191 protein-coding genes and 8 pseudogenes (1 of these 199 running past the window's edge) are annotated in these 230,686 nt (G+C 69.6%); 110 read left to right on the plus strand and 89 right to left on the minus strand.

Annotation, left to right across the window (positions count from 1 at the left end):
* Positions 1 to 336: 336 nt before the first annotated feature.
* Positions 337 to 1,494, minus strand: a complete 1,158-nt coding sequence (locus tag ACFYRY_RS22930; RefSeq protein ID WP_389148572.1) for a hypothetical protein — start codon at positions 1,492 to 1,494, stop codon at positions 337 to 339.
* A 585-nt stretch (positions 1,495 to 2,079) separates the two neighbouring features.
* On the opposite strand from ACFYRY_RS22930, the pseudogene ACFYRY_RS22935 reads away from it, so the two are divergent.
* Positions 2,080 to 2,772: pseudogene (locus ACFYRY_RS22935) on the plus strand (transposase).
* On the plus strand, positions 2,769 to 3,452 hold the full coding sequence (locus tag ACFYRY_RS22940; RefSeq protein ID WP_389148575.1) for a dihydrofolate reductase family protein: 684 nt from the start codon (positions 2,769 to 2,771) through the stop codon (positions 3,450 to 3,452). The pseudogene ACFYRY_RS22935 and the gene ACFYRY_RS22940 overlap by 4 nt, the downstream one beginning before the upstream one ends.
* 266 nt (positions 3,453 to 3,718) lie before the next feature.
* On the opposite strand, the gene ACFYRY_RS22945 is transcribed toward ACFYRY_RS22940, so the two are convergent.
* Positions 3,719 to 4,639: a LysR family transcriptional regulator gene (locus ACFYRY_RS22945; protein ID WP_389148578.1), complete on the minus strand. Its 921-nt coding sequence runs from the start codon at positions 4,637 to 4,639 to the stop codon at positions 3,719 to 3,721.
* A 125-nt stretch (positions 4,640 to 4,764) separates the two neighbouring features.
* On the opposite strand from ACFYRY_RS22945, the gene ACFYRY_RS22950 reads away from it, so the two are divergent.
* Positions 4,765 to 5,568: an SDR family NAD(P)-dependent oxidoreductase gene (locus ACFYRY_RS22950; RefSeq protein WP_389148580.1), complete on the plus strand. Its 804-nt coding sequence runs from the start codon at positions 4,765 to 4,767 to the stop codon at positions 5,566 to 5,568.
* 771 nt (positions 5,569 to 6,339) lie between these two features.
* On the opposite strand, the gene ACFYRY_RS22955 is transcribed toward ACFYRY_RS22950, so the two are convergent.
* The 6 genes from ACFYRY_RS22955 to ACFYRY_RS22980 form a co-directional block, all read right to left on the minus strand.
* Entirely contained in the window at positions 6,340 to 6,996 is a 657-nt protein-coding gene (locus ACFYRY_RS22955) for a CAP family protein (RefSeq protein WP_389148583.1), read from the minus strand.
* A gap of 262 nt (positions 6,997 to 7,258) precedes the next feature.
* Positions 7,259 to 7,558, minus strand: coding sequence for a hypothetical protein (locus ACFYRY_RS22960; RefSeq protein WP_389148586.1), 300 nt, complete (start codon positions 7,556 to 7,558; stop codon positions 7,259 to 7,261).
* Positions 7,559 to 8,135: 577 nt separating this feature from the next.
* Entirely contained in the window at positions 8,136 to 8,558 is a 423-nt protein-coding gene (locus tag ACFYRY_RS22965) for a DDE-type integrase/transposase/recombinase (RefSeq protein WP_389148588.1), read from the minus strand.
* Between the two features lie 17 nt (positions 8,559 to 8,575).
* On the minus strand, positions 8,576 to 8,914 hold the full coding sequence (locus ACFYRY_RS22970; RefSeq protein ID WP_389148591.1) for a thioredoxin family protein: 339 nt from the start codon (positions 8,912 to 8,914) through the stop codon (positions 8,576 to 8,578).
* A 244-nt stretch (positions 8,915 to 9,158) separates the two neighbouring features.
* A complete protein-coding gene (locus tag ACFYRY_RS22975) occupies positions 9,159 to 9,599 on the minus strand; it encodes a VOC family protein (protein WP_389148594.1) in 441 nt (146 codons plus the stop codon).
* A gap of 605 nt (positions 9,600 to 10,204) precedes the next feature.
* Complete coding sequence (locus tag ACFYRY_RS22980; protein WP_389148596.1) at positions 10,205 to 11,551, minus strand: aldehyde dehydrogenase family protein; 1,347 nt, start codon at positions 11,549 to 11,551, stop codon at positions 10,205 to 10,207.
* Between the two features lie 169 nt (positions 11,552 to 11,720).
* Between ACFYRY_RS22980 and ACFYRY_RS22985 the strand changes: the two genes are divergently transcribed.
* A complete protein-coding gene (locus ACFYRY_RS22985; RefSeq protein WP_389148599.1) occupies positions 11,721 to 12,074 on the plus strand; it encodes an ArsR/SmtB family transcription factor in 354 nt (117 codons plus the stop codon).
* Positions 12,075 to 12,345: 271 nt separating this feature from the next.
* Here ACFYRY_RS22985 and ACFYRY_RS22990 read toward each other — a convergent pair.
* Positions 12,346 to 13,269, minus strand: a pseudogene (locus ACFYRY_RS22990) (NAD(P)-dependent alcohol dehydrogenase); the annotation flags it as partial.
* 312 nt (positions 13,270 to 13,581) lie between these two features.
* Here ACFYRY_RS22990 and ACFYRY_RS22995 point away from each other — a divergent pair.
* The 9 genes from ACFYRY_RS22995 to ACFYRY_RS23035 all read left to right on the plus strand — a co-directional run bounded on the left by ACFYRY_RS22995 (position 13,582) and on the right by ACFYRY_RS23035 (position 23,430).
* On the plus strand, positions 13,582 to 15,294 hold the full coding sequence (locus tag ACFYRY_RS22995; RefSeq protein WP_389148602.1) for a CocE/NonD family hydrolase: 1,713 nt from the start codon (positions 13,582 to 13,584) through the stop codon (positions 15,292 to 15,294).
* Positions 15,291 to 16,934: an AMP-binding protein gene (locus ACFYRY_RS23000; RefSeq protein WP_389148605.1), complete on the plus strand. Its 1,644-nt coding sequence runs from the start codon at positions 15,291 to 15,293 to the stop codon at positions 16,932 to 16,934. The genes ACFYRY_RS22995 and ACFYRY_RS23000 overlap by 4 nt, the downstream gene beginning before the upstream one ends.
* A 5-nt stretch (positions 16,935 to 16,939) precedes the next feature.
* On the plus strand, positions 16,940 to 17,719 hold the full coding sequence (locus ACFYRY_RS23005; RefSeq protein ID WP_389148608.1) for an enoyl-CoA hydratase/isomerase family protein: 780 nt from the start codon (positions 16,940 to 16,942) through the stop codon (positions 17,717 to 17,719).
* Complete coding sequence (locus ACFYRY_RS23010) at positions 17,716 to 18,474, plus strand: SDR family oxidoreductase (RefSeq protein ID WP_389148611.1); 759 nt, start codon at positions 17,716 to 17,718, stop codon at positions 18,472 to 18,474. Before ACFYRY_RS23005 ends, ACFYRY_RS23010 begins: the two co-directional genes overlap by 4 nt.
* Positions 18,475 to 18,877: 403 nt before the next feature.
* Complete coding sequence (locus ACFYRY_RS23015; RefSeq protein ID WP_389148614.1) at positions 18,878 to 20,077, plus strand: serine hydrolase domain-containing protein; 1,200 nt, start codon at positions 18,878 to 18,880, stop codon at positions 20,075 to 20,077.
* A 522-nt stretch (positions 20,078 to 20,599) separates the two neighbouring features.
* Positions 20,600 to 21,031 carry a DUF3592 domain-containing protein gene (locus tag ACFYRY_RS23020; RefSeq protein ID WP_389148618.1) on the plus strand — a complete coding sequence of 144 codons (432 nt, stop codon included), beginning with the start codon at positions 20,600 to 20,602 and terminating at the stop codon, positions 21,029 to 21,031.
* Positions 21,032 to 21,811: 780 nt separating this feature from the next.
* The gene (locus ACFYRY_RS23025; RefSeq protein WP_389148620.1) at positions 21,812 to 22,069 is read left to right on the plus strand and encodes a DUF6221 family protein; all 258 of its coding nucleotides are present in this window, start codon (positions 21,812 to 21,814) and stop codon (positions 22,067 to 22,069) included.
* 87 nt (positions 22,070 to 22,156) lie between these two features.
* Positions 22,157 to 22,459 (plus strand): hypothetical protein, encoded by a 303-nt coding sequence (locus tag ACFYRY_RS23030; RefSeq protein WP_389150230.1) that lies wholly within the window; start codon positions 22,157 to 22,159, stop codon positions 22,457 to 22,459.
* A 338-nt stretch (positions 22,460 to 22,797) separates the two neighbouring features.
* Complete coding sequence (locus ACFYRY_RS23035) at positions 22,798 to 23,430, plus strand: DUF2461 family protein (RefSeq protein WP_389148623.1); 633 nt, start codon at positions 22,798 to 22,800, stop codon at positions 23,428 to 23,430.
* A gap of 59 nt (positions 23,431 to 23,489) precedes the next feature.
* On the opposite strand, the gene ACFYRY_RS23040 is transcribed toward ACFYRY_RS23035, so the two are convergent.
* Positions 23,490 to 23,615 (minus strand): hypothetical protein, encoded by a 126-nt coding sequence (locus ACFYRY_RS23040; protein ID WP_389150310.1) that lies wholly within the window; start codon positions 23,613 to 23,615, stop codon positions 23,490 to 23,492.
* Here ACFYRY_RS23040 and ACFYRY_RS23045 point away from each other — a divergent pair.
* The 3 genes from ACFYRY_RS23045 (at position 23,600) to ACFYRY_RS23055 (ending at position 26,181) form a co-directional block, all read left to right on the plus strand.
* Entirely contained in the window at positions 23,600 to 23,863 is a 264-nt protein-coding gene (locus ACFYRY_RS23045) for a DUF6193 family natural product biosynthesis protein (RefSeq protein WP_389148626.1), read from the plus strand. The two genes, ACFYRY_RS23040 and ACFYRY_RS23045, sit on opposite strands and share 16 nt — an antisense overlap.
* A gap of 318 nt (positions 23,864 to 24,181) precedes the next feature.
* Positions 24,182 to 24,994, plus strand: a complete 813-nt coding sequence (locus ACFYRY_RS23050) for a hypothetical protein (RefSeq protein ID WP_389148629.1) — start codon at positions 24,182 to 24,184, stop codon at positions 24,992 to 24,994.
* A 671-nt stretch (positions 24,995 to 25,665) separates the two neighbouring features.
* Positions 25,666 to 26,181 (plus strand): hypothetical protein, encoded by a 516-nt coding sequence (locus ACFYRY_RS23055; protein WP_389148632.1) that lies wholly within the window; start codon positions 25,666 to 25,668, stop codon positions 26,179 to 26,181.
* A 98-nt stretch (positions 26,182 to 26,279) separates the two neighbouring features.
* Here ACFYRY_RS23055 and ACFYRY_RS23060 read toward each other — a convergent pair.
* The 3 genes and pseudogenes from ACFYRY_RS23060 to ACFYRY_RS23070 all read right to left on the minus strand — a co-directional run.
* Positions 26,280 to 26,483, minus strand: a pseudogene (locus ACFYRY_RS23060) (hypothetical protein); the annotation flags it as partial.
* A gap of 41 nt (positions 26,484 to 26,524) precedes the next feature.
* Positions 26,525 to 26,671 (minus strand): annotated as a pseudogene (locus tag ACFYRY_RS23065) (universal stress protein); the annotation flags it as partial.
* 26 nt (positions 26,672 to 26,697) lie between these two features.
* Positions 26,698 to 27,117: a hypothetical protein gene (locus ACFYRY_RS23070; RefSeq protein WP_389148634.1), complete on the minus strand. Its 420-nt coding sequence runs from the start codon at positions 27,115 to 27,117 to the stop codon at positions 26,698 to 26,700.
* Between the two features lie 294 nt (positions 27,118 to 27,411).
* On the opposite strand from ACFYRY_RS23070, the pseudogene ACFYRY_RS23075 reads away from it, so the two are divergent.
* The 9 genes and pseudogenes from ACFYRY_RS23075 to ACFYRY_RS23115 form a co-directional block, all read left to right on the plus strand.
* A pseudogene (locus ACFYRY_RS23075) lies at positions 27,412 to 28,479 on the plus strand (AAA family ATPase); the annotation flags it as partial.
* 513 nt (positions 28,480 to 28,992) lie between these two features.
* Positions 28,993 to 29,307, plus strand: a complete 315-nt coding sequence (locus ACFYRY_RS23080; RefSeq protein ID WP_389148636.1) for a 2-oxo acid dehydrogenase subunit E2 — start codon at positions 28,993 to 28,995, stop codon at positions 29,305 to 29,307.
* A complete protein-coding gene (locus tag ACFYRY_RS23085) occupies positions 29,297 to 30,001 on the plus strand; it encodes a response regulator transcription factor (protein WP_389148639.1) in 705 nt (234 codons plus the stop codon). The genes ACFYRY_RS23080 and ACFYRY_RS23085 overlap by 11 nt, the downstream gene beginning before the upstream one ends.
* Positions 29,998 to 31,398 (plus strand): sensor histidine kinase, encoded by a 1,401-nt coding sequence (locus ACFYRY_RS23090; RefSeq protein ID WP_389148642.1) that lies wholly within the window; start codon positions 29,998 to 30,000, stop codon positions 31,396 to 31,398. The genes ACFYRY_RS23085 and ACFYRY_RS23090 overlap by 4 nt, the downstream gene beginning before the upstream one ends.
* A 78-nt stretch (positions 31,399 to 31,476) precedes the next feature.
* A complete protein-coding gene (locus tag ACFYRY_RS23095) occupies positions 31,477 to 31,857 on the plus strand; it encodes a hypothetical protein (protein ID WP_389148645.1) in 381 nt (126 codons plus the stop codon).
* Complete coding sequence (locus tag ACFYRY_RS23100; protein WP_389148648.1) at positions 31,854 to 32,819, plus strand: FAD:protein FMN transferase; 966 nt, start codon at positions 31,854 to 31,856, stop codon at positions 32,817 to 32,819. The genes ACFYRY_RS23095 and ACFYRY_RS23100 overlap by 4 nt, the downstream gene beginning before the upstream one ends.
* Entirely contained in the window at positions 32,816 to 33,502 is a 687-nt protein-coding gene (locus tag ACFYRY_RS23105) for a ferric reductase-like transmembrane domain-containing protein (RefSeq protein ID WP_389148651.1), read from the plus strand. The genes ACFYRY_RS23100 and ACFYRY_RS23105 overlap by 4 nt, the downstream gene beginning before the upstream one ends.
* The gene (locus tag ACFYRY_RS23110; RefSeq protein ID WP_389148654.1) at positions 33,499 to 34,815 is read left to right on the plus strand and encodes an NADH-ubiquinone oxidoreductase-F iron-sulfur binding region domain-containing protein; all 1,317 of its coding nucleotides are present in this window, start codon (positions 33,499 to 33,501) and stop codon (positions 34,813 to 34,815) included. Before ACFYRY_RS23105 ends, ACFYRY_RS23110 begins: the two co-directional genes overlap by 4 nt.
* A complete protein-coding gene (locus ACFYRY_RS23115; protein ID WP_389148657.1) occupies positions 34,806 to 35,018 on the plus strand; it encodes a ferredoxin in 213 nt (70 codons plus the stop codon). The genes ACFYRY_RS23110 and ACFYRY_RS23115 overlap by 10 nt, the downstream gene beginning before the upstream one ends.
* A 65-nt stretch (positions 35,019 to 35,083) precedes the next feature.
* Here ACFYRY_RS23115 and ACFYRY_RS23120 read toward each other — a convergent pair whose 3' ends face one another.
* Positions 35,084 to 35,596 (minus strand): DUF2231 domain-containing protein, encoded by a 513-nt coding sequence (locus ACFYRY_RS23120; protein ID WP_389148660.1) that lies wholly within the window; start codon positions 35,594 to 35,596, stop codon positions 35,084 to 35,086.
* Positions 35,597 to 35,846: 250 nt separating this feature from the next.
* Between ACFYRY_RS23120 and ACFYRY_RS23125 the strand changes: the two genes are divergently transcribed.
* Entirely contained in the window at positions 35,847 to 36,212 is a 366-nt protein-coding gene (locus tag ACFYRY_RS23125; protein ID WP_389148662.1) for an LLM class flavin-dependent oxidoreductase, read from the plus strand.
* A 189-nt stretch (positions 36,213 to 36,401) separates the two neighbouring features.
* Positions 36,402 to 37,022, plus strand: a complete 621-nt coding sequence (locus tag ACFYRY_RS23130; protein ID WP_389148664.1) for an HAD family hydrolase — start codon at positions 36,402 to 36,404, stop codon at positions 37,020 to 37,022.
* A 48-nt stretch (positions 37,023 to 37,070) separates the two neighbouring features.
* Here ACFYRY_RS23130 and ACFYRY_RS23135 read toward each other — a convergent pair whose 3' ends face one another.
* Genes ACFYRY_RS23135 through ACFYRY_RS23150 form a run of 4 tightly spaced genes read right to left on the minus strand, consistent with a single transcriptional unit; the run spans position 37,071 to position 43,020 of the window.
* Positions 37,071 to 38,606, minus strand: coding sequence for a sensor histidine kinase (locus tag ACFYRY_RS23135; protein ID WP_389148666.1), 1,536 nt, complete (start codon positions 38,604 to 38,606; stop codon positions 37,071 to 37,073).
* A complete protein-coding gene (locus tag ACFYRY_RS23140; RefSeq protein WP_389148669.1) occupies positions 38,603 to 39,346 on the minus strand; it encodes a response regulator transcription factor in 744 nt (247 codons plus the stop codon). The genes ACFYRY_RS23135 and ACFYRY_RS23140 overlap by 4 nt, the downstream gene beginning before the upstream one ends.
* A gap of 28 nt (positions 39,347 to 39,374) precedes the next feature.
* Positions 39,375 to 41,693, minus strand: a complete 2,319-nt coding sequence (locus tag ACFYRY_RS23145; protein ID WP_389148671.1) for an ArnT family glycosyltransferase — start codon at positions 41,691 to 41,693, stop codon at positions 39,375 to 39,377.
* A 10-nt stretch (positions 41,694 to 41,703) separates the two neighbouring features.
* Positions 41,704 to 43,020, minus strand: coding sequence for a glycosyltransferase (locus ACFYRY_RS23150; protein ID WP_389148674.1), 1,317 nt, complete (start codon positions 43,018 to 43,020; stop codon positions 41,704 to 41,706).
* Positions 43,021 to 43,429: 409 nt separating this feature from the next.
* On the opposite strand from ACFYRY_RS23150, the gene ACFYRY_RS23155 reads away from it, so the two are divergent.
* Genes ACFYRY_RS23155 through ACFYRY_RS23175 form a run of 5 tightly spaced genes read left to right on the plus strand, consistent with a single transcriptional unit; the run spans position 43,430 to position 48,033 of the window.
* Positions 43,430 to 44,359 carry an ABC transporter ATP-binding protein gene (locus tag ACFYRY_RS23155; protein ID WP_389148676.1) on the plus strand — a complete coding sequence of 310 codons (930 nt, stop codon included), beginning with the start codon at positions 43,430 to 43,432 and terminating at the stop codon, positions 44,357 to 44,359.
* Positions 44,359 to 45,237 carry an ABC transporter permease gene (locus tag ACFYRY_RS23160; protein WP_389148679.1) on the plus strand — a complete coding sequence of 293 codons (879 nt, stop codon included), beginning with the start codon at positions 44,359 to 44,361 and terminating at the stop codon, positions 45,235 to 45,237. Before ACFYRY_RS23155 ends, ACFYRY_RS23160 begins: the two co-directional genes overlap by 1 nt.
* Before the next feature lie 25 nt (positions 45,238 to 45,262).
* Complete coding sequence (locus ACFYRY_RS23165; RefSeq protein ID WP_389148682.1) at positions 45,263 to 46,624, plus strand: sensor histidine kinase; 1,362 nt, start codon at positions 45,263 to 45,265, stop codon at positions 46,622 to 46,624.
* Complete coding sequence (locus ACFYRY_RS23170) at positions 46,621 to 47,289, plus strand: response regulator (protein WP_389148684.1); 669 nt, start codon at positions 46,621 to 46,623, stop codon at positions 47,287 to 47,289. The genes ACFYRY_RS23165 and ACFYRY_RS23170 overlap by 4 nt, the downstream gene beginning before the upstream one ends.
* A gap of 36 nt (positions 47,290 to 47,325) precedes the next feature.
* Positions 47,326 to 48,033, plus strand: a complete 708-nt coding sequence (locus ACFYRY_RS23175; protein ID WP_389148687.1) for a hypothetical protein — start codon at positions 47,326 to 47,328, stop codon at positions 48,031 to 48,033.
* A gap of 271 nt (positions 48,034 to 48,304) precedes the next feature.
* Here the strand turns inward: ACFYRY_RS23175 and ACFYRY_RS23180 are convergent, their stop codons facing one another.
* Together ACFYRY_RS23180 and ACFYRY_RS23185 are read right to left on the minus strand one after the other, a co-directional pair.
* On the minus strand, positions 48,305 to 49,342 hold the full coding sequence (locus ACFYRY_RS23180; protein WP_389148690.1) for a MerR family transcriptional regulator: 1,038 nt from the start codon (positions 49,340 to 49,342) through the stop codon (positions 48,305 to 48,307).
* Entirely contained in the window at positions 49,336 to 50,169 is an 834-nt protein-coding gene (locus ACFYRY_RS23185; RefSeq protein ID WP_389148693.1) for a HEAT repeat domain-containing protein, read from the minus strand. Before ACFYRY_RS23185 ends, ACFYRY_RS23180 begins: the two co-directional genes overlap by 7 nt.
* A 260-nt stretch (positions 50,170 to 50,429) precedes the next feature.
* On the opposite strand from ACFYRY_RS23185, the gene ACFYRY_RS23190 reads away from it, so the two are divergent.
* Positions 50,430 to 51,242 (plus strand): hypothetical protein, encoded by an 813-nt coding sequence (locus ACFYRY_RS23190; RefSeq protein WP_389148696.1) that lies wholly within the window; start codon positions 50,430 to 50,432, stop codon positions 51,240 to 51,242.
* 45 nt (positions 51,243 to 51,287) lie between these two features.
* Here the strand turns inward: ACFYRY_RS23190 and ACFYRY_RS23195 are convergent, their stop codons facing one another.
* Positions 51,288 to 52,028 carry a class I SAM-dependent methyltransferase gene (locus ACFYRY_RS23195; RefSeq protein WP_389148698.1) on the minus strand — a complete coding sequence of 247 codons (741 nt, stop codon included), beginning with the start codon at positions 52,026 to 52,028 and terminating at the stop codon, positions 51,288 to 51,290.
* Positions 52,029 to 52,410: 382 nt separating this feature from the next.
* Between ACFYRY_RS23195 and ACFYRY_RS23200 the strand changes: the two genes are divergently transcribed.
* The 6 genes from ACFYRY_RS23200 to ACFYRY_RS23225 all read left to right on the plus strand — a co-directional run bounded on the left by ACFYRY_RS23200 (position 52,411) and on the right by ACFYRY_RS23225 (position 57,946).
* Entirely contained in the window at positions 52,411 to 52,614 is a 204-nt protein-coding gene (locus ACFYRY_RS23200; RefSeq protein ID WP_389148701.1) for a hypothetical protein, read from the plus strand.
* 62 nt (positions 52,615 to 52,676) lie between these two features.
* Positions 52,677 to 53,108 (plus strand): hypothetical protein, encoded by a 432-nt coding sequence (locus tag ACFYRY_RS23205; RefSeq protein WP_389148703.1) that lies wholly within the window; start codon positions 52,677 to 52,679, stop codon positions 53,106 to 53,108.
* 111 nt (positions 53,109 to 53,219) lie between these two features.
* Positions 53,220 to 53,900 carry an HAD family hydrolase gene (locus ACFYRY_RS23210; RefSeq protein WP_389148706.1) on the plus strand — a complete coding sequence of 227 codons (681 nt, stop codon included), beginning with the start codon at positions 53,220 to 53,222 and terminating at the stop codon, positions 53,898 to 53,900.
* A 313-nt stretch (positions 53,901 to 54,213) separates the two neighbouring features.
* The gene (locus tag ACFYRY_RS23215) at positions 54,214 to 54,975 is read left to right on the plus strand and encodes a hypothetical protein (protein ID WP_389148709.1); all 762 of its coding nucleotides are present in this window, start codon (positions 54,214 to 54,216) and stop codon (positions 54,973 to 54,975) included.
* Positions 54,976 to 55,043: 68 nt separating this feature from the next.
* On the plus strand, positions 55,044 to 56,018 hold the full coding sequence (locus ACFYRY_RS23220; RefSeq protein ID WP_389148712.1) for a hypothetical protein: 975 nt from the start codon (positions 55,044 to 55,046) through the stop codon (positions 56,016 to 56,018).
* 197 nt (positions 56,019 to 56,215) lie between these two features.
* Positions 56,216 to 57,946 (plus strand): hypothetical protein, encoded by a 1,731-nt coding sequence (locus ACFYRY_RS23225; RefSeq protein ID WP_389148715.1) that lies wholly within the window; start codon positions 56,216 to 56,218, stop codon positions 57,944 to 57,946.
* Between the two features lie 86 nt (positions 57,947 to 58,032).
* On the opposite strand, the gene ACFYRY_RS23230 is transcribed toward ACFYRY_RS23225, so the two are convergent.
* Positions 58,033 to 58,155, minus strand: a complete 123-nt coding sequence (locus ACFYRY_RS23230; RefSeq protein ID WP_389148718.1) for a hypothetical protein — start codon at positions 58,153 to 58,155, stop codon at positions 58,033 to 58,035.
* Positions 58,156 to 58,313: 158 nt separating this feature from the next.
* Here ACFYRY_RS23230 and ACFYRY_RS23235 point away from each other — a divergent pair, with 158 nt between their 5' ends.
* The 4 genes from ACFYRY_RS23235 to ACFYRY_RS23250 all read left to right on the plus strand — a co-directional run bounded on the left by ACFYRY_RS23235 (position 58,314) and on the right by ACFYRY_RS23250 (position 64,638).
* Complete coding sequence (locus tag ACFYRY_RS23235; protein WP_389150233.1) at positions 58,314 to 59,192, plus strand: oxidoreductase; 879 nt, start codon at positions 58,314 to 58,316, stop codon at positions 59,190 to 59,192.
* A 271-nt stretch (positions 59,193 to 59,463) separates the two neighbouring features.
* Positions 59,464 to 60,531: an alpha/beta fold hydrolase gene (locus ACFYRY_RS23240; protein WP_389148721.1), complete on the plus strand. Its 1,068-nt coding sequence runs from the start codon at positions 59,464 to 59,466 to the stop codon at positions 60,529 to 60,531.
* Positions 60,532 to 60,718: 187 nt separating this feature from the next.
* A complete protein-coding gene (locus ACFYRY_RS23245) occupies positions 60,719 to 61,591 on the plus strand; it encodes an alpha/beta fold hydrolase (RefSeq protein ID WP_389148723.1) in 873 nt (290 codons plus the stop codon).
* Between the two features lie 302 nt (positions 61,592 to 61,893).
* On the plus strand, positions 61,894 to 64,638 hold the full coding sequence (locus ACFYRY_RS23250; protein WP_389148726.1) for an AAA family ATPase: 2,745 nt from the start codon (positions 61,894 to 61,896) through the stop codon (positions 64,636 to 64,638).
* Positions 64,639 to 64,648: 10 nt separating this feature from the next.
* On the opposite strand, the gene ACFYRY_RS23255 is transcribed toward ACFYRY_RS23250, so the two are convergent.
* The 5 genes from ACFYRY_RS23255 to ACFYRY_RS23275 all read right to left on the minus strand — a co-directional run bounded on the left by ACFYRY_RS23255 (position 64,649) and on the right by ACFYRY_RS23275 (position 69,814).
* Positions 64,649 to 65,461 (minus strand): alpha/beta hydrolase, encoded by an 813-nt coding sequence (locus ACFYRY_RS23255; protein WP_389148728.1) that lies wholly within the window; start codon positions 65,459 to 65,461, stop codon positions 64,649 to 64,651.
* 207 nt (positions 65,462 to 65,668) lie between these two features.
* Entirely contained in the window at positions 65,669 to 65,863 is a 195-nt protein-coding gene (locus tag ACFYRY_RS23260; protein WP_389148731.1) for a hypothetical protein, read from the minus strand.
* A 179-nt stretch (positions 65,864 to 66,042) separates the two neighbouring features.
* A complete protein-coding gene (locus ACFYRY_RS23265; RefSeq protein WP_389148734.1) occupies positions 66,043 to 67,041 on the minus strand; it encodes a hypothetical protein in 999 nt (332 codons plus the stop codon).
* Positions 67,042 to 67,204: 163 nt separating this feature from the next.
* On the minus strand, positions 67,205 to 68,125 hold the full coding sequence (locus ACFYRY_RS23270; protein WP_389148737.1) for an alpha/beta hydrolase: 921 nt from the start codon (positions 68,123 to 68,125) through the stop codon (positions 67,205 to 67,207).
* Positions 68,126 to 68,197: 72 nt separating this feature from the next.
* Positions 68,198 to 69,814 (minus strand): tannase/feruloyl esterase family alpha/beta hydrolase, encoded by a 1,617-nt coding sequence (locus tag ACFYRY_RS23275; protein WP_389148739.1) that lies wholly within the window; start codon positions 69,812 to 69,814, stop codon positions 68,198 to 68,200.
* 538 nt (positions 69,815 to 70,352) lie between these two features.
* On the opposite strand from ACFYRY_RS23275, the gene ACFYRY_RS23280 reads away from it, so the two are divergent.
* The 9 genes from ACFYRY_RS23280 (at position 70,353) to ACFYRY_RS23320 (ending at position 79,385) form a co-directional block, all read left to right on the plus strand.
* The gene (locus ACFYRY_RS23280) at positions 70,353 to 70,916 is read left to right on the plus strand and encodes a CGNR zinc finger domain-containing protein (protein ID WP_389148742.1); all 564 of its coding nucleotides are present in this window, start codon (positions 70,353 to 70,355) and stop codon (positions 70,914 to 70,916) included.
* Between the two features lie 318 nt (positions 70,917 to 71,234).
* On the plus strand, positions 71,235 to 72,515 hold the full coding sequence (locus ACFYRY_RS23285; RefSeq protein WP_389148745.1) for a protein-L-isoaspartate O-methyltransferase: 1,281 nt from the start codon (positions 71,235 to 71,237) through the stop codon (positions 72,513 to 72,515).
* A 77-nt stretch (positions 72,516 to 72,592) separates the two neighbouring features.
* The gene (locus ACFYRY_RS23290) at positions 72,593 to 74,161 is read left to right on the plus strand and encodes a GNAT family N-acetyltransferase (protein WP_389148748.1); all 1,569 of its coding nucleotides are present in this window, start codon (positions 72,593 to 72,595) and stop codon (positions 74,159 to 74,161) included.
* A 65-nt stretch (positions 74,162 to 74,226) separates the two neighbouring features.
* Entirely contained in the window at positions 74,227 to 74,835 is a 609-nt protein-coding gene (locus tag ACFYRY_RS23295; protein WP_389148751.1) for a class I SAM-dependent methyltransferase, read from the plus strand.
* A gap of 173 nt (positions 74,836 to 75,008) precedes the next feature.
* Positions 75,009 to 75,377 (plus strand): MazG-like family protein, encoded by a 369-nt coding sequence (locus ACFYRY_RS23300; RefSeq protein WP_389148754.1) that lies wholly within the window; start codon positions 75,009 to 75,011, stop codon positions 75,375 to 75,377.
* A 128-nt stretch (positions 75,378 to 75,505) separates the two neighbouring features.
* Positions 75,506 to 75,997 carry an NUDIX hydrolase gene (locus ACFYRY_RS23305; protein WP_389148756.1) on the plus strand — a complete coding sequence of 164 codons (492 nt, stop codon included), beginning with the start codon at positions 75,506 to 75,508 and terminating at the stop codon, positions 75,995 to 75,997.
* A gap of 211 nt (positions 75,998 to 76,208) precedes the next feature.
* The gene (locus ACFYRY_RS23310; protein WP_389148759.1) at positions 76,209 to 77,246 is read left to right on the plus strand and encodes an ABC transporter substrate-binding protein; all 1,038 of its coding nucleotides are present in this window, start codon (positions 76,209 to 76,211) and stop codon (positions 77,244 to 77,246) included.
* 64 nt (positions 77,247 to 77,310) lie between these two features.
* The gene (locus ACFYRY_RS23315; protein ID WP_389148761.1) at positions 77,311 to 78,312 is read left to right on the plus strand and encodes a FecCD family ABC transporter permease; all 1,002 of its coding nucleotides are present in this window, start codon (positions 77,311 to 77,313) and stop codon (positions 78,310 to 78,312) included.
* Entirely contained in the window at positions 78,309 to 79,385 is a 1,077-nt protein-coding gene (locus tag ACFYRY_RS23320) for a FecCD family ABC transporter permease (protein ID WP_389148764.1), read from the plus strand. Before ACFYRY_RS23315 ends, ACFYRY_RS23320 begins: the two co-directional genes overlap by 4 nt.
* Before the next feature lie 1,197 nt (positions 79,386 to 80,582).
* Here ACFYRY_RS23320 and ACFYRY_RS23325 read toward each other — a convergent pair.
* Together ACFYRY_RS23325 and ACFYRY_RS23330 are read right to left on the minus strand one after the other, a co-directional pair.
* Positions 80,583 to 80,771: pseudogene (locus ACFYRY_RS23325) on the minus strand (transposase); the annotation flags it as partial.
* A gap of 45 nt (positions 80,772 to 80,816) precedes the next feature.
* Positions 80,817 to 81,482: a TetR/AcrR family transcriptional regulator gene (locus ACFYRY_RS23330; RefSeq protein ID WP_389148767.1), complete on the minus strand. Its 666-nt coding sequence runs from the start codon at positions 81,480 to 81,482 to the stop codon at positions 80,817 to 80,819.
* Positions 81,483 to 81,565: 83 nt separating this feature from the next.
* On the opposite strand from ACFYRY_RS23330, the gene ACFYRY_RS23335 reads away from it, so the two are divergent.
* Together ACFYRY_RS23335 and ACFYRY_RS23340 are read left to right on the plus strand one after the other, a co-directional pair.
* On the plus strand, positions 81,566 to 81,934 hold the full coding sequence (locus tag ACFYRY_RS23335) for a DUF1330 domain-containing protein (protein ID WP_389148770.1): 369 nt from the start codon (positions 81,566 to 81,568) through the stop codon (positions 81,932 to 81,934).
* On the plus strand, positions 81,931 to 82,698 hold the full coding sequence (locus tag ACFYRY_RS23340; RefSeq protein ID WP_389148773.1) for an alpha/beta fold hydrolase: 768 nt from the start codon (positions 81,931 to 81,933) through the stop codon (positions 82,696 to 82,698). The genes ACFYRY_RS23335 and ACFYRY_RS23340 overlap by 4 nt, the downstream gene beginning before the upstream one ends.
* An 82-nt stretch (positions 82,699 to 82,780) precedes the next feature.
* Here ACFYRY_RS23340 and ACFYRY_RS23345 read toward each other — a convergent pair.
* From ACFYRY_RS23345 to ACFYRY_RS23355, 3 genes and pseudogenes are all read right to left on the minus strand, one after another.
* Positions 82,781 to 82,930, minus strand: a pseudogene (locus ACFYRY_RS23345) (IS1380 family transposase); the annotation flags it as partial.
* 209 nt (positions 82,931 to 83,139) lie between these two features.
* Positions 83,140 to 84,039, minus strand: coding sequence for a hypothetical protein (locus ACFYRY_RS23350; protein WP_389148776.1), 900 nt, complete (start codon positions 84,037 to 84,039; stop codon positions 83,140 to 83,142).
* A gap of 497 nt (positions 84,040 to 84,536) precedes the next feature.
* Positions 84,537 to 85,679, minus strand: a complete 1,143-nt coding sequence (locus ACFYRY_RS23355; RefSeq protein ID WP_389148779.1) for an aromatic ring-hydroxylating dioxygenase subunit alpha — start codon at positions 85,677 to 85,679, stop codon at positions 84,537 to 84,539.
* 187 nt (positions 85,680 to 85,866) lie between these two features.
* Between ACFYRY_RS23355 and purU the strand changes: the two genes are divergently transcribed.
* Complete coding sequence (gene purU / locus ACFYRY_RS23360; RefSeq protein ID WP_389148782.1) at positions 85,867 to 86,739, plus strand: formyltetrahydrofolate deformylase; 873 nt, start codon at positions 85,867 to 85,869, stop codon at positions 86,737 to 86,739.
* Positions 86,740 to 86,771: 32 nt separating this feature from the next.
* Complete coding sequence (locus ACFYRY_RS23365; protein ID WP_389148784.1) at positions 86,772 to 87,563, plus strand: IclR family transcriptional regulator; 792 nt, start codon at positions 86,772 to 86,774, stop codon at positions 87,561 to 87,563.
* A 116-nt stretch (positions 87,564 to 87,679) separates the two neighbouring features.
* On the opposite strand, the gene ACFYRY_RS23370 is transcribed toward ACFYRY_RS23365, so the two are convergent.
* From ACFYRY_RS23370 to betA, 12 genes are all read right to left on the minus strand, one after another.
* A complete protein-coding gene (locus ACFYRY_RS23370; protein ID WP_389148787.1) occupies positions 87,680 to 88,285 on the minus strand; it encodes a sarcosine oxidase subunit gamma in 606 nt (201 codons plus the stop codon).
* Positions 88,278 to 91,517, minus strand: a complete 3,240-nt coding sequence (locus ACFYRY_RS23375; RefSeq protein ID WP_389148790.1) for a sarcosine oxidase subunit alpha family protein — start codon at positions 91,515 to 91,517, stop codon at positions 88,278 to 88,280. The genes ACFYRY_RS23370 and ACFYRY_RS23375 overlap by 8 nt, the downstream gene beginning before the upstream one ends.
* 12 nt (positions 91,518 to 91,529) lie before the next feature.
* Positions 91,530 to 92,762, minus strand: coding sequence for a sarcosine oxidase subunit beta family protein (locus ACFYRY_RS23380; RefSeq protein WP_389148793.1), 1,233 nt, complete (start codon positions 92,760 to 92,762; stop codon positions 91,530 to 91,532).
* The gene (glyA, locus tag ACFYRY_RS23385; RefSeq protein WP_389148795.1) at positions 92,759 to 94,042 is read right to left on the minus strand and encodes a serine hydroxymethyltransferase; all 1,284 of its coding nucleotides are present in this window, start codon (positions 94,040 to 94,042) and stop codon (positions 92,759 to 92,761) included. Before glyA ends, ACFYRY_RS23380 begins: the two co-directional genes overlap by 4 nt.
* Complete coding sequence (locus tag ACFYRY_RS23390) at positions 94,039 to 94,899, minus strand: bifunctional methylenetetrahydrofolate dehydrogenase/methenyltetrahydrofolate cyclohydrolase (protein ID WP_389148797.1); 861 nt, start codon at positions 94,897 to 94,899, stop codon at positions 94,039 to 94,041. The genes glyA and ACFYRY_RS23390 overlap by 4 nt, the downstream gene beginning before the upstream one ends.
* A gap of 22 nt (positions 94,900 to 94,921) precedes the next feature.
* Positions 94,922 to 97,360 (minus strand): FAD-dependent oxidoreductase, encoded by a 2,439-nt coding sequence (locus ACFYRY_RS23395; RefSeq protein ID WP_389148799.1) that lies wholly within the window; start codon positions 97,358 to 97,360, stop codon positions 94,922 to 94,924.
* Positions 97,361 to 97,586: 226 nt separating this feature from the next.
* Positions 97,587 to 98,546 carry an ABC transporter substrate-binding protein gene (locus ACFYRY_RS23400; protein ID WP_389148802.1) on the minus strand — a complete coding sequence of 320 codons (960 nt, stop codon included), beginning with the start codon at positions 98,544 to 98,546 and terminating at the stop codon, positions 97,587 to 97,589.
* Positions 98,547 to 98,562: 16 nt separating this feature from the next.
* Positions 98,563 to 100,563, minus strand: a complete 2,001-nt coding sequence (locus ACFYRY_RS23405; RefSeq protein WP_389148805.1) for an ABC transporter permease — start codon at positions 100,561 to 100,563, stop codon at positions 98,563 to 98,565.
* Positions 100,563 to 101,651, minus strand: coding sequence for a glycine betaine/L-proline ABC transporter ATP-binding protein (locus ACFYRY_RS23410; RefSeq protein WP_389148808.1), 1,089 nt, complete (start codon positions 101,649 to 101,651; stop codon positions 100,563 to 100,565). The genes ACFYRY_RS23405 and ACFYRY_RS23410 overlap by 1 nt, the downstream gene beginning before the upstream one ends.
* Before the next feature lie 19 nt (positions 101,652 to 101,670).
* Positions 101,671 to 103,140, minus strand: coding sequence for an aldehyde dehydrogenase family protein (locus tag ACFYRY_RS23415; protein ID WP_389148811.1), 1,470 nt, complete (start codon positions 103,138 to 103,140; stop codon positions 101,671 to 101,673).
* A 194-nt stretch (positions 103,141 to 103,334) separates the two neighbouring features.
* The gene (locus ACFYRY_RS23420; protein ID WP_389148814.1) at positions 103,335 to 104,168 is read right to left on the minus strand and encodes a 5,10-methylenetetrahydrofolate reductase; all 834 of its coding nucleotides are present in this window, start codon (positions 104,166 to 104,168) and stop codon (positions 103,335 to 103,337) included.
* Positions 104,169 to 104,171: 3 nt separating this feature from the next.
* Positions 104,172 to 105,842, minus strand: a complete 1,671-nt coding sequence (gene betA, locus ACFYRY_RS23425) for a choline dehydrogenase (RefSeq protein ID WP_389148817.1) — start codon at positions 105,840 to 105,842, stop codon at positions 104,172 to 104,174.
* Between the two features lie 157 nt (positions 105,843 to 105,999).
* Between betA and ACFYRY_RS23430 the strand changes: the two genes are divergently transcribed.
* Complete coding sequence (locus tag ACFYRY_RS23430; protein WP_389148820.1) at positions 106,000 to 106,797, plus strand: IclR family transcriptional regulator; 798 nt, start codon at positions 106,000 to 106,002, stop codon at positions 106,795 to 106,797.
* 53 nt (positions 106,798 to 106,850) lie between these two features.
* On the opposite strand, the gene ACFYRY_RS23435 is transcribed toward ACFYRY_RS23430, so the two are convergent.
* The 7 genes from ACFYRY_RS23435 to ACFYRY_RS23465 all read right to left on the minus strand — a co-directional run bounded on the left by ACFYRY_RS23435 (position 106,851) and on the right by ACFYRY_RS23465 (position 112,956).
* Complete coding sequence (locus tag ACFYRY_RS23435; protein ID WP_389148823.1) at positions 106,851 to 107,981, minus strand: aromatic ring-hydroxylating dioxygenase subunit alpha; 1,131 nt, start codon at positions 107,979 to 107,981, stop codon at positions 106,851 to 106,853.
* A gap of 127 nt (positions 107,982 to 108,108) precedes the next feature.
* Positions 108,109 to 109,311: an NAD(P)/FAD-dependent oxidoreductase gene (locus tag ACFYRY_RS23440; RefSeq protein WP_389148825.1), complete on the minus strand. Its 1,203-nt coding sequence runs from the start codon at positions 109,309 to 109,311 to the stop codon at positions 108,109 to 108,111.
* Positions 109,308 to 109,670: a bifunctional 3-phenylpropionate/cinnamic acid dioxygenase ferredoxin subunit gene (locus ACFYRY_RS23445; protein ID WP_389148828.1), complete on the minus strand. Its 363-nt coding sequence runs from the start codon at positions 109,668 to 109,670 to the stop codon at positions 109,308 to 109,310. The genes ACFYRY_RS23440 and ACFYRY_RS23445 overlap by 4 nt, the downstream gene beginning before the upstream one ends.
* Positions 109,671 to 109,917: 247 nt before the next feature.
* Entirely contained in the window at positions 109,918 to 110,550 is a 633-nt protein-coding gene (locus tag ACFYRY_RS23450) for an MBL fold metallo-hydrolase (protein WP_389148831.1), read from the minus strand.
* Positions 110,550 to 111,635: an S-(hydroxymethyl)mycothiol dehydrogenase gene (locus ACFYRY_RS23455; protein ID WP_389148833.1), complete on the minus strand. Its 1,086-nt coding sequence runs from the start codon at positions 111,633 to 111,635 to the stop codon at positions 110,550 to 110,552. The genes ACFYRY_RS23450 and ACFYRY_RS23455 overlap by 1 nt, the downstream gene beginning before the upstream one ends.
* Before the next feature lie 132 nt (positions 111,636 to 111,767).
* A complete protein-coding gene (gene folP, locus ACFYRY_RS23460) occupies positions 111,768 to 112,442 on the minus strand; it encodes a dihydropteroate synthase (RefSeq protein ID WP_389148836.1) in 675 nt (224 codons plus the stop codon).
* 151 nt (positions 112,443 to 112,593) lie between these two features.
* The gene (locus tag ACFYRY_RS23465; RefSeq protein WP_389148839.1) at positions 112,594 to 112,956 is read right to left on the minus strand and encodes a bifunctional 3-phenylpropionate/cinnamic acid dioxygenase ferredoxin subunit; all 363 of its coding nucleotides are present in this window, start codon (positions 112,954 to 112,956) and stop codon (positions 112,594 to 112,596) included.
* A 361-nt stretch (positions 112,957 to 113,317) separates the two neighbouring features.
* Between ACFYRY_RS23465 and ACFYRY_RS23470 the strand changes: the two genes are divergently transcribed.
* The 3 genes from ACFYRY_RS23470 (at position 113,318) to ACFYRY_RS23480 (ending at position 115,682) form a co-directional block, all read left to right on the plus strand.
* Positions 113,318 to 114,103, plus strand: coding sequence for a DUF5995 family protein (locus tag ACFYRY_RS23470; protein WP_389148842.1), 786 nt, complete (start codon positions 113,318 to 113,320; stop codon positions 114,101 to 114,103).
* A gap of 54 nt (positions 114,104 to 114,157) precedes the next feature.
* Complete coding sequence (locus ACFYRY_RS23475) at positions 114,158 to 115,204, plus strand: NADP-dependent oxidoreductase (RefSeq protein ID WP_389148844.1); 1,047 nt, start codon at positions 114,158 to 114,160, stop codon at positions 115,202 to 115,204.
* A gap of 85 nt (positions 115,205 to 115,289) precedes the next feature.
* Complete coding sequence (locus tag ACFYRY_RS23480; protein ID WP_389148847.1) at positions 115,290 to 115,682, plus strand: MerR family transcriptional regulator; 393 nt, start codon at positions 115,290 to 115,292, stop codon at positions 115,680 to 115,682.
* A 21-nt stretch (positions 115,683 to 115,703) separates the two neighbouring features.
* Here ACFYRY_RS23480 and ACFYRY_RS23485 read toward each other — a convergent pair whose 3' ends face one another.
* Positions 115,704 to 116,570, minus strand: coding sequence for a GNAT family N-acetyltransferase (locus tag ACFYRY_RS23485; protein WP_389148849.1), 867 nt, complete (start codon positions 116,568 to 116,570; stop codon positions 115,704 to 115,706).
* A 268-nt stretch (positions 116,571 to 116,838) separates the two neighbouring features.
* Entirely contained in the window at positions 116,839 to 117,996 is a 1,158-nt protein-coding gene (locus ACFYRY_RS23490) for a Cmx/CmrA family chloramphenicol efflux MFS transporter (protein ID WP_389148851.1), read from the minus strand.
* A gap of 345 nt (positions 117,997 to 118,341) precedes the next feature.
* Here ACFYRY_RS23490 and ACFYRY_RS23495 point away from each other — a divergent pair, with 345 nt between their 5' ends.
* Positions 118,342 to 119,400 (plus strand): DUF6215 domain-containing protein, encoded by a 1,059-nt coding sequence (locus ACFYRY_RS23495; RefSeq protein WP_389148854.1) that lies wholly within the window; start codon positions 118,342 to 118,344, stop codon positions 119,398 to 119,400.
* Positions 119,401 to 119,451: 51 nt separating this feature from the next.
* Here the strand turns inward: ACFYRY_RS23495 and ACFYRY_RS23500 are convergent, their stop codons facing one another.
* Entirely contained in the window at positions 119,452 to 120,300 is an 849-nt protein-coding gene (locus ACFYRY_RS23500) for an NAD(P)H-binding protein (RefSeq protein ID WP_389148857.1), read from the minus strand.
* A complete protein-coding gene (locus tag ACFYRY_RS23505; RefSeq protein ID WP_389148860.1) occupies positions 120,297 to 120,722 on the minus strand; it encodes a nuclear transport factor 2 family protein in 426 nt (141 codons plus the stop codon). Before ACFYRY_RS23505 ends, ACFYRY_RS23500 begins: the two co-directional genes overlap by 4 nt.
* A gap of 89 nt (positions 120,723 to 120,811) precedes the next feature.
* Between ACFYRY_RS23505 and ACFYRY_RS23510 the strand changes: the two genes are divergently transcribed.
* Positions 120,812 to 121,420: a TetR/AcrR family transcriptional regulator gene (locus tag ACFYRY_RS23510; RefSeq protein ID WP_389148862.1), complete on the plus strand. Its 609-nt coding sequence runs from the start codon at positions 120,812 to 120,814 to the stop codon at positions 121,418 to 121,420.
* Positions 121,421 to 121,688: 268 nt separating this feature from the next.
* A complete protein-coding gene (gene rox, locus ACFYRY_RS23515; RefSeq protein ID WP_389148865.1) occupies positions 121,689 to 123,164 on the plus strand; it encodes a rifampin monooxygenase in 1,476 nt (491 codons plus the stop codon).
* A gap of 68 nt (positions 123,165 to 123,232) precedes the next feature.
* Here the strand turns inward: rox and ACFYRY_RS23520 are convergent, their stop codons facing one another.
* Positions 123,233 to 124,732, minus strand: coding sequence for an arabinofuranosidase catalytic domain-containing protein (locus ACFYRY_RS23520; RefSeq protein ID WP_389148868.1), 1,500 nt, complete (start codon positions 124,730 to 124,732; stop codon positions 123,233 to 123,235).
* Positions 124,733 to 125,287: 555 nt separating this feature from the next.
* On the opposite strand from ACFYRY_RS23520, the gene ACFYRY_RS23525 reads away from it, so the two are divergent.
* The 9 genes and pseudogenes from ACFYRY_RS23525 to ACFYRY_RS23565 all read left to right on the plus strand — a co-directional run.
* A complete protein-coding gene (locus tag ACFYRY_RS23525) occupies positions 125,288 to 126,319 on the plus strand; it encodes a substrate-binding domain-containing protein (protein ID WP_389148871.1) in 1,032 nt (343 codons plus the stop codon).
* Between the two features lie 548 nt (positions 126,320 to 126,867).
* Positions 126,868 to 128,013: a substrate-binding domain-containing protein gene (locus ACFYRY_RS23530; RefSeq protein ID WP_389148874.1), complete on the plus strand. Its 1,146-nt coding sequence runs from the start codon at positions 126,868 to 126,870 to the stop codon at positions 128,011 to 128,013.
* A 2-nt stretch (positions 128,014 to 128,015) separates the two neighbouring features.
* Positions 128,016 to 129,641: a sugar ABC transporter ATP-binding protein gene (locus ACFYRY_RS23535; RefSeq protein WP_389148877.1), complete on the plus strand. Its 1,626-nt coding sequence runs from the start codon at positions 128,016 to 128,018 to the stop codon at positions 129,639 to 129,641.
* Positions 129,638 to 130,657 carry an ABC transporter permease gene (locus ACFYRY_RS23540; protein WP_389148880.1) on the plus strand — a complete coding sequence of 340 codons (1,020 nt, stop codon included), beginning with the start codon at positions 129,638 to 129,640 and terminating at the stop codon, positions 130,655 to 130,657. Before ACFYRY_RS23535 ends, ACFYRY_RS23540 begins: the two co-directional genes overlap by 4 nt.
* Positions 130,658 to 130,755: 98 nt before the next feature.
* The gene (gene araB / locus ACFYRY_RS23545; RefSeq protein ID WP_389148883.1) at positions 130,756 to 132,438 is read left to right on the plus strand and encodes a ribulokinase; all 1,683 of its coding nucleotides are present in this window, start codon (positions 130,756 to 130,758) and stop codon (positions 132,436 to 132,438) included.
* Positions 132,439 to 132,510: 72 nt separating this feature from the next.
* The gene (araA, locus tag ACFYRY_RS23550; protein ID WP_389148886.1) at positions 132,511 to 134,028 is read left to right on the plus strand and encodes an L-arabinose isomerase; all 1,518 of its coding nucleotides are present in this window, start codon (positions 132,511 to 132,513) and stop codon (positions 134,026 to 134,028) included.
* A gap of 29 nt (positions 134,029 to 134,057) precedes the next feature.
* Positions 134,058 to 134,816 carry an L-ribulose-5-phosphate 4-epimerase AraD gene (araD, locus tag ACFYRY_RS23555; RefSeq protein WP_389148889.1) on the plus strand — a complete coding sequence of 253 codons (759 nt, stop codon included), beginning with the start codon at positions 134,058 to 134,060 and terminating at the stop codon, positions 134,814 to 134,816.
* Positions 134,817 to 135,124: 308 nt separating this feature from the next.
* Positions 135,125 to 136,561, plus strand: coding sequence for a hypothetical protein (locus tag ACFYRY_RS23560; RefSeq protein WP_389148892.1), 1,437 nt, complete (start codon positions 135,125 to 135,127; stop codon positions 136,559 to 136,561).
* Positions 136,562 to 136,744: 183 nt separating this feature from the next.
* A pseudogene (locus ACFYRY_RS23565) lies at positions 136,745 to 137,661 on the plus strand (MFS transporter); the annotation flags it as partial.
* A gap of 10 nt (positions 137,662 to 137,671) precedes the next feature.
* On the opposite strand, the gene ACFYRY_RS23570 reads toward ACFYRY_RS23565, so the two are convergent.
* Together ACFYRY_RS23570 and ACFYRY_RS23575 are read right to left on the minus strand one after the other, a co-directional pair.
* The gene (locus ACFYRY_RS23570; protein WP_389150236.1) at positions 137,672 to 138,535 is read right to left on the minus strand and encodes an endonuclease/exonuclease/phosphatase family protein; all 864 of its coding nucleotides are present in this window, start codon (positions 138,533 to 138,535) and stop codon (positions 137,672 to 137,674) included.
* A gap of 164 nt (positions 138,536 to 138,699) precedes the next feature.
* Entirely contained in the window at positions 138,700 to 139,515 is an 816-nt protein-coding gene (locus ACFYRY_RS23575; protein ID WP_389148895.1) for a DUF899 domain-containing protein, read from the minus strand.
* 208 nt (positions 139,516 to 139,723) lie between these two features.
* On the opposite strand from ACFYRY_RS23575, the gene ACFYRY_RS23580 reads away from it, so the two are divergent.
* From ACFYRY_RS23580 to ACFYRY_RS23600, 5 genes are all read left to right on the plus strand, one after another.
* Positions 139,724 to 140,332, plus strand: a complete 609-nt coding sequence (locus ACFYRY_RS23580) for a TetR/AcrR family transcriptional regulator (protein WP_389148898.1) — start codon at positions 139,724 to 139,726, stop codon at positions 140,330 to 140,332.
* Between the two features lie 289 nt (positions 140,333 to 140,621).
* Positions 140,622 to 141,683 carry an alkene reductase gene (locus tag ACFYRY_RS23585; protein ID WP_389148901.1) on the plus strand — a complete coding sequence of 354 codons (1,062 nt, stop codon included), beginning with the start codon at positions 140,622 to 140,624 and terminating at the stop codon, positions 141,681 to 141,683.
* Between the two features lie 11 nt (positions 141,684 to 141,694).
* Positions 141,695 to 142,174: a MarR family winged helix-turn-helix transcriptional regulator gene (locus tag ACFYRY_RS23590; RefSeq protein ID WP_389148904.1), complete on the plus strand. Its 480-nt coding sequence runs from the start codon at positions 141,695 to 141,697 to the stop codon at positions 142,172 to 142,174.
* Positions 142,175 to 142,504: 330 nt separating this feature from the next.
* The gene (locus ACFYRY_RS23595; RefSeq protein WP_389148907.1) at positions 142,505 to 143,413 is read left to right on the plus strand and encodes an SDR family oxidoreductase; all 909 of its coding nucleotides are present in this window, start codon (positions 142,505 to 142,507) and stop codon (positions 143,411 to 143,413) included.
* Between the two features lie 165 nt (positions 143,414 to 143,578).
* On the plus strand, positions 143,579 to 144,166 hold the full coding sequence (locus tag ACFYRY_RS23600) for a GNAT family N-acetyltransferase (RefSeq protein ID WP_389148910.1): 588 nt from the start codon (positions 143,579 to 143,581) through the stop codon (positions 144,164 to 144,166).
* 204 nt (positions 144,167 to 144,370) lie between these two features.
* Here the strand turns inward: ACFYRY_RS23600 and infA are convergent, their stop codons facing one another.
* Complete coding sequence (infA, locus tag ACFYRY_RS23605) at positions 144,371 to 144,595, minus strand: translation initiation factor IF-1 (RefSeq protein ID WP_389148913.1); 225 nt, start codon at positions 144,593 to 144,595, stop codon at positions 144,371 to 144,373.
* Positions 144,592 to 145,383 carry a GNAT family N-acetyltransferase gene (locus ACFYRY_RS23610; protein ID WP_389148916.1) on the minus strand — a complete coding sequence of 264 codons (792 nt, stop codon included), beginning with the start codon at positions 145,381 to 145,383 and terminating at the stop codon, positions 144,592 to 144,594. Before ACFYRY_RS23610 ends, infA begins: the two co-directional genes overlap by 4 nt.
* Before the next feature lie 559 nt (positions 145,384 to 145,942).
* On the opposite strand from ACFYRY_RS23610, the gene ACFYRY_RS23615 reads away from it, so the two are divergent.
* A complete protein-coding gene (locus ACFYRY_RS23615; protein ID WP_389148919.1) occupies positions 145,943 to 147,526 on the plus strand; it encodes an IPT/TIG domain-containing protein in 1,584 nt (527 codons plus the stop codon).
* A gap of 67 nt (positions 147,527 to 147,593) precedes the next feature.
* Here the strand turns inward: ACFYRY_RS23615 and ACFYRY_RS23620 are convergent, their stop codons facing one another.
* Both ACFYRY_RS23620 and ACFYRY_RS23625 read right to left on the minus strand, forming a co-directional pair.
* Positions 147,594 to 148,100, minus strand: a complete 507-nt coding sequence (locus ACFYRY_RS23620; protein ID WP_389148922.1) for a hypothetical protein — start codon at positions 148,098 to 148,100, stop codon at positions 147,594 to 147,596.
* Complete coding sequence (locus tag ACFYRY_RS23625; RefSeq protein ID WP_389148925.1) at positions 148,097 to 148,723, minus strand: TetR/AcrR family transcriptional regulator; 627 nt, start codon at positions 148,721 to 148,723, stop codon at positions 148,097 to 148,099. The genes ACFYRY_RS23620 and ACFYRY_RS23625 overlap by 4 nt, the downstream gene beginning before the upstream one ends.
* A 448-nt stretch (positions 148,724 to 149,171) precedes the next feature.
* Here ACFYRY_RS23625 and ACFYRY_RS23630 point away from each other — a divergent pair, with 448 nt between their 5' ends.
* On the plus strand, positions 149,172 to 150,401 hold the full coding sequence (locus ACFYRY_RS23630; RefSeq protein WP_389148928.1) for an acyl-CoA dehydrogenase family protein: 1,230 nt from the start codon (positions 149,172 to 149,174) through the stop codon (positions 150,399 to 150,401).
* Positions 150,402 to 150,552: 151 nt separating this feature from the next.
* Here the strand turns inward: ACFYRY_RS23630 and ACFYRY_RS23635 are convergent, their stop codons facing one another.
* Both ACFYRY_RS23635 and ACFYRY_RS23640 read right to left on the minus strand, forming a co-directional pair.
* Complete coding sequence (locus tag ACFYRY_RS23635) at positions 150,553 to 151,089, minus strand: hypothetical protein (RefSeq protein ID WP_389148931.1); 537 nt, start codon at positions 151,087 to 151,089, stop codon at positions 150,553 to 150,555.
* A 36-nt stretch (positions 151,090 to 151,125) separates the two neighbouring features.
* A complete protein-coding gene (locus ACFYRY_RS23640) occupies positions 151,126 to 152,133 on the minus strand; it encodes a right-handed parallel beta-helix repeat-containing protein (RefSeq protein ID WP_389148934.1) in 1,008 nt (335 codons plus the stop codon).
* A 905-nt stretch (positions 152,134 to 153,038) separates the two neighbouring features.
* Here ACFYRY_RS23640 and ACFYRY_RS23645 point away from each other — a divergent pair.
* The 4 genes from ACFYRY_RS23645 to ACFYRY_RS23660 all read left to right on the plus strand — a co-directional run bounded on the left by ACFYRY_RS23645 (position 153,039) and on the right by ACFYRY_RS23660 (position 158,248).
* A complete protein-coding gene (locus tag ACFYRY_RS23645) occupies positions 153,039 to 153,785 on the plus strand; it encodes an IPT/TIG domain-containing protein (RefSeq protein ID WP_389148937.1) in 747 nt (248 codons plus the stop codon).
* 143 nt (positions 153,786 to 153,928) lie between these two features.
* On the plus strand, positions 153,929 to 155,203 hold the full coding sequence (locus ACFYRY_RS23650; protein WP_389148940.1) for an IPT/TIG domain-containing protein: 1,275 nt from the start codon (positions 153,929 to 153,931) through the stop codon (positions 155,201 to 155,203).
* A 173-nt stretch (positions 155,204 to 155,376) separates the two neighbouring features.
* Entirely contained in the window at positions 155,377 to 157,299 is a 1,923-nt protein-coding gene (locus ACFYRY_RS23655) for a glycoside hydrolase family 5 protein (RefSeq protein ID WP_389148942.1), read from the plus strand.
* Between the two features lie 166 nt (positions 157,300 to 157,465).
* Positions 157,466 to 158,248 carry a polysaccharide deacetylase family protein gene (locus ACFYRY_RS23660; protein ID WP_389148945.1) on the plus strand — a complete coding sequence of 261 codons (783 nt, stop codon included), beginning with the start codon at positions 157,466 to 157,468 and terminating at the stop codon, positions 158,246 to 158,248.
* A 121-nt stretch (positions 158,249 to 158,369) separates the two neighbouring features.
* Here the strand turns inward: ACFYRY_RS23660 and ACFYRY_RS23665 are convergent, their stop codons facing one another.
* The 3 genes from ACFYRY_RS23665 to ACFYRY_RS23675 all read right to left on the minus strand — a co-directional run bounded on the left by ACFYRY_RS23665 (position 158,370) and on the right by ACFYRY_RS23675 (position 159,841).
* A complete protein-coding gene (locus ACFYRY_RS23665) occupies positions 158,370 to 158,765 on the minus strand; it encodes a DUF2267 domain-containing protein (RefSeq protein WP_389148947.1) in 396 nt (131 codons plus the stop codon).
* A gap of 153 nt (positions 158,766 to 158,918) precedes the next feature.
* Positions 158,919 to 159,314 (minus strand): DUF2267 domain-containing protein, encoded by a 396-nt coding sequence (locus tag ACFYRY_RS23670; RefSeq protein ID WP_389148950.1) that lies wholly within the window; start codon positions 159,312 to 159,314, stop codon positions 158,919 to 158,921.
* A gap of 92 nt (positions 159,315 to 159,406) precedes the next feature.
* Positions 159,407 to 159,841 (minus strand): Hsp20/alpha crystallin family protein, encoded by a 435-nt coding sequence (locus ACFYRY_RS23675; protein WP_356769490.1) that lies wholly within the window; start codon positions 159,839 to 159,841, stop codon positions 159,407 to 159,409.
* Between the two features lie 132 nt (positions 159,842 to 159,973).
* On the opposite strand from ACFYRY_RS23675, the gene ACFYRY_RS23680 reads away from it, so the two are divergent.
* Positions 159,974 to 160,654, plus strand: coding sequence for a type III effector protein (locus ACFYRY_RS23680; protein ID WP_389148952.1), 681 nt, complete (start codon positions 159,974 to 159,976; stop codon positions 160,652 to 160,654).
* A gap of 42 nt (positions 160,655 to 160,696) precedes the next feature.
* Here the strand turns inward: ACFYRY_RS23680 and ACFYRY_RS23685 are convergent, their stop codons facing one another.
* On the minus strand, positions 160,697 to 161,596 hold the full coding sequence (locus ACFYRY_RS23685; protein WP_389148955.1) for an aminoglycoside phosphotransferase family protein: 900 nt from the start codon (positions 161,594 to 161,596) through the stop codon (positions 160,697 to 160,699).
* Between the two features lie 356 nt (positions 161,597 to 161,952).
* Positions 161,953 to 162,807: a ketose-bisphosphate aldolase gene (locus ACFYRY_RS23690; RefSeq protein ID WP_389148958.1), complete on the minus strand. Its 855-nt coding sequence runs from the start codon at positions 162,805 to 162,807 to the stop codon at positions 161,953 to 161,955.
* A 176-nt stretch (positions 162,808 to 162,983) separates the two neighbouring features.
* Here ACFYRY_RS23690 and ACFYRY_RS23695 point away from each other — a divergent pair, with 176 nt between their 5' ends.
* Positions 162,984 to 163,772: a DeoR/GlpR family DNA-binding transcription regulator gene (locus tag ACFYRY_RS23695; protein ID WP_389148960.1), complete on the plus strand. Its 789-nt coding sequence runs from the start codon at positions 162,984 to 162,986 to the stop codon at positions 163,770 to 163,772.
* A 62-nt stretch (positions 163,773 to 163,834) separates the two neighbouring features.
* Here ACFYRY_RS23695 and ACFYRY_RS23700 read toward each other — a convergent pair whose 3' ends face one another.
* From ACFYRY_RS23700 to ACFYRY_RS23710, 3 genes are read right to left on the minus strand one after another with little or no spacing between them, the layout of a single operon-like run.
* Positions 163,835 to 164,722 (minus strand): carbohydrate ABC transporter permease, encoded by an 888-nt coding sequence (locus ACFYRY_RS23700; RefSeq protein ID WP_389148963.1) that lies wholly within the window; start codon positions 164,720 to 164,722, stop codon positions 163,835 to 163,837.
* Entirely contained in the window at positions 164,719 to 165,684 is a 966-nt protein-coding gene (locus ACFYRY_RS23705) for a carbohydrate ABC transporter permease (protein WP_389148966.1), read from the minus strand. The genes ACFYRY_RS23700 and ACFYRY_RS23705 overlap by 4 nt, the downstream gene beginning before the upstream one ends.
* Positions 165,685 to 165,689: 5 nt before the next feature.
* Complete coding sequence (locus ACFYRY_RS23710; RefSeq protein WP_389148968.1) at positions 165,690 to 166,970, minus strand: extracellular solute-binding protein; 1,281 nt, start codon at positions 166,968 to 166,970, stop codon at positions 165,690 to 165,692.
* A 175-nt stretch (positions 166,971 to 167,145) separates the two neighbouring features.
* Here ACFYRY_RS23710 and ACFYRY_RS23715 point away from each other — a divergent pair, with 175 nt between their 5' ends.
* The 12 genes from ACFYRY_RS23715 (at position 167,146) to ACFYRY_RS23770 (ending at position 192,665) form a co-directional block, all read left to right on the plus strand.
* Positions 167,146 to 168,045: an SIS domain-containing protein gene (locus ACFYRY_RS23715; RefSeq protein WP_389148970.1), complete on the plus strand. Its 900-nt coding sequence runs from the start codon at positions 167,146 to 167,148 to the stop codon at positions 168,043 to 168,045.
* Between the two features lie 415 nt (positions 168,046 to 168,460).
* On the plus strand, positions 168,461 to 171,433 hold the full coding sequence (locus ACFYRY_RS23720; protein WP_389150239.1) for a TIM-barrel domain-containing protein: 2,973 nt from the start codon (positions 168,461 to 168,463) through the stop codon (positions 171,431 to 171,433).
* A gap of 158 nt (positions 171,434 to 171,591) precedes the next feature.
* Positions 171,592 to 173,460: a glycoside hydrolase domain-containing protein gene (locus tag ACFYRY_RS23725; RefSeq protein ID WP_389148972.1), complete on the plus strand. Its 1,869-nt coding sequence runs from the start codon at positions 171,592 to 171,594 to the stop codon at positions 173,458 to 173,460.
* Positions 173,457 to 177,110, plus strand: a complete 3,654-nt coding sequence (locus ACFYRY_RS23730; RefSeq protein ID WP_389148974.1) for a beta-galactosidase — start codon at positions 173,457 to 173,459, stop codon at positions 177,108 to 177,110. The genes ACFYRY_RS23725 and ACFYRY_RS23730 overlap by 4 nt, the downstream gene beginning before the upstream one ends.
* A complete protein-coding gene (locus ACFYRY_RS23735) occupies positions 177,107 to 180,832 on the plus strand; it encodes a beta-galactosidase (RefSeq protein ID WP_389148977.1) in 3,726 nt (1,241 codons plus the stop codon). The genes ACFYRY_RS23730 and ACFYRY_RS23735 overlap by 4 nt, the downstream gene beginning before the upstream one ends.
* Positions 180,832 to 182,850, plus strand: a complete 2,019-nt coding sequence (locus ACFYRY_RS23740) for a TIM-barrel domain-containing protein (protein WP_389148980.1) — start codon at positions 180,832 to 180,834, stop codon at positions 182,848 to 182,850. The genes ACFYRY_RS23735 and ACFYRY_RS23740 overlap by 1 nt, the downstream gene beginning before the upstream one ends.
* A gap of 10 nt (positions 182,851 to 182,860) precedes the next feature.
* On the plus strand, positions 182,861 to 184,081 hold the full coding sequence (locus tag ACFYRY_RS23745) for an SGNH/GDSL hydrolase family protein (protein WP_389148984.1): 1,221 nt from the start codon (positions 182,861 to 182,863) through the stop codon (positions 184,079 to 184,081).
* A gap of 9 nt (positions 184,082 to 184,090) precedes the next feature.
* The gene (locus tag ACFYRY_RS23750; RefSeq protein ID WP_389148987.1) at positions 184,091 to 186,235 is read left to right on the plus strand and encodes a GDSL-type esterase/lipase family protein; all 2,145 of its coding nucleotides are present in this window, start codon (positions 184,091 to 184,093) and stop codon (positions 186,233 to 186,235) included.
* Between the two features lie 35 nt (positions 186,236 to 186,270).
* A complete protein-coding gene (locus ACFYRY_RS23755; RefSeq protein ID WP_389148990.1) occupies positions 186,271 to 187,695 on the plus strand; it encodes an alpha-L-fucosidase in 1,425 nt (474 codons plus the stop codon).
* Positions 187,696 to 187,700: 5 nt separating this feature from the next.
* A complete protein-coding gene (locus ACFYRY_RS23760) occupies positions 187,701 to 188,645 on the plus strand; it encodes a hypothetical protein (protein ID WP_389148992.1) in 945 nt (314 codons plus the stop codon).
* Positions 188,642 to 189,547, plus strand: a complete 906-nt coding sequence (locus ACFYRY_RS23765; RefSeq protein ID WP_389148995.1) for a beta-glucosidase — start codon at positions 188,642 to 188,644, stop codon at positions 189,545 to 189,547. Before ACFYRY_RS23760 ends, ACFYRY_RS23765 begins: the two co-directional genes overlap by 4 nt.
* A gap of 19 nt (positions 189,548 to 189,566) precedes the next feature.
* Complete coding sequence (locus tag ACFYRY_RS23770) at positions 189,567 to 192,665, plus strand: alpha-N-acetylglucosaminidase TIM-barrel domain-containing protein (RefSeq protein WP_389148998.1); 3,099 nt, start codon at positions 189,567 to 189,569, stop codon at positions 192,663 to 192,665.
* A 25-nt stretch (positions 192,666 to 192,690) separates the two neighbouring features.
* Here ACFYRY_RS23770 and add read toward each other — a convergent pair whose 3' ends face one another.
* Positions 192,691 to 193,710, minus strand: a complete 1,020-nt coding sequence (gene add, locus ACFYRY_RS23775; protein ID WP_389149001.1) for an adenosine deaminase — start codon at positions 193,708 to 193,710, stop codon at positions 192,691 to 192,693.
* 37 nt (positions 193,711 to 193,747) lie between these two features.
* Entirely contained in the window at positions 193,748 to 194,575 is an 828-nt protein-coding gene (locus ACFYRY_RS23780; RefSeq protein ID WP_389149004.1) for an IclR family transcriptional regulator, read from the minus strand.
* A 326-nt stretch (positions 194,576 to 194,901) separates the two neighbouring features.
* Here ACFYRY_RS23780 and ACFYRY_RS23785 point away from each other — a divergent pair, with 326 nt between their 5' ends.
* The 5 genes from ACFYRY_RS23785 (at position 194,902) to ACFYRY_RS23805 (ending at position 198,971) form a co-directional block, all read left to right on the plus strand.
* Complete coding sequence (locus tag ACFYRY_RS23785; RefSeq protein ID WP_389149007.1) at positions 194,902 to 195,690, plus strand: transporter substrate-binding domain-containing protein; 789 nt, start codon at positions 194,902 to 194,904, stop codon at positions 195,688 to 195,690.
* 51 nt (positions 195,691 to 195,741) lie between these two features.
* A complete protein-coding gene (locus tag ACFYRY_RS23790; RefSeq protein WP_389149011.1) occupies positions 195,742 to 196,485 on the plus strand; it encodes an amino acid ABC transporter permease in 744 nt (247 codons plus the stop codon).
* Positions 196,485 to 197,135 carry an amino acid ABC transporter permease gene (locus tag ACFYRY_RS23795; protein WP_389149014.1) on the plus strand — a complete coding sequence of 217 codons (651 nt, stop codon included), beginning with the start codon at positions 196,485 to 196,487 and terminating at the stop codon, positions 197,133 to 197,135. Before ACFYRY_RS23790 ends, ACFYRY_RS23795 begins: the two co-directional genes overlap by 1 nt.
* Complete coding sequence (locus ACFYRY_RS23800) at positions 197,135 to 197,905, plus strand: amino acid ABC transporter ATP-binding protein (RefSeq protein WP_389150242.1); 771 nt, start codon at positions 197,135 to 197,137, stop codon at positions 197,903 to 197,905. Before ACFYRY_RS23795 ends, ACFYRY_RS23800 begins: the two co-directional genes overlap by 1 nt.
* Before the next feature lie 115 nt (positions 197,906 to 198,020).
* Positions 198,021 to 198,971: a sugar kinase gene (locus ACFYRY_RS23805; RefSeq protein WP_389150245.1), complete on the plus strand. Its 951-nt coding sequence runs from the start codon at positions 198,021 to 198,023 to the stop codon at positions 198,969 to 198,971.
* 361 nt (positions 198,972 to 199,332) lie between these two features.
* On the opposite strand, the gene ACFYRY_RS23810 is transcribed toward ACFYRY_RS23805, so the two are convergent.
* Positions 199,333 to 199,824, minus strand: coding sequence for a hemerythrin domain-containing protein (locus ACFYRY_RS23810; protein WP_389149017.1), 492 nt, complete (start codon positions 199,822 to 199,824; stop codon positions 199,333 to 199,335).
* A gap of 209 nt (positions 199,825 to 200,033) precedes the next feature.
* Here ACFYRY_RS23810 and ACFYRY_RS23815 point away from each other — a divergent pair, with 209 nt between their 5' ends.
* Positions 200,034 to 201,443, plus strand: a complete 1,410-nt coding sequence (locus ACFYRY_RS23815) for a DEAD/DEAH box helicase (RefSeq protein ID WP_389149020.1) — start codon at positions 200,034 to 200,036, stop codon at positions 201,441 to 201,443.
* Positions 201,444 to 201,513: 70 nt separating this feature from the next.
* Here ACFYRY_RS23815 and ACFYRY_RS23820 read toward each other — a convergent pair whose 3' ends face one another.
* On the minus strand, positions 201,514 to 202,443 hold the full coding sequence (locus tag ACFYRY_RS23820) for a DMT family transporter (RefSeq protein ID WP_389149023.1): 930 nt from the start codon (positions 202,441 to 202,443) through the stop codon (positions 201,514 to 201,516).
* A gap of 165 nt (positions 202,444 to 202,608) precedes the next feature.
* On the opposite strand from ACFYRY_RS23820, the gene ACFYRY_RS23825 reads away from it, so the two are divergent.
* Both ACFYRY_RS23825 and ACFYRY_RS23830 read left to right on the plus strand, forming a co-directional pair.
* Positions 202,609 to 203,061: an Lrp/AsnC family transcriptional regulator gene (locus ACFYRY_RS23825; protein WP_389149026.1), complete on the plus strand. Its 453-nt coding sequence runs from the start codon at positions 202,609 to 202,611 to the stop codon at positions 203,059 to 203,061.
* A gap of 100 nt (positions 203,062 to 203,161) precedes the next feature.
* Entirely contained in the window at positions 203,162 to 205,486 is a 2,325-nt protein-coding gene (locus ACFYRY_RS23830; protein ID WP_389149029.1) for a glycoside hydrolase family 95-like protein, read from the plus strand.
* Between the two features lie 56 nt (positions 205,487 to 205,542).
* On the opposite strand, the gene ACFYRY_RS23835 is transcribed toward ACFYRY_RS23830, so the two are convergent.
* Both ACFYRY_RS23835 and ACFYRY_RS23840 read right to left on the minus strand, forming a co-directional pair.
* Positions 205,543 to 206,295 carry a polysaccharide lyase gene (locus ACFYRY_RS23835; protein WP_389149031.1) on the minus strand — a complete coding sequence of 251 codons (753 nt, stop codon included), beginning with the start codon at positions 206,293 to 206,295 and terminating at the stop codon, positions 205,543 to 205,545.
* Between the two features lie 6 nt (positions 206,296 to 206,301).
* Positions 206,302 to 206,982, minus strand: coding sequence for a polysaccharide lyase family 7 protein (locus ACFYRY_RS23840; protein WP_389149034.1), 681 nt, complete (start codon positions 206,980 to 206,982; stop codon positions 206,302 to 206,304).
* 376 nt (positions 206,983 to 207,358) lie between these two features.
* On the opposite strand from ACFYRY_RS23840, the gene ACFYRY_RS23845 reads away from it, so the two are divergent.
* Entirely contained in the window at positions 207,359 to 209,053 is a 1,695-nt protein-coding gene (locus ACFYRY_RS23845; RefSeq protein WP_389149037.1) for a glycosyl hydrolase family 28-related protein, read from the plus strand.
* Positions 209,054 to 209,102: 49 nt separating this feature from the next.
* Complete coding sequence (locus ACFYRY_RS23850; RefSeq protein ID WP_389149040.1) at positions 209,103 to 210,377, plus strand: alginate lyase family protein; 1,275 nt, start codon at positions 209,103 to 209,105, stop codon at positions 210,375 to 210,377.
* Positions 210,378 to 210,447: 70 nt separating this feature from the next.
* On the opposite strand, the gene ACFYRY_RS23855 is transcribed toward ACFYRY_RS23850, so the two are convergent.
* From ACFYRY_RS23855 to ACFYRY_RS23875, 5 genes are read right to left on the minus strand one after another with little or no spacing between them, the layout of a single operon-like run.
* The gene (locus ACFYRY_RS23855) at positions 210,448 to 213,141 is read right to left on the minus strand and encodes a discoidin domain-containing protein (RefSeq protein WP_389149044.1); all 2,694 of its coding nucleotides are present in this window, start codon (positions 213,139 to 213,141) and stop codon (positions 210,448 to 210,450) included.
* A gap of 26 nt (positions 213,142 to 213,167) precedes the next feature.
* A complete protein-coding gene (locus tag ACFYRY_RS23860; protein ID WP_389149047.1) occupies positions 213,168 to 214,985 on the minus strand; it encodes a DUF2264 domain-containing protein in 1,818 nt (605 codons plus the stop codon).
* Entirely contained in the window at positions 214,985 to 215,851 is an 867-nt protein-coding gene (locus tag ACFYRY_RS23865; protein WP_389149050.1) for a carbohydrate ABC transporter permease, read from the minus strand. The genes ACFYRY_RS23860 and ACFYRY_RS23865 overlap by 1 nt, the downstream gene beginning before the upstream one ends.
* A gap of 8 nt (positions 215,852 to 215,859) precedes the next feature.
* Positions 215,860 to 216,804 carry a carbohydrate ABC transporter permease gene (locus tag ACFYRY_RS23870; protein ID WP_389149052.1) on the minus strand — a complete coding sequence of 315 codons (945 nt, stop codon included), beginning with the start codon at positions 216,802 to 216,804 and terminating at the stop codon, positions 215,860 to 215,862.
* On the minus strand, positions 216,801 to 218,096 hold the full coding sequence (locus ACFYRY_RS23875; protein WP_389149055.1) for an ABC transporter substrate-binding protein: 1,296 nt from the start codon (positions 218,094 to 218,096) through the stop codon (positions 216,801 to 216,803). Before ACFYRY_RS23875 ends, ACFYRY_RS23870 begins: the two co-directional genes overlap by 4 nt.
* Before the next feature lie 96 nt (positions 218,097 to 218,192).
* Here ACFYRY_RS23875 and ACFYRY_RS23880 point away from each other — a divergent pair, with 96 nt between their 5' ends.
* A complete protein-coding gene (locus ACFYRY_RS23880; protein ID WP_389149058.1) occupies positions 218,193 to 219,257 on the plus strand; it encodes a LacI family DNA-binding transcriptional regulator in 1,065 nt (354 codons plus the stop codon).
* A 178-nt stretch (positions 219,258 to 219,435) separates the two neighbouring features.
* Here the strand turns inward: ACFYRY_RS23880 and ACFYRY_RS23885 are convergent, their stop codons facing one another.
* From ACFYRY_RS23885 to ACFYRY_RS23910, 6 genes are read right to left on the minus strand one after another with little or no spacing between them, the layout of a single operon-like run.
* Positions 219,436 to 220,959, minus strand: coding sequence for a fibronectin type III domain-containing protein (locus tag ACFYRY_RS23885; protein ID WP_389149061.1), 1,524 nt, complete (start codon positions 220,957 to 220,959; stop codon positions 219,436 to 219,438).
* Positions 220,956 to 222,113 carry an endo-1,3-alpha-glucanase family glycosylhydrolase gene (locus tag ACFYRY_RS23890; RefSeq protein WP_389149064.1) on the minus strand — a complete coding sequence of 386 codons (1,158 nt, stop codon included), beginning with the start codon at positions 222,111 to 222,113 and terminating at the stop codon, positions 220,956 to 220,958. The genes ACFYRY_RS23885 and ACFYRY_RS23890 overlap by 4 nt, the downstream gene beginning before the upstream one ends.
* Positions 222,110 to 223,345 (minus strand): hypothetical protein, encoded by a 1,236-nt coding sequence (locus tag ACFYRY_RS23895; protein ID WP_389149067.1) that lies wholly within the window; start codon positions 223,343 to 223,345, stop codon positions 222,110 to 222,112. The genes ACFYRY_RS23890 and ACFYRY_RS23895 overlap by 4 nt, the downstream gene beginning before the upstream one ends.
* Positions 223,333 to 224,646 carry an alkaline phosphatase family protein gene (locus ACFYRY_RS23900; protein ID WP_389149070.1) on the minus strand — a complete coding sequence of 438 codons (1,314 nt, stop codon included), beginning with the start codon at positions 224,644 to 224,646 and terminating at the stop codon, positions 223,333 to 223,335. The genes ACFYRY_RS23895 and ACFYRY_RS23900 overlap by 13 nt, the downstream gene beginning before the upstream one ends.
* The gene (locus ACFYRY_RS23905; protein ID WP_389149073.1) at positions 224,643 to 226,343 is read right to left on the minus strand and encodes an ArnT family glycosyltransferase; all 1,701 of its coding nucleotides are present in this window, start codon (positions 226,341 to 226,343) and stop codon (positions 224,643 to 224,645) included. The genes ACFYRY_RS23900 and ACFYRY_RS23905 overlap by 4 nt, the downstream gene beginning before the upstream one ends.
* Positions 226,340 to 228,769: a glycosyltransferase gene (locus tag ACFYRY_RS23910; protein ID WP_389149076.1), complete on the minus strand. Its 2,430-nt coding sequence runs from the start codon at positions 228,767 to 228,769 to the stop codon at positions 226,340 to 226,342. The genes ACFYRY_RS23905 and ACFYRY_RS23910 overlap by 4 nt, the downstream gene beginning before the upstream one ends.
* A 654-nt stretch (positions 228,770 to 229,423) precedes the next feature.
* Here ACFYRY_RS23910 and ACFYRY_RS23915 point away from each other — a divergent pair.
* Positions 229,424 to 229,807 (plus strand): ANTAR domain-containing protein, encoded by a 384-nt coding sequence (locus tag ACFYRY_RS23915; RefSeq protein ID WP_389149078.1) that lies wholly within the window; start codon positions 229,424 to 229,426, stop codon positions 229,805 to 229,807.
* A 75-nt stretch (positions 229,808 to 229,882) separates the two neighbouring features.
* Positions 229,883 to 230,686, plus strand: partial view of a helix-turn-helix transcriptional regulator gene (locus ACFYRY_RS23920; RefSeq protein ID WP_389149081.1) — the 5' portion only. It continues 141 nt past the right edge of the window; 804 of the gene's 945 nt are visible here — the first part of the coding sequence; its start codon is at positions 229,883 to 229,885; its stop codon lies beyond the right edge, outside the window.

A 230,686-nucleotide genomic window follows, 5' to 3' on the forward strand; every position in this document is an offset into this window, starting at 1 on the left:
GGCCACAGAAGCGAACGCTGCGCTGCCAGCCGCTCAGCGGCGGTACCCGACGTTGCCGTAACCGCGGTCTCATGGCTGCCTCCTGAAACCAGCTGGGCGACCTCGAGTGACCCAGCTTGGCGAAGGAGCCGGGAGCGGCATCGGGATGGTGGGGGCGGGGAAGCCGGTCCAACCTGGCGGGCCGGGTCGGTGAACACCAGGCACCGAGCTTTGAGGAGGCGGAAGATCGAGCGCTGTCCCTGGCCCGGGAACGCGACCGGCCCCAGCGACCGGCCACGGGGTCCGCGTCGGACTCCGTGGCCGGGTGCTCTGGACGGTCGCCTTTCGGTCAGCGGGTTACAACTGCGGCTGCGGCATCCGCTGCCAGCGGAACGGGCCGTAGGTTGTGTCGGTGGCGGCGTAGTTGGCGTTCGGGTCGGCGGTCAGTTTCAGCCATTCCAGCGGGGTTGTGCTGCCGTGCACGACGATCCGGTGGAAGTTCGAGACGTTGTAGTACGGGTGTTCGTTCCATGCGTTGTCACCCGGGTCATGGGCGCACACACCGGCGCCGGTGGCGGGGTCTGTTTCGCCGGCGCACGTCGCCGTCGGCGAGAGAGGGTTGTCCGAGCGGTACAGGTGCGAGTCACCGTTGAGCATCAAGACCGGGCGGCCGAACTCGGTCGTCTTCGCAGCGAGCTCGCTGATGATCGGTTCGTAGTTCGTCAGGTGGTCCTTGGTCTTGCCGTCGAGGTCCCACATGTCGGCCTGCGCCGTGATCACCACAGCCTTGGCATGGTTGGCCCGCGCGTCGGCGAAGGCGGCATCGAGCCAGCGGACGTCGGCCGCGGTCCGGTTGGTCCGCTCGTCGATCTGCGTCTGCGTCGCGGTCGGCACCTTGTACCAGGGGTCGGCGTCGTTGTTCGAGCCGCCCGGCGCGTTGATGGTCACGAAAACGATGTCGTGCTGAGCCCACCTCACGTTTTCGATGTACTGCGCGTCGGCCGGGTGGCTCGGGTCGTAGGCGGTCGCCTGGGATACCACGTTCAGTGTCCCGCTGCCGAGAGTGCGGCCGGGCTGCGCGAAGAAGTCCCGCCGGACTTCGGCGAGGTTGTCGAGCGGGTTGCCACAGTGGTAGCTGACGCAGTCCGCCGGGTTGGTCGACAGGCCGCTTGTGCCGATGTAGTTGATCGCACCGGAGGCGGAGTCGTAGAAGCCGCCCCCCTGACCGGGCGAGGTGAGGCTGGACGCCTTATGGCAGTCGGCCCACTCGTTGTCGCCCGGGGTGTAGACGAGCGGCTTCGTGAAGGTCTGCCACACGGATGCGATCGAGGCGTCGTAGTCCTTGTTGCAGAACTCTTTGCCCGAGTGGATGTCTCCCACGTGGATGACGTCGCTGATCGTCGGGTCACTGTTGATGGTGCTGATGAACGCCGGGGTCTTCTGGAACTGCGAGGTGTCGGCGCTCTGGCCCGCGGGTGCGTACGCCGACTTGCCGTACGGCGAGTCTCCGAACACGGCGAGTGTCAGTGGGCCGCGGGCCGCCGATGCCGTGGCGACCGGCACTACGGAAGAGGCAAGGCCGACGGCGACGAGTGTGATAAGGCCGCGTCTCAGGGTGCGTCCCACAATGTGTCCCTCTTTCAGGTGCAGTTGTGGGGGGCGCTCCAGTGAACTGGCCCAGAGCGGGCGCGACAGCGCATCAATGGCGTCCTGGAGATGACAAGCAAGTGAATTTCCAGCCGCTGCTGCCGCGGGGCTCGCTCCTGCTCGCTCCCTGCATGGCCCAGTCGTGGGACTTGCGCCAGGAACACCTGATGCTTCCGTGGCAAGCGCCCCAGTGACTTCAGAATTCTCCAGAGGGGCGTCCGCCGGAGCGGACGCCCTTTGTACGGCGGCGTCCAGGCTGACTCAGGATGAGCTGACCGGCACCTCTGGCGAGCGTCGGCGGTTCTCCTCGGCAATCCTGCCGCCATGGTGCCGCAAGTCCCCGAAGGGCAGCGAGGTGCTGCCACTGCTTTACCTGCATGGCCTGTCCTGTGGTGACTTCGTGCCCGCGCTCGAGCAGTTCCTGGCTCCTCGGCCGATCCGTCCCCGGCGACAGTGACGTGGCTGACCGCGCAGTGGCAGGCCGATCACACCGCCTTCCAGGATCGCGACCTGTCGGCCACCGACTACGTCCATGTCTGGGCCGACGGGGTCCCCCTGCGCATCCGCCTGGAGGAGGCGAAGGCCGCCGTGCTGGTGCTGATGGGCGTGCGCGCCGATGGCACCAAGGAGCTGATCGCGATGAGCGACGGCTACCGCGAGTCGTCAGAGGCATGGGCTGGTCTGCTCCGCGACTGCGCCCGCTGCGGCATGCGCGCCCCGATGCTGGCCGTCGGCGACGGTGCACTCGGCTTCTGGAACGCTTTGAGCAGGTCTTCCCCATGACCCGCCACCAGCGGTGCCGCCTTCGCCAGGCAGTACGGCGCGAAGTACCCCAAGGCCGTCAGGCGGATCACCGACGGCGAGGACGAGCTGCTGGCGTTCTTCGACTACCCGGCCGAGCATTGGATCCACCTGCGTACGACGAATCCTCTCGAATCGACCTTCGCCACCGTGCGACGTCGAACGAGGGTCACCAGGGGTGCCGGAAGCCGGGCCGCCGCCCTGGCCATGGTCTTCAAGCTCATCGAGTCCGCCCAGGCCCGCTGGCGAGCCGTGAACGCACCCCACCTCGTCGCCCTCGTCCGTGCCGGCGCCCGCTTCGAACGCCGCGGGCTGGTCGAACGGCCCGAAAGAAGGGCCGCATGACCGACCCGCAGCACGACCGTGAAACCCCCGAGCACCAGCGTTACGCGCACTACCCTCGTCTGAGTACGGTCCGGTCAACGCGGGGCGCGCATCGAGGGAGAGCAACGAAGATGAGACCACTTCGATACTCGATCAACGTCACGCTCGACGGCTGCTGCCATCACGAGGCAGGGCTCCCCCCGGACGAGGAGTCGATGCGCTATTGGACCGCTGAGTTGGAGCGAGCCGATGCCCTGCTATTCGGCCGGGTGACCTACGAGATGATGGAGTCGGCGTGGCGGAAGCCGGCCACGGGCACGTGGCCTGACTGGATGAATGAGTGGCAGATCCCGTTCGCCGAGACCATCGACCGGGCGAAGAAGTACGTCGTGTCGAGCACGCTGAGCGGGGTCGATTGGAATGCCGACCTGGTGCAAGGGGACTTGGGGCAAGCGGTTCAGCGGCTCAAGCAGGAGTCAGGCGAGGGCCTGTGGGTGGGTGGCGTGACGCTCCCCCTGGCGTTGGCAGAACTGGGACTGATCGACGAATACGAGTTCCTTGTTCAGCCGGTCCTTGCCGGACACGGGCCGACGTTGCTCTCCGGTCTGCGCGAGCGCATCCAGCTCGAGCTCGTGGACCGCCATGAGTTCCGGTCGGGGGCGGTAGCCCTGCGATACCGGCCCACGCGAGTTACGGCTTGACATGATCTGTCCGGGCGCGTTGGCCGCTCCCTCGCGAAGGAACGACAGCTCGGGGTCGCGCTGCCCCGCGCTGGCCGTGCCCCCGAACGGCGGACATATCGACGGGGGGCAGCAGGGACCGGCCGTAGTTGAACACCATCCGGCGCATGTTCTCGGTGACCTTCGACTTTCTGCTGTCCAGGCGGGCCTGGCCGGGGAAGGGCAGGCCGACGCCCTGCTGCCCGACACCGTTCACTGCGATCAGGAGTGACTCGGACGGTGCTGCGTCATCGCGCCGCAGTCGCCCGTCGCCGAAGCTGTGCGGCCTCGCGGCGCAGTGCTTCCACGGTGGCCGTCACCTCGGAAGAGCGGTCGCTGACCGTGACGGCGACGATGGCTCGGCCGAGCCAGGCGGGGTCCTCGACCTGGACGGTGCGCACTCCGGCGGGGACCGCGGCCGCGGCCACTTCGGGGAGTACGGCGATGCCGAGACCGGCGGCGACGAGGCCGAGGCGAGTGGGCCATTCGCGGGCGGCGTAGGCGATCCGCGGATGGTCGAGGGTCGGCCAGGCGCCGAACTGGGGGTCGTCACGCAGGCCCTTGCCGACGATCCAGGGTTCGTCCCTCAGCTTGGTCACCGGGATGGTTCCGCGGCCGGCGAACCGGTGGTCGACAGGGACGGCAAGCAGCAGGCCGCCCTCGAGGAGCAGGTCGCGGCGGAGTCCCTCGAAGTCGTAGGCGGGCAGGTCCGGTCCCACGCCGATCACCGCGACGTCGATGCGGTGAGCGCGGAGTTGGCGAAGCTGCGTGGGTGAGGACGCCTCGCCGAACTCGGCGATCAGACCCGGGTGGTCGTTTCCCAGCCGTGCCAGTGTTCTGGGGATGAGCACGGCGGCGGCCGAGGGGAACGCCGCGATGGCGACTCGTCCGGTGACGTGGTCCTGCAGTCCGGCGAGGTCCGTGCTGACGGCGTCGATCTCGTTGAGGGCCGTCGCGGCTCGGCGGGCGAGCATCATGCCCGCGGGAGAGGGGGCCACCCCGCGCGCGCCCCGGACGAACAGCGGCGCGCCCGCGGCAGCCTCCATCGCCGCCACCTGACGGGACACCGCTGACTGCGTGTATCCGAGTGCGTCGGCTGCGGCGGTGAACGATCCGGAGTCGACCACTGCCTGGACGACGCGGAGACCTGTGAGGGTGAAGTCGGCCATGCCGGCATCCTGACACATTCTGAAATCGCATGTCTCCTATGTAAGACCTTCGCTGGTGGAATGCCTGGATCAGCAGCACGCTGGAGGAGCAACGGCACGCAATTCACGCACAGGGAGCACCAGCGATGACGAAGACCTGGTTCATCACGGGCAGTTCGAGGGGTTTCGGCCGCGAGTGGGCTGAAGCGGCACTCGAACGCGGCGATCACGTCGCGGCAACGGCTCGGGACGTCAGCCTGCCGACCTCTCTGATCGAGCGGTACGGGGACGCGGTACTGCCGGTCCAGCTCGACGTCACCGACCGCGCCGCGGTGCATGAGGCGGCGCAGCTCGCCCATTCGCATTTCGGTTCGCTGGATATCGCGGTCAACAACGCCGGCTACGGGCATTTCGGCATGGTCGAGGAGTTGAACGAGGACGACCTCCGGGCTCAGATGGAGACCAATTTCTTCGGCGCGATGTGGGTCACGCAGGCCGTGTTGCCCCTCATGCGGTCGCAACGCTCGGGAAGGATCCTGCAAGTGACCAGTGAGGGAGGCGTACGTGCATTCCCCGGCATCGGCGCGTACCACGCCTCCAAATGGGCTCTTGAGGGGCTGTCGGAGGCCCTGGCGCAAGAAGTGGCAGCGTTCGGCATCCACATCACCAACGTCGAGCCCGGCCCCTATGCCACCGACTGGCTGGCTCGCGGGGCACGGCACAGTGAGCGGCACCCGGACTACACCGAAGTCCACGCCGCCACCGCGCAGGAATTCGAGGTGGGCGACCCGCGCGCGACCCGCGACGCGATCCTCCGGATCGTCGACGCGGAGCGCCCCCCGCTCAGGATCTTCCTCGGCAAGTCCTTTACCGACGTCGCCGCTCTCTACGAGGAGCGCCTGAACACCTGGCGCCAGTGGCAGCCGCTCTCCCTGGCCGCGTTCGGTTGAGCGGCAACTGCGGGTGTCGGTGGTGGCCAGTCATGCGGGCGAAGGCCTGCTCTGCGCCGCCGGGGCGTGACTACTGGGCCCACTTGCTGCACGGCGTGCGGGAACACGCAGGTGGCGCAGTCTGCTCCCCGCATGTGCGGGAATGGTCCCGCGTCGCCCAGGTCCATCCGGCTCGCGGCCATCGTGCCGAACCAGCAGCTCGTGGCCGAGGGCTTCGCAGACGTGCTTGGCCCGTAGCGGCCCGGTCGTGTGGTTGAAGGCGGCGAGGATGCGGGGGTAGTGCGGGTGCTCGGGCAGCTCCGGCGGGGAGAGGTGCCGACCGCGACGGCATGGGCGGCCAGGGCCGCGAAGACCTCGATCAGGCGCCAGCCTCCGCGATGTTGACACCCCAGGCCTCCAGGTGCTCGTGACGTCGGGCCTGACGCCAGGCCTCCTCGTCCGCCGCAGGCAGCAGAACACGACCCAGCCCAACTCCCCACTACGCGCAATGCACGTACAGAGCGGAAGCCAAGATCAGCGACAGCGTCAGGCACTCATGCTGTGCCCAACGAGCGGCCACACGCCGGGCCGTGGCCGTCACGCGTGGCTCTGGGCGGCAGGGTGCTGCATCGTCGGCGTCGCCTGGATGTCAGCGGGCCGACCACGGCAAAGTGGCGGTGCATGGACGCCGCGCACGGCGGGGCCACGGTGCCGTTCGTACGCACGCGCCCGCACGGCTGGGGGCCCGCGCGGTGCGACCCGGGGCGGGCCCCCAGAACGGGTCAACAGGGCTCAGCCTCCGACAGGCTCCCCCACGTTCGCCCGGAACCGGCCGATGATGTTGCCCGCCGGGCCGTAGCTGCACACGATGAACGTATGGTGCGCTTCCTTGCCTTCTCGGTGTCCCGAGGCGCGGCCGCAGCCGAGCACGTCGGTGTCCTTCCACACGACCTGAGTGAAGGATGCGGTGTCGGGTGAGTAGCCGGGCCGGTCCCAGTCGTAGCCGCCCGTCCAGCGCGCCTCGTACCAGAGCTTCACCGCCTCCGCGCATGAGGCCGGCTCCTGCTCGTCGGTGGCGAACCAGTAGCGGTTCTCTCCGTAGCCCCTCGACCCCGGTCCCGGAGGTGTGGACAGCCCGTCCAGCGTCGAGGCGGCCTCGGCACGCTGCATGGCGTGAGCGATGGCCGCGTCGTCCAGGGCCAGGGGCGGGGCGCCGTGCCGGGCGCGATAGGTGTTGTGCGCGGCCAGGCACTCCTCGTTGAACTCCTCGGTTGTGGTGTTGGGCAGCGGGGGAAGTGCGTCCGCCGCCTGCACGGGCTGCACCGCGGTCAGCGCGGTCAGCGCGGCCAGCGCGGCCAGCGCGGCCAGCGCGGCCAGCGCGGCCAGCGCGGTCAGCGCGGTCAGCGCTGCCGCCGCCACCGCCACAACACCCGCCGTAAAACGTCCCATTGGTCTACCTCTTCGGCTGTGCTTGATTGTCGCGGTGGCCAGGTGGCCCCGGGTGGTCCTCATCCGCGACCGGCCCCTACAGGGGACGGTCGGCGTACCGCCGGCAGAGCGCCCCGCCCTCCAGGTGCATCAGCCGCTCAGCGGCTGTCACCCGAACCGGTTAGATCGGGCAGTCGGTGAGCACCCGGCAGAGCAGGGCGCCATGGTGTGGCCCGGCCCGAGGACCGAAGTCCCGGTGCCTGGGCCGGGCCGCACAGGGCCGTCAGACGGTCGCGGCCAGCCAACCGATGGTCTCGGTGGTGTGCTTGCCGTCGCTCTTCGTGGCGCCGGCGTAGACCTCGTTCAAGCGGATCAGGAAACCCGTGTTGGTGACGTCGTGGACGCGGATGCCCGGCGTCTCCGGACCGTTGAAGGTCTGGGTCAGCGGCAGGACCACGACGTCGGACCCAGGCGGAAACGGGGTGGGGAACGTGACCCGCGTGAAGGTCGAGGTGTTCCCGCCGCTCGTCTCGATCGCGTTGTCGGACTTCAGGTCGATTTTCCCGGTCTGGATGAAACTCATCGTCGACTGCCTTTCGGTGTGGGGGCAGCTCAGCTGCCCTTGACGGACAACCGGTACTGAGGACTCGCTCCGGAGTCCTCCGCGCTCAGCGGACGCCGAAGGAACCCGCGCGGCGTATGCACGACCAAAGCGGTCATCACTCACTGAATGCAATCAGCAACAGAGAGCTACCGAAAGGGGTCGCGGCTCCAGCCACGCGAAAGGGTCAACACGCCTGCTTAAACGTCGACTTGATGCACCCTCTCCACCTCACCGCACGACAAGCACCCTTGCACTGCGCCGACTTCGTGCTCCCTGCCTATGTCGGGTGGGCAGCCAGATGGAGGGTGGCGTTACTCGTGCCGACCGGCCAGGCCATCTCCCTGTGGACAGATCCCGTCGCGGGCGCGGTGCCATCACCAAGCTGTTGAGGCCGGTTGGCGGGCCGTCGTGGACTGGAGTCCTCAGCCGCACTCACCCTTGCGGGGGGCAGCGTTCTTTGGGCCGGAGGCGGCAAGCTCAACGGGATCGGGCAAGCGGGAGCAACTCCGTTTTGTAAAGGCCGATCTGGGACTCCATGAGGGCGTTGTCCAGAGCGTCATTGACGGTGCCGATCGAGGCATCGATGCCGGCCTCGAGCAGGTGGGCGGTGAACGCGAAAGGGGGTGTACTGGCTGCCCGCATCCGAATGATGAACCAGCCCTGGACCAGCAGGAGTTCCGGAACGGTTCCGACGCCATAACGCCATGTCCAGGGCGTCGAGGACGAGCTTGGCCCGTTTGCTGGTGGCCGCGGACCAGCCGACGATCGCCCGGGAGAACACGTCGACGACGAACGCGACGTAGACGATCCCGGACCAGGTGGCGACGTAGGTGAAGTCGGCCACCCACGGCTGGTTCGGACGGGTCGCGGTGAAGTCGCGCCTGAGCAGGTCAGCGGCCCGCTCGTGGCCGTCGTCCCGGATGGTGGTACGGATCTTCTTCCCTCGCCGGGCTCCCTCGAGGCCCAGTGTCGCCGCCACAGCGCCACGGCGGCCGCTCAGAGATGGCCGTCCAGAAGCTCCCGTACCTCGGCGATGGTCATAGGTCCCGTGCCGTGCGCCACCGCCTCTCCCTCCTTCAGAAGGACATAGGACGGGGCTCCGGTGATCCCGTACCGCTCGGTTGCGGCAGGACAACGCGTGATGTCGGTGCGGACGGCCGTCACGCGGCCCGTGTAGTCGTCGGCGATGCCACCCACGACGAGGTCCATCACCCGGCAGGCCTCGATTGCCTTGGGCCATGCCCCGGTGAAGTATGCGAGGACCGGAACTTTGCTCATCCTGAGGATGAAATCGAACTCCGCGTCCTCACGGGGTTGGTGAACCCGCTTCGCCATGGAAGCTCCTGACCTCGCGTTCCGTCATTCCATCCCCATCATCCCCCGCGCGATGCGGCAGGCCGACCCGGCCGGTTGCCCGGCTGACCTGTCAGAACGGAGGGGCGGGGGCCGCCACCACCACGGTGGTCCCGCGAGCGCGCCGGCCCCCGCCCCTGGTGACCCGGCCCGACCGCCCCGCCGTCACCCAGCTGCACCCCGCCATTCGGCGCCCGTGGCAGGCGCCGGCGCCGGTTCCTCCCTCTCACCGCAGTTGCTCGGCCAGTCCGACGATGATGCCCTCCGGGCCGCGGACGTAACAGAGCAGATAGCTGTCCTCGAACCGGGCGATCTCGCCGACGAGTTCGGCGCCGTGAGGGCGCAGGCGGGCAACGGTGTCCTCGATGTCGTCGACGGCGAACATGACGCGGTGCGTGCCCACAATGTTGTGCGGCCGGTTGCCCGGCCCGGCGCTGATCACCGCGGGGCTGCGGTACTTCGCCAGCTCGAGCCTGCTGTGACCGTCCGGGGTCTTGACCATCGCGATGTCACAGCGGACGCCGTCGAGTCCGGTGCACTGGTCGGCGAAGAGACCCTCGACCTCCCCCCTGCCCTCCAGTTCCATACCGAGTTCCACGAAGAACGCGATGGCGGCATCCATGTCCTCGACGACGATACCGACGTTGTCCATCCGCTGAACCGCCACGTTGGTTTCTCCTTCTTCCTCGCGGCCGGTGGTGGCCGCTGATGTCCCTGGGACGGAGCCGGTGGCACGTTCTCGACATCCTTAGACCGACGAACTCCGAAAAATCTGCATCACGTCCCAGCACCGCTACCGCAGACGCCTACATCGTGCCCGCCCCGGTCTCTCCCCGCCGATGTCCCCGCTGGCCGACGCCGTGGCGCTGACCGGCGGCACAGGCGCCAAGGCCCCGGCCGGCAGGCCGCGGCCCGCCCTCGAATTCCACGGCCGGTGAGCAGCGGAGGCACTTCCGGCAGCCCTGTCGACTGTCCCACGGCAGCTTCCAGGATTGGCACACGATGCCATCCCTGCCACAGCGCGCCAGTCAGCGTCGGGCGCGACGCAATCCCCCGTGGCGCTCCCCACGCTCGGCCGGGCGTATGCCCGATAGGCGGTCAGAACCCTCCAGCCTGGTTGGCATTGCTGTTCCGCGCCGCCGTGAGATTCGACTGAAAGAAGTACGAGCTGAGCGCGACGTCGTACTCGAACCGCGCCGGAAGCGCCCGCAACCAAACCCGGCATGCGTTGCCGATCATCAGTCGGGCAGCCTGCTGCGCAAGAGCACGGCCCTAGTTGAGCGGCACGTCCGCGACGGCCTTGAGGTGGCTGAACGTCTCGAGGGAGTACCGGCCGTGGTACCGGCCCATGCCGCTTTCGCCGACGCCTCCGAAAGGCAGGCCGGGCATGACCAGTTGCGTCAGCGGCTGGCCCCAGGCGACGCCGCCGGAGGACGTCTCGTTCACCAGGCGCGACTTGGTGGCCTCGGACTCGGTGAAGGCGTAGAGCGCGAGGGGCTTGTCGCGTTCGTTGATGAAGGCGATGGCGGCATCGAGGTCTTCGACTTCCACGACGGCGATGATCGGACCGAAGATCTCCTCCTGCATGACCGGCGATGCGGGATCGACATCGGCGAGTACCGTCGGTGCGATGAACAGGTCGTCACGGTCGTGCTGGCCTCCCACCACCGCCCGGCCGGAATCCAGCAGTCGGGTCAGCCGGTCGAAGTGCCGCTCGTTGATGATCCGGCCGAAATCGGCCGCGGTCTGCGGGCTGGTGCCGAACTGGGCTTCGATAGCCGCACTCAGGGCGGGAACCAGTGCGGCCGCGGTGGCAGGATCGGCCAGGACATAGTCGGGGGCTATGCACTGCTGCCCCGCGTTGCCGAACTTGGCGCCGACCAGCCTCTTCGCGGTCTCGTCCACGTCGGCGTCGGGCGCCACGAAGACCGGTGACTTGCCTCCGAGTTCGAGCGTGACCGGGGTGAGGTTCTTGGCGGCTGCGGCCATGACGATCCGGCCGACCGCGCCATTGCCCGTGTAGAAGATCTGGTCGAAACGCTGTGCCAGGAGGGCCGTGGTCTCCTCGGCGCCCCCTTCGACCACGGTGAGCACGTCGGCATCGAAGTACTCACGCAGGAGGCGTGAAGCGACCGCTGATGTGTGCACCGAGATCTCGCTCGGCTTGGCCACCACGGTGTTTCCGGCGGCCAGGGCGCCGATGATGGGGTCGATGAGAAGGTGCAGCGGGTAATTCCACGGGGCGATCACCAGGACGACCCCGAGCGGGTCGTACGTGGTGTAGGCCGTGGTCGTGGGACCGAAGTGGGCGGGAACCTCCACCGGACGAGGCTGAAGCCAGCTCTCGAGATGCGCCAGCGTCTCGTCGATGTCGGCGACGGTGAAGTCGATCTCCTGCGTCTTCGCCTCGGCGGGGTTCTTCCTCAGGTCCGCCCAGAGGGCTTCGATCAGTTCCTGCTCATTTTCGACCAGAAGGGCCCTCAGCCGCTCCAGCTGGTTGACGCGCCAGTCCAGTCCGCGGGTGACGCCGGTGTTGAACGTCGTACGAAGGCGGCCGACCACCTCCGCGGCCGTTTCCGTCTGGTGGGTTCTCGACTCGGTCGCCTGTGTCGTGGTCATGGGGTGTGCTCCGTTCTTGATGCAGGCCGCGCCGTCAAAGGCGTTGGTGGCATGCCGTGGTACCGGTGATGGGCAACCCGGTGGATGACGGATGAAGGGTCAATCCGTGCCTTCACCGTAGCCTATGTACGCGCCAACGCGAACATGGGGCGGGGGTTATTCTTTCCTCATGGCCAGTCGCACCTCGTCACCCCTCGTCCACCCCGACACGGACGACCTCGACCTCTTCAAGATCATGAGCGCGCTGACCGACGAGACCCGACTCACCATCGTCGTCACACTCTCCGTCTCCCCTGGCCTGGCCTGCAGCGGCTTCACGCAGGACGTCACCGCGTCCGTACTCACCCGCCACTTCCGCGTCCTGCGCGAGGCCGGTCTCATCCGGCAGCACGACGTCGGCACCCGCCGCATCAACACTCTGCGCAAGGAAGATCTGGACCAGCGGTTCCCCGGACTGCTCGACCTCGTCCTCAAGGAGAGCGTCGGCCGCGTGGAGCCCTACGTGAACGCCGAGTGCGCCTGACGCTCCGGGGCACCCCTCCGCGGCCGCGACGAACCGGACCCACCGCAGCCAGGCATCCAGCTTGCGGCCGGCTTCGATCACGTCGAACGACACCCCGGACACCACGTCGACCGGGCCACGGCCCAGTTGAGCGAGGGGGACCTCCCGCCCGCCGAGTGACCGTAATCCGTGCACCAGCAAGGCGATAGGCCACCCACCCCGCCGTACCACGTGCCCACAGTCGAGGGCCCCGGCCGATGATCCGCCGGGGCCTTTGTGCGTGCGACGGATCTCAGATGGTCGCGTTGTCGATCACGAATCGGTACCGCACGTCGCTCGCCAGCACCCGCTCGTACGCCTCGTTGATCTCGGACGCGGCGATCAGCTCGATCTCCGCGCCGATGCCGTGCTCGGCGCAGAAGTCGAGCATCTCCTGGGTCTCAGGGATGCCGCCGATCATCGATCCGGCGAGGGTCTTGTTGCCGCCGATGAGGGAGAACGGGTGGAAGGTGATGGGCTCTTCCGGGACGCCCACGTTCACCAGGGCGCCGCCCGTCTTCAGCAGGCTGAGGTAGGCACTCAAGTCCAGCGGCGCCGACACCGTGGAGACGATGAGGCCGAAGGAGCCGGCGAGTTCCTCGAAGGTCTTCGGGTCGCTGGTCGCGTAGTAGTGATCGGCGCCCAGCTTCAGGCCGTCGTCCTTCTTGCGCAGCGACTGGGACAGGACAGTGACCTCCGCGCCCAGCGCGTGCGCGATCTTGACGCGTACGTGGCCGAGACCGCCCAGCCCGACCACGGCGACCTTCTTGCCGGGGCCCGCACCCCACTGCTTGAGCGGCGCGTACGTGGTGATGCCCGCGCACAGCAGCGGCGCGGCGGCGTCCAGGGACAGTCCGTCGGGGATACGGACGGCGAAGTCCTCGTGGACGACGACGTGCGTGACATAGCCGCCGTAGGTGGGCTCGCCGTCACGGCCGAGGGCGTTGTACGTCTGAACGGCCCCTCGTACACAGTGGTGTTCCTGGCCGGCCTTGCAGTTGCCGCACTCGCCGCAGGAGTCGACCATGCAGCCGACGCCCACGCGGTCGCCGACCTTGTACTTGGTGACGCCGGGGCCGACCTCGGAGACGACGCCCGCGATCTCGTGGCCCGGGACCATCGGGAAGATCGCCTGGGCCCAGCCCTCCCTGGCCTGGTGGATGTCGGAGTGACATATGCGGGGGTTGCGCGCCCGACTGCCTTCTTCCGGCCGGGCGCGTTTTCACCGTAGCTCATGTTCGCGTCAGTGCGAACATGAGCTCATCACCCCTCCCCTCGCAGGCGGGGGACGACGTCGGCAGCGACCAGCCCCGTCGCCGTCACCGTCACCGTCACCGTCACCTACTGCAAATCGCCAGAGGTCGGCCTTCTCCATGGTAATTGACAGGGTACGAACGTACCTCATAACGTACCCACATCCGGGGCAACCCAGCCGGCTCAACGAGGAGCACCGATGCAGCACCTGTACGAGATAGATGTCCGAGTTCCGATGCGTGACGGTGTAGCCCTCGCCGCCAACGTGTGGCATCCAGTCGAGGGGAAGGCTCCGACGCTGCTCGTGCGCATGCCCTACGGCAAAGACGTCTTCGGCATCACCCTGGGCGGTGTCATGCCCGACCTCATGCCTTTGCTGGAGGCGGGCTACGCGGTGGTGGTGCAGGACTGCCGAGGCACCCACCGCTCGGAGGGCGAGTTCGTTCCGCACATGGCCGACCGCAACGACGGCGAGGACACCGTCGCCTGGATCACCGAGCAGCCCTGGTCCGACGGCACGGTGGGCATGTACGGCGGGTCCTATCTCGGGATGGTCCAGTGGGAGACCGCCGTGACCGGCGCCCCCGGCCTCAAGGCGATCGCACCGTCCGTCACCTCGATCGACAACTACGAGGCGCCCTGGTACGGCCCGGGCGGTGCGCTCTCACTGAGCCTGGTCACGCTATGGAACGCCATGATGTACACGGCCGACGCCCAGCGGTCCCTGGCGGCCGGCGAGGGCTCCGTGTCTCAGCTACAGCAGCTCGGTCAGGCGGCGCTGTTCCCGGAGCCGCTGAACGACGTGCTGCCGACGGCCGAAGTCCCGGTACTGGCGGAGTACGGGAAGTGGTGGGACGACTGGATGGCCCACCCCTCCCACGACGAGTACTGGGATGCCATGGAGCTCACGCCTGAGCTCAAGAACGTCACCGTTCCGGCGCTCAACATCGGTGGCTGGTACGACCTGTACATCGGGCAGACGGTGCGCACCTACACCACCGCCCGTCAGAAGGCGGGCAGTGCGCAGGCTCGTGAGGGGCAGCGGTTGATCATCGGTCCGTGGGATCACATCTCCTCGACCGGCGTCTATCCCGACCGCTCCTTCGGCCCGCTGGCCAGTGCCCAGATGCTGGGTCTGACCGGCCTGCACGTGAAGTTCTTCGACCGCTGGCTCCGTGGCGACACCACCGCTCTGGACGACGTGGCACCGGTGAAGATCTTCGTCATGGGCATCGACCAGTGGCGCGACGAGCAGGAGTGGCCGCTGCCCGACACGAGGTGGACCGACTTCCACCTCACGAGTGCCGGCCATGCCAACACAGCGGGCGGCGACGGTGTGTTGACGACCGAAGCGCCAACCAGCGCCGGGCACGACACCTACCTCTACGACCCGCGCCGCCCGGTTCCCACGGCCGGCGGGGCATCCATGCCGGTGACACTGGAACTCTGCGGCCCGGTCGACCAGCGGTCCGTCGCCGCCCGCGAGGACGTCCTGTGCTTCGCCGGGCCGGTGCTCGAGGAGCCCGTGGAGGTCACCGGCCCGGTCAGCCTGACCCTGTTCGTCTCCTCGTCGGCGGTGGACACCGACTTCACCGCCAAGCTCGTCGACGTCTTCCCCGACGGCAAGGCGATCAACCTGTGCGACGGCATCCTGCGCGCCCGCTACCGGGGCGGCCTGGCCACGGAGGAACTGATGGAGCCCGGCACGGTCTACGAGATCACCATCGACATGACCGCCACGTCCAATGTGTTCCTTCCGGGCCACCGCATCCGCGTGGACGTCTCCAGCAGCAACTTCCCCCGCTACGACCGCAACACCAACACCGGAGGCGTCATCGCCCGCGAGAGCGAGGAGCAGATGATTCCGGCGGTCAACCACATCCATCACGGGCCCAACCACCCGAGCCGTCTGGTCCTGCCGGTCATCGACCGGAAGGACCAGCGATGAGCGCCGCCGACCGGGTCGCCGAACTGACCGCGACCTTCGCGGCTCCTTCCCTCGACGTGGCCGGGCTGCTGTGCGACCGGCACCCCGCAGACCGCGTCGCGTTCACCGTCGTCGACGGCAACGGCAAGGCTTCCAGGCTGACCTTCGGCGAGCTCGCCGCGGACTCGCACCGCTGTGCGCGGGCGCTTCAAGGACTCGGGGTCGGTCCCGGTGACAGGGTGGCGACCCTGATGGGCAAGAGCACCGACCTGGTCACCGTCATCCTCGCGATCTGGCGGCTCGGCGCGGTCTACGTCCCGCTGTTCACCGCGTTCGCACCCCAGGCCATCGCCCTGCGCCTGGAAGGCTCGGGGGCGCGCGTCGTGGTCGTCGACCCGGACCAGCGTCACAAGCTCGACCCCGGCCCCGACATGACGGACGACCCCGAGCGAAGGGTCGTCGTCACCGGAACGAGCACGGCGCGCGGTGACGCGTCGCTGGCCGATCTCGTCGCCGCCGCGTCACCGGAGCCGGTGCCCGCGGTCATCACGAGCGGGGACGGACCGCTGGTGCACATGTTCACCTCCGGGACCACCGGCAAGCCCAAGGGCGTCATCCACCCCGTCTCCTACATCGCCGGATGGCAGATCTACCTGGAGTACGCCCTGGGCGTCACCGGGGACAGCAGCTATTGGTGCGCCGCCGACCCGGGCTGGGCCTACGGGCTGTACTCCGCGATCGTCGCTCCGCTGGCCGCCGGCATCCCCAGCCTGCTGCTGTCGGGCGGATTCTCCGCCGAGACGACCTGGCGCACCCTTGTCGAGCACCAGGTCACCGACTTCACCGCCGCCCCGACCGTGTACCGAGGGCTGCGCTCCTCGTCGGTACCGGTGCCCAAGGGGCTGCGTCTGGAGCGGGCGTCCAGCGCGGGCGAGCCCCTGACCCCCGAGGTCAACGAGTGGGCCGCCACCGCGCTCGGCCTGGCCGTGCACGACCACTTCGGCCAGACCGAGGTCGGCATGCCCCTGGCCAATCACCACCATCCCGAACTCGCCCGCCCCCTCAAGGCCGGATCGATGGGCCGGCCGGTGCCCGGCTGGAGCCTCACCGTCCTGGCCGACGACAAGGACGAGCCGGCCGGACCGGGCGTGCTCGGCCGGGTCGCGATCGATGTCGCGGCGAGTCCGCTGATGACGTTCCGCGATTACCAGATCGCCGGGCAGAGCGGCTCCAAGTTCACCCCCGATGGCCACTGGTACCTCACCGGCGACGCCGGGCGGGTCGACGCCGACGGGGACTTCTTCTTCTCCTCCCGCGACGACGACGTCATCATCATGGCCGGCTACCGGATCGGGCCGTTCGAGATCGAGAGCGTCCTCGCCCAGCATCCCGCGGTCGCCGAGTGCAGTGTCATCGGCGCCCCTGACGACGTCCGCGGCGAGGTCATCGAGGCGTACGTCGTCCTCCGCGACGGCGGCGACGGATCACCGGAACTGGCCACCGAGCTGCAGCAGTTGGTCAAGACCCGCTACGCCGCCCACGCCTACCCGCGCACGATCCACTTCATCGACAGCCTGCCCAAGACACCCAGCGGCAAGACGCAGCGCTACCTGCTGCGCAAACGCCGACGCACCGAACTCACCACCCCGGAGTCACGTTGACCGGCATGGAACCTCTGCTCGTCGAGCAACGCGGCCCCGTCCGATGGCTGCTGCTCAACCGACCCGAGCGGCGCAACGCCCTCGACGTCACCCTCATAGAAGCCCTGGACAAGCAGATCACCAGCGCCGAGGCCGACCCCGACACCGCGGTCATCGCGGTGGCAGGCAACGGACCGAGCTTCTGCGCCGGAGGAGACTTCCACCAGTTCCTCGAACTGCACGACCGCGGCGACAATCCAGTCAACTTCCTGACCGACGTGTCGGCCTGCTTCAGCCGTATCGCGGCCAGCCCGAAACCCTGGGTCGCCGTGCTGCACGGCCACGCTGTCGCCGGGGGCCTCGAACTCGCGCTGGCCTGTGATGTCGTCGTCGCCGCCGACACCACGCTCATCGGCGACGGCCACCTCAACCGGCGCCTGGTCCCGGCCGGCGGGTCGAGCGTCCGGCTGCCCGACGCGGTCGGACGGGGCCTGTCACGCTGGCTCCTGCTGACCGGCGAACTGCTGCCCGCGACCGCCTTCGAGCACACCGGCTGGATCCGCGCGATCGTGCCCGAGGCCGACCTCGACGCCACCGCCACCCGCATCTGCCATCAGCTGGCCGACCGCCACAGTCCCGCTCAGCAACGGCTCAAGACTCTGCTGCACAGGATCGACGGCATGGCCCCCGAGCAGGCCCTTCGCGAGGAACTGGCCACCTTCGCCGACAACTGGTCGGCGAGCTCGGTGCCCGACGCCCTGCGGGCCTTCCTCGCTCCCCACACCACGAAAGCGGACATCAAGTGAATCGCTACCAGGGACGCGTCGTCGCCATCACCGGGGCCGCACAGGGTCTCGGCCTCGCCATGGCGACCCGGTTCGCCGCGGAGGGCGCCGCGGTCGCGCTGGCCGACGTCAACGAACAGGCCCTCACCGAAGCCGCCGGGACCATCACCGACGCCCACGAGGCGAAACTCCGCACCGACAGGGTGGACGTGACCGACTCGGCCCAGGTCAACGCCTGGATCGACGGCGTCGTCGCCGACCTCGGCCGCCTCGACGTGCTGGTCAACAACGCCGGCATCATCCGCGACAACCGCGTCGAGGACATCACCGACGACGACTGGCACGCGGTCATCGACGTCAGCCTCACCGGCGGCTTCCACTGCGCCCGCGCCGCGTTCGCCCCCATGAAACGCCAGGGCTACGGCCGTATCGTCAGCTTCTCCTCCATGTCCTGGCGTGGGAACTTCGGCCAGACCAACTACGTGGCCGCCAAAGCGGGCATCGTCGGCATGACCCGCACCCTCGCCCTCGAAGGCGCACGCCACGGCATCACCGCCAACGCCATCGCACCCGGCCTCATCGAAACACCCATGCTCGCCTCCATGAACGGCCCCGCACGCGACAAACTCACCCACAAGGTCCCCATGCGCCACACCGGCAGGCCCGAGGACATCGCCGAAGCCGCTGCCTTCCTCGCCAGCGAGGCCGCCGGCTATATCACCGGCATCGTCCTGGACGTGGACGGCGGCATCTCCATCGGATCCTCCATCCGGTAACCGCGAGCCTGCGGCTAGCAGGTGTTCATCCACGGCACTCGACCGTCGTCCGGCCCAGCCACACTGACCGGGCCGCAGTGACAACGCCCTGATCGCCGATATCGACCCATTCGCCGGGCCGTCGTCACCGCGACGGCGGCAACGAGGGAGATGAAACCCTGTCGGGACGGTCAATGACCGTCGCGGTCTCTCCTTTTCCGACGGGCAGATGGCTGCCTTCGAAGCTGTAATTGGCCTCACTCAGGGGGTCAGCACCACTACCAAGCGGGGGTTACCCCCATTACCTGCCGTGCCTCCACTGCGTAGCGTGATCGTCGTTCCCAGTTCTGTTCGATTCGATGGAGGAATAGCGACAGTGAAGTACAGGCTTCGTCGGCGGGGTGGTCGGCAAGGGAAGCGCCTCGTGGCCCTGGCGACGGTCACCGCGGCGATTGTTTCGGGGATGATGGTGCTGGGAAGTGGGCCGGCCGTCGCGCACGCAGGGGTGGAGCCATCCGTTCGCAGTGCCACCGCGTCACTGCGAAGTGACCTCGAGAAATATCTGGACGCTCAGGGCACTAAGGATCATTTCTCAGCGGTCTCCCTTCGGGTGACCTATGCCGATCAGCGACCTGATATCTCGGTCGATGCGGGGACGTCCCGCTACGGCGGTGGTCGACCGGTGAACAGCAAGGCGCTGTGGCAGATAGGCAGCAACACCAAGGCGTTCACGTCCGTGCTGCTGCTTCAACTGGAGGCCGAAGGAAAGCTGTCCATACGGGACAAGCTGGGAAAGTGGCTTCCCCAGTATCCGGCGTGGCGCGATGTCACCATCAAGCAACTGCTGTCGATGACCAGCGGCATCCCCAGCTACACCGAGCAGAATGCGTTCCTGAAGGATTTCGACGCCAATCCCTCCACGCGCTTCACGCTGGAGCGCCTGATGTCCTATGTGGAGGGCCTGCCACTGGGTCCCGCGAAGTACGAGTACTCGAATACGAACTACCTCCTCGCGCAGATGATTGTCGAACGAGCGTCGCACGATACTTACCATGAGCGGCTCGCCGAGCGCATCATCGAACCTCTCGGAATGAACGACACCTGCCTCCCCCCGGACTGCCCTCCGGACACGGCCTCGCGCATGCCGACGCCGTACTCCACTCATTCCGTCCTGCCGAAGCATCTCAACAAGTCACTTCCTCGGCTCCGCCTGTCCTGGGCGCAGGGGGCGGGTGGCCTGGTGAGTTCACTGAGAGACATGACGGCTTGGGACAGGGCGCTGTACAGCGGTCGACTGCTGCCCTCAGCGCAGCAGCGCGAGCTGGAGTCCCTGGTCTCGGCGAAGACGAGTAAGCCCATCAAGAGCGTCACGGCCGACGATCCCATCGGTTTCGGGCTCGGTGTCGTGAAGTTCGTCCATCCTGTGGCCGGGACGGTCTGGGCCTATGAGGGGGCCACTTTTGGAAACCGGGTGCTGCACATGTACTTCCCGAAGACTGGCATGATCATCGCAATTGCTGTCAACAGCGCCGTTGGCGAAGGGGACACGCTGCCCGACCTCGCCGGTACCGTCTACAAGACTCTTTCGGCGCAGAAGGCACAGGCTCTCCCACGGCACCAGTAGCCCCGGAGCCAGCTGCGTGACTTCCAGGTAGCTGCACTGCGAGGTCTGAGCTCCCTTCTTCCCGAGCTTGGCCTTTAACGTCGCAGGTCACTCGGCCTGCTGAGGCCCCGGGAATCGGCAGGCCGTGATGCGGCCATTCTTCGCGGTGGCGACGAGGTACGACAACCCCGCCGTCCGCTATGAGGCGACCGTGCTGGTCGCGGCCATCAACGAATGGCTGTGACCAGCACTTCGAAACACGCCCTAGCAGCTGGCACTGCGCGGCGAAGGGGGTCTCTACCCAGGGCGACGTCGTTCCGGTGATGTGTTCGGGTTGATCACGCGATGCCGAGGGTGATCACCGGGCGGTTTGTGTCACGCGCGTGGTGGCGGAGCCCAGCGGCGATGTTCACGTGGTCGGTGAGCCGGAGAGCACCGATGGCCACGTTGTGCAGGGATACCATGGTGCGCGGTGCGGTGCTGGTGCACACGCCAACGCCCTGAGAACATCGCGCAGTTCGCGTTGGTTCCTACACTTGCCCCATGGTGGCTGCATGGGTGTGGGTACCCGTCTCATTGATCCTCTTCGGAGTCTGCATCATTTGCTGGCTATCAGCCTGGGACATCTACCGGCTGCGGCGTCACGGGATGCGCACGAGCGCTCAGGTGTCGGGTTTCCGCCACACGAAAGGCGCCGACTCCGACCCACGTCACCACGTCCTAGTGATCTTCTGCCTGCTCGATGGCACGGAAGTCGAAGCTGAGTCCATGTCGTCCAATCCGGACGGATCGAACACCTTGGTCCGGGGAGACGCGATGGACATCGTCTACGACCCCGCGAAGCCGACCCGCATCTGCGTCACCCACTTCGAGGAGCACCGCTTGCGGGTCTCAGATGGTCTGGCCTATGCCATCAGCGCCGTGGCGGCAGCCCTCTTCGCCGCTCTGGCGCTGGCCCAGGTCTTCATCAACTGACCGCAGTCGCCTACCCCGGACCGTAGTCGTGGTTGCCGCCTTCATTACCCAGGGCGATGTCGTTCAGAGGTGTTCGGGCTGATCACGCGATGCCGAGGGTGATCAGCGGGCGGTTTGCGTCACGAGCGTGGTGGCGGAGCCCAGCGGCGATGTTCGCGTGGTCGGTGAGCCGGAGAGCGTCGATGGCCAAATTGCGCAGGGATGCCATGGCGCGAGGTGCTGTGCCGGTACGCAGGCGGGATGCGTCCTCGGCGTACGTGGTGTCCCTGACGTGGTGGATCTTGTTCTCGATACCCCAGTCGTCGCGGACACGGCGGGCGATCTCGGCTGCGTCGGCCTGCTCCGGCGTCAGGTCGGTGACGCCGTAGATGCGTTCCAGGCTGAACCTTGCGGGTGGTGACGATTCGTCGGCGGCGCACGATCTGGACGGCTTGCACCGCGGACGGGAAGGCGATGTTGGTGGCAGCTCTATGCCGAGGCAACCTCAGGGCGGCAGATGCCGGAGTAGGCGAGGCGAACCAGGACACCAAGAGAACCTCCTCTGCGTCCTGGCCGCGGTCGATCGGGAGTTCCCGGTTGTCGAGGTCCAGGCGCCGCACGGTCTCGGTCAGGCGTATCGCGAGCTCGTTGCCGACCGGGCGCATCCGCAGACCCGCCCCGCCGGCCGCCGATCCGGCCCGTCAGGTTGATGTCGATCAGGGAGGCCGCACTCCACCTCGCTGCCATCCTCATTTGGACAGCCGCCTGACCCCCGAAGCGGCTTGCCGCAAAGATGACCACATGGACGATCTTCTGAAGTTCCTCGTCGCACGCATCATGGACGACAACCACGCCTATGCCTACGTGGCCGACACCCTGGGCGGCGAGGCTCTTCTCGACAGCCATCTCCCCATGCTCGATCTGGCCGAGCAACTGGCACACGAGTACACGGCCATGGATCCCTCGGACTCCCGCTCGGCCGGCCTGGCATACGCGCTTCGGGTCCTTGCCCAGTCATACGCAGAGCACCCCGCCTACCGACAGCAATGGCGCCCATAGCCCTTCAAGGAGACACGCCCGAGCCGTACGACGGCGCGGCCGACGAGGGCATGGAGCCCTTGGAATCATTGGTCGGTGACCACATGGATGCGCTGTTACTGGGACGAGGAAGACGTCTGGTTCTACTTCGAGGTCGACGCCGAAGGCTGGGTGACCAGGCAGATCGAACTCCAGGGTCCTGCATCGACCCCGATCGCGGCAGCTTCCCTCGAAGAATGGCAGCGGGCCCAGGACGCAGGCCGCCTCGATGAGTACGACAGCAGGTTCGGGATCACAGCCGAGCTGCCCGTCTCGGAATGGGAAGGCCACGACCCCGAGCAACTCACCTCCGAGGAATTCGAGGAAGTCTGGGGTCCTGCCCGTCAGCAGATCGCATCCCGGCCCCGCTGACCCCCCGGCCTGCCGAGGCTCCTTGGCATCATCTCGACATGACCCCGCCCCTTCCCCGCACCGTCCGAGCCGTCGACACCGCTCAACTTCTGAACTGGCCCAGGAGGCCGCCGTGCACGGCTTCAGTCAGCGGCTCCCACTGGCACGAGCCGCGATGTCCTCCATTCGCTGTGGGATCTCACGTTCGGCTGCACGTCGCACCGCCCGCTTCATATCGACTGCACTCTCCGTGTCCTCGACGAACTCGCCCACCGCGCAGGGCACATCGACCTGGCCGGCGAGCCCCGCCGCGACACCTCCCACCATGTCCGGGGCTACGCCTGAGCTATCCTGCGCGCATGTGCGGACAGTTCACCGGCTGGCCGGAGCAGGCCCTGGACGTGTTGTGGCAGCTCCAGGGCGAACCGACCCACGCGACCCGCGAGCGTTACCGCGCGGACCGCGAACGCCTGGTCAGGCAGCCGATGATCGCTCTGCTCAACGACGTCGCGGACACCGACCCCCGGTACGAGGACTTCTCTGTCTGGCACTACCGCACCGACTCCTGGTGGTGGCAGCACCAGGGTGCGGTGATCCGGCTCGGCCGCAAGATCGAGATCGGTCTCCGGTTCGCCCTGGACGGCCTGCGGATCCAGGGCGCCTGGTGGTACCCCGATCCCGGCCAGGTGGACATGTTCCGCAAAGCCGTGGCCTCCGAGGGGAGCGGCCGCGAACTGTCGGCCATCGTCGAGGACGTGCGGAAGAAGGGCTACGACATCTCCGGGGACGTGATGAAACGCCCCCCGCGCGGCTTTCCGACGGACCACTCCCGTACGAACCTGCTGCGCCACCGTTCGCTGATCGCCGCCCGTCCCCTCGGCTGTGAGGAGTGGCTGCACACCCCCGAGGCGGTCGACCGGGTCCTCTCGGCCGCAGCCGACCTGGACGCCCTGCTGATGTGGCTGGTTCGCCACGTCAAACGCGCCGCCTGACATCACGAGGGCGCCGCACGGCCCGGGAGAAACCACACCCGAGCCGCCGGCCCCAGCGCTCAGACGATGGTGCGCACCTTCAGCGCCGACCGCTCGTCCATCGCCCGATACGGCCAGGGGGAGGGTCGAGGACGGGCCCCGAAGAGCACATCCGGCAGGAGTTGGGGGAATGCTGGCGGATCCATTCCACGAGGAGGTCCCGCGGGTGAGACCAGCGGGAAACAGTTTGTGGGACGTGGTCACGCCGTGGTCGCGGCAGGCGCAGTCATGTGTGCTCGGAACCCGGCTCAGTGCTCGCGAGGCCGCGGCATTGGTGGCCGCGAACGTCCCCGCAGGCAACGGTCCGGCCATCGAGGGAGGGTGGCCGACCCGAACCCCAGCACCGCCTGACTCGGGCATCGAGCACTCCTGGGCGGGCCAATCCGGCGCCTGAGCACGCTACTTGGCCAACCTGGCCAACTGTGACGCGCAGTTCACAGCTCATGATCGTGTTGCGAGCTCTACGGCAAGTCACTTCTTTGGACAGTGGTCAAGTTCGGAAATCCTTCGAGGGTTGACTGCGGAGTCGGTGTCGTGAGTGTCGCCTGGTCAGATGCCGTAAGCAGGCGAGGAGTTGGCAGGCGCAGTCAAGGGCGCGCGCCCTCGGGCCGCTGGCCAGGACGGCGTCCGGTCACACCACCCGAAGACCCCAGTCTGCCATTTTCTGTTATGCCAATTGACACGCCATTAAATCGGGCCTACGGTCCTGCCCATGGAGGAACGCAGGGGGCGCGGTCGGCCCCGCAAGAATCCGGAGCAGCTCGCGCGATGGACACCGCCCGAAGGCTGGTCCCGACTGGTCGCCTGGATCTCGCCCGAGGAGAAGAAGGCGCTGAAGCGGGTTGCCGTCGAGGCTGAGGTCTCGGTAGCGGACCTGGTCCGCGCGCTGGCGGGCGGCCTGGCGTCCGGGACCATCACTCACGAGGAACTGGTCGGCCACGTCAGGAAGGGCATGCAGGTCATGGAGAAGATCCCCACGCTGTTCGAGCGGGACGGCGCCTTCCGGGTCGTCGACCGGCCGCGGGTGGAGTGTGCATGGGTGTTCGACGGCGAGGGGGCCCCGACGGAGAAGCTCGACGGAACCAACGTCCGTCTCACCGTCCGGGCGGGCCAGCTGGTACGGGTGGAGAAGCGGCGCAACCCGAGCAAGCTGCAGAAAGCACAGGGGATCAAGGATGGCTGGTACGTCGACACCGTCGAGGGGGCCGCGGAGGACAAGTGGGTTCTCGCCGCCGCCCGCAACACTGACGTCACGTCGTGGCCGGACGGCGAGCACTCCTGTGAAGCGCTAGGACCTCGCGTCCAGGGCAACCCACTGGGGCTGGACGACCACCGGTGCGTGCCGTTCAACCTGGAGGTGCCGGTCTACCAGAGCGTGCCGCGCGACTACGCCGGCCTTCGTGACTTCCTCGCCGAACTGGAGAGCCGCTTCGCCCCCGGCGCTCTGGCCGAGGGCATTGTCTTCCACCACCCGGACGGTCGCCGCGCCAAGATCAAACGCAAGGACTTCCCTGTCTCCGGCTAGGAGACAGGGGAAGATCCCGCCCTGAAGGCCGAATCACCCCGGTTTACCAGTGCATGTCAATTTGTGGTAACCGGTGCTACCAGAGCCGGTGTTCAACATGGGCGCCCCCGAATTCGAGGAAAGCATCGCTGAACTGTGCCGCCATGACGGCTGCACCGACGTGCGGCGGGTCAGGGGGCGACCACCTGGGCGGCCAGATGACCGGCTATCTGCCGGACGGCCGGAAGGCTGCCGTTGAAGTGGCAACGAGAGTGCGAAGACAGCTCTGTAGGCGCCGACCGCCTCCGAAGGTTCGACGATGCCGCTCGCGCAGGGCTCGGCGCTGAGGTGACCATCTTTGTCGTCCTCGGGCCGCTCGCCAAGCGCGAACACAGGACCGCCGCTCGCCGTCACTTGACGCTGACTGCGGTCTGAATCCGACCCGCAGAGAGGTCAGTTGTGCTCTACCAGGGCACCGGGATCCGGTGAACAGCGTAAAAGGGAACGGAACAGCAAAGGAGTTGGGGGGCGGATGATGTCTGTGACGGCCTTCCTTTTGTCGCCGTGTGTGGAGAGACCGGAGGGCAGCCGTGAATGACCGCCGTACAGAGCTTTCCGTATCCCCGGACAAGAGCCGGTTCGGGCGCATTGCACTAGCCGTCGTACCGGCGGTCATCGTGCCGGGTATAAGCATGACGCGCATGCTCGCCGGCGGGCGCGGCACCAGTGAGGGGATCGGGTCGATGGCGGTTCCCGCTGCCATCGCCCTCGTCGCGCTCCCCTTCCTTTGGTATGTGGCCTATGCGGTCCTGCACACCGTGAACACGTATGTGGCACTCGTGGACGGCGCCGTCTTGGTGCGCAACTGGGCGCGCCGACTGACCGTCATCGAGGGGCCCGGCTTCGTGGCCCGTACCCATATCAACTCCAGCGGCATCGCCGGCGCGGTGCTCGTCGTCGGTGACGACCGCGCCGCCGTCATGCTCAATCCCCGCCAGTGGCGTGAGGCCGAACTCGAGAAGGTGTGGCGTAGGGCGGCTCTTCCTCAGCAGTTCGGGGGTACTCCGACCCCACGTGAACTTCGCAAGCGTTATCCAACCATCCGGATACCTCTCTACATCCGGTATCCCGGCGTCGTCTACACCTTCTGGACCATCCTGGTCATTCTCTACATCGGAGTGGTCATCAACGTCTTCGCCCGCATCTGAGGGTGCGGCGAACCGGACGCCGACGAGGTGTGTGAAGGCCACGGATTCCCTCGCCGCGTAACGGAACCGTGTCCGAGATCACGGGGAATCTTCAGTTTCACCACCTGGCGCCCCGCCACGGTGGACTCCAGGCGGTTGTACACCCCGGCCGCGTAGGTGGCCGGACAGTGCACCAGGCTCGCTCTGCACTCCGGCACCGCGCCGCGGGTGGCGAAGTAACCGTTGCCGAGTGTGCACAACGACTCGCGCAACCGCTCCGCATCGGGGTCGTACCCCTCGTACTCCCAGATCCACTCCGACATCCGTCGGCCTCACCCTCTGCCCTCACCACGCGTGTGGGAGTTCAGGCCCACTGCGGGACAACGGCCACCGGGCACTCGGCGTGATGTAGCAGAGCATGGGCGACCCTGCCGAGTCGCACACCGAAGCGGCCGTGTCGCCGCAGCGCGCCCACAACGATCAGGGCGGCGTCGGCCGATGCGTCCAGCCCTCGGTGGAATCGCCGACGACGGACTGTCAGCGGTGGTACCGGGCGGACCACAGGGGCTCCACCCGGTCCCATTCGGCGTCCCACTGCGCGTACCTTCTGCGGTTCAGCACCAGACGCATCCCTTTGCGCCCAGTGACGAAGCCGGCGTACACGGCGACCGCCGTCAGGCCTCCTGTCAGCCAGCCGGTGGAGTTCGCGTTGCCGGCGGACATCGGCGGTCCCTGAACGGTTTCTTCCCTGTCCACCCAGATCCGCACGGTCGAGCCCGGGGTCTTGTCCAGCGGTACGTGGGCGGTTCCGGTCTGCTGCCGGCCGTCCTTCCCGGTCCAGCTGACCCGTACCGTCTGCTTATCGTCCACGGCACTGCCCGGTGCTGCCTCGGGGGCCGAGGTCACTCGTGCGGTGATCTGGTGCCGCTGCGCGGACTGGGCTTCGACGGTGCGCATCGTGGACGCGTAGGCAGCCAGCCCCGCGCTCACCGAAGCCAGTGGCAGTCCGATGGCGAGCACCAGAAGCAGCAGTCGGGAGCACCAGGCTTCGACACGGTCGGACGTACGCCTCAGTGGGTTCGCGCCTTTGGGCGGGTGCTGCTCCTGGTGCGGTCGGTGAGGACCGGATGCGTGTGGCGGATCCTGTCTGCCCATGGTCTGGCCTCCAGCTGTCGCTGGTGCGTCCCCCACCACCTTCTCCTCCTCACCACCTTCCAAGTGCGCCCGGCTCCGTTCATGGGGCCGAAGGTCCCTGCTGACCAGCACTCGGCCCCTCCCGCCCGGATGCGCCGCATGCCGGCGGACCACCGCCTGTCCCGGCTGGTACGGGACGGGGCCGCCGTCGACAACGTGCTACGGGCCGTCACCCGGCACCTCGCCACGTGGCACGCCAAGGCGCCGCGCAGCCGGGACGTGGACGAGCAGGGCACGAGGGACGCGCTGTCGTCGCGGTGGGAGGCAGGATTCGCGCAGGTCCGCGCATTGGCCGATGACGGCTTCGTGCCCGACGGGGTGGCGGAGGTCGAGCGGCTCGTACGCCGCTATCTCGTCGGCCGCGAGCGGTTGTTCGAATCCCGTATCGAGCAGGGGCGCGTGATCGACGGACACGGCGACCTGCTCGCCGAGGACGTCTTCTGCCTCGACGACGGCCCCCGTGTCCTGGACTGCCTGGAGTCGGGCGCGGAGGCCGCGTCGCGACGGCTGGTCTCGACAACGTTGCGCCACCTGCGCACTTCCGCCGTCTGCCTGACGCTCGTCGGCGGACTGCCGGGCAGCGGGAAGTCCACCCTGGCCGGGGCGCTGGCCGACCGCCTGGGGGTGACGCTGCTCAGCAGCGACCGCCTCCGCAAGGAGCTGTCGGGCATCCCCCCGGAGCAGTCCGCGGCAGCCGGCTACGGCGAGGGCCTGTACACGCCCGAGTGGACGGCCAGGACCTACGCCACCCTGCTCGACCGCGCTGCCGCCCTGCTGTCCTCCGGAGAGTCCGTCGTACTGGACGCCACCTGGTCCGATGCGGCGCGGCGTGAAGCGGCCCTGCGCCTGGCCGAACACACCAGCGCCGATCTGGTGGCCCTGCACTGCCACGTCCCGGACGACGTGGCGGCGGCCCACCTGAGCAGGCGCGCCCCCGGACCGTCCGACGCCGGCCTCGACGTCGCCACCGGAATGACGGCGAAGGAACCGCCATGGCCCGAGGCCGTCGCCGTCGACACCGGTGGACCGCTGGAGTCCGCCGTCTCTCAGGCACTGGCTTCCGTACGCCCGTGGGGCATCCGCCAGGCCCCGGTCCACCGCCGCCCCTCCATGGAGGCGGACTAGAGGAGCGGTCATGCCCGCGCTTTCGCCTCTTCGGGAGGAGGCCACCATCGGTGAACAGAGACCGCTCGCCTCTGGCGAGGGATGGCGGGCCGTGGCCGCATGTTCCCTCATGACGAAAGGACCCGTGCACACTGCTGGTCACATTCCGGCTGCGCCCGGTACGCGGGCGCGCGCACGCGCTGTTCCGCAACGAGGGCCCGCTGAACACGCCGCTCTTCGTCGGCTTCCCGGGGTTCACCCGGGACGCCCTCAAAGTCGTGCTGCACCGCGAGTGAACCATCGGGGCGGCAGGAGTTCGAAAGGACCGTCCGGTCCCCCGACCGGGACCGTCCGGCCCTACAACCGGTCAGCGAGCAGCGATGTCATGGACGTAGAGCCGAGGGCCACAAGGAGACACGGAGAAGCGGAACAGGGGCCGTGCACCGTGTGATTCGGGCCCGCGAGAAGCGGGCGGCCCTCGGCTCCATGGACATCGGCAGTGTGCCGTGACCCGGGCCGTGTCCTTCGGCCGAAGTGCGACCGGATCCCACGGTCACCGCCCTCGGCGCCCAGGGGGTCGAAGCCGTCATCGGCGTGATCTACCCGCCGCAAGTGGCCCTGGTCGGCTTCGGCCGGGTCGTCGAACGGCCGTGGGCCGTCGACGGCCTGCTCGGCGTACGTCCCGTGGTCACGGCGCCCCTCTCCGCGGACCGCTGTGCGACGGACGGCGCCGTCGGCGCCCGCTGTCCCACGGCCGTCACCCGACTCCTGCTCGCCGACTTCCTTCTCGCCCACTCGGTGCCTTTGCACTGGTCCCTCCCGAAGGCGGGTGACCCGGATGAACGCTGAGGCCACCGGCGCGGGCGAGGTGACGCGGGTGCTGGTCGTGGAGGACGACCGGGGCATCGCCGAGTCGTTGGTGCGCGGGCTGCGGCAGGCGGGGTACGCCGTCGAGGATGTCCGCACCGGGGGTGCCGCCCTGGCGGCCGCCTCCTTCGATGTCGTCCTGCTGGATCTGGGGCTTCCGGACATCGACGGTATCGAGGTGTGCCGGAGGCTGCGTGCCCGGTCGGACGCGGCGATCATCGCTGTGACAGCGCGGGGTGAGGAGGCCGACCGGGTGGTGGCCCTCGACGAGGGTGCCGACGACTACCTGGTCAAGCCGTTCGGGCTGGCCGAGCTGCTGGCGAGGATCCGGGCGGTGCTGCGCCGACGGCGTCCGGCCGGGCCGGAGATCGTCCGGCACGGCCCGCTGGCACTCGACCTGCGCACCATGCAGGTGTCGGTGGACGGCCGTGCGGTGGCGCTGACGCGGAAGGAGTTCGGCATCCTGGAGTGCCTGGCCGCGGATCCGGGGCGCGTGGTGAGTCGGCAGCAGATCCTCGAGCAGGCGTGGGACGCCCACTGGTACGGACCGACGAAGGTGCTGGACGTGCACATCGCGGCGCTGCGCCGCAAGCTCGGTGTGTCCGGCCTGATCGAGACGGTCTACGGGCACGGCTTCAGGCTCGGGCCGGTCCAGGCACCTCCGGAGCAGTCGTGACCCGCCGGATCGCCTGGACGCTCGTGGTCCTGACCTCTGTGCTGCTGGTGCTGGCGCTGGTGCCGCTTGCGGTGTCGCTGACGGCACGCGAGCGCGTCGCCTACCGCGACAGCCAGCGCGCGGCCACGAGGGTGATCGCCGCGGCGGCCGAGGAACACCTCTCCGACGGCAAACCGGTCACCCTCATGCGCAAGGAGCTGGATGCCGCTGCCCGAGCGGGGGACTGCGCCGCCGTGTACGACGCCTCCGCGCACCTGGTGGCCAGTACGCCGTGCACGGCGGCGCAGGGTGAGGAGGCGGAGGAGTTGGTGGCGGACGTGCTGCGCGGGCGTGAGCCGGAGCCTCCGGAGAGCGAGGGGCGCCTGCTGGCCGCGGAACCGGCCGGTGACGTGCGCGAGCCCGTCGGCGCGGTGGTCCTGGCCCGGTCCTCCGCTCCGCTCGATGCCCGGATCGCGGCGATCTGGGGCTGGTCCGCGGCGATCGGTGTCGCGGGGCTCGCCGCCTCCGTACTGCTGTCCGTCCGCCTCGCCCGCTGGGTGAGCCGGCCCCTGTCGACGCTGGGCGCATCGGCCCGGCGGCTGGGCGAGGGCGCTCTCGACGAGCGGGCCGACGTGCGAGCCGGTCCGCCGGAGGTACGCCGACTCGCGGCCACCTTCAACACCATGGCGGCGCGCACGGAAGCCCTGGTGCACGGGCATCGAGCCGTGATCGCGGACGTGTCCCATCAGCTGCGCACCCCGCTGGCCGCGCTGCGGCTGCGCCTCGATGTCCTGGCCGCCGGCTCGGACGACGCCACCGCTGCCGATCTTGCCGCCGCCCAGGAGGAGATCTCCCGGCTGTCCCGGCTGGTCGACGGGCTGTTGGCGGTCGCGAGCGCCGAGCAGGCCACACCCCGCCCGACCGCCGTGCGGATCGACGAAGTGGTGGCCGAACGCGTTGCCGCCTGGGCGCCCGTCGCCGAGGAGCGCGGCGTCCGGCTGGCCGCGGACTTCGACGGTGCGGCACCGCTCGTCGCGCTGGGGGCGGGGCACCTGGAGCAGATCCTCGACAACCTGATCGCCAACGCCGTGGACGCCGTGCCGTCCGGCGGGAGCATCGCCGTCGACCACCGTGCGTCCGGAGGCGCCGCCCGGGTACGGGTCCGGGACGACGGTCCCGGCATGACGGCCCATGCGAAGGCGGTCGCCTTCCGCCGGTTCGGCAACCCCGAGGCCGGCGGGACCGGGCTCGGGCTCGCCATCGTCCACCGGCTGGTCACCGTCAACGGCGGCACGGTGGGGCTGGAGGACACCCCCGGTGGCGGGCTGACCGTCGTACTGGAGCTGCCGCTGTGGCCGGAGCGCGGACGGGAAAGGGCCGGCGGACCGAGATCTTTACCGGATCCGAAGAAGAGGTGAGCCAGTTCCCAAGAACCGTGAGCACAGCCTGGAGGTGTACGCGACCGATCCGGCCGCTGGCCCTTCAGGAGCCCCGCCATGGCATCCTCGCCCGACGACCCCCCGCCGACGCCCCCGCCGACCGGTTCCCCGCTCGCGCGCGATCGCGGCCTGCGCCGCAGCCGCCGTGTGACCCGGTGGATCGCGGTCACCGCCGTGGCCGGCGCGGCGGGGCTGGGCAGCCTCTACACGCACCTGCTGCCGGGAAGCTCGGCGTCTCCCGCACCGATCGTCACCCCGTCGGCACACAACCAGGCGCCGTCCCCCTCCGCCCCCGCAACGGGAGGGAACGCGGGGAGTGACCATCACGAGGACGACGACGAGGGCGCGGCCCCGGCCGCTCGACCCGCGCCGCAGCCTCCTGCCCAACCACCGGCTCCCACCCGGCAACAGCCGCACACGACGACGGGGGCGTCATGACCACACATGCGCCGGCCCCCTCCCCCGCCCAGGCCGTCTTCCCCGCCCTGGGCACCACCGCCACCCTGCTCGTCACCGACCCGGGTGCGCTGCCCGTCGCGGAAGAGGTCCTGCGCACCGAACTCCGCGCCGTCGACCTGACCTGCAGCCGCTTCCGGCCGGACTCCGAACTCACCCGCGTCAACCTGGCCGCGGGTGCCCCGACGACCGTGAGCGAACACTTCGCCGACGCGCTCCAGGCCGCCCTGCGGGCCGCCCGGATCACCGACGGTGCCGTGGACCCGACCGTGGGCAGCGCGGTGATCGCGCTCGGCTACGACCGTACCTTCGTCTCCGTGCGCCCCGACGACGTCCGCCCGGTGCCCGTCGGCCGCCCCGCGCCCGGCTGGCAGCGGGTCAGCTGGAACCCGCGCACCCGGCGACTCCGTCTGCCCCCACACACCCTCCTCGACCTGGGCGCCACCGCCAAGGCCCGCACCGCCGACCGTGCCGTCCAACAGGCCGCCGCGACGACCGGGTGCGGGGCCCTGGTCAGTCTCGGCGGCGACCTGGCCGTGGCCGGGCCGACACCGGAGGGCGGCTGGCGGATCGCGCTCGCCGACGACCACGCGCAGTCCGTGACGGAGCCGGGCCCGGCCGTGGCCGTGACCGGCGGGGCCCTGGCGACCTCCGGCATACGGGTGCGCGCCTGGCGGCGCGGCGGACGCACCCTGCACCACATCGTCGACCCCGGCACCGGGGAACCGGCCCCGCCCGTGTGGCGCACGGTCACCGTCTCAGCCGCCACCTGCGTGGACGCCAACACCGCGAGTACGGCGGCGGTCGTGCTCGGCGAACGGGCCGTGCACTGGCTGCGCTCCACCGGCCTGCCGGCCCGCCTGGTCGGCCTCGACGGCACCGTCGTACGCCTCGGCGGCTGGCCACCCGACTCCCCGTCGCCCGGCCCCGGAGGTCCGCGATGACGCCTCTCGCTCTGACCGGCAGCCCCCTGTGGTACGCCAGCCGCGCCGGCGGCACCCTCGCTCTGATCCTGCTCACCGCCACCGTGGTGCTCGGGATCGCCTCCGGCGGGCGGTCCACACCGCGCCGGATCGGCAAGTTCGAGATCGGACTGCTGCACCGCAACCTGTCCCTGCTCACCCTGGTGTTCCTCGCCGTGCACGTCGTGACGGCAGTGCTCGATCCGTTCGTGCACCTGGGGTGGGCGGTCACCGTGGTCCCGTTCGGAGCGTCGTACCGGCCGCTCTGGCTCGGGCTGGGCACGGCCGCGGTCAATCTGCTGCTCGCGGTGCTGATCACCAGCGCAATGCGGCTACGGCTGGGGGTGCGCCGCTGGAAGGCGGTGCACTGGCTCGCCTACGCCGCCTGGCCACTCGCCCTCTTCCACGGTGCCGGAACCGGCACCGACGCCCGCCTCCCACTCCAGCTGTGGCTCTACGCCGCATGCCTGGCCTCGGTGGTCGGCGCCGTGTGGTGGCGTCTGGCGAAGGCCGGTCCCGGACGGGTGGCCGGGCGGTTCGTGGCCGCCGCGACCGCGATCGCCGTACCGGTGGCGTTGACCGCCTTCCTGACCAGCGGGCCGCTCCAGCCCGGCTGGGCCCAGCGTGCCGCCACGTCCGCGCTGCTGATCGGAGGCGGACGGTGAACTCCTCGACCGCGGCACCCTTCACGCCCGGGCCGGTCAGCACATCCAGCGCGCGGCTGCTGGCGGGATGGCATGCCACCGGGCGACCGGCCACCTTGACCGATCACCTGCGACGCTACGGGCCGCCTCCCCTCACCGGGGACGTGCCGGGGCCGCTGGTGGACTCCGTCGAGGCGGCCGGGCTCACCGGGCGCGGCGGCGCCGGGTTTGCGACGGCCCGGAAACTGCGGGGCGTGCTGGGCGGCCGAGGTCCGGCCGTGGTCGTCGTCAACGCCATGGAGAGCGAACCCGCCAGCCGCAAGGACCAGTTCCTGCTCGCCCACGCACCCCACCTGATCCTCGACGGCGCCGTCCTCGCGGCGGCCGAGGTCGGAGCCGAGACCGTCCACGTGTGCCTGCCCCGCACCCGCACCGCCCAGCACCGGCAGCTCGGCACCGCCGTGGAGGAGCGGCGACGCGCCCGCCTCGACCCTGTACGGATATGCCTGCACGCCCTGCCGCACGGCTACGTCTCCAGCGAGTCGACGGCACTGGTGCGCTGGCTCGACGGGGGTCCGGCCCGTCCGCAGGGCAGCCCTCCGCGCAGCCACGAACGCGGGGTCGCCCGGCGCCCCACCCTCGTCCACAACGCCGAGACCCTCGCCCACCTCGCCCTCATCGCCCGCCACGGACCGGACTGGTTCCGGCAGGCCGGCACCCTGCACGAGCCCGGCACCACGCTCGTCACCGTCTCCGGGGCCGTCGCCGCTCCCGGTGTCCTGGAAGCACCGCTCGGCACACCTCTCGCCACACTGCTCGACCGTGCCGGAGGCCCCACGGGGCCCGTCCGGGCCGTCCTGCTCGGCGGCTTCGGCGGCACCTGGCTCCCGGCAGAGAAGGTGCACACGCCCCTCGCCCGCCGCGACCTGGCTCCGCTGGGCGCCGCACCCGGCGCGGGCGTACTCGTCGCGCTTCCTCACCCGGCCTGCGGGCTGACGGAAACGGCCCGGATGCTCGCCTTCCTGGCGGCCCACGGCGCCCGACAGTGCGGGCCCTGCCGCTACGGGCTGCCCGCCGTGGCCGAGGACTTCGCCACACTGGCCGCCGGACGGGCCCATCCGGAGCTGCTGTCCCGCCTGCACCGCCGAGCCGGTCTGCTACCCGACCGGGGCGCCTGCCGTCACCCCGACGGTGCCGCCCGCCTGGCCGCTTCCGCCCTGCGTACCTTCGCCGACGACGTCGACCGCCACCTCACCCACGGCTCCTGCCCCGCGGCCCACCGGCCGCCGAGGATCCCCGTACCGCCCGCCACACCACCGGAGACATGGCGATGACCCCGAACCGGACCCTGCGCGTCGACCGCATCGCCTGCACCGGTCAGGGCCTGTGCGGCGAACTGCTCCCCGAGCTGATCGACCTCGACGAGTGGGGCTACCCCATTCTCAAGGACCGGATCGTCCCCGACCGGCTGCGCGCCCACACCCGACGGGCCGTCGCCGCCTGCCCCCGCCTGGCCCTGCACACCGACGACAGATGAGGATGGCGCACAGGCCGACCGCTCCCCTCACTCTTCCCCGGCCGCCGAAGCGAGCCGATGCCGGGTCAGTCGTCCCCGTCGCCCGACGCCGTCTTGGAGAAGCCGTCCTGCCACGCCGCCTTCGCCCCCGAGTCACCGATGCGGTAGACGTCCACGACGGCTCCCGCGGCCACCACGAGCGACAGCACCGCCGCCGCGACGCGCACCGGCGTCGCGGACCACCGTGCGCTGCCGGACGCGCCGGATCCGGACGCGGCGGCCCGGCCGGTCGCCCACCAGACGGCGACCGCCAGGAGGAACAGGCCCCCGGCCCAGGGAAGCAGGCCGTCGCCGAGCTCGGCGTGCCGGCGCACCAGCGCGTTGCCGTCGACGTGTGCCTCCAGCCATTCGCCGGCCTGCGTGGTGAGCGGAACGCTCACGAGCGTGACCAGGGCGAGCAGCGGCAGGACGACGCCCATGCGCTGTGCCGCCTTGGGCCGGATCGCACAGACCACGAGTGCCAGAGCGGTCAGGGGGACGAGGACCACAACGAAATGCACGAGCAGTATGTGTGCGGGCAGGCCGTTGACCAGGCTCATCTGCGTATTCCTCCAGCGAGTTGGGGTTCCCGTGTCGATCAGGCGCGCCAGCCTGGCACAGGAACTTCTCAGCTTCTTCTGAGGAGTTCCGGTGCCCTCCGTCCGGCCCGGAAGCAGGGCCGGACGTCCCCTTCCGGGAACCCCTTGACCGCTTGTGCGGCACGGTCCCTGACAACCGTGCCGCACAAGCTCCTCTCCTCCCCGGTCACCAGGCCGGGAGAAACGCCCTCCGCCGACCGAAGGAGCCCAGATGTCCGAGTCCCCCGCACACCCCGCCCGCGGCCGTGTCGGTGTCATGCTGCCGCTCGACCTCCCCGTCGGCGAGGTGCTGCCCTATGTCCGGCGCGCCGAGGAGCTGGGGTTCGACCAGGTCTGGGTGGTGGAGGACCTCGGCTGGCGCGGCGGTGTCGCCCAGGCCGCCACCGTCCTGGCCGCCACCACGAACCTCACCGTCGGGATCGGGATCATGCCCGCAGGCGCCCGCAACGTGTGCTTCGCCGCAGTGGGCAGCGCACATCGACCCCCTGCCCTTCGCCGAGGAACTGCGCGCGCACCGCGCCGCCAGCTCCGACGCCCGGCACTTCGCCCGGACGATGCCCGCGGACTGGGTCCGTGAGTTGAGCATCGCCGGCACCCCCGCCCAGGCTCGCGCCGCGATCGACGCCCGCCACGCCGCCGGCGCGACCGGCGTCGTTCTCGCCCCCGGCAGGCCCCGACCGCCTGGCCGCACTGGACGCGCTCGCCCGCGCCCTGCCCCACCGGCTCTGACCCGAACGCCCCCGAAACCACGAGGGAACGGACCTCTATGTCCACCGACCGCCGCCGCATCGTGCTCTTCGACCTCTTCGGCGTCATAGCCCGCCACCAACGCCCGGGTGCCCTGGAGAAGATGGCCGCCCGCTGCCACACCTCCGCCGAGGACTTCAACACTGCCTACTGGGCCCACCGCCCGCCCTACGACGCCGGCTGGCAGACCGCGTCCGCGTACTGGACCCACGTCCTGCACGCGCTGTCCCGCTCCGCCGACGCCGACACGATCGAGGAGCTACGGCTCACCGACATCGACAGCTGGTCCCGCGTCGACGACCGCATGGTCACCTACGTACGGGACCTGCGGGACCGGGCCCGGGTCGCCCTGCTGTCCAACATCCCCGCGGACCACGCGGACGCCTTTCTCGCCGCCCAGCCCTGGCTGCACGACCTCGACCACCTCGCCCTCTCCGGAAGGATCGGTGCCGCAAAGCCCGACCCGGCCGCCTTCCAGTACTGCGTCGTCGCTCTGCAGGCCGCACCCGCCGACTTCCTCTTCGTCGACGACCGTGAGGAGGACGTCCGCGCGGCGCAGGAGGTCGGCATGGACGGGCACGTCTTCCGGAGCCAGGACGACCTCGCAGCCGTCATCGACGCGTGGCTGCCGACCCGTTGAGCGAGCCGCGGGCCGGGCATTTTGATGCGAGACACCTCGACCCGGTGATCAGCGGAAGGCGCCGCTGGATCGCCCATCCGGAGGCCGGGCGGGGAGAACGAGGCGGAAGGTACATCCCTTGCCCGGCGCGGTGTCGAGTTCGAGGCGACCGCCATGGCCTTCGGCGATCGCGGCGGCAATGGACAGGCCCAGGCCGCTGCCACCGTGGGCGCGGGAGCGGGAAGGGTCAGCGCGGTAGAAGCGCTCGAAGGCGTGCAGGGCGTCTTTGGCCGTGAGTCCGGGCCCTTCGTCCGCCACTTCCACCACGCTGGCGGGCATACCGTCCGGCAAGGGCGGTGACGCACTCATGACTCCCGGGCGGTCGGTTCCGCAGGTGTCCGCACCCACCCGGGTCTCGCCCACTCTGACGTGGACCGCGGTGCCGGCCGGGGTATGGACGCGGGTGTTGGACAGCAGGTTGTCGACGATCTGTCTCAGTCGGTGGGGGTCGCCGACGGCCTCGACCACGTCCAGTTCGCCGTTGCCCTCCGGGTCCGACAGGGGGCCCAGATCAACCGGATGGCTCGTCCCGTGCAGGGCGGCTGTCCGCACGGCGTCCGCCGCCAGGGAGAGCAGGTCCACCGGGTCCCTCTCGTACGACGGTTCCCTGTCCAGCTGGGCGAGAAGTTGGAGGTCGTCGACGAGGAGGCCCATGCGCTCCGCGTTCTGGGCGATCAACTGGTGGGCCTCGCTCTGCTCGTAGACCGGCAGACGCTCCCGGCGCAGTGCGAGCTGTGCGTAGCCCTGGATGGCGGTGAGCGGGGTGCGCAGTTCGTGGCCGGCGTCGGCGACGAAACGCCGCATGCGCGCCTCTGATGCCTCCCGTTCACGAAGCGCCTGCTGCAGCCTCTCCAGCATGGAGTTCAGCACCCGGCCGAGCCGACCGATCTCGGTGCGCGCGTCGGTGTCGGGGAGTCGCAGATCCAGTTGCCCCGCGCCGATGCGCTCGGCCGTGTGCTCCATACGAGTCAGCGGGAGCAGGCCCAGTCGTACCACCCAGCGGACCAGCGCGAGCAGCGCGGCTACGGTGACAACCAGCAACCCCACGTTCAGCCAGAGAATCTTGGACATGGTGGCATCGACCGTGTCGAGCGGCAGAGCCACGACGGCGTGCATGCCGCCCGGACCGGAACTCAGCAGAACTCTCCACCGGCCGTCGCCACTGATGGATCCCACCGTCCCTGGACGGCCGTCGTGCAGACCGAGCCGCGCCACCGAATCCCCGATCCGAGGACCGGGCTTGTCGTCGGCACCGAGCGACATGTCCGTCCGCCGGCCGGAGACATCGTAGAAGTAGACACGGAAGTCCGAGGGCAGGACGCCGGGCCGTTCGCCGGGAATGCTCTTTTTCAGAGCGTCGAAGTAGGCCGGGCCGGGTGGGTGGAAGTCGGCCAGTTGCTGGTCGACCCGGTCCAACAGCCACGAGCGCAGCACCACGAACCCGATGAGCTGGGAGACGGCGACGGCGACCGTCGCCAGCAGCGCCGCACCCAGGATCAGGCGCCGTCGCAGGGACCTGGGGATACGGGGCAGCAGCCGGCTCACTGCTCCGCCGTCCCGCCCGGCTCGCGGGGCAGCCGCAGACAGTAACCGACGCCGCGCACCGTGTGAATGAGTGGCGGTCCGGAGCAGTCGACCTTCTTGCGCAGGTACCTGACGTACGTCTCGACGATCCGGGCATCTCCGGCGAAGTCGTAGCTCCACACGTGATCGAGGATCTGGGTCCTGGTCAGGACCAGGCCCGGGTTGGCCAGCAGATAGGCGAGCAGCTTGAACTCGGTCGGTGACAACGGAACATAGCGCCCGGCGCGGTGCACCTCGTGCGCGCCCTCGTCGAGCTCGAGGTCGGCGTAACGCAGCACAGTCTCCGGAATGAACGGTTCCGAACCCTGGACGACCGTGCGGCGCAGGATGGCTTCGATGCGCAGCAGTACTTCGTCGATGTGGAACGGCTTCGTCACATAGTCGTCGCCGCCGGAACTCAAGCCCCTGATGCGGTCGTCGACGTCGATGCGCGCGGTGAGGAACAGTACCGGGACGTCGTTCCCGGCCGCCCGCAGCCGTTGCGTGACCTCGAAGCCGTCCAGGTCCGGGAGCATCACGTCGAGCAGCACCAGGTGCGGTTCCCGCCGCTCGATCTCGACCAGGGCGGACTGGCCGTCCTCCGCTCCGCTCACCTCGTATCCGGTGAGACGGAGGGTGGACTCCAACAGGGTGCGGATGCTGGGTTCGTCCTCGACCACGAGGAGCCTGTGCCGCGGCCTGCCCGAGTGCTGCTCGTTCATCGTGCTGTGCGGTCCGTTCTGTCGCGGTTCACCGGGCGGCGCAGTCGTAGAGCACTGTGGCGCCGAAGAGAGCCGCACTGCCGGTGCTCTGCTGAGACGTCCTGCTGCCTCCGTACGCCGACGCGGAGACTTTGGTGCAGTTCTTGGAGATCCATTCCGAGCGGTCACTGGCCGACCCCTGCGACATGCCCGGCACCATCATCGCTCCAGCGCCGGAGTTGTCCGACCCGAGGACGTACCGCAGCTCACCGTCCCCGGTCCACTTCTTCAGTTGGGCGACCGAGGGCGCGTCGTCGGAGCCCATGAAGCCGCCCATGCCGATCACCGTCTCGTCACTGTTCAGGATGAACGCGTTGGTGGCGTTGGCGCCGCCCGACACAGCGAGCTTGATCCGCGCCTTCGGTGAGTGCTGCACAGCGTAGTCGAGCATCTTGCGCTGGTCGGAGGTGAGTGCCGTGCCGCTGGAACCGCCGAATCCGCCGGGCATCCCGCCTGATCCACCAGGGAAGGAGGGCATCTCCTGGCCGCCGGAGGCCGAGCCGGAGCCACCGGACGCGCCGGGCATGCCGCTGGGGACACCACTCGGCATACCGCCCTGACCACCGCTCGGCAGACCGCCCTGGTCACCACCCGGCATCCCCGACGGCATCCCCGACGGCATCCCGGAGGGCATCCCGCCCGTCGGCTGCCCGCCCTGCTGCCCCGAGCCGGAGCCCCCGCCGGGGAAACCCTCCATGCCCGACGGCATCCCGGAAGGCATTCCCGACGATCCCTGCTCCCCACCGGAGCCCTGGCCGGGCATGCCGGACATTCCGAAGGCCGACTGAGAGCCCTTGGGGCCCGCCGTCGGGTTGCCGCCCGCCATGAAGCCCGACGGGGCCGAGGCCGGCGTGCTGGCCGCCCACGCCCCAGGCGCCACCAGCATCGACACCACCGCGGCAGCCACCCCGGCCAGGAGCAGCTTTCCACCGCGCCGGGCCAGCAGCAGCGCGATCGCCGCGCAGCCGATCAGCAGCACGGGCGAGATCAGCCATCCGTGCCAGTCCGGCGTACGGCGGATGAGAACCATCGCCCAGCCGACCGTCACCGCCACGGCCGCCGCGCCGACCCAGGGAGCCCACGCCACGCCGGCTCGGTGGAGACGGATCAGGGCGGCCAGCGTCCCACCGCACAGGGCGGCGATCGCCGGGGCCAACTGAGTGGTGTAGTACGGGTGGAAGATGCCCTTCTGCGTGGAGAACACGGCCACGCACACGATCAGCCAGCTCCCCCACAGCAGCCACCCCGAGGCGGGCAGCACGCCGGACGGCTCCAGTCGCCCACGGCGATGCAGGACCGTGCACGCCACCGCGAGTGCCATGGCCACGGCACAGGCGGGCAGCAGCCAGCTGATCTGCCCGCCGACCTGGGTGTTGAACATGCGGCCGAGACCCGCTGCGCCACCGAACTGCCCCAGCCCGCCGCTGCCGGATTGCGACGAGCCGTCACTGGAGCCGAAGACCCGGCCGAGCCCGTTGTAACCGACCACCAGATCCCAGGCCGACCCGTCCTCGCTGCCGCCGATGTAGGGCCGGTCCCCCGGCCACAGCGCCACCATCGCGACCCACCACAGAGAGGACGCCACCAGGACGGCTCCCGCACCCAGCAACCGCCCCACCCGTGCGGCCCAGGCACCGCTTCCCGCCACGAGCCAGGCGAGAGCGAATGAGGGGACCACCATCCAGGCGGCGAGCATCTTGGTGAGGAACCCACACCCGATCAAGTAGCCGCTCGCGCACAGCCACCAGGTCGCCGCCCGGCCCTCGGTCTGCAGGGCACGGGTGAGCGCGTACGCAGCCGACACCAGCAGCAGGACGAGCAACGTGTCGGGGTTGTTGTCCCGGTTGATGGCCACGGTGATGGGGGTGAGGGTGAGCACCAGGGCCGCGAGCAGTGCGGCCCGTTCCCCCGCCCAGCGGCGCACGGTGCGGTGCAGCACGAACACCGCGGCCACGCCCTCGATCACCTGGGGGAGAATCAGTGCCCAGCCGTGCAGGCCGAATATCTTGCTGCTGATGACCTGGGGCCACAGTGCGGCGGGCGGCTTGTCGACGGTGACGACTCCGGCCGGGTCGTAGGAACCGAAGAGGAAGTTGGTCCAGCTCTTCCCCATCGACTTCACGGCCGCGGAGTAGTAGCCGTTGCCCCAGCCCAGCGAACCGAGCGCCCAGCCGTACAGCGCGGTCGCCACGAGCAGGATCGCGCCGAGAGTGGCCGGTGCCGCCCAGGCGGGCAGGGCGCGGGCGGAGGTGTGCGAGCGGCCGCTGGACGTCGGCGCGACGGACAGGGTCCGGTAGGACTCGTTCATGGAAGGCGAATCAGCTCTCGTCAGGAGTGTCGGTGGCGGGCTTGGATTCGGCGGCCGAACCGCGGAAGACGGCCAGCCGCAACACCACGAAGCGAACGGCGGTGACCGCGACGGACGCGGCGGCCAGGACTGCGGTCTCGGCGGCCGCCGAGGCGCCGGGATCGGCGTGCTTGAACCACAGCACGGCCCCGGAGGTGACCAGGTAGCCGAGTACGAACAGGCCGCCTGCGCCCAGGTGGGCCCGTGCGGGACGGGTAGCGGCGTACCGGAAGGTGAGGCGGCGGTTCGCCTCGGTGTTCAGCACCGTCAGTACCAACAGCGACACCAGGTTGGCGACCGCAGGCTGCCACCAGCCGCGCAGCAGCCAGTACAGCAGAGCCTGCCCGATGGTGGAGACGATGCCGATCGCGACGAAACAGCCGACCTCCCACGACAGCGCGCCGCGCTTCCCGGCAGGAGCCAGGACGGCGTCCGGGTGCTCGGCGGCCGGCGGGGGACGGCGGGGCAGTTCGACGCGAGCGGCGCCGGATGCCTTCAGCCGCGCCATCCGCCACAGCCCCTTGAGGTCGTCGGTGGCCGTGCTCACCACGTCGACCCTGGTGTCGACGTCCTCCACCCAGTCGACCGGCACCTCGTGGACACGCAGCCCGTTGTGCTCGGCGAGAAGCAGCAGTTCGGTGTCGAAGAACCAGGCGTCGTCCCGGGTCACCTTCAGCAGAGGCCGGAGCACCTCCGTACGGGCAGCCTTGAATCCGCACTGGGCGTCGGTGAAGCGCACGCCGTGGGTGAGCCGGATGATTCCGTTGTAGCAGCGGGAGACGAACTCACGGCGTGGCCCGCGCACGGTGCGTGCCCCCTGTGCCAGCCGACTGCCGATCGCGATGTCGGAGTGCCCGGTGGCGAGCGGGGCAATGAGCGGCAGCAGTCCGTCGAGGCCGGTGGACAGGTCCACGTCCATGTAGGCCACTACGTCCGCGTCGCTGCAACCCCACACTCTGCGCAGGGCGAGGCCCCGGCCTTTGCGGTCCAGGTGCACGACATCGACGCCGGGCAGTTCCTCCGCGAGGCGGCGGGCGACGGCGAGCGTGGCATCCGTGCTGGCGTTGTCGGCGACGGTGATTCGCCAGGGGAACGGAAAGTCCTCCGTCAGCCGCGCGTGCAGGGTACGCAGGCAGCCGGGCAGGGCGCGTTCCTCGTTGTAGACGGGCACGACGATCTCCACGCTCGCCGTGCCGGAGCCGGCGCGGGCGGGCCCGCCAGGGGGTTGGAAGGCGACGGTCCGGCCGCGGCTGAGCGTGAGAGCCGTGCTGTGGGGGGTGGGTGACATGGCTTCCTCAGGCGAGAAGGGACACGGGGTGCGGCTCCATAGGGCTGATCGCGAACAGAGCACGACTCTCACCCACGCGACTGGGAGACCCGGGAGAGGAAAGCGAGAACTGACAGAGAGTCAGGTGGCGGTGGCCTGATCAAGGCGCTACGGCCGACCGTCGCAGCCCCGGCCGTACCCTCGCGCCCCGAGCGGGAACTCCTCGACGGCAGGCTGGGAATGCGGGTGGAGTCCGCGGAGCCCTCGCTGACAGCTCTCGGCGCGAGCTGTCCCGGTGGTACCGGGGTACCACCGGGACACCGAAGATTCCCCCGTGGTCCCAGGGTTGGCTCCTGCCGCACTCGTAGCTTCGAGTGCAGACGCCGCGGCGCATGCGCGGCCGATTTCGCGGCAGGAAAGGCCCACCCCCATGATCGAAGTACGCGAGCTGACGAAGCGCTACGGCGACAAGACGGTCGTCGACAACCTGAGCTTCACCGTCAGGCCTGGCGAGGTGACCGGCTTCCTCGGCCCCAACGGCGCGGGCAAGTCCACGACCATGCGCATGATCGTCGGCCTGGACTCCCCCACCGCGGGCTCGGTCACCGTGAGCGGCCGCTCCTACGCCGAGCAGCCCGCACCGCTGCACGAGATCGGCGCCCTGCTGGAAGCCAAGTCCGTCCACCCTGGGCGCAGCGCCTTCAACCACCTGATGGGACTCGCCTACACCCACGGCATTCCGCGCCGCCGGGTGGACGAGGTCATCGAACTGGCCGGACTGACCAGCGTGGCCGGCAAGCGGGTGGGCGCCTTCTCGCTCGGCATGGGCCAGCGGCTCGGCATCGCCTCGGCCCTCCTGGGCGACCCGGCGATCGTCATGCTCGACGAACCGGTCAACGGCCTCGACCCGGAAGGCGTGTTGTGGGTGCGCAACCTCCTGCGCTCGCTGGCCGACGAGGGCCGGGCCGTCATGCTCTCCTCACACCTGATGAGCGAGACCGCGCTGATCGCCGACCACCTGGTGATCATCGGGCGGGGTCGGCTGCTCGCCGACACCACGGTCGACGACTTCACCCAGGAGGCCAGTGGCGGCGGCGTCAAGGTCGTCACCGCCGAATCGGCGCGACTGCGCTCGCTGCTGTCCGGCCCCGCCGTCGCGATCAGCTCCTCCAGCGACGAGGAGCTGCTGGTCTCCGGACGCGACGCGCGCGAGATCGGGTCGATCGCCTCCCAGCATGGAATCACGCTGTACGAACTCACCCCGCAGGCCGTCTCCCTGGAGGCGGCGTTCATGGACCTCACCCGCGACGCCGTCGAGTACCAGAGCGCTCCGGCCGACGCCGAACGAAAGGCCGCCTGATGCCCACCACCGCACTCCGCCCCAGCCGGCGCCCCCGCAAGCACGCCAATCTCTCCGCGGCGCCCGATGCCCACCCGTCCGCCACGGCATACAAGGTGACCGGCCTGCGAGTACTGCGCTCGGAGTGGGCCAAGTTCTGGTCGCTGCGCTCCAGTTGGATCACACTGGGCGTGGCCGTGGTCCTGCTGGTTCTCTTCGGGGCGATCGCTTCCTACACCTACAGTCCCGGCGCCACCGCGACCGGCGGGCCGCCGGGCGCGGGCAGCGGCGACAGCGACGCGGTGAGCCTGGCCCTGACCGGTGTGTCCTTCGCGTCGCTGGCCGTGGGCGTGCTCGGGGTGCTGCTGTCCGCGGGCGAGTACAGCACCGGCATGATCCGCTCCACGCTCACGGCGGTACCGCGCCGACTGCCTGTGCTGTGGTCGAAGGCCGCCGTGATCGGCCCGATCGCCCTGGTCCTCACCAGCATCGGCGCGCTGGCCGCGTTCCAGTTGGGCACCCCGGGCCTGGACGGCGAGAAGATCGCCCTGTCCCTGGGCGACGACGGCGTCCTGCGCGGCCTGGCCGGCGCGGGCGTCTATCTAGGCCTGGTCGCCGTGTTCGGCGTGGCCCTGGGCGTGCTGATCCGTTCCTCCGCCGGAGCCATCGCGGCCCTGGTCGGCATCCTCCTCATCCTGCCCGGCCTCGCCTCCCTGCTGCCCGACTCGCTGTACGACAGCATCAACCCCTACTTCCCCAGCAACGCGGGCCAGGCCGTCTACGCCCTGCACCAGTCCTCGGGCTCCCTCTCACCGGGGGCGGGCCTCGCGGTTTTCGCCGGTTGGGTGGCCCTCACACTCGCGGGGGCGGCCTACCGCCTCGTCAAGACCGACGCCTGATGCGGCCACGGGGACAATGGTGTCCATGAGTGCGCACCGTACGGCAGCCGCCGCGGACAGCGTTTGGGGGACGGCAGCAGACCCGCCGTCCCTCGGGTTCGACGCCGCCTGGGCGCACCCGCTGCTGGGCCGGCTGCTGCGCGACCAGAGCCGTCGGCAGAGGCTGGACCGCCGACGTCCGTGGCTGCTCGACACCGCGGTGGTGCTGGTCGTCGCCCTGATCAGCCTGCCGGTCCTGCTCCGGGGCAACGGCAACCCCCCTTTCGCGGAGACCACCGCCCCTGACCACCTGACCTTCGGCGCCCTGTCCGCCTGCCTCGCCGCCCTCGTCGTTCCGCTGTGGTGGCGCCGCAAGGCCCCGACCGTCACGTACTTCGTGATCGCGGCGGTGTCCCTCACCCAGTGGTCGATGGATATCTGGCTGCCGGCGAACGCCGGCGCGCTCGTCGCCCTGTACTCCCTGGCCCGGAACGGTTCGCTGCGGGCACTGGGCTGGGCTGCCGCTCTGACCGTCGTCGAGTCGGTCCTGGTCGTCTTCGTCCTGGTGCCGACCGAACAGCCATGGATCGGCAGCTTCTTCCTGCTGGGCACGGTCACGGCTGCCATCGCCGTCGGCCTGACACTCCGCCTCCGGAAGATGTATCTGGCGGCGCTCGAGGACCGTGCCAGGCGGCTGGAGATCGAGCAGGACCAACGTATGCAACTCACCGCGGCCGCCGAGCGCTCCCGGGTCGCCCGCGAGATGCACGACATCGTCGGCCACAATCTCTCGGTCATGGTCAGCGTCGCCGACGGCGCCGCGACCCTGGCCGCCAACAGGAACGAACATTCCACCGACGCCCTGCGTATCCTCGGCGACACCGGCCGACAGGCGATGAGCGAACTGCGCCGGGTGCTGGGCGTCCTGCGCGAGGAGCAGGACGACGTAAGGACACTCAGCCCGCAGCCCGGCATCCGGGATCTGGACGCCCTCCTGGCGCGGGTACGTGCAGCAGGCCTAGGCGTGGCCTACCGGACGGCGGGCGATCTCGACTCGCTGGGCAGCGGCGTACAGCTCACCGTGTACCGCATCGTGCAGGAGTCGCTCACCAACACGCTCAAGCACGCGGGGACCGGCACGTCCGCCGAGGTCGACATCGCCGCAGAGTCAGGAGAGGTACGGATCCGGATCGCCGACACCGGCATACCCCCCGGGGCGCCCCCGCCACCAAAGCCGGCGGCACCGGACGACGCACCCGGCCACGGCCTGGTCGGCATCCGCCAGCGCGCCGCCATGTACGGCGGCACCGTCATCATCGGACCACGCGAGACCGGCCACGGCTGGATCGTGGACGTCGTACTCGAGGCAGCGCCCGCACCGGAAGCATCGGGAGAACACCTGCCATGACCACCGTGCTGATCGCCGACGACCAGCCCCTGCAGCGCATGGGCGTCCGTATGCTCCTTGAGGGCACCCCGGGCCTGCACGCGGTCGGCGAGGCCGAACACGGTGCCGAGGCCGTCCGCCTGGTCGCGGAACTGCGCCCCGACGTCGTTCTCATGGACATCCGCATGCCCGGCATGGACGGCCTCGAGGCCACCCGCCGCATCATCGCCACCGGCGGCCGCACCCGCGTCCTCATCGTCACCACCTTCGACCTCGACGAGTACGCCTACGAGGGCCTGCGGGCCGGTGCCAGCGGCTTCCTGCTCAAGGACGCCCGCCCCGAGGAACTCGTCGCGGGCATCCACGCGGTCGCGACGGGCGACGCCGTCGTGGCCCCCCGCCTGACCCGCCGCCTCCTGGACGCCTACGCCCACCAGGTCCTCGCACCGGCCGGCGCCCCCGCCCCTGAGGATCCCCGATTGCAGACCCTCAGCGACCGCGAACGCGAGGTCCTGGTCGCCATCGGCCAGGGCTGGACGAACACGGAGATCGCCGAACGACTCGTCCTCACCGAGTCCACGGTCAAGAAGCACGTGGGCCGTGTCCTCGCCAAGATCGGGGCCCGCGACCGCATCCAGGCCGTGATCACGGCGTACGACACCGGGCTGGTCAGCGCCAAGCCGTAAGCCTGGAAGGGCGCCACCCCGGGCCGTCGTCCGCACGTGCTGACCACCCTGCCCGCCCCGGCCAAGGCGAACACGCCCAACCTGGGCAGGGCGTTCGTCGGCGGCATCGCCCGCGCCGACGACGGCACCCTGTACGTCACCTACGCCACCGGTACCGCCGGCCTCACCGGCGTCTGGGCCGTCCGCCCCGGTGGCCGCCCGCACCGCATCGCGGCCCTGCCCGCCGACGGACTGCCCAACGGCCTGGCTCTCGACCCGCGCGCCAAGCAGCTGTACGTCACGGACTCCGTCCAGGGCGTCGTCTACCGCCTGCCCGCACGCGGCGGAAAGGCCACGGTCTGGGCCAAGGGCAAACAACTGGAGCCCACCACCTTCGCGGGCGCCAACGGCCTCAAGCTGCACAACGGTTTCATCTGGGCCACCAACCTCGACCGGGGCACCGTCCTGCGCATCCCCGTCACCGCCTCGGGCACCGCGGGAAAGATCCAGGTTCGGGCCACCGGCATGCCGTCCATCGACGACTTCGCCTTCACCGGTCACGGCGACACCCTCCTCGCCGCCCGTGACGACAACCAGGTCGACCTCGTCCGCCCGAACGGCACCCACTCCGCCGTCCTCACCCCGGCCGACGGTCTCCAGACCCCCACGTCCGTCGCGGTGCACGAAGGCAAGGTGTATGTCCCCAGCGCCGCCTACCTGACCGGCAAGGACCCCAACCTCCTCATCGCCCGCGTCGACCGCTGACGCCACCAGGAGGGACACACTCCACCGGCCCGGTGCCTCTCCGATCGCACGGCACCGGCCCGGTCACGAATGGCAGCAGCGGTCTGTACCCAACGGCCTGGAATCGACATGTCCATCCCCTTTTTGAATAGATCCGCCGCATCGGCAACCACGATTCGCCCATCGTCTGCGGACCGCCGCCCACTGCCCGTGGCACCATCTGCCTCCCAGGCGAGCCTCTCGTGAAGCGGGCTTGAGAGGCCACGGCTGATGCCTCGTTCAGATCGCGCTTTCAGGAATGCTCGTCAGCTTGGTCTTCGCAGGACCGCTCTTTGAGGACCCCGGCAAGGGCCGAGGCGACGAGGGCGACGGCGCCATCGTCGTCGTGGGCCAGTTGACGCAGGACCTCCTGTGCGGTGGTTCCCGCGAGCTCGACCAGCGCCTGGGTGAGGCGGATCCGCGTCGCGGAGTCCGCGGTGGGCGCGGCCAGTTCGTCGACCAGGGCGGTCGTGATCCGATCCGTGCACCCGGGGTCCCGGGACAGCATCCCCAGAACCTCCGCCGCGTCCACGTCGTTGGAGCCCTCCACCACCATGCTGACGAGTGTGGGCACGGCCGCGGCCACGCCCTGCCTGCCCAGAGCCAGAGCAGCGTGCCTGCGCACCGTCGTGTCCGGGTCTCCGAGGGCGTCCGCGAGCACCGCGGTAGCACCCGCGGCCTCGGGCATCTCGGCGATCGCCAGCACCGCGCGCCGCCGGATGTCGGAGTCCTCCGAGCGCATGCCGGCATGCAGCGTCGCCACGCCGTCGCCGCCCGACCGGGCGAGCGCCCAGCGCAGGGCACCTGCGACGTGCGGGTCGGATTCGGTCAGGACCGCCCCGGCCAGTAGTTCGGCGGGAACCGGCGCGTCCTCCGGCCGGGCCAGGACAGCCTGCTGTCTGTGCGCGGCGCTGGTCGAGTTGAGTTCCCGCATGAGTTCGACGATGCGCAGCACTCCCTGCCAGTCGGTGGGCGCCGACGCGTCGATCGCACGGAGCCGCTCAAGCAGCTCCTCTTCTCGCGCCAGGCGGTCCTCCGTCTGCCGGATGAGGTCGCTGACCAGGGCGTACGGCGTGAAGGCCGGGTCCTCCAGCGCGCGCCCGATCTGCTTGAGCGAGAGCCCGAGGGACCGCAGGCTCTCCACGTGAAAGATCCTGCGGACATCCTCGGCGGAGTACTCGCGGTAACCACCGAGAGTGCGGCCCGTGGGCCTCACCAACCCCAGGGCGTCGTAGTGCCGGAGCATCCGGGTACTCACCCCGGAGCGGCGGGCCACATCGCCGATCAACAATCCGCGCCCTCCGAAGCCCCCGCAGCCCCCGCAGCCCCCGCAGCCCCCGCAGCCTCCATCGACTCGGTCGTCTCCGCAGGCTCGGTCGTCTCCGCAGGCTCGGTCGTCTCCGCAGGCTCGGTCGTCTCCGCAGGCTCGTTCGTCTCCGCAACCTTGGCGGTCTCCGAGGTCTCGGTGCCCGCCGACGCAGCCGCGGCGGCAGCAGCTCGTTTCGGGCCGAGTGCGACCACACGCTTCGCCTCGTCGAGGGCCGCGTCGAAACCGGTCTCCGGGTTCTGCCGCAGCAGCTCGGTGGCACGGGCGTGCGCGGCCACCGCCGGGTCGGAACTCTCCGCGGCCCTCCCCAGGGCGGGCTTGATCACGTCACCGAGGTCGACCAGGGCCCGGCTCAGACTCAGCTGCACATTTCGGTCGCCACGGCCGAGCTGCAGAACCAGTTCGTCGGCCAGGTCGTTCTCCTCGTCCTTGGGCACGAGGACGACCGCGACGCGCCACGCAGTCCGCGCGACCTCGTCGTCGGCGTCCCGCAGCATGTCGCGGGTGATCCAGACCCACGTACTCTTGTCGCCGATCTTGGACAGTGTGTGCAGCGCCTGGCTGCGGGCCTGGGGACGCCCGGAGGCGAGCTCCCGGCGGATCCGGGGCAGAGTGATCTCCGGCGGGAGACGGGTCAGCGCCCAGGACAGCATGTCTCGTACGAAGAAGTCCGGCTCGACCGCGCACCGCTCGACGAGCCTCTCCAGGAACACAGGGTCGGGGTTCGAGCCGACTGCCAGGGCCGCCTGAAGCCGGACCGACGAGTCCTCGGCGTCCAGAGCGTTGATCACACGGGTGTTCCGCGGGGTTACGTCGGTCGTGTTGATCGGGACCACCTCCTGTGCCCAAGTGAAAACCTTGTCACCGTGTCAAGGTCAAGTTCGTGACCGGCGATCAGCCAATCCGCCAACTCTCGCTCTCAGCTCGGGAGTTACGCCCCTCACCGTACAGACCCCCGCGACGGAGACCGCGATGCCCCACGACGACCCGGGGGCGGGCCGCTGCACGCTGTTCGCTAGCATCCCTGCCCATGACGGGGCGGGGATGGCGAGTGAGTGTCGTGGCGGTGCTGGCGGCGATCTGTGTCTCCGGTCCAGGACGTCCGGAGGTCATCAGTACCGGGGCGGACCTCGGTCCCCTGCCTGCCGACCGCTACGACTACACGCCGCAGGACTACCAGCGATCGAAGCGGGCAACGGCGTTGCTGGTCCGGCAATGCATGGCGGAGCACGGCCACCCGGACTTCCCGCTCGACCCCCGCTACCCCAGCGATCCCTTCGTCCTCGCCGCTGTCAGCACCGACTACGGCGCACTGGATCTCGCCGCCGCCCGCCACTGGGGCTACGGCTGGGACCCGGCGAAGTCCCTGACTTCGCAACCGAAGGGCCGCCGGATGACCGATGCCGAGTATGCGGACTTCCCGGCCTGCGACGCGGAGGCGAACCGGCGGCTGATGCGCGGCATCGATCTCAAGCGGGACTGGCTCTACGCAAGTACCCGGGCGATCGAGGTCGACAAGGCGGTCAAGCACGACCCGCGCCTTCGTGCGGCGTGGGATGTGTGGTCCCGCTGCGTGGCAGAACAAGGATTCACCCGCTATCCCGACCCCGTGGCGGCGTACACGGACACCGCCTGGCAGCGGGGCAGTGATGGCAACACCCGGCATTCGCCCCGGGAGCGGGCCACCGCCGCCGCGGACGTCACCTGCAAGCGCCGCCACCATACGGCCGAGCTCTGGCACGCTGCACGGGCGCGGCAGCAGGCCGTGGACATCTCCAAGCACCGCGACCGCTACGCCGCCGGACTGCAGGCGCTGCGGACGTACCGATCCACCATCGCCGAGGTGCTGCGAAAGCTCGGCTAGGGCCTGTCCAGCGAGGGGATGCCGCACGGCTCGGCGCGGCGGAACTTACGGCTTGTGGGTCACCCAGAGCAGTTCCGCCGGCCAGCGGTGTGCCCAGTCGGGTGGGTCGGTTTCGTTGTAACCGTTGGGTGTTCCGAGTTCGGGCCGCGGCTCGATGAGGTCGTCGATGATGAGACCCGCGCCGCGCAGGACCTTGACCCAGTCGCCGTACGTGAGCTGGTAGCTGGTCGCGCCGTCGCCTTCGGCGATGGTGTTCAGCCCGAAGTAGTCCTGCTGCAGGGTCGTGGTCACGCGGCTGGCGGCTTCGTCGTAGCAAGCTTCGAACCATGGGCTGGCGACGTTGAACACCAGGCGCCCGCCTGGGCCCAAGACGCGTGCGGCCTGCGGGACGGCCAGGTGTGGGGGCGCCCAGCTGAGCCCACCGAAGTCGCAGAACACCAGGTCGAAGCTGTCGGCGGCGAAAGGGAGTTGTTCGGCGGCGCCTTGCACGAGCGGGTAGCGGGCCGGTCCCATCGCGCGGGACGCTGCGGCGAGTTGGGCTTCGGACAGGTCGAGCCCGACCACGGTGGCGCCCTCGGCGGCGAGCGCCCTGGACCACTGGCCGGCGCCGCAGCCGAGTTCGAGGACGCGCTTGCCGGTGACGTCGCCCAGGGCGTGCAGGTGCGCGTCGGGGATGGAGTACATGCCCCACAGCCGGGGTGTGGCGCCGATTTGCGGGTCGTGCTTGTGCTGGTAGGCGCTGCTGATCTGGTTCCAGAGCCGCCGGTTGGCGGGGATGCTGTCCACGTGCCGACTCCAGCACTGCCTGCCCGGGGCGGTCAATACGTTTAGGGCGCTGGCCCGCCCTCGCCTCGGTCCGGCCCTGGCTGGGCCCATGATCCGCCGGACGAGCCCGAGCGGGGCGCCGACGCCTCACTGCGAGTCCCGCGAGAGCCGAAGCCGCCCAGCCGACCGACCTTGCACCCGTACGTATTCCGTCACCCCGGGCACGGCAATTCGTCGTTCCCCCTGTGAGCAATGTGGCGCAGCCGCTGTCAGGGTACGGCCTCGAAGTGTTTCCGAGATGCCTGGTTTGATCCGGTGATCGCTGGCGGGTCCCGGACAGAGGGCGAGTACGGCGCTCGTGGATCATGGAGTTCTCCACACCGCCACGATCTGTAAGGGAGCCGTGCTCGTCGCCGACGGCACATGCCTCCACGGCGCCAAGCGCCCCGACGGCTCTCAGCTCTACATCTTCTCCGCGGTTCGCCACCAGGACGCGCTGACCTGGCCGCCCCGCGAGATCCGGTCGAAGACCAACGAAATCACAGATCCCGGCGCGCTGCGGGGTTGGCAGGTGCCGCTTCGGCATGGGGGGTCGGCCGGCAGCTGAGGCACCAGAGCGTCCTGGCCCGTGAGGAACGGGCCGAACGGCGAGCAATCGACCATCGGGAGATGCGCCGTGACGCGTATGAGAAGTTCTTGTCCCAGGCTGACGCGGCCTACCGTGTCCTGGACGAAGGATGGTTCGCACTGCCGTTCACGGAACTGCACCGATGGGAAGCGGGGTTCGCTGCGCGCAGGGCGCTGGATGAGGCGTACATCCGGGTTCGGCTGGTTGGGCCGGACGACGTCGCGGAGCGGGGAGCCGGGGTTCTCCGCAGCATAGGTGACGAGTTTCGGCTGCACGCGCGGATCGTGAACGACAGCCCGGACACGGCTGGTAGCGCCGCCGAACTCGAACCTCCAGCTCACTCAGCAGCGCTCCGTGCTCGGCTCACCAGCACCACGGAGTTCGTTACCGTGGCCCGACGAGCGCTGGGAAGCCAGTTGTCGGCCCTAACGCAGACGGGCCCCGACTCAGCGGAGCAGGACGAACAGGTTTGACTCCCTGCCGACCGTCTCGGACCACGGCATCACGTGATCAAACCAGATATTCCGGGAACACCGCGGAGGCCCTGGGTCGACCAGTGGGCGCCCGTTCACCAGACTGGGTGGGTGACGACACCACCAGCCTCTCCCGACAATCTCCGTGCTGTTCTCTTCGACTCAGGCGGCGTGTTGATGCAGCCGATCGGTGGCCGTTGGAACCCGCGAGCAGACTTCGAGCCGACCGTCCTCGCCCACGCCCCGTCGATCACATGGGAACAGTTCGCCGCGGCCATCAGCGCGGGCGACCACTTCTTCGCCACCTCGTCATCGACGCCCGACTACGACGATTACCACCGGGTGTTGCTCCGTCACCTCGGCGTGAAGCCGACCTCGCAACTCCTCGCCAACTTGCGCCGCGAAGTGCCCGCGACCGAGTTCCTGGAGACGTACCCGGACGTCGAGCCGACCTTGGAGGAACTGGGCCGGCGGGGGGTGCGGATGGCCGTGGTGTCGGATGCCTGGCACGGGCTGCCCGACCTCCACGCCGGACTCGGGATCGGCCGGTTCTTCGAGGCGTACGCAATCTCCGCCGTCCTCGGCTGCAACAAGCCGGACCCGCGCATGTACCACCACGCCAGCACCGCGCTGGACCTCGCTCCTGCGCAGTGTCTGTTCGTCGATGATGATCCGGACTTGGTCGCCGCGGCTGTCCGACTCGGTTATGCGGGACGCGCGCTGTGCCGCGACACGGCCGTCTCGGACGTGCCTTCCATCACCTCCCTGACGGAACTCCTGCATTTCTTCTGACACATCCGGCACGGTCTTCCTGGGTTGGTCGCAGCACGGCGACGGAGTGGCGGTAGCCCGGCTCGAGTCAGCCGTAGAGGCCCAGACCGGCGCAGGAACTTCGCCCCGGCGACCAGCCCCGGTGGGCCTGTGCCGTCGCTGCGGCCACCAGGTCGCCCGCGTTGGTGAACCACTGTCCCTTCCAGGCGTCCGATGCGGCGATCGCATGTACGGCTCTCCCTCGACGAAGGTGAGTCTCGGATGGCCGGCAGGAGGATGCCCTGGTACCGGGCAACGTTGGTGCTGACTGCGGCGGTGGCGCCTGCTTGGTCAAGTGGTTTTGTTTGCAGGCGGATTGGCGATGATTGGCGATGCCGTAAGGTCACTGATGGAGGAAACTGTACGGGTGAGCGATTCTGGTGAGTCCCGTGAGCTGGCGTCAGCCGAAGAGATCCACGCGTATCTGGTCGAGCAGCTGAACATGGCGTTGAGGCGGCCCGGGATGTTCGGGGGCGAGATTGCCCTGCGGCTGCTGATCGACCATCTACTGATGACCGAACGGGAGCCCGAGGCGTTCGGGCGGCTGCAGCGGTCCTGGGAAGAGCGCGGGATGTGGACCGCGCTCGGGGTGACCGGGGCCTTCCGGGACCTGATCCTGAAGCCGAAAGACGAATGCGGGATGGCGTCGGTGTACGCGGAGTTCGCGCAGGCGCGTGGCTGGCTCAGGCCGGACCGTACCCTGGCCCCGGAAGCGTACGAGGCCATGGTCGATCAGGTGCGTGACTGGGCAGGCAAGGACCGTACCTGGGCCGACGTCATTGACCGGTTCGGGCCACCCTCGGTGCTCTTCGGCGGCAACAACCCGCTGTACAGCAAGTCACTGGGCTACCTCACCGACGACCCCGGGCTGCCCATGGTGGTTTTCCACCTCTGGAACGGCACCGAGACCGGTCCCGGCGATGGCTGGCCCCCCGCGCACGAGCAGCCGCTGCTGCTCGCCGTGCGCCACGGCGACGGCCTGTTCCGGGAATCGCTCACCTTCACCCCGCACGGGCAGCGTCTGCGCCCGGTCGTCGATCAGCCCTGGCTTGCCTGACGAGCCTGCCCTCGAACTCCGGAGTCATCGAAGGACCCGTCAACCGAATCAAGGTGGCCACCCATAGGGTGACGCGGACGAGAGGAGATGCACCATGGATCCCCGCATACCCCGCCTGCGTCGCAAGCTGGCCGCGATCCCGTTCCAGCCACTGCGCAGCCAGGCGCTCCCTGGACGCCGCACTCCTCAATGACGTCCAGGAGGCCGCGCACCACCTGGAGGACATCGGGCGCCTCTGGGGCGAGGCCCTGTACGAACTGCGACGCGAGCACGACACGTACGCCCTCGTGGCGCTTCTCCTCGCCGACCCCGCCACCCGGGACATCGGCGCAGGCCTGGCCCGCGAGGCGTGCCACGACTGGCGGGCGGCCCCGGTCAGGCTGCTGCCGCTGCTCGTCCAGCACCGTGGCCAAAGACTCACCCTTGCGCTTGGAAAGGCCCTCACGACAGCCTCGATCTCCGAGGCGGCGATGCGGACGCACGGAGCTCTCCTCGCCGAAGTCCCCTTCACGCCGTCCCCGAGGGCCCGCCGGTTCCCGTCCACCGCGACGCCGTACGACAGCGCATCCGCCGCCGCGCTTCTCGCCGCCAAGCCCGTGGGCATCACCCGCCTCGCTCACGCCTCCGAGATCTTCGAGGCCCTGCTGGACTCCGGCCCGCTGACCTTCCGACAGGCGGCCCAGCTGTACACCCTGACCTTCCGCCGACCCGGCCGCTCACAGGCGGAGTGCGCCCCGCTGTGGCTGCGCCACGCCGGTCCTTCCGCACTGTCCCTGCTGCTCGCCCTCATGACAGAGCACTTGGCCGACTACGCGGTCGGCGAGTACTACCTGGCCGGTCTCGCCCGGATGGGCGGCCATGCGCGCCCCGCGCTGCCGGCCGTGACGAGCCTGATCGACAGGCGTACCCGCATCCCCGTCAACGACTCCACCCGCGACGCCGAGATGAGACTGGACGAAAGCCTTCTGGCCGCCGCGCTCAGCACCCGCAGAGCGATCCTCGCGGACCCCACCAGCCTGAGGGTGATTTCCTACACTGGGTGAGGGACTGGCATGTCGGACAGGGCTGGTGGCGGGCCGAGTAGTTCCACCTCGGACAGCGGCCTCGACCACCCGAATGGCGAGGTCATTGCGTTTGGGTCGGCGACGTACGCCGAACGCCTGGTCGATAGGGTGTGCGCTCGTCGGTGATCGACTGTGGGCGGCCGCGAGCCGTTGGGGAGGGGCTGGTTGTGGGCAGAATGCCCGACGTATTCACGCTGCCCAGAATGCTGCGGCACTTCGGGGCCACGGGCGACGGACTGCCGCCGGACGGGGCGGTGGAAGTGGACGCACCGGATGCCGGTCTGCGGGCCGCGCTGTCCGCGGCGCGGTCGGGAGCCTGGGAGCCGGCGGCGGAGTTGCTGGCGCGGACGCGCGTCGACCGGGACTGGGACCGACGAGGCCAGTACAGCGCGGGTCTCGCCGAACTCGCACTGCACCACACCGGATGGTTCGACGAGTGGCGGCGTGTGCGACCCGGCGACCCCGATGTCGCCCTGGTCGCCGCCGAGTTGGAGATTGACCGCGCTTGGGAGATCCGTACTGCCGCGCGTGCCCGGCATGTGTCGCGGGAGCAGTTCCAGGCGTTCCACACGGTCCTGCGCGACGCGATACCGGTCCTGCGTACGGCGGCCGACCTCAACCCCGAAGATCCCGTTCCCTGGCGGGTGCTCATCGCTCACGCTATGGGACTTGGTGCTCCGCGCGACGTGTTCGACGAGTACTTGGCTCGGGGCCGCGCGGCGGATCCGCACCACATGGGACTGCACGCCCGCGCGGTGCAGTACCTGGCGCAGAAGTGGTACGGCTCGCACGCGGAGATGTTCGCGTTCGCCGAGTCGGCCGCCGCCGCGGCCCCTGAGGGGTCACCGCTGCGCGGTCTGCCACTGCACGCGGTCACCGAGTACGCGCTGGAGCACGAGGCAGGGATCGGGAAGGGGCCGGTGGCCTGGTCCCGGATCGAGGGGCTCGTCGAGGCGGGACTGGAACTGTCGGCGACGTTCGAGCCGGGTGACCGGCGGGCGGCGGGCTTCCGCAATCACCTCGCGCTCGCGCTGATCCGCTCCGGCCGTGAGGCCGAGGCACTGGGGGTCTTCCGGCTCGTCGGTACCGACGCGCGCACCTTCCCGTGGGCCTACATGGGCGATCCCCGGGAGACGTTCCTGCTGATGCGGCAGGGAGTGCGCGCCCATGTCGCTCGTCGGACACCGTACTTCGGCGGCTCCGTGCCCGCGCCGGCCGCGGACGGCCCGTCGGGACCCACGGACCCGCCGACCGCCACAACGCTTCCTGCCGCTGCCCCGGCCGTCGCGCACGCCGGTGCCCCGCTGCGTGAGGTCCGCGAGGCCGTTCTGATCACCGGCACCACCATGCGTCTCGCGCCGGCGCCCGGCGGCGGCACGTTCGTCGAGACGGCACCCTCGGCCGACCCGCCGGGCCGGCGCAAGGGCATGCGTACGACGCTGCTCGGGGAAGGCGGACTGGCCCGCCTGGCTGTCACGTTCAGCCGGGGTGCGAAGTGGCCGGTCCTGGTCGCGGCCAAGGAGGGAGCCGACTACACGCTCCAGCTCTACCGCGACGGCCGTCTGGTTGCTGCCCACGCGTGGTGGGAGGACTCCGCGGAGATGCCGACGCAACAGGAGGCGGCGGAGCGGGCGACCGCGTTGACGGCGGCTTACGGGAAGACGGACCACCGGCCCCTGGCTGCCGCGTTGCGTGGCACCGGTGATCCACGGCACCACCTCGACGAGGCCTTCGCCGCGCTGGGACTGCCGGCCCTCCCCGCCGGCTTCGGGCACCGACCGGAGCCATTGGCCGAGGCTCGGGGGGCGCAGTTGGTGGAGCGGCGGTCCTTCCTGCGCGCCATCAAGGAGTCGCTGTCATCGGAGAGCGACCGCACCTCCGGTGGAGAACTGCCGCCCTTGTCCTGAGCCGGTCAACATCGTCGAAGGCGCAAGGCGTTTGACGTCCGCATGGCCGACGGCCTCTGCCGGACAGACCCTGGCCCCGAAAGGGCTCAGCGCTTGAGCATGAAGCTGAAGACGTCATCGGGGTCGGACCCGTCGGCCAGCAACCGAGCCAGGGTCTCCGCATCCTCGTGCTCGACCGCGCAATGGGCCGGTGTCCAGTAGACACTCACCAACGCATTCAACCGCCATCGCAGCACGACTGCCGGCGACTGTCTACGCCGCCAGTCGCCGAATGAGATGACGTCTTAAGCCGGCAGATCGGCAACGAACAGCAGTCAAACGACGGTCGTCCTTCGCTGCGCGTGTGAGAAGACTGAGAGACGTCGTGATTGCACCATCTCCAGCTGAGAACCAACAAAGGACAGACACGACCAACACTTGGTTGATCACCGGCGCGTCCCGGGGCTTCGGGCGGGCCTTGGCGGAAGCGGTTCTGGACGCCGGCGACCTGCTCGTGGCGACCGCGCGCCGTCCGGAGCAGCTCGCGGACCTGGTCTCCCGTTACGGCGAGCGTGTTCGGGCGGTGGCGTTGGACGTCACCGACACCGCCGCCGCCGGGGAGGCGGTCCGGGCGGCCGTAGACGCCTTCGGCCGTTTGGACGTCGTCGTGAACAACGCCGGGTACGCCAACAGCGCCCCGATCGAGGAGATGGCGGAGGACGACTTCCGCGCCCAGTTCGAGGCGAACTTCTTCGGGGTCGTCAACGTCACCCGGGCCGCCCTCCCGGTGCTACGCGGGCAGCGCTCAGGGACGTTCGTGCAGTTCTCCTCGCTCGGCGGCCGGGTGGGCGGCACTCCGGGCATGGGCGCCTATCAGAGCGCGAAGTTCGCCGTGGAGGGCTTTTCCGAGGTCCTGGCCAACGAGGTCGCGCCCTTCGGGGTGAGGGTCGTCATCGTCGAGCCGGGTGCCTTCCGCACGGACTGGCAGGGCTCGTCGATGGAGCTGCACGCCGTGGGTGCCGACTACGAGGAGACCGTCGGCGCCATGAACAAGTACAGGGCGGAGAACAACGGCACGCAGCCCGGCGACCCGGTCCGTGCTGCCGATGTGCTCATCGACATCGTCCGCCACGACGACCCGCCGCGCCGACTGCTGCTCGGCGCCCAGGCCGTGTCCATGGCCTTGCAGGCGGGCGAGGCGCGCGCCGCGGAGACGAGGAAGTGGGCCGAGGCCAGCGGTGCCGCGGACTTCCCGGCCGGGGAGTAGCCGCGCGGCGGTCCATCCCCTCATGCGTCTCCCCTTCTTGCGCTCGTTCCATGAGGTGCCGCAGGTCCGGTCAGACGGTGATCGTCTTGTACTCGTCGCAGCTGACAGGCAGACCGCGCCGTATACGCGGCCGATACCGATGGCGTTCTCCGTGACTGACCGTCATCTGACTGATGTGTTCGGCTTCGTCGCGGGCGAGAGTACGCCGAGGGGAACGGGAGATTTCCCGGGCTCGGGCCGGTCACCGGACACATACGACGGAGGTTTTCACATGATCAAGAGGCGTACGTTCAGCAAGGCCGTGGGCCTGGGAACCGGCGCGGCCGCGGTCTCACTGCCCGGCCTGCAGACCAGCGCATCCGCCGCGTCCGCCGTGCACGAGCAGGGCGGCCCGTCCGCCCCCACCGTGCCCACCATCACCCCTGGTACACACACCGGGTTCCGCACGCTGAAGCACGTCAAGGCGGGTGTCCTGGACATCGGTTACGCCGAGGCCGGTCCCACGCACGGCCCGGTCGTCCTCCTCCTGCACGGCTGGCCGTACGACATCCACAGCTTCGTCGATGTCGCCCCGCTCCTCGCCGACCAGGGGTACCGCGTCATCGTTCCCTACCTGCGCGGCCACGGCAGCACCCGGTTCCTGTCCGGCCACACCCCCCGCACCGCCGAGCAGTCCGCGATCGCGCTCGACATCATCGCCCTGATGGACGCCCTGAAGATCCACAAGGCCGTGCTCGCCGGCTTCGACTGGGGCTCGCGCACCGCCGACGTCATCGCCGCCCTGTGGCCCGAGCGAGTCAAGTCCCTTGTCTCCACCAGCGGTTACCTCATCACCAACATCAAGGCACAGCTCGGACCCGCCCTTCCGGCCGTCGAGCACAACTGGTGGTACCAGTGGTACTTCGCCACCGAGCGCGGCAAACAGGCCATGGAGGGCGAGAAGGAGCGCATCGCGCTGTGCCGCTACGTGTGGACCCTCGTCTCTCCCAACTGGGACTTCGACGAGGCCACCTTCGCGCGCACCGCCGAGGCCTTCAAGAACCCCGACTACGCCGCCATCGTGCTCTACAACTACCGCTGGCGCATCGGCCTCATCGAGGGTGAACACCGCTACGACCGCTACGAGAAGCTGCTGGCTGCGCAGCCCCCCATCGGCGTTCCCACGATCACCCTCGACGCGGCCCTCGACCCCTTCACCCCGGCCGGCGACGGGTCCACGTACCGCGAGCACTTCACGGGCCCCTACGAGCACCGCACCATCGCGGACATCGGGCACAACCTGCCGCAGGAAGCGCCCAGCGTCTTCGCCCAGGCCGTCGTCGACGCCGACCGCCTCTGACATCCTCACCGCGCCGGGGCAGGCGCCAGTCGCGTTCATGGTGCCTCGCCCTTCCCCAACACCTCCCGTCACCGGCTTGACGGGTGACGGAAAGACATGACAGATTCGTCACCAGTCAGGGCGGTGATGAAGGTCGGCAGGGCCGGCCCCGCCCGTCTACCGGGAAAAGGCCTGAGAGGGGTTCGTCGTGGTCAGCATCAAGTGTGGACGCAAGCGGCTGGTGACAGGTGTGGTCTCGGCGGTCACGGCGGGTCTCGCGTTATGCGCGTTCACCCTCGGCGGCACCGGCGCCGGCACCGGTACCGGCGCGACCAAGACCGCCAAGGCCACCGACACCGGCCGACACACCAAGCCGACCATCGTCCTGGAGCACGGCGCCTTCGCCGACGGCTCGAGCTGGAGCGGCGTCATCGCCGACCTGCGCGCCGACGGCTACCCGGTCGTCGCCGCCGCCAATCCGCTGCGCGGCCCGGCCTCCGACGCCGCCGCCCTGCGCACGGTCCTCGACCACGTCAAGGGCCCGAAGATCCTCGTCGGCCACTCCTACGGCGGCAACGTCATCAGTCAGGCCGCCACCGACGACCCCGACGTCAAGGCGCTGGTCTTCGTCGCTGCCTTCCTGCCCGCCCCCGGCGAGAGCGCCCTGGAACTCACCGACAAGTACCCGGGCTCCACCCTCCCCGACGCCCTCGACCCGGTCACCTACCGGCAGGCGGACGGCTCCACCGCCACCGACCTGTACATCCGCCAGGACAAGTTCCGCCACCAGTTCGCCGCTGACGTCGCCGCGGGGCAGGCCGCCCTCATGGCCGCCGAGCAGCGGCCCGTCGCCCTGTCCGCCTTGGAGGAGAAGGCCACCACCGCGGCCTGGAAGACCAAGCCGAGCTGGGACATCGTCACCACCCGCGACCTCAACATCCCAGCCGCCGTCCAACGCTTCATGGCCGAGCGCGCTCACGCTCACACCACCGAGGTCGCCGCGTCCCACTCGGTCACCGTCTCCCACCCCCATCTGGTGGCCGACGTGATCGAGCGGGCCGCCGGCGCCACCATCCACTGACACCCTTGGAAGGCCGGCGGGACTCACGGCCCCGCCGCCCTCGGGCGACGACCGCACTCCGCGCCTCGGCCCGCGTGCTCGATCCGGGAGACGCACCAGGAACGGGCGCATGCGCCGCGGCCGACTCGGGCGGCCGGAACTCGGACGGCCCGAACTCGCCCGCCTCGTCGGCGAGATGCCGTCTAGTCTTCTGCATGGGGTGTGGGTAGCGGGATGCCGGACACGTCGCGGGTGCGGACGCCTCGACATGTGGCTTTCGGCGGTGAAATGAGTGGGGGGCTGTGGAGTTGATCGTCGGAGCTATGGTCGGTCGTGAGAGCGAGCTGGAGGTGCTGTCAGCGTTTGTGGCGGCCTCCGAGGGCCAGGCTCTCGTCCTGCGGGGGGACACAGGTGTGGGCAAGAGCTCGCTGCTCGACCATGTCGTCGAGCGCGCGACAGCCGAGCGGCACCGGGTGATAAGGGCGGCCGGGGTCGAGGCCGAGTCGCAGCTGCCGTTCGCCGGCCTGCACCAGCTCCTGTATCCGCTGCTCTCCTACATCAACCGGCTGGACGACCCCCACCGGGGCGTCTTCGACGTCGCCTTCGGCAGGGGCGAGGGCACTCCCCCGTCGGTCATGACCCTCGGCATCGCCGTCCTCGACCTGCTCGCTCTGGCGGCTTCGCAGAACCCCCTGGTGCTGGTGCTCGACGACGGTCAGTGGCTGGACGCCTCCAGCACCGAGGTCTGCGGTTTCGTGGGGCGCCGGCTGACCGGCAGCTCGGTGAAGCTCGTCGTCGGCCTGCGGTCCGACGTGCCGTCGGGTTTCGACACGGCCGCGCTGCCCCAACTGCCGGTGACCACGCTGTCGGAGAAGGCCTCAGAACAGCTCCTGGACACGCACCACCCCGGGCTGGCCCCCCGGATCCGACGTCTGATCCTGGACGAGGCCCGGGGCAACCCGCTCGCCCTGCTGGAACTGCCGCCGTACGTGCGTGGCAACGGGGCGGGACGCACCCCCGAGGAACTGTTCGGATACACCGGCATCCCGCTGCCGCTGCGCCTGCAACACGTGTACGGCGCCCGTATCAAGGCTCTTGGCGACGACGTGCGCGCGGAACTGCTGCGCGGCGCGTTGGACGGCGTCGGCGCGGGTGCGGCGGCCGGTCAATCCAGGGGCACTCGCTACCGTATGCGGGACGCCGACGAGGCCGCGGACTGTGGACTGCTGGACATCGACCCGCTCACCGGCGACTTCGTCTTCCGGCACCCGCTGGTGCGGTCGACCGTCGTGCAGACGGCGACGCCCAACGAGCGGCGCGCCGCGCACGTCGTACTCGCGCACGTACACCGCGACGACCTGGAGCGGCGGGCCACACACCTGGCGGCCTCGACCATCGACCCCGACGAGGAGGTCGCGGCCGCGCTGGAGGCGGCCGCGGACTCCGCCACCCGGCGGGGCGGCGCGCTGGCCGCCGTGGCCTGGCTGGTCCGGGCCGCGGAGCTGAGCGAGAGCGACGAGGAGCGGTCCAGGCGGCTGGGCAGCGCGGGGTACATCGCCGGGCACTCGGGCCAGTTGGACCAGGCCCAGCAGTTGGTCCGCTCGGGCGCCGGGGCCGGCACCGACGACTCGCCGAGCTCGGCGGTCACGTCGGGCTATGCCGCGCTCTTCGAGGACGGGGACGTACGGTCCTCGCAACGCCAGGTCTTCGCGGCGATCGAGAGCATGCGCGAGGGCGGGGTGCGGGAGCCGGACGAGGTGCTCACGCGACTGGTCGACCTGCTGCTGGCCATCAATCAGTACGCCGGCGACGAGGCCGCGTGGGAGCGGACCCATGAGCTCATGGGCGGCCTGGGCGGCCTGGTGCCCTCGCATTCACGCGTCTACCAGGACGCCTGGGGCGACGTGGTGCGTCGCGGGGCCGGGGTGCACGAGCGGGTGGAACGCGCCTTCGCCGACCTCAAAGACCTGGAGCCGTGGGACATCACGCGGTTGGGGGTGGCCGCCTATCACGTGGACACCCTCAGCCAGTTCCGGCCGTATCTCCAGCGCACGGTGGACCGCGAGGTGGAGACGGGGGCCGTGGCCGACGCCATGACCATGCTGCACCTGATCATGCTGGACCAGATCGCGGTCGGTGAGTGGGACGAGGCCGAACACACCGGGAAGCGTTGCCTGGAGCTGACGACAGCACACCGGCACGCGCTGTTCGTCTGTCACACCCAGGCCTATCTGGGGCTGTTGGCCGCCCTGCGGGGCCAGGTGAGCCGGGCACGCGAACTCCAGGTCATGGTCGACGCGTGGGCCCGACCCCGCGGCGTCGGCTTCCTCGCCCAGATCGCCGACGCGGTCGGGACCACCGCCGCCCTCGCCGAAGGCGACTACGAAACGGCGTACCTCCACGCCATCGGCATCACCTCCCCCGGCACCTTCCATCCCTACGCCCACCAGGCCTCCCGCACCCTCCTCGACCTCGTGGAAGCCGCCCTGCACACCGGCCGCGCGGAACAAGCCCGCACTCACGCCCTCGCGGCCCGCGACGCGAACCTCCCCGCCATCTCCCCCCGCCTCGCCCTCATCACCTACGGCGCCCTCGCCATGACCGCCACCGACCCCACCGAAGCCGAGGACATGTACGACCGCGCGGAAACCCACCCCGCCGCCGCCCACTTCCCCTTCGAACTCGCCCGCGTCCGCCTCGCCCACGGCATCCGCATCCGACACACCCGGGGAGGGAAGGCGGCACGACCGTCGCTGACTCTGGCGGCGGAGACGTTCGAACGACTCGGGGCACCCACCTGGACCGAACGGGCCCGGGCCGAGCTGCGTGCCACCGGTGCGTCCGCCGTCTCCTCCTCGGCGCGCCTCACGGCGCTGACCTGGCAGGAGCGTCGCATCGCCGATCTCGCGGCCGGTGGCCTGACCAACAAGGAGATCGGCGAACGCATGCACCTCTCACCCCGCACCGTCAGCTCACACCTGTACCGGGTGTTCCCCAAGCTCGGCATCACCTCGCGCGCCGCCCTGCGCGACGCGCTGGGCAGGATCCCCGGAGACCAGAACGCGTGACGTGGGGCTCCTACAACGGGTTGGCGCCGAGGCCTTGTTCGTTCAACCAGCCGAGGACGTAGTCGGCGACGAAGCGCCAGCCGCTGTCGATGACCAGGGAGTGGGCGCGGTCGGCGAACTGCTTCAGGTCGGTCACGGCCGTGGAGTCGCCGTACTGCTTGTACACCGCGCGCGTGACGGAGTCGGGCACCAGCCGGTCCTCCTGCCCGGAGATGAGCAGGAGCGGGCCACGTTCGGCGTTCCCCACATCGGCCATGGCGTGCGGGCTGCGCACCTCGCTTGTCAGGTCGGCGAGCAGCAGGCGGGGCGTCGGCACGACGTAGCGCTCGAAGAGCCTGTCGGACTCCTCCGACGCGGTGGTGTTCGCGAAGGTCTGGTGGAACTGTCCCGGAGACAGGGACACCAACTCTTCGGCCCCGTCGGTCTGTTCGGCCTCGTCGGTCTGGCCGGGGGTCCACAGCCGGGCCGGTGAGGCGGGCAGGGGGACGCCGTTGATCGGGGCGGGTGCGATGGCCACCGCGGCCCGGCCGATGTTGGCGCCGAGGAGGTGCTGCGCTATGAGGCCTCCCACCGAGTGCCCGACGATCACCGGTGCGGTTTCACATGAACGTACGACGTCCGCGTAGTGGTCCGTCAGCACGTCCAGCCCGATGCCGGCGAGCGCCTCGGAGGACTCGCGCATCTCCCTCGCGGCGGCGGGCTCCCCCGGCCATCCGGGCGTGAGGGCGAGGAACCCGCGGCCGGCAAAGCGTTCCGCCCATGACTCCCAGGACAGCGCGTGCAGCCACGCGCCATGGATGAAGACGACGGGAGTATGGTTCACGGCTGGCTCCTCCTGGCATGCCGATCATCCGGCACGGGCACGCGGGCGACCGTTTCAGGATCGTTCAGCCGCAGATCGAGGGCGACAGTCGAATGACCTAATGTGGGCGGCCTTGTGGTGCCCTGGGGCCGAGATCGTCCGGGGAGAGACGCCGTGGGCGGGCCGCCCGAAGCGGACCACTGTCCAACTGCCTGTTCCTTGGAGTCGCTACAGGGCCAGGTCGAGGGCCAGACAGGAGAAGGTGCGCCACGCGCCCGTGTCCTGGTACGAGGTGTTCGCCCCGCCGTTCGGACCGGACTCCACCACTTCCTTCATGTCCTCGAACCGGATGCGCTCGGGCAGCCGGCCGAAGCGCGCGTGCCGTGCCGCCTCGGCGGCGTCCGTCGTGGCTCCCTGGTTCATGATCAGCCTCCACTTCGTCGATCGTGGACGGGCTCCGCCTGCTGACGGAGCCATTGTCATCCTGCGCCGACGCGCGTCACCTGTCAAGCCGGTGACGCACCGCATCCGCAGGCGCGTGAACGCCAATCGCCCGCCCCGATCCGCGGGACGGGCGATCCCCCGCTCTGATAGGAGGCCGGTCAGAACTGTCGTGACTGCTTCCAGTACACGTATCCGTTACCGCTCGTGGCGATCAGATATATCGCTGCGAGGGACGCAACGAGAACGGGACCGTACCTGGCCGTGAAACCATTTATCTCATTGGACCAACCGGCATATCCGTTCACCTCGTTGATCGTGGTCAACGACAGCCGGGTGTCGGGCCTGCGCACAGCGACCTGACCGAATCCGTTGTTCGCGAACGCCACAGCCGGTTGGGCATCCGTGGTGACGCCGTTGAGTATCTCGGAATCCGTCCAGCGGGGATTTCCGTAATGCTGCCGCCTGACGTTCACCCGGTCGTCCAGGCCGCGATACACCAGCACCAGCGCCTGCCCGTACGAGCTCCAGGCAAGTGCGGGTGCCGAGTAACTCGTCGCACCGGGAACCGTCACCGGAAGATCCCACTGACCGTTCTGACCGTTGTAGTAGATGCCCCACAGCTCTTCACTGCTGGCACCCCGATAGGTGAGATACCAACCGTTGTTGGGCAGCGAAGCGACAGCCACGGACAGGTTGTTGGGCGTCTCCACCTCGTTCGGGATCCGGTACCAGGAACCGAGGCTGAGAACGCCGTCGTTCACCGCGATGCGCGAATAGTAGACACGCCTGTCCACGCCGGTGTGGAAGGCCCACCAATAGCCGCCGTTGAAGACGATCTGCGGATTCGACAGCGTCTGCGGTCTGGTCCCTCCCGAGGGTGCGGGCCAGAGCCTCACCTGGTTGTTGTTGAGGGAGACGTAGATGCTGTTGTCGCTCCAACCACGCCATATCTGAACGAGCTGGCCGGTGTTGGGGTTGCGCGCCTCCTGTATGTCACCGCCGGCCTGGGCGGGAATACCGTTCTCGCGCTCACCCGTCCATTGGTTGCTCTCACCGGGCTCCGCGGCGAGGGCTTCGGTGGTCGTGAGGAGGGTGACGGCGCAAGCGGTGATGACCGCGAGTAGCAGGAGCCGCCATCTGCTGAGGCTGAATCGCATACCGAATCCTTCTGGGTTGATGTGGTTGAAGTGGTTGAAGTGGTTGATTTGGTTGATGTGTCGGAGGTTCTTGGCCGAGCCGGCTCGGCGCCCCACCCCCGAGTCCCTGCGCAAGTCCTTCGCGGGCCCCCTGCGGGCGAAGTGGCGCGAGCGCCCGGCCCCGTCACTCGCCCAGGTTGGCGGTGAAGAAGTCGGCGAGCTTGTCGATGGCAGGGTCGATGTACTCCTTCTTGTCGTAGAGGTCGACGTGGCTGGCGCCCTTGATCCAGTGGAGTTCCTTGGGACCGGTGGCACGCTGGTGGGCCTCGATGGCCATCCAGGCGGTGACGGCGCGCTCGCCGATGATCTGGAGGAGAGGGCGCGGAGCGATGAGGGGTACGGCGAAGAAGGCGTCGTAGAAGGCCAGTCTGTCGATGCTCTCCCAGGCCAGGGACTTCGCGGAGCGTTCGTGCGCGCCCCGCGGGGTGCAGTAGTACTCGAAGCCTTCGACGCCGTGCCGGCCTCCGAGCGCACCGGCCTGTTCGGCGGTCTCGGGGAACATGGTCATGGTCCCGGGGTCCTCGCCGCGGGCGGCGGCGGTGCGGGCCCGGGCGGCGGCGTCCAGCAGCACCTGGAAGACGGCCCGGTCCTGGGTGCCGTCCGCGCCGAGCCGGAACTGCCGTGAAGGATCGGCGGTGCACACGGTCGCCACGGCCCCGACCCGGTGGTCACCGCCGGTGGCGGCCAGCGAGTAGCCGCCCGACGCACAGATCCCGAGCAGCCCGATCCGGTCGGGGTCGACCTCGTCCCGGGTCATGAGGTACGACACGGCGGCCTTGAAGTCCTCCACCCGCTGGGCGGGGTCCTCCAGCCCGCGCGGCAGCCCCCCGGACTCCCCCTGGTAGGCGGCGTCGAAGGCGAGGGTGACGAACCCGCGCTCGGCCATCAGCCGCGCATAGGTGCCGGAGGCCTGCTCCTTCACCCCGGTGCCGGGGTGGCCGACGACCAGTGCCGGACGCGGGCCCGGCGCCGCGGTGTCGGGTACGTAGAAGTGCGCGGCGATTTCGATCCCGGCGCTGGGGAAACGGACAGGGGTACTGGCCATGAGGGAACTTCTTTCCGAGAGAGTGACGGGCGTTCGCGTCGAATCACCGGTCGGCGGCCTGGTGCTCGGCGGTCAGTGCCGGGGCCGGGCGACGCAGCGGAAGCTGGAGGCGAGGGCCGGATCGCCGTGGCCCCTGTAGCGGGACACCTGCGGGTAGCGGCACAGGTTGCGGGTGACCTGCTGGCCGTCGGCGTTGATCAGCGTGGCGGACAGCGTCTTGGGCGCCTTGCCGTGCTCGACCCAGGCGGTGAGGGCGGCGAGGCCGTCGGCGGAACCGTCCAGGCCGTTGAGACCGCAGTGATTGGTGCCCGGGGCGAGGAAGAGACGGTAGAAGTCGTCGACCTTCGTGGCGCTGCCCAGCTCCCGCTCGACCTGTTCGCGGTACTCCACCGTGCCCTGGGTGGGGATGAACTGGTCCGCCTGGCCGTGCCAGGTCAGCAGCTTGCCGCCGGACGTGCGGAAGGCGGACAAGTCGGGGTCGTCCGTGCCGATGACCTTGTCGTACTCGGCCTGGGACTGCTTGAACAGCTGAGTGAACCGGCTGTAGGTGATCTTCGAGAGGTCGAAGGACGGGTCCTTCTTCAGCCAGACCTGGACCCAGAGGGCGGGTACCTGGAAGGGCTTGCCCTTGACGGTGCCGTCGGGGGCCGCCTCGGTCTCCGCCAGACCCTTGAGGTCGGCCCCGACCGGAACGCCGGACCACAGCTTCTTGCCGGAGACGGTGCGCGGTCCGTCCCAGATCTTGCGGACCACTGTGGCGTCGGCCGCCGTGATGGTCAGCTCCTTGCCGTCGCACACGACCTTGGTGCCGATCAGCCGACGTGGGTCGAAGTGGCAGCGGGAGGCGTCGTTGACCAGACCGTCCTCGACGCCGTCCAGCGAGTCGCAGGCCTTGGAGGCGGCGTTGGTGAAGGCGTCCAGCTCGCAGCCGGTCGGGTAGGTCTTCTCGTTGTTCATGACCACCTGCGGCCACAGGGTGGCGACCTCGAACTCGTCCCAGTTGGTGGCGGGTGCGTCGGCGAGGATGCCGTCGTAGTCGTCGGGGTAGCGCTGGGCCTCCGCATAGCCCTGGCGTCCGCCCGTGGAGCAGCCGGTGAAGTAGGAGTACGAGGCGCGCCTGGCGTAGGCCGAGGTGACGACCTGCTTGCCGACGAGGGCTGCCTCGTGCTGGGAGCGGGAGGCGAAGTTCTCCAACAGCGCGGTGTTGACCTGCCCCTTGCTGTTCAGCGCCCAGCTGGTGTCGAGGGCGTCACCGACGCCGGCGTCTGTGGTGGTGGCGGCGTAGCCGTTCTTGACGGCGGTGCCCAGCCCGACACCGTTGTCCCCGGCCAGGTATGCGGCTCCGCCGAGAGCCTGGAAGCGGCCGTTCCAGCCGCTGACGGGCAGCCAGGTCCGCACCTGGGCGTGGTCGCCGTCGCCCGGGTGGGTGAGGACGACCGTCACGTCGCAGAAGGCCGGGACATCGGAGACCGATCCCTGCAGAACCCCGGTACCGGTGATGGTGCCGCCCGCCTGACGTACGGCCGTCACTGACTCCACGCGGGTGCCTGTCGGGGCCTTCACGGACGGCGCCGAGCAGACGAAGGGGGTGGTGGCGGAGCCGCTCCGCGGCTGCGCCGAGGCGGTCGGCAGGAACACCGCAGCGGCCAGCGGCACGCCCGCCGCGAGGACAGTCAGAACTCGTCTCATCACTCGTCCATTCAGGGAAGTAGGTGTGTGCCAGAGCGGCGACACACATGTGCATGGCTCACTTGCCTGGCTCACTCTCGCCGTGCGTCACATATCCCGACAACAGTCAGTTGACGGTCTACGCCCGAGCGCACCGGCCTGGGCGCAGGCAGGACGCGTTGGGTCATTCGACGGTCCGTCACCCTTCTGCCAGGAGTGCTGAAGCCGCCCGGGTTGGGCAGCAGACCGGCCAGGCCCGCCGCTTCGACGCCGACGTCGACGCTGTCAACGCCAAGCCGTCGGCATCACACACGTATGAGACAAGGGCCGGTCACGAGGCAGCCCTGGGCCCGGGCCCCGGCGCGATCGTCGTCGCCAGTCACGACCGCTGGGTGCGTCGGCGCTGGCAGGGCCGCGAACTCCGACTGACACCGGGATATGGCCGACCACAGCTCCGACCTGAGCGGGCCCCGCGAGCTGCCGTACGCTGCCGCAAGGGCACCGCCCGAAACAGTGACGATTCTTGCGTCCGAGACGAGTCACCTGTCAAGGTGGTGATGTGAACCTTGACCATGTATTCGTATGCGGGCACCCGGCCCTCGACTTCGCGGCCACCCTCCGAGCCCGGCGCTCGACCCGGTTCGAGATGTTCGTGACGCCGGAGCGACTGAATGCCTGGTACCTGGAATCCGGGCTGGTGGACACGATCACTCCCGGCGAGGAGGACGACGTCCGGCAGGCGACGGCCGTACGCGAGGCCATCTACCACCTCGTCACCAACCGCCGTCTCGGCGAGGAGTTCGACCGGGAGGCGCTCGCGGTGGTCAACGCCACCGCACGCAAGACCCCCGTGACGCCGCAGCTCACCCTGAGGGGGCGGCACACCGAGGCGACGCCTGAGCTGGCTCTGGCGACCGTCGCCCGGCAGGCCGTCGAACTGCTCAGCGGGCCGGACGTCCCCCTGATGAAGGAATGCGGCAACCCCGAGTGCACCAGGGTCTACATCGACCGCTCCCGAGGCATGCGGCGCCAGTGGTGCGGCATGGAGTCCTGCGGCAACAAGATCAAGGCCGCCGCCTACCGCGCCCGCAAGAAGACCGCGCCGGCCGCACCCGCACGCTGACGAAGCGAGCTGACGCATCGTCAGGAAGGCAGCGTGCCTCTTCAGCAAGCCTCCCCTCTGCAGCGGAACTCGTGGAACACCTGGATCTCGCCGAGAGCGTGGGCGTTGCAGTCGTCCAGGGTGCCTCCTTTTCGGCGTTTCAGCCAAGATCGCTGTCGACTCAGGTCCTGCGGCGTACGGGTCGGTGCATCCCGCAGGCGCCGCACCCCCCGTCGTCAGGCGGATCTCAGCACGTCTGAAAAACGTGCGTTCGAAGAGCCTTCAGCGTCGTTGAACCAGATGCCCTCGGACTCTCGCGCGACAGGAAGGGGAGGCCCGTTGCACTCCGCCCCTGGCACCGATCCCATCCGACCCGCCTCGCCCAAAGCCGCGACGGCACCCGCCGTCCGTGGCTCGGTCGCGGCTCGGGAAGCCATGGTCGCCCGTCTGGAGGAGACGGGGACACTCCGGCCCGGCCGGGTGCGCGACGCACTGCGCGCCGTCCGGCGCGAGGTACTGATGCCTCAGGCATACGTGCGGCGCAGCCCGGCGAGAGAACGTCCGCCGCGGTGGGACCTGCTGGACTGGGTCGAACCGGCCGACCGCGAGGAACTGCTCGCGGTGCTGTACGGCGGGGAGAGTGTGCTCATCCAGCACGACGGTGAACGGATCCTCGGCCGTGTCCGGGGTCCGAGGTCGGGCGGGGTGATCACGTCGATGAGCAGCGTGGTGGGCATGACCGCCGGCTTGCTGCAGGACCTGGACCTTCAGGAGGGGCGACGCGTCTTGGATGTCGGTACGGGCGCCGCCGTGACTGCGGCCATCGCGTGCTGGATCTGCGGCGACCGGAACGTGGTCACGATGGACCGCGATGCCCACCTCACCGAGGCGGCGCGGGTGCGCCTGGCCGATCTCGGTTACCGGCCTGCCGTGGTGGCCGGGGACGGGGCGGCGGGCTGGCCGGACGGTGCGCCGTACGACCGGATCTTTGTCTCGTACGCCGTCCCCCGGGTCCCGCGGGCCTGGGCGGACCAGCTCGCCCCGGGCGGTCGGGCGATGGCGACCCTCAGCGGGACGTCACCGTCGTGGCCCGGCCTGGCGATCGTCACCGCCACGGCCGGTGGCCAGGTACGCGGAGAGGTGCGTTCCGTGGAGTTCGGTCACCGGCCCGGCCATGACTTCGAACGGCTCTTCATCTCGGCGGAGTTCCTCGCGCGGATCGAGGCCGGGGAGAACGCAAGTCGTGTCGTCCACACCCTCACCGCGCCTCCGTCGGACGAGGCACGCGGATTCTGGCTCGCGCTCGATCACCTGTCTCCCGGTCTGGTCCGGAACTGGAGCGCCGACCACTTGGTCATCGGTGCCCCGGTCTGCGGATCCTGGCTCACGGCCCGGGTCAGTGGAGACGGCCGGTGGAGTCTGGCAGCAGATGGTCCTCGGGACATCTGGAAGGAGATCCAGAAGGTGGCCGCTCGCTGGAGAGCCGCGGGAGAGCCCTCCGTCTACCGGCTCCACCTCGGTGACGACCACCAGCAGTGGGTCAGCGCCGGCACGGGCGCCACTGAGCTGTCTTGGGCGCTTCCCGACTCTGCCACGACACACGGCCGGGCGGCATCGTGAGCGCCGGCGGACCGCCGACCGCGACCCTTCCGTGTCAACAGCGGGTCCGTGTTCTCCGACTTCCGAGAGGTGCTGACATGCCGCCCACCCGATCCGACATCAGCGCTCTCGTGCAGATGTACCTGACACGCCATCCCTCCGAACGCGGCGCCGTGGAACCGTTGTTGACGTTCCTCGAAGGAGGGCAGGACCCGACGAGCCGCGTCACGATGCCGGCGCACATCACGTGCAGTGCCGTGGTGATCGACCGGGACCTGCGCGTGCTGCACATCCTCCACAGGGCGAGCGGCCTGGTCCTCGTCCCCGGTGGTCATCCCGAACCGGGGGATCGCACGTTACGCGCCGCGGCGGTGCGCGAGGTGGTCGAGGAGACCGGGATCAAGGCAGGCGATCTGTGCCTCACCCCGCGGCTACTCGGTGTCCCGATCGACATTGACTGTCACGACATCGAGGCCCGCCCGGACAGGGGAGAGCCGCCGCACCGCCACTACGACGTACGGTTCGCGTTCTACCTGGTCGGAGAACATCCCGAGCTCGTTCTGCGGGACGCGGAGGTGGCGGGAGCCGAATGGCGCGGGTTCGACACGGTCAGCTCCCCGACACTGCGCGCCAAGCTGCTCTCTTCAGGGCTTGACGGCCGGCCGCAGCCGGTGAACGCGTCAGCGCTGATCTTCGATGACGCCGGCCGATATCTGCTTCATCTACGCGACGACCTGCCAGAAATCTGGCAGCCAGGGGCATTCGACCTGCTCGGCGGCGGCAGCGAGCCGGAGGACGTGACGCTCGAAGACACTGTCCGGCGCGAACTCGGCGAGGAAGTCCCCGATCTCGTCATCCCGGACCTGGAGCCCTTCGCTTTGGAGTGGGCCACCGGCACCGACGGACTGTGCGTACCGATCCAGGTGTTCGCCGGCCGCTGGAACGGCGACCCCGACCGTCTGCGCCTCACCGAGGGCGTCCTGCTGCGCTGGTTCGCACCCGAGATGCTGCACCGGCTGCGGCTGAGCCCGGGAACACGCGACCTGCTGCTCCGGCACGCGGCACACCGCTCCGCCCTCCTCGGCCAAGGCCCCCGATACGAGCGGCGGAACGACACCGGGCAAGGCCTTCTCGTCGCCGACCACGCACCCGTAGGTGCCACCGTGCCGGGTCCGCGCACGGGAGGAGTGCCGCGTCCGGCAGTTCCGGCCGATGCGGGCGAGATCGCCCGTCTGCGGTCCGAACTCATCTTGTCCGAGCCGCTGGACGAGGACTGGCTGTCCACCTGCCGCGATCACCTCGCCGCCCGCCTTGTCCCGGGCGGGGACGCCCGGGCCTACGTCGTCGACAACCCGGAGGGCGGGCTCGCCTCCTGCGCTCTCGCCCTTGTCGACTCCGTGCTCCCCGCTCCCCGGTACCCCAAGGGACTGGCCGCGCGGATCCAGGCCGTCGCCACCGTCCCCGACTTCCGCCGCCGCGGCTACGCCAAGGCCGCTTTGACCGCGCTGCTCGCGCACCTGGAAGGGGACGGCGTGACGCTGTACGAACTGCACGCCTCCGACGAGTCCGCCCCGCTGTACGCCGCGCTCGGTTTCACCAAGGACCCGGCCCTGATGCGGATGACCCGGATCCCGTCCTCCGCTCACGCAACCATGCACGGGACCTGATCGGCGCCAAACCCGAGCACCACAGCGGTCTCCGATCACCGCACCACACGACGAGGAGCAGCTACGTGGCTTATGTCCGCCGGGCCCAGTGGGACCAGCACTACGCGCAGGACCGGGGCTTTCGCCGGGTCGGGCAGACCGAGAGGGCCCTGCTGGCCGAGCACGCTCCGGCGCCGGCCAACGGCCGGGCGCTGGACGCGGGTTGTGGAACCGGGGAACTGGCCGCCTACCTGGGCGAACTCGGCTATCTCGTCGATGCCGTCGACTTCGCCGAGAACGCCCTCGCCCGAGCCCGGGCCGAGTGGGCGGACGCGGTCGGCGTGCGCTGGCTGTGTCTGAACATCGCCCAGGACGACCCGGCTGAACTGAGCGAGGACGGATACGACCTGATCGCCCTGCGCCTGGTGTATCCCTTCCTCGGCGACCGGCAGCGGGTCATGCACGCGCTGGCCGGGCGGCTGCGTCCGGGCGGCGCGATCGTGGTGATCACTCCCCTGGCTGCCTGCACCCCGGCCGACCGGCGCGACATCGCGCTGGACGAGGACGAGATCCGGATACTGACCGAGCGATGGCAGACCGTGGAGCGGTACGACGCCGACGGCCTGGCGGTGCTCGTCCTGCATGGCCCGTCCTGGACAGCGACGCCCCGGTCACTCCCACGGCAAAGGATTTGACGAGCGCCGCAGAGCCCGTGATCGGGTGGATCACCCTGGTGCGGTCACGCACTGCCTCCATGCCAACGCTCACGTCATCCGCACCACCGGCCCTCCCCCGCGAACAGCCCCTCACTTCCGTACTCGACCGACTCGACGCCCGACCCCGTACTGCCTGAAGGAGACACCACACCGTGCACGGCACCGTCTGGGACACCATTCACCGACTCGCCCGCCGCTTCAACGAACACGACGCCGCGCTCGGCCTGAACCAGGACGAGCAGTGGAGCCTGCAAGTCCTCAAAATCGCCGAGGAGACCGGGGAAGCCTCCCAGGCAGTCATCGGCGCCCGCGGCACCAACCCCCGCAAGGGGACCGCTCCATGGGAGGACGCCCACGCGGAAGTCGCGGATGTAGCCATTACGGCCCTGGTCGCCCTGGCCCGCATGCGCCCCGACGACGCCGCGGAGTACCTCGACCGGCATCTGGCCGCCAAATCCGCGAAGTTCCTTCTCCCCGGGCCCGCATCCGTCGTGGACCCGGCCCCGGCGGAGCCGGCATGAGCAACTGCCGTTCGACACCGCAACAAGGACCGGGCCACGCACGAGTGCTGAACCTGACGGTGAGCTACTGGGCTTGGCCTACCTTGTTCCATCGCACCGTCCGGACTGAGCGCAACTAGCGTGTGCGGATGCCGTCTGTGAACCTGCGTCATTCAGTCCGCGCGGTCGTCCTCGACGAAGCCGACCGCATCCTTCTGTGCCGGCACACGATTCCAGAACCAGCGGGAACGGTGGTGTGGGCTGCTCCCGGCGGAGGGATCGAGCCGGGCGAGACACCCCTTGCCGCACTGCGCCGCGAACTGCGGGAAGAGGTGGGTCTGTCGGTCAAGAACGATCCGCCCCACGTGTGGCACCAGGAAGTCGTGGCAGGCCATGCCGCAGGCTACGACGGGGTCATCAACGACTACTTTTTCGTGCGCACCGCCAAGTTCACCCCTCGCGGGACCCTGTCCGCCGAGCAGCTTGTCGCGGAGAACATCAGCGGTCTGCATTGGTGGCACCCGCATGAAGTCGCTTCCTATGCTGGTGCCGATCTCTTCTCCCCCCGCGACCTTGCGACTCTTGTGACGACATTGGTCACCTTTGGTGTCCCGGCCAGGCCGGCGCGGCTGGGTCTCTGAGCAGACAGCCCAGGCCGTCCTGCCTGACGGCGGTATCCAGTCCGGCAGGCGCTCACCCTGGCGCTCGGTGAGCATGGCCGCAGGCCGCACCGCATCGCCGTGTGGGGCGGTGACAGGAACCACACAGGGCCCGTTGTCGACCATGACGAATTCACAGATAAGGTGAGCCTTGCCTAATGGCAACAGAGTGGTGTCACAAAGGAGTTCTGTCATGTTCCCTCGGCGTCGCGGCCCGTCCGCCCTCGCTTTCGCCGTCGCCGCGGCGCTGATCCTCGGGGCGTGTGGCGGTTCCGCCGACGACGGCAAGGACGCGGGATCGGGGGGTGGTGACAAGAAGGCCGTGGCGCAGGGCGGCAAGGACTTCGGGGCCGCCGCGCAGAAGACCGCGGCGATGGGCACCGACGCGAAGCCGGGCCAGTGGCCGCGCACCGTCCGGCACGCGATGGGCAAGACCGTGATCGAGGCCCAGCCCAAGCGCGTGGTGGTCCTGGACGTCGGCGAGCTGGACAACGTGGTGTCGCTGGGCATCAAACCCGTCGGGATCGCCCCCACCGAGGGCTCCCCCGAACTGCCGTCGTACTTGAAGAAGGACGCCGGCACGCCGAAGAACATCGGCACCATCAACAACCTCAACCTCGAAGCGATCGCCGGTCTCCACCCGGACCTCATCCTCGGCAGCCAGCTGCGCGCCGCGGACAACTACGACGAGTTGTCGAAGATCGCCCCGACCGTCTTCTCCATCCGGCCCGGCTTCACGTGGAAGGAGAACTACCTCCTCAACGCGTCGGCCCTCGACAAGACCGCGGAGGCCAAGTCGAAACTCGCCGCGTACGACCTCAAGGTCAAGGCACTCGGCACCGCACTCGGCGCCGACAAGCCGACCGTCTCGATGGTGCGTTACCTGCCCGACGGCCTGATCCGCCTCTACGCGAACGCCTCCTTCATCGGCACCATCCTCAAGGACGCCGGCATTCCCCGCCCGAAGAACCAGGACATCGAGGACCTGGCCGCCGAGGTCAGCGCCGAGAACATCGACCAGGCCGACGCCGACTACATCTTCACCGGCGTCTACGGCGACGCGAAGGCCACGGACAAGTCCCGTGCGCAGGGCAACCCGCTGTGGAAGAACCTCAAGGCGGTCAAGGCCGGGCACGCCTATGACGTACCGGACGAGACCTGGTACCTCGGGCTCGGTGTCACCGCGGCCGAGCAGGTCGTCGCGGACTTGGACAAGTACCTGACCAAGTAGGCGACCGGTGCTCCCGGCCCACCTGAACGACGTGAATCACACGCATCACATGAAGAGGTAGCGCATGTCCCATACCCGGCGCCGGGTCGTCCGGCTGGCCGCGGGCGTGCTCCTGCTGCTTCTCGCCGTCCTGCTCAGTCTCGCGGTCGGCAGCCGCCAGATCGCCCCCACCGAGGTGTTCGACGCCCTGCTGCACGGCGGGACCAGCGACAACGTCCAGGTCGTGCGGGCCCTGCGGGTGCCCCGCACGCTCATCGGTGCGATGGTCGGCCTCGCCCTGGCGGTCGCCGGCGTGGTCATGCAGGGCCTCACCCGCAATCCGATCGCCGAGCCCGGCGTCCTCGGCGTCAGCCAGGGCGCCTCGCTCGGCGTGGTCTGCGCGATCGCGTTCTTCGGGGTGCACACGCTCAACGGATACGTCTGGTTCGCCTTCGTCGGCGCGGGGCTCGCGGCGGTGGCCGCGTACGCGGTGGCCAGCGGAGGACGCGGCGGCGCCTCCCCGGTGAAACTGGCCCTGGCCGGTGCCGCGATGAACGCCTTTCTCGCCTCGGTGGTGTCCGGAATCGTCACTGCCGATGCCCAGGTCCTGGACGAGTTCCGCTTCTGGGACGTCGGCTCGATCAGCGGACGGGACGGTTCTGTCGTCGCGCAGACGTGGCCGTTCCTGGTCGCGGGGCTGCTGCTGGTCGCCATCACGGTCCCCGGCCTGGACGCGCTCGCCCTGGGTGACGACGTGGCCCGGGGACTCGGCCACCACGTCCTTCGGGTGCGGATCCTGGGTGCTCTCGCCGCGACCGTGCTGACCGGTGCCGCGGTGGCCGCGGCCGGTCCCATCGCCTTCGTCGGGCTCGCCGTGCCGCACATCGCCCGAGCTCTGGTGGGCTCCGGCCATCGCTGGGTCCTTCCCATGGCCGCCGTTCTGGGGCCCTCGGTGATCCTGGTCTCGGACGTGCTCGGGCGTGTCCTCTTCCCGCCCTCGGAGGTCCCGGTGGCCGTGATGACGGCCTTGTTGGGCGTGCCGTTCCTGGTCGCGCTCGTACGGCGGAAGGCGACGGTGGCGGTATGACGCAACTCGACCGGACCGACACGGCGACGGCCCGCCCCGTCGGCTACTCCGTCGTCCGCGTGCGCGACAACAGCTTCCTGCTGCACCGCAGGGGCGTCGTGATCGCCGCCGTTCTCACGGTCGCGCTGGCGGTGACCGTCGTCGCGTCGCTCTGCGTCGGCGAGTCCTTTGTCTCCCCCACCGAGGTCGTCCGCGTACTGCTCGGGAAGCCGAGCCCCGACGAGCTGGTCGTGGGCACGCTGCGCCTGCCCCGCCTGGTGACCGGTCTGCTGGTCGGCGCCGCCTTCGGGATCGCGGGGGCGCTGGTCCAGACGGTCGCCCGCAACTCCTTGGCGAGTCCGGACGTCATCGGCGTCACACACGGCGCCGGCGCGGCGACCGTGACCGCGATGACCTTCGGCGTCACGTCCCCCGCCACGCTGCCGTACGTCGCGATCGTCGGCGGGCTGTCCGCCGCCGTGCTCGTCTACGCCTTCGCCTGGCGCAGGGGCCTGCACGCCACGCGGTTCGTGCTCGTCGGGATCGGTGTCTCGATCGCGCTGGGCTCGCTGACCCGGCTGTTCCTGACCAAGGGCGACTATCTGGTGGCCCAACAGGCCAAGGTGTGGCTCACCGGCTCTCTCAACGGACGCGGTTACGACCAGGCGGCGCCCCTTGCCCTGACCATGCTCGTGCTGCTCCCGCCGCTGCTGTGGGCCGCCCGGGCCCAGCGGGCGGTGGCCCTGGACGACGACACGGCCACCGCCTTGGGTGTCCCGCTGGGTCGCGTACGGCTGGGTCTGACCGCCCTCGGCGTGGTGCTGGCATCCGTCGCGACGGGGGCGGCCGGGCCCGTCGACTTCGTTGCGCTGCTGGCGCCCCAGATTGCCCGTCGCCTCACCCGTACCGCGCAGATCCCTCTGCTCTGCTCGGCGTTGACGGGTGCCCTGATCGTGACCACGGCGGATCTGCTGGCCCGGCGCATGTTCTCCCCCACCGAACTGCCGGTCGGCGTGCTGACCGCGGCGGTCGGCGCGCCGTATCTGATGTGGCTGATCGCCCGCACGCGGGGCCGCGGCGGGGTCACCGCCTGAGCACCCCACCTGCCGTGGTCAGCGAGCGAGGAACGCCCCCGGAGCGGCTGTCCGAACGGGCGGTGCCGCCGTCCGCGCATGGAGCGTGGGGCATGGATGTGACACGCGCGGCCTGCCCTCAGGAAGCGATGTTCGCAAGGTGAGCGAGGTTTGCCTCATCGTCTCCACGGTCCAGCCGTCCTCTCGCATTCGGCACGGAAGCCGCCGGGGCGGGTCCATTCCCGTCGGGCCCCTGAGGAAAGTGCTGCCGCGCCGGTAGGCCCGCAACTTGACACGGTGGTCGTGCCCGTCGGCGGGGGTCAAACCGTGCCGGGTGGACTCGTCCAATTCCACGACGATCCGCCCCGCGCGCACCGGGCAGCGCACCACCTCAGGGGCGAGTCGTCGGGTCAGCTCACGCTCCACCTCGACAGGCGGGGGCACTGCCCCGGGCTGGAAGAGGGGCCCCGCCGGGCGGGGTGCCGACGGGGCCGGGGATTCACCGGTGCTGTTCACCAGCGGTGTGGATTTATGGGACGACGATCCCGAATGCCTGGTCTACCCACTTGTTTGGCATTCCGGTGATGACGTGAGTGGTGTCTGCGCGGTTTCCGCAGTCAGGGTGCGGCCAGTACGAGATGCGGATCCCGTATTCGAAGGACGTGTACTGGAGAGTTGCGGCCGGGACAAGCTTGGTGAGGTCCAGGTCTTTGTCCTCCAGCTCGACGCAGTATTTCCCGACGGCAGGCTTCGTGACGTTTGCTGATTCCCTTGGCCCGGTTGATACTTCCGTCTGCGTTGACCACGGCGGCTGCCTGCGCGTACGGGGTCGTCGCCTGGGCGCCGGGCGCGACTGCTGCTCCCGCCACCCCGGCGCACCCCTCCGGCCACGAGACTGAGCGCCGCTGCCGCCCAGACTGCCGTGCGGGTTCTCCTGCTTCTGTTTTTGAGCATGCGGAGTGAGTCCTCTCAAAGGAAACGTCCGCCGACTTCAACAAGCCCGGCCACTACGGACGCGAAGAGGAAGCTCACCGCAAGGCGCTCAGGTATCACTTAACCTCGATCTTTCGCGAGGGTCTGCCGACGGAGTCGGTGGACCCTTTCGTTTTCTGGAGCTGATGGTGGGCAGGTCGGCGGCCCGGCTGTCGCGTCGGGTGGGCGCCGGGTTCCACTGCCCGGGGCGGGTTCTGTGTCGTCGGGAGGGCGGTGAGTTGCCGGTCAGCCGGGGTTGGACAGGAGCGCGAGCCGTCCGAGTGCGGCGGTGATCTCGCCGGTCCAGGGCCAGTGCTGGGCAAGGCGGAGGATTCTGCGCCGGCCGGTGGTGACGAGCTGGGCGGCCGACGAGAACAGGCGGAATCGCAGGCGGCGAGGTTCCCAGAGCCGGGCCTTGCCGGTCGCGATCACCAGTCGGACAGCCCATCTCGCGAAAGCGCGAGGCTGACGTGCTTCGACTCACCGTCGCTGTTCGCCGTCACCGCAGGGGGAGTGAGCGTCAGGATCGACGTGCACGTCTGCGGATGAGACACGCAATGCCTGGCGCCAGTAATCAGTGACCATGCGGCGCAGACGTGGGGTGTCGACGGCGTGGGGGTCGAGGAGGCACTGCAGTCCGATCCCGCGCAACTGTCCGACGACCGCGACGGCGACGTCGCCGGGATCGACGTCCGGACGCACGTCGCCGTCGGCGATTCCGGCGGCGACGTCGGAGCGCAGGTCGGAGCGGAATGCCTCGTCGCGCTCGCGGAAGATCGGGGCCAGTTCCGACGCGGTGGGCGCTTCGGCCCACAGCAGAAGGAAGGCCCGGTGCATCGTTCCGATGTCCCCGAGGGCGCCGACGTAGCCGTCCACGAGGCGCAAGAGCCGGTCCAGCCCGGGGCGGAGGTCCGCGAGCCCGGGGACGAAGCCGGTTTGTGTCGCGCGGGCCAGTCGTTCGACAAGGGCCTGTTTGGACCCGAAGTGGTGGGTGACGATCCCGCGGCTGTAACCCGCTTGTTCGCCGACCCGCGCCAGCGTCAGCGACCGCACGCCGTGCTGAACGACCAGTTCGGCAGCGGCGTTGAGCAGCGCGGCTTCGGCCTGGGCTCGGCGCTCCTGCTGGGTACGGCGAGTGGTGACCATGCGGACACCTTAACAAGTAACTTGCGTGTTGACCGACAAGTATGTGAGTGTGGCCGCTCCGCGCAGGCTGACCTGGAGGCTCAATGATCGAGATCGATGACCGCGACCTGGACGCGCTGCTCGCAGAGGACCCGGGCGGTCCCGTGGTGATGCTGAACCTGCTGCGTTTCCGCCCGGACGGCGGCCGCGAGAGCTATCAGCGCTACGCCGATGCCCTCGGCGCGGCGATCAACGCGCGGTACGGGCTGCAGGTGGAGTATCTGGGCGACGGCGGGCGTGCGCTGGTCGCCGAGGACGGGCAGGCATGGGACATGGTCGTGCTGGTGCGCTACCCGACACGGCAGGCGTTCGTGGACATGATCCGCGATCCCGAATACCGCGCGGTGGCCCACCTGCGCAGCGAGGCGCTCGTGGAAGCGGTCCTGCAGCCGACCTCGCCGATCGGGGCGTGAGCGCGGTGCCCACCGTCTTCGTACATGGCAATCCCGAAACGGCGGCGGTATGGGACCCGTTGCTCGCTGAGCTCGAACGAGCAGGTTCGCCACGTGCCGGGCTGATCTGCCTCTCGCCGCCTGGATTCGGCGCACCCCTGCCGACCGGGTTCGGCGCGACTGTCGGCGAATACCGTGACTGGCTGATCGGCGCATTGGAGAGCTTCGGGGAACCCGTCGATCTGGTCGGCCACGACTGGGGTGGCGCACACGTGGTGAACGTCGCCATCAGCCGGCCAGAACTGCTGCGCAGCTGGGCGAGCGACGTCGTCGGGATCTTCGACCCCGACTACGTCTGGCATGAACGCGCCCAACGGTGGCAGACCCCGGGAGACGGAGAAGCCGACGTCGCCGACCGGTTCGGCGCTACCGTCGAGACGCGCACCAGGACGCTCGTTCAGCGCGGCATGAGCGTGCCGGTGGCCGAGCGGATCGCCGTGGCGCAGGACGAGACGATGGGCCGGGCCGTGCTCGCGCTCTACCGCTCCGCCGCGCAGCCAGTGATGGCCGAGCTCGGCCGGGACGTGGAACATGCGTCGCAGCGGCCCGGCCTGGCGATCCTCGCTACCGAGGACCACATGGTCGGTACCGACCGGCAACGCCGACGCGCAGCCCGTCGCGCGGGCGCCCGCGTTGAGACTCTGGACGGACTCGGCCACTGGTGGATGACCCAGGACCCCGCACGTGGAGCCCGCGCCCTGACCACGTTCTGGGCCCGGTGCTGATGGCCGAAGGCAGGGAGCTTCGGCCGCCACGGTCGTACCGTCGTATCCCGCCCGCCGATCACGGCGTTCAGCGGCCAACTGCTTCACACCGCAGCATCACGACGTCCGCGAGGCAGTCCCCGCCGAGTGCGACCGCCAGAGCGACGTCCAGGAGGATCTTGCCGGGATCACTCAGGGCCCGACGCTTCCGCCACGGAACCAGGGCTGCGGACGTCGCCGCAGCCAGACCGGTCAGAGGCACTTTCTGCTTTCGCGATCACCAGTCGGACAGCCCATCTCGCGAAAGCGCGAGGTTAAGAGGCCGGAACGCGGTTCCTACGCGACCTCGGACCGGGGTGGTCCGTACGCCGAGCTGTACGGCATCCAGGCGTCCTCCTATCGGAACGAAGCCCGTTGCCGAACATCGCCGTACGGAGAACAAGCTTCCCAAAACGTCAGAGTTCAGAGCCTGACGATGGCCATCAACAGCTCCAGGTTGGAGAGCAGCAGGCGTCCAGGCCGCTGTGTGCCGGTGTCCGGGACAGCTGCCCGGACGACGGGCTGGTCGCCCTTCTCCACGGTCACCTTCGTACCGTCGAACTTGGGCGACTCCTCGGCCACGACCGAACGCAGCTTCGCCGCGGCGCGGTCGGCGGTTGCCTCGTCCTTGGCTACAAGGCACAGCACCTCGGTGTTCTTGGCGGCGGAGGCAGCCTGCTGGCCGACGGCTGAGAGGCGCACCGGCTTGGCGGCGGTGAGGGAAAGGAAGTCGGCGCGGTACACCTCGCCCAGGCACTCTGCCACGCGTTGGTACTCCTTCTTGTCGGCCAGCGAGGCGCCGTCTTTCGGGGTGACAGCCGCCATGGAGACGTCGCCCCGGGCGGTATAGGAGATCTCGTCGTTGGAGATCTTCAACGACACCCCCTTCCTGCCGGACTGTGTCCACGTCTCACCGTCCGTGCTCTGCTTGTATCCGTTCGACTTCAGCGAGGTCGTGATGGCTGACGCGTCGAACGTGCCCTCCCAGTGGCCGGCGGAGTCGGTGTCCACAGCCGTGTCGATCTGGGTCACCTTCAGCGCCTCGCCCCACGGCGGGGGCTGGTACGCGCTCAGCAGGCCGCTCGCCGGCTGGCCGAAGGAGCCGACGCGTATCTGACCGCCCTTGCTCAGCTCCTGCGCCTTCGCCGCGTCGAGGTAGGTGACCTGCTTCGCACTGTTGCCGCGAGCCAGGGCGCCGAGCCCCTCCAAGACTTTGGAGTCGGTACCGGCCTGGCCCGAGTCGGCCGAACAGCCGGTGTTCACAGCAAGGAGGACGGCGAGAGCGGTGGCACCGAGGACAGACCTGCGCGCTGTTGTGGGCATGACTAGGGAGCTTAGCGGCACGCTCGGACAGCGCCGACATCGCCGTTGACTGCCCGTGGGACCAGTCGTGACAGCGGCAGGGTCATACCGAGTTCCCGCACGGCGGTTGAGGGTGGGCCGCTTCGGAGAGCCCTTGCGGGTAGGCAGTCGGTCCAGGCTCTGGCGGGCGTGGTCGAGACTGCGATGGCCTCCAGCCACAGCCGTTCGGAGGGTCCGTCCGACTCTGCGCCTGGTCAAGGGTCACCGGTGCTCATCGCTCGGGGTCGGACCAAGTCGCCACGAGTGCAAGCCGATCTGGAAAGCGGTGACCGGGGACCATCTCCTGGGTGGTTTCACCGTTGAGCCAGCACACCTGCTCGGGTCCGCCGTCACCGGTGTCGAAACAGGTAGCACCGACACTCCCCCGGCCCGGGTTCACCCCGAGCTGTTGGCCGTCCTCCCCGATCTGCTGCGGGCCCTGTGCGAGGGGCGTGGGCACGGTGCCTTGTGGGTCCCCGCTAGCGCTCCGTGGCGTGCGAGCGGGTGCCGACGCGGTGCTGAACCCAGTCGTGGAACTCGGCGATGTGGTGCTCGCTGGGCACCAGGACCCCGCCCTTGGCGTACAGGCGCGAGCTCATCGCCGGCTGGCAGCGCTCACAGGCGTCAAAGTCCTGCCGGTTGACCCGGTCGAAGAGTTCCACCGAGCGGCCGACGTCGCGGCCGCTCGCCACGACGCCCTTCAGATACAGCCAGTCGCACTCCACGATGGTCCGGTCGGCGGCCACCGGGTACATCCGATGGAAGATCACGTGGTCGGGTACCAGGTTGATGAACACCTGAGGCCGCACCGTGATCGCGTAGTACCGGCGGTCCTGCTCGCCGGAGACCGTGGGAATGCGGTCCAGGCCTGCCGAGCCGTCGACGGTGAACCCCTGGACCTCCTCACCGAACTCGGCACCGTGGCCCACGTAGAACTGCGCCGCGTAGCCGTCGGCGAACTCCGGGAGCACCTCGGTCAGTTCGGGGTGGATGGTCGCGCAGTGGTAGCACTCCATGAAGTTCTCGATGATCAGCTTCCAGTTCGCCTTCACGTCGTAGACGATCCGCCGGCCGACCTCCAGAGTCTCGATGCCGTACCGGTCGATGGACTCCACGTCCCCCAGGCGCGCCACCACGTCCTCGATCACCGACCCCTCGAACGAGGGCGGGTTCTCGGCCAGGCACACCCAGACATAGCCGAGCCACTCGCGCACCGCCACGCTCGCCAGGCCGTACTCGGTCCTGCCGACGTCCGGCATCCTCGTCAGGTTCGGAGCCGCGACGAGTTTGCCGTGCAGGTCGTAGGTCCAGGCGTGGTACGGGCATTGGAACGCCCGCTTCACCTCGCCCGACTCCTCGGTGCACAGCTTCGCGCCCCGGTGCCGGCACACGTTGAAGAACGCGCGGACGGAGTTGTCCCGTGAGCGGGTCACCAGGATGCTCTCCCGGCCCACGTCCACGGTCCTGAACGCACCCGGCTTCGCCAGATCCGAGGAGCGGACGGCGCAGAACCACATGGACTCGAAGATGTGCTCCTGCTCGAGGCGGAAGATCTCCGGGTCGGTGTAGTGATCGCCCGGGAGGGTCGCGATGAGGCTCGCCGGCAGGGCGGTCTCAGTCATAGAGAACTCCTGAGGTTGCTTTATGCGCAACGTGTACCTGTCTACGCAACAAACAGTGCAGCCCGCCCGAACCACTGTCAAGAGGTCGGCGACGCCGGACCGACCCTTGACTACAGGCCATCCCGCACAGGACGATGTTGCGTATTAGTCCCACTGTTGCGCGATGCGCATCCTCCGGGAGGACTCAGTGTCTCTTCGACCGCACCCCGACCGTGAGTTCGTCCTCACCCTCTCGTGCCCCGACCGCTCCGGCCTCGTCCACGCCGTCACCGGCTTCCTCGTCCGGCACTCCGGCAACATCCGGGAGAGCCAGCAGTTCGACGACCGGCTGCAGGACCGCTTCTTCATGCGCGTGCACTTCGACGTCTCGGATCCGGCCACGTCGCTGGACGCCCTGCGGTCCGGATTCGCCCCGGTGGCGGAGGCCTATCGGATCTCCTGGCAGCTGTACGACGCGTCGACACCGACCCGTACGCTGATCATGGTGTCGAAGTTCGGTCACTGCCTGAACGACCTGCTGTTCCGGTGGCGCACCGGCGCGCTGAACATCGAGGTGCCGGCGATCGTCTCCAACCACCGGGAATTCGAATCGCTCGCCGAGAGCTACGGAATCCCGTTCCACCACATTCCCGTGACCCGGGAGACGAAGGCCGACGCGGAGGCGAGGCTGCTGGAGCTCGTCGAGGAGCTCGACATCGACCTGGTGGTCCTCGCCCGCTACATGCAGATCCTGTCGAACGATCTGTGCAAGCAGCTCGAAGGCCGGGCGATCAACATCCACCACTCGTTCCTGCCGGGTTTCAAGGGCGCCCGCCCGTACGTCCAGGCGCACGAGCGCGGCGTCAAGCTCGTCGGGGCGACGGCGCACTACGTCACCCCGGACCTCGACGAGGGACCCATCATCGAGCAGGACGTCATCCGCGTGAGTCACTCCCAGAGCCCCGACAGTCTGGTCGCCCTGGGGCGCGACGTCGAGGCACAGGTCCTCGCCCGGGCCGTGGAGTGGCACAGCCAGAGCCGAATCATGATCAACGGAAATCGCACGGTCGTCTTCCGCTGACCGGTATTGGCCTGTTCGCCTAAGGTTTCGCCATGAGCAGCTACGACACCGGGTCCGCAGGCACGTCGAGCGGCGGTGTGCAGTCCGTCGACCGGGCTGTCACCGTGCTGGAGATCCTGGCCCAGCGCGGTGAGGCCGGCGTCAGTGAAGTGGCCGAGGCCATCGACGTCCACAAGTCCACCGCTTTTCGCCTGCTCGGCGCGCTCGAGGCACATGGGATGGTCGAGCAGGAGGGCGAGCGCGGGAAGTACCGCCTCGGCTTCGGCATCGTGCGCCTGGCAGGTGCGGTCACGGGACGCATCGACGTCACCAGGTACGGGCGGAGGATCTGCGAGCGTCTCGCCGAGGAACTGGGCGAGACCATGAACATCGCGGTGCTCGAGTCCCACCATGTGATCAACCTCGACCAGGTGCGTGGCCAGTCCGCCATCGCCGCGCAGAACTGGGTCGGGCGGCAGACGCCGATGCACTGCACGTCGAGCGGCAAGATCCTCCTGGCCCACCTGGCACCCGAGCGTCGCGCCCAACTCATCGCCGAGGCCGGGCTCGCCCGCATGACAGCGCACACGCTGACCTCCAGAGCGAAGCTGGAGGCGGATCTGGCCGAGGCCCGCGAGCGTGGCTACGCCATGACGGTGGAGGAGTACGAGGAGGGCCTCAACGCCATGGCCGCTCCCGTCCGTTCGAGCGACGGCGAGACCATCGCCGCCCTCACCGCCTCCGGGCCGGCCTTCCGCCTCACCGAGCAGCGGATACATGAACTCGCACCGGTGCTGATCGAGGCCGCGGACGAACTCAGCCACCGTCTCGGCCATCTGGGCTGACGTCCGACCGGCGCATCCTGGTGGCTTGAGCGAAACGAACAGCACCACGGACGGCGGTTAGTGACACGGATCCAGTCTCTGTATCACCCACCGCCGTCCGTGCGATTCCGCGGGTCTCAGCCGCTCCACTCCACGGCCGCGTCCAGCAGCCAGTCCGTCAGGTAGCCGGCGAAGGACGAACGGACCAGCACCCAGAACCCGGCCCGGGCTTCGTCCCGGGCGACCAGCACGACCTGGGTACGGCCCAGGGTGGTCTGGGCGCAGCGTCCGGGCCCGAAGGCGCGCGGGTGCAGGTCCAGCGCGCAGCCGTGGGCCAGCAGGTCGCGGGCGCGAGGGCCCGAGACCAGGAGTGTCGTGCGCTGGGCGGAGACATCGATGACGGACACGTGCTCGTCACCGGCCGCCTCACGGATCCGGCTCTCGACGTCCCGCTGACCGCCCGGCGGGCCCACCACGAGCCACTCGTCGGGGCCGAGCCACACAACAGCCAGCTCCCCGGCGCGTACTGCGGTGTCGGGTTCGACGGGCAGGTGGACGCCCAGCGCTGCCCCGACGGCGTCGGCCGCCGCTCCCTTGGCGTCGAGGCGCACATTGATCTGGGTCAGGAAGGGGAGTTCGGCGAGCCGGATCGCTCCCGATGAGGTGCGGGTCGCGGTGGCCAGGCGGTCGGCGACCTCCGACAGAGGGCTGCGGAGCGGGGCGGTAAGGGCGGTGTCAGCCATCGCGGCGGGCTCCCTCGGGGTCGTAGAGGACGGGGCTTGCGACGGTCACCGGGACCAGCCGGTCGCCCACCGGGGCGTACAGCCGCTCTCCGATGCGCTCCCGGCCGCCCTTGAGCAGGGCGAGGGCGAAGGTCCGGCCGAGCGCCGCGCTGCGGTAGCTGGAGGTGACATGGCCGAGCATCGGTACGGGCGGCGCGGGCAGCACGCTGTCGGCGACGAGGTGCGTGCCCTCGGGGAGGAACGTGCCCGGGTCGTCGGGGAGCAGGCCGACCAGGTGCTTGCGGTCGGGGCGGACGGTGTCGGCGCGGGCGAAGGAACGCTTGCCGATGAAGTCGGGCTTCTTCTTGGACACCGCCCAGCCCATGCCGAGGTCCTGCGGTGTGACCGTGCCGTCGGTGTCCTGGCCGACGATCGGGTAGCCCTTCTCGGCCCGCAGGACGTGCATCGTCTCGGTGCCGTACGGGGTGATGCCGTGCGGGGCACCGGCCTCGTACAGCGCCTCCCACAAGGCGAGGGCGTGCCACGGCGACACGTTGATCTCGTAGGCCAGTTCGCCGGAGAAACTGATCCGGCACACTCGCGCGTCGATGCCGGCGACGGTCGTATCGCGCCAGGCCATGAACGGGAAGTCCTCGTTGGCCACGGCCAGTCGGGGTGCGAGCGAGCCGAGGACCTCGCGCGAGCGCGGGCCGACCAGCGCCACGGTGGCCCACTGCTCGGTCACGGACGTGCAGTGGACGCGTAGTTCGGGCCACTCCGTCTGCAGCCATTCCTCCATCCAGTCCAGTACGGCGGCCGCGTTGCCGGTCGTGGTGGTGGCCAGGAAGCGGTCCTGGGCGAGGCGGATGACGGTGCCGTCGTCGAAGACCATGCCGTCCGGGCGGCACATCACGCCGTAGCGGATCATGCCGACCTTCAAGGTGCTCATCATGTTGGTGTAGAGCAGGTCGAGGAAGGTGCCGGCGTCCGGGCCCTGGACGTCGATCTTGCCGAGGGTGGAGGCGTCCATGAAGGCGACGCCCTCACGGGCGGCCGCACACTCACGCAGCACCGCCGTTTCCATGTCCTCACCTCCCTGCGGGTAGTACCAGGGGCGCTTCCACTGGCCGACGTTCTCCAGGAGCGCGCCGTGCGCGACATGCCACTCGTGCAGGGCCGTCGTGCGGATCGGGTCGAGCAGCGCCCCCCGGTCGCGGCCGGCGAGGGCGGCGAAGGAGACCGGCGTGTAGGGCGGCCGGAACGTGGTCGTGCCGAGCGCGGAGATGTCCACGCCGAGCAGTTCGGCGACGGCTCCACTGGCCAGGACGCCCGAGGTCTTGCCCTGGTCGTTGGCGGTGCCGGCCGTGGTGTAGCGCTTGGTGTGCTCGACCGAGCGCATTCCGGCGCCGGTCGCGCGGGCCAGGTCGTCGATGGTGACGTCGCGTTGCAGGTCGACGAAGCGTGGGGCGCCTTCACGGCCCGGGACGGTGAAGACCTGCATGGGAGGCGTCTGCGGCTGGACGGACACCTGTGGGAGGCGGGGCGTCTCGGCGGTGTAGCCCTCGGCCTCGATCGCGCGGGCCCCGGCGGCGGCCCCTTGGGCGAGGGTCCTGGCCAGGTCGAAGACGCCGCTCGCGCTGCCCGCGACCTCGACCAGCTGGCGGGCCGCGTCGGGGACGAAGGTGCCGAGTTCCTCGTCGTAGCGCAGGGTGCCGCCCGCCTGGCTGAACAGGTGCGCCACGGGGTTCCAGCCGCCGGAGACCAGCAGCAGGTCGGCGGGGAACTCCCGTCGTCCCGCGGACTCCCCGTACGGCGCCACGGTCACGGAGGTGAGGCGCGGGGCGCCGTCCGTGCCGGTGACGGCGTGGCCGGACAGCACCTCGATGCCGGCCTGTCGGGCACGCTCGGCCCACTCCCCCGGCTCGGTGCGGGTGTCGACGATCGCCGAGACGGCCACGCCTGCCGCGGCGAGGTCCAACGCGGCCGCGTAGGCGCTGTCGTTGGTGGTGAGGACGACCGCGTGGCGGCCGGGCAGGACGCCGTGGCGGTTGACGTAGGAGCGGGCCGAGGCGGCCAGCATCACGCCGGGGCGGTCGTTGTCCGCGAAGGCCAGCGAGCGCTCGTGGGCTCCGGTGGCGAGGACGACCCGGCGGGCGCGGATACGCCAGACGCGTTCGCGGGAGACGTTGTCCGGGGCCTGGGCGCCGAGGTGGTTGGTGCGGCGTTCCACGGCCAGCAGGTGGTTGTCGTCGTAGTAGCCGAAGACGGTGGTGCGGCGCAGCACGCGGACGTCGGGGGCGGCGTCGAGTCGGGTACCGGTTGCGTCGACCCAGTCCAGGAGTTCACCGGTGCCGAGGAGGCTGCCGCCGAGGTCCGGGTGGTCGTCGGCGAGGATGACGCGGGCGCCGCTGCGGGCGGCTGCCGACGCGGCGGCGAGACCCGCGGGGCCGGCGCCGACGACCAGCAGGTCGCAGTGGGCGTGCACGGCGTCGTAGCGGGCCGGGTCCGGGTCGGTGGCGAGGCGGCCCTGGCCGGGGAGACCGCTTGCGACCAGGCCGTCGTAGAGCTCGACGGTCGTCGCGGGGAGCATCGGCTCGGGGAAGGGGGCCTCGATCTGGATAACCGCGTTGGGCTCTTCCACGCCGGCCGAGAAGATGCCTCGGGGACGGCCGAGCTTGATGCTGGTGCCGGTCTGGATGACGCCGTTGGCGAGGAGGGCGGAGGCGAGGGTGTCGCCCTGGTAGCCCTGGTATGCGGTGCCGTCGAAGGTGAAGGTGAGGGGTTCGTCGCGGGCGATGCGGCCGCGGGTGGGGTGGCGGAACGGCTGGATTGTCTCGCCCCCGCCGCCCCTACCCGTCCCGTCCTCCAGGGGCACCGCCCCTTCGGCCCCGCTGGGGGCTGCGCCCCCAAACCCCCCTTCGGCCTGGACGGCCTCGTCCTCAAGCGCCGGACGGGCTGAACGGACTGAGCGCTGCTCAAAAGTTGCCGGGCGCTCCTCCCCCGCCCGATAGACAGCCAGGACCTCGTTCGTCGCCGTGTCCCGCACCGCGTTGAACCACTTGCGGCAGCCCGCCGCATGGCTCCAGCGCTCGGCGAACGGGCCCTTCGTGTTGTCGCGGAAGAAGAGGTACCGGGCCCATTCCTCGTCGGCCAGGGCCGCGGGGTTCTCGGGATACGGCACGTGGGCCTGGCCGCCGTAGTGGAACTCGGCCTCGTCGCGGGGCCCGCACCACGGGCAGGGGATCAGCAGCATGGGTTCGGCTCCCTAGTGGGCCACTGCGGCCGCGCCGTGCTCGTCGACGAGCGCGCCGGTGGTGAAACGGTCGAGCGAGAAGGGGGCGTTGAGGGGGTGGGGGGTGTCATGGGCGATGGTGTGGGCGTAGACCCAGCCGACGCCCGGAGTGGCCTTGAACCCACCCGTGCCCCAGCCGCAGTTGAGGTAGAGGTTGTCGACGGGGCTGAGGCCGACGATCGGCGAGGCGTCGGGACTGACGTCGACGATGCCGCCCCAGGTGCGCAGCACATGGGCGCGGGCGAAGACCGGGAAGAGCTCCAGGGCCGCCGCCATCTGTTCCTCGATGATGTGGAACGCGCCGCGCTGGGTGTACGAGTTGTACGAGTCGATGCCCGCGCCCATCACCAACTCGCCCTTGTGCGCCTGGCTGACGTACACGTGGACCGCGTTGGACATGACCACCGTCGGGTGCACCGGCTCCAGCAGCTCGGAGACCAGGGCCTGCAACGGGTGGCTCTGGATGGGCAGTTCGATGCCCGCCATGGCCGCCAGTACGGAGGTATGGCCGGCCGAGCAGAGGGCGACCTTGCCCGCCGCGATCGGGCCCCGGGTGGTCTGGACTCCGACGACCCGGCCGCCGACCACGTCCAGGCCCGTGACCTCGCAGTTCTGGATGATGTCGATGCCTGCCGCGTCCGCCGAGCGGGCCAGGCCCCAGGCCACGTGGTCATGCTTGGCGATGCCCGCACGCGGCTGATAGGTGGCGCCCAGGACCGGATAGCGCACGTCCGGGGAGATGTTGACGATCGGGCAGATGTCCTTGACACCGTCCGCGTCCACCCACTCGGCGTCCACGCCGTTCAGGCGGTTCGCCTCGACCCGGCGCACGCTGTCGCGCACGTCCTGGAGGCTGTGGGCGAGGTTCAGTACTCCTCGCTGGGAGAACAGGATCGGGTAGTCCAGCTCCTCCGCCAGGCCCTCCCACAGCTTGAGCGCGTGTTCGTAGATGCCGGCGCTCTCGTCCCAGAGGTAGTTGGAGCGGATGATCGTGGTGTTGCGGGCCATGTTGCCGCCCGCGAGCCAGCCCTTCTCCAGTACGGCGACGTTGGTGATGCCGTGGTTCTTCGCCAGGTAGTGGGCGGTGGCCAGGCCGTGGCCCCCGCCACCCACGATGACGACGTCATAACCGCGCTTCGGCTCGGGGGTGCGCCACAGCCAGTCGGGGTGTTCGGGGAGCTCGGCCCCGGGGGTGCGGGGGCTCATCGGGCGTCTCCCTCTTCGGACAGGTGCGGGTAGAGCGGGTGCTTGGCGGCCAGTGCCTCGGTGCGGGCGCGCAGGGCGGCCACGTCCGGCACGGGCTGGAGCGCCAGCGCGATCACGTCGGCGACCTCGGCGAAGTCCTCCTCGGTGAGGCCGCGGGTGGCCAGCGCCGGGGTGCCGATGCGCAAGCCCGAGGTGACCATGGGCGGGCGCGGGTCGAAGGGCACGGCGTTGCGGTTGACGGTGATGCCGATCTCGTGGAGGAGGTCCTCGGCCTGCCGGCCGTCCAGCTCCGAGTCGCGCAGGTCGACCAGGACCAGGTGCACGTCCGTGCCGCCGGTCAGCACCCGGACCCCGGCCGCGGCCGTGTCGGGCTGCGTGAGGCGCTCGGCCAGGACGCGGGCCCCGGCCACCGTGCGGGCCTGGCGTTCGGCGAACTCCGGTGACGCCGCCACCTTGAAGGACACCGCCTTCGCCGCGATGACGTGCTCCAGCGGACCGCCCTGCATGCCGGGGAACACCGCCGAGTTGATCTTCTTGGCGAGGTCGGCCTCATTGGTGAGGATGACCCCGCCGCGCGGGCCGCCGAGCGTCTTGTGCGTGGTCATGGTGGTGACATGGGCGTGCGGTACGGGGTTCGGGTGCAGCCCAGCCGCCACCAGACCCGCGAAGTGCGCCATGTCGACCATCAGCAGGGCGCCCACCTCGTCGGCGATCCGCCGGAAGGCCGCGAAGTCCAGCTGCCTCGGATACGCCGACCAGCCCGCGATGATCATCTTGGGGCGGTGTTCCTTGGCGAGCCGCTCGACCTCGTCCATGTCGACGAGGTTGTCCGTCTCGGACACGTGGTACGGCACGACGTTCAGCATCTTGCCGCTGTAGTTGATGCGCATGCCGTGGGTGAGGTGCCCGCCGTGTGCGAGGTCGAGGCCGAGGATGGTGTCGCCGGGCTGGAGCAGCGCGAAGAAGACGGCGGTGTTCGCCTGGGCGCCGGAGTGCGGCTGGACGTTGGCGAACCCGGCGCCGAAGAGGGACGTGACCCGCTCGATGGCGAGCCGCTCGGTGACGTCGACGTGTTCGCAGCCGCCGTAGTAGCGGCGGCCGGGGTAGCCCTCGGCGTACTTGTTGGTCGCGACCGAGCCCTGGGCCTCCATCACCGCGGTGGGCGCGAAGTTCTCGGAGGCGATCATCTCCAGGGTGGACTGCTGGCGGCGCAGCTCGGCGCGGAGGGCCGCGTGGACCTCGGGGTCCAGCTGCGCCAGGGGGGTGTTCAGCGCGTTCATACGGCGTTCGCGTTCCTCTCGGCGGCCTCGACGACATTGGCGAGCAGCATGGCTCGGGTCATGGGGCCCACGCCCCCGGGCATCGGCGCGAGCCATCCGGCGACCGTGGCGGCCTCCGGGTGCACATCGCCGACCAGCCCCTGATCGGTGCGGGTGATGCCGACGTCCAGGACGGCCGCGCCGGGGCGCAGCATGTCCTTGGTGATCAGCCCGGGCGAGCCGGCGGCCGCGATGACGATGTCCGCCTCGCGTGTGTGCCAGGCCATGCCCTTGGTTCCGGTGTGGCAGAGGGTGACAGTGGCGTTCTCGGACCTGCGGGTGAGGAGCAGCCCGATGGGACGTCCCACGGTGATGCCGCGTCCGATCACGCACACGCGGGCTCCCGCGAGCGGCACGTCGTGGCGGCGCAGGAGTTCGACGATGCCGTGCGGGGTGCAGGGCAGCGGGGCGTCGGCGCCGAGGACGAGCCGGCCGAGGTTGACGGGGTGCAGGCCGTCGGCGTCCTTGGCGGGGTCCATGCGTTCCAGTACGGCGCCCGCGTCCAGGTGGCGCGGCAGCGGGAGTTGGACGATGTAGCCGGTGCAGGCCGGGTCGGCGTTGAGTTCGTCGATGACGTCCTCGACCTGTCGCTGCGAGGCGTCGGCCGGCAGGTCCCGGCGCAGCGAGGCGATGCCGACCTGCGCGCAGTCGCGGTGCTTGCCGGCGACGTAGGCACGGCTGCCCGGGTCGTCGCCGACCAGGACGGTGCCGAGCCCGGGCGGGCGGCCGCCGGTGGCGGTCAACTTGGCCACCCGCTCGGCGAGTTCGCGGCGGATGTGGGCGGCGGTCGCCTTGCCGTCCAGCAGGTGTGCGGTCACCGGTGGTGGTCCTTCCCTGCGGTCAGCCACGGAGGCGGGACATGGTCGGGTCGAACAGGGGCTCCTCGGCGACCACTGCCTCGACGCGCTGGTCGAAGTAGCCGATGTGTACGGGGGTGCCGGGGGTGGTGAGTGCCGTCGGCAGCCACGCGTAGGCGATGCCCTTGCCGATCGTGTAGCCGTAGGCGGCGCTGGTGACGTAGCCGACCGGGCGGTCGCCGTCGTACACGGGCTCCTTGCCCATGACGACGGCCCGCGGGTCGTCGATCGTCAGGCAGGTCAGTTTCCGCCGTACGTCGGCCTTGCGGCGCTCCAGGGCGGCCTTGCCGATGAAGTCGTCCTTGTCGGCCTTGACGGCGAAGCCGACGCCGGCCTCGTAGGGGTCGTGCTCGTAGGTCATGTCGGTGCCGAAGGAGCGGTAGCCCTTCTCCAGGCGGAGGCTGTTGAAGGCGCCGCGGCCGGCCGCGATGCCGCCGAGCGGCTCGGCCGCCCGCCACAGGGTGTCCCACAGTTTCTGGCCGAGGTCGGCGGTGGTGTACAGCTCCCAGCCGAGTTCGCCGACGTACGACAGGCGCATCGCGGTGACCGGGACGGAGCCGATGTGGGCGCGCTTGGCGCGGAAGTACTTCAGGCCGGTCGCCGAGAAGTCCGCGTCGGTGAGCGGCTGGAGGACGTCGCGGGCGAGCGGCCCCCACAGGCCGACGCAGCAGGTGCCGGGGGTGATGTCGCGGACCTGGACCGTGCCGTCGGCGGGGAGGTGGCGGGTGAGCCAGTCGAGGTCGAGGTTGCCGTTTGCGCCGACCTGGAAGAGGTCGGGGGCCAGCCGGGCGACGGTGATGTCGCTGCGGATGCCGCCGTCGTGGTCGAGCAGCAGGGTGTACGTCACCGAGCCGACGGACTTGGCGACCTTGCCGGTGCACAGCCGCTCCAGGAAGTCGGCGGAGCCGGGGCCGCTGACCTCCAGGCGTTTGAGGGCCGTCATGTCGTACATGGCGACGGTCTCACGGGTGGTCTGGGCCTCGGCGCCGACGACGGGCGACCAGTAGCGCGCGGCCCAGTCGTTGGGCGTGACGAGGGAACGGCCTTCGACCAAACCCGCGTTGGCCTCGTACCACTGGGGGCGCTCCCAGCCGTTCGCCTCCAGGAAGAAGGCGCCCAGCTCCTGCTGGCGGGCGTGGAACGGGCTCGTGCGGATCGGGCGCGGGTCCCCCGACGGCTGGAGGGGGTGCAGGATGTCGTAGACCTCGACGAAGTTCTGGCAGTCGCGGGCCAGCACGTACTCCGGGGAGAGCTGGTGCGGCTCGAAGCGGTTGACGTCGCACTCGTGCAGGTCGAAGGACGAGCAGTGCCCGTCGACCAGCCATTCGGCCACGCCCCGTGCCACGCCCGCGGAGTGGGTGACCCAGACGGCCTCGGCGACCCAGAAGCCCTTGACGTCCGGGGACTCACCGAGGAGGGGCAGGCCGTCGGTGGTGAAGGAGAACAGGCCGTTGATGCCCTCCTCGATCTTGGCGTCCTTCGTCGAGGGGAGCAGGGACTGCGTTTCGGTCCAGGCGTCCGCGAAGTCGTCCTCGGTGAACTTCAGGACGGACGGCATGTCGTCGGCCTCGTCCACGGAGAGGATCTCGTCGGCGGTGAGGGGCATGGGGCGGTGGCCGTAGTAGCCGATGCCGATGGCGTCGAAGCGGTCCCGGTAGTACAGGTCGGCGTCCTGGTGGCGCAGGATCGGACGGACGGCCTCCGCGGTCTGGCCGGCCAGCGCCGGGACCGGGCCGGTCCAGGCGAGCTGGTGGGCCAGCGGGGTGAGCGGGAGGTTCATGCCGACCATGCGGGCGATCTTCGGGCCCCAGATGCCGGCGCAGCACACGACGATGTCGGCGGGGATCTCGCCCTGGTCGGTGAGGACGCCGGTGACCTCGCCGTCGGCCTGCGTCACGTCCAGTACTTCGTGGCGGGCGAGGAAGCGCACGCCACGCTCGGTGGCCCGGCGGATCTGCGCCTCGACGCCGGGGACGGCCTTGGCGAGACCGTCCGTCGGAACGAGGAGGCCCGCGAGGACCTTGTCCGGATTGACGAGCGGGTGCTGTTCGACGCACTCCTCGGTGCTCAGCAGCCGGCTCTCGATGCCCCAGGAGGTGAGCCAGCCACGCCGGCGGTGGAGTTCCGCCACGCGCTCCGGGGTGGTCGCCACTTCGAGGCCGCCGACCTGGAGGAAGCAGGGTTGGCCGTCGACGTCGAGGGAGCAGAACTTCTCGACCGTGTAGCGGGCCAGCTCGGTCATGGTCTTGGAGGGGTTCGTCTGGAAGACCAGGCCCGGAGCGTGCGACGACGATCCTCCGGTGGCGGGCAGTGGGCCCTGGTCGACCACGGTCACTTCGGTCCAGCCTCGCGCGGAGATCTCGTCGGCCAGCGCCGCTCCCACGACGCCCGCTCCGATGATGACCACCCGGGGTCCCGCCATCGCCGCACCTCCGACATTGAAAGCAATCCAGTTGCTGTCTACGCAACATGGTTCAGGTTGCGCAACTCAATGTGCCCGCCGTGGGGATGGGTGTCAAGAGGTCCGCGACGCCGGAAAACCACCGCGGACACGGCTCGGAGAACCACTGCGGACATGACGCGGCCCGGCAGGCTGACAACACGGCCTGCCGGGCCTTTTCTGGCGGATTCCCAGGCGATCGAGCGCCCTACTTGATCCAGGCGTCGACCTTGTCGCGGTTGGCCTCGACCCACTTCTTCGCCGCGGCGTCGGGCGACATCTTGTCCACCGCGATGTACTTGGCCACCATGTTCTGGTCGTCGTTCGTCCAGTTGAACTTCTTCACCAGGTCATAGGCCGGGCTGCCCGACTTGGCGAACTTCGCGCTGACGATCTTGTCGAGGTCGTAGACGGGATAGTCGCAGGCGACCTTCGCGGCATCCGCGTCGCAACCCGTCTTGTACGCGGGCAGGTTGACCTTGACCAGCGGCACCTCGGACAGGAACCACTGCGGCTCGTAGAAGTAGCCGATCACCCACTGCTTGTTCTTCTCGGCGTTCCGGTACGCCTGGATGAGCGCGGTCTCGCTGCCCGCGTACACCACCTTGAAGTCCAGCTTCAGGTTCTTCACCAGCGCCTCGTCGTTGGTGACGTAGGACGGGTCGCCGTCCAGGAGCTGGCCCTTGCCGCCGGACTCGGAGGTCTTGAACTTGGCCGCGTACTTGTCGAGGTTCTTCCAGTCCGTGATGTCCGGGTGCGCCTTGGCCAGCCACGGCGGCACGAACCAGCCGATGACGCCCTTGTTGCCGGTGGAGCCGGCCTCCACGGCGGTCTTCTGCTGGGTGATGTACTTCTTCTTCAGGTCGTCGTGGCCCCAGTTCTCCAGGACGGCGTCGACCTCACCCGTCCCGAAGCCCTGCCAGGCGATCTCCTCCTTCAGGTCCTTCTTGTTGACCTTGCAGTGGAGGTCGTTCTCCGCGACGTACGCGACGACCGCTGCGTCCGCCTCGTAGCCCACCCACGGGTTGACCGCGAGGTTGAAGGTGCCGCACTTGCCCGAGCTGCCCGAGCCGGCGGTGTCGTCACCCACCTTCGCGCCGCCGCAGGCGGTGAGGGTGAGACCGAGGACCGCCATGCCGACCGCGCCGACTCGCCAGTGTCCTGCCATGGTGTGATGCTCCTTCTTATGCGCTGGTGCGGCGAGCCGCTGCCTGAGTGATCCGGTCGAACATGACGCCGAGCAGGACGATGGCGAGACCGGCCGCCAGTCCCTTGCCGTACAACTGGCCCTGGGAGAAGCCGGCCACGACGTCGTAGCCGAGGGCGCCCGCGCCCACCAGACCGCCCACGACGACCATCGACAGCACGTAGATGAGCCCCTGGTTGGTCGCGAGCGTCAGGGCGCTGCGGGCCATCGGCAGTTGCACCTTGGTGATGATCTGCCAGGTGTTGCAACCGGTGGACATCGCCGCTTCGACGGTGGTCGCGGGCACGGCCCGCACACCGTCCGCGATGATCTTCATGGCGACCGGTGCCGCATAGACGATCGCCGCCACGATGGCCGTGAAACGGGTCGCGCCGAACAGTGCGAGGAACGGCACCAGATAGACGAACGGCGGCATGACCTGGGCCGCGTCCAGGGTGGGCCTCAGCAGCCGGTCCACCAGCATGCTGCGGCCCATCCACACTCCGAAGACGACACCGAGCAGCATCACAAGCACCGTCGCCACGAGGGTCGAGGCCAGCGTGGTCATGCCGTCGGACCAGACACCCGTGCCGACCAGCAGGCCCACGCACACGGCCGTGGTGACCCCGGCCTTCCAGCCGCCGAGCACCACGCCCAGCGCGATCAGCACCGCTGCGACGAGCCACCACGGGGAGTCGGTGAGCAGCGACTGGAACGGGTTGAGCAGGCCGTTGGTGATGACGTCGCGGAAGCCGTTCGTCAGACCCGACAGGTTGTCCTGCGCCCAGGTGGTCGCGGTGTCGGCCGCGCTCGCGATGCGGCTGCCGATGGTGCCGTCGCCGGGGAAGTCGGCGGCCCACACGTAGGTGTGCGACATATAGATCAGGACCGCCGTGACCGCCGCGCCGACGCCGAGCAACGGGCGGCGCCACTTGAGGAATCGGTCCTTGGAGTTGCGGGCCGCCTCCTCACGTGCGCTGGCCGCGGTCGTGACCCGGTCCAGCACGATCGCCATGACCACGATGGCGAGGCCCGCGTTGAAGGCGGTGCCGACGTCGAGCGACTGGAGCGCCTGGACGACGTTCGCGCCGAGGCCGGGAGCGTTGATCAGGGCCGCGATGGTCACCATGGCCAGGGCGGCCATGATGGTCTGGTTGACGCCCATCACCACGGTCCGCTTGGACATCGGCAACAGGACCTTCAGCAGCGCCTGCCGCCGTGTCGCGCCCATCGAGACGGCAGCCTCCACGGTGGTCTCCGGTACGGAGCGGATGGCGTGCGCGGTGATGCGGATCGTCGGCGGAGCCGCGTAGATCACGGTGGCGATGGTGGCGGAGGCCCCGCCGATGAGGAAGAACAGGGTCAGCGGCGCGAGGTAGACGAAGGTCGGCATCGTCTGCATGAAGTCCAGGAAGGGCGTCATGATCCGGTTGAACCGGTCGGAGAGCCCCGCCCACACGCCCAGCGGGATCGCGAACAGCAGCGCCACGAACACCGCGCACAGGATGAGCGCCAGGGTGTCCATGCTCTCCTGCCACAGGCCCTGCAACCCGAAGAAGGTGAAGCCGGCCACGGCCAGCAACGCGACCTTCCAGTTGCCCACCGCCCAGGAGACGTAGCCGGCGATGCCGACGACCCCGAGCCAGCCGATCTGCGGGACCGGCCGGCTGCCGGTGGGCTGGGAGATCAGGCCCTGGACGAAGGTCACCAGATTGTCGATGACCAGCCGGATCTCGTTGAAGAAGTACAGGAAGAGCGGGTTGGAGTTGCGGTCCGCCCCGATGGAGTCGTTGAGGTCGTTGATCCACCGGTGCAGGTCGGTGAGGTCGGCGGCGGCGAGCGACAGGGTCTGTCTTCCCCGCAGGACGGCGAACAGCACCAGCCACAGGAGCAGGATCGCGCCGATCATCATGGAGCGGCTGACCGTGCGCACCCGCTTGACGGGAGGGGCCGGCTCCGCGGTCCGGGTCTGTTCCGGTTTCTCCATGGCGACGGTCATCACATGTCGCCTTCCTGTCCGGCGACCACCGCGAGGATCTCCTCGTCGCCGACGATGCCGAGCAGTTTGCCGTCCTCGACGACCTTGACCGGCTTGTCGGCGGCGAGCACCGCCCGGGTGGCTTCCTTCACCACGACGCCCGGTCCCAGCTCGGGACCGTCCAGGGGGTCGTCGGCCTCCACCGGGCGCATGATCCAGCGCAGGGTGAGGACATCGCCGCGCGGCACGTCCTTGACGAAGTCGCGTACGTATTCGTCGGCGGGCGCGCCGACCAGTTCGTCGCCGGTGCCACACTGGACCGTCTTGCCGTCGCGCATGATGAGGATCCGGTCACCCAGCTTCAGTGCCTCGGAGAGGTCGTGGGTGATGAACACCATCGTCTTGCCCATCTCGTGGTGCAGGCGGACGACCTCGCTCTGCATGTCACGGCGGATCAGCGGGTCGAGCGCGGAGAACGGCTCGTCGAAGAGAAGGACGTCCGGGTCGCCCGCCAGCGCCCGGGCGAGACCGACGCGCTGCTGCATACCTCCGGAGAGCTGGTCGGGGTAGGAGTTCTCGTACCCGGACAGTCCCACGAGCTCGACGACCTCCAGCGCCCGCTTGACGCGCTCGGCCCTGCCCATGCCGCGGATCTCCAGTCCGAACGCCACGTTGTCGACGACGCGGCGGTGGGGCAGCAGACCGAAGTGCTGGAAGACCATGGAGAACTTGCTGCGCCGCAGTTCGCGCAGGCGCCCCACGTCGGCGTCCCGGATGTTCTCGCCCTCGAAGACGATCTCGCCGGCGGTGGGCTCGATGAGCCGCGTCAGACAGCGCACCAGGGTGGACTTGCCGGAGCCGGACAGGCCCATGACGACGAAGACCTCGCCGGGCGCGACCTCGAAGTCGACGTCGCGCACGGCGGCGGTACAGCCCGTGCGGTCCATCAGTTCTCGGCGGGAGAGCCCGCACAGTTCCTCGGACTCCGGTACCTGGTCCGCCTTCGGCCCGAACACCTTCCACAGGTTGCGTACGGATATGACCGGAGTGGGGACCGCATCCTCTGGGGTGCCGCGCCGCCTCGGTGCCTCGGTCTGCGTTGGGGTCATGGTCGACCTCTTTCGGCGTTCAGCCGCTGAACCAGCGTTGCGGCCGGGGTTGGATGTTCTGCCAGATGTGCTTGGACTCGCGGTACTCGTCCAGGCCGGTCGGACCCAGTTCTCGGCCCACGCCGGAATGACCGAAGCCACCCCATTCCGCCTGCGGCACATAGGGGTGGTAGTCGTTGATCCACACCGTGCCGTGGCGCAGCCGCCGGGCGACCCGCTGGGCCTTCCCGGCGTCCTGCGTCCATACGGCCCCCGCGAGTCCGTACGTGGTGTCGTTGGCGATGCGTACGGCGTCATCCTCATCGGTGAAGCGCTCCACGGTGAGGACGGGTCCGAAGGACTCCTCGTGCACCACCCGCATGTCCTGTCGGCACTCGTCGAGCACGGTGGGCGGGTAGTAGTGGCCGTTCGCCAGTGCCGGGTCGCCGGGACGTGCGCCGCCGCAGCGCAGTACGGCGCCTTCGGCCAGGCCGGCCGCGACATACGCCTCGACCTTCTCCAGATGCCCCGCCGAGATCAGCGCTCCGGTCTCGGCCTGGGGATCGAAGGGGCCGCCGAGGCGGATCTGCCGGGCGCGGCGGACGACCTCGTCCACGAAGCGGTCGTGCAGCGACTCCTCGACGATCAGCCGGGCGCCGGCCGAGCAGACCTGCCCGGAGTGCAGGAAGACGGCCGTGAGCGCGAAGTCCACGGCCGTCTCGAAGTCGGCGTCGGCGAAGACGACGTTGGGGTTCTTGCCCCCGAGTTCCAGCGCGACCTTCTTCACGGTCGCGGCGGCGGTCGCCATGATCCGTCTGCCGGTGTCCAGGCCACCGGTGAAGGAGATCATGTCGACGGCCGGGTCCTCGGACAGCGGCGCGCCCACCTCGGGCCCGGCACCCAGGACCAAGTTGGCCGCACCGGCCGGCAGCCCCGCCTCCTGAAGTGCCTTCATCAGCAGGATCGAGGTGGAGGGGGTGAGCTCACTGGGCTTGAGGACGATCGTGTTGCCCGCCAGGAGAGCCGGGGCAACCTTCCAACTCGCCTGTAGTATCGGGTAGTTCCAGGGGGTGATCAGTCCGCACACGCCGATCGGCTCGTACACGACGCGGCTGACGGCGTCGTCGCGGCCGGTGTCGATCACGCGGCCGGCATCGGTGCCGCCGAGCCCGCCGTAGTAGCGGAAACAGGAGACCACGTCGGCGATGTCGTACTCGCTCTCCACCAGCCTCTTGCCGGTGTCCAGCGATTCGGCGCGGGCGAACGCCTTGGCGTCGCGCTCGACGAGGTCGGCGGTGCGCAGCAGCAGCGCGCCGCGCTCGCGTTCGGGGGTGTGCGGCCAGGGGCCTTCGTCGAAGGCCCGGCGGGCCGCGGCGACGGCGGCCTCGGTGTCGGGACGCGTCCCTTCGGATACGGTCGCGGAGAGGCTCCCGTCAGCGGGGCAGCGGATGTCGCGGTGCCCGCCCGCCACCGGGTCCCGCCATTCGCCAGCCACATACAGGTCTGCCACGTCGGGAACCCTTCGAGCTTCCGTTGCGCATTACGCATCGCATTGCTTGTGGTGGAACACTCTGGGTAATGCGGGAACCCACGTCAAGGGGGTGTCGGGTGACGGTTTCATCAAGCAGGCGGTCACCGAGGACACCCTGTGCACAGGTCGGACACACCCTGTTTCCGATCAAGGCGCGAACGACGAAGTCTGCGTTACGGCACCCGGTCGAGCAGGGCTCGACGCCAGCGCTCGGTCTCGGCGATCTGGTTGAAGGTGAAGAGGTGCAGGCCTGCCACTCGGGCCGAGGGCGCGGTGAGGGCCCCGGCTGCGCGCGTGAGCAGCCGCTCGGGGGCGTAGCCGCCAGGGGTCGCGAAGCGCAGGAACCAGGAGGGGTGCCTGGTCAGAAAACGCGTCGACTCCCCCACGCCGATCTTCGTCGCCATGGACAGCAGCTTGGCCCGCTGCACCGGCCCCGCGACGCCCACGTGCACGGGCAGGACCACGTCCCGGCGGCGTATCCGGGCCACCCAGTCACCCAGCAGCCGCGGGTCGAAGCAGAGGTTGCTGACAATGTATGTGGCGTGCGCCTGTTTGTCCCACATCGCCTGGATGGTGAGGTCGTCGTGGACGAGCGGATGGCTCTCGGGATAGCCGGTGATGCCTACCCGGGCGAACGGGCCGCCCAGCTCGCCGAGCCTGCGCAGCACCGGCAGGGCCCCGTCGTAGGCCCCGGCCGGCGGGTCGGCGTCCCCCGCCGGGACGAACACGTCGTCGACCCCCGCCCCGCGGAGCCGGTCCACGACATCCTTGAGGTGCACGTCGTCCCGCAGCAGCCGGGCGGGCACGTGCGGGACGACGCGGTAGCCGTGCGCCGCGAGCCGGCCGGCGAGGTCGAGCGTCGGCTCCAGGCCCTTGACCGGCGACGCCGTCACGGTGACGACGACATCGCGCGGGACATGGGCGAGGACCTTGTCCTCGGTCGTCCGCGCGGGCAGCACCTCGTAGCGAACGCTCTGAAGGAGCGTGCGGAAGCCTTCGGTGCCCAACGCCTACCCCGCCTGCGTCCGGGCGTCGCGGTGCCGGTAGTACACGGCCTCGGAGGGCGGCAGCGGCTCCTCGCCGAGGATGAGGTCCGCCGCCTTCTCCGCGATCATCATCACCGGCGCGTAGATGTTGCCGTTGGTGACGTAGGGCATCACGGACGCGTCGACGACACGCAGCCCCTCCACTCCGTGCACGCGCATGCTGGTGGGGTCCACGACGGACATCTCGTCGGTGCCCATCCTGCAGGTGCAGGATGGGTGCAGGGCGGTCTCGGCGTCCTTCGCGACCCAGGCGAGGATCTCCTCGTCGGTCTCCACGGAGGGTCCGGGCGAGATCTCCCCGTCGTTGTACGGGGCCAGGGCGGGCTGGCCGAGCAGCGTGCGCGAGACCCGGACGGCCTCGACCCACTCGCGGCGGTCCTGCTCGGTGGACAGGTAGTTGAAGCGCAGCGCCGGGTGCTCCCGCGGGTCCGTGCTCCTGATCTTCACCGAGCCGATCGCGTCGGAGTACATGGGCCCGACGTGCACCTGGTAGCCGTGTCCGCCCTCGGGCACGGAACCGTCGTAGCGGACCGCGATGGGCAGGAAGTGGAACATCAGATTGGGGTAGTCCACGTCCTCGTTGCTGCGGGCGAAGCCGCCCGCCTCGAAGTGGTTGGTCGAGGCGGGGCCCTTGCGGAAGAGCCACTGCAGGCCGATGAAGGGGGCCCGCCACTTCGCCAGGTACGGCTGCATGGAAACGGGCTGCTTGCAGGCGTACTGGATGTACACCTCCAGGTGGTCCTGGAGGTTCTCGCCGACACCCGGGAGGTCGTGGACGACGTCGATGCCGAGCGCGCCCAGTTCTTCCGCGTTGCCGATGCCGGAGAGCTGCAGGAGCTGGGGGGAGTTGATCGCGCCGCCGCAGAGGATGACTTCGCGGGCGCGCACCTGCTGGAGCTTGCCCCGGCCTCGCCGGTACTCGACACCCACGGCCCGCTTGCCCTCGAAGAGGACCCGGGTGACCAGGGCGCGGGTGGTGACGGTGAGGTTGGGCCGCTTCCTCGCGGGCTTGAGGTAGGCCTTCGAGGCCGACAGCCGGCGTCCTCGGTGGACGTTGCGGTCGAACGGGGCGAAGCCCTCCTGCCGGTATCCGTTGACGTCGTCGGTGCGGGACTGGCCCGCCTCCTGGACGGCCTCGAGGAAGGCGGTGAACAGCGGGTTGGAGGCGGGACCGCGCTCCAGGACGAGAGGGCCGTCGTGGCCGCGGAACTCGTCGTCCGGATCGGCTGCGAGACAGTTCTCCATCCGCTTGAAGTACGGCAGACAGTGCGCGTAGTCCCAGGTCTCCATGCCGGGGTCGGCGGCCCAGCGCTCGTAGTCCATCGGGTTGCCGCGCTGGAAGATCATGCCGTTGATGCTGCTGGAGCCACCCAGTACCTTGCCGCGTGCGTGGTAGACCCGTCGGCCGCCCATGTGGGGTTCGGGTTCGGACTCGTACTTCCAGTCGTAGAACCGGCTGCCGATCGGGTAGGTCAGCGCCGCGGGCATGTGGATGAAGACATCCCACGGGTAGTCGGGTCTGCCGGCCTCCAGAACCAGCACCCTGTTGCCCGGGTCCGCGGAGAGCCGGTTGGCCAGTGCGCTGCCCGCCGATCCGCCGCCGACGATGACGAAGTCGTACTGCACAGGAGCCATGATGCCTCGTCTCGCTCGTGCCGTGGATACGCGCGGCATGCTAATACGAGTATCGCCATACGCACCAGGTTGCGAGCAGCGCAACTTTGGGGTCTTTTCTTCGGCCCGGTGACGTGCGACGCTATGGCTGGATCTTTACTGCGCGTATAGTTGCGCTGTGAGCAACTACAGTTCAGATAGCGAAACAGCAGGTCCGCAGGCCGGCGGGGTCCAGTCCGTCGACCGCGCCATCAGCGTGCTGGAAATCCTGGCCCAGCGCGGCGAGGCCGGCGTGAGCGAGGTGGCCGCCGAGATCGACGTGCACAAGTCCACCGCGTTCCGGCTGCTCGGCGCTCTGGAGGCGCGGGGTCTGGTGGAACAGGCGGGCGAGCGCGGCAAGTACCGCTTGGGCTTCGGCATCGTACGGCTCGCCGGCGCGGTCACCGGCCGCATCGACATCACCCAGCAGAGCCGCCCGGTCTGCGAGCGTCTGGCCGAGGAGCTCGGCGAGACCGTCAACATCGCCGTGATGCAGGAGCAGTACGCGATCAACCTCTACCAGGTCCGCGGGCGCGGTGCCATCACGGCATACAACTGGGTCGGCCAGCTGACCCCGCTGCACGCCACCTCCAGCGGCAAGGTCCTGCTGGCCCATATGCCCGCCAAGAAGCGCACGGCACTCCTGTCCGAGGCCGGCCTGAAGAAGATGGCGCCGGGCACCCTTACCGCGAAGACGAAACTGGAGAGGAACCTCGCCGAGGTCAGGGAGCGCGGCTACTCCTGGACTCTGGAGGAGCTGGAAGAGGGCCTCCACGCGATGGCGGCACCGGTCCGCGACCGCGACGGAGAGGTCATCGCCGCACTCAGTGCCTCCGGACCCGCGTACCGCCTCACCGAGGAACTCATGCACGAACTCGCCCCGGTGCTCATCCAGGGCGCCGAGGAGATCAGCCACCGCATGGGCTACCTGGGCTGAGTCCGTGCGCCACCGCCGGCCTCCGGGCGCCGACCAGCCGGAAGAAGACGCCGCTACTGCGCATGCCCGGCCCCCAGACGCCGCTGCACGAAGTCGTGGAACTCTCCGATGTGGTGCTCGCTGGGGACCAGAACGCCGCCCTTGGCGTACAGCCGGGAACTCATCGCCGGCTGACAACGCTCACAGGCGTCGAAGTCCTGCCGGTTGACGCGGTCGAAGAGCTCCACCGACCGGCTGACGTCCTTGCCGCTTTCGACGACGTGCGGGAGATAGAGCCAGTCGCACTCGACGATGGTGCGGTCCGCGGCGACCGGGTACATCCGGTGGAAGATGACATGGTCCGGCACGAGGTTGATGAACACCTGCGGCCTGACGGTGATCGCGTAGTAGCGGCGATCCTGATCCTCGGTGACCCCCGGAATGCGGTCCAGCCCCTCGGAGCCGTCGACGGTGAAGCCCTTGGCCTCGGCTGCGAACTCCGCGCCGTGACCCACGTAGAACTGTGCGGCGTATCCGTCGGCGAACTCCGGGAGCACCTCGGTGAGTTCGGGGTGGATCGTCGCGCAGTGGTAGCACTCCATGAAGTTCTCGACTATGAGCTTCCAGTTCGCCTTGACGTCATAGACGATCCGCCGGCCGACCTGGAGGTTCTCCATGTCGTAGTGCTCGATGGACTCGGTGTCGCCGAGACGAGCGACCACGTCCTGCACGACCTCGTCGAAAGGGGGCGGGTTCTCCGCGAGGCACACCCACACATAGCCCAGCCACTCGTGCGTCGCCACGCTCGCCAGGCCGTACTCCGTGCGGCCGACGTCGGGCATCTTGGTGAGGTTGGGCGCCGCGACGAGCTTGCCCGTCAGGTCGTACGTCCAGGCGTGGTAGGGGCACTGGAAAGCCCGTTTGACCTCGCCGGCCTCCTCGGTGCAGAGCTTGGCTCCGCGATGCCGGCAGACGTTGAAGAAGGCGCGTGTCGAGTGGTCCCGTCCGCGGGTGATCAGGATGCTCTCGCGCCCCACCTCGACCGTCCGGAAGGACCCGGGCCCGGCCAGGTCGGAGGAACGCACGGCGCAGAACCACATGGCTTCGAAGATGCGCTCCTGCTCCTGGGCGAAGATCCCGGGATCCGTGTAGGAGGAGCCGGGGAGAGTGGCGATCAGACTGGTGGGCAGGCTGGTCGAAGTCACAGTGCCTCCTCGGGGAACGTCATGGATCGGTCATGCGCACGCCGGGAAGAGCGACACCGGACGTCATGTCATAGGGAGAAACGCCGCGTACTGCACACCACCGCGACATGGTGCCGCGGGGGCACCCTCAAGACAGTGCGGCCGCCAGCTGCTTGCGCCACCGCATGAACAGCCGTGGTTGGTTCATCCCGAGCACGGCGACCGGTTGCCCGGCCCGCCGGTAGACAGCCAGTACGTTGCGGTCGTCCGGGGTGCCTTCCTCGATCGTCACGCTGTCGGCGCCTGCCGCGTGACCGACGAACTGGATCTTCACGCCGTACTGGTCCGACCAGAAATACGGCGACCGGGGCACGCCCGGTTCCACCGCACCCCCCGCCAGCAGCGTGGCGACGGCCGCCTCGGGACGCTCGCGCGCACCGGTCCAGTGTTCGACGCGGCGGTGAGCACCCACGCGAGGGTCGTACCAGTTGGCACAGTCGCCAACGGCGACCACGCCCGCCAGGCTCGTGCGGCCGTCCGCGCCGCACAGGACGCCGTTGTCGAGCGCGATGCCGGATCCCTCCAGCCAGTCGACGCACGGGCGCGCGCCCACACCGACGACGACGATGTCGGCGGGGATGCTGCGGCCGTCCTCGAGCAGGACGGCATCGACCCTTCCCCCGCCTGCGGCCGGGGGGATCCCGGGCTCGCTGCGTTCGTCGCCGCTCAGCCCCTTGACGCCCACGCCGCACAGCAGCCGTACGCCGTGGTCCGCGTGGAGGGTGGAGACCAGACCGCCCATGGTCTCTCCGAGCGGCCCGGCCAGCGGCGTCGGTGCCGCCTCGATCACCGTCACGTCGAGTCCGAGGGCGTAGGCGGTGGAGGCGACCTCGGCGCCGATGAAACCGCCGCCGATCACGACCAGCCTGCCCCCCAGGGCCAGTTCGTCCCGCAGGGCGAGGGCGTCGTCCAGGGTGCGCAGGGTGTGCACACCGGCCAGGCCTTCCGTGCCCGGCAGCGTCCGCGCGGACGCACCCGTCGCGATGACGATGCCGTCGGCCCGGACCTCCCGACCGTCGGCGAGCCGCACTGCGCGGTGGGCGCTGTCGAGTCCGGTGGCCCGGGCTCCGAGCACCCACTCCGCCCGTAGATCCTCGTCGTCCGGCTCCAGCGCGAGATCGGCTTCGCCGATGGTGCCGGCCAGGAACTCCTTCGACAGGGGCGGCCTGTCGTACGGGCGGTGCGTTTCGTCGCCGATGACGACCAGCCGTCCGTCGTACCCCTGCTTCCGCAGCGAGCGCGCGGCCGACAGACCGGCCAGCGAGGCGCCCACCACGGCCACCGTCCTCACGTGAGAGCTCCGGCGAGCCGAGTTGCGACGCAGGGCGGCAGGTTGGGGGCGGCCATGGACAGCCGGACGTAGATGACGCCGTCCTCGACGAGGACCTCGTGCGTGCGGACCGGGCGCTTGGCCGGCGGGGCGTCGACGGCGCCGGTCTTCAGGTCGAACTTGGACGCGTGCAGGGGGCATTCGACCTCGCAGCCCTCCAGCCAGCCGTCGGCGAGCGAGGCGTCCTGGTGGGTGCAGGTGTCGTCAATGGCGAAGAGCTCGCCGTCGTCGGTGTGGAACACCGAGACAGGCGGGTCGATGTCGAGCCGGAAGGCCTCACCTCGCGGGAGGTCCGCGAGTCGGCACGCGGGAATCATCATGACACCTCGGGTGCGTATAACGAAACGGATTGCGGTTAACGCAACGCCAGTTTGAGGGCGGCCCCGAACCCCTGTCAAGACGTTCAGAGGGCGGGCCACCTCTCATTTTTTGTTGCTCATGACGAAACCTCCTGCGTGACAAGCAACAGGACATGCCGACGGCCCACGGCGACGATCAGCGCCTCAGGCCTGATCAAGAGGGATGTCGGCCGTGTGCCCGGCGTCACGAGGAGAGTTCGCGCGACAGTCAGAACCCGCGGTCGACCCATTCCTGGAGATGCGGGGCCTCGGCGGCGACGGTGGTGGCGTCTCCGTGGCCGGTGTACACGGCCGTCTCGCCCGGCAGGCTCAGGAGCCGGTCCCGGATCGAGTCGATGATGGTGCCGAAGTCGCTGTACGACCGCCCGGTGGCCCCCGGACCTCCCGCGAAGAGCGTGTCACCGCTGAAGAGCGCCTTCAGGGCCGACGCGTACAGACAGACCGCCCCGGGGGCGTGACCGGGCGTGTGCAGCACCGTCAGCTCGACCCCCGCCACGGCGATGGTCTGCCCGTCGGTCAGTTCGGCGTCCGGTGCCCGCTCGGGGTGGGTCTGCTTCCACAGCGGAAGGTCGTCCGGATGAAGCAGGACCGGAGCTCCGGTGCGGGTGGCGAGTTCGGGCGCGGCGTCGATGTGGTCGTTGTGCGCGTGGGTGCACACGATGGCCCTCAGGGCGCGTCCCCCGAGCGCCGCGGCGATCGCCTCGGCGTCGTGCGCGGCGTCGATGACGACGGCCTCGGTGTCGTCACCGACGATCCACACGTTGTTGTCGACGTCCCAGGTACCGCCGTCCAGGGAGAACGTGCCCGAGGTGACGAGGTGGTCGATGCGGGCCCCAGCCATCAGAAGACCACCACCGAACGCAGCACGTCACCGTCGTGCATCCGCTCGAAGGCCTTCTCGACCTTGTCGAGCGCGATGGTCTCCGTCACGAACGCGTTCAGGTCCAGTCGGCCCTGCAGATACAGGTCGATGAGCATCGGGAAGTCACGGGAGGGCAGGCAGTCGCCGTACCAGGAGGACTTCAGCGAGCCTCCCCGCCCGAAGACGTCCAGCAGCGGGAGTTCGAGCTTCATCTCCGGCGTCGGTACGCCGACCAGGACGACGGTGCCGGCCAGGTCGCGGGCGTAGAACGCCTGCTGGTACGTCTCCGGACGGCCGACCGCCTCGATCACCACGTCGGCGCCGAAGCCGCCGGTCAGCTCGCGTACCGCCGCCACGGGATCGCCCTTCTTGGAGTTGACCGTGTGGGTCGCCCCGATCCGCACCGCGGTGTCGAGCTTCCGCTCCTCGATGTCGACAGCGATGATCTTGGCGGCTCCGGCGAGCCGTGCGCCGGCGATCGCCGCGTTTCCCACCCCGCCGCAGCCGATGACCGCCACGGTGTCTCCGCGTCCGACGTTGCCGGTGTTGATGGCCGCGCCGATGCCCGCCATCACTCCGCATCCCAGCAGGCCGGCCGCGGCGGCCGACGCCGCCCGGTCGACCTTGGTGCACTGTCCCGCCGCCACCAGCGTCTTCTCCGCGAACGCGCCGATGCCGAGGGCCGGTGACAGCTCGGTTCCGTCGGTCAGGGTCATCTTCTGCCGCGCGTTGTGGGTGTCGAAGCAGTACTGCGACCGTCCCCGTCGACAGGCCCGGCACTGCCCGCAGACGGCACGCCAGTTGAGGATGACGAAGTCACCCGGGGCGACCTCGGTGACATCGTCGCCGACCGCCTCCACGACACCCGCCGCCTCGTGCCCCAGCAGGAACGGGAAGTCATCGTTGATGCCGCCCTCGCGGTAGTGCAGATCGGTGTGGCAGACCCCGCACGCCTCGACCTTCACCAGCGCCTCGCCCGGGCCCGGGTCGGGGACGATGATCGTCTCCAGGCTGACGGGGGCACCCTTCTTTCGCGCGACGACAGCGCTGACCTGGTGAGCCATGGCTACTCCTCAGCTGGTACGAGACCAAAGTCGAATGTTTCTCATCGCGGTACACATCTCGCCTACCGCAACGAAGCATCATGGAGGGGCGAGTGGTGGTCAAGGATGTTTCCCGGTCGAATCCGGAGCGCCCTACGGAGTGGGAGTGGTGGTGTCGAGACACCAGCGAGCGGTCACCCGCACCGCGTCGACCGTCGAGGCGACATCGTGCACGCGAACGCACCAGGCACCCTGGACGGCGGCGAGGACGGACACCGCGGACGTGGCCGCGTCCCGCAGAGGGGCCGGACGGGGCCGACCTGTCGCCGGGTCGGCAAGCAGCTGCCCCAGGAACGACTTCCGAGCCGCGCCCACCAGCACCGGATGGCCGAGCGCCACGACCTCCCGCAGACGACCCAGCAGCTGCCAGGTGTGGCCGGGTTCCTTGGCGAACCCCAGCCCCGGATCGAGGATGAGGCAGTCCGGCGCCACCCCGGCCCGCAGAGCCGCCTCGATCCTCAACCGCAACTCGTCGACGACATCGGTGACGACGTCGCCGTACACGGCCTTCCCCTGCATGTCGGCGGAGTGCCCACGCCAGTGCATGACCACGTACGGCGTCCCGGCCCGCGCCATCAACGGCAGCATCCCGGGGTCGGCGAGGCCGCCCGAGACATCGTTGACCAGCCGTGCGCCGGCCTCGAGGGCGCGGGCGGCCACCTCGGCCCGCATGGTGTCGACACTGACCGGCGCGCCGGGGGCGGGCCGGGGAAGACCTCGCGGGTGGAGCGCGGGAGCCTTTTGACCCGGCTCGGTCGCGGTGGTCATGCGACCCGGCGGCGAGCGGCGAGGGCCGGTTCGCACCAGGCAGCACAGCTGCGGACCGCGCTCCCCTTCCCCCGGTCGCCGTCCCCCTGCTCGCGCCACGAGCGTGCCGGCGGCAGACCGGCCGACGGGACACCTCCCGCGGGCACTGTCCTCACGCGAGGCCTCCGGCGAGCCGGGCCGCGATGCACGGCGGCAGGTTGGGAGCCTCGGTGGACAGCTGGACATAGATCATGCCGTCCTCGATGTACACCTCGTGCGTACGGACGGGGCGCTTGGCCGGCGGAGCGTCGACCATTCCGGTCCGCAGGCTGAACTTCGAGGCGTGCAGCGGGCATTCCACCTCGCGCCCCTCCAGCCAGCCGTCGGCGAGCGAGGCGTCCTGATGGGTGCAGGTGTCGTCGATGGCGAACACCTCGCCGTCCTCGGTGTGGAACACCGAAACCGGCGGATCGATGTCCAGCCGGACGGCTTCACCTCGGGGCAGGTCCACGAGACGGCACGCGGGAATCATCATGACACCTCGTTGCTCATAGAGAAACATGACTCGCTTTACGCAACAAAGTCTGCGGGTGGGTTCGGAACCCTGTCAAGGCATCGGGAAAGCCGACGGCGACAACTGCCGGGCTGTGCGCCACCCAGGGGCGATCACCTGGGGATTCACCCCCGGGCTCCCCTCGATCGGGTTTGCTGCCGGGAATGCCGCGCCGCCGGAGTGGCAGGCGCGCGCACCGTACAGGCGGACATGGCTGCAACGGTGAGCTACATCGGGGCGTGACCCCTGGACCTCAACATTCCGCTTCCTGAAGAGCGGGGGCCATCTGCGGGACGGGGTGGTAGGACAGGGCGAACAAGAAGACGTGAGTGGGGAGTTGGGCATGGCGGCGGAGAGCATCGACGATGTCGTGGACGGGCTTGCCGGGATCGTGCGGGAGGCCGGCCGCGCCGGTGACCGGATCGGGTATTTCGCGGCGCTGTACCGACAGGTGACCGTTGAGGTCCGAACGGCCATACACGGGGGGCTGTTCGACGACGGGGCCCGCATGGACCGTTTCGACACGCACTTCGGCAACCGCTACTTCGACGCCTACGACGCCTGGCGTCGCGACAAGGGCGGGCCGCGTTGTTGGCGCGAGGCGTTCGGGCTGCTCGACGACACCGACAGCATCATCGTCCAGCACCTGCTGCTCGGCGTGAACGCGCACATCAACCTCGACCTGGCCATCGCCGCCGCGCGGACCAGCCCGGGCGAGGACATCCATGCCATGCGGCACGACTTTCTGCTGATCAACGACATCCTCGGACGAGTGGTGCTGGTGGTGCAGGACTCGGTCGGCGCCGTGTCGCCACTGCTGTCGCTGCTGGATCAGGTCGGAGCCCGTACCGACGAGCAGATCCTCGACTTCAGTGTCCGTCAGTCCCGCGAGGAGGCGTGGTACAACGCCGTCCTGCTGGCCGGCCAGAACGAAGAGGAGCGCGAGGCCACCATCCGGCGGCTCGACATCCGGGCCGCCGTACTCGCCCGACTGATAGCCCGACCGGGCGGCCTCGTCCGGCCTGCCCTGCACCTGATCCGGAGCACCGAGAGCGACGACGTGCCGGCCGTCATCGCCCACCTTGACCATGCCATGGAGCGAGCCTCCGCCCGGCAGGGGACGGGGTGAGCCCCGCGGGGTGACTTGACCTTCACGTAGGGGTCAATGTCTAGCGTCGGCGGCATGAGTCCTGTTGCCAAGAGCATCACGCCACCTGCGTTCTCCCGTCTGCCTCGTACGGCTCTGGAGGTCCGGCTCGCCGCACGTCCCGTCGGGCTGCCCGGTCCGGACGACTTCGAGATCCTCGAGGTCGCAGTGCCGGGCCCCTCGGCCGGTCAGGTGGTGGTCCGGAACCTGTTCATGTCGCTCGATCCTGGCATGCTCACGCTGATCAGGGGTGACTCACGACTGCCGATGCGGCCCTACGAGGTGGGAAAGGTGATGTACGGGGACGCTGTCGGCGAGGTGGTCGCCTCGTCGGATCCGGCGGTGAGCGAGGGTGAGCTGGTGGTCCATCGGCTCGGCTGGCGGGAGTACGCCGTGGCCGAGGCCAGTGCGTTCCGCCGCGTGGACAGGGCGGCGTACCCGAGCCCGTCCATGCACCTCGGCTTCGGCCTGGTGGCCTACGTCGGACTCATGGACGCGGCGGGGCTGCGGCCCGGGGACACCGTCTTCGTCTCCAGCGCGGCCGGGGCCACGGGGAGCATGGCGGGACAGATCGCCCGGCTCAAGGGAGCCGGTCGTGTGATCGGCAGCGCCGGATCGCCCGACAAGGTCGCCCACCTGACCGGGAATCTCGGGTTCGACGCGGCCTTCGATTATCACGAGGGCCCGGTGCTCGACCGGCTGCGCGAAGCGGCTCCCGACGGCATCGACGTCTACTTCGACACCGTGGGAGGCGAACAACTGCGCGCCGTCGAGGTCATGAACGTGCACGGCCGTATCGCGGTCTGCGGAGCGCTGGGCCTGCAGAGCACCGGCCGTCCGGACGAGGGCCCCGGTGATCTGCTGAACTTCCTCGGTAAACGCCTGACCCTCCGCGGCTTCACCCTGTGGGACCACCTGGACCGTGCCGCGGAGTTCGGTGAGCAGTTCCGCGCCTGGCTGCGCGAAGGATCCCTCGTCTACGACGAAACGGTGATCGACGGGCTGCGCGGTGCGCCCGGGGCGCTGCTCGATCTCGTTCGTGGCAGGTTCACCGGGAAGACCGTGGTCCGGCTCGGGGTTTGACCCCGAGGCGGGCTTCGAGCGGGCGGTCGAACGGGAGTTGACCGCAGGCGGGCTCCGAGCCCACGACCGAACAGGAGACAGTGACGTGTTGATCGGCGAGCTCGCCGCACGAACCGGGTCAACCACCCGAGCCCTGCGCTACTACGAGGAGCAGGGCCTGCTGGAGTCCGGCCGGGCGTCCTCGGGCTACCGGGTCTACGGCCCGAACGCGGTGACCCGGGTCCGCAACGTCCGCGACCTGCTGGCCTCCGGGTTCACCGTCGAGAACGTCAAGTCCTTCGTGCGCTACCTCGACACCGACCTCCCCGAGGTGTTCGCGTACTCGCCCGCGTGCGCCGACGGTTACGTCGTCGGCTCGCAGCGGGTGGCCGAGCTGGAGGAGAAGATCGCGGCCCTGACGCGGTTGCGCGACATCCTGGTCCACCGCATGCCCTGGCTGGCGGCACCCGGTGACGCCCCACGGGAGGAGGCCGGCTGACCGGAGAAGAGCGACAGCACGTCAGGCGTCCCGGTATTGATCCCGGACCTCGGGACGTCGCTCGAAGCCGGCCGACGTGTAGGTGGCGACGGCGGCGGCGTTGGAGCTCGGGGTGCAGACGATCGCGCTCGACGAACCCAGCTTCCGGAGTGCGGCCGCCGCGGCGAGGGTGATCGCCCTGCCGTAGCCGTGACGGCGATGTTCCCGGTGCACGCCCATCGGTTCGAGCAGCCCGGGCCTGTCCGGACCGGCCGACCACACCGTCACCGCCGCCACCGCGTTGCCCTGGTCGTCGTACGCGAGCAGACACCGGGCGTCGGCGTACGGCAGTCCGGTCGCCATCGCGTGCCAGCGCACGTCCGTGAAGCTCGACTGCTCGAACGCCGCACGATGTACGGCGGTGAACGTGTGCGCCCGCTCCGGTCCGACCACCTCGATCCGCACGCCTGGATCCCGCACCGGCTCCGCGAGGTCGCGACGCAGCGGCGTCCACGGCTCGTCGGCTTTCCAGCCGTCCTCGAACAGCAGATCTTGGACCAGCGCCCCGGTCGGCGACTCGATGTTCACCCTCCCCTCGGGCAGCACGCCGCGCTCCGGCTGGGTCACGTCCTCGACCAACTGCCGCGCCAGTTCCTCGTCCCGCTGAGTATCCGGCGCCATCGTCAGCCGCAACAGGCCGGGACCGTCCAGCAGCCCGACGGCGAGAATCCGTCCGTCCCGGCTCCACGTCCTGACCGCCGCCGCGGTCGCTTCGGCACCCGACCGCCAGAACCAGCCCAGGTCCCCCGGATGCAGCTGCATCGGCGCCCCGTCGTTCTGCCACTCCCGCAACGCGCCAACGGCCTCGCTCAGCCCGTCGGCTCCCCGCTTGCCTGACGTCATCGTCATAGCCCCGATCACACACCACGGCACCGACCGTCCGCACCCGGTTTCCGTCCGTCCGGTGCCGTCGCCCGTCCCGCCGCCTACCGCACCACCGACGGCATCCCGGTCGGACAGGACGAGGCCGAGGACCAGCCCCCGGCGCTCCGTGACGCGGCGGCCGTCACACCGTGACCGTCAGCTGTCCGAGCGGAACGCCCCGTGGGCCCGTCAGGTTGGTCGTTTGCGGCGAGGCACCGAGCGCTCGCCTGGGTCACCGGAGCACCACGGCTCTTCAGGCGGCCCGGACCACGGTGCGCAGAGGGAACGCGATGAGCAGCGCGACAGCGATCACGAGTCCGCTCGCCCACAGCGGCCCGAGGTCTTGGGCCCTGGTGCTGAGGGTGGTCGCGGCGACGAGGGGGCCGACGGCGGCGCCGACGTTGAGTGCCGCGGTCGCATACGAGCCGGCCATGGTGGGGGCTCCCGCAGCCTCGTAGAGGACCCGCGTGATCAGCGTGCTGCCCAGCGCGAACGACAACGCGCCCTGCACGAACACGAGGGCGCACAGGGCGACCGGCTTGTCGGCCAGTACCGCCAGGGCCGGCCAGCCTATGAGCAGCAGCGGGCCACCGACTGCGATGACCAGAGCGGGACGCTGGTCGGACAGACGGCCCGCGAGGGTGACGCCGACGAAGGAACCGGCACCGAAGAGCACCAGAACGACAGAGATCCACAACTCGCCCAGCCCGGCGGTGCCGGTCACGACGGGGGCGAGGAAGGTGAAGCTGCCGAACGTTGCCGCGTTCACCAGCGCGCCGAGCAGCATCACCACGATCAACCGCGGCCTTGTGAGCTGGGCGAGCTCCGCCCGCAAGGCCGGCCCGCCGGTCGCCTCTCCCTGTACGCGCCCTGCTGGGACGCCCTTCAGGATGCCGAGAGCCGCTGGCAGGCAGAGAGCGGCGACAGCCCAGAACGTGGCCCGCCAGCCGAGCACCGTGCCGAGCACCGACCCACCGGGGACACCGGCGATCGTGGCCACCGTCGTGCCCGACAGCAGCACGGCCAGCGCACGTCCCTTCTTGTCGGGTGAGACCAGCGTGGCGGCAGCCGTCAGCGCGACGGCGAGGAACCCTGCGTTCGCGAGCGCGGCAACGACCCTGGTGACCAACAGGACCGGGAAGCTCGCGGTGACAGCGCCCACGGCATGGGCTGCCGCGAAGACAAGGACGAACCCGAGAAGGCTGGAGCGCCTGGGCCAGTTGCGGGCAAGCGCGGCCACCAGAGGGGCTCCGATCATCATGCCGATCGCGAAGCCCGAGGTGAGGACGCCTGCCGTCCCGACGGTGACGTCGAAATCTGAGGCGATGTCCGGCAACAGGCCGGCGAGCATGAACTCCGAGGTGCCCATGGCGAAGACCGCCAGGGCAAGCAGGTACAGCGGGAGAGGCATCGAGTGGCTCCGAGGTGAGGAGAGGCACGAGAAGGTCATCTCGTCACCGCGGCCAGCCCTGAGAACACACTCGTCCCACCACAGAACGCGGTGCGACGGCAGGGCTACGAACTCAGTGGTTCAGGGGGCTGACGGCGTGACCGAAAGCCCCCACCCTGTCTGACTCAGGACTCGACATGGCCGGCACGCTACCCGACCGATGCCCGTCGAGGCACCATCGGGGCCTCGCACATGAGGTGTGGGGTAGTCCTCACGTAGGTGCTCTTCCGTCGGTACGCCATGAACATGCCCGGAACTGTGGCTTCCACCACGGCGGATATCGTCTCTTCCTGGTGAGATCACCGCATGCTCGGTTTCCTCATCCGTCTCCTGCCGTTCTGGGTCCGCGAGCCCTTGCTCATCGCGGTCGGATCCGTTCTCGGCGTACGCCTCCTGTACCTCGCCGTCAGTGATCACGAACTGGTCGCGGCCGGTCTGGGCGCGGCGTTCCTCCTGTTCACCGCGATACGCGTGCACACAGTGGTCCGGGCCCTGCGCGCACGCCGGAACCCGAGTCCGACACCTTCCACGGACGGGGCGGCGGTCGACGCTGCCCCCCAGCTCCAGCCCCAGCCCCAGCCCCAGCCCCAGCCGCAGGCCCACGCCCAGCCCCAGCCCTACGCCCAGGCGGGAACCGCGCCGGCCATCGGCCCGAACACTCCGGAGAAGGAGCCCAACGCGTGGGGCCAGGCCTTCGCGGCCGTGGCCGTGTTCGGGGCGCTCGCGGCCGCGCTGTGGCTGGGCCCGCGCTTTGCGCCGTCCGACGACAACACGCCGCAGCCCGCCTCGTGTTCGAGCTCGGAAGACAAGAAGCTGCCGAAGGCCTACAAGCAGACGCCCCAGTCCGTGACCGGTGAAGAGCTGTGCAAGGCGCTCAACCGGCCAGACCTGGCCAAGCTCCTTGGAACGCCCGAAGAGATGGCAACCTCTGCTTCCGGCACCAACGACACCGCTGCCCTGACTGATGGGAAGGTCGCCCAACCGGAGGCACAGGTCGCGTTCGAGACGTACACCGTGAATGTCTCGGCCACGTACAACGAGCTGACGACCGACCAGTACGTGAAGCTGATGAAGTACGGCACCGAGCAGGACATCAAGACGCTTACGGTCCTCGGTCGGCCCGCGGTCCTCTACTCGGATCACACCATGAAGTTCGAGATCAATCTCGGGACCGGCGGATCCGGCGGACCGGTCGAACAAGGCCCCCTGGCCAGGAATCTGTCCGTCGCCCTGGACCGCAAGGACCGGGGCGGCTACTGCGAGATAACCGTGTGGAGCACGTCCGGAGCCCTCCCGGACGACAGCGCTCTCCTCGCCATCGCCGAGAAGGTTCTCCCGAGTATCCCCGAACGGTCTGGCCGGTGAGACGTCAAGAACACTCGGCGAAAAGAGGGGCCTCACTGGCGTTCTGAGACCTCAACTGCCGCACCGCGTCTCCCTCTCCAGGAAGGCGCGGAAGGTCCGCGCGGGCCGGCCGGTGAGACCCTGGACGGTGTCGGTGGTGCGGTCTTCCGCCCCCTCGGCGATGGCACGGTCCATGCCGGCCAGCATGGCGGCGAACTGCGCGGGGACGACTGCCGTGAGGCGGTCGCGCATCTGCTCGTAGGACAGATGGCGGTGGACAACGGGCCGGCCGGTGACCTCGGTGATGATCGTGGCGACGTCGTCGTAGCTCAGCGCCTCCGGCCCCGTGAGGACGAGATCGGTGTCGGGGGCGTGTTCGTCGGTCAGAGCGCGGACGGCGACGGCCGCTATGTCCTCGGCGTCGACGAAGCCGACCCGGCCGCTCCCGGTGGCCGTCCATATGGTGCCGTTCTCGCGGATGCTCAGAGCGTGCGCGTGCGTGCCGGTGAAGTTCTGCATGAACCATGAAGGCCGCAGCACTGCCCACTGTTCGAAGAGCTGGGGCAGGGCCTGGTGCACCGCTCCCACTGCCGGACCCCCTTCGGAGATGGCCGAGGCGCTCAGCAGCACCGCGCGGTGCGTGCCGGCGGTGCGGGCCTGACGGAGGAACGGCAGCATGGTCGCCGCCGGGTCGGGGTCACCCAGGGGCGGTATGAGGTAGACACGGTCGACTCCGTCGAGTGCGGCGGAGTACGTGGTCGGGTCGTACCAGTCGAAGGGGACCGCCTCAGCACCGGGAACCGGCGTGGCGTGACGGCTGGCGGCTTTGACCTGGTGGCCGGCGGCTGTCAACTGGGCGGCGGTGCGGCTGCCGGTGGTGCCGGTGGCGCCGATGACCAGAGTGGTGCGAGGGGTGGTCATCGGCTGCTCCCGGTGAAGTCGGTGCCGGGTGCGAGGACGGCGAGGGGGTTCCAGTAGTCACGGTAGGACGTGAACCGCCCGTCCTGAGCGGTGACAACGGCGATGTAGGTCATGTCGAAGGGGCCGTCGGTCTCCACCAGGCGGCCGACGCCGCGCATCTCGACCACGATGGTCCGCGGATCGGTGGTCTGGTGGATCCGCAGGTCGGGGAAGTCATGCAGGTCGATGTGGTCGGGGTAGCGCTCCATGTAGGCGGCGATGGCGCCCTTGCCCTCCAGCCGCGGAGGCCAGCCCTCGGGGGCGAAGGGGAACTCCATCACACCGTCCTCGGCCCACAGGCCGACCCAGCCGGTGATGTTCTTGTCCAGCAGCAGGCGCAGGCTGTGGCGGTAGAGATCCGCCGGAGAAGTCGGTTCAGGCATGGGTGTCCTCCATCAGGATAGAATCCGGACCCTCGGTCCGTTTTCAAGATACGGACTGGCGGTCCGTTTTGCAAAAAGGAGGGAGCAGCATGCCTGAGCGCAAGTCCCGCAAGGATGCCGTCCGCAACCGGGAGGCCGTGCTCGCAGCCGCTGACGCGCTCTTCGCTCACCGGGAGAGCCCCGAGGACGTCACCATGGCCGATATCGCGGTAGCGGCCGGCGTCGGTAAGGGCACGCTCTTCCGGGCCTTCGGCGATCGCGCCGGGCTGCTCCGCGCGATGTACGAGTCACGGCTCGAACCGGTCCGAGAGGCCATCGAAGTTGGCCCGCCACCCCTCGGGCCTGGCACACCACCGCGGCAGCGCGTGCCCGCCCTGCTCGATGCCGTCTTGTGCTTCAAACTCGACAACCGGCGCCTCGCGCTGGCCCTGGAGGAAAGCGGGAGCGGCAGCCCGTACCAGGCGGAACACTACGAGCGGTGGCACGGCCTGCTGAAAGACGTACTGGAACAGATCCCCCACCTGACCGACAGCGACTTCACCGCCCATGCCCTGCTCGCCGCCACCCGAGCCGACCTCATCGAGCACCTGGCCGGACAGGAACGCGTGCCGCGGGAGAAGGCGCGGGCGCAACTGGCGAACTTCGCCGCCAAAGTCCTGGCCTCCGGCCCGCTGGAGGGTTCGACCGACGACGAGTGACCGATGCCCAGCCGAGTGGGAGGTGCGGCTCACGTGTCGATCGGCGCGCGGTGCCTGACGGAGCCGTGCGCGCGCATGGCTGGGAAAAAGGTTGGACGGGTGAATCTCGTGCTTGTAGCGTGCAGTTGACCGTGACATCGCCCGAGGAGGTGAGACCCATGAACGCTGTATCGATGTGGGTGCTCCCCCTTCAAGTCACAGTCCGGCGACTGACGTAGGTGTCGCCGGGAGCGCCTCGCCAACCAGGCACTCCCGAAGGGCAACACCTATGCACTCCGCGCAGTCCACCACCGAGTTGTCGTCCACCCCCCAGTTGTCGTCGTTCGACGTGATCATTGCCGGGTGCGGGCCCACCGGCGCGATACTGGCCGCCGAACTGCGGCTGCACGATGTGCGGGTGCTCGTTCTGGAGAAGGAAACCGAGCCGGTGTCGTTCGTCCGCATCGTCGGTCTGCATGCTCGCAGTCTCGAGCTGATGGCCATGCGCGGACTGCTGGATCGCGTTCTCGGACACGGAAGACAACGTCCGGCCGGCGGATTTTTCGCCGCCATCGCCAAGCCCGCGCCCGAAGGCCTCGATTCCGCGCACGCCTACCTGCTGGGCATCCCGCAGCCGGTCATCGTTCAGCTGCTTGAGGACCATGCGAGGGACCTGGGTGCGCAGATCCGCCGCGGTTGCGCGGTGGCCGGTTTCGAGCAGGACGACGAGGGTGTGACCGTCGAGCTGGCCGACGGCGAACAGCTGCGTGCGCGCTATCTCGTCGGCTGTGACGGCGGGCGCAGTACGGTGCGCAAACTGCTCGGCGTCGGCTTCCCCGGCGAGCCCTCGCGGACCGAGACGTTGATGGGCGAGATGGAAGTGGGGGTGCCGCAGGAGGAGATCGCCGCCAAGGTGACCGAAGTCGGCGAGACCAACAAGCGATTCTGGCTCAGGCCCTTCGGCGGCGGAGCCTACAGCGTCGTGGTCCCCGCTGCGGGAGTCAGCGACCGCGCGGAACCGCCCACCCTCGAGGATTTCAGACAACAGCTGCGCGCCGTCGCCGGAACCGATTTCGGCGTGCACTCCCCGCGCTGGTTGTCCCGCTTCGGAGATGCCACCCGGCTGGCCGAACGTTATCGGACCGGGCGGGTCCTGCTGGCCGGCGATGCGGCACACATCCATCCGCCCACCGGCGGACAGGGCCTCAACCTGGGCGTTCAGGACGCATTCAACCTCGGTTGGAAACTGGCCGCGCAGATCCGCGGCTGGGCGCCGAAAACACTGCTCGACACCTACCACGCCGAACGGCATCCGGTCGCCGCGGACGTGCTGGACAACACCCGCGCCCAGATGGAACTGCTGTCCACCGAGCCGGGCCCGCAGGCCGTGCGCAGACTGCTCACCGAACTGATGGACTTCGATGAGGTGAATCGCTACCTGATCGAGAAGATCACCGCGATCGGTATCCGCTACGACTTCGGCGCGGGCCCCGACCTGCTCGGTCGCCGCCTGCGCGACATCCCCGTGGCACAGGGCCAGCTCTACGATCTGTTGCACCGCGGCCGCGGACTGCTGCTGGACCGCACCGCGCACCTGACCGTCGGCGGCTGGTCAGACCGGGTCGATCACCTCGCGGATCCGACCGCGGGAGTGGATGTTCCGTGCGTCCTGCTACGACCCGACGGCCACGTCGCCTGGATCGGCGACGATCAGCAGGACCTGGACGACCACCTCTCCCGCTGGTTCGGCAAGCCCGCCGACTGACAGACGTCGTGGGCCGATGGCCCGCCGGGCGGGAGGTCCGGCGGGCCATCGGCGACAGGGGTGTTCGGTCAGGGGGCGATGTTCCACTGCTGGCAGGTGTTGTCGAGTTGCTGCCACTGGCGGACCGCGGTGCCGTTGGCCGTTCCGCAGTTGGTGACGTCCAGTGCCATGCCGGTGTTCACGTTGGTGAGGGTGTAGTGGCTGCCGACCTTGGTGACGTCCCACTGCTGGCAGGTGTTGCCGAGCGAGGCCCACAGCTGGACGGCCGTGCCGTTGGACTGCCCGCAGTTCTTGTCGTCCAGGACCGTGCCACTGTTGACGTTGGTGATGGTGTAGTGGCCGTTGCCCGCACTGGAGAACTTCCACTGCTGGCAGGTGTTGCCGAGGGAGGACCAGAGGTCGATCGACGTCCCGTTGGCGGTACCGCAGTTCACCGCGTCCAGGACCTTGCCGGAGTTGGTGTTGGTCAGCCGGTAGGCGGTACCGGCGACGGGGAAGGTGGCGGTCGGCGTGGTGTAGCCGACGGAGGTGATGTTGGCCTGCACCGCGTTGTCGGTGGCGTCGCTCGGGTAGCCGGAGGTCATGACGCCTTCGAAGAAGGAACCGTCCGAGCCGTTGCTGTTGTCACCGCCGGTGCCGAGGACGATGGCGCCCTCCAGGTGCATCGGGGTGTATCCGCCGAGGTTGGGAAGGGCCCCGTTGTAGAAGGTGCTCAGGGAGCCCGACTGGGAGTTGCCGCCCTTGATCGCGTAGGTCGTCGTGCCGTTGTTCTTCTCCATGGCGGTGACGTACTCGCTGGAGATCCCGGTGTTGCCCGAGTAGGCGCCGTTCGCTCCGAAGAACAGCCCGTTCTCCAGGTCCGCCTCGACCCAGGGACCGGATCCGGTGCCGGAACACGAGAACCAGCACTCCGTACCGAAGTTGATCGCGTCCATGTGGCCGTTGCCGGTGTCGTTGCCGGACGTCTCGGCGTTGCCGTAGTCGAAGCAGCAGCGGTTGTTGACGTGGTGGCCGCTGGTCACCATGTAGGCGCCCTCGGGAGAGCTGCCGGTGGCGATGCCCGTGGTGCTGTTGTCACGGTAGCCGACACCGGCGGAGACGAAGACGCCGTACGCCGCGTGGCCGCCGACCGTGACCGGCAGGGCGTTGGCGATCGCGCCGACGTCCTGTCCGCCGTTGCCGCCCGGCCCCTCGATGGTCAGGTCGTTGTGGTTCGAGCTCTGGTCGTAGATCTTGGTGATGACGCAGGTCGTACCCGAGCAGAAGGAGTCCTGCGCCGCCGCGTTGGCGTAGCCGCCGGTGCTGAGGAGGCCGATGTTGGTGGTGGCGGAGTCCGAGGCGCGCTTGACCTGGTAAAGAGGGCCGTTGTAGGAGGCGTAGAGCGCCCGCGTGGTGCTGTGTGCGGCGGCACAGGGCGTGCCCGCGGAGGCGTAGACGTCGCACGGCAGGGACGAAGCGGCCTGGGCCGTGCCCGCGGTGCCGATGACACCGGCCAGGAGGCCGGCGAGCAGTGCGAGGACCGCGCCGACCACCCTCAGCCGGAGCGCTCTCAGATGTCTGGCTATCACTGTGAACCTCTTCCCTCTTGCGTTCTTCTCTGGCCCGGCGTCGGACGCTCGGGGCAGGGGGGACGTCCGCCCGCTCAGCGGGGGAATTGTGAGCGCTAACAATCGAGGCGCTCGAATGTCACCACTCATCCGAGCTCTAGGGGGACGGGGGGTGCGGTCGGTTGGACCGCGGCCCTGTGGGGGGCTGGACCAGGGGCGGTGCCTGTTGCCGTTCTCGTACGGTCGGTGGTGATCGACCGGGCCGCGACCCCGCTCTTTTTACGCTGGCGTGAACAGCGGGTCAACACTGTTGAAGAGTCAAGAGTATGGAAACAAAGACATGCCTTTCCTTGACTCTGGTTCCCGGTCGCGCCGGAACGGTGCTGCGCCGCCGGCGGAGTGCCAGGTCAGAGGGTTTGTATGGGGCTGACAAAGCTGTCGGAAAATGTCCGATGCGAGCGGTTGGAGAGGCTTGACCCCTACGGAATGTGTGCGCTAACAATTCTCCACAGCTCGCCGGATCCGCTCGGAGAGGGAAACCGGCCGGAAACCTGACGGCACGTGAGGAGGTGGCGTATGGACGGGGATCGCGCCCCGGTGATGGCGGATGTGGCCCGCGTCGCGGGCGTCTCTCACCAGACCGTCTCACGCGTCCTCAACGACCACCCGAACGTGCGCCCCGCCACCCGGGACCGGGTGCTCGCCGCCGTCCGTGAACTCGGCTACCGCCCCAACGCCGCCGCCCGCACCCTGGCGACCCGCCGCACCCGGACCCTGGGTGTGATCAGCTTCAACACCACGCTCTACGGCCCGGCTTGCATGCTCTACGGCATCGAGCAGGCGGCCCGGCAGCACGAGTACTTCGTCACCGTGGCCGCGATCGGCACGCTCGACCGGCGTTCGGTACTGGACGCCGTCGACCGGCTTCGGGATCAGGGGGTCGAGGGAATCATCGTGATCGCGCCGCAGACCGCCGCGGTCAGCGCCCTGGCGAACGTGCCGCCGGACGTGGCCCTGGTCGCGGTCGGCTGCGGCGCCCACACCGCGCTGGCCTCGGTCGCCGTGGACAACGAGACGGGAGCCGAGCTCGCCACCTCCTACCTGCTGGACCTCGGTCATCGCACGGTGCACCACCTGGTCGGGCCGCGTTCCTGGCTCGACGCGCAGGAGCGCGAGGCCGGATGGCGCGCCACCCTGGAGAGGCGGGGTGCTCCGGTGACCGAACCTCTGGTCGGCGGTGACTGGACGGCCCGTACCGGATACGAGCTCGGGCGGCGGACAGCCGCCGACCCCGAGGTCACCGCGGTGTTCTGCGCCAACGACCACATGGCCCTCGGGCTGCTGCGGGCGCTGCAACAGGCGGGGCGCCGGGTACCGGAGGACATCAGTGTCGTGGGTTTCGACGACATGCCGGAAACCGAGTACTTCGGGCCGTCACTGACCAGCGTCCGTCAGGACTTCGACGAACTCGGCCGGCGTGCCCTGCACGCGCTGATCGAGATGGTCGGCGACCCCGACATGGGGATACCCCCCTCCGCGGAGACACCCCACATCGTCATCCCACCCAGTCTTGTGGTGCGTACCTCGGCGACCCGCCCCCGGCCCTGACCAGCACCTCGATCGCACCACCGTCCTGCCCGGAGAAAAGGAAGTCTGACATGGACCGCTTCCCGTTAGCGTGAGCGCCGGCCATCCGGCGGCGGGAACCACCCCGGTCGCCGGGAACCGCCCCCCGTGCGTTCCTTGTGCCGAACGCCCGCAGTTTCCAGACCACTTGGGTCCCGGACATCGGCGAAGTGATCCGCCAGCGACCCGATGACGCGCTGGCCTGACGCACCGTCAGGCATGCGCACGAGGACACACCACCACCTTGCGGTGATCACTGCCGGCTCCCACCCGGCGGCAGCCTCCCGCCTCACTCACCAGTCACCGGTCGTCCGCGCGATCCGCCGGCGCCCGGCAGACCGCCCGTCCGCCCTCCAACGCTCCCCAGCGGATCACCACTCACCCCTCCCCGCCCCGCCCCTCCGAGGCCCCGACATGGCCCTCGGCCGGGCCGGCGGACGGGACCACGATCCGTCATCCCGTCGTGCCCACATCCGTTACCGGTCGTGGGTTCACCGCACCCCAGACGCCAAGAAAGGCGCTGATCAACGATGATGCGTACCAGAAGATCCCGCACGGTGGCCGCCGCGACCGCGGTGCTCCTCTCACTCGCCGCGGCCGGCTGCTCCAAGAGTGGTGGTGGCTCCTCCACCTCGGCCGGCTCCGACCCGAGCTCCGCCCCGGCCCCCGTCGCGCTGGCCGGTTCGGTCACCTTCAACCAGACGAACCTCGCCAAGCTCGACGCGGCACTGAAGTCCGCCCTGGCCGGCAAGGACCTGTCCAAGGTCGACATCGCGATGGTCGTGAACGTCGCCGCCGACTACTGGAAGGCCGGTCAGGTCGGGTTCCTCAAGGGCTGCTCCGACCTCGGCATCGCGAAGAGCAAGTGCACCTACTTCGCCCCGCCCAACGGCAAGTTGACCGAGCAGAACTCGGAGCTGGAGACCCTGCGCTCGCAGGGCGTCACCGGCTACTCGATCTCGGCGATCGACCCCACCTCGGCCGCGGGAACCATCCACACCGACGTCCAGAAGGGCATCGGCGTCCTGGCGATCGACTCGCCGCTGCCGGGCACCGACGCCGCCTCGCTCTACCTGGGCACCCCGAACTACACCGCCGGTTTCCAGGCGGGCACCGCGATGAAGCAGGTACTCGGCGGCAAGGGGAAGGTGGCCATCCTGGTCGGCTCCCTCACCGCGTCGAACGCCACCCAGCGCATCGCCGGCTTCGAGGCCGCACTCAAGGGCACCAAGATCACGGTCGCCCAGAAGGTCAACGACAACCTCCAGGCCAGCACCGCGACCTCCGACGCCGAGACCATCCTCGCCAACAACCCCGATGTCACCGGTCTGTACGGCGTCTACTCCTATGACGGGCCCGCCCTGGCGCAGGCGGTGACCTCGGCCGGCAAGACCGCTTCGGTGCACATCGTGTCCGACGACTCCGACGCCCAGACCCTGAAGTTCATCCAGTCCGGGGTCATCTCCGGCACGGTGGTGCAGATGCCGTACCAGCAGGGTTACACGGGGGCCTACCTCCTGGCCGCGGAGAAGGTGCTGGGCAAAGCCAGGACGATGGCGCTCGTCAAGCCCTACCTGGAGAAGGACGGCTCGACCCTGAGCTCGGGCGTGGGCCTGGTCACCAAGTCCGACCTGAGTGCGTACCAGTCCCTCGAGACGAAGCTCGGAATCAGCTGAGCATGACGTCCACGAAGAACGCCCCGGGTCCCGCGGTGACCGCACGGCTGCGGGGCGTGCACAAGTCCTACGGTCCGGTGCGCGTCCTCGACCTGCCCGAACTCGACCTCTACGGCGGCCAGGTCGTCGGCGTCGTCGGCGAGAACGGCGCGGGAAAATCCACCCTGATGGGCACCCTGGCCGGGTCCGTCCACCGGGACGGCGGGGAGATCCTGATCGGCGGCGAGTCGCTCGTCGCCGGGTCCACCGAGGCGGCCGGGCAGCTCGGCGTCGCCATGGTCTCCCAGGAGTTTCCCCTGGTCGGCCAGTTGTCCGTGGCGGAGAACCTGCTCCTTGGACGGCGCCCGCGGCAGTCGCGACGGCGGGTACTGGTGGACCGGTCCGCCCAGCGGGCCGAGGCGGAGGCGATGCTGGCGGAGATCGGCCTGTCCGCCGAGACGATCCCGGTCAGCCGGGAGGTGCGCACCCTTCCGGTGCCGACCCGGCAGATGATCGAGATCGCCAAGGCCTGGGGCCGCGAACCCAGACTGCTGATCCTGGACGAGCCGACCTCCTCGCTGGGCCCGGTCGAGGCCGAGATGGTGCTGGGACTGGCCCGGCAGCTGGCCGAACGCGGCGGCACCGTGCTGTTCATCGGGCACCGTCTCGACGAGGTGCGTGACGTCAGCGACCGCGTCCTGGTGCTGCGCAACGGTCGCCTGGTCGCCGACCTCGAACCGGAGGAGGCCACCGAGGAACGCCTCATCCGGGAGATGGTCGGGGGCGAGGTCGCACAGGGCGAGCCGAAGGCGCCGCCGGCCACGAGCCCCGTCCTGCTGCAGGTCGAGGGCCTCACCGCGGACGGTCTCGGCCCGGTCGACCTGGAGGTGCGCGAGGGCGAGATCCTGGGCGTGGCCGGGCTGATGGGCTCGGGTCGCAGCCGCCTGGTCCATACGATCGCCGGCGCGCAGCCCTCGACGGGTGGCCGGATGCGGCTGGGCGGCGAGCCCTACCAGCCGCGCGGCGCGGGTGACGGCGTGGCGGCCGGGATCGCTCTGATCCCGGAGGACCGCAAGGAGCAGTCGCTGGTGCTGTTCGCCTCGATCCGGTCCAACGTCGTCGTCTCCGTGCTCAAGCGGATCAGCACCCGGGGCCTGCTCGGCCCGGGCCGTGAACGCGCCGAGGCACGGAAGATCACCGAGAACGTCGACGTGCGGATGCGGTCGGTGGAGCAGCCGATCGGCTCCTTGTCGGGCGGTAACCAGCAACGCGCCATCTTCGGCCGGGCGTTCGCGGCCGAACCGCGCCTGCTGCTGCTCGACGAGCCGACCCGTGGCGTGGACGTGGGCGCGAAGGCGGAGATCTACAAGCTGATCGACCGGGCGGCGGAGCAGGGCATGGCGCTGGTGGTCGCCTCCTCCGAACTGGAGGAGCTGCTGTGGATCTGCCATCGCATCGCGGTGATGAACCACGGGCGTGTCGTCACGGTCATCGACCGGGCCGACGCCACCAAGGAGCGGATCATGACGGCTGCCGCCGGAACATCCGCCGTCGACCAGGACGACCCCGGCCGGGAGGACTCCGGCCTGGGAATCCCTCCCCGCACGACGCCCGACCAGGAACAACTGACGAACGGAGCCACAGCATGAGCGCGCAGAGCACGCTCGCCCCCGCCGAGGTCACGCCGGATTCCCGTCCGGCCGTGTCGAGCCTCGCCCGCAAGCTCGCCGCCTCCCCGGAAGCCGGCGTGATCATCGCGTGTGTGCTGGTGTTCGTCGGGATCGCGGCCAACGCGGACACGTACACCGCGGTGGGCAACCTCCAGGTGATGGGCCGTGACCTGTCGCAGGTCGGCATCCTGGCGATCGGCGAGTCGCTGGTCATCCTGACCGGTGGGATCGACCTGTCGGTGGGCGCGCTGGCCGGTCTGGCCGGCATCCTGGCCGCCTGGTTGAACGTGAACGAGGGCCTGCCCGCGCCCCTCGCGATCCTGGGGACACTGGTGATCTGCGGCGGGGTCGGTCTCTGGCACGGCTTCATGGTCACCCGCCTGAACGTGCCGCCCTTCGTGATCACCCTGGTCACCTACACCGTCGCCCAGGGCACAGCGCTGGCCATCACCAGCGGCTCCCCCATCAACAACCTCGACCCGCTGTTCAGCAACCTCAGCCAGTACTACATCGGCGAAGTGCCGGTACCCGCCCTGTTCTTCGTCGCCGCGGCCGCCGTTGCCTGGTTCGTGCTGGAACGGACCTACGTCGGCCGTCAGATCTACGCGGTCGGCGGCAACAAGGAGGCCGCCCGGCTCGCCGGCATACCGACCGCCCGCCGCATCACCTCCACCTACATGGCCAGCGCCGCGCTCGCCGGTCTGGTCGGCGTCCTGGTGATCGGCAGGATGAACGTGGCCGACCCCTCGGTCGGCGCGGGCTGGGAACTGACCGCGATCGCCGCGGCGGTGGTCGGCGGGATGTCGCTGTCCGGCGGCGAGGGCCGGATCGCCGGCATCGCGGCAGGCGCGATCCTGCTGGAGTTCATCACCAACGGCCTGCTCGCGCTCAAGGTCAGCCCGTACGACCAGCAAGTGGTGCAGGGCGCGGTCCTGGGTGTCGCCATCCTGCTCGACCGGGTACGCGCCCGCTACTTCGGCAGGAGCCGCGGCTAGGGGGTGCTTCGTTCCGCGACCGGAACGCTTCCGTCGCGGCGCCTTCAGAAAATCGAACTGTGATCGACATGTCGGAAACCTCAGTGTGGAGGAGGCTGATGGTGAACACCGGAGACGAGAGTGCCGGGAATCCGGAACCCTGCGTCGTAGGAGTCGACTTCGGGACGCTGTCCGGACGGGCACTGGTGGTCCGGGTGCGGGACGGCGCCGAGTTGGGGACCGCCGTGCACGAGTACCGGCACGCGGTCCTGGACCGGGAGTTGCCGGACGGTACCCAACTGGCCCCGGACTGGGCGCTTCAGGTGCCGTCGGACTACGTCGACGTGCTGCGCCACGCGGTGCCCGCGGCGCTCGCCGCCGCAGGCGTGCGGCCCGAGCAGGTCATCGGCATCGGCACCGACTTCACCGCCTGCACGGTGCTGCCGGTGCTCGCCGACGGCACACCGCTGTGTGAACTGCCCGGCCTGACCGGCCGCCCGCACGCCTACGTCAAACTGTGGCGCCACCACGCGGCCCAGGCGCAGGCCGACCGGATCACCACGCTCGCAGCGGAACGCAAGGAGCCCTGGCTGGAGCGGTACGGCGGGAAGATCTCCTCGGAGTGGGAGTTCGCCAAGGCGCTTCAGGTGCTGGACGAGGATCCCGAGATCTACCACCGCACCGAGCGGTGGGTGGAGGCCGCGGACTGGATCGTGTGGCGGCTGTGCGGCAGGTACGTCCGCAACGCCTGCACCGCCGGCTACAAGGGCCAGTTCCAGGACGGGGCCTATCCCTCGCCTGCCTACCTGGAGGCACTCGATCCCGGTTTCGCGGACTTCGTGACGGAGAAACTTCGGCAGCCGATCGGTGAACTGGGTTCGAAGGCCGGACAGTTGACGGCCGAGGCGGCGGCGTGGACGGGTCTGCCGGAAGGCATCGCGGTCTGCGTCGGCAATGTCGACGCCCATGTGACGGCGCCCGCGGCGGGCGCGGTGGACCCGGGGCAGATGGTGGCCATCATGGGTACCTCGACCTGTCATGTGATGAGCTCCGACCAGCAGGGCGCGGTGCCCGGCATGTGCGGTGTCGTCGACGGTGGCATCCTGCCGGGTCTGTGGGGTTACGAGGCCGGGCAGAGCGGTGTCGGCGACATCTTCGGCTGGTTCGTACGCAACGGCTTCCCCGCGTCGTACGCCGAAGAGGCCGCCGCGCTGGGCCGCGACCCGCATGAACACCTCACCGCCCTCGCCGCTGAGCAGGACGTCGGTGAGCACGGCCTGATCGCCCTGGACTGGCACAGCGGCAACCGTTCCGTCCTGGTCGATCACGACCTGAGCGGACTGCTGGTCGGCCTGACCCTGGCCACCCGCCCCGAGGACGTCTACCGGGCGCTCCTGGAAGCCACGGCGTTCGGCACCCGCACCATCATCGAGGCGTTCGAAACCGCGGGCGTGCCGGTGCGGGAACTGATCGTCGCGGGTGGCCTGACGAAGAACGCGCTGCTGATGCAGATCTACGCGGACGTCACCCGCCGTCCCCTCGGCGTCATCGGCTCCACCCAGGGTCCCGCTCTCGGCGCGGCCATGCACGCCGCGGTGGCGGCGGGGGCGTACCCCGGCATCCAGGCGGCGGCCCGACGCATGGGCAAGGCCGACCGGGGCGTGTACCGGCCGGACGCTGGACGCGCCGCGGCCTACGACCGCCTGTACGCCGAGTACCGGCTCCTGCACGACTACTTCGGCCGGGGCGCCAACGACGTCATGCACCGTCTGCGCCGCCTCCGCGCCGAGGCATCCGCCTGAGCGACCCCCCGCTCCACCTGCCCCCCGACCCGCTCCGCTGCCCCACTGCTCCACTCGAGAGGGACCCCCGTCATGGCCACTCCCCCGAAGGCGTCCACCAGCCAGGAGATCTGGTTTCTCACCGGCAGTCAGGGCCTGTACGGCGACGACGTGCTGCACCAGGTCGCCCATCAGTCCCGGCAGATCGCCGAGAGACTGGACGCGGCCGAACGCGTGCCGCTCCGGGTCGTGTGGAAGCCCGTCCTCACCGACACCGACGCGATCCGCCGGCTGTGCCAGGAGGCCACCGTCTCCGACGACTGCGTGGGGGTGATCGTATGGATGCACACCTTCTCACCGGCGAAGATGTGGATCGCGGGGTTGAGTTCGCTTGACCGGCCGGTGCTGCATCTGCACACCCAGTACAACCTGTCACTGCCTTGGTCCAGCATCGACATGGACTTCATGAACCTCAACCAGGCCGCCCACGGCGACCGCGAGTTCGCGCACATCGAGGCACGGCTCGGCGTCGACCGCAAGATCGTCGCCGGTCACGCCACGGACCCGCGGGTGGTGGGCCGCGTCGCGGACTGGGCCCGTGCCGCCGCCGGCCGTCAGGCCTCGCGCACCCTGCGCCTGGCGCGGTTCGGCGACAACATGCGCGACGTCGCGGTGACCGAGGGCGACAAGGTCGAGGCGCAGCTGCGGTTCGGGTTCTCCGTGAACACCTACGCCGTCAACGACCTGGTGGCGGTGGTGGACGAGGTCGACGACAAGGCGGCCGCCGAACTCGCCGACGAGTACGTCGAGTCGTACGACGTCGTTCCCGCCCTGCGCCCCGGCGGCATCCGCCACGACGCGCTGCTGTACGCGGCCCGCCAGGAACTCGGCCTGCGCGCGTTCCTCACGGACGGCGGTTTCACCGCCTTCACCACCAACTTCGAGGACCTCGGCGGCCTGCGCCAGCTGCCCGGCCTGGCCGTCCAACGCCTGATGGCCGACGGTTACGGATTCGGCGGCGAGGGCGACTGGAAGACCTCCGCCCTGCTGCGCGTCATGAAGGTCATGGGCCTGGGGCAGCCCGGGGGCACCACCTTCATGGAGGACTACACCTACCACCTCGGTCCCGGCACCCCCCGCATCCTGGGGGCCCACATGCTGGAGGTCTGCCCCTCGGTGGCCGCCGCCCGCCCCCGCTGCGAGATCCACCCCCTCTCCATAGGCGGCCGCGAGGACCCCGTCCGCCTGGTCTTCGACGCCTCCCCCGGCCCCGCCCTGGTGGTCGGTCTGGCGGACCTCGGTGACCGCTTCCGCCTGACCGCGAACGCCGTCGACGTGGTCGCCCCCAGCCAGCCACTGCCCCGCCTGCCCGTGGCCCGGGCGGTGTGGGAGCCGCGCCCGTCCCTGGCGGAGTCGGCCGAGAGCTGGCTGCTGTCCGGGGCTCCGCACCACACCGTGCTCAGCTCGGCCGTCGGCAGGGAGACGCTCGCGGACTTCGCGGCGATGACCGGCGTCGAACTGCTGATCATCGACGAGAACACCACCACCGAGCAGTTCGCGAAGGAAATCCGCTGGAACGCCGCCTACCACCGACTCGCCCAGGCCCTCTGACGCATGATCACCACGGAAGGAGACGACCGATGACCGTGCGACTCGGCGACGGCTTGCGGCAAGAGGTACTGGACGCGAACCTCGCGATCCCCCAGGTCGGCCTCGCGACCTTGACCTGGGGAAACGTGAGCGGAGTGGACCGTGAGGCCGGGGTCTTCGTCATCAAGCCCTCCGGGGTCCGCTACGAGGACCTCACCCTCGACCACCTGGTGACGGTCCGTCTCTCCGACGGCGCCGTCGTCGACGGAGACCTGCGCCCCTCCACCGACACCGAGACCCACCGCTGTCTCTACCTGGCGTTCCCGTCCGTGGGCGGCGTCACCCACACCCACTCCACCCACGCGGTGGCCTTCGCCCAGGCCCGCCGCGACATCCCCGTCCTCGGCACCACCCACGCCGACACCTTCAACGGCCCCATCCCCTGCACCCCCGACCTCACCGCCGAACAGTGCGCCAAGGACTACGAGTACAACACCGGCCGCGTCATCGTGGACATGCTCGACGGTGACGACCACCGGGCGACCGAAGTCCCGGCCGCCCTCGTCGCCAACCACGGCCCCTTCACCTGGGGCGGCTCGGCTCGCAAGTCCCTGGAACACGCGATCATCTGCGAGGCGGTCGCCGACATCGCCATCCACACCCTCGCCCTGGCCCCGGCCTCCCCGCCGCCCCGCCACCTTCTCGACCGCCACTACACCCGCAAGCACGGCCCCGATGCCTACTACGGCAACCCGGACATGCGAGCGGTCCCCCAACTCCCCCACCTCACGGTGCCCGACGCACCATGAGTGCGCGGTCGACTCCGGGCTACGGCATCAAGGGTGGGGCCCAGAAGGTGGCCCCTCAGCGAACCTTGTCGGGAGCTCCTCGTCCCGCCTCCCGAAGTCTGCCCCTGGTTCTGCCCCTGTGGACCTCTCTGCTCCGGGCCCCGGTCGGGTAAGAGGGAAGGGCGCTCGTCGAACGAAGAGGAACCCGTATGCGTATCCAGGCACCGAAACGGTCGAGCGTTGACCGCGCCGGCCAAGGTCCCGCGTCCCGGTCGGCCGCTGCCCCGCCCCCGCTGCTCGCCCTTCAACGGGCCGCCGGGAACGCCGCGGTGACCCGTGCGGTCCAGCGGGCACGGGACGAGCAGCGCCCCGAAGGGCAGCAGAGCGAACCCGAGGGGCGCGGGGCCGAGCAGATCGTGGCACCCTCGGCCACAGCCCGCCTGGCGGGGCTGCTCGCCGGCGGCAACGCCGGGATCGGAACCAAGGACATCCGAGCAGTCATCCACAAGCGGGTACGTGGTGGTCCGAGGTTCACGGACGAGGAACTTCAGGCGATCAAAGCCACGGAGTCCGAGAACCCCAAGTGGCTGAAGAGCGTGGGCATCTGCTCCCACGCCGAGGCGGAGGCGTACATCAAGGCGGGCGATTTCGGCAGCTGGCTGAAGCAGCCAGAGGGCAAACGCCTGCTCGTGGCCACCCTGCGTTGGCAGCAGGACATCGACGATCGCGGCGAGGGCAAACCACCGGCCAAACCCACCCGATCGGACTACCAGCTCGGCCGCCACATGGCCATGCATGCCGACGAAACCCCGCAGTCCGAGAAGGATCAGCTGACGGGGGAACGGAACGAGCAGATCTTCCAGACCTTCGTCAAGACCCTGCTCCCACCCGGTATCAGCGACGACGTACCGCACGCCGACAAGCACCGGGAGCGGGTCGAGCGCGGCACCGAACTGCTGACCAAGATCTTCCTGATCCTGAAGGAAGGGCTGAAGGTCTTCAACCCGGAGGCGGGCGTCCACGAGGACTTCGAGGGCGATGTCGCCCACGCCCTGGCCTATGGCGGGCGCGTCAACATCCGCATTCCGCAACTGGCCGACGGCCAGCACGGTTACGAACTGCCCCAGTGGCTCCACATCACCAAGGACGACCGGAAGCCCTGGGAGCCCAGATCAACGCCCGCGAAGCCGGTGTACCGGCGCGGGTTCGGCACGCATCACATGGAGATCGCCGACAACGAAAAGGACGGCACGCGGGGCAAGTTCGTGGAGAAGGGCGAGATCGGAGCCACCGTTCAGAACTGGCTCGATCCCCACAGCCACCTCTACGGCCTGCCGACGGCCATCGGAGGCATGGGGAACAAGGACTTCCACGGCGACACCATCCTCCCGAACGAGTCGTACGGGCACGTGTTCATGGGCTACAAGCCGCCGACCCGCAAGCGCGACGGCGCACTTCAGGTCGGTATCGAGACCGCCGGGCCGGGCGGCAAAACCCCCGACGGCTACGAACACGGCCTGACGAGCAGTGAGAAGAACAACAACCCCGTGAGCCAGTTCGGCGGCCACAAAGACGACAAACTCGGCGCCAAAGCCCCGCTCAGCGCGAGCCAGCGCCATGTCGACCTGAAGGAGTTCGGCGACTGGGTACAGAGACTTAAAGACCTGGAGAAGGCCTGGAAGAACGAATGGGCCAAAGCGAAGACCGCCGAGGAACGCGCGGCTCTGTACCGGGACCTGATCGGTAAGCGGAGCAGCACTGGATAAAAGGTGTGGCCCGGGCTGTTCGCTGCTCGGTACGGTCGCGGCCATGGCGATCGTGGAGGCTCCGGGATGGTTTGTTCGACGTACCGGCACGGGTGATGCGGTTGGGCGTGTGCGGCGTGCACGACGGACAGGGTCCGTTCCTGATGAGCCGCAGATGCCCCAGCCGTCCACCGCATGAAGAGCACAGCGGTGTCCAGCTTCGCGACCGACGGATGGATGCTGGTCGTGGCCGGTTCGTCACCGGCGTGGCTGCGGCCTTCATGGCCCCCGCCGCCATGTCGATCATCACGACCTCGTACCCCGAGGGGCCGCAGCGGGACAAGGCTCTGCTGGTCTTCGCCGGCGTCGGCGCCGGCGGCTTCTCACTGGGCCTCGTCATCGGCGGGCTGCTGACCGAACTCGGCTGGCGCTGGGTGTTCTTCGCCCCGGTGTTCCTGACCGGCGCCATCCTGCTCGCGGCGCTCAGGCTGCTGCCGGCCGAGGCCCGCCCCGAGCCCGCACAGCGCGGCTATGACCTGGTCGGCGCTGCCACCGCCGCCGCGATGCTGCTGGCCTACGCCATCGTCCGGCTCGAACACGGCGGCGAGGGGCTCGGGCCGGCCCTCGGCGCCTTCGCCGCCGGGTGGGCGCGTTCTTCGGCTTCCAGTTCATCGTCACGCTCTACTTGCAGGAGCTGCGCGACTGGTCCTCCCTGCGGGCCGCGCTCGCTCTGATCGTCATGGGCTGCGACGCCGTGCTGGCACCCACCCTCACTCCACGCCTGGTGAACCGCTACGGCAACGGCCGGGTGATCTTCGGCGGCTTCCTGCTGGCGATCGTGGCCTACGGGCTCTTCCTGCCCGTCGAGATGACCGGCGTGGAGTGTGGCCGAGGAGGAGCAGGGCCTGGCCGGCGGGCTGCTGTACACGTGCACCCAGTTCGGCTCCGCGGTCGGGATCTCCGCGGTGACCGCGGTGTACGGGGTCGCCGCGGCGGGCGCCGATGGGTCACCGGGCGCGGTGCTGGACGCCTACCGCACCGCGCTCGTCGTCCCGGTGGTCATGGTGCTGCTCGGAGCGGCCGTCTCCGCGTTCGGTCTGCGGGGCGCCAGGCCCCGTTGAGGCGCGGGCCTTACGTCAGGTTCAGGTCGGTGTACAGCAGGTGGTGGTCCGAGTACGGAGTGGATCGCACGCGGTGCTCGATCGGGGCGATGCCTCGCAGGAAGACGTAGTCGAACTTGCTCTGCCAGTCGGTGGTCGGCTCGCAGGTACCGACGGGCGAGGGATGACACTGCGGGTCCGTGTCCGCGGCCAGTTCCCACATGGGGGCGAGTTCGGGAGCGTCCGGCACGGCGTTGAAGTCGCCGAGAACGATCGCACGGTCGTGCCGGGCGACTTCTGCGGCGAGTACGCCGGTCTGCTCCGCTCGGACGGATTCTTGACGCCGTTGGGCGAGGTGTGTGTTGAAGACCCGGACGGACCGGCCGTCCACCATGGTGGTGACTGCCATGTACCCGCGGTCTTCGGATCCACCGTCGGGGTATTCCACGTCGACGCGGTCTGTCATCGGGGCGGCCGAGAGGAGCGCCTGGCCGAAGCCTCCCGGGCTCCACGGCGCTCCCCCGCAGCGGCCCCAGTTCCGAAGAACCGACCCGTACGCGACGTGGTACACCAGACCGTAGAAGCGCTTCAGATAGTCCCGGATCCTTTCGACGTCACGAACGCACGTCTCCTGCATCCCGATGACCTGGGGCGCGTACGTGGCTATCTCCGCTGCCCGGTCGACGTTGCTCGCCTCGCAGGGGTTGCAGATGTTCCACGTCATGACCCGGTTCGGTACGACATCCGTGACGGCGTCGACGGGCAGCGACCTGACGAAGAGGGCACTGCTCGGTGCGCTGGGGCCCACGAGCACCACGCAGGCCACGGTCATGGCGGCCGCGAGCAACCGCGTACCCCTTGCGAACACCATCGCCTCCTCGTTGTCGACGCACATGGCATCTGACGTCTCCAAGCACGAGGTTATGGGACGGAGTTGGCAGCGACACACGCTTCCGCTCCTTGGTCGGGGGCCACCCCAGTGGGAGGCGCCTCCGGCAGCCCCGGTCGGCTCGCCGACGCGGCCGACCACACCGATGGGGTGACGCCCACGTCTCCGGGTCAGTGGTGGTGGCCGTGCCGACCGAGGGTCTCCACGGGGGTCACGCCGGGCCGGGTCCACTGCGGCACGGGTCGGCTGGTCGGGCCCCAGGTGGCGACGCCGTCGGCGTCCGTGCGCCAGTACCAGCAGGCCTGGCCGCCCTCGGACGGGTACCCGGTGCGGACATCGCCGATCACGGGCCGGCCCTCGGGGTTGTCCTCCCACGCCTCGCCGCGGCCGTAGGGCGTCATGTCGAGCAGGGCGAGGGAACCGTTGACCGCTTCGTTGCCACGGCCCGTCGTGGAGTAGGTGAGGAACACGCGGTCACCGTCGCGCAGGAAACAGATGATGTGGCCCATTTCTCCGCCGACCGGCGCGTCCACGCCCCGCACCGAGTACCAGGGCTGGGTGTACCCCATGAACTCGACATAGGAGGACACCTCGTCCCAGGGGCCCGTGGTCAGGACGGCGAACGAGACACCGCGGGCGTTGAGGTAGACGGCGTCCTTCACGTGCCAGGCCGTGGTGGTGCAGCCCTCGCACTGCCCCTGGTGCGGCGCGCCGTCGTACCACATGTGCTGGTAGACCACGAGCTCGTCGCGGCCCTGGAACAGGTCCAGGAACGGGACCGGGCCATCCGGTCCGACGACTTCGACCGTCCCGTCGATTTCCACCATCGGCAGCCGGCGACGGGCCGCGGCGATGGCGTCGCCCTCATGGGTGTGGGCCTTCTCCCGGACCAGCAGCTCGTCACGGGCGGTCTGCCAGGTGGCCAGGTCGACGACGGGCGGGCGGCCGGGCAGCGCGCTGGTCGGGTCGTCCGGTGTGGTCGGCATGGTGTCCTCCATGGTGTCTCGTGCCGGGCAGCGTCGTACGACGCCGCACGACGGTCACAGACACAGACTCCCGACCCGGCCGAAACTCATCGCGGCAGCCCTGAGCCTGCTGGGCGGTGGCCCTCAAGCAGTGAACACCAACCACTGGTAGGTTTTGATGCTCAGCTTCCGCGCCGGACCGACTTCTTCGAGGAGAGTGAGCGCACCCGTGGGTCGAGCGAGAGCGCGTGGGCCGTACGCCAAGACGCCGGCCCGCCGAGCGGAGATCGTGCGGGCCGCACGCGACAGCTTCGCCGAGAACGGCTACACCAAAGCCTCCCTGCGTGACATCGCGGAGCGGGCCGGTATCACCCACGCCGGCCTCCTGCATCACTTCCGCAACAAGGAGGAACTCCTCGCCGAGGTGCTCGCCGACCGGGACGCCGAGGAATGGCAGCACGGCCTGGAACAGGTCGACGCCCCGGACCAGCTCGCGCCCTACCTCGCCGAACTCATCCGCCACCACCAGAACGCGCCCGAGCTGATGCGCCTGTGGATCGAACTCGCCGCGGCGGCTTCACGGCCGGATCATCCCGCCCACTCGTACTTCGTCGAACGATACGAACGCGGGCGCACCGAGTTCGCCGAGGGATGCCGCGGCAAGGACGCCCGCGGCTCGCTGCGCGAGGGTGTCAGCCCCGAGAGCGCGGCGGTCCTGTTCCATGCCGTCCTCAACGGGCTCCAGTTGCAGTGGGTGCTGGACCAGGACCTCGACATCGTCGGGCCCGTCACCGACTTCGTCCGCCTGCTGTTCGACCACGACGACGACCGGGCGTGAGCTGATCACGACGCCTCGCGAGGGCCTTCCCGTCCTTGCGGCCCTGCCGTCCACACAAGTGGTCGGCACACCCCGGAGCGAGCCAAGGTGACCACCTTCGCCTCCACCCATGCAAATACTTGGCTAGCCACACGATCGCTGCTACGGTAATCGTGTGGCTAGCCACGCTTTCTCTTGAACGTCCCCCGCAGAACTGAGGAGACCCATGGGTGTGCCATCAGAGGGGGCCACATTGCCTTGGAGGAGCGACCTCATGTCCCACAAGAACGCTCAATCGAAGGACCCCCTCATGTTGAACTCTCTGTGGACGCCGACCAATCTCGGCGGCCTATCTCTGCCGCACCGCCTGGTCATGGCCCCCATGACCCGTGACCGCTCCACCCCTGAAGGCGTACCGACCGAGCTGAACGCCGAGTACTACGCCCAGCGGGCCTCGCACGCGCTCGTCATCACCGAGGGAACCCAGCCCTCCGCCGACGGCCAGGGCTACCTTCTGACCCCCGGCATCCACAATGACGAGCAGATCGCCGGGTGGCGCAAGGTCACCGACGCCGTGCACGCGGCCGACGGCCGGGTCGTCATCCAGCTGATGCACACCGGACGCATCGCCCACCCCGACAACACCCCCCACGGCCGCCAGCCGGTCGCCCCCTCGGCGATCCGCCCACAGGGCGCGATGTTCACCGCGTCGGGGCCCCAGGAGATGCCGACCCCCCGCGCTCTGTCGACGCGGGAGGTCGCGGCGACCGTCGACGACTTCCGCCGCGCCGCAGCGGCCGCCGTCGCGGCCGGCGCCGACGGCGTGGAGATCCATGGCGCCAACGGCTACCTGGTGCACCAGTTCCTGTCCGACAACACCAATCAGCGCACCGATGGCTACGGCGGCTCGATCGAGGGCCGCATCCGCTTCGCCGTCGAGGTCGCGGCCGCGGTGGCCGACGAGATCGGCGCCGAGCGCACCGGTATCCGTATCTCCCCCGGCAACCCCTACAACGACATCGCCGAGTCCGACACCGCCGAGCTGTATCCGGCGCTCCTGGACGCCCTGCGCCCTCTGGACCTGGCCTACCTCCACGTGCTGCACGCGGGCGACGAGGAGCTGCTGGGCGCTCTGCGCGCGCTGTGGCCGACCACGCTGATCCTCAACCGGGCCGGCACCGACCTGCCCGCCCGTGCCAAGGACATCGACCGCGGCACGGCCGACCTCGTCTCCGTCGGCGCCCTCGCACTCGCCAACCCGGACCTGGTCGAGCGGCTACGCTCTGGCGCGCCGCTGAACACCCCCGACCCGGAGACCTTCTACGGCGGAGGAGCGGCGGGCTACACCGACTACCCCACCCACACCGTCTGAGGAACCGAACCATGCCCACCCCCGAACCCCGCATCCCCACGACGGCCGGCGCAGGACCGATGAGCTACGCGATCTTCCAGCTCGCCCGCGCCCACCGCGCCTACGCCGCCGCCATGCTCCGCGACATGGATCTGCATCTCGGACAGGAACTGCTGCTGATGCAACTCCTGGACCGGGACGGCCAGACCCAGTCCGAGCTGCTCGACAGCGTCGGCCTGGACCACTCCACCGTCTCCAAGTCCCTTCGCCGCATGCAGGACGCCAGCCTGCTCAGTCGTGAGCCGGCCGCACATGACCGGCGCGTCATGGTGGTCCACCTCACCGACAAGGGCCGGGCGATGCGCGAGCCCCTGGCAGACATGTGGCGGGCCCTGGAGGAGACCTCCGCACGGGACCTCTCGGCCCAGCAGGCGGAGTCCTTCGTCCGTATCGCCTACGCCATCACGGACGCGCTCAACAGCCGCCCGCTGCCAGGGGAAGAGTCCGAGTAACTCCCCTCGGCTTGCAGCCCGGTCCGGCCTGAAGGGCACATAGATTCCGGCGCCGGGTGAGCGGAGCCGGCGGATGTGGCGCGACCCCCGCTCACCCCGATACGTCAGGGAGAACGGGCTGAGCGGGGCCTCAGCGCCATGGGCAAGCGCGAGCTGTCCCGGGGCGGGCAGGCGGACTCGTCCGAGGGAAAGGCTCCTGCGGACCGGCGGTGACCCGCGCGGCAGATCCGCCCATCACCGGCCCGCCCCAGAGCGACCCGGGCCCGACGGCGCCCACGTCTGCGCCACCTGATCCCCCCTACTCCTGACCTGATGGAAAGTGAGACCCCCATGAGCACCACCCTCCCCGTCCTCGTCGTCGGCGCGACCGGCTCCCTCGGCGGCAAGGTCGTCGACGAACTGCTCAAGCGCGGCAAGAACGTCCGCGCCCTGGTCCGGCCGACCACCGACGCGAGCAGGCTCGAAAGCCGGGGTGTCGAGATCGCCCGCGGTGACATGCTCGACCTCGACTCGCTCGTCGCCGCCATGAACGGCGCCGATGCCGTCATCACCACCGCCGCCGGCTACACCCGCGGCGGCAAGAACGCCAACGACATCGACACCATCGGCAACGCCAATCTCGCCGAGGCCGCCCACCGCACCGGCATCCGGCGGTTCGTCCTGACCAGCATCCTCACCAGCGACAAGACGCCCCAAGTCCCGCACTTCTGGCACAAGAAGCTCGCCGAGGACAAGCTCGAACAGCTCGGCGTCCCGTTCGTCGCCCTGCGCCCGGGGGCGTTCCTCGACCAGGTCGCGAGCATGGCGGGCGACCCGGTCGACAAGGGCCGCATGGTGTGGATCGGCAAGGCCACCGTCCCGCTGACCTTCGTCCACACCTCCGATCTCGCGGCGTACCTGGCTGCCGCCGTCGACGCCGAGGCCGACAACGCTGAGCGGATCGACATCGGTTGGGACCGTCCGGTCAGCATGCGAGAGGTGGCCGACGTGATGGGCCGCCGGGCCGGAAAGAAGATCAAGGTGCTGGCCGTCCCGTCCGCCGTCGCCCGCGCCGCAGGAGCCGTCGCCGGCCGCTTCATGCCCCTGATCAAGGACCTGGCTGCGATGTTCCGCTGGTTCGAGACCGGCCGCTACGTCGCCGACCCCCGCCGCCAGGAGCAACTGTTCGGCCCCGTCCCCACGGCCGAGGAGGCCCTCGCCCGGTTCACCGACGAACTGCGCACCGCACAGCACCGGTGACGGGCCCGGGTCCCACCCCTCGGCCGCCCGGCGGCCTGACCAGGACGCCTCTGGCCTCAGGCCGGCCAGGCAGTCCGGGCGCTGGGCGATGACGTCGCCTCATGGCGTCTCAGTGGCCGACCAGTCGGCGTCCGCCGGGGTTCGGGACCGTGCGAGGATCGCGGCGTGAATGACTTACAATTCCGCCTCGCCCACGACTCCGACCTCGCCGCTCTCGTTCGCCTGCGCGACGACGCTGCCCGCTGGATGCTGGCCCGGGGCATTACCGGCCAGTGGCAGCCCGGCGAGCTGGCCGAGGACCACTTCCGACGGATCATGGCCGATGGCGAGGTCTGGCTCGCCGAGGCCGACGGCCGTGTGGCCGGGGCCTGGGAACTGTGGTGGGAGGACGAGGCCGCCTGGGGGCCGCGAACGCCGGTGGCCGGGTACGTGCACCGGCTGATGGTGGACCACGGCACCGTCCGGCCGGGGACGGGGCGTCTGCTGTTGCGAGCCGCGGAGCAACGCGTGGCCGCGGCAGGGCGCACGTTCGTGCGTCTGGACTGTCTGGCTAGCAACGCGCGCCTGAACACGTACTACGTGGACGAGGGTTACCGGGTCGTCGGCCACAAGGCGGGCAAGCCGCAGCCAGGCGGTGAACCCAAGTCGTTCACGCTCCTCGAGAAGAACCTGCGGGCAGGCCACGAGCGCCGAACACCCCTGGTGGAGCTGCGGGCCTCGGGCATCCAGGCCGATGCCCCTAGGGGCTCCTGACAGGATCTTGTTGGCGTCCCGCACATTGACATCGCCCGGCAACTGCCGCCCATGGAGCGGGGGTTCGGATCCGGCTCGGACCTACTGGCGGTGGCTTGAGGGGCGGCCCGCCTCGACCGTGCTGGCCATCGACGGGGCCCCGGTCACAAGAAACGCCGTGACCGGGGCCCCAGGATCAGCTACCGCCGCAGCCGCCGGCCACCGTCAGTTCCGGTACCGGAACACGATGCGGCCGCGTGTCAGGTCGTACGGTGGGAGCTCCACCAGCACCCGGTCCTCCAGCATGATCTTGATGTAGTTCTTGCGGATCTTCCCGCTGATGTGCGCGAGCACCTGGTGGCCGTTCTTCAGCTCCACGGTGAACATGGCGCTGCGCAGGCACTCGACGACCCTGCCCTCGACCTCGATGACGTTCCTGTTCTTCGTCATCGCACCAGCTCCAGGTTGCTGCTCATCGGTCGGGCGCCGATGCCCTCGAACAGCGCCGAGGCTGCCTGGTTGGACTCCTGGACCTCGGTCCAGGCCTCGGCGAACCCGGAGCGGTGCAGCGTCCCCAGCGCGTGGGCCAGCAACGCCCGCGCGATGCCGCGGCGCTGCTCGTCGGCCCGGACCGCGAGCAGACCGATGCGCGGCCGGATCGGGATCACCACCCGGATCAATCCCAGGTAGCGGTCCGGCGTCGCGGCCACCGCGTACTTCGACGGGTCGACGACGGTGTCGCCCTCGGGGAGGGCAATCACCTCCGCGGGCATCGACTGCCACCCGACGGTCGTCTCGACTTCGTCACGGATCGCGCGGTCCACCGCTCGCAGCAGACTCTCGTCCACCTGACCGGCGGGCACGATCGTCACGCCCGGAGGTGGCAGTACCGCTTCGAGCCCTGTGACCCGTGGGTCGGTCGGCACGACGTACTCCCACTCGCGGCGCCGCACCGTGAAACCGGCCCGCCGCCAACCGGCCGTCAGCTCGACGTCGGCTTCGTCGACCACCGTGTACAGCGGCGCCGGCAGTTCCGCCAGCATCACCTCGGCGAGCTGGTCGAAGGTGGCCTCGTGCCAGGCGTCGATGCTGACGAACAGGCGTCCGTCGGGCCGGTGCTGGGCATGCCCGCGCCCGACCACCAGGTCGTCATCCAGCGCATGCCATTGCCTGTCCGCGACGCGCGTGATCATCACCGCGTTCTCGCTCAGGCCAGATGTGAAAGGCTTCGTGTTCATCGGAGTCTCCCTCCAGGAGTGCCTCGATCTCAGGCGCTCCTGGCGACACCGAACGTCAGCCGCCGGACCGTGACGGGTTGAGGGAGCACCCATGGGTAACTGTGTTCACGGGTCTCACCTCCCTACAACGACTTCACGGTCCATCAGGACCGTAGCAGCGGGGCGCCGCCTGACTCAAAGCCTTTTCCTGAACTGGTGGAGGGGGGAGAAAAGGTCTGCTCCGCCACGTGGCGAAGCTGCCTCGACAAGGTCCCGTTACAAGCTCCATGACGCGAATATCGGACTATCTGACCTATTGCGCGGGAGTTAAGTACCTTCCGTGGATGGGCATTTGGCTGAGGAGAGTGTGTTTTTCTCCGGTGCCCGGTCCGGGGCCGGTCGCCTGCTCGCTGCCGGCCCATGCGGTGGAGCAGACATTTCCGTGCGGGAGGACATCCTCCTGCCTGTCTCAGGGAGTGTCATGTTCACCTTGGCATCGCCATCGCCGCAGCCGGTCCAGGCACGCGGTTTCAGCTTCAGTACGGCGTTCGCGGCAGGGGCCTCCATTCCCGTGGGCGTCATGCCCCAGGGAATCGCCCTCACGCCCGACGGGGCCCGCGCGTATGTGGCCGACCGGGGCTCGAACACCGTCAGTGTGATCGACACCGCCACCGACACCGTCATCGCCACGATTCCCACCGGGGCCGGTCCCACCTTCGTGGCCACCAGCCCTGACGGCACCCGGGCGTATGTGACCGTCAACGACGCCGGCCTCCTCAGCGTGATCGACACCGCCACGAACGCCATCGTCGCGGACGTCGCCCTGGGGGCCGGGGCAACGGTGGTGGCCCTCACCCCGGACGGCGCCCGCGCCTATGTGACGGTGCAGCAATCGGACACGGTGAGCGTGGTCGACACCGCCACCAACACGGTCACCGCGACCATCTCCGTCCCGGGAGGACCGATCGGCCTGGCCATCACCCCGGACGGGGCACGCGCCTACGTCGCCGGTCTGTCCACGAACTCGGTGAGCGTGATCGACACGGCCACCAACACGGTCACCGCCACGATCGCCGTCGGCATCGTCCCCATCCTGCTGTCGGCCGCCCCCGACGGGGCGCATGTCTACGTCACGAACGTCGGCAACTCCACGGTGAGTGTGATCGACACCGCCACCAACACCGTCGTCGCGACCGTCGGTGTCAGCGCCCAGCCGCGTTTCCCGGCGGTGAGCCCGGACGGTACCCACGCGTACGTGGCGAACGCCGAGCCGGACACGGTGAGTGTGATCGACACCGCCACGAACACCGTCGTCGAGAACATGGACGTCGGGGACGGCCCCACCATCGCCGCGTTCACCCCCGACGGGACACGCGCCTACGTGACCAACACGGACGCCGGCACCGTCGGTGTCATGGCTACGACCGTGATCCCCGACCAGGGATCCACAGCGGGCGGCACCACCGTGACACTCACCGGCCACCACCTCGCCAACGCCACCGCCGTGCACTTCGGCGCCGCTCGGGCCGTCGTCACCGCCAACACCGCGAACTCCCTGACCGTCATCGCCCCCGCGGGATCCGGTGCCGTCCCCGTCACGGTCACCACCGCGGGCGGCACCGGCACCCTCGGCCAGTTCTACTACCGGCCCGTCCCCACCCTGACGGACATCAGCCCCGCGGCAGGCCCCGTCGCCGGCAGCGACCAGGAAATCGTCATCACCGGCCGCGACCTCGCCGGAACCCTCGATGTCTACTTCGGGCCCACCCGGGCGGTCATCCAACAGGTCTCCGACACCCAGCTCACCGTCAGGGCCGCCGAGGCCCCGACGCCCGGTCCCGTCGCGGTAACCGTCATCACCCCCGGCGGCAGCGCCCACGGCCTCTCGTACGCCTACCTCAGTCAGCCCACCCTCACCAGTGTCGATCCCGGTTCGGGACCGGTCACCGGCGGCACCCAGGTGAACCTCACCGGCACCGGTCTCACCGCCACCGACCAGGTCACCTTCAACGGCACCCCGGCGACCTTCGCCGTCGTCTCCGACACCACACTCACCACCATGTCCCCGCCCACCGGCTCCGAAGGCCCCGTCCCCGTGACCGTCACCGGCCCCGGCGGCACCGCCACCGCATCGTTCACCTACGTCTCCGAACCGGACGTCTGACCCACCAGGCCTCGGGGCGGCGGTGGACGCGGCTGGAGGACTGGGCAGCAGATGCAGGCTCCCTGAACTACGGGGTGCTCTGGATGTCCTGGTCGCGAGCACGTGTTGGTGCCTGCGACGAGGACGCCGGTATCGGCAGACGACGGCCGTAATACGTCATCACCAGATGCTGGGCGCCCAAGGTGATACCGAGGCCGAGCCAGAGGGCGTTGCCGTTGAACGGCTCACCGAACGCCGCTTCCGCGATCGCGCCGAGCCCTAGCTTGACGACGATCGTTGCGAGCCACAACAGCAGCGTCACCTGGCCGCCCTTGCGGTACAGCCGTCCGTCTGTGTCCCGCCACACGGGCATGGTGCGGCCGCGTAGGACCCCGGCAACCATCGACACGACCAACCCGGCGGCCAAGAACGCGACCCCGGCCGAGGTCGTACGGCTCGGGCCTGGGGGGACACAGCCGCGCACGATCAGGAGGGCGACCCACAGATACGCCAGCGACCGGACCCGCCGCACGGAGAACTGGCTCACCACGACCACGGTGGTGACGCCGACGATCAACAGCAGACCAGACGTCATTGGGGTGCGGACCCTCCAGACAGGTGGGTGGCGAGTACGGAAGACAGTGCGGCACGGAACGCGGTGTCGTGCGCCGGGTCGGCCGGATCGTGCCCGAGCCCGGCCAGCCAGGAACGTTTGCCGAGCGCGAATCCGTATGCGGCTGACAGCGCCAGTAGCACCACAGCCTCGATCCGATCCCGGTCCGGCCGGTCCGTGTCGGGCAGGACGAGCCGAATACCGGCCTCGATCGCGTCGACCAACTCCGACAGCCCCTCCGAGGACATGCCAACGTCCTCGGAGTGGAGGCTGGACCAGGCGAACAGACGCACGTAGCGCTCGTCGGCGAGCGTCTCGAACAGCACCCCGGTCATGCCGTCCGCGTACGGTACGCCGTGATCGGCACGCATCCGTTCGCGGATCCGTTCCCGCTGCCGCTCGTTCTCACGCTGCAGTACGGCCCGGACGAGCGCTTGGTAGGTACCGAAGTAGTGGGTCACCAGGCCGTGGGAGATACCGACGGCCTCCGCCACCCGACGCAGTCCCACGCCGTCCGGCCCGTACTGGGCGATCAACTCGGCGGCGGCGTCGAGGATCTCCTCCCGCGCCTGTTCTGGCGCGCGTCTGCGCCGTTGCCCGGTCACGTTTCCCCCTATTGGCAGACTTGACAATAGCCTGTCGGCAAGGGCGGCAACAGATGGCGGCATGGCCACTGCAACCGCCCGGGTGCGCGCTGTCGACCCCTGACGGCCTTCGAGGGAGGCCCGCACCTACCCACCCACGTGTTACCTTCCCTACATTTCCTATCGATTTACTAGGGAAGCGTTGACTCGCGCCCAACAGGTGCGCAGGATGGTGCACATGGCTCACACGCAGCAACGACTCGTTCGTCGTCGGCATGTCGACTTTGGTCACGTCGTCAGCGCCGCCTGCTGTCGCGTGTAGGGCACGCCACCTCGGCCTCACCTACCCGGAGTTCGGGCTCCTCGCCCATCTGGTTTCGACCACATCGGCGACGGCCGCACGTGCCCGACCAGCAAGAGGGCCCCGACAACACGCCGCCCTGCCACCGAGCTTGAGGAGACCACCGCCATGGGCGTTGCCACTGCGCCGTCCGGACCGGCCTCGGAATCCGACCGGACCGGGCCCGGCCGTGCGCACTGGCTGCGCGTGGCCCGCGAGACGGCGGACGACCTCGCCACGGACGCGGTGGCCAGGGAGCAGGCAGGCAAGATCCCGTTCGGCGAGGTGTCCGGACTGCGGGAAGCGGGACTGCTGACGCTCCTCATACCGGCCGAGCTAGGGGGAGGCGGCGATGACTGGCTGACGGCGTACGCCGTCGTCCGGGAGATCGCCGCGGCCGACGGCGCGATCGGTCAACTCCTCGGCCATCACTACTTCCTGTCGTGGAGCGCCAGGTACTTCGCCGAGCCCGCTCTCGCCGCTCAGGTCGAGCGGCAGTCCGCAGCCGAACAGTGGTGCTGGGGTGGTGCTTTGGCCCCTCAGGAAATGCCGCTGACGCTGGCCAGGAAGGCCGGTGGCTATGTACTCGACGGTCGGCAGAGCTACGCCACGGGGGTCCTGGTCGCCGACCGTCTCGCCGTGCGGGCCGAGCGGACCGACACCGGCGAACCGCTGGCCGTGGTTGTCGATCCCGCCCGTCACGGCGTGCGGGTCGAGGGCGACGCCGACACCTTCGGCCAGCGGCTCGCCGCGGGCGGGAGCGTGGAGTTCGACGCCGTACCGGTCGCCGCCAAGGACGTACTCTGCTCCCTGTCCACGGACGAGGAGGTCCTGTCACCGCTGGCCGCCCTCGCGTCGCCGGTCGGGCGTCTCCTCTCCGTCCAGCTCCTCCTCGGCATGACTGAGGGGGTGCTCGCTGAAGCCCGTGAGTACAGCAGGGCGGGCCACTCACCCCGGCATCCCGCCTGGCCGGACAGCTCTCACCAGGACCCGCAGGTACTGACCGCCTACGGAGAACTCACCGTCCTCGCCCGCTCCGCCTCCGCACTCACCCAGCAGGCGCTGGAAGCCGTGCAGGGCGGCCTGGCATGCGGCGAGGCGCTCACCTACGACGAATACGCGGACATCTCGGTCCTCGTGTCCGTGGCCGAAGCCGCCGCCTCCAGGGCAGCGCAGGAATCCACCACCCGCGCCCTCGACATCGTCGGTGCCCGCTCCGCCTCCGCGCGGCTGGGCTTCGACCGCTTCTGGCGCAACGTGCGGACCCACACCTTGCAGGCGCCCGTCGCCCACCGCCTCCGCGACGTCGGGGACTACTTCCTCAACGGTGCGCACCCGCCCTTCGGCCCGCCTGTCTGAACGAAAACCCTGGAACGCCGGATCAGCGACACGACGCGCACGCCACAGGGCGCTCACGCGACCATGGTCTGGTGCGGATCTCAGCCAGGGCGTCCCGCACAAGTTCGCGGGAAGCCGGTCATTCCCGCGGATGTGGCGCCCCGTCGCCTGCCTACTTGATCAGGGCATTGGCGATAATGATCACCAGGCCGATCACCATGTCCAGGCCCCCTGCCAGGCACGAGGACGGCCATCCGTGTCCGGCGCTGCGGGCGGCCCAGGTGCCCCAGCCGAACAGGGCGACGGTGTTGAAGACCAGGGCCACGTCCACGGCCGTGGACTCCGCCCACCACCCGGCCACCGCGGCGAGCAGCATCGCCACCGTGGGCAGCACGGCGGCGACCAGGGGCCACTCGGCGAACACCAACTGCCGTCTGTTCGTCGTTGCCGCCCTGTCGCCGGACGCACGCTGGGCGATGACGTGCGCGTAACCATGAGCGGCGCCCGACGCCAGCGCGGTGAGCAGGACCCACAGCGCGTCCGCGCCGGGATCGGCCTTCTCGCCCGTCGCGTCCAGCGCGGCCGCCAGAGCGCTGGCCAGCACCAGTCCGTAGACGCCACTGAACAGTGCCTGCTCCGGCGGCCGGTGCTGCGCGATCCACCGTGGTGGGGCACTCTCAGGGCGGACAGGGCCGGCACGGTCGGGCATCGCATCGCCTCGGTGCGGAGAGGGGACTGGGTCCGGTCACTGCGGGCAGCCGGGGACGGCGCCGGGTGGGGCACACTGATCGGGCGTGTTGCCGATGACCGGGCTGCCGACCAGGCGGAACGTGCCCATTTCCTGGAACACGCCCCCACCCGACTCTCCGGCGGTGTTGTCCCTCACGGATGTGCCCACCAGCAGGACGGTGCTGCCGTAGTTCGCGATGCCTCCGCCGAATGTGGTGGCCGTGTTCCACGAGACGCTGCCGCCGGTGACCGTGAGGGGCCCGGTTGCCGTGTAGATGCCGCCGCCCTCGAAGTAGTCGGTCGTGTTGTCGCGGATCGTGCTGCCGTTGAGCACCGTGGAGCCGAAGTTGGCCAGCCCCCCGCCGGTGTAGGTCGCGTTGTTGTACTTGACCGAGCCGCTGGTGACGGTCAGTCGGCCCGTGGTGTCGACGTGGATCCCACCGCCGTCGGAGGCCTGGTTGCCCGACACGGTGGTGGCGGTCAGTTGCGCGGTGGCGCCGGACGCCACCGCGATACCGCCGCCGAGGTGCGAAGCGGTGTTGCCGGTGACGGCGGAGGCGACCAGGGCGAGTCGTCCGCGTGCCAGGATGCCGCCGCCGTCGGTGCCGGGATCCGCGGTGGCGCTGCCCCCGGACACGGTGATCCCCTGGAGCCTCAGGGATCCCTGGGGTGCGACTTCGGCGATGCGGAACGGTGTGGCCGAGTCGCGGATGATGGTGGCGGCACTGCCGTAGATGATCAGCTGTCCCGTGACGGTGGGAAGTCCGTTGGCCCCCTCGGGCCCGGATGTCTCGGCGGGAGCGGTGAGCGTGTAGGTGCAGCCGGCCGCGAGCATGATCACGCCGGAGCCGACGGTGTTGGCCTGGTTGACCTGTCTGATCAGCTCGGTGACGTCTCCGCACGGCACCGTGGCCGCTCGACGCGACGTGAGGCTCTCGGCGGTGGCGGGTGCGGCCAGGCCCGGCACCGATGTGCTCAGCAGCACGGCCAAGGCCAGGCCGCGCAGGGTCTTGACGGTCAGCACTGGTTGTCCTCACTTCGTCGGACGGGCGCTCCCGGCCCCGTGGGTCGTCGTCAGCAGTCCACTGTGATCGCGGGCGTCGGCCGTGCGCACCCAGTGGGATCCGGACGGGTGAGGGCGCGGCTCGGGGCGGCTCGGCGGGCAGCGCCTCCGCAACAGCCCGCACGTCTGTGCGTGTCAATCGGTCGCCTTCCCCCTCCTACTTGCCGCTCGTCGGCGAGCGGCCGTGAAAGATGCGTTGGGCCGTTCGTGTGAGTCGGGCCAGGAGGGGCTTGCTGCTGGCATAGCCGCGATGAATAACTGGAGCAGATCCGACCGGTGGGCTGCCCGTCCTCGCCGGGGGATGCGGCAGTCGGTCGGTCCACCCGCGGCGCTCTCCGGAAGAGTCCGGGTGCCCAGGCCGGCATACCGCGATGGGCACCCCCGGTGGGGAACCCGGATCCCGTTCAGCCGGTGCCGTCCGCGGCACCGGCTGACACGGCCCCGGATCACACCGTCAATCCGAGCCCTTCAACATCAAGCGTTGATGAGGACAAGCGAGCTATTCATCCCTCTTTCGAGTGAGGTGAGTTGACGGCTCTTGTCACTCGATCGGACCTATGAGTCACTGAGAGTGCGAACCGGCGGGCTGCCCATCCCGTGCCGGGGCATGGTTGAGAAGGGCAGCCCTTGCCGGTTATCTCTTTGCCCGGGGATGCCCGACGGCTGCTGCAGCTCCCACCCTGTGTGCGGAAGCAGCCGACTCTTCCCTCGCCCCGTGTCCGGTAACACCGACTGCTCCTCGATCGCCCGGGATGAGAGCAGCAGGCCTGCCTGTCGGCAGGGTTGGTCCGCAGACGCGGCAACCGGTGACCGGGGACCCTTTGCCGGTTCCTCGCAAGTCTCCATCATCCAGCGAGGAGTGCCCCATGCCCATTTCTCCGAATCAGGGTTCCACCGGCGGCGGAACGCTGGTGACCATCACGGGGACGAACCTGTCCAACACCAGTGCCGTGAAGTTCGGCACCAAGTCGGCGACCAACATCACCCAGGTCTCAGCGACCACGGTCACCGCCGTCTCCCCCTCCGGAACCGGCACGGTGGGCGTCACCGTGACCACACCCGGCGGAACCAGCAACCCGGTGTCGTTCTTCTACGTCGGCGCTCCGTTCAAGAGTGCCCTCGGAGCCACCTCAGGGCCGCTGGCCGGCGGCAACACCATCACCATCAACGGCACCGGTCTGTCGACGGCCACCAGCGTCTCCTTCGGCGCCGCGACCGCGACCCCCACCGTGGTCAGCGACAGCCAGCTCTCCGTCGTGGTTCCGGCGGGCGCCGCGGCCGGGCCGGCGGGGGTCAGTGTGACCACCGCCGGTGGCACCAACAACGGTCTGACGTACACGTACATCGACAACCCGACGATCACCACCCTCAGCCCGACCTCGGGCCCGACCTCCGGCGGTACGGCGGTCACCATCACCGGGACCAACCTCAGCAGCACCGAGTCGGTCACCTTCGACGGGGTCGCAGCCCCGTTCTCGGTGATCAGCGCCACCACGCTGTCGGCGGTCACGCCGCCCGGCATCGCGGGCGCGGTCGACGTAGTGGTGACCAACCCCGCGGGGTCGGCCACCGAAGTCGGCGGTTTCACCTACGTCGCAGGTCCAGGCATCTGATCCATCCGGCAGCCTTCGCGCGACGGAGGCGTTGAACCGCGTCCGGGCGGCGTACCCCTCACGCCGCCCGGGCGACGGGCCGTCCGCCGCCCGGAGGTGCCCCGACTCGCATCACGAGCGCGTCCTACCGAAGGAGGACAGCCATGGCTGCCCCTGTGGTCGCTTCGGTCAGTCCCAGCCAGGGACCGGCCGCCGGCGGCACCACCGTCACCGTGACCGGTACCGGCTTCACCGGAGCGACAACCGTCCGGTTCGGCGCCAAGCCCGCCACCTCGTTCACTGTCGACAGCAGCACCCAGATCACGGCGGTCAGTCCGTCGGGCACCGGTTCGGTGAACCTCACCGTCACCACCAGTCAGGGCACCAGCATCCAGCAGGTGCCCTTCACCTATGCCACTTCACCGTCCCTCACCAATCTGACGCCCGCCCAGGGGCCCGTCTCGGGCGGCACCACCGTCACCCTCACGGGCACGGGCTTCACCGGCGCGACAGCGGTGGCCTTCGGCGGCGTCGCCGCGACGTCCTTCACCGTCAACTCGGCCACCCAGATCACCGCCGTCGCCCCACCCCACGCGACCGGCGCCGCGGCCGTCACCGTGACCACCCCCGGCGGCACCAGCAACGCCCTGACGTTCACTTACCTCTCGGCACCTTCCCTCACCAATCTGACGCCCACCCAGGGGCCGGTCGCCGGCGGCACCACCGTCACCCTTACGGGCACGGGCTTCACGGGCGCGACAGCGGTGGCCTTCGGCGGCGTCGCCGCGACATCGTTCACCGTCAACTCGGCCACCCAGATCACCGCGGTCACCCCACCCCACACGGCCGGAGCCGCGGCCGTCACCGTGACCACGCCGGGCGGCACCAGCAACCCCGACAGTCCCAGCGCGTACTTCTTCTACGCCACTTCTCCCTCGCTCGCCGCCGTCACCCCTGCGTCCGGAAGCACAGCGGGCGGCGCCACCGTCACGCTGACCGGCAATGACCTGCTCGGCGCGACGGCCGTGAGCTTCGGCGGGGTGGCCGCGACGTCCTTCACCGTCAACTCGGCCACCCAGATCACCGCGGTCACCCCACCCCACGCGACCGGCGCGGCAGCCGTCACCGTGACCACCCCCGGCGGCACCAGCAACCCAGCCGGCTACCTCTACCTGACGCTGCCCACCCTGCTCTCCCTCGTCCCCGACCAGGGACCGGCCCACGCAGGCACCGTTGTCACCGTGACCGGCACCGACCTCACCACCACGACCGAAGTCCATTTCGGTTCCACCCCGGCGGCGTTCACGGTCGTCTCCCCTACCCAGGTCACCGCCGTGGCTCCGGCGGGCGCCGACGGGCCGGTCAGCGTCACCGTCACCACCGGCGCCGGTACCAGTAATCCCCTCACCTACACCCGGATTCCCCCTCCCGACATCTGATCAGCGGCTCCCGGGGCCGGGCGGCGGGCTCCCGCCTCCGCCCGGCCCCTGCCGCCGCGTCGGCAGGAGGGAGCACGGTGGCGAGAACTGACGTCGACCTCGCCGGTGTTCCTTCGTACGCTGGCAGCCACTGCTCGCCCGCCTCCCCCACCACGCGCCCTCAGAGGACCCGGATGCCGACCGTCAGACTTGTCCAGTACCTGACAGCAGCGGCCGTGGTTCTCACGCTGCTGACCACGACGCCGACCGCACTCGCCACCGCCCCGAAGCCCGCCGCATCCGAGGCCCCCGCCCAGAGCACTCGCCCGGCGGCGGACAGCTGGCAGCCGCCGTTGTCCACCCGTGGCCGGTACATCGTCGATGCGCAGGGGCGACGGCTCCGTCTGAAGTCGGCCAACTGGGACGGTGCACAGGGCTCTTGGACAGGAAGTGGCGACACCGCCGATCCCGCCAACCACCACGCAGGCCAGAACTCCTACGGCATACCCCTCGGCCTGGACCGCGTCGCGCTGCCCGAGCTGCTCGCCGACATCCACGAGCTCGGGATCAACAGCATCCGGCTGCCGTTCTCCAACGAGATGATCCGCGTGACAGCTCCGGTGCCGGACGCCGCCGTCGCGGCCAACCCGCGGCTGCGCGGCAGGACGCCCCTGCAGATCTACGACGCCGTGGTGGCCGCGCTCACCCAGGACGGCATCGCGGTCATCCTCAACAACCATACGAACAGCTCCCGTTGGTGTTGCGGCGTGGACGGCAACGAACGGTGGAACAGCGGTCAGACCACCCAGCAGTGGGCCGACGACTGGGTCTTCATGGCCCGTCGCTACGCGGCCAACTCCCGTGTCGTAGGGGCCGATCTGTACAACGAAGTGCGCCGTGACGTACTGGACGACCCCAACTGGGGCAGCGGAGACGGCCACGACTGGTACGCGGCGGCCCAACTCGCCGCGGACCGCATCCTCACCGAGGCCGACCCCGATCTCCTCATTGTCATCGAGGGCATCAACTGGACCGGCGTGCCCGTCGACGGGCTGCCGCACGACCGCCCCACCCTCACGCCCGTACGCACCCTCTCGCACACCCTCCTGAACACTCACAAGCTGGTCTACTCGGCCCACTTCTACGGCTACACAGGCCCCCGGCACAGCGGCGCCACCGGAATCGGCGAGACCCACGACCCCCGCTACCAGGACCTGACCCACGACCAGCTGTCCCAAGTCCTCACCGACCAGGCCTTCTTCGTCACCACGGAAGGACAGCACTACACCGCGCCCGTGTGGATCAGCGAATTCGGCATCGGAGCCAAGGAGACGGGGACCGCCGCCCGTGCCTGGTTCGGCAATCTCACCGACTACTTCGCCGACCGTGACGCCGACTTCGCCTACTGGCCCCTCGTCGGATGGGAGGACCACGACGACTGGGCCCTGCTGCGCTACGACACCGCGGGGCACCGTTACGGCCTCCTCGACGGGAGCGATTGGCGCCGCACCGCCTGGGACCACATGATGACGTCCGCGACCCGCACCGGGTACATCGCGCCGGCGCCCGTCTGGCGCATGCTCACCACCGACCACGGCGACCACGTACGGTCCCTGCGGGTGCGGGCCGGGGGCGACTGGGATCCCGGGGCGTACAAGGCCGCCTGCCCGGACGGCCTGCGGCTGATCGGCCTCAGCCACACCGGCGGCCGCGGCCTGTGCACCGACACGACCGCAGGTGACCTGCGCGCCGCGGACGACACCCAGACGGTCGTCACCGACGAACGCCATGTCCCTCCGGGCGGTGACTGGGCCGGCGGCTACACCAAACTCCAGTGCCCCGCCCGGCAGTTCCTCATCGGCTACAGCCGTCGCGGTGACCAGGTGTCGGCGGCCCTGTGCGCGACCGCCCGCACCGCACCGGGCCTCAGCAGACGGACCGTCTGGGTCGACCGGTCCGACAACCGGCCCGCCGATGGCTCCGGCGGCGACTTCGCCGAGGGCCACTACAAGGGCCAATGCGCCGCCGACGAGTACGCCGCCGGTATCGCCTTCACCACCCGACTGGGCAGCACGCCTGGCCCCGCGGCCCTGTTGTGCGGCCCCCTGCTCCCCTGAACCGCGCCATCGCAGCGCCGGCCGGAAACGGGGGGCTGGCCGCCGCCACGCGTCTCAGAACCTCCGCCCTATTGTCCTTGATCCGTAACAGAGGGATCCCGGGGCGCCCTTTTTCCGTCCTGACGAGTGCAGGGGGATCCACCAGGACGAGGGAGCAGGGGCGGACATGGCGCGGCATGGCGGGCGGGGATGGTACGGCCGGGTATTCGCGGCGGCGGTCGGGGTGACGGCGATGGCCGCCGCCACCTCCGTATGGACCGCGCAGGCCGGTCCCGTTGAGGGAGGGCAGGCAGGCGCGGGCGTCTCCGCGCGGCCCTCCGCACCGGCCGGCAGCGGCGGGGCTCCGGTGTCCGCGGACATCGTCCATGCCTCGGACCACGGCGCCCGCGGCGTCAACATCACCATCGACGACGGGCCGGACCCGGTCTGGACACCGCAGGTGCTGCAAGTACTGCGGGACAACGGCGTGAAGGCGACCTTCTGCATGGTGGGCACGCAGGCGCAGGCCCATCCGGACCTGGTGAAGGCGGTGGTGGCGGGCGGTCACCGGCTGTGCGACCACTCGGTCTCGCACGACACCACCATGGACACCAAGCCCGACTCCTCCCAGAAACGGGAGATCCTGGACGCCGAACGCATGATCACCAAAGCTTCCGGGGGCGTCCGGCCGCTGTACTACCGGGCGCCGGGCGGTGCCTTCACCCCCTACAGCCGGCACCTCGCCGCGTCCCGGGGGATGCGGCCGCTGGGCTGGAACGTCGACTCGAAGGACTTCGAGCGCCCAGGCACCGACGCCATCATCACCACCGTCAAGAACGAGATGTCCAACGGCCCGACGGTCCTCTTCCACGACGCCGGCGGAGAGCGCTCCCAGACCGTGGCCGCCCTGCGCGAGGTCCTGCCGTGGCTGAAGCAGCAGGGGTACTCCTTCGGCTTCCCGGTGCGCTGAGTACCGCTCCTCCCCCCATCAGGCCGCGGAATTGCTCGTTGGCTGCCGCCGGGGGGAGGAGACCGGCCGCCGTACGAGGCAAGGGCCGGCCGCTTCCAGGGGTGCCACGGCCTCCCTCGCGTCAGGCCGCCTGGGTGAGTTCGGCGCGGCCGAACAGCAGGGCGTAGCCGGAGGGGAGTTGGGCGAGGATGCGGGTGAGGAGATCCTCACCCGCGAGCTGGGCCACGGCGCGCAGGACGGTTCCGGTGTCCCAGCGAGTGGTGGCCGGCGTGCCGCCGGTGCGGGACGCCAGGTCCTTCACGAAACCCCAGCCGGTGAGGGGGTCGGTGGTCGGGATCTCGGAGGTGAAGGTGACGGCGGCCTCGTGCGGCAGTCTGGCCGCGAGCTCCACCCGCTCATCGCCCGTGAGCTGGCGCCCGAACGCGGCCAGCACCGCGCGCAGCGTCTCCTCGGCCCGTGCTCGGGTGGGGTAGGCGCCTTCGTACCGCACCCTTTGCAGCATCTGCTCGAACGTCATGCCCGTGGTGGACCGGCACGGCTCCTGCAGGGAAATCATCGGTGACGCGGTTGCCTTTCTCGTCTTGTGTGGTCGCGACGTCGGTGGCCCGGGGGCGTGTCCGTCGGCCGCCGACGCCGCTCGGTCAGGGGGAGGGTGGTCGCTGCCCGCGGGCTATACGCGCTGCGGAAAGCCGAACAGCAGGTCGTAGCCCGCGGGGAGTTGGAGCAGCACCCGGTGGGTGAGCTCTTCGCCCGCGGCGTCCGCGGCCACGCTGAGCACAGCGCCCACGTCCCAGGCCGCGGTCCGTTCGGTGGCTCCCTCGATCCACGCCGCGGTGGCCCGCACGAACCGCTCCGGGGAGAGTGGCTCGTGTGCCTGGAGCGGATTGAGCAGGAGGAGGGCCAACTCCTCCGGGAGCCGGGCCGCGAGTTCCGCTCGTACCTCGCCCACCAGGTGCGCGCCCAGAAGCGCCAGCACCGTGCGGGCAGCCCGCTCGGCCTCCTCGGCGGTCTTGTACTCACCGCGTTCCTTGACCTGGTCCAGGAACGCCTCCCATCGCATGCCCATCGCTGCTCCCTTGTGTGTAGTGCGGCGAGTGGAGAGCGGAGGACGACCACGGGGAGGCCGTCCTCCCGCCTCCGGCGCGGCTGGGAGGGGGCTCAGCCGCTGATCTCCTTGTGCGCGGAGCCGCCACCGATGGCGATCTTGCGGGGCTTGGCGCGCTCGGCGATCGGGATCCGCAGGGTCAGCACACCCGCGTCGTAGTCCGCCTTGATGTGCTCGGTGTCCAGGGTGTCGGCCAGCACGACCTGGCGGGAGAAGACGCCCAGCGGGCGCTCGGAGAGCTCCATCTGCACGTCGTCCGCCTTGGCGACGGGCCGCCGCTCGGCCTTGACCGTCAGCATGTTCCGCTCGACGTCGATGTCGATCGCGTCCTTGGAGACGCCGGGCAGGTCGAGGGCGATCACGTACTCCTCGCCCTCGCGGTAGGCGTCCATCGGCATCGCCGACGGCCGCGACCAGGTGCCGGTCGTGTTCAGGAGCTGCTGGGTGAGTCGATCGAGCTCACGGAACGGGTCGGTGCGCATCAACATGGTGAAACACCTCCAGTGTTCAGGTCAGGCACTTTGCTGCCAATGCGGTTCACCTGTCTTCGTTGTAACATGTCATCCAAGCGATGACAAGTTGAATGTCATCGGAAGGGCGACAGCCTTGTTGGAGGCCCCATGACCACGGACGATCGACCCAGTTCCCCCGCCCGCGCTCTCACCCCCACGTCCTTCCTCGCCGCCGCGACAGCGCTGAGCACGATCGACGAGGCCCTGCGCACGGCCCGGACGTCGCACGACGGGGATCACCCCGAGCCCGCCCGGACCAGCACGGAGCAGGCACTCGCGACGCTCCTGCTGCTGCGTGAAGTACGCGATCAACTCGCCGAGTGGGAACCGGGCCTGATCGAAGTGGCCCGGGAAGCGGGCGCCAACTGGGCCGACCTCGCCCACCCCCTCGGCGTCTCGAGCCGTCAGGCCGCCGAACGCCGCTACCTGCGCGTACGCCCCGGCCACCCGGGGTCCACGGGTGAGCAACGGGTACAGGCCACCCGCGACCGCCGGGCCGCCGACCGCACCGTGACCGCCTGGGCCCGCGCCAACGCCGCGGACCTGCGCCAGCTCGTCGGCCAGATCACCGCGCTCACCGACCTCCCCGCCGCCGCCCGCACCCCTCTCGCCGAACTCACGACTGCCCTCGCCGACAACGACGCCGCCGCCCTGCTCGGCCCCCTGACGGCCACGCACGCGTATCTCGCTCCCGGCCACCCCGACCTCGCGGCGCGCGTCGACGACGTCGCCCGCCACACCGACCGACTCCGCCGGCACAGCGGTGACCAGCGCCGGAACGGAGCATGATCTCGGCGCCCGGGCGGGTCGGCACGGTGATCACGCGGTTGCTCAGCCGATCAGCGCCTCGGTGATCTGCCGGGTGGTCTGCGCGGCGACCCGGGGGTTGACGGCGGCGTAGGAGGTGTAGGCGTTCAGAGCGGTGGTCAGGGCCCAGCCGCGGCCCCGGGTCCACGTGGCGTCGTCCACGCCGAGCGCCTCCCGGAAGGCAGTCCGGCTGCCGGCCGACATCAGGGTGAACGCGATGGTCAGGTCGCAGGCCGGGTCGCCGATGCCGAGCCCGCCGAAGTCGAGGACCGCGCTGAGGCGGCCGTCGACGGTCAGCAGGTTGCCGGTGTGGAAGTCTCCGTGGAACCAGACCGGGGGGCGGTCCCATCCGGGGGCGCCGAGCGCCGCGTCCCACAGCTCGGTCATGGCCGCGATGTCGAATCTGCCGTCAACCTCCGCGATGGCGGCCCGCGTCGCACGGTCACGTTCGGCCAACGGCGGGCCGGCGAGGTCCGCACCAGGGTGCCCGGCGGGGACGTCCTCGGGCACGAACCGCTGAAGAGCGGTCAGGAATTCCGCCAGCTCGACGGCAGTCCCGTACGAGGAGGCCAATGCCTCGACGGTCGCGACCTCCCCGTCCAGCCAGCGGGACACCGCCCACGGCCATGGATAGCCGAAGTCAGGCTCACCCACCCCCACCGGATCCGGGATGGCCAGCGGCAGGTGTGGGGCGAGCCGGGGAAGCCACTCGGACTCCTTCCTGGCCTGCCCGATCGCGCCGGCATGGCGGGGCAGCCGGACGGACAGCTCCTCGCCCAGCCGGTAGATCACATGGTCCGAACCGGCCGGGTCGAGCAGTTCGAGAGGCAACGCGGCCCACTGCGGGAACTGCGCTTCGAGCAGCCGCACGACCAGGTGCACATCGATCACCGGACGGGTGTCCGCGGTGTTCTCGCTTGCCAAGAGCAGCTCCCTGTCGGCCCGCTCCACGCGTCGGGCGGTCGGAGCCATCACAGTGCGTCGCGGGCCGGCCTGTCGACCGGATTTCTCCACCGGCGGTCAGCGGATGGTACAACCGCTACCGGCCGAGGCCGGCTGTCGGCGTCGTCGAGGACCACATCGCCGAACGGCGCGGACAGGGTGAGTTCGTCACCGGCCCGTCGGCCCGGACCGTTCGGTTCAGGTGGTTGACCACCTCGCCCTCGGGGCGGCCCTGACGACTCACCAGCGACCGGAAGTCCGAACACCCCAGCGGGCGTTCACGCTTCGCACCGGGAGCGGTTCGCAACGCCCGCCGGGACCGGCGGGCCCTCGTCGGCTCATCCCGTTCCGTGCCCACCGCCCGACAGGGTGCGCAGCGCCGAGGTCACGGCATCGGCCATCGCCAGTCGCGCCGCTGTGAGCGCCGGGCGGGGGTCGACTGTCGCGGGTGCGGCGGCGAGTGTGTCGCGGACCGCGCCGGTGAAGGCGGCGTTCAGCGCCGTGCCGATGTTGATCTTGACCATGCCGGCCGCCACCGCCTGCGTGAGCTCCGCGTCGGGCACGCCCGTCGAGCCGTGCAGGACCAGTGGTACGGGGACCGCCTTGGCGAGGCGGGCGATGAGGTCGTGGTCCAGCCGGGCGGTGCGGGTGGTCATCGCGTGGGAGCTGCCGACCGCGACGGCCAGTGCGTCGACCCCGGTGGCGGACACGAAGTCACGCGCCTGGTCGGGGTCCGTACGTGCCGAGGGTGCGTGCACTCCGTCCTTGCCGCCGATCTCGCCGAGTTCCGCCTCCAGCCACAGCCCCTGGGCGTGAGCCCACTGCGCGGCGGACCGCGTGGCGGCCACGTTCTCGGTGTGCGGCAGCGCGGACGCGTCGAACATGACGGATCCGAAGCCGCAGTCCGCGGCGCGGCGCATCAGCGCTTCGTCGGTGACGTGGTCCAGGTGCAGGGCGACGGGGACGGCGGCCGTCTCCGCGAGCGCGGCGGTGGCGCGCGCGATCGGGGCGAGCCGGTTGCCGTGGAACCGCACGGCGTTCTCGCTGATCTGGCAGATGACCGGGCGGCCCGCGGCTTCCGCCCCGGTGACAACGGCCTCGGCGTGCTCCAAAGTGATCACGTTGAACGCGCCGACGGCCCGTCCGTCCCGGTACGCGGAGCTCACCACGTCGGCGGTGGGAGTCAGCGGCACGGCCGCCCTCCGATCGCGGGGTACGACGGCCGCGACGACGCCAGGGGCCGCCGCGAGGGCTCACGGGGTGTGCAGGGTTTTGCTCGTTTGGTGACCATAAAACACCCAATCAAACGCTGTGGTTTCATGGAGGTGCGCACATCGTGGCGCACACCACGAACGGGGAGTTGTGACACATGGCGGCACCGCAGGCCAGGTGGAGCGCGCTGCTGGAGATGCTGACGCGCGACGGTCGGATCGAAGTCGAACCGGCTGCCGAGGAGTTGCGGGTCTCCGCCGCGACGATCCGGCGCGACCTCGACGAGCTGGCCCGCCAGCAGATGGTCACCCGCACGCACGGCGGAGCCGTGCTCAACGCGATCGCCTATGACCTGCCGCTGCGCTACAAGGCCGCGCGCAACGCTCCGGAGAAGGAGCGGATCGCGCACGCGGCCGCCGGGCTGGTGAAGGCCGGTGCCGTGGTGGGGTTGAACGGCGGCACCACGACCACCGAGGTGGCGCGGGCGCTGGCCACCCGCGCGGACCTGAGTTCCGGCGGCGCGGAGACGGCGGTCACCGTGGTGACCAACGCCCTGAACATCGCCAACGAGCTGGTCGTACGGCGTCACGTCAAGCTTGTGGTGACCGGCGGGGTGGCCCGGCCGGCGTCCTATGAGCTGATCGGGCCGCTGGCCACGGAACTGCTCGCGGAGATCGCACTGGACCAGGTCTTCATCGGAGTGGATGCCATCGACGTGGCCCACGGGGCGACCGCCCACCACGAGGGCGAGGCAAGCATCAACCGGGCGCTGGCCCGCCGCGCGCAGCAGGTCGTCGCGGTCGCCGACTCCTCCAAGCTGGACCGGCGCGCCTTCGCCCGCATCTGCCCGGTGGAGGACATCGACGTCCTGGTGACCGACAAGGCCGCCTCGGACGAACTGACCGAGTCGTTCACGGCGGCCGGTGTGGAGGTCATCCGCGCCTGACGCCGCGCGCCCCTCCCATACCGGCCCCCGCGACGGCCCCGGCTCCGATGCGGATCCCGGCGTCATCCGCGCACGCCGCCCGCTGTCAGGCCGGCGACGAGGTAGCGCTCCACGAAGACGAACAGCACCACCACGGGCACGATCGCGACGACGGACGTGGCGAACAGGTACTGCCACTGCTCGTGGTACGAGGTGACGAAGCCGGGAATCGCCCTGGTCAGCGTCATCCGGTTGCCGGACGAGGTGATCGTGAGAGCCACCACGTACTCGTTCCACGCGCCGATGAAGGTGTAGACGAGCGCGGTCACCACACCGGGCATGGCGAGCGGCAGGATGACCCGGGTGAGGGCACCGAACCGCCCGGTGCCGTCGAGCCAGGCCGCCTCCTCGAGTTCCTTGGGGATGCTCGCGAAGTACGCGTTGAGGATCCACACGCAGAACGGCAGGTTGAACGCCGCGTTCACCAGGATGAGGCCCTCAGCGGTGTCGGTCAGGTTGAGGCTGACCATCTCCCGGTAGATGCCGACCAGCAGCGCGGTCGGCGCGAACATCTGGGTGACGAGCACGAGGATCAGGAAGGCACCGCGCCCGCGGAAGCGGTGCCGGGCGGTGTAGTACGCGGCGGGCAGCCCGACGGCCAGGGCGAGCAGCGTCGACGCCCCGGCGACGTACAGCGAGAACAGCAGCGCGTCGCCGACGCGCGGGTCGGTGAGCGACCAGATCTGCGTGAAGTTCGACCACTGCCAGTGCGAGGGCAGGTAGGACGGTGGGGACTCCATCAGTTCGGGCGTCGGTTTGAGCGCCGTCAGCAGCATTTCCGCGTAGGGCGCGAGAAACGCGAGCGCCACCAGCCAGCCGGCGGCGGTGAGCAGGACGGTGCGCAGCTTCATCGGTCGTGGCCGCCTCCTGCGCGGCGCGGCCTTGCGGGACATGACGGCGGTCCTGCTCACGCGGTGTCCTCCTGTCGGCGGACGACGCGCAGGTAGACCAGCACCACGGCGAGGACCAGCCCGAAGTTGACGACGGCCATGGCGGCCGACTCCCCCACCGACTGGTTGTCGAAGGCGAGTTTGTACAGGTAGGTGGTGGTCGTGTCGGTGGTGAAGCCGGGGCCGCCACGCGTCATGGCCCAGATGATGGGGAACGAGTTGAACACGTTGATGACGTTGATGATCGCGGCGACCACCAGCGAGGGCCGCAGCAGCGGCAGGGTGATGCCCAGGTAGGCGCGGACCGGGCCGGCGCCGTCCACCCGCGCCGCCTCGTAGACCTCGCCGGGGATGCTCTGCAGACCGGCCAGCAGGACGAACGAGGTGAACGGCAGCGAGACGAACACCGCCACGCCCATCATCGCCGCCAGGGCCTGACCCGGATGGGCCAGCCAGTTGACGGGGGCGTCCAGCACGCCGAGGTCCATGAGCAGCCGGTTGATCACGCCGTAGAAGTTGTTGAGCATCCAGCGCCAGATGAGCGCCGTCATCAGTACGGACGAGGCCCAGGGCACGATCATCGCCCACCGCACCAGACGGCGTCCTGGGAAGCTGGCGTTCAGCAGTTGGGCCAGGCCGAGCGAGACCAGGATCGTGACGGTGACGACCCCGATGACCCACACGACGGTGCGCAGCAGCACTCCGGGCAGGTCGCCCTCGGCGAAGAGGTCGGTGTAGTTGCGCAGGCCCGCGAATCCCTCGGACAGTCCGGTGGAGCTCACCTTCGTCAGGGACGTACGGATCATCTCGATGATCGGCCAGACGACCATGGTCAGGATGAGGAGGGTCGCGGGACCGAGCCACAACAGGGGCTCCAGCGCACGCCAGGTCCTGCGACGGCGGCGCGGCGGGGACGGCGCAGGCGCCTCCGGGGCCGGGTGTTCGGCCCCGGTGGCGCGTGCGGTGACATCGTGTACGGCCACCGAAGTCAGTCGCCCTTCTGCGCGGTCTTCTGGATCTCGGCCAGGACCTTCGCCGGGTCGCCGCCCGCCACCCCCGTGCCGATGCGCTGCTTCACCGCACCGTCGACCGCGGCCCACGCCGGGTCGTCGGTGGGGGCGAACTCGGCGCTGGAGAGGGCGTCGACGAACGGCTTGTAGTAGGCGGCGTTCTTGCTGTCGGAGCTGAGCACCTGACCGGCCGACCCCGTGACCGACAGGAACCCCTCGGTGGAGACGAACTTGGCGGCGTTCTCCTTCTGGTAGAAGAAGTCGAGGAACTTCTTGACCGCCCCCTTGTTCGACCCGTCGCTCTTCTTGAAGGCGACGAGGTAGTCCTGCACGCCGAGCGTCTTGTGGGTGCTGCCGTCCTTGCTGGGCAGGGCCGCGACGCCGTAGTTCAGTGTGGCGTCGACCGGGTCGATGAAGCCCTTCCGCATGAAGACCGCCCCGTTGAGCATGCCGATCTTGCCCTGGGCGAACTGGTTGAAGACGTCCTTGCGGTTGGTGGCTTCCGGGTTGGGCTGGGTGACCTTTTCCTTCGTCAGTTTCCGCAGATAGCTGAGCGTGTCGACGTTGGCCTGCTGGTCGATCGCCCACTTGCCTGAGGAGTCGGTCCAGCCGCCGCCGTTGTTCATCGCCCAGATCTGGAACTCGGCCTGCGCCTCCTCGGGGCCCAGGGGCAGCCCGAGGCCGATGTAGCCGGCCTGCTTGATCTTCTTGGCGTCTGCCTCGACCTCGGCCCAGGTGGACGGCGGTTGGGCTATGCCCGCCTTGGCGAAGATGTCCTTGTTGTAGAAGAACAGGCGTGCGCTGGAGATGAAGGGCAGGCCGTACTGGCTCCCCTGGTACTGCGCCTTCTGCCGGAACAGCGGGAGGAAGTCGGCCAGCACCTTGGGGGAGACGACGTCCTGCGCCTGGTGGACCAGGCCGTCGCGGGCGAAGTCGGAGAACTTGTTGTAGTTGAGGATGTCCGGTTCCTGCTTGGTCTGGACGTACGTCTTGACCTTGGAGTCCATCTGCTCCCAGTCCACGACTTCGAGGTTCACCCGGTAGCCGGGGTTCGCCTTTTCGAAGTCCTTGATCAGAGCGGTCCAGTAGGCCTGGGTGTCGTCGTCGTACTTCGCCGCGACGAACCTGATCGTCTTGCCGTCGGATCCGCCGCTGTCCGAGGAACTGCCCTTGCCACAACCGGTGAGGGCCAGTGCCAGGGCCAGTCCCCCGGCGAGGCCCGCGAGGTGCCGTTTCACGGAGTACCTCTCCGCACGCATGGCGTGCTTGGTTCAAGCGCGTGCTCGCCTGACTGCGTGCTCGCTTGCTTGTTTATGCTCGATTCTTAGTGCTATCAATCATCTAACGGCATGATGCTCAATGAAACGCGCATGGTGTCAAGGGCCGTCACGTCACGTATCGGTCACACCGTGCGCCCGAGACGGGAGTTCCGCGATGACTCAGACCGACATAGAGATCGCCACCCAGCCCGACTGCTGGCGGCAGGCCGTGGCACTGGCCGGGAGTCCCGACGGGCCCGTCTCCGCCGCGCTGCCCAGGCCCGGCGAGCGGGTGGCCGTCGTCGGATGCGGGACGTCGTGGTTCATCGCCCAGGCGTACGCGGCACTGCGGGAGTCGGGCGGTCACGGCGAGACCGACGCCTTCCCCGCCTCCGAGATGCCGCTTGGGCGGGCCTACGACCGGGTGCTCGCGCTGACCCGGTCCGGCACCACGACCGAAGTGCTGGAGCTGCTCGGCAGACTGCGCGAGCACACCCCCACGACCGCGGTGACCGCGGTGCCGCAGTCGCCTGTCACGGGGCCGGCGGACGCCGTCGTCGTGCTCGACTTCGCCGACGAGACCTCGGTCGTCCAGACCCGGTTCGCGAGCACCGAACTGGTGCTTCTGCGGGCGCACTTGGGCGAGGACCTCGGGCATCTGCCGGCACAGGGGGACTCGGCGCTGGACGCACCGCTGCCGGACGGGGTGCTGGAGGCCGAGCAGTTCACCTTCCTGGGGCAGGGCTGGGCGTACGGGATCGCCCAGGAGGCGGCGCTGAAGATGCGCGAGGCCGCGGGCGCCTGGACCGAGGCCTACCCGGTGATGGAGTACCGGCACGGCCCGATCAGCGTCACCGCACCCGGCCGCGTGGCCTGGTGGTTCGGAGACCCGGCCGCCCTGCCACTCGGCCTCGCCGAGGAAATCGCGCGCACCGGCGGGCAGTTGGTGGCGCTCGGCCGGGACCCGCTGGCCGATCTCGTCGTGGTGCACCGGCTGGCCGCCGCCCTCGCCTCGGCGCGTGGGCTGGACCCGGACAATCCGCGCCATCTGACCCGTTCCGTGATCCTGGCCTGACCGGGCGTCCCCGGAAGATCTCGGGGCACGCAGAATTTACCCGTCTGTTACGAACGGTTTCCGGGCCTGCCGAGGCCGGTCAGCGGGACCCGGGACCAGACCGCCACCAGGGACAACAGCTGCTCGACGACACCCCTCGGGACACTCGGAGCGCCTGGTTCCCCACATGTTGACAGGTGGCGTTTCTCGCAAGAGCATGTGCGAAATCGCTTGGAATATTGCATCTGCACGCAGCATCAAGCAGAACGCAGCCCCTGGCGGGCACCGCGCTTCTCAGTGACCGTGCGCTCCGCACGCCACCGGCACCACGCACCGCCGCTCCTGAGCCACCGTCCTGTCCGACAGGAGGACACGAGTGCACGCCCGATTGAGCAGTCCCGGCGGCCTGTTGCTCGCTGCCGCACTGACCGCCGCCATGCTGATGGCGCCCCTCACCGGCTCCACCGCCGCGGCCACGGCCGCCGCCGCCAGCACCGCCACCGCCACCGCCGAGCCGAAGGTGGCCCGCACCGCGCACGCCGTCACGGTCTCCGTGCCGGCCTCGGTCAACACCCCCGGCTACACCCTCGACGTGGCCACCGACGAACTCGCCCTCACCACGCGCCGCGCCGGGAAGACCGTGCTCGCCACCACATCCGGCGACACCGGCGCCCTGCGCTTCGCGACAGCGGACGGCACCTGGCAGCACGCGACCGGCGTCACCGGCTGGACGTGGAAGAACGGCGTCCTGACCATCACCGCCGACAGCACGCTCGACGGCGCCACGGTCGAGGCCCGGATCACTCCCCGCGCCGACCGCTACCAGCTCGACTGGGACGTCCACGGCGGCGCACCGACGCAGCTGGGCCTCACCTACGACCTGTCGTCGGCCGGCCACTGGTACGGCCACGGCGAGGCGGAGACCCCGCAGGGCGGTCCCGGCACCAACCAGCCCTGGCCGCTCGACGCCGGCGAGGTCGACCACAAGACCTTCGGCCCGGCGTCGTACCACATGATCGACCCGTTCTGGTACACCTCCAAGTCGACCGGTCTGCGCGTCGACACCGGGAACGTCATGGACGTGGCGCTCAACAAGGGCAAGGACGGCCTCGGCAGCTTCATCATCGAGTCGCCCGACACCTACAAGGCCACCGTGTTCGTCGAGTCGACCCCGCTGGAGGTCTACCGCGACTACATCGGCATCGTCGGCAAACCCACCAAGTCCGACGCCCCGTACGAGCAGTACGCCAAGCCGCTGTGGAATTCCTGGGCGCAGTTCTACACCAAGGTCGACCAGGAGAAACTGCTCGACTACGCCACCGACCTCCACGACAACGGTCTGGACGGGCACACCATCCAGCTCGACGACAAGTGGGAGTCGAACTACGGGAATCTGACCTGGGATCCCAAGACCTTCCCCGACCCCAAGGGCCTCTCCAAGAAGATCCACGATATGGGGTTCGACTTCGGCGTCTGGGTCACCCTGTGGATCAACCTGGACTCCGCCAACTACCAGTACGCGGTCGACCACGGCTATCTGCTCATGGACGCCAAGGACAAGACCAAGCCGTGTGACGTGACCTGGTGGAACGGCGAGGCAGGGATCATCGACCTGGCCAACCCCGAGGCCAAGGCCTGGTACGAGGGCAACCTCAAGTCCCTCATGGACACGTACGACATCGACGGGCTGAAGTTCGACACCCGCTTCTTCGACGAGAGGTGCGCACCGCGCGAGGGCTCGCAGGTCACGGACTACCAGAAGCTCGGCACCCAGCTCGCCGACGAGTTCGACCTCCAGGGCGCCGGCATCCGGGTGCACTGGAACAAGACGGCCCACGAGGCCGGCTTCGTCACCCGTCAGGTCGACAAGGGCACCGGCTGGGACTCCCTGCGCGCCTCCGCCTCCCAGAACCTGGCCATCTCGACGATCGGCTACCCGTTCGTCGAGTCCGACATGATCGGCGGCTCCGGCGGCCAGCCCGCACCGACGAAGGACGTACTGGTGCGGTGGGCGCAATCCGCCTCGCTGATGCCACTGATGTACGCATCGACCTCGCCGGTGGACACCAACGACACCACCACCGGGCAGAAGGTCGACTACGACCAGGAGACGGTCGACCTCTACCGGCAGGCGATCAAGACGCACGAGAAGCTCGCCCCCTACATCTGGGACCAGGTGCAGAGCACGCTCAAGACCGGCGATCCGATCATGCGGCCGCTGTTCTTCGACTTCCCGAAGGACGAGGCGAGTTACACGGTCGCCGACGAGTGGATGCTCGGCCCGGCCGTGCTGGCCGCGCCGAAGCTGAGCACCGGAGCCACCCGCTCCGTTCATCTGCCGCCGGGCACCTGGTACGACGTGAACCAGGGCACGGTGATCCGCGGCCCCCAGACCCTCAAGGGGTACGCGGCGCCGCTCGGCGTCACGCCGGCCTTCGTCAACCTCAAGGCCAAGGGCGCCGCCAAGGCCATCAAGGCACTCAAGCGCGACGACGCGCCGGCCGCCTCCGTCCTGATCACCCCGGACGCCCCGGCCACCGACGCCGGCAAGCCGTTCCAGGTGACCACCGACGTGACCAACTGGAGCACCGGAACCATCAAGAGCGTCAAGGCAGCCCTCGGCCTGCCCGACGGCTGGAGCGCCAAGTCGGCCGGTCCGACCACCGCGAGCTCCCTCAAGAACGGCGCCACCCTCACCACCACCTGGACGGTGACCCCGGCCGAGGACGCCCGCTGGGGCAGCCATGCCCTCACCGGCACCGCCACCTACACCGGGCCCAAGGGCTCGACGAAGGTGTCGGACACCGTGCAGGCGCAGGTGAAGGCCGCCCCGGGCGGCGTGCAGGCGCCCTATCTGACGACCGACACCACCTCCGAGGACCCTCAATACGCCCAGGCCGGTGACCAGTTCGCCATCTGGGCGGGCGGCCAGGACCTGTCCGGCTGGAAGGACGAGAAGGGCGTCATCTACCGCGACGACGCGGCCGGCGAGAAGTCCACCGTGCAGGCCCAGCTGGTCTCACAGAACAGCACCTCACCGGTCGGCAAGGCGGGCATCGCCCTCGCCAACGACCTGACCGCACCCGAGAAGGGCGGCTACGCGGTACTGGCCATGACCCAGAGCTACGGACTGGAGTTCATGACCGACAGCAACGGCGACGGAAAGCTCGACACCTGGGCGGGCGGCGGCTCGAGCTACCACCCGGCGTACCTCAAGCTGACCCGGGACGCCACCACCTACACGGCGTACGCCAGCAAGGACGGCCAGACCTGGACGCAGGTCGGCACCGCCCAGGTGCCGTCGGCCGCCGGCACCGAAGACGCGGGGATGGTCGCCAGCGCGGCCAACGTCAACTACCCCGGCGAGAACATCGAAGCCGTCTTCAGCGGATTCACCGTCACCTCCTGACGCACCGGCATCACCAGCACCTCCCGGTTTCCCGGCAAGCCCCTCCTCCCCCTGAGGGCCTGCCGGGGGCCATCCCCGCTTCCCGGCAGTCCTCCCGCCCCCCAGGGCTCGCCGGGGACCACTCCCTGCACCTCCGTGAGAGAGGGAACCCAGCCCCCATGGCACGTACGTCCTCACTCGTCGCCGGCTTTGTCGCAGGTGTCGTCGTGGCCGCGAGCACCACCGCGATCGCCGTCACCGGTACGGCGACCACCAGCACCGACCTCGATTCCAAGGCCACCACCACCTGGCTGACCGTCAAGGTCGCCGACGCCATGGGCACCAGGGACACCATCACCTGGGTTCCCACCGGCTCCTTCGCCGGCTCCGCGGAGGAGCGGGTCCCGCGCTACCCGATGACCCCCGTACAGGGCAAGGACACCAAGGAGCTGAAGCTGTCCGCCGTGCGCAACGAGCAGGTCTCGGCGCAGTTGGCGATCGCCTCCGGCAAGAATCTGGACAACGTCAATGCCGTGGTCGGCGACCTCACCGGGCCCGGCGGCGCGAAGCTGTCCGGTGCCGGCACCCAGGTCCGGTTCGTCAAGTACGTGCCCGTGCAGCGCTCCAAGAGCGAGGTCGACTGGTCCGCCACCATCGACCAGGTCAGCTCCGGCAAGGAGGTGTCCGGCGACCGCAACCCGGACGTGGTCGGCGACCCGCTGGAGGAGCGGTCCTCGGTGGACGTACCCGCGTACGCGGCGCAGCCGCTGTGGTTCACCTTCCACATCCCCAAGGGGGCCAAGCCCGGCACCTACACCGGCACGGTGAAGGTCAACGCCGACGGCCGTACCCAGAGCACGTACCCGCTGACCATCGAGGTCGCTGACGCGAGCGTGCCCGACCCGAAAAACTACAGCTTCTTCCTCGACGTATGGGCGCAGCCGGAGACGATCGCCAAGAACTACGGCGTCAAGCTCTGGTCCGACCAGCACTGGAGGCTGATCGACACGTACGACCGCGACCTCGCCTCGCGCGGTCAGAAAGTCATCAACACCACCATCGTCGACAATCCCTGGCACCACCAGTGGTCGCTCGGCACCCGGCAGTCGCAGACCGCCACGCCGTACACCAGCATGGTGGGCTGGGCCTGGAACGGGAAGACGTTCTCCTTCGACTTCAGCCGCTGGGACAAGTACGTCGAGACCGCCAGACGTGCCGGTCTCGGGCCCGACATCGGCGCCTTCTCCATGCTGGCGTTCCAGGACCAGGAGCACCTCACCTACACCGACACCAGCACCGGCAAGACCGTCTACGAGAACGTCGATCTGGGCGGCGACCGCTGGCGTCAGGCGTGGGGGACGTTCCTTCCCGCCTTCGAGAAGCACCTGAAGGCCAAGGGCTGGCTGAACGACACCTACCTGTCCTTCGACGAGCGGCCCATCGACACCATGACGGTCGTCAAGAACTTCGTCCACGAGGTCGCGCCGGCCTTCGACGACCGCATCTCCGTGGCAGGTTCCATCAACACCGAAGGCGTCGCGTCCAACCTGTCGGTCGACTGGGGCGGCATCGACGCGATGACGAAGGAGAAGGTGGAGGAACGGCGCGAGGCCGGAAAGATCACGACCTTCTACGTGTACGGCTCGCCCGCCCACCCGAACACGCTGTCCTACTCGCCCGCCGTCGAGTCGCGGATGCTGCCCTGGATCTCCGCCCAGCGGGATCTGGACGGCTTCCTGCGCTGGTCGTACAACAGCTGGACCAGCGATCCCTTCAAGCAGCCGGTGTACATCTTCACGCAGGGCGACGAGTACCTGGTCTACCCGGGCAAGGACGGACCGATGTCCAGCATCCGCTGGGAGCAGCTGAAGGACGGCATCGAGGACTACGAACTCATCGCCCAGCTGCGGAAGAAGGACGGCGGCACCGACAGCGACGCTCTGACCGAGGCGCTCACCACCGCGACGCGGAACCTCGACGGCCGGACGAAGGACGTCAACGACATCGAGACCGCGCGGGCGGCCGTCGTGAAGGGGCTGACGTCATGAGGGGCAAGTGGAGATCTCTGCTCCTTGCCGGAGCGCTGACGGCCATGTCCCTGTCCGGCGCGGGTGTCGTGACACCGGCCCAGGCGGAGCAGCAGACCCCGGCGCGGCACACCGTCACCTACGACCAGTACTCCGTAAAGGTCGACGGAAAACCCCTGTACATCTGGGGTGCCGAGTTCCACTACTTCCGGCTGCCCAGCCCCGACGCGTGGCGCGACGTCCTGCAGAAGATCAAAGCGGGTGGGTTCAACGCGGTCTCGTTGTATTTCGACTGGGGTTACCACTCCTCCAAGCCGGGCTCGTACGACTTCACCGGCACCCGTGACGTGGAGCGGCTGCTCGACGAGGCGGAGCGTGCGGGCCTGTACGTGATCGCCCGGCCGGGTCCGTACATCAACGCGGAGGTCTCCGGTGGCGGCATGCCTGCCTGGCGGTCGACGCAGGCCGGCGTGAACCGTACGTCCGAGCCGGAGTACCTGAAGGCGGCCCGGGAGTGGATGAGCCGAATCAACCCGATCATCGCGCGCCACCAACTCACCCGTGGCACGGGGTCGGTGATCCTGTATCAGGTCGAGAACGAGTACCAGGGCGGTCGGCACGACGCCGACTACATGCAGACCCTCATCGACTGGGCGAAGGAGGACGGCATCGATGTGCCCACCTTCGTCAACGACGGTGGCGCCAACCAGAACTGGGTGAGCGGCAAGGGCGCCCCCGACATCTACGGCTTCGACGCCTACCCGCAGGGCTTCGACTGCAAGGACCCCGACACCTGGAAGAACCTCCCCGACTATGCGTACGTCAACGAGTGGAAGCCCGAGTCCCCGCTGATCATCCCGGAGGCACAGGGCGGCGCGTTCGACCCCTGGGGCGGCACCGGATACCAGGACTGCGCGAAGCTCACCGGCACCGACTTCACCCGGGTGTTCAGCAAGATGAACATCGCGGCCGGAGTGAGCGGCCAGTCCTTCTACATGACGTACGGCGGTACCAACTGGGGCTGGCTGGCCGACCCCAACGCGGTCTACACGTCGTACGACTACGGTGCCCCGATCAACGAGTCACGCCAACTGACTGACAAGTACCAGGAGTTCAAGCGCCTCGGCTACATGGTCAACTCCGTCACCTCGCTGGCGCGCACCGACAAGGCCGAGGCCCCGACCCCCACCGACGACGCCCTGCGCATCGACCGACGGGTCAACCCCGACGACGGCACGCAGTTCTTCACCGTGCGGCACGCCGACACCCGCGTGAAGGACAAGGACGAGACCACCCTGTCCCTCTCGGGCAAGGACGGCGACTACCCGCGCGTGCCCCAGCAGGGAACGATCACCGTCGACGGCCGGGACGCCAAACTCCTCGTCGCGGGCTATGACCTGGGTGAGAAGCAGCGGCTGGTGTACTCCACCTCGGAGATCATGACGCACGCCAAGATCGGCGGCCGGGAGGTGACGCTGCTGTACGGGCGTGCGGGCGAGGCCGGCGAGACCGTGCTGCGGTACGCCGAGCGACCCGAGGTCAAGGTCCTCGCCGGTGATGTCACCACCACCTGGGACGCCGCACGCGGCGATCTGCGGCTGAACTACACGCACAAGGGCCTGGCCCGGGTGCTGGTGAACGGCATGGAACTGCTGATCGCCGACACCGCCGAGACCGCCCACTGGTGGCGGCAGGACACCGCCGCGGGCCCGGTCCTCGTACGCGGACCGTCCCTGGTCCGTACGGCCCAACAGGTGGACGGCACGCTGAACCTGACCGGCGACTCCACCAAGTCCGCGAAGATCGAGGTCATCTCGGACGCCAAGAAGGTCACCTGGAACGGCCGCGCGGTCGCCGTCACCCAGGCGCCGCTCCCCCTCGCGCTGCCCGCGCTGACGACGTGGAAGTACAAGGAGGAGGCACCGGAGGCCGCTCCCGGCTTCGACGACTCGACCTGGACCACCGCCGACCACCTCACCGCCAACAACGCGCAGCTGGCCGGATCGCTGCCGGTCCTCGCGATGGACGAGTACGGCTTCCACCATGGCGACGTCTGGTACCGCGGCCGGTTCAGGACCACCGGTGCGGCGACCGCGCTCGCTCTCGACGCCAAGACCGGCAACACCGGCCAGTACGCGGTCTGGCTCAACGGCCGCCACCTCGGCAGCTCCGGCGACGGCGCGCACACCTTCGACATCCCGGCGGGCACGCTGAAGTCCGGCTCGGACGGCGGGGACAACGTCCTGTCCGTCCTGGTCGAGAACGCGGGCCACAACGAGGAATGGGGCCACGACTATTCCAAGGAGCCGCGCGGTCTGCTCTCCGCCGAGGTGATCGGCGGGGCCTCCACCCTCACCTGGAAGATCCAGGGCAACCGGGGTGGCGAGGACCCGGTGGACACTGCCCGGGGGCCGTACAACAACGGCGGACTGTACGGAGAGCGGGCCGGCTGGTCGCTGCCGGGATACTCCGACGGCAGCTGGAAGAGCACCACCCTGTCCCAGCAGACCGGGAAGACCGGGCCCGGGGTGCGCTGGTACCGCACCACCGCCCCGCTCCACCTGCCGCAGGGCCAGGACAACGCGCTCGCACTCGATCTCGCCGAAGCCGGGGGCAAGACCGGCTACCGCGCTCAGATCTTCGTCAACGGCTGGCTGATCGGCCGCTACCTGCCGAGCACCGGGCCGCAGACACGATTCGTCATCCCCAAGGGTCTCCTGCGCGAGCAGGGCAGCAACACCATCGCGCTGGCCGTGTGGTCCACCGAGGCCGGCGCGGGCCCGGATTCGGTCAAGCTCGTCGACCTCGGCGCCTCGGCGGGCGGGATCAAGGTCGGTACGGTGGCAGCGCCCTCGTACGACGCCACGACCTACGCCATGCCGGCCGCGGGCGCGTACGTCACGGTCGACGCCGAGCCGTTCCTCGCCACCGGCACCGCGACCAAGGTCCCCGTCACCCTCAGCGTGCCGAGGGACGCGCCGAAGGCCTCGAACGTCGCGCTGGCGCTGAAGGTTCCGGACGGCTGGACCGCGACCACCGACGACAGGACCCGTTTCGACCAGGTCCGGCCCGGCGGCACCGTGACCGCGGACTACACCGTCACCCCGCCGGGTGACCCGGTCCACTACGCCGTCCTGACCGCGACCGCCAAGCTCACCCAGCCCGGCCGTCCGGGCACCGTCACCGGTGTACGGGCTGTGCAGGTGCCACCGCCCGCGCTGTCCGCAGACGCTTATGTGAGCGACCTGACCCTGGTCAAGGCGGTCAACGGCTGGGGGCCCGTGGAGAAGGACTCCTCGAACGGGGAGGACGCGGCGGGTGACGGTCGTCCGCTGAGCATCGGCGGCACCACGTACACCAAGGGCCTCGGCGTCCACGCGAACAGCCAGGTCCGGGTCTATCTCGGCGGCGGCTGCACCCGCTTCACCGCCACCGCCGGGGTGGACGACGAGGTCGGCGACGGCGGCAGCGTCTCCTTCCAGGCGATCGCCGACGGCCGCTCGCTCACCACGACCCCGGTGGTGCGGGGCTCCGACGGCGGCACCGACATCGACGTGGATGTGAGCGACGCCCGTTGGCTGGACCTGGTGGTCGACGGTGCCGGCGATGTCTCCTCGGACCACGCCGACTGGGCCGACGCCAAGCTGACCTGCGCGGGAGGCTCCTCGTGAACCTCGCCCGAGTCGGACGTCTGAAGGCCCTGCTGTCCGCGGCGCTGGTTTCCGTACTGCTCGGGGCCCTCGCCGCCGCGGTGCCCGCGCACGCCACGGTTTCGGCCGACGCCGCAGTCGCCAAGCCCAAGCCCCACACGGTCAGTTACGACAAGTACTCCGTCAAGGTCGACGGCAAGCGGCTCTTCGTCTGGTCCGGGGAGTTCCACTACTGGCGGCTGCCCAGTCCCGATCTGTGGCGCGACGTGCTCCAAAAGATCAAGGCGAGCGGCATGAACGCCGTCTCGATCTACTTCGACTGGGGTTACCACTCCCCCGCGAAGGGCCGCTACGACTTCACCGGGATCCGTGACGTCGACAAGCTCCTCGACATGGCCGAGGAAGCCGGGCTCTATGTCATCGCCCGGCCCGGCCCGTACATCAACGCCGAGACGGACGGCGGAGGGTTCCCCGGCTGGCTGATGACGCAGAAGGGACAGGCCCGCTCCACCGACCCCGAATACCTCGACGCCGCCCGCGAGTGGCTCAAGGAGATCGACAAGATCCTCGCCCGCCACCAGGTCACGAACGGCACCGGTCCGGTGCTGCTCTACCAGGTCGAGAACGAGTTGTACGACCCCGAAGGCCGCGACTACATCGTCGATCTCTCCAAGCAGGTGCGGGCCGACGGCATCACCGTGCCTCTCGTCGGCAACGAGCCGATGCCGCAGTACGCGGGCGGCGAGGGCCTGGACTTCGTCGGCGAACTGGACCAGTACAACTCCTTCTGCAAGGGCGAGTGGTGGCTGCCCACGCTCAAGCGGCAGCAGGACGACGCACCGCTGTCGATCTTCGAGGCGGGCACCGGCTGGTTCCAGACCTGGGGCGACACCGGCTACGAGAAGTGCCCGGAGAAGATGGGCCCCGCCTACCAGAAGATCGTCAACAAGCACGAGGTCATGCAGGGCACGACGATCGAGAACCTGTACATGACCTACGGCGGCACCAACTGGGGCTGGCTCGCCGACCCGCGCCAGGTCTACACCTCGTACGACTACGGCGCACCGATCAGTGAGCCGCGCCAGACCGGCGCCGACTACGACGAGATGAAGCGGCAGGGCCTCTTCTACACCACCACCGCCCCGCTCACGGCCACCGATCCGGCCGACGCACCCGCCTCCTCCGACAACGCCGTGCACATCGAGGCGCGTGCCAACCCGGACACCAAAACCCAGTTCCTCTACCTCCGGCACGGCGACCCGATGGCCGACGCCGACGCCACCACCACCTTCGACTGGAAGACCCCGGACGGGACCTATCCGGTCACCGCCCGGCTCAACGGCAAGACCGGCAAGATCCTCGTCGCCGGCCATGACCTCGGCGGCGGCCAGCGGCTCGTCTACTCCACCAGCGAGCTGCTGACCAGCGCGAAGACCGGTGGCCGTACACAAGCCGTGCTGTACGGCGGCGAGGGCGACCCCGGGCAGACGATGCTCCGCTACTCCGCCAAGCCCAAGGTCACCGTGCTCGACGGCAAGGCCGACGTCAGCTGGGACGCCGAGCGCGGCGATCTGAAGCTGGACTACACGCACTCCGGCGTCACCCGGGTCCTCGTCCAGAGCGCCGGCCGCCCCGATCTGCTGCTGCTCATCGGCACCGACGCCGAGGCCGCCGGCTTCTGGCGGCAGGACACGGCAGCCGGTCCGGTCCTGGAACGCGGCACCGAGCTGGTCCGCACGGCCTCCGTCACCGGCCTGGGGACGACCCTCGCCCTCACCGGCGACGCGAAGAAGGCGGGCCCGCTGGAGGTCTTCGCCCCGTCCGGCGTACGGAACGTCACCTGGAACGGCGTACCCCTGAGCGTGAAACCGACCTCCTCCGGCAGCCTGCTTGGCACCGTGCCGGGCCCGAAGGACGTCAGGCTCCCCGAGCTGACCGGCTGGAAGACGTCCGCCGAAACCCCCGAGGCCGCCCCCGGCTTCGACGACTCGTCCTGGACGTACGCCGACAAGCTGACCACCGACAACCCGACCAAGCCCGGGACTCTGCCGGTGCTCTACCAGGACGAGTACGGGTACCACTACGGCTACGTCTGGTACCGGGGCCGCTTCAAGGCCACCGGCACCGAGAAGTCCCTCTCCCTGACCGCCTACGCCACCAACCCGGACACCGGCTCGGCCGCGGTGGGCGCGTACTCGGTGTGGATCAATGGGAAGTTCGCCGGGACGAGTCAGACCGGCCGCAAGACCTTCCCCATCGCCGACGGTCTGCTGCACAAGGGCAAGGAGAACGTGGTCTCCGTCCTGGTCGGCACCATGGGCCACAACGAGGACTTCACCTGGAACAGCGACGACCACAAGCAGCCGCGCGGCCTGACCACGGCATATCTGGCCGGGTCCGACGCGCAGATCACCTGGCGTGTCCAGGGTGCGAGGGGCGGCGAGCAGCCCGTCGACCCGGTGCGCGGGCACATGAACAACGGCGGTCTGTACGGGGAGCGTTCGGGCTGGACCCTGCCCGGATTCCCCGACGGGTCGTGGGACGCGGCCACGCTGCCGACGAGTGATACCACTGCCGGTATCGCCTGGTACCGCACCACCTTCAACCCCAAGCTGCCCAAGGGCCAGGACGTCTCCGTCGGCGTCACGGTCACCGACAACCCCGACCGCGACTACCGCGCCCTCATCTATGTCAACGGCTGGCTGATGGGGAACTACGTCAACGACACCGGCCCCCAGCACACCTTCCCCATCCCCAACGGCATCCTGCGCGCCGACGGCAAGAACACCATCGCCATCGCCTCGTGGAGCGAGGACGCCAAGAGCGGCGGCCTGGGCAAGGTCGGCCTGACCACGCTCGGCAATGTCAGGTCCTCGCTGCGGGTCGCCGATGTGGCCGCCCCGGCCTACGACGCCGCCGCCTACGCCGACCCGGTCACCCCGGCGCGGGTGACCGTCGACGCCCCTGACAGTGTCGAGCCGGGCACCGCCTACCAGGTCACGGCGACGGTATCCGTACCGGGCAACGCCAAGGCGCTCAGTGGCCTCAGCCTGAGGCCGAAGCTGCCCGACGGCTGGACCGCGACCCCGGCTGATCCGGTGAAACTCGGCACCCTCGAACCGGGTGGCTCGGCGAAAGCGCGGTGGACCGTCACCGTGCCCGCCGACCAGAGGACCGGCACCGTCGCGATTCTCCGCGCCACCGCCGACTTCACCCGGGCCGGCAAGCCCGGTTCCGTGACCGGGGAACAGGTGGTGGCGGCGCAGCCACCACCGCTCACGACCGGCGAACACTACGTCAGCGATCTGCCGTTCGCCTCCAGCAGCAACGGCTGGGGTCCGGTCGAACGCGACCAGTCCGTCGGCGAGAACGCCGAGGGCGACGGCCTGCCGCTCACCCTCCACGACACCGTCTACGAGAAGGGCCTCGGCACACACGCCGCCAGCAGCGTGCAGGTGTGGCTCGGCGGCACCTGCACCACGTTCCACGCCGCGCTCGGCCTCGACCAGGAGACCTACGGCCGGTCCGACGGCCCGGCCACCGTCACCTACACCGTCCTCGCCGACGGAACACCCGTCTACGAGAGCGGCACCGTCGACCGGGACACCGCGACGAAGAACATCGACGTCGACGTGGCAGGCGCGCGGCGGCTCGAACTCGTCGTCTCGGACGCCGGGGACGGCAACGCCCTCGACCACGCCGACTGGGCCGACGCCAAGCTGACCTGCGGCGGTGGTGCCTGATGCCGCCTACGGCGAGACGAACCGTCCGCTGCGGCTCGGCGGCGCTGGCGCTGGCCGCCCCGCTGCTGGGCACGGCGCCGGCGGCCGCCGACTCCGGGCCGGTCACCGTCACGACGCCCGCCTACGAACTGCGCGTCGCCACGGACCGGTTGACCGTCACCACCGTGAAAAAGGGCCGGACCGTACTGGCCACCGCACCGGCGGCGTTCCGGTTCCGGATCGGCGCCGACTGGCACATCGTCCGGGAGGTCACCGGCAGCACCCGTGACGGCAACACCCTGCGCGTCACCGCCGCCACCGACCTGCCGGGCGTCACCGTCGATCTGCGGATCGCCCTGCGCTCCGACCGGTACGACATGAACTGGTCCCTGTCGGGCGCCCGGGCCGACACGCTCAGCACGGCGTACGACCTGAACAGTGCCGGGCACTGGTACGGGCACGGCGAGAACAGCGACCAGACCGTCCAGCCGTGGCCGCTGGACTCCGGGCAGGTGGTGGACACCGGGTTCAGCCCGGCGTCCTACCAGGTGGTCTCCCCCTTCTGGTACACCTCCAGTGCCACCGGACTGTGGGCGGACACGAACGACCCGATGGACGTGCGGATCAACTCCGGCGGCAACGGGCTCGGCGAGTTCACCGTCACCGGAGACCGGCCCGCCGCCTCCACGGTGTTCGTCGAGGACACCCCCGCGGCGGTGTACCGGGACCACATCGCGCTGGTCGGCAGACCCGAACGCTCCGACATCCCCTACGAGCAGTACGCCACCCCGCTCTGGAACTCCTGGGCGCAGCTCTACGGCGAGCAGACCCAGGAGAACGTCCTCGCCTGGGCCCGCGCGCTGGCCGGCGCCGGGCTGGGCGGGCACGCGGTGCAGGTCGAGGAGAGCGTGATCGCCTCCGACTTCGGCGAACGCTTTCCCGATCTGCGCGCCCTGTCCAGGCAACTCGGCGCCCTCGGCTTCGACCTCGGCATGTGGACGGGCCTGTACATGCCCGAGACAGCCGCCGACTTCTCCGAAGCCGTCGACAACGGCTATCTGCTGAAGGACCCGTCCGACCCGTCCAAGCCGTGCCTGTTCACCTGGTGGAACGGCCGCCAGACCGGGTTGATCGACCTGGCCAACCCTGCCGCCCGGCAGTGGTACACCGACGATCTCAAGGCCCAGACAAGCGAGTTAGGGGTCGCCGGCTTCAAGTTCGACACCGCTTTCTTCGACGACCGGTGCGCCCCCTACCCGGGGGCCACCCGCGCCGACTACGTGAAGTACGGCACCGAGCTGGCCGACGCGTTCGACCAGCAGGGAGCCGGGCTGAGGGTTGCCTGGAACGCCGCGCAGGCCAAGGGCTTCGCCACCCGCACGGCAGACAAGCCGACCACCTTCGCGGGGCTGCGTGCCGCCGTCTCGGCCAACCTGGCGGTCTCCACGATCGGTTACCCGTTCGTGGAGACCGACATGATCGGCGGCTCGCTCGGCTACCCGCCGCCCACCAAGCAGGTCCTGGCCCGCTGGGCGCAGGCGGCCTCCCTGATGCCGCTGATGTACGCCTCGACCTCGCCCACCGGCGTACGGGACGCGACGACCGGCGAGTGGGTCGGTTACGACCGCGAGACGGTCGACCTCTACCGGCAGGCGATCAAGACGCACGAGAAGCTCGCCCCCTACATCTGGGACCAGGTGCAGGGCACGCTGAAGACCGGCGATCCGATCATGCGGCCGCTGTTCTTCGACTTCCCGAAGGACGAGGCGAGTTACACGGTCGCCGACGAGTGGATGCTCGGCCCGGCCGTGCTGGCCGCGCCGAAGCTCGACGAAGGCACCACCCGGGACGTCTTCCTGCCCACCGGAACGTGGCGGGACGTCACCAACGGCAAGGTCGTCCGCGGCCCCGTGACGCTCAGGGGGTACGCGGCGCCGCTCAGGGTGACCCCGGCGTTCGTGAACCTCAGGGCCGAGGGCGCCGCCAAGGCGTACCAGGCGCTCGCGCGCACCGGCGCGGAACAGCAAACGGAACGATAAGGGGCGTCAGATGCTTGGGATACGCGGCAGGCTCGCGGCATTACTCATGGCGGTCTCGGCCGTCGTGGCGGGGACGGTGGCACCCGCCGAGGCCGGTCAGCAAAGCGCTCGACTCGCCTGGACGGGCACCTGGGCGACGGCGGCCAGCGAGCACTACGAGGTCTCGGGGATGTCCGAGGCGACGGTACGGATGCCGGTGCACACCAGCGTCGGCGGCTCATCCGTGCGCATCCGGCTGACCAACGCCTACGCCACCGACCCGGTGACGATCGGGCACGCGACCGTGGGCCTGCGAGACGGGGGTTCCGCCGTGGCGCGCCCGTACGACGTGCGGTTCGGCGGGAAGCGCGCGGTCACCATCCCGGCGGGCGGCCAGGCTGTGAGCGACCCGGTCGGACTCGCCGTGCCGGCCCTGACCGACCTGGTCGTCAGTCTCCATCTGCCCGGCCAGGTCACGCACATCACCGATCACTGGTGGGCGCAGCAGACCGTGTACTGGACCAACTACGGGGCGGGCGACCACACCGCCGACACCTCCGGCGGCGCCTACACGTGGACCACCACGAGCTGGCCCTTCCTCAGCGGCGTCGATGTGACCGCGCCGAGGACCGGGGCGGTGGTGGCGCTCGGCGACTCGATCACCGACGGGTCCTACTCGACGGCCGACACCAACCGGCGCTGGCCCGACCTGCTGTCGGCCCGGCTGAACGCCTGCCTGCCGGGCGCCGGAGTACTCAACGCGGGCATCACCAGCAACCGGATCACCGCCGGGAGCGCGACGAATCCCTCGGCGCTCGACCGGCTCGACCGTGACGTGCTCTCCCAGCCGGGGGCGCGGACCCTGATCCTCTTCGAGGGGATCAACGACCTCGGCGGGGCGAGTGCCGAGCAGATCATCGCCGGGATGACCGAGATCGCCGCCCGGGCGCACCAGCGCGGGATGCGGGTCGTCGGCGCCACGATCACTCCGTACAAGGACTTCACCTGGGGCGGTTGGAGTGAGGAGACGGAAGCGCGGCGACAGCAGGTCAACGCGTTCGTCCGGGGCTCCGGCACGGTCTTCGACGACTACGCCGACTTCGACCGGGCGGTCCGGGACCCGGCGGATCCGCAGCGGCTGGGCGCGGCGTACGACTCCGGTGACCATCTGCACCCCAACGACGCCGGCATGAAGGCATTCGCCGACTCCATCGACCTGACATCGCTCGGCCTCGGCCGCGGCTGTTCCTGAGGAGGAACCGTGTCCAGACGGCTTGAACACCCGCGGGGGTATCGAAGATTCGCAGTGCTGGCCACAGCGTTGGCGGCCACCGTGGCAGCTCTGCTTCCGGTGGCACCGGCCGCGGCCGAGACCACAGCGCGGGGGTGGACGGGGACGTGGGCGACCGCCCAGCACGCCGCGTACGACCCGGGCACCTCGGAGGTGACGGTTCGGATACCGGTACGGGTGAGCGCCGGCGGGTCGGGCGTACGCATCCGCCTGACCAACGACTTCACCACCGAGCCGGTGACCATCGGACACGCGACCGTCGGACTCCGGGACGGCGGATCCGCCGTCACGAAGCCGCAGAGGCTGCGGTTCGGCGGGAAGAGCGGGGTGACGATCGCGGCCGGCGGGCAGGCGGCCAGCGATCAGGTCCAGCTCACCGTTCCCGCCCGCAGCGACCTGGTCGTCAGCCTGTACTTCCCCGGCCGGCTCACTCACATCAGCCAGCACTGGATGGGCCTCCAGACCGTCTACTGGACACCCGACGGCGGCGGCGACCACGCCTCGGACGCCGACGGGGACGCCTTCACCAAGACCGACTCCACCTTCCCGTTCCTCACCGGTGTCGACGTACAGGGCGGCAACGCGGCGGGTGCCGTGGTGGCGCTCGGTGACTCCATCACCGACGGCGCGGCCTCCACCTCGAACGCCAACCGGCGCTGGCCCGACTATCTGGCGGGGCGGCTGTCCGCCTGTACGGCCACCGCCGGAGTGCTGAACGAGGGCATCAGCGGCAACCGGATCACGGCCGGGGTGGACGGCAACCCGTCGGCGCTGGACCGGCTGGAGCGCGATGTGCTGTCGCAGCCGGGTGCCCGGACGGTGGTCCTCTTCGAGGGCGTCAACGACCTCAGTTGGGGCGGTGCCACCGGTGATCAGGTGATCGACGGCATGAAGGAGATTGTGCGCCGCGCCCACGAACGCGGGCTGCGCGTGATCGGCGCGACGGTCGTGCCGTATCGCGGCTGGGGCGACTGGTGGACCGAGACCAAGGAGGCCGACCGGCAGAAGGTCAACACGTTCGTCCGTGACGGCGGCGTCTTCGACGACTACGCCGACTTCGACAAGGCCGTACGGGACCCGGACGACCCGACCCGCTACGCCGCCGCGTTCGACTCCGGTGACCATCTGCACCCCAACGACGTCGGGATGAAGGCCTTCGCCGACGCCGTCGACCTCACCACTCTCGGGGCGGGCCGCGACTGCCCGTCGGCCCGCGTGCGGCTCACCCCGTACCGGCCGACCCTGCAGGCAGGCGGCGACGGCACGGAGATCAAGTCGACCGTCACCAACACCGGCAGCAAAATGGTCACCGAGGTCAGCACGCGCCTCGCCCTCCCCGACGGCTGGTCCGCCGAACCGGCCGGCAGCACGAGGACCCGCTCCCTCGCCCCGGGTGACAGCGCCACCGTCACCTGGACGGTGACCCCGGCGGCCGACGCCGCCTGGGGCACCCACGAGATCGGCGTACGCACCTCCTTCGTCCAGGACGGCCGGACCCGCCGCGACTCCGACAGCGTGGACGCCACGGTGACCCCCGCTCCGTCCGCGGTGCGAGCGCCGTATCTGACGACCGCGACCACCGAGCAGGCCCAATTCGCCCAGAACGGCGAGCAGTTCGCCATCTGGGCGGGCGGCCAGGACCTGTCCGGCTGGAAGGACGAGAAGGCGGCGGTCTACCTCGCCGACGCCGCGCCGCCGTCCGGCACCGTGACCGCCCGGGTCGTCGGTCAGACCGGCAGCGGCCCGTCCGCCAAGGCGGGGATCGCCGTGGCCAACGACCTCACCGCGCCCGAGGCCGGCGGGTACGCGGTGCTCACCATGTCCGCGCAGTACGGCCTGGAGTTCATGACCGACAGCGACGGCGACGGAAAGCTCGACACCTGGGCCGGGGGCGGCAGTTCCTACCACCCGGCCTGGCTGAAGATCGTCCGCGCGGGCACCGCCTACACCGCGTACGCCAGTTCCGACGGCACCGCCTGGCAGCAGGTCGCCGGCGCCACCGTTCCCTCCGCGAGCGGCACCGGCGACGCCGGTCTGATCGCGAGCGCGGTCAACCTCAACTACCCGGGCCAGATCACGACCGCGCTTTTTGACTCCTTCTCCACCCACGAGTGAGAGGCATGTTGATGCGAGTCAACCGCAGACACTTCATGACCACCGCTGCCGCCCTCGGCGGCGCGGTGCTGCTCGCCCCGCCCGGCACCGCCCAGGCCCTCACCCAGGGTGCGACGCTCGACGCCTCGGGCATCCCCGACTACCAGCCCACCAAGGCATCCCTCGACACCCACCCGGTGCCGCGCTGGTACAAGGACGCCAAGTTCGGCATCTTCGTGCACTGGGGCATCTACTCGGTGATCGGCGGCGCGACACCGAGAAGCGCCTCCGAGTGGTACCTGTGGTACCAGAGCACCAAGGACAGCGCCGAGTGGAAGTACCACCGCGACACCTACGGCGAGGACGTCACCTACGACGACCTCATCCCGCAGTTCAAGGCCGAGAAGTACGATCCCGACGCCTGGGTGAAGCTGTTCGAGCAGGCGGGCGCCGAGTACTTCGCGCTGACCAGCAAGCACCACGACGGATTCGCCCTGTATCCGAGCAAGGTGACGAACCGTCACTCCGTGGCGTACGGACCGAAGCGTGACCTCGTCGGCGAGCTGATGACCGCGGCCCGCAGACGAGGCACCGTGCGGCCCGGGCTGTACTACTCGCTCGGCGAGTTCTTCAACCCGGCGATCGGCCGGCCGATGCGCAACTTCTACACCGACGAGGAGATCCCGATGACCGGCTACAAGCCGGTCCAGGACTACGTCGGGGACTACGAGCTCAAGCAGCTGTACGAGATCGTCGACCGCTACGACCCGGAGCTGCTCTGGGCGGACGGACAGTGGTTCCGGCCCACCGGCAACCCGCCGTGGCGCAGCGAAGAACCCATGGCCCACTACTACAACCAGGCCAAGAACCGTAAGCACCCCAAGGGTGTCGTGATCAACGACCGCTTCGACACCCACTTCGACTTCGCGACGTACGAGCAGCGCACCAACCCCACGATGGATCCCCAGAAGTGGGAGTGCTGCATGACCATCGGCTACTCCTGGGGCTACAACAAGCACGAGCCGGACGAGGACTACAAGACCTCCGAGTTCCTGATCCAGCTGCTCGCCGACGTGGTCAGCAAGAACGGCAACCTGCTGCTCAACATCGGCCCCAAGCCGGACGGCACGATCCCCGAGATCATGCAGGAGCGACTGAAGGACATCGGCGCCTGGCTGAAGGTCAACGGCCCCGCGATCTACGGGTCGACGCCCTGGGTGCGGGCGGAGGAGGAGGGCAGTGCGCTCGGCATCCGCTACACCGTCTCCCCCGGCAAGTTCAACATCATCGTGCTGGGCAAGCCCACCGGCACCCTCTCGGTGCCCGGCGACATCCCCATCAGCGCCACGTCCCGGGTCCGGCTGCTCGGCACGAGCGGCAGCCTGCGGTGGACCCGCCGTGACGGAAAGATCAACATCACCGTCCCGTCCTCCCTGCCCAGCGACATCGCCAACGTCTTCACCGTCGACTGGGTCCGGTGAGCCGCATGGGAATCAGCAACGGTACCCGGTTCGACATCCTGGGCCCCACCCTCACCGTCACCACGCAGCCGGCCGAGCCGGCGGGCGGTGACGCGGTCACCGCCACCGCGGTCCTCACCAACGACTGCCCTTTCCCCCTCCTCAACGCCGTGCTCCATCTGATCAACCCCCGAGCCACCACGGCGGCGAAGACCATCCCGCTCGGCGACCTGCGGCCCGGTGCGAGGACAACCCGGCGCTGGGAGACGTCGATCCCCGCCGACGTGGCCGGGAACGTGTCGTTCACCGCGCACGTGGTCTTCGACGTCGACCAGCACAGCAGCGACTGCGCGCGGTCCGCGAAGACGTTCACGGTGCCCTACGAGCCCAATGGGGTGCGGGACCCGTACCGGACGTTCGCCACCACCGACGACGCGAAGTTCGGCCAGTACGGCAGCCAGTTGGTGATCTGGGCGGGCGGCCGCGACTTCTCCGGCGGCACCGACGAGAAGGGGGGCATCCTCCTTCCCGGCTCCGCCGCCGGGTCGAGCGTGGTGCAGGTCGAGACGGTCAGCCTCACCGGGAGCGACAACCCCACCGCCAAGTACGGGATCGCCGTCGCCAACGACCTGACCGCGCCGGAGGAGGGCGGTTACGCCGTATTCACCATGTCGCAGTCGTACGGCGTGGAGTTCATGACCGACAGTGACGGCAACGGACACCTCGACACCTGGGCCGGCGGCGGCGCTTCCGCCCATCCCGCCTGGCTGCGACTGGTCCGCTCCGGCACCACCTTCACCGCTTACACCAGTACCAACAACGGCCTCTCCTGGAACGAGATCGCGAGCGCGACCGTGCCCTCCGCGAGCGGCGCCCTGGACGCGGGCCTGGTGGCGAGCGCCGTGAACCTCAACTACCCCGGCACGACGGTCCAGGCCGTGTTCGACCACTTCACCGTGGAGGCGTCGTGATCTCCTACCGTCCCGAGCAGGACTTCCTCTCGCCGCCCGTCTCGCTCACCGTCACCCCCTCCGCACTCGAGGCCGGCAAGGCCGTGACCCTGACGGCCACCCTCACCAACACCGCCGCGATCGCGCTGCGCGGCACCGTGCTCTACCTCGCCGTGGACGACTCCGCCCAACAGGACGGTTTGGGCGACCTCGCGCCGGGACGGTCGGTGACCCGCACCTGGCGGACCCGGCTCGCCGACGACGCCGAGGGCCGGATCGTGTTCACCGCGCACGCCCTGTTCGACGTCCACCCGCACGGCTCCGACTGCACCCGCGCCACCTCCACCGCCCTGCTGCCGTACCGCTCGTTGCCCGCGGCGTTCGACAACGCGGGGATCTCCTCGGACGACGCCCGCACCGTCGCGAACATCGACGGCTCGAACTCCAGTCTGTCCGCCGAGGCGCTGGCGTCGGCGGGGCTGACTCCGGGGGCCACGGTCACCTACGAGGGGGTGCCCTTCACCTGGCCGGACACCCGGCCAGGGAGCAAGGACAACGTCATCTCCTACGGCCAGACCGTGCTGCTGTCCGGCTCCGGTTCCCGGTTGTCCTTCCTCGGCACCAGCACCTGGGGCGAGGGCAAGGGCGACGGCAAGGTCGTCTACGCCGACGGCACCGAGCAGGCGTTCTCGGTCGCCGTCCCCGACTGGTACGGCGCGAACTCCTCCGCCGCGGTGGTGCTGCCCTACCGCCACACCAGCTCAGGGCGGGACGACAACCCCGTCAGCCTGTTCACCTTCGGTGTCGATCTTGCGGCCGGCAAGGAGCTGCGCTCCGTGGTTCTGCCCAAGGTCAGCGACGGCATCCAGGAGGGCGTCGCCGCCCTGCACATCTTCGCCTTGACGATCACGCCGATCAACTGAGCTCTGCGGAAGGACGTTCATGCACGACAACCGAGAACCCCTCGGCATCCCAGGGGTCACCCGCAGACGGATCCTCACCGGCGCCGTCGTGCTGGGCGGCGCCGCGATGCTGCCCCTTCCGCAGGGCGCGTACGCGGCCGACGGCACCCTGTTCGACACGGCGCCCGCGGCGGCCGCGCTGAAGCGTCTGCTTCCCGACCATTACCAGCAGCTCACCCTGCGGGCCGTCAACGACACCACCGACCGCTTCCGGGTCACCGGCCGGGCCGGGCACATCACGGTGGAGGGCACCAGCCCCGCCGTGCTGCTCACAGGCCTCCACACCTACCTGCGGCGGACCGCGCACGCCTCCGTCTCCTGGACCGGCGAGCAGGTGACCCTGCCGCGCACCCTCCCCGCGCCCGCCACGGCGATCACGGGAACGGCCAACGTGCCGCACCGCTTCGCCTTCAACGACACCAACGAGGGCTACACCGGCGCCTACCGCGACTGGGACGCCTGGCAGTACGAGTTGGACGTGCTGGCCGTGCACGGAGTCAACCGGGTCCTCGTCTACATGGGCGGCGACGCCGTCTACTACGACACGTTCCGTCAGTTCGGCTACACCGACGCCGAGATGCGCGCCTGGATCCCGGCCCCCGCCCGCCAGCCCTGGTGGCTGCTGCAGAACATGTCGGGCTTCGGCGGGCCCGTCTCCCGGCAGCTCATCGAGAAGCGTGCCGTGCTAGCCGAGAAGATCATCGACCGGGTACGTGACCTGGGCATGACGCCGGTGCTGCCGGGCTACTACGGCAGCGTCCCGGACGACTTCCCCGCCAAGCACGGCGGCGACGCGGCGGTGGTGGCGCAGGGCACCTGGGGCGCCTTCAAACGCCCCGACTGGCTCGACCCGCGCACGACAGCCTTCGAGGACGTGGCCGCCACTTTCTACCGTGCCCAGAAAAAGCGGTTCGGCGAGAGCACGATGTACAAGATGGACCTGCTGCACGAGGGCGGCAACGCCGGTGACGTGCCGGTGGGTGAGGCCGCGGGGGCCGTCGAGGCGGCACTGCAGAAGGCCCACCCGGGGGCCGTCTGGGCGATCCTCGGCTGGCAGAACAACCCGGCCAAGGAGCTGCTCGACGGCGTCGACAAGAGCCGGATGCTGATCGTGGACGGCCTGTCGGACCGCTACACCACCGTCACGGACCGGGAGAGCGACTGGGGCGGCACCCCGTACGCCTTCGGCAGCATCTGGAACTTCGGTGGCCACACCCCGATCGGCGCCAACGCCCCGGACTGGGTGGACCAGTACCCCAAGTGGCGTGACAAGAAGGGCAGTTCGCTCGCCGGTATCGCGGCGATGCCCGAGGGGGCGGACAACAACGCGCCCGCCCTCGCCCTCCTCACCGACCTGGCCTGGACGCCCGGCACCGTGAACCTCGACGACTGGTTCGCCGCGTACGCCCTCTCCCGCTACGGCGGCCCCGACCGGCACGCGGCCGCGGCCTGGCAGACGATCCGCGACACCGCGTACAACATGTCCCGCGCGGACAGCTGGAGCGAGGCACCCGACGGCCTGTTCGGCGCCCGTCCGAGCCTGACGGCGAACAAGGCCGCCGCCTGGGGGCCGGAGAAGGACCGCTACGACACCACGGCCTTCGATGCCGCACTCACCGAACTCCTCGCGGTACAAACGGGGTTGAGGGGCAGCTCGGCCTACCGGTACGACGTCGTCGACGTGGCCCGGCAGGTCCTGTCCAACCGCAGCCGGGTCCTGCTGCCGCAGATCAAGGCCGCGCACGACGCCGGGGACAAGGCCCTCTTCGGCAAGCTGACCAAGACCTGGCTGAGCTGGATGGACCTCCTCGACGACCTGCTGGCGACCTCCGGCCCGCATCTGCTCGGGCGGTGGCTCGCCGACGCGCGATCCTGGGGCGCCGACCGGGCCGAGAAGGACCGCCTCGAGTACGACGTCCGCTCCCTCATCACCACCTGGGGCGGACGCGCAAGCAGTGAGGAGGGCCTGCACGACTATGCGAACCGGGAGTGGTCCGGACTGGTCGGCGGCCTGTACCGCACTCGCTGGTCGACGTACTTCAACGCGCTCGCCACGGGAAAGGACCCGGCGACGATCGACTGGTTCGCCCTGGAGGACCGCTGGGCGCACGCGCACGAGACGCACCCGACCGATCCCCACGGCTCCTCGTACGTCCTGGCCCGCAGCGTGCGCGACCTGCTCGCCGCCACTCCGTACCAGGCGACCCTCACGGCGGGTGTCGACCGGGGAGCGGTGGCCGAGGACACGCCCGCGACGGTGACGGTCACCTTCACCAACAGGAACGGGTTCACGGCGGCACGCGGCGTGACCCTTTCCCTCACGGCCCCCGAGGGCATGGCAGTCAAGGCGCTCGATCAGGTGAGCAAGGCGTCGGTGGCGTCCGGCGCGACGTTCGCCGCTCGCTTCGAGGTCTCTCTGGCGGGTGCGCCTACGGAGCTGGTCGGCCGGGTCGTCGCGGCGGCGGCGTACGCGGGTGGCGGAAAGGCGGTGGCGCCGGTACGGCTGATGGCCGCGGCCGGGGTCGGTGACCCGTACCGCACGGTCTCCTACAACGACGCGGTGTTCGGCCAGGCCGGCGACGAGATCGCCATCGAGGGCGCGGGGGCCGACCTGTGGGGCGGCACCAACGAGTTCGGGACGGTGTACCGGGCGGGCGCGTACGGCGACAAGACGGTGGCCCAGGTCACGGTCACGTCCCAGGACGCGTCCGGAGGCTGGGCACGGGCGGGCCTCATCGTCCGCAACGACCTGGGCACTCAGGGCAGCGCGGGCTATGTGAACCTGGCGATCACACCGTCCAACGGCTGTGCGCTGAGCTGGGACGCGGACGGTGACGGCCGTTTCGACTCGATCGAACTGTCGGGCTCCTTCACCGCGCCGGTGCGGCTGCGGCTGACCCGGTCCGGCGCCTCGTACACCGGTCAGGCCAGCACGGACGGCGTCACCTGGACGACCGTGGGCACGGCCACGCCGGGAGGCGCGGCCGCCACCCAGGACGTCGGGGTGTTCATGACCGCGGCCAACGGCTGGACCGACGGACGGGGCATCGCCACGTTCGACGGGTTCACGGTGACCTGATCCGGCGTGACCGCGACGCCGGCGGTCACACGACCGGGCGGAAGCGATCCGCCAGTGGACCAGGGGTGTCCAGCCACTCACCGATGAGCGTGACGGCACCCTCCACCAGTGCGTGCGGGGCGCCGGAGGCTTCGACCGAGGTGCGGGCGATGGCGGCGAGTTGAGGGTCGGTGAGGGCGAAGACCGTACGGGCTGTCTCGTACTCCTCGAGCAGGCCCGGGCCGAACAGGAGGGGGTCGTCGGCGTTGAGGGTGCACCTGACTCCGGCGTCCAGCAGGAGCGGCAGAGGGTGCGCGGACAGGGACTCCACGACGCCGAGGGCGACGTTGGAGGTGGGGCAGACGTCGAGGACCACGCCCTCCGCGGCGAGGCGGACGAGGAGATCGGGGTCCTCAACCGCCCGGACACCGTGGGCGACCCGTCGGGCGCCGAGCCTGTCGAGTGCGGCTCGCACACTCGCCGGGCCGGCGAGTTCCCCCGCGTGCGGAGCGGAGATCAGCCCGGCGTCCCGGGCTATGGCGAATGCCTCGGCGAACGGCTCAGGGGCGTTTCGGGCCTCGTCCCCGGCCAGACCGAAGGCGACCACCCCGCTTCCCGCACGCCGGGCCGCGAGGCGGGCGGCCTCAACGCCCTCCGCCGGGTCCCCGTCACGCCGGGCGAACACCAGGACGCCGAAGCCGATACCCAGCCCGGCAGCGGTACGGCGGCCCTCGTCGATCACCAGGTCCATCAGGTCCAGCGCGGCGTCCGGATCGGTCTCGTAGGTCAGGGGGTTGACGTGCGGCTCGATCCATACCGCTCCGTCCGCGGCGGCATCCTCGACCACTTCGCGCACCAGCCGCAGAAGGTTCTCCCGCGGCCCCTCACGCACCAGCCGCGCAGCGACACGATACGAGGACGTGAAGTCCTCGAACGACCTGCCATGGCTCGAGTCCGGGATCCGTTCACCGCGCTCGTCCGCCAGCTCCACGAGCGTGGCGGGGCGCATCGCGCCTTCGAGATGGAGATGGAGATGGGCCTTCGGCAGCCGGGCCAAGCTTCGCATGCCATATCACCCCACAACGCGCTATAGGTGCCGGTGTTCACCGAGGTGTCGGAGCGATTCCGCCCAGGCGGCCGGTGAGAGCCTGGGATGCCTCGACGACCTGTCGTCCGATCTCCGCGAGACGGTCGTGTGTCACCCGGGAGGCCGGGCCGGAGATGCTGACCGCCGTGACGACGGCGCCGCTGTGGTTGAAGGCGGGTGCGGCCACGCAGCGGATGTCGAGTTCGTTCTCCACGTCGTCGACGGCGTAGCCGCGCTCACGGATGCGGGCGAGTTCGGCGTGCAGTTGCTCGGGTGAGGTGATGGTGGCCGGCGTGCGGGCGGGCATGCCGGCCGCCACCACCTGGTCGAGCACGTCGTCCGCGGCGTGCGCGAGGAACGCCTTCCCGGTGGCCGTGCAGTAGGCGGGCTGCCGTCCGCCGACCCGGGAGTGCATGCGTACGGCCTGAGGGCTCTCGACCTTGTCGATGTAGACGATCTCAGGGGGGTCAAAACTGACCAGGTGCACCGCTTCGCGCACGTCCTGGGCGAGTTGGTGCAGCAGCGGCGATGCCGTGCGCCGGATGTCGAGGCGCTCCAGGTAGAGCTGCCCGAGCAAGGCGTTCTGCGGCCCGAGCCGATAGTGGCCGCTCTCCGGATCCTGATCCACCAGTCGCTCTTCGCGCAGCGGGCCGACGAGCCGCAGCACGGTGCTCTTGCTCATCTGGAGCCCGGTGGCGAGGTCGGTGAGTGAGGTGCCGTGCGGATGGCCGTCGTCCTCGGCCAGGTACATCAGGATGCTCAGCGCACGTCGCAGGGACGATGACGCGTTGCGACGAGCCCCGGGGCCGTCAGGGGTCTGATTCGCGCTGTCGAGCGAAGCCACGCGGGTTCCTCCTGCGCAGGATGCGGTGCGAGGGCGTGCGGCCCCAGCCGGTCCCGTGCGGGGGACCCGACGGCACCTTACCGAACTGCATAGCAAAACGGAATGTCACATATTGAAATCGACCGTTGACGACCGTGGGGCACCGGGCTAGCTTCTCCCCCAACGTTATGCGAAACGTGATTTTGCATAGCAGAACGTAACTGCCGATCGATGGCGATCACCCCCTTCTCCGGCCGCTCAGGCTCCCCCTCAAACCCTCCCGGAAGGGAATGCACGCGATGAGACTTCGTCACCGTACCCGCCCTCTGATGACGATTTGTATCGGTGTGACCGCTGTCGCATCACTCGCTGCCTGCAGCGCCGGCAGCGGCACCTCGGCTGCGAACCAGCAGTCCTCGACGCTCCAGGACGTCATCAAGCGCGGCACCCTCAACGTCGCCAGCTGCCTGACGTTCCCGCCGTTCGGCTCGATGGACAAGAACAACAAGCCGCAGGGCTTCGACGTCGACGTCGCCACCGCCATGGCCACCGCCCTCGGCGTCAAGGTCAAGATCGTGGACACCACGTCCGCGAACCGCATTCCCAACCTGCAGACCAAGAAGGTCGACGCGGTGGTCTGCAACTTCACCACCACCGCGGAGCGCGCCAAGCAGGTCGCCTTCAGCGACCCCTACATCGTCGCGGGTGAGGTGATGCTGGTGAAGAAGTCCAGCGGCATCTCCGCTCTGAAGGACCTCACCGGCAAGACGGTCGCCGTGACCAAGGGATCCACCAACGGCGACGCCGTCAAGGCCGGCAACCCCAAGGCGAAGATCCAGGAGTACGACACCTCCTCCGCCGCCGTGCTCGCCGTCAAGCAGGGCCAGGCCGACGCCATGGTCGAGGACTCCAACTTCCTCAACTTCCAGGCCAAGACCGACCCCTCCCTCAAGGTCACCAAGGACTCCGTCGTACCGCTGGAGTACAACGGCATAGGTGTTCCGCTGGGCGACGCCACCTGGCTGCAGTGGGTCAACACATGGCTGCGGGAGTTCAACACCTCGGGGCAGGCCAACGCCCTCTACAAGAAGTGGTTCGGCGTGGACCGCGTCTACCCGCTCAACCCGTCCTACTGAGTCCCGGCCGGGCGGCGGACACCCCCTGCCGCCGCCCCATGGAGGAGTCCCATGTTCGTTGACTGGACCTACGCCCTCCGGGACTGGGCCACCTATCTCGACGCGGCCTGGCTGTCCCTGAAACTGTCGCTCGAGGCCTTCGCGCTCGCCTTCGCCCTCGGCCTGCTCGGCGCGCTCGCCCGCAGATCCCGCTACGCGGTCCTGCGCGCGCCCGCCGCCGTCTACGTCGAGGTCATGCGCAACACCCCTGTGCTGCTGCAGATGTTCGTGGCCTACTTCGCCCTTCCGTCAGCGGGTCTGCGGCTGAGCCCGGTGCAGGCGGGAGTGCTCGCCCTCGGCGTGAACGTGGGCGCGTACCTCACCGAGATCTTCCGGGCGGGCATCCAGGCCGTCCCGCGCGGTCAGAGCGAGGCCGCCTGGGTGCTGGCCCTGAGCCCGCCGCGCACCTTCCTGTACGTGGTGCTTCCGCAGGCCCTGCGCAACGTCTACCCCGCCGTGGTGAACCAGCTGGTCCAGATCATCCTGGGCTCGTCGCTGCTGTCCGCCATCTCCGTCCCCGAGCTGACGGGCACGGCCATGGTCATCAACTCCCGCACCCTGCTGACCGTGCAGGTCTTCGGTATCGCCGCGGTGCTCTACCTGATCCTCACCAACGCGGTCGTCCTGGTGGCCGGGCTCATCGGACGCGTCGCGTTCAAGCCCCCGCTGCGTGACTCCGAACGGCCCCGTCCCCTGAGCGCCGTACGCCGTCTGCTGCCGGCCCGTTCCGCGCGTCCCGTCCAGAAGGAGGCCTGATGGACTGGTCGGTCATCTGGTCGAACCGTGAACTGTACGTCTCCGGCCTGTGGGCCACCGTACTGCTGTCGATCGCGGCGATCGCCACCGGAACACTGCTCGGGCTGGTCGTCGCGGCCCTGCGCACGAGCCGCATCCCGGTCCTGGCCCAGCTCGCCCGCGGCTATCTGGAGGTCTTCCGCGGCACTCCGCTGCTGATCCAGATGCTCTTCCTCTACTTCGGCGCGGCCTACCTGGGTCTCGTCGGCATCACCGTCTTCGGCGCGGCCCTGCTCGCCCTGACGCTCTACCAGGGCGCCTACATCGCGGAGATCTTCCGGGCCGGCATCGAGGCGGTGCCCCGCGGGCAGTGGGAAGCGGCCCGGGTGCTGGGCCTGCCCCGCGTCCAGACGTTCTTCAGCGTCGTCCTCCCCCAGACCCGGGCGATCGTCCTTCCCCCGCTGGTCGGCCAGTACCTCTCCCTGATCAAGGACACCTCGATCGCCGTGGTGATCGGGTACGTCGAACTGGTCCGCCAGGGACAGGCCGTGATCGACCGGGTGGGAGACCCCGGCACGTCCTACCTCGCTGTCGCCGTCCTGTACTTCGTCATCTGCTACCCGCTGTCGCTGTTCGTGCGGCACATGGAGCGAAAGGCTGTCACCGCATGATGATCACCGATCCCGCCGCCCAGCAGAAGGCGGTGACCACGTCGAGGATCTCTCTGTCCGGCGTGCACAAGCGCTTCGGTGCGCTGGAGGTGCTCAAGGGAGTCGACATCACGGTGGAGCCGGGCGAGGTCGTCGTCCTGATCGGCGCCAGCGGATCCGGCAAGAGCACCCTGCTGCGCATCATGTGCGACCTGGAGCGCGCCGACAGCGGGGAGGTGTGGGTGGGCGGGGTCCCGCTGCACGACCGCAAGCGCGCACCGGAGATCTTCGGGCACGTCGGGATGGTTTTCCAGCAGTTCAACCTCTTCCCGCACAAGACCGCGCTGGGCAATGTCACGCTCGCCCTGCTGAAGGTCAGGAAGCTCTCCCGCGGGGAGGCCGAGGAGCGCGGCCGGGCCGCCCTGAAGCGGGTGGGGCTCGCCGACAAGGCCGATTCCTATCCCGCACAGCTGTCCGGTGGGCAGCAGCAGCGCGTCGCCATCGCCCGCGCACTGGCCATGGACCCGGCGATCATGTTCTTCGACGAACCGACCTCCGCCCTCGACCCCGAACTCGTCGGCGAGGTCACCGGCGTCATGCGTTCCCTCGCCGAGGACGGCATGACCATGGTCGTCGTCACCCATGAGATGCGCTTCGCCAGGGACACCGCCGACCATGTGGTGTTCATGGACGGCGGCGTCGTCCTCGAACAGGGCTCCCCCGAGCAGGTCTTCGGCAGTCCCGCCGAGCCGCGCACCCAGCAGTTCCTGCACCGCGTCCTGGACACCTGAGGGGCGCTCCTTCCGCCCTGGCACCGCTGTCTGAAATCCCGCAGAAGGAACCCCTGTGGTCATCCCACCCTCGTCTCCCCCTGCGCCGACCCGCTCCGAGCCCGGAGCCGACGTGGTGTGCATCGGGGAAACCATGGCCGTGCTCAGCCCTCGGGACGCCCGGCCTCTCGCGCACCAGAGAGCACTCGCGCTCGCTGTCGGCGGAGCGGAGTCCAACGTGGCCTGTGCCCTGGTCGCCCTGGGGCACAGCGCAGCGTGGGTGGGCCGCGTGGGCGACGATCCCCTCGGACGGCGTGTCCTGGAGGACCTGACCACCCGCGGCGTCGACGTCTCCGCCGTCGAGACGGACCCGCTGCGGCCGACCGGCGTGTACTTCAAGGACCCCGGCCCGGAGGGCACCGGCACGTACTACTACCGCCGGGACTCCGCGGCCGCCGCGATGGACACCGGCCTGACGGGCCTTCCACTCCTGCACCGAGCGCGCGCTCTGCACCTCTCCGGCATCACCGCCGCGCTCTCCGACACCTGCGCCGAACTCGTGACCGACCTCGTCGTCCGGCGTGCCGTCCCAGGCCCCGCCATCTCCTTCGACGTCAACTACCGCCCGGCGCTGTGGCGGCACCGTCCCGCCGACGCCGCCCCGGTACTGAGGGAGCTGGCCCGTGGCGCCGACCTCGTGTTCGTCGGACGCGACGAGGCCGAGAGACTGTGGGGCACCCGCACCGCTCACGACGTCCGCGACCTGCTCGGGCCCGGCCCGGCACTGGTCGTCAAGGACGCCGGGCGCGGAGCGACGGCGTACGGCGCCGACGGTGAGGAGACCTACGTCCCCACCCCGGCCGCCCGGGTCGTCGAACCCGTCGGAGCCGGTGACGCCTTCGCCGCCGGCTACCTCGCGGCACTTCTGGAAGGCCGTACCCCGGCGAGTGGACTGCGCCTGGGCCACCTGGTGGCGGCGGCGACGCTCGGCACCCGGGAGGACGTCCCCACCGACCTGACCCGCGACACCCTCGACCACCACCTCGCCCTCGACAGCGCGGCCTGGTCCGCGCTACGCCTGAGCTGACGCCGCCTGCCGGCAGGAGAACAACATCAAGCCGCGTGAGGTCGCCCGGCTGGTCTGCGAACAGGGCAGCCTCTCGTGACCCCGGTGGGCGGCTCCCCCGGCACCATGTCTGAACCAGAGGAACCTGAGCCGGTCCAGCCCCATGGGGACACCTGACCCGGCCTGCGGACCAAGTCCCCCGTAGCGCCCCGTCCACACCTGGGTTCCTGGTCGGGCATGGGGCGGGACCCGTCCGCCATGTCCCGCTTCGCCGCCCGGCACGGGGATACGGGCCCTCGCCGTATGAGCCGCCGCATACGTGCTTCTCCCCCGCCCGCGCACCGACGAAAGGCCCGGGAGGGGGGCGCCTCGGCGGTCGCGGTCAGGATTTGACGATACGCCGTACGTTGTCCACGGCGCCGCAGTCTGCCTTCAGCTGACGCTCCCGCTCGGCCAGGAACGCCGCGCCCAGCTCCTCCCGACGCTCCATGGCGACGTTCTCGCGTGCGCCATTGAGGATGGTGCGCTCCTCCTCGTCGGCGTGGTGATTGACGGCCTCCACGAGCTCTTCCAGCTTCGTGTCCCACTCCTCGGAGCCGACCTCGGCGACCTCCAAGAGCGCCAGGAGCGCCTTGTTGCCCTCCTCGTGCTCCTCCTCGCCGTGCTCCACCTCTTCGTCCTCGATCTTCCTGTAGCGCTTGAGGGCGGGATACACCTCCGCCTCCTCCGCCTGCGCGTGCGCGATCAACAGATCGGCGAACTCCCGCAGGGCGGCCGCCCGGTCAGCTTCGACGCTGCGCATCAGGCGGAAGAGATCCTCCATTTTTCGGTGATCCCGGAGAATGAGTTCAACGACGTCTCGTGTCTCGGCCATGGCACGGGCTTCACTTTCATGCGAGGGAACCTTGCCGGACCCGACTACCCCCCTCCGCCGTGTTCAGTGATCCCTGATCTGCGGGATCCGTCGGAAACCGCCTGCCGTACCCCAGGTAAAATACGGCTCACGCTTCGACACCGTCGGCGCCCGTACCCACCGGGCACGGGCCCGGCACGTTCCGGGGCACCAGACCAGAAAGGTTCCCCATGAACACGAAGTCGTCGCCGCAAGGACTCCCAAGTGCCGGCAAGCCGCCGCGGGCGACAGCACGGCACAACGACCTCCCGACACCACCGGCGGCGTCCCCGGGTCTGCCGCCTGCCGCGTCCTTCGAAGCACTCGGGCTTCCGCCGGAGTTGCTGACGACGATGACCGGCCTCGGAGTGACGGAGCCCTTCCCGATCCAGGCGGCGACCCTCCCCAACGCGCTGGCCGGCCGCGACGTCCTCGGCCGTGCGCGGACCGGCTCCGGCAAGACACTGGCTTTCGGGCTGCCGCTGCTGATGCGGACGGCGGGCCTGCGAGCGGAGTCGAAGCGACCGCTGGCGCTGGTCCTGGTGCCGACCCGGGAGCTGGCACAGCAGGTGAGCGACGCGCTGGCCCCGTACGCGCGGACACTGAACGTACGACTGGCGACGGTCGTCGGAGGTCTGTCGATCAACCGGCAGTCGGCGCTGCTACGGACCGGAGCCGAGGTGGTCATCGCGACGCCGGGGCGCCTGGCCGACCTGGTGTCGCGCCGGGACTGCCACCTGAACCAGGTACGGATCACGGTGCTGGACGAGGCGGACCAGATGTGCGACCTGGGGTTCCTGCCGCAGGTCACCGAGATCCTGGACCAGGTCCGCTTGGACGGTCAGCGCCTGTTGTTCTCGGCCACCCTCGACCGGGACGTCGACCAGCTGGTGCGGAACCACCTGCACGACCCGGTGCTGGCGTCGGTCGACCAGGGGGCGGACGCGGTCACCACGATGGACCATCACGTGCTGAACATCCACGCCCCCGACAAGTACGCGACCGCGACCGAGATCGCCGCACGGGACGGCCGGGTGCTGATGTTCCTGGACACCAAGGCCGGCGTGGACCAGTTCACCCGTCACCTGCGCGCCAGCGGGGTACGGGCCGGTGCTCTGCACAGCGGCAAGTCGCAGCCGCAGCGCACCCACACGCTCGCCCAGTTCAAGGACGGTGAGATCACCGTGCTGGTGGCGACCAACGTCGCGGCGCGGGGCATTCACATCGACGCGCTCGACCTCGTCGTCAACGTCGACCCGCCGGCCGACGCCAAGGACTACCTGCACCGTGGGGGCCGCACGGCACGCGCCGGGGAGTCGGGGAACGTGGTCACCCTGGTCACCCCCAGCCAACGCCGGGACGTGAACCGGATGATGTCCGACGCCGGGATCCGGCCGACGGTCACACAGGTGCGCTCCGGCGACCAGAAGCTGACCGCCATCACCGGTGCGAAGCGCCCGCCGACAGGGGCGAAGAGCAGCGGCGGCAACGTTCCCTTCCGCGGCCTCGGCAGCCGCCCCGCGAAGGAGTCCCGGAAAGCCGCCGAGGCCCGCAAGGCCGCGGAAGCCCGAGCGGCGGCTCGGGTACGCAGGGGCCGCTGACGCGGGGCGGGCACCGTAGCCGGGGGCGAGCGTGCGGTCGTCCTCGTCCCGCCCGACTCCTGTGGGCGCGCTAGCCGATCGGAGCCGGCTCGCGCACCGGGGCTTTCCCGACGGCTGTTCGGCGTTCGACCAGTCCGAGTGCCACACCGGCGATGATGACCACGCCGCCGAGGACCTGGGCGAGCCGGACTGTCTCACCGTTGATCACCACGGCACCGAGCACACCGAACACCGGTACCAGGTTGAGGATGTTGACCGCGACGCTCGATGTCATCCGGCGCAGGCCGTAGTTGTAGAGGAGGAAGCCGCCGACGGAACACGCCACGGCCAGATAGGCGAGCAGCGCCGAGGCCGTGGTGTCCGGCACCCGCCAGTCCCTGATCTCCAGGAGCGAGGCGAGCAGGAAGCCGGCGGCGCCGGCCATGGTCTGGTGGTAGGTGAGGTTCAGCGCGTCCTGCCCGCGGCCCGCGTACTTGCCCAGCACGTTGTACCCGGCCCACACCAGCCCGCCGAGCAGCAGCAGAACATCGCCGAACCAGCGTGCGCCGCCTCCGACTTCGGCCCCGTTGCGCACGACCAGGAAGGCTCCCCCCGCGGCGAGCAGTACGCCGGCGATCCTGAGCAGCGGCATCCTGGTCCGGAAGACCGCCAGCTCCAGGAGCATGGTCATCAGCGGATAGGAGGCCACGATCAGGGAGGCGTCGGAGGCGGTCGACAACTCGACGCCGATGTTCTCCAGGACGAAGTAGAGCGTGATGCCGAGCAGACCGCTCAGGTGGATCATGCGCCGTTGGCGGGCGTCCGGCCGGGCGGCCGGCTTGCCGCGCATGCGCACCATGATCCAGAGCAGTGCGGCGGCGATCGTGAAGCGGGCCGCCCCGATACTCAGCGGACCGACGCTCGCCAGCACCTCCTTGGTCACCGCGTACGAGCTGCTCCAGAACAGCGCGGCCGCCACGACGGAACACGTCGCCACGACCCTGGTTTTCCGCTCGTCCACCCCTGATGCCCCTTTTCCTGTTGCCCTGCGAACGTCCGGCTCCACCTCGACAGCACCGTGGAGCAGCGAATCAAGAACGGTAATTTCGCTGAAACGCTAACAACAGATCCAAGAGTTTGACATCCTGGCCGAATATAATTCGGCAAACCAGAGATGTGACGGGACATGGACGAACTAGATTCGGCGTTGCTGCGCCTCCTGCAGCAAGACGGTCGGCGCACCAACCGGGACCTGGCACAGGAGTTGGGGATCGCGCCCTCCACCTGCCTGGAGCGGGTGCGCTCCCTTCGCGAGCGCGGGGTGCTGCTCGGATTCCACGCCGAGGTGGACCTCCCCTCGGTCGGCCGGGGGCTGCAGGCCATCATCGCCGTGCGGGTGCGGCCGCCGTCGCGTACGGTCATCGAGCAGTTCCAGGCCTTCGTGGCGCGGATGCCCGAGGTGATCGGGGTCTTCATCACCACGGGCACCGACGACTTCCTCCTGCATGTGGCCGTTCGCGACACCGACCATCTGAACGCGGTGGTCCTGGACAAGCTGACCGAGCGACAGGAACTCGCGGACGTACGCACCTCGGTGCTCTACGGACACTCACGGAAGAACGTCATCGAGCCGATGTGAGGTCCCCCCCTGATTTCCGATACGTCGGAGGTCTTCCCCAATCACTCTAGGGACCTGCACTATGCCTGGGAGTTCACAACCAGAAATGGGAGGCACCTACGTGACCGCGACGCCAGGGAACGGGATCTCTCGAAGAGGTGTGATCGGCACGGCGGCCGCGGTCGCCGCGGGGGGTTGGTCGATCGGGTCCGGCACCGCCTGGGCGGCGTCCCCGTCGTCCGGAGGGGCGACGGACCTGTACGAACGGATGGCCAGGGCTGCCGCCTTGCGGTGGCGGCGGATGCCCGGCGACTGGAAGGACGGCCCCTTCCTCGGCAACGGTCTGCTCGGGGTGCAGGTGTACCGAGGCGCGACGGCCAACTCCGTGAAAGTCATGGTCAGCCACAGCCAGGTACAGGACCAGCGACCTCAGTGGCGCGCTCCGTACGGGTTCTCCCGGTTGCCCATAGGGCACTTCGACCTCACCCTGGCCGGCGAGGTGACCGGCGTCGACTGGACCCTGGACATCTGGGACGCCGAGCTGCGCGGTGTCGTCACCACCACCCGGGGCAGCGTCCGCTTCTCGATGCTGGTGCACAACGCCCGTACCGCGCTGCTGATCTCCACCCGGCCCAGCGCCGGTGAGGAAGCCGCGGCCTGGTCGTTCACCTGGCTGCCCGCCATCTCGCCACGTGAAAAGGACAAGCCCGCCGACTACACGGGCAACCCCGACCCCCGGACCGGATCCACCGGCGCCACCCACTACGTCGAGCAGCCGCTGATCGCGGGCGGCGGATGGACCACCGCCTGGCGCGAACGGCGCGTCGGCAGCGGCAGGTTACTGGCCGCGCACATCGTCTACCGCCACCCCGACGACCTGTCGCACACGACGAGGCTGGCCGTCGCCGAAGTGGCCCGCACACTGTCCGCGGAACCGGACGACCTGGTGCGCCACCACCGCGCCTGGTGGCACCGCTTCTACCGGCGCAGCCTGCTGTCGGTACCCGACAAACGCATCCAGGACTTCTACTGGATCCAGCTCTACAAGGCAGCCTGCGCCACCCGGGCCGGCGGGCCCTCGATGTCCGAGTGGGGGCCGTGGTACCCGGAGACCGGGGGCAGCTGGAGCGCCGTGTGGTGGAACCTCAACGTGCAGATCGCCACCTGGCTGATCCAGGGCTCCCATCACCCCGAACTCGACTCCGTCACCTCCACCTTCAAGAACTTCGAGAAGTACCTTCCGCTCTCCGTCCCACCGGAGTTCCAGGACGGCGACACCTACGCCCTGGCCCACCCCTCGGACTGGATGCTGCGCCCCGGCGCCAAGACCGTCGGCATCCCGGGCACCTCCACCAAGACCGACAACAACGGCAATCTCATCTGGGCCATGCACAACGTCTGGCTCAGCTACCGCCACACCATGGACCTGTCGATCGTGCGTGACGTCCTCTACCCGATCCTCGTCAAGGCGGTGAACTTCTACGACCACTTCCTGTACGAGGGCGGCGACGGAAAGCTGCACCTGCCGCTCACCCGGTCGCCCGAGTGGGCGGACGCCACCGACTGCACGTACGACCTCTCCCTGATCCGCTGGGGCTGCGCGACCCTCCTCGACTGCCTGCGCCTGCTGCGCACGGACCATCCGCGCGCCGGACGCTGGCGCGAGATCCTCCAGCGCCTGGTGGACTACCCCCGTGACGCGACCGGCGTCAACATCGGCGTGGGCAAGCCGCTCACCGAGTCCCACCGGCACTTCTCGCACATGCTGTGGCTCTTCCCGCTGCACGAACTGAGCTGGGACCGGCCCGCCGACCGGGACACCATACGGACGACCTTCGACCACTGGGTCAAGGACCGCAGCCTGTGGGCCGGTTACAGCTACGCCGCCGCGTCCTCGATGGCCTCCCTGATGGAGCGCCCGGAGGACGCGCTGGACCACCTGGCCTTCTTCACCGACGGCAACGTCATCAAGAACGCGTGGATGACCCCGAACACCATGTACGTGGAGGGCGGGAACCTGGCCGTCGAGAGCCCGCTGACGGCGGCCCAGTCGGTCCTCGACATGGCGGTGCAGAGCCACGGCGACGTCGTACGGGTCTTCCCCTCCGTGTCACGACGCTGGCCCGACCTGTCGGTCCAGGGTCTGCGCACCCAGGGCGCGTTCCTCGTCGACGCGGACCGGTCGGGCGGCCGGACCCGATGGGTGCGCGTCCGCAGCGAGGCGGGCGCCCCGCTCCAGCTGCAGCACGGCATCGACGGCGCCATCGACGTACGGGACGAACGCGGGCGGCGGCTGAGCTACCGGGAGACAGGGCCCGGCCGTGTCCGGATCCAGCTCGGCCGGAACGAAACGGCCGTCGTTCTCCCGCGCGGCACCCACCCGGACCTGGGTCCGCGTGACGTTCCGGCGGTCGGCGACGCGAAGCCGTGGGGACTGCCGGACTGAGCCGGTGCCCGCGTCGAACTCCCCGGCAACGTGCACGTTGCCGGGGGCAGCGGCCGTCAGGACCAGTTGGCCGGTTCGGCGAGCGCGTACGACGAGGCGATCCGGTGGTTGTCGTGGTGGATCGTCAGTACGTCAGGGCCGCTGGGCGTACCGTCCCGCCACGCGGTGCAGTAGATGCCGTTGGACCAGCGGATGGTGCGCGAGGTCGACGGCAGGACCGTGATGCCGGTCTGGCTGACGGTCTTCCTGCCGTTGAGCCAGACCTCGAAGGCGCCGGCTGAGGCCCCGGCCAGTTTCAGGCGGGCGACGACACGCAGCCACGTACCGCGCAGGGCGGTGATGGAGCCGACAGTGCCCTTGATGCCGCCGGAGCCGCCGAAACGGATCTCGTCGCCGATGACGAACATCAGGAGCCAGGGGCCCTCCGGGTCCTCCGGCGACCACTGCTGGAAGGTGACGTTCTGGTCATGGAACTCCCAGTCGGGGGCGAGGCGGATGGCCTGGCCGTAGTACTTGTCCTCGCCGACGCTCTGCGCGCCGCGCTGGATGACCTCCGAGTGGTAGCCGCCCGTCTCGCCGATGTACGTCTGGGTCGCCTCCAGACAGTGGGCACCCTTGTACACCGGGGAGTCCACGGTGGCGATCACGCCGTCCTTCTGGGTGTAGGCGTAGTCCCACCCCTCGACGCTGCCGCGGTTCTGGAAGTACACCTCGTCGGCGGCGTACGCCTGCCCGGCCGCGCCGGTCGCACCGACCGTGCCTGCCAGGACGGTGCCGCCGAGCAGGGCGAGAGCCTGTCGTCTGCGCACGTCGTTTCACCTCGTCCAGTAGCGGATGTTGCGGAAGCGGGCCTCGGCGCGGCCGGAACCGTGGTTGTACACGCCGTTCTTGAAGTACCGGGTGGCGGGGCCCCGGTCGTCGACCGTGAGAACGAGGGAGTCGTCGAAGTAGACCTTGATGGTCCCGGTCCCGCTGCTCGCCTGATGGGCGATCTTCACGTTGAACCACGTGTCGTACGCGTTCGTCCGGAGCACCGTGCCGTCGTAGCGCCGGACCGTGCCGCCGCCCGTGTCGTAGATGTTGAGCATGATGTCGGTGGCGGGGGTGCCGGACGGGTGGACGCCCCGCAGGATCTGGACGAAGGACGCGGCGTCGGTGCCGGACGGGAGATAGACGTCGGCGTCCCACATGCGGTTGCCCGTCTTGTAGTCGACCTTCCAGCGCATCTCGGTGCGCGGGTCGGTCGAGCTGCCCTCCTCGAACGGCTCGTCGGTGTCGTACACCCACATGCGGTGCACGCCGTCGCTGTAGCTGTGCCGGTCACCGAGGTCGAGGTTCCAGGGCTTCTGCCAGCTGTACGTGAACGAGGTCTGCGTCCAGCCGTCGGTCGGGTCGGCGGCCGGCGCCGCGGTGGCGAGCGGGACCTTCGGCAGGGCGAGTGCGGCGCCGCCGGCCAGCAGGCCGGCCCCGGCCCGTAGGACGGATCTCCTGTTCATCGGGGTCCTTTCCGATGGGTTGGTGGTGGTGGTCGATCGTGTCGGCCGTCGGCCGTCGCCCGGACCCGGAGTCGTCGAAGCGTCGGCCGGACCGGCCGGGTACGTCAGGGGGCACGCAGCGTCGAAATCTCCACCGCGTCGAGCGCGAACGCAGGCAACCTCAATACATCGGAGGAGTCAAGGACTTGAACCAGGGTTGTTGACGAGCCGTCAGCTTTTACCCTGAGAGCACCCCTGATTGACGCGCTCGATCGAGTTTTGCCCTGCACGTATCTTTCCCGCCCCCGGGAATACATGGCATGCTCACGACCGACATAGCTATGAACGTTGTTCATCTACATGAATCACCTGAATCACTGTGGAGGAGCGGGCGGACATGAGCGAATCACCTGGCGGCGAGAGCCGAGACGGGAACACCGGCATCACGAGACGAGGCCTGCTGGGCAGCGCCGCGGTCGTGGCGGCCTACGCCGCGACGGGTGGCACAACCGCTGCCGCCGCGTCCGGCACGCACGGGCAAGTCCCGCATTTATGGCGCGAGTTCACGCAGACCCCCTACGCCCACCCGCAGATCCCCTACGTCGGCCGGGCGGGCTACCGCGGCGGACAGGTGCGCTTCGCCCGCCACCCCCGTCTGTTCGACGTACGCGCCTTCGGGGCCAGGACAGACGGCACCACGGACTCCGCCCCCGCGATCAACCGTGCCATCGCCGCTGCTGGCCGGGCCGGTGGTGGCACGGTCTCCATCCCGTCCGGGACCTTCCGCATCGACGACGTCATACGCGTCGGTCACTCGAACGTCGTCCTGCGCGGCGCCGGCAGCGGCCGCACCAAGCTGTACGCCACGCGCAACCTCACCGAACTGATCGGCGTCTACGGCTCCCGCTACGGCGGTGACAAGTCGTCCTGGTCCTGGGCGGGTGGCCTCATCTGGCTAGCACCCGAGGCCCGTTGGAACTCCCTCACCGCGGCGATCCGGGCGAAGGCGTGGCCGTTCGAGGGATGGACCGGCAACCGGCGCGACGAGTGGCGGCCGCTCACCGGCGTCGCCCCCGCCCGGCAGGGCTCCTGGACGGTGACGGTCACGAGCCCCGACGGGCTGCGTCCCGGCGCGCTCGTCCTCCTCCGGCTCGCCGACGACCCCGGCCACACCCTGCTGGAGCACATGGCGGGCGGAGGCCCCGGCCCCGAGGCGTACTACTGGGACGACAAGACGAAGCTGACCTCGTACGTCCCCTACGAGTGGCCGGTGCGCATCGCCGCTGTCCACGGCAGGAGGGTCACGCTGGAACGTCCCCTCCCGCTCGACGTACGGCCGGAATGGAACCCCCAGCTCACCACCCACGTACCGGAGCTGACGGGCTCGGGCGTCGAGGGCCTGACCCTGGAGGCCGTGGAGACACCCCAGCAGCAGCACCTTCTCGACAAGGGGTACAACGGCGTCGCCCTGCAGTGCGCCTACGACTGCTGGGTGGACGACGTGACGGTCCGTCATGTCGACAACGGCTTCGGCCTGGTGGCCGCCTCCGCCTGCACCCTGCGCCGGACCCGGGTCGCGGGACGCGGCTCGCACCATCCCTACTTCTGCCGCGAAGGGTCGCACGACAACCTCATCGAGGACTTCACCATCGAGGAGCGCACCAGTCCCGCGCCGTCCAACACCCAACTGCACGGCATCAACGTCGAGGGACTGTCCTCGTACAACGTGTGGTCGCGCGGTGACATGCGGATGGGTACCTTCGACAGCCACCGCGGCATGCCCTTCGCCAACGTCCGCACCGACATCACCGTGAACAACAACGGCCGTCACGGTGGTGACGCGAGCGCGGGGCCCCTGTTCGGCGCCCGCTTCACGCACTGGAACATCCGCGTCACCAACGGCCGGGCGGGCCTAATGAAGATCGACGCTCTGGCACCGTACTCCGCCACCGTCGGCGTCGACGAGGTCACGGAGTTCGACCAGATCGACGTCCCCGACTTCACGGGCGACCTGCACACGCGCCTGGAGCTGTACGGCAGCCCCGGCGCGGTGCGTCCGCGGAACCTCTACGAGGCCCAGCGCAAGCTGTAGGCCGCGCCACGCCAACTGCTGAATTCACGTACGTGATCGGAGTTGACCTATGAGCGCTCGCTCCCGCCTGGGTGTCCTCCTCGCGGCCCTGGCCGCGTTCACCGCCGGCGCGGTACCCGCGGCGACGGCGAGGGTGGAGCACCTGGAGCCCAGAGCCCCGCACACCGCCGTCCTCGACGGCACCCGCATGCAGCAGACCAAGATCCGTCTGGACCGCGGTGACCCACAACTGCGGCGATCCGCACGGGCGTTGACGGCCCGTGCCGACAAGTGGCTGAACCAGGGCCCCTGGACGGTCGTCGACAAACCCAAGCCGGCACCCGGGGGTGACACCCACGACTATCTCAGTCAGGCCCCGTACTGGTGGCCCTCCACGCCACCGACCTCCGACAACCCGTGGGGCTGCCCGTATGTGCAGCGCGACGGGGAGCGCAACCCCGAGGTCGACACCGGAACGGATCGCCAGGACGTCGAGAAGGTCTTCGACTCCGCATACGACCTGTCCCTGGCGTGGTACTACACCGGCGAGAAGCGGTACGCCGTCAAGGCCGGGCAGATCCTGCGCACCTGGTTCCTCGATCCGGCCACGAAGATGAACCCGAACCTGAACCACGCGCAGTTCATCCCCTGCAAATACGACGGCCGGGCCATCGGCATCATCGACTTCTCCCAGTCGTACACCAGCGTCCTCGACGCGCTGGCCATCCTGGACACCGGCGGCAGCGGCTGGACCAAGGCCGACCGTGCCGGCATGGCACGGTGGAACACCGCCTTCCTCGACTGGCTCAAGAACAGCGACTTCGGCAAGCAGGAGGGGGCCGCCGCGAACAACCACGGCACCTTCTACGACATGCAGGTCGCCGCCCTCGCCTACGCGACGGGCGACACGAACCTGGCCCGCCGCACGGTCCTGAACGCGCGGAGCGCACGCATCGCCCCGCAGATCGCCGCGGACGGCAGCCAGCCCCAGGAGCTGGCCCGGACACGGAGTTGGCACTATTCGACCTTCGACCTGGTCGCCTACACCCGGCTCGCGGCCATCGGCCGCAACGTCGGTGTGAACCTGTGGAAGTACCAGGGCCCTGACGGGCAGAGCCTGTTCAAAGCGGTGGACTATCTGCTGCCCGCCGCGACCGGAGCCGCCGCCTGGCCGCATCCGGAGCTCGAGTTCTACCGGTACGCGGCCACCGACGTGGTGCACGCGGCCGCCGACGCGGGCGACCGGCGGGCCCAGCGGGCGGTGCCCTCGCTCCAGGAGCCACCGGGCGGCGATCTGTGGGCGCTGCGCCCCGCGGCGGAGCAACTGGACTCCATCACGGGCTGACATCGCGGCGCGGCGGGGACGCGACGGGCCGGGCGACGGGAGGGAATCCCGCCGCCCGGCCCGTCCCGTGTCAGGGCCTGATCGTCAGCCAGTCGAGCGCGGCGACCTGGGCCGCGTCCTTCGCCACCAGGTAGAGGTCGTGCGTGCCGGTGACCTCGCGCTTCAGGGTCACGGACCGCTCCTGCCAGTCACCGCCACCCGCGACGGGCACCACGCCGACCAGCGGACCGTCCGGCGCGTCCAGGCGCAGCTGGAGCGAGCAACTCCGGGTCCCTTGTGGGCAGGCGGAGTCGAGGCGGGCGGTGAGGTGCTTTCCGCGGAGGTTCGCCTTGCGGAAGGCCACCCGGTCGCCTGAGCCGAGAACCCCGGTGGCCGCCGTGCCGCGCTCCGCTCCTCGTACGGTCGTGGCCTGTTCGGCCTGGAGCGTCGAGGCGGCGTCGGGTCCGTCGCCGTACAGCCGGATGTCGTTGACGACCCAGGGCGCGGGTCCGCTCGCCGTGAGCGTGATCCGGATGTAGCGGGCGGTGGTCTGCCGGGGGAACACCGCGTCCTGGGTGAAGGAGCGGCCGGAGGCCCGGGCGAGCGGTTCGCCGAAGTGCATGCCGTCACCGCTGACGGAGACCGTGAAGCCGTACGGCTGACCGCTGGTGTCGCGGCCCGCGTCCAGGGAGAGCCGGCCGAAGGTCTTGCTCTCGCCGAGGTCGACGGTCAGGGACTGGCCGGCGGCCTGCGGGGCGGCGCCCGTCCAGCGGGAGTTGATGTCACCGTCGACGGTGACGGAGGCGTCGGTGCCGTCGCTCGCGGTGGCGCTCCAGTTGCCGTGCCGCACCCGCTGCTGACAGCCGGGCAGATCGCAGCCGGACGACCAGACGGGCGCGCCGTACTCGTAGGCGCCCTGGTCGGGAGCCGCGCCGAGGGTGTCGGTGGTGATGCCGTCGACCACCTCGCCCGCGTCGATGGCGGGCGAACCCGGCGTCAGCCACAGCTCACCGTTGACGGCGTCCGTGTAGCCGGGCTTGTCGCTGATCAGGTTGGAGCGGACCACCGGCAGCGGGTTCCCGGTCTGCGTCGCGGTGATCGGCTTCGGGCCGACGATGTTGCTGATGTACGAGCCGGAGGCGTCGGTCGCGCCGCTGAGCAGGACCGAGTTGCCGTTGATGCCCACGCCGTAGCTGGAGTTGTGGTCCTGGTTGCCGATGCTGGGGCCGGTGTGGCCGTTGAAGAAGGTGCCCCGGGAGCCGGTGTTCCAGGCGACGTTGTGGTGCAGCGAGAACTTGCCGGAATAGTTGTCGACGTAGAAGCCGACCTGGCCGTCCGCGTCGTGCGAGGTGTTGTGGTCGATGGAGCTGCCGGAGCCGTTCAGGCTGCAGCAGACGTAGAAGGGTGAGCCGTCGCGCGAGGTGCGCATGGCCTCCGACATGTCGTTGTAGGCGATGCGGTTGTCGTGGAACTCGGTGCCGTTGAGCTGCCAGGCGGTGTCGATGGCCGCCCGTCCGGTGCGCCGGATCGTGTTGCGGGTGACCGTGTGACCGTTGCCGTTGATCTCGATGCCGGGGGTGTAGCTGCCCATCCAGCCGACGTCGTGGATGTAGTTGTTGGTGACGGTGTTGCCGGTGCCGCGGACCAGGACGCCGTCACCGGCCGACTGCGCGATCTCGCTGTTCTTGAGCGTGTTGCCGGTGCCGAGGATCTGCACGCCCGAGTCGAGGATGCGGGAGGCGACGATGTGTCCCTCGAACGGATCGATCGCGAGATCACTGTCCGGCGGCATGGGCAGGGTGGAGAACTCGGAGATGTACGTGGCCCGCAGCCCGTCGACCATGACTCCCGTACTCGACTTGCCCGTTCGCAGGGAGGTGCCCCACAGGTTCAGGCCGCGCACGGTGACGTACGAGCTGCCGCTCAGGTCGACACCCCACAGCCGGTGCTTGGCGGTCACCGTGTGTCCGGCGATGCCGCCCTTCGGGGGGACCATGTAGAGCCGGTGCGCGGCCTTGTCGTAGTACCACTCCCCCGGCTGGTCCAGGGCGGCCTTCGACCCGACGAGGTAGTAGTTGCGGTAGGTCTGGTTCCCCATGCACAGCGGTGGGCAGCGGTAGTTGCCGCCCTTGAAGTCCAGCTTGCCGGGTGTCGTGGCGGTGACCGTGCCGGTCTGCTGGGCCCAGGGGTTGGAGCCCGCCCACAGGTGCACGGTGGCGCCCACCCAGTCGGCGGCGGGCAGGTCGGTGTCGTCGATGTGCTGGTCGGTGGAGGTGGTGTCGGCCTCGGCCCAGGTGGTGTTCAGCGGATCGGCGCCCGAGTTGGGCCAACGGCCCTCCGCGGCACGGGCGTTGTCGAGGAACACCGCGTTGAAGTCGGGGTCGGGCGGCAGGTCGGTGTTCGCGGCGATCAGTCCACCGCCGGCGTCCTTCCAGCCGGTCACCCGCTCGGTCCCGTCCACGGTCACCGGGCCGTCACCGTAGGCGGCGATCGTGATCGGGGCGTCCTTGGTGCCGGAGGGAGGGGTGAGCTGTTCACGGTAGGTGCCCTGGTGGACCAGGCAGGTGTCGCCCGGGCGGACACGGTCGAGGCAGGCGCCGATGGTGCGCAGGGGGCTTACCTGCGTGCCGGGTGCGTGGTCGCTGCCCCGGTGGGCGACGTGGTACGTGTGGCCGGACGGCGCCGCGTGCGCCTGGACCGGGGAGGTCAGCAGCGCGGTCACGGCGGCCAGTACGGCAAGGTGTTTGAGTCTGATGTCGCGTCGCCTCATGTCCCGTCGTGTCATGTCGCGTCGCCTCGTGTCGCGTCGTCTCATGTCGCGTCTCCAGTCGTCGGGTCTGCGCTGGTCGGAGGGTGTGCAGGGGTCGGGGAATGCGCTCTGGTCGGAGGGTGTGCGGGGGTCGAGAGGTGTGCGGTGGTCGGGGGCTGTCGCCAGGCCGTCTCGGCTTCCTCGCTTCCGCCGGGGGCGCCGAGCACGGCGCACCTCAACCAGTGCTCCCCGGCAGGAAGTCGGCCTATGAGGACGGGCAGTGCGGTGCGCCGTGCCAGGACGTTGGTACCGGGCAGGCAGTCAACGACCACGCCGTCACGTCGGCCGTCGAGGTCTCGTAGTCCGGTGAGTCCCTCGGGGGCCGACACCCGCGCGTGTCCCGGCCCGGTGACGCGGTCCGTGCCCGCGTCCCGGTCGACGGCGAAGCCGCCCTCGGCGGTGTGCAGGGCCCGAGCGGTGCGGATGCGGTGGGTGCGCACATGCCAGGGCGCGGCGGCCGTCAGCCAGGTGGTGATCTCCACATCGGGCCAGGGCCTCCAGGTGCTGCGGACCGTGTCCGCCGTGACCTGCGGATCGGCCGGTTCCTCCCGCACCCGGTAGTGCGCCCCGCCGTCGTCGCTCAGCGCCAGCATCGAGTCGTACGCGCCCTGTTCGAGCCCGAGAGTGCCGCCCGGCAGGCTGAAGCCGAAGCGGGTCGAGTAGGCGAACTTGGCGTACTTCTCGGCACCGTGGCGCACCCATGGGTGGTGCTGGCGCCCGGCGAGCAGGGTGACGTCGCCGGAGTCCCGCATGAGTACCGCCCCGGCGTGCGGCTGGGGGCTGACCGCGGGCAGGGCGGGAGCTGGCTCCTCCCTCGCGGTCCAGAACGCGTGCGGTGCGGGCACCGCGAGCGGCAGATACGCCTTGAGTGACCAGTAGGGCGAGCCCGGCGCGTTGTACTGCTCGGCCAGCGCCGGCTGCGGATAGCCGTACCCCACGGACAGCAGCCCGTCGGGTCCGGTCACCGGCCGCCCATGCCACCAGCGCAGATGCCGCAGCAGATACCCCTTGACCTCGCCCCACGGCAGTACGTCGACGCCCGCGAACGGCAGCGCGCCCCAGAAGGCGGCCTGCGCCCAGCGGTAGGTGAGGCTGCGGCCGTAGGGGACGGCGGCTCCGTCGTCGGCGAACCAGTGCCGGAAGTCGCCGGCGAAGGCGGCCGCCCGGTGCTTGAAGCGGTCGCCGCCGGTGAGCGCGTCGTACAGCAGACCGTAGAAGTGCATGGCCCACGGGACGTAGTAGTCGCGGCGTTCGGTGGGCCCGTCCGCGTACCAGCCGTCGCCGAGCCAGAACGTCTCCAGGCGGTCCAGCCGTGCCGTGATCAGCGAGCGGTCATAGGTCACCCCCACCCGGTCGAGACCGAGGCTGACCAGTACCGGGAAGAAGAGCCAGTTGTTGTCGGTGGTCTCCCGCGGCAGCGCACTGAGCAGCCAGCGTGCGAGCCGGTCGCGTTCGGGGCCGCTCAGCGGGTCCCACCACTGATCGGGGGCGAGGGCGAGGGCGAAGCCGATGGCGGCCATCTCGACGATGCGCTGGTCATGGTCGACCGGCTCGCCCCAGTATTCCGGGTGTGCGGGATCGCTGCCGTGGGCGAGCCCCTCAGTCCACAGCCCGGCGTGTGCAACGGCCTGTCCGCCCGCCGCGAGGGGCGCGAGTCCCCACAGCGGCCGGGCGAACGCCTCCAGTTCGGCGGCCGTGTCGTCGTGGATCGCGGTGTTCACGCCGAGCCGCACGCGCGCCCGGCCCGCACTGAAGCGGGATGCGACGGGCTCGATCAATTCCGTTACCTGCAGAGCGAGTTCGGTTCGTGTGTCGTCCATCAGCCCTTCTCCGCCCCGGCCAGCAGCCCGGTGCGCAGGAAGCGCTGGGCGAGGACGAAACCGATCAGCAGCGGCGCGCAGGCCACCAGCCCGGCGAGGGCCGCCTCCGGCTGGTGGATGTCGAGGTCGGCGAATCCGCTGGAGTTGTTGACCGCGCCGGTGGACTGCAGCAGGGACATCAGGCCGAGCTGGAGGGTGAAGGTGCGGTCGTCGGAGAGCATCACGAAGGGCAGGAAGAAGTCGGTCCAGCAGCGCACGAAGCCGAAGAAGGCGATCAGGGCGATGGCGGGGCGGGCCAGCGGCACCGCGACCGACCAGAACAGCCGCAGTTCGCTCGCCCCGTCGACGCGCCCGGCGTCCAGCAGGCTGTCGGGCAAGTTCGCCTGGAAGTGCAGGAAGGCGAGGTAGACGCCGAACGGGTAGAAGGACAGCGGCAGGATGACCGACCAGACCGTGCCGGTGAGGTGGACCGCCGACATCTCCAGGTACAGCGGGAGCACCAGCGCGGCCGGCGGCAGGATCATCGTCACGATCGACAGGGTGAGCAGGGCCCGGCGGCCGGCGAAGTCGTGTTTGGCGAGCGCGTAGCCCGCGGGCACGCACAGCAGCAGGGCGAGGGCCACGCTGGCCGCCGCGTAGACGATCGAGTTGCCGATCCACAGGGTGATCTCGCCGTCGTTGTACGACGTCAGGTGCGACCACGCGTCGCCCACGTTGCCCAGCGAGCCGAAGCCGAGCGGTGAGCCGGTGGTCAGGTCGTCGGCGGTGCGGGTGGGGGCGAGCAGCAGCCAGAGCAGGGGCAGTCCGAAGAAGACGGCCGCGCCGAGCAGGAACAGGGCGCGGGCGCCGCGTGACAGAGCGGTCATCGCCTCACTCACCGGGAGTCGGAGGAGTCGGTGGCGTACATACGGGTGCGGGTGATCACGATCCAGGCGGCCAGCACTCCTACCGCGAGCATGGCCAGCGACAGCGCCGCGGCCTTGCCGAAGTCGCCGTCCTGGGTGGCGTAGGTGTAGGCGAGCTGGTTGACGGACCAGGTGGGGCTGATCTGGCCGGGGGCGCCGGTGGACAGCACGGTGGGCTCGACGAACACCTGACTGCCGGAGGCGAAACTGGAGATCAGCACGAAGGCGACGTATGTGCGCACCATCGGCAGCTTGACGTGCCACATGGTCCGCCAGGCCGAGGCCCCGTCGACCTGCGCGGCCTCCAGGACGTCCTTGGGGAGCGCGTTGAGCGCCCCGTACAGGACCACGATCCAGCCGCCGGCGTGCACCGCGACGCCCATCACGGTGAGGACGGCGATGACGCTGCCGCCGGACAGCGCGTCCGTGGCGCTCCTGACGTCCATCAGTGTGAGCAGGGGTGAGAAGGGGCTGCTGTCCGGGCTGACCATGAACAGCCACAGCAGGGCCGCGGCGGAGCCGGTGACCGCGCCGGGCAGGTAGTAGACGAGTTGCAGCGCGCTGGTCGTGCGGCCGGGTCGGGCGTGCAGGGTGAAGGCGAGGGACAGGACGGTCAGCAGCAGGACCGGCAGCCACAGCAGCAGATACGTCGTCACGTGGCCGGCGGCGTCGCCGAGCCGGTAGTCGTGAAACACCGCCACCCAGTCGCGCCCGCCGGAGAAGGAGCCGTTGTCGACGAACGACGTCCACAGGGCGTATCCGGCGGGCGCAAGCCCGAAGAGCACGAGGAACACCGTGTAGGGGCCGACGAGGATCCAGACGGCGGCGGTACCCGAGGGGCGGCGCCGGCGGCCGGCCCTCACCGGCCGCGGGGCGGCGACCGCGGGCGGGCGGAGGGTCGTGAGGGTCTTCATCCGACCGTGTATCCGCTGGTCTTGGCGGCCGCCTCAAGCTTGTCCTGCCAACCGTTGAGAGAACCGCGCAGGTCGCTGCCGGAATCGACCGCCTTGACGAAGGTGTCGTTGAAGCTGCTCTGCCAGTCGGCCTCGAAGCGGACCGCGCCGAAGCCGGGGCGCAGCGCGTTCGCCGCCGCGGTGAGGGCGGGCATCGGGTCCGAGGCGTAGTACGGGTCCTTCGACTTGGCCTCGCCCCATTTCTTCGCGGCTGCCGTGAAGGCGGGGTAGGTGGGCTGCTTCGCCTGGAGGCTCACGTCGGTGGTCATCCAGCGCACCAGGTCGGCGGCCTGCTTCGTCCGCTCACCGGCGTGCGAGGAGACGAGGAAGGCGCCGCCGCCGACCTGTCCCGCGTACGGCTCGTTCTCGCCGGGCCAGGTGGGCATGGGGGCGGCGGCGATGCGGCCCTTGGGCACCTTGAAGGCGGGTCCGAACATGAAGTCGCCGAACCAGGCCGGGGCCGGCAGCATCAGGATCTTGTTGTCCTTGCCGAACTTGGCGAAGCCGGGGTCGATGGGCACGACGGTGGTGACGGCCTTCTTACGGGCGAGCGGCTGGAGCAGGTCGGCGACCCGGGTGCAGTCCGGTCCGCCGAGATCGATGTGGACCTCGGTGAGGCTGAGCGTGTCGCGGGTGGGGCAGCCGCTGCTGCCGAAGTAGATGCCGGCGCCGTACTTGCCGTTGACGGCTCCCACTATGGTGCCGGGGTGTTCCTCGGCCGCTTTCAGACCGGTGCGCTGGTACTCGGTCCAGGTCTTGGGGACCTGGTAGCCGTATCGCTTCATCAGCGTGGCGTCGTACCACAGGACGGTGGGGGCGATGTCGTTGCGCAGGCAGTACGTCTTGCCGCCGAAGGAACAGGTTTCGAGGGAGCCGGGGGTGAAGCCGTCGCGGACGGACTGCGGGACGAGGTCGTCGAGCGGGGCCGCGTAGCCGAACTTCTTGCTCGCGAGCGTCGCCGCCTCGGCCGGGTTGGCCAGGAACACGACGTCGGGCCAGCCACGCTTGGTGCGGTTGGCGAGCGAGATCTTGGTGGGCACGTAGCCCGCGTCGGGCGGGATGGTGACGATGCGCATCTTCACGTCGGGGTGGGCCTTCTCGTACTGCTGGGCCGCGGGCATCCGGGTGTTGTCCACCCAGACCAGCAACTCGTCCTTCGCGTCGCCCGATCCGCCGCCACCACCGGTTCCTCCACAACCGCAGAGCACCAGAGCCAGGGCCGCGGCCAGCGAAGCCGCGCGCCATCTCTTCATGGGGACCACCTTTTCGCCGAGGAGCCTTACTCCAGGACCGCGGTTGCGATAGTTTTCGCAAACTTCGATCGCCCGGCAACGTAGGAGATTCATCCGATGACGTCAACGGTTCGGACAGGATCAGGTGAGGCGAGACGGCGCACCCTGGCCGAAATCGCCGATCAGGCAGGCGTATCGGTGTCCACCGTCTCCAAGGTGCTGCACAACAGGTCCGATGTATCGGCGGAGACGCGGGCCAAGGTGCAGCGGCTCCTTGAACACCATGGCTACCTGGCGAAACACCGTCCGGCGGCCACCGCGGCCCCGCCCGGCGGACTGATCGACTTCGTGATCAACGAACTGGACAGTCCCTGGGCGGTCGAGCTGATCCGGGGCGCGGAGGACGTGCTGCACGACGCGGGCATGGGACTGGTCGTGTCCTCCACCCACGGCCGGACCAGACGCGCCCGTCAGTGGCTGGACTCACTCGCCACCCGCTCCACCCGCGGAGCGATTCTCGTGGTGCCCGAACTGACGCCTCAGCAGCACGAGGAACTGGGCCGGCTCGGCATTCCCTACGCGCTGGTGGCGCCGATCGACGAGCCCGCGCCGGGCACGCCGTGGGTGGGCGCGACCAACTGGCCCGGCGGGCTGGCCGCGACCCGCCACCTCATCGAGCTGGGCCACCGCCGCATCGCGATCATCAGCGGCCCGGAGCGCCGGCTCACGTCTCGGGCGCGGGTCGACGGCTACCGCTCGGCGCTGGCGGAGGCAGGTCTGCCCTTCGACCCGGAGCTGGTGCGCTACGGCGACTTCACCCATGGGCTCGCACACCAACACGCCCTGGAACTCCTGGCGTTGCCCGAGCGTCCGACCGCCATCTTCGCCGGCAGCGACCATCAGGCGCTGGGCACCTACCGGGCCGCCGCCGAACTGGGCCTGCGTATCCCGGCCGACGTGAGCGTGGTCGGCTTCGACGACCTGCCCTTCGCGGACTGGGTCACCCCCCGCCTGACGACGGTCCGCACTCCGCTCGCCGACATGACCGCGCTCGCCGCCCGGATGGTGCTGCGACTGCTGTCCGGGGAACAGCCGGAGACGACGCGGGTGGAGGTGGCGACGGAACTGGTGGTCAGGGAGAGCAGCGGAGCCCCTCCCGAGCGGGTCCCCTCCCGCTCGTGATGACGAGGCGTAACCACCGGCCCGAGGAGGCGGCCTCGGTAATCTCAGATGTGAGGGCGCACGCCGGACAGCCGGCGACCGACCGGGCTGAGCTCCCGGTGGCCGCCGTGCGTGACCCGTGGGCGGCGTCGGATGCCGACGCCGCCCACCAAGTGGTGAGCTGCCCGGGCACTCCCTGTCACTGCGCCGCGAAGTTGTACGTCTGCACGTCGAAGGTCCTGCCCAGGGAGTCGGTGGGCGTCACCGTCACCGTGGTCCCGTTCACCGTGACCTTCAGGAAGTGGTACACCTGCGAGTCACTGGTCGGGACCGGCGCCGCACCGCACGCGGAGCCCTTGGCCTTGCTGTACGACCAGCCGACGGCGTACGCGTCGGTGGCGGAACAGCGAGTGCCGCCCCTGACCGGTGTGGACTTGGCACCTCCACCGCCGGTGACATAGCTGACCACGCCGCCCGGGGGTGCGGTGTTGCGCTGGTAGTCGTGCGCGTGGCCGTTGAAGACCAGCCCCACTCCGTTGTCGTGCAGCATGGTCTCCAGGCTGGTCGGCCCGGCGGAGATGTTGAGGTAGTTGTCGTCCGGCTCCGTCGCGTCGTCCGAGCGCAGCGGGAAGTGGAAGACGGCCATCTTCACCCCGCCCGGGTGCGCGGCCAGATCGTCGGCCAGCCACTGGTACTGATCGGAGGAGACCGTCCAGTGCGCGTCATGGTCGACCTCGTAGATCGCGCAGTGCGAACCGCACGTGCCACCCGTCGCGGTGCCCGTGTTGCTGTTGCCCCAGGCCGCGTCCAGCATGTAGATGCGTACCCCGCCGGTGGCGATCGCGTAGTACGCCGTCGGGTAGGAGCCCGGGTTCGAGCCGTCGATCGAGGGATAGCTGACCATGGCGTAGGTGCCGCCGGAGGCGGCGTTGGTGGCGGCCATCGGCCAGTTGAGCAGGTAGGTGGAGTTCTGGCCGTGGTTGCCGCTCACCGCGAACATCGGAGTGCTCATACCGGGCAGTGCCCAGTACTGCGGGCCGAAGACGCCGCTGATGTCGATGCCCGTCTGGTTCAGGTCGCCGTAGTTGGTCTGTGAGCCGCCCTGGTAGGCGATGTCCCCCGCCGACAGCGCGAAGCGGGCCCCGCTGCTGCCGATCCGGGACAGCACGTTGGCCTGATTGACGTTGAGCGAGCCGTCGTCGACCCCGCTGTTGGTGGTGTCGCCCCAGTCGCCCAGTACGGCGAAGCTGAACGGCGTGGTCGAACCGAGCGGCTCCAGGGTGGTGAACCGGGGAGTGGCCAGCGTGCCGAGCAGGTCCACCGGAGCGCTGCCGCCGGTGTAGACGCGGTAGCAGTACGCGGTGCCCGCCGACAGTCCGCCGACGGTGACCGAATTGCGGTACTCGGTCACGCCGTTGATCGTCATCGGGTAGCCGGAATTACCGGCCGTCACCGTGTACGCCGAGCAGTTGCCGAGCGGGCCGTAGTGGATGCTGCCCTTGCTCTGCGTGGTGGTCCCCCAGTTGACCTGCACCGACGTGGTGGTGAGGTCGGTGAGGTACGGAGCTCTGGTGAGGCGGGCGTCGGCTCCGGGCAGCGCGGCGTGGGCCGGGGCGGTGACGGTGAAGACGGTGCCGAGCCCCGTGGCGAGGATGAGAACGGCCCGTGTCAGCCGTCTTCGTGGTCGGCGTGGCTCTCTCCTGGTACCGAATGCTTTTGTCATGGCGTCCTTCTTCCTGGGTGACTTCCTCTGCGGCCTGTGGGGCTGCCCGCTCGACGCCGGGCCAGCATCGTCACGCCCGCCACCAGGACGGCTGCGAACCCGGCCAGCCGGAGCAGGTTCGGCCAGTAGGCCGATCGCGCGACGGTCTGCCGACGCGGCCCCGGCTCCTCGCCGGCGAGGGTGGCCGTCCGTCCGGCGACCGCCCCACCGCGCAGCTCGCGCAGTACGTCCAGATAGCGCCGGCCGTTGGCGACCGACGGTTCCACGTAGGAGTTCTCGCTGAACTCGTTCCAACTGATCAGGCCCAGTACGTCCGGCTGCGAGCCCATCGCGGCGGTGTACTCGGCGCGCAGTGTGTCGCCGTTCTTGCGCGGCACCTCTTTGGTTCCGCCGACCAGTCGGGCGTCGAAGCCGGGTGCGAAGGGGACGACCCAGTAGCCGCGGTGGGCGTGCACGGCCCGGCCCATGGCGCTGAGCTTGACTGCGTGGTTGGGGTTGGTGTCGGGGTTCACCGACGACCAGTAGTAGGCGTCGCCGTCGGTGACGTCGGCCAGGCGCTCGTAACCGCGTTCGTTCTTCTCGGTGTTGAGCACGAGCAGCTTGCCGCGCACCGGTCGGGTGATGCGCGCGACCTCGTCGTGCGTGTATGCCCATGTGCCGCTGAACACGGTCAGGGGTTTGCCGCCCAGCCGGAAGAGCACCGGGCTGTCGGCGAACCACTGCGCGAAGGCGGCGAAGTCCGCCGCCACTTCGGCCTCCGGCAACGGGTGGCGCTGGAAGTCCAGGCCCTGGTAGATGATGGTGATCTTGAAGTTCTCGGCCGCCGCCACGGACAACAGCAGCCGCAGCCGCCGGTTGTTCACCGGTGTGCTCTTCCAGCTGACGATGAATCCGTCGATGCCCGCCGACTTCGCCCAGGCGATGTGCGTGCGCATGACCCCGGTGTCGTCGCTGGAGTAGCGGCCGAGCAGCGGGTAGTCGATCTTTGCCCGCTGCCAGGAGGACGGCTGGAACCACTGGTAGTAGTAGGCGAGCAGCGGGACGCGTGTACCGCCCGCCCGGGCGTGGACGGCCGCCGCGGCCCGACCGGGCACCGAGCCCAGCAGTCCCAGCATGAGGGTGAGGACGGCCAGCGCCGCCCTGGCGCGTGTCATGTCACCACGGCCTTGTCGCCTGACGACTCCCCGGGCCGCTCCTCAGCCAGGTCGCCGGGCCGGGCCTTCTTCCAGACCTTTTCCGAGACCTTCAGGGCCTTACCACTGGGCTGCCCGTCAGCCTTCCCTTCGGTCCCCTCACCGGTCTTCTCGCCGGACTTCGTCCTGCCCGCGGCCCTGCGCGCCGCGGACCGTCCGGCGATCACGAGCCCGACCGCGGTGGCCAGCAGCAACACGGCGGCGCCCACCAGGTCCCGGTCGCCGATCACCTGGACGTCCACCTCACGATCCTTCGACAGCAGCACCTCCTGGCCGGCTGTCAGTCCGCCGGCCTTGACGTCGACCGCGTAGTGGCCGCGAGGCAGTCCGCGCAACGTCGCGCGTCCGTCCTTGCTGAACGGGACCGCCCGCACCGTCCCGTCCGGCATGGTCACCTTGGCCGCCGAACCCGTGGTGCCGGAGAGCATCGCGTCATGGGCGGTGACAGTCAGGTCGTGGAACTGTGTGATGAAGACCGCCTTGTCGGAGGCCGCCGGGGAGAAGCGCTGCTTGCCCGCGTCGACGGTGTTCGTGCCGTCCACCATCACGCTCTGCAGCGAGTAGGAGATGGTGCGCGTCGTCAGCACGCTCTTGCGGAAGACCGGCAGCAGTCCGTCCAGCCAGACGGTCCGCCCCGGTGGGACCTCCACCGTGCTCCCCGTGTCACTCTTCACGGCGACTGAGCTGACCCGGCCGGGCGCGACCGGCGTGCCGTGCTGGTCCGTGAACGAGGTGGTGACCGGGTAGCGGGCGGAGAACGCAGCGGTGACCGTGTAGTCGGCGCGCAGCGGCAGCCCTTCGACGGACGTGCGGAACGCCTGGTCCGGGTCGCGCTGCCCGGACCAGCGGGCGAAGCGGTAGCGACGCTTCTTGGTGTTGATCGCTGCTTCATCGAGCGTCAGGGAGTGCTCGTCGAAGTCGTGCGGTCCGGTGTACTCGGCCCGGCCGCGGGAGTCGGTGACGATCTGCGTGCCGTCGAAGGTGAACCGCACATGCCGCAGCACCGGAACGGTCTGCACCGTAACGGTCACCATCCACGGCGCGCGATGCGCAGGCGGCCGTTGGCCCGCGGCGTGTGCGGGTACGCCTGCTGTCACCACGCACGCCACCGCCATCGCGCCCAGCACGCCGGCGACGCGCCGTGCGCCCCTGCGCCCGAAACCGGTCGACGTCACCGTTGTCAGTGCCGCCATGAGCGCGCCCCCTTCCTGAGCCGCTGTCCCACCGAGGCTGTCAGGACCAACAGAGCGGCGATGCCCACCGCCCCGCCGTACACCCCGTAGACCATCAGCGACCGGGTCGGCCGCAGGGCGGCCGGCGCGGTCGTCGTACCGGGAATGAGGTCGGCCGGGCGTGGCCCGCCGCCGAAGTCGAAGGCCCGGCCGAGGCTGGTGGCCTTGGTGTCCCGGCCGCCGAGCGGCTTCAGCCCCCAGTTCTCCTCGACGAACCGAAGCGCGCTCGTCGCGTCGAAGACGGTGTGGTCCACTCGGCCCCGCGGCACATACGGGCTGACCAGCAGGGCCGGCACCCTGAAGCCGTAGCCCCGGGGCGGGGCGACGTGGTCGTACCAGCCGCCGGATCCGTCGTACGACCACAGCAGCGCCGAGGACTTCCAATAGCCGCTGAGCATCAGCTGCGTGGCCAGCGTGCGCACCAGCCGCTGTCCGGTCGGCACGGAACGGGCCGAGCGCTCACCCGCTCCTGAACTCGCGATGTAGGAGACAGCGGGCAGGGTGCCGTGTTCCAGGTCCAGGTAGTACTGGTCCAGGTCCACGATGTGGCCACGGAGCTCCGGGTCGTCCACGAACCGCGGCGAGTCCAGCAGCGGGACGCGTACCGTCTGGGTGGCCGAGTTGTCCTTGGAGCGCTGCCGGAACGTCTGCTTCGGGTCGTAGTCCTCGACGTAGAACTTCCAGCTCACCCCGGCCGACTGCAGCCGGTCGAAGATCGTCGACCGGCCGGAGCCGAGGGCGCCGCCCGCGACCCAGTACGAGCGGTTGAGCCGGGTGCCGTGCCGGACGGAGGCGAAGAAGTGGTCGAAGAGCTGGTAGCGGTCGGCGGCGTTCCAGTAGATGGGCAGATCGCGCCGGTCGTAGTGGCCCATGGCGGCGGCGCCGTCCCGGCCCTGGCGTTCGTACGCCGCCACGAAGCCGTCCATCTTCCCTCCGTCGTACTGCCGCTCGATCACCGTCTTGCCCGCGGAGAGGGCCGCGACCGGGGCCGCCTTGCCGTGCAGGGCGTACGGCTTGACGCATCCCTTGTGCGGATGGGCCCGGTCACGGGCCTGGCACGCGTCGGCGGGAAGGCCGTCGGCGCCGGGGTAGGTTCCGAAGTACTGGTCGAAGGTGCGGTCGCCCTGCATCAGGTAGACGAAGTGCCGTATCGGGGTCCTGGGCTGATGTGCGCCCGCGGCACCTGCCGGAGCACCGGCCGCGAGGACCAGCAGCACCGCCGTCTGTACGGCGAGCAGCAGCCGCACCGTCCGGCGCCTCATGTCGCACGCACCTGGTAGATGACGACCAGGGCCTTGCCGCCCTGTCCTCTGGCGGTGAACACGGCTCTCCCGTGGTAACGGTTGATCAGCGTCTGCGCCTTTCCGGTGAAGAAGGGGGTGCGCTTGGCGCTGTAGGAGTCCCATACGACGTACTGGAACTCCCCGTCGCGCATCGCCCGGTCGGCGTTGGTCACCGGCTCGTAGGAAGGGTTGCGGGCCCGCGGATCCGGGCTCACCGACAGCGCACGCGCCCTGCGGTGGCCGTAGAACTGGAGCACGTTGCCCATGGACGGCCCGATCACCAGCAGTTGGGCGCCGTCCGGCACATGCCGGCGCAGCCACGTCCCGGCCTCCCGCCCGCCGGGCAGCCCACCGGACCCGGCGAGGAAGGTCCCGTCATCCGACGGATCCGCACGCTGCCACGCGGGCACGCCGAGGCTCGCCGCCACGGCGAGGGTCACCGCCACCGCCGTCGCGCGGGGCAGCCAGACGAGCCGCGGCGTCGGCCAGGGCAGCGAGGGCAGACGGCGCAGAGTGCGGCCGGCCAGCACCGCCAGCGGGGGCGCGATCGGCAGCAGGTACTGGAAGCCCTTCACCGGCCAGATGGTGAAGAACAGCACCGGGACCCCGATCCAGCACAGCAGGAGCCGCTCCCGCCAGGTGTTCTCCCGGCGCAACCAGATCAGCCCGGCGGCGGCCGTGACCAGCATCAGCGGGCCGACAGCGGGCGGAACGGCCGTGAAGTAGAAGGTCCATGGGTGGTTCGGACGGCGGAAGAGCTGCCACAACAGATAGGCGCCGCCGGTGCGGGACCGGTCGGACAGCGCCAGCGCCAGTGGTGAGGCCGCCGTGACCACCGTCATCGTGCCCAGGGCCGGCAGTAGCTGCCGCCACCGCATCCGTACGGCCGGCGTCAGGGCGAAGAACGCGTACAGCCCGCCCAGCAGAATGACGCTGGTCTCCTTCGCCAGCACGGTGACGCCCATCATTCCGGCGGCTGCGAGCAGCCACCGCCGGCCCGGCCATTCGGCGAAACGCACGACGCAGTACAGCGCCGCCGTCGCGCACAGCGTCATCATCCCGTCCAGCAGCACCTGTCGGCTGACCACCACGTGGTACGGCATCACCGCGAGCAGCAGCGCCGCGACGAGTCCGGCCGTACGGTCGTACAGCCGGGCACCGAGTCCGTACGTCATGGCGACCGCCGCCACGCCGATGGCCGCGGGCACCGCGCGGGCCGTCCAGTCGCTGAGGTGGACGCGCAGAACCAGCGACAACAACGCCTGGAACAGCACCGGATGAGCACGGAACACGGGGAAGATGGACCCGAGGGAACCGTCGCCGGCGAGTGAGGCGGCTGTACCGGTGTAGACAGCCTCGTCGCTGTTGAACCCCACCGCCGTGAGGCGCCAGAAGCGCAGCACGGCGGCGACGGCGAGTACGGCGGTCAGCGGCACCGCCGCGGCGATCCGCAGCAGCGCCGCCGACCCGTGGCCGGGCCGGCCCGCACCGCCCGGGGGGTGGACGGTGCGGGCCGGTTCTCTGGTGGTGGAGTTCCGCTTGCCGGATTCCACCACCGCGCCGGGGCGGCCGGGGGGATCGGCCGGCCCAGCAGTCCCCGTGGTTCCCATCGCTTCGATCGCCCTGATCGCCTTGATCGCCTCGGGGGGACTGAGCGACTCGGTGGGCTCTCTCACGACGCGATCGATCCGGGGGCCAAGCGGACGCCCCAGCGCGGCCAGGCCTCGGCCTGCGCCCTCTTCTCCTCAGCCGCACGCTGTGTCGCGGCCGCCGTCGGCATGCTGCCGTTCAGGTCCGTACGCGTCCCTCCGCGCTCTTCGGCGAGCAGCCGGGGAATCTCGTCGGCCCAGCCGAATCGGTCCGAGGCCAGCACTCGGGTGCGCACCCCCGACAGAAAGCCGCCGAGGATCTCCCGTTCCCGCTCCTTGAGTTGGGGATAGGTCAGCCCGCCGACGGTGATCGCCGGGGCGAAGTAGCGGTAGGGCGGGAAGCCGTACGCGTCCTCGGTGTTGACGAGCATCCGCTCCAGCGCCTCGCCCTGGTCCAGGTCGTGCAGGCCGGGCGTGCCGCGCTCGATGACGAACAGCTCCTCGACCGTGGTGCTGCTGCCCATACGGCACGGAACCAGCCGGTCGACGGTGTACTTCGGGGGCGGCACCAGGATCTGGGTGACGGCGTTGATGCCCATGATCGGCAGGTTGAAGCGGGCGAGGGCCAGGGCCAGCGAGCGGCCTCCCTTGGAGTGCAGACGGCTCTGCAGGTTGAGTCTGCGCCACTCGGCCCGGGTCAGGTCGTCGGCGTTCACCGCGCGCAGGGTGTGCGAGCTGATCGTCAGCGGCTTGGGGAAGCACACCGCGTTGCCGTCGGCGTCCACCACCGTCATGTCGTCCGACAGGAACCGTCCGCCGTGCTCGCGCAGCAACCGCAGGACGGTCGCCGTCTTGCCGGTGTCGGTCAGGGCGGACAGCATCACGCCGACGCCGTCGAGCTCGACGCACGCGGAGTGCAGCAGCATCCGGTCGCGGGAGATCAGGACGAAGCGAAGCAGCGCCTCGATCACGTTGGTGTAGACGACGTGCGGCGAGCGGGCCAGCAGTGGTCCGATCTCCACCCTGATCTGCTCCCCGACGCGCACGCTGAAGTTCGCGCCGAAGCGTCCGAGGTGCTCTTCGTAGCGAATAGCGGCGGCCTCGGCGGGCTGCCCGTGCTCGGTCAGCGAGGCCCGGCGGTGCGGGGTGCGACGGCCCACGTCGCCGACCCGTACGGCGATGTCCACCTCGTCGTCCGAGATCCACTGGGCGCGGAAGAACTCCAGTTCCGGCAGGCGGATCTGGGAGCCGATGGTGACGGTGCCGGCCACGTCGTAGCGGTACGGCAGGTAGGTCGAACGCTTGCGGCCGGCGGCGTGGGCCGGTCCTGCCGCGGCGGCGCTCGGACCGGGGTCGACGAGCAGCCGCACGGGGTCGCGGCCGCCTTCCTTGACCGCACCTGATCCGTAGATCACGCGGTCGTTGACGAGGAAGCGCACCAGGAAGAGCAGAACGAGCGTCGCCGCGTTGGCCGTGAGCACGCCCAGCCCGGCAACCACCAACGCCTGCAGTACCGGAAGCCGTCCGAGCAGCAGCAGGTTGTTGAGGGCGAAGAAACGCAGTGCGCGGCCCTTGAAGCTACCGGAGCCGCGGCCCCGGTAGACCAGACCCTCCACCAGGAGGAAGTTCCAGGTGGTGGAGGCCTGGGTGGCCAGCGCGGCGGCGACCAGATGGTGTACCCCGAACCGGTCGAACAGGAGCCACAGCGCAGCGGTGTTGACCGCCACCCCCGAGAGCCCGACCAGCCCGAACCCCAGGAACCGGGTCAGTTGGCGAAGGCGCCCACCCTGGTCGCCCGGCTTCTCGCGCAGTTGACCGACGAGCCGGTCGCGACGCAGCCGTGTCACGTGCCGGAGGAAGGCCAGACCCTCACGGAAGGACGCCTTGGAGTCGCCGGCCTCGCGAGGCGCGAAGGTGTACGCAACCTCCGCGACGCGCAGCGCCGGGTTACGGACGAGCATCTCCAGCAGGATCTTGAAGCCGAGCGGGTTCAGCCTGTTCAGGTCCACCGCTTCGGTCCGGAACGCGAACAGGCCGCTCAGCGGATCGCTGACGGTCGCCAGCCGTCTCGGGAAGGCCGCCTTGACCATACGGGTGGAGGCGGTCGAGGTCAGCAGTCGGGACGCGCCGGACAGCCCGGAGGTCGATCCGGTCCCCGCGTAACGGGTGCCTACGACGATGTCCATGCCGCCGCGCATCGCCGTACGCGCCAGCAGGGCCGCGGCCTCCGGCGGATGCTGCAGGTCGGCGTCCATCACCAGGACCCAGCCGCCGTTGGCCTGGCGGGCACCGGCGACCACGGCGCCCGAGAGGCCGCCACCGCGTGACCCGGGCGGCCGGTGAAGCAACCGTACGGGGACGGAGTAGCCCGGGGCGAGGGTCGCGAGGACGTGCGGGGTGTCGTCATCGCTGTCGTCGACGAACAGCAGTTCCGCGTCGAGCCCGGTCAGTGCCGGGGCCAGTCGCGCCAGCAGGAGAGGGACGCTGTCCTTCTCGTTCCGGGTGGGTATCACCAGGGTCAGTCGGGGCGGGGCGGCATGGAGTCCGCCACCGAGTTCGACTGCCTCGGTATCCGTGGGTGCAGAATCCGCCGGTCTGGAATCCGGGGCTCCGGAATCCGTGGGTGCAGAGGTCAGTTGCGCCATCTGAGGGTCCCCCCTGGGGAACGCGGGATCCGGGACAGTCGCGCGGCGCAGCAGCGGCCGACGTCTCCGGGGTCCCGTGAGCGGGCGGTAAGGAGTACGGCGACCCCGGCCGGCGTACGGTCTCGACGCGGCAAGGGGGACGTGCAGAGAACCTTTGAGGTTCTCGCCTGGTCCATGGGCAGGAGCAGTGGACGGCAAGCACGTGGGGGGCGGGTGCGACGCCGGGATGTGAGGCTAGCTGCGCCCGTGGACGTTTGTGTAGCGTTCGGTGTGAATCAGTGAAGATTTTCCATAACGTTCATACAAAATGTCCATTTTAATATCTTTTATACGCATTTAGCGTAGAGGAATCACTGCCGGACCGAACCATTGATTCGGATGCGTTGCCCCGGAACCTGCCTTTCGTCCGTTACATCTAAATAAACCGTGGAAGGACTGGCCACTGGTGTGATTTATGGTCAACATGTGCGCATGGAGTCAGAACCGTATGAAGCCGGTCAGACATCCGACAGAAGCGAGCGCATGGCCGCCGTTCTCGCCACCGCCGGTGTCCTGGTGTCCACACTTGTCGGCCTCGGCGAGCAACTGCGGCGAGACTTCCCTGAGGTCCTTCCGCTCCCGGCGTCCTCCGCACTTGAGGCCCTGCGCGCCGAGAACCGGCAGCTCAAGGAGGCCCTGGAAGGGCGCGCCGTCATAGAACGCGCCAAGGGCGCCCTCATGGTTCTGCGCAGCTGCGACGAGAACGACGCCTTCGAGATTCTCGTCGTCACGTCCCGGCGGGAACGACGCAAGGTCCGCGCGGTTGCGGCCGACATCCTCCAGCAGATCGCAGGCCTTCCACCGGCCCAACCCCAGCCCACCGCACCCGCAGCACGTGCTCATGTCCCTGCCGGCACCACCGGATGACCTTGCTCAGGTTCATCCGCGCCCAGCGACGAAGTCCTCCACCGGAGCGACGTGTTGCCCGGACCTTCCTGTCCGATGGAGGCGGGTGACGGCGGGTCAGGACCGGGCGGCGAGGACCTCGACCTCGAACAGCACGTCAGGCGTAGCCAGACTCGCGACACCGAGGCACTGTCCGCGGCCGGCGTTCCGGTCTACGCCGAACGCGGTCGGCACGGCGGATTCGCGTTGCTGCCCCGTTTCCGGACCGAGCTCACCGGACTCAACCACGACGAGGCACTTGCCCTGCGGGTCGCCGGATCGCGGCGCGGCGCGCAGGCATTCGGCCTCGGCTCGGCGCTCGCTTCGGCCATGCGCAAGGTGGTTGACGCGCCACCCGTGAGCTACCGTGCCACCACGGCCGGCGCGGTGCAGCGATTGCTCATCGACCCGGAGACCGACCTTCTCTCGCGCCGACTGGTCGCCGAGGAGGTGCCCGACGCCGTAGTGGCACAGGTCCGGAGCGCGGTGTCCGCCGGACACAAGCTGCGCATCCACTACGCGGCCGTGGACCAGACCCCGACGTGGCGCACGGTGGACCCGATCGGCCTGGTAACCGTGCGCGACCAGGGCTACTTGCTGGCCACGAGGTCCGGCGCGGACCGCACCTACCGGCTGTCCCGGGTTCTGGCCGCCGAGGAACGCGCCGAACCGGCACAGCGACCGGACCGGGTCGATCTGGACCGGGCCTGGCAGGAACGCAGCTCGCGGTTTCGGACCGGCGGCGACCAAGTCACCGTGCTGGTACGGGTGGCCCCCGCGCGGCGGAAGGACCTGGTGGACACCGCGCTGGGCGTCGACGCCGAAGAAACCGACGCAGACGGTCGGCTGCGGCTGGAGGTG

This window comes from Streptomyces sp. NPDC005263 (assembly GCF_042872365.1).
Classification (GTDB): Bacteria; Actinomycetota; Actinomycetes; order Streptomycetales; family Streptomycetaceae; genus Streptomyces.

Bases quoted from the DNA above. Each gene is read 5' to 3' on its own strand.
- ACFYRY_RS22940 (WP_389148575.1), top strand. From the start codon at position 2,769: ATGACCGACCCGCAGCACGACCGTGAAACCCCCGAGCACCAGCGTTAC.
- ACFYRY_RS22945 (WP_389148578.1), bottom strand. From the start codon at position 4,639: ATGGCCGACTTCACCCTCACAGGTCTCCGCGTCGTCCAGGCAGTGGTC.
- ACFYRY_RS22950 (WP_389148580.1), top strand. From the start codon at position 4,765: ATGACGAAGACCTGGTTCATCACGGGCAGTTCGAGGGGTTTCGGCCGC.
- ACFYRY_RS22955 (WP_389148583.1), bottom strand. From the start codon at position 6,996: ATGGGACGTTTTACGGCGGGTGTTGTGGCGGTGGCGGCGGCAGCGCTG.
- ACFYRY_RS22960 (WP_389148586.1), bottom strand. From the start codon at position 7,558: ATGAGTTTCATCCAGACCGGGAAAATCGACCTGAAGTCCGACAACGCG.
- ACFYRY_RS22970 (WP_389148591.1), bottom strand. From the start codon at position 8,914: ATGGCGAAGCGGGTTCACCAACCCCGTGAGGACGCGGAGTTCGATTTC.
- ACFYRY_RS22980 (WP_389148596.1), bottom strand. From the start codon at position 11,551: ATGACCACGACACAGGCGACCGAGTCGAGAACCCACCAGACGGAAACG.
- ACFYRY_RS22985 (WP_389148599.1), top strand. From the start codon at position 11,721: ATGGCCAGTCGCACCTCGTCACCCCTCGTCCACCCCGACACGGACGAC.
- ACFYRY_RS22995 (WP_389148602.1), top strand. From the start codon at position 13,582: ATGCGTGACGGTGTAGCCCTCGCCGCCAACGTGTGGCATCCAGTCGAG.
- ACFYRY_RS23000 (WP_389148605.1), top strand. From the start codon at position 15,291: ATGAGCGCCGCCGACCGGGTCGCCGAACTGACCGCGACCTTCGCGGCT.
- ACFYRY_RS23005 (WP_389148608.1), top strand. From the start codon at position 16,940: ATGGAACCTCTGCTCGTCGAGCAACGCGGCCCCGTCCGATGGCTGCTG.
- ACFYRY_RS23020 (WP_389148618.1), top strand. From the start codon at position 20,600: ATGGTGGCTGCATGGGTGTGGGTACCCGTCTCATTGATCCTCTTCGGA.
- ACFYRY_RS23025 (WP_389148620.1), top strand. From the start codon at position 21,812: ATGGACGATCTTCTGAAGTTCCTCGTCGCACGCATCATGGACGACAAC.
- ACFYRY_RS23030 (WP_389150230.1), top strand. From the start codon at position 22,157: ATGCGCTGTTACTGGGACGAGGAAGACGTCTGGTTCTACTTCGAGGTC.
- ACFYRY_RS23035 (WP_389148623.1), top strand. From the start codon at position 22,798: ATGTGCGGACAGTTCACCGGCTGGCCGGAGCAGGCCCTGGACGTGTTG.
- ACFYRY_RS23045 (WP_389148626.1), top strand. From the start codon at position 23,600: ATGCTGGCGGATCCATTCCACGAGGAGGTCCCGCGGGTGAGACCAGCG.
- ACFYRY_RS23040 (WP_389150310.1), bottom strand. From the start codon at position 23,615: ATGGATCCGCCAGCATTCCCCCAACTCCTGCCGGATGTGCTCTTCGGG.
- ACFYRY_RS23050 (WP_389148629.1), top strand. From the start codon at position 24,182: ATGGAGGAACGCAGGGGGCGCGGTCGGCCCCGCAAGAATCCGGAGCAG.
- ACFYRY_RS23055 (WP_389148632.1), top strand. From the start codon at position 25,666: ATGACGCGCATGCTCGCCGGCGGGCGCGGCACCAGTGAGGGGATCGGG.
- ACFYRY_RS23070 (WP_389148634.1), bottom strand. From the start codon at position 27,117: ATGCGCACCGTCGAAGCCCAGTCCGCGCAGCGGCACCAGATCACCGCA.
- ACFYRY_RS23085 (WP_389148639.1), top strand. From the start codon at position 29,297: ATGAACGCTGAGGCCACCGGCGCGGGCGAGGTGACGCGGGTGCTGGTC.
- ACFYRY_RS23095 (WP_389148645.1), top strand. From the start codon at position 31,477: ATGGCATCCTCGCCCGACGACCCCCCGCCGACGCCCCCGCCGACCGGT.
- ACFYRY_RS23100 (WP_389148648.1), top strand. From the start codon at position 31,854: ATGACCACACATGCGCCGGCCCCCTCCCCCGCCCAGGCCGTCTTCCCC.
- ACFYRY_RS23105 (WP_389148651.1), top strand. From the start codon at position 32,816: ATGACGCCTCTCGCTCTGACCGGCAGCCCCCTGTGGTACGCCAGCCGC.
- ACFYRY_RS23115 (WP_389148657.1), top strand. From the start codon at position 34,806: ATGGCGATGACCCCGAACCGGACCCTGCGCGTCGACCGCATCGCCTGC.
- ACFYRY_RS23120 (WP_389148660.1), bottom strand. From the start codon at position 35,596: ATGAGCCTGGTCAACGGCCTGCCCGCACACATACTGCTCGTGCATTTC.
- ACFYRY_RS23125 (WP_389148662.1), top strand. From the start codon at position 35,847: ATGTCCGAGTCCCCCGCACACCCCGCCCGCGGCCGTGTCGGTGTCATG.
- ACFYRY_RS23130 (WP_389148664.1), top strand. From the start codon at position 36,402: ATGTCCACCGACCGCCGCCGCATCGTGCTCTTCGACCTCTTCGGCGTC.
- ACFYRY_RS23140 (WP_389148669.1), bottom strand. From the start codon at position 39,346: ATGAACGAGCAGCACTCGGGCAGGCCGCGGCACAGGCTCCTCGTGGTC.
- ACFYRY_RS23145 (WP_389148671.1), bottom strand. From the start codon at position 41,693: ATGAACGAGTCCTACCGGACCCTGTCCGTCGCGCCGACGTCCAGCGGC.
- ACFYRY_RS23150 (WP_389148674.1), bottom strand. From the start codon at position 43,020: ATGTCACCCACCCCCCACAGCACGGCTCTCACGCTCAGCCGCGGCCGG.
- ACFYRY_RS23155 (WP_389148676.1), top strand. From the start codon at position 43,430: ATGATCGAAGTACGCGAGCTGACGAAGCGCTACGGCGACAAGACGGTC.
- ACFYRY_RS23160 (WP_389148679.1), top strand. From the start codon at position 44,359: ATGCCCACCACCGCACTCCGCCCCAGCCGGCGCCCCCGCAAGCACGCC.
- ACFYRY_RS23165 (WP_389148682.1), top strand. From the start codon at position 45,263: ATGAGTGCGCACCGTACGGCAGCCGCCGCGGACAGCGTTTGGGGGACG.
- ACFYRY_RS23170 (WP_389148684.1), top strand. From the start codon at position 46,621: ATGACCACCGTGCTGATCGCCGACGACCAGCCCCTGCAGCGCATGGGC.
- ACFYRY_RS23205 (WP_389148703.1), top strand. From the start codon at position 52,677: ATGCGCCGTGACGCGTATGAGAAGTTCTTGTCCCAGGCTGACGCGGCC.
- ACFYRY_RS23225 (WP_389148715.1), top strand. From the start codon at position 56,216: ATGCCCGACGTATTCACGCTGCCCAGAATGCTGCGGCACTTCGGGGCC.
- ACFYRY_RS23240 (WP_389148721.1), top strand. From the start codon at position 59,464: ATGATCAAGAGGCGTACGTTCAGCAAGGCCGTGGGCCTGGGAACCGGC.
- ACFYRY_RS23250 (WP_389148726.1), top strand. From the start codon at position 61,894: ATGGTCGGTCGTGAGAGCGAGCTGGAGGTGCTGTCAGCGTTTGTGGCG.
- ACFYRY_RS23260 (WP_389148731.1), bottom strand. From the start codon at position 65,863: ATGAACCAGGGAGCCACGACGGACGCCGCCGAGGCGGCACGGCACGCG.
- ACFYRY_RS23265 (WP_389148734.1), bottom strand. From the start codon at position 67,041: ATGCGATTCAGCCTCAGCAGATGGCGGCTCCTGCTACTCGCGGTCATC.
- ACFYRY_RS23270 (WP_389148737.1), bottom strand. From the start codon at position 68,125: ATGGCCAGTACCCCTGTCCGTTTCCCCAGCGCCGGGATCGAAATCGCC.
- ACFYRY_RS23275 (WP_389148739.1), bottom strand. From the start codon at position 69,814: ATGAGACGAGTTCTGACTGTCCTCGCGGCGGGCGTGCCGCTGGCCGCT.
- ACFYRY_RS23290 (WP_389148748.1), top strand. From the start codon at position 72,593: ATGCCGCCCACCCGATCCGACATCAGCGCTCTCGTGCAGATGTACCTG.
- ACFYRY_RS23305 (WP_389148756.1), top strand. From the start codon at position 75,506: ATGCCGTCTGTGAACCTGCGTCATTCAGTCCGCGCGGTCGTCCTCGAC.
- ACFYRY_RS23310 (WP_389148759.1), top strand. From the start codon at position 76,209: ATGTTCCCTCGGCGTCGCGGCCCGTCCGCCCTCGCTTTCGCCGTCGCC.
- ACFYRY_RS23315 (WP_389148761.1), top strand. From the start codon at position 77,311: ATGTCCCATACCCGGCGCCGGGTCGTCCGGCTGGCCGCGGGCGTGCTC.
- ACFYRY_RS23320 (WP_389148764.1), top strand. From the start codon at position 78,309: ATGACGCAACTCGACCGGACCGACACGGCGACGGCCCGCCCCGTCGGC.
- ACFYRY_RS23330 (WP_389148767.1), bottom strand. From the start codon at position 81,482: ATGGTCACCACTCGCCGTACCCAGCAGGAGCGCCGAGCCCAGGCCGAA.
- ACFYRY_RS23335 (WP_389148770.1), top strand. From the start codon at position 81,566: ATGATCGAGATCGATGACCGCGACCTGGACGCGCTGCTCGCAGAGGAC.
- ACFYRY_RS23350 (WP_389148776.1), bottom strand. From the start codon at position 84,039: ATGCCCACAACAGCGCGCAGGTCTGTCCTCGGTGCCACCGCTCTCGCC.
- ACFYRY_RS23355 (WP_389148779.1), bottom strand. From the start codon at position 85,679: ATGACTGAGACCGCCCTGCCGGCGAGCCTCATCGCGACCCTCCCGGGC.
- ACFYRY_RS23365 (WP_389148784.1), top strand. From the start codon at position 86,772: ATGAGCAGCTACGACACCGGGTCCGCAGGCACGTCGAGCGGCGGTGTG.
- ACFYRY_RS23370 (WP_389148787.1), bottom strand. From the start codon at position 88,285: ATGGCTGACACCGCCCTTACCGCCCCGCTCCGCAGCCCTCTGTCGGAG.
- ACFYRY_RS23375 (WP_389148790.1), bottom strand. From the start codon at position 91,517: ATGCTGCTGATCCCCTGCCCGTGGTGCGGGCCCCGCGACGAGGCCGAG.
- ACFYRY_RS23380 (WP_389148793.1), bottom strand. From the start codon at position 92,762: ATGAGCCCCCGCACCCCCGGGGCCGAGCTCCCCGAACACCCCGACTGG.
- glyA (WP_389148795.1), bottom strand. From the start codon at position 94,042: ATGAACGCGCTGAACACCCCCCTGGCGCAGCTGGACCCCGAGGTCCAC.
- ACFYRY_RS23395 (WP_389148799.1), bottom strand. From the start codon at position 97,360: ATGGCGGGACCCCGGGTGGTCATCATCGGAGCGGGCGTCGTGGGAGCG.
- ACFYRY_RS23400 (WP_389148802.1), bottom strand. From the start codon at position 98,546: ATGGCAGGACACTGGCGAGTCGGCGCGGTCGGCATGGCGGTCCTCGGT.
- ACFYRY_RS23405 (WP_389148805.1), bottom strand. From the start codon at position 100,563: ATGACCGTCGCCATGGAGAAACCGGAACAGACCCGGACCGCGGAGCCG.
- ACFYRY_RS23410 (WP_389148808.1), bottom strand. From the start codon at position 101,651: ATGACCCCAACGCAGACCGAGGCACCGAGGCGGCGCGGCACCCCAGAG.
- betA (WP_389148817.1), bottom strand. From the start codon at position 105,842: ATGGCTCCTGTGCAGTACGACTTCGTCATCGTCGGCGGCGGATCGGCG.
- ACFYRY_RS23445 (WP_389148828.1), bottom strand. From the start codon at position 109,670: ATGATGATTCCCGCGTGCCGACTCGCGGACCTCCCGCGAGGTGAGGCC.
- ACFYRY_RS23450 (WP_389148831.1), bottom strand. From the start codon at position 110,550: ATGGCTGGGGCCCGCATCGACCACCTCGTCACCTCGGGCACGTTCTCC.
- ACFYRY_RS23455 (WP_389148833.1), bottom strand. From the start codon at position 111,635: ATGGCTCACCAGGTCAGCGCTGTCGTCGCGCGAAAGAAGGGTGCCCCC.
- folP (WP_389148836.1), bottom strand. From the start codon at position 112,442: ATGACCACCGCGACCGAGCCGGGTCAAAAGGCTCCCGCGCTCCACCCG.
- ACFYRY_RS23465 (WP_389148839.1), bottom strand. From the start codon at position 112,956: ATGATGATTCCCGCGTGCCGTCTCGTGGACCTGCCCCGAGGTGAAGCC.
- ACFYRY_RS23470 (WP_389148842.1), top strand. From the start codon at position 113,318: ATGGCGGCGGAGAGCATCGACGATGTCGTGGACGGGCTTGCCGGGATC.
- ACFYRY_RS23475 (WP_389148844.1), top strand. From the start codon at position 114,158: ATGAGTCCTGTTGCCAAGAGCATCACGCCACCTGCGTTCTCCCGTCTG.
- ACFYRY_RS23485 (WP_389148849.1), bottom strand. From the start codon at position 116,570: ATGACGATGACGTCAGGCAAGCGGGGAGCCGACGGGCTGAGCGAGGCC.
- ACFYRY_RS23490 (WP_389148851.1), bottom strand. From the start codon at position 117,996: ATGCCTCTCCCGCTGTACCTGCTTGCCCTGGCGGTCTTCGCCATGGGC.
- ACFYRY_RS23495 (WP_389148854.1), top strand. From the start codon at position 118,342: ATGCTCGGTTTCCTCATCCGTCTCCTGCCGTTCTGGGTCCGCGAGCCC.
- ACFYRY_RS23500 (WP_389148857.1), bottom strand. From the start codon at position 120,300: ATGACCACCCCTCGCACCACTCTGGTCATCGGCGCCACCGGCACCACC.
- ACFYRY_RS23505 (WP_389148860.1), bottom strand. From the start codon at position 120,722: ATGCCTGAACCGACTTCTCCGGCGGATCTCTACCGCCACAGCCTGCGC.
- ACFYRY_RS23510 (WP_389148862.1), top strand. From the start codon at position 120,812: ATGCCTGAGCGCAAGTCCCGCAAGGATGCCGTCCGCAACCGGGAGGCC.
- rox (WP_389148865.1), top strand. From the start codon at position 121,689: ATGCACTCCGCGCAGTCCACCACCGAGTTGTCGTCCACCCCCCAGTTG.
- ACFYRY_RS23525 (WP_389148871.1), top strand. From the start codon at position 125,288: ATGGACGGGGATCGCGCCCCGGTGATGGCGGATGTGGCCCGCGTCGCG.
- ACFYRY_RS23530 (WP_389148874.1), top strand. From the start codon at position 126,868: ATGATGCGTACCAGAAGATCCCGCACGGTGGCCGCCGCGACCGCGGTG.
- ACFYRY_RS23535 (WP_389148877.1), top strand. From the start codon at position 128,016: ATGACGTCCACGAAGAACGCCCCGGGTCCCGCGGTGACCGCACGGCTG.
- ACFYRY_RS23540 (WP_389148880.1), top strand. From the start codon at position 129,638: ATGAGCGCGCAGAGCACGCTCGCCCCCGCCGAGGTCACGCCGGATTCC.
- araB (WP_389148883.1), top strand. From the start codon at position 130,756: ATGGTGAACACCGGAGACGAGAGTGCCGGGAATCCGGAACCCTGCGTC.
- araA (WP_389148886.1), top strand. From the start codon at position 132,511: ATGGCCACTCCCCCGAAGGCGTCCACCAGCCAGGAGATCTGGTTTCTC.
- araD (WP_389148889.1), top strand. From the start codon at position 134,058: ATGACCGTGCGACTCGGCGACGGCTTGCGGCAAGAGGTACTGGACGCG.
- ACFYRY_RS23570 (WP_389150236.1), bottom strand. From the start codon at position 138,535: ATGTGCGTCGACAACGAGGAGGCGATGGTGTTCGCAAGGGGTACGCGG.
- ACFYRY_RS23575 (WP_389148895.1), bottom strand. From the start codon at position 139,515: ATGCCGACCACACCGGACGACCCGACCAGCGCGCTGCCCGGCCGCCCG.
- ACFYRY_RS23585 (WP_389148901.1), top strand. From the start codon at position 140,622: ATGTTGAACTCTCTGTGGACGCCGACCAATCTCGGCGGCCTATCTCTG.
- ACFYRY_RS23590 (WP_389148904.1), top strand. From the start codon at position 141,695: ATGCCCACCCCCGAACCCCGCATCCCCACGACGGCCGGCGCAGGACCG.
- ACFYRY_RS23595 (WP_389148907.1), top strand. From the start codon at position 142,505: ATGAGCACCACCCTCCCCGTCCTCGTCGTCGGCGCGACCGGCTCCCTC.
- infA (WP_389148913.1), bottom strand. From the start codon at position 144,595: ATGACGAAGAACAGGAACGTCATCGAGGTCGAGGGCAGGGTCGTCGAG.
- ACFYRY_RS23610 (WP_389148916.1), bottom strand. From the start codon at position 145,383: ATGAACACGAAGCCTTTCACATCTGGCCTGAGCGAGAACGCGGTGATG.
- ACFYRY_RS23615 (WP_389148919.1), top strand. From the start codon at position 145,943: ATGCCCCAGGGAATCGCCCTCACGCCCGACGGGGCCCGCGCGTATGTG.
- ACFYRY_RS23620 (WP_389148922.1), bottom strand. From the start codon at position 148,100: ATGACGTCTGGTCTGCTGTTGATCGTCGGCGTCACCACCGTGGTCGTG.
- ACFYRY_RS23630 (WP_389148928.1), top strand. From the start codon at position 149,172: ATGGGCGTTGCCACTGCGCCGTCCGGACCGGCCTCGGAATCCGACCGG.
- ACFYRY_RS23635 (WP_389148931.1), bottom strand. From the start codon at position 151,089: ATGCCCGACCGTGCCGGCCCTGTCCGCCCTGAGAGTGCCCCACCACGG.
- ACFYRY_RS23645 (WP_389148937.1), top strand. From the start codon at position 153,039: ATGCCCATTTCTCCGAATCAGGGTTCCACCGGCGGCGGAACGCTGGTG.
- ACFYRY_RS23650 (WP_389148940.1), top strand. From the start codon at position 153,929: ATGGCTGCCCCTGTGGTCGCTTCGGTCAGTCCCAGCCAGGGACCGGCC.
- ACFYRY_RS23655 (WP_389148942.1), top strand. From the start codon at position 155,377: ATGCCGACCGTCAGACTTGTCCAGTACCTGACAGCAGCGGCCGTGGTT.
- ACFYRY_RS23660 (WP_389148945.1), top strand. From the start codon at position 157,466: ATGGCGCGGCATGGCGGGCGGGGATGGTACGGCCGGGTATTCGCGGCG.
- ACFYRY_RS23665 (WP_389148947.1), bottom strand. From the start codon at position 158,765: ATGACGTTCGAGCAGATGCTGCAAAGGGTGCGGTACGAAGGCGCCTAC.
- ACFYRY_RS23670 (WP_389148950.1), bottom strand. From the start codon at position 159,314: ATGGGCATGCGATGGGAGGCGTTCCTGGACCAGGTCAAGGAACGCGGT.
- ACFYRY_RS23675 (WP_356769490.1), bottom strand. From the start codon at position 159,841: ATGTTGATGCGCACCGACCCGTTCCGTGAGCTCGATCGACTCACCCAG.
- ACFYRY_RS23680 (WP_389148952.1), top strand. From the start codon at position 159,974: ATGACCACGGACGATCGACCCAGTTCCCCCGCCCGCGCTCTCACCCCC.
- ACFYRY_RS23695 (WP_389148960.1), top strand. From the start codon at position 162,984: ATGGCGGCACCGCAGGCCAGGTGGAGCGCGCTGCTGGAGATGCTGACG.
- ACFYRY_RS23710 (WP_389148968.1), bottom strand. From the start codon at position 166,970: ATGCGTGCGGAGAGGTACTCCGTGAAACGGCACCTCGCGGGCCTCGCC.
- ACFYRY_RS23715 (WP_389148970.1), top strand. From the start codon at position 167,146: ATGACTCAGACCGACATAGAGATCGCCACCCAGCCCGACTGCTGGCGG.
- ACFYRY_RS23720 (WP_389150239.1), top strand. From the start codon at position 168,461: ATGCTGATGGCGCCCCTCACCGGCTCCACCGCCGCGGCCACGGCCGCC.
- ACFYRY_RS23725 (WP_389148972.1), top strand. From the start codon at position 171,592: ATGGCACGTACGTCCTCACTCGTCGCCGGCTTTGTCGCAGGTGTCGTC.
- ACFYRY_RS23730 (WP_389148974.1), top strand. From the start codon at position 173,457: ATGAGGGGCAAGTGGAGATCTCTGCTCCTTGCCGGAGCGCTGACGGCC.
- ACFYRY_RS23740 (WP_389148980.1), top strand. From the start codon at position 180,832: ATGCCGCCTACGGCGAGACGAACCGTCCGCTGCGGCTCGGCGGCGCTG.
- ACFYRY_RS23745 (WP_389148984.1), top strand. From the start codon at position 182,861: ATGCTTGGGATACGCGGCAGGCTCGCGGCATTACTCATGGCGGTCTCG.
- ACFYRY_RS23755 (WP_389148990.1), top strand. From the start codon at position 186,271: ATGACCACCGCTGCCGCCCTCGGCGGCGCGGTGCTGCTCGCCCCGCCC.
- ACFYRY_RS23760 (WP_389148992.1), top strand. From the start codon at position 187,701: ATGGGAATCAGCAACGGTACCCGGTTCGACATCCTGGGCCCCACCCTC.
- ACFYRY_RS23770 (WP_389148998.1), top strand. From the start codon at position 189,567: ATGCACGACAACCGAGAACCCCTCGGCATCCCAGGGGTCACCCGCAGA.
- add (WP_389149001.1), bottom strand. From the start codon at position 193,710: ATGCGAAGCTTGGCCCGGCTGCCGAAGGCCCATCTCCATCTCCATCTC.
- ACFYRY_RS23790 (WP_389149011.1), top strand. From the start codon at position 195,742: ATGTTCGTTGACTGGACCTACGCCCTCCGGGACTGGGCCACCTATCTC.
- ACFYRY_RS23795 (WP_389149014.1), top strand. From the start codon at position 196,485: ATGGACTGGTCGGTCATCTGGTCGAACCGTGAACTGTACGTCTCCGGC.
- ACFYRY_RS23800 (WP_389150242.1), top strand. From the start codon at position 197,135: ATGATCACCGATCCCGCCGCCCAGCAGAAGGCGGTGACCACGTCGAGG.
- ACFYRY_RS23810 (WP_389149017.1), bottom strand. From the start codon at position 199,824: ATGGCCGAGACACGAGACGTCGTTGAACTCATTCTCCGGGATCACCGA.
- ACFYRY_RS23815 (WP_389149020.1), top strand. From the start codon at position 200,034: ATGAACACGAAGTCGTCGCCGCAAGGACTCCCAAGTGCCGGCAAGCCG.
- ACFYRY_RS23825 (WP_389149026.1), top strand. From the start codon at position 202,609: ATGGACGAACTAGATTCGGCGTTGCTGCGCCTCCTGCAGCAAGACGGT.
- ACFYRY_RS23840 (WP_389149034.1), bottom strand. From the start codon at position 206,982: ATGAACAGGAGATCCGTCCTACGGGCCGGGGCCGGCCTGCTGGCCGGC.
- ACFYRY_RS23845 (WP_389149037.1), top strand. From the start codon at position 207,359: ATGAGCGAATCACCTGGCGGCGAGAGCCGAGACGGGAACACCGGCATC.
- ACFYRY_RS23850 (WP_389149040.1), top strand. From the start codon at position 209,103: ATGAGCGCTCGCTCCCGCCTGGGTGTCCTCCTCGCGGCCCTGGCCGCG.
- ACFYRY_RS23855 (WP_389149044.1), bottom strand. From the start codon at position 213,141: ATGACACGACGGGACATGAGGCGACGCGACATCAGACTCAAACACCTT.
- ACFYRY_RS23860 (WP_389149047.1), bottom strand. From the start codon at position 214,985: ATGGACGACACACGAACCGAACTCGCTCTGCAGGTAACGGAATTGATC.
- ACFYRY_RS23865 (WP_389149050.1), bottom strand. From the start codon at position 215,851: ATGACCGCTCTGTCACGCGGCGCCCGCGCCCTGTTCCTGCTCGGCGCG.
- ACFYRY_RS23870 (WP_389149052.1), bottom strand. From the start codon at position 216,804: ATGAAGACCCTCACGACCCTCCGCCCGCCCGCGGTCGCCGCCCCGCGG.
- ACFYRY_RS23875 (WP_389149055.1), bottom strand. From the start codon at position 218,096: ATGAAGAGATGGCGCGCGGCTTCGCTGGCCGCGGCCCTGGCTCTGGTG.
- ACFYRY_RS23880 (WP_389149058.1), top strand. From the start codon at position 218,193: ATGACGTCAACGGTTCGGACAGGATCAGGTGAGGCGAGACGGCGCACC.
- ACFYRY_RS23885 (WP_389149061.1), bottom strand. From the start codon at position 220,959: ATGACAAAAGCATTCGGTACCAGGAGAGAGCCACGCCGACCACGAAGA.
- ACFYRY_RS23890 (WP_389149064.1), bottom strand. From the start codon at position 222,113: ATGACACGCGCCAGGGCGGCGCTGGCCGTCCTCACCCTCATGCTGGGA.
- ACFYRY_RS23895 (WP_389149067.1), bottom strand. From the start codon at position 223,345: ATGGCGGCACTGACAACGGTGACGTCGACCGGTTTCGGGCGCAGGGGC.
- ACFYRY_RS23900 (WP_389149070.1), bottom strand. From the start codon at position 224,646: ATGAGGCGCCGGACGGTGCGGCTGCTGCTCGCCGTACAGACGGCGGTG.
- ACFYRY_RS23915 (WP_389149078.1), top strand. From the start codon at position 229,424: ATGGCCGCCGTTCTCGCCACCGCCGGTGTCCTGGTGTCCACACTTGTC.